At 71.4% G+C, this 224,835-nt stretch carries 208 protein-coding genes, 1 other RNA gene and 3 pseudogenes; 113 read left to right on the top strand and 99 right to left on the bottom strand.

The annotated features are described in order from the left end of the window. Positions 1-55: 55 nt before the first annotated feature. Positions 56-1,153 (bottom strand): ribosome small subunit-dependent GTPase A, encoded by a 1,098-nt coding sequence (gene rsgA, locus ACIA8R_RS05670; RefSeq protein WP_364089900.1) that lies wholly within the window; start codon positions 1,151-1,153, stop codon positions 56-58. Positions 1,154-1,495: 342 nt separating this feature from the next. Between rsgA and ACIA8R_RS05665 the strand changes: the two genes are divergently transcribed. Further along, a complete protein-coding gene (locus ACIA8R_RS05665) occupies positions 1,496-1,984 on the top strand; it encodes a sigma-70 family RNA polymerase sigma factor (RefSeq protein WP_357698304.1) in 489 nt (162 codons plus the stop codon). Continuing rightward, a complete protein-coding gene (locus ACIA8R_RS05660) occupies positions 1,981-2,703 on the top strand; it encodes a zf-HC2 domain-containing protein (RefSeq protein ID WP_364089903.1) in 723 nt (240 codons plus the stop codon). Before ACIA8R_RS05665 ends, ACIA8R_RS05660 begins: the two co-directional genes overlap by 4 nt. Before the next feature lie 54 nt (positions 2,704-2,757). On the opposite strand, the gene ACIA8R_RS05655 is transcribed toward ACIA8R_RS05660, so the two are convergent. Continuing rightward, complete coding sequence (locus tag ACIA8R_RS05655) at positions 2,758-3,081, bottom strand: helix-turn-helix domain-containing protein (RefSeq protein WP_357698162.1); 324 nt, start codon at positions 3,079-3,081, stop codon at positions 2,758-2,760. An 87-nt stretch (positions 3,082-3,168) separates the two neighbouring features. Here ACIA8R_RS05655 and ACIA8R_RS05650 point away from each other — a divergent pair, with 87 nt between their 5' ends. Then, positions 3,169-4,167, top strand: a complete 999-nt coding sequence (locus ACIA8R_RS05650) for a zinc-dependent alcohol dehydrogenase family protein (protein WP_397036768.1) — start codon at positions 3,169-3,171, stop codon at positions 4,165-4,167. A gap of 269 nt (positions 4,168-4,436) precedes the next feature. Here the strand turns inward: ACIA8R_RS05650 and glyA are convergent, their stop codons facing one another. The 4 genes from glyA to ACIA8R_RS05630 all read right to left on the bottom strand — a co-directional run bounded on the left by glyA (position 4,437) and on the right by ACIA8R_RS05630 (position 8,023). Further along, on the bottom strand, positions 4,437-5,690 hold the full coding sequence (gene glyA, locus ACIA8R_RS05645) for a serine hydroxymethyltransferase (RefSeq protein ID WP_364089909.1): 1,254 nt from the start codon (positions 5,688-5,690) through the stop codon (positions 4,437-4,439). A gap of 148 nt (positions 5,691-5,838) precedes the next feature. After that, positions 5,839-6,771 (bottom strand): YihY/virulence factor BrkB family protein, encoded by a 933-nt coding sequence (locus tag ACIA8R_RS05640; protein ID WP_364089912.1) that lies wholly within the window; start codon positions 6,769-6,771, stop codon positions 5,839-5,841. 58 nt (positions 6,772-6,829) lie between these two features. Then, positions 6,830-7,204 (bottom strand): YccF domain-containing protein, encoded by a 375-nt coding sequence (locus tag ACIA8R_RS05635; protein ID WP_357698154.1) that lies wholly within the window; start codon positions 7,202-7,204, stop codon positions 6,830-6,832. A 54-nt stretch (positions 7,205-7,258) separates the two neighbouring features. After that, complete coding sequence (locus ACIA8R_RS05630) at positions 7,259-8,023, bottom strand: TIGR03084 family metal-binding protein (protein ID WP_397037325.1); 765 nt, start codon at positions 8,021-8,023, stop codon at positions 7,259-7,261. A 344-nt stretch (positions 8,024-8,367) separates the two neighbouring features. Between ACIA8R_RS05630 and ACIA8R_RS05625 the strand changes: the two genes are divergently transcribed. From ACIA8R_RS05625 to ACIA8R_RS05595, 7 genes are all read left to right on the top strand, one after another. Continuing rightward, positions 8,368-8,562 carry a hypothetical protein gene (locus ACIA8R_RS05625; protein ID WP_397036766.1) on the top strand — a complete coding sequence of 65 codons (195 nt, stop codon included), beginning with the start codon at positions 8,368-8,370 and terminating at the stop codon, positions 8,560-8,562. After that, positions 8,546-9,067: a DUF6879 family protein gene (locus ACIA8R_RS05620; RefSeq protein ID WP_397036764.1), complete on the top strand. Its 522-nt coding sequence runs from the start codon at positions 8,546-8,548 to the stop codon at positions 9,065-9,067. The genes ACIA8R_RS05625 and ACIA8R_RS05620 overlap by 17 nt, the downstream gene beginning before the upstream one ends. Beyond that, entirely contained in the window at positions 9,064-9,924 is an 861-nt protein-coding gene (locus ACIA8R_RS05615) for a helix-turn-helix domain-containing protein (RefSeq protein WP_397036762.1), read from the top strand. Before ACIA8R_RS05620 ends, ACIA8R_RS05615 begins: the two co-directional genes overlap by 4 nt. A 33-nt stretch (positions 9,925-9,957) precedes the next feature. Then, the gene (locus ACIA8R_RS05610) at positions 9,958-10,341 is read left to right on the top strand and encodes a hypothetical protein (RefSeq protein WP_397036760.1); all 384 of its coding nucleotides are present in this window, start codon (positions 9,958-9,960) and stop codon (positions 10,339-10,341) included. Further along, on the top strand, positions 10,338-10,976 hold the full coding sequence (locus ACIA8R_RS05605; protein ID WP_397036758.1) for a hypothetical protein: 639 nt from the start codon (positions 10,338-10,340) through the stop codon (positions 10,974-10,976). Before ACIA8R_RS05610 ends, ACIA8R_RS05605 begins: the two co-directional genes overlap by 4 nt. A 196-nt stretch (positions 10,977-11,172) precedes the next feature. Beyond that, positions 11,173-11,670, top strand: a complete 498-nt coding sequence (locus ACIA8R_RS05600) for a hypothetical protein (RefSeq protein ID WP_397036756.1) — start codon at positions 11,173-11,175, stop codon at positions 11,668-11,670. A 24-nt stretch (positions 11,671-11,694) separates the two neighbouring features. Continuing rightward, the gene (locus ACIA8R_RS05595; protein ID WP_397036754.1) at positions 11,695-12,081 is read left to right on the top strand and encodes a hypothetical protein; all 387 of its coding nucleotides are present in this window, start codon (positions 11,695-11,697) and stop codon (positions 12,079-12,081) included. Positions 12,082-12,197: 116 nt separating this feature from the next. Here ACIA8R_RS05595 and ACIA8R_RS05590 read toward each other — a convergent pair whose 3' ends face one another. Then, complete coding sequence (locus tag ACIA8R_RS05590) at positions 12,198-13,766, bottom strand: DUF3987 domain-containing protein (protein WP_397036752.1); 1,569 nt, start codon at positions 13,764-13,766, stop codon at positions 12,198-12,200. Between the two features lie 690 nt (positions 13,767-14,456). On the opposite strand from ACIA8R_RS05590, the gene ACIA8R_RS05585 reads away from it, so the two are divergent. Then, on the top strand, positions 14,457-14,585 hold the full coding sequence (locus ACIA8R_RS05585; RefSeq protein WP_397036750.1) for a hypothetical protein: 129 nt from the start codon (positions 14,457-14,459) through the stop codon (positions 14,583-14,585). Positions 14,586-14,730: 145 nt separating this feature from the next. On the opposite strand, the gene ACIA8R_RS05580 is transcribed toward ACIA8R_RS05585, so the two are convergent. The 5 genes from ACIA8R_RS05580 to ACIA8R_RS05560 all read right to left on the bottom strand — a co-directional run bounded on the left by ACIA8R_RS05580 (position 14,731) and on the right by ACIA8R_RS05560 (position 19,929). Next, complete coding sequence (locus tag ACIA8R_RS05580; RefSeq protein WP_397036748.1) at positions 14,731-15,015, bottom strand: hypothetical protein; 285 nt, start codon at positions 15,013-15,015, stop codon at positions 14,731-14,733. 286 nt (positions 15,016-15,301) lie between these two features. After that, a complete protein-coding gene (locus ACIA8R_RS05575; protein ID WP_397036746.1) occupies positions 15,302-16,222 on the bottom strand; it encodes a hypothetical protein in 921 nt (306 codons plus the stop codon). A gap of 22 nt (positions 16,223-16,244) precedes the next feature. Then, positions 16,245-16,709, bottom strand: coding sequence for a hypothetical protein (locus ACIA8R_RS05570; RefSeq protein WP_397036744.1), 465 nt, complete (start codon positions 16,707-16,709; stop codon positions 16,245-16,247). A gap of 806 nt (positions 16,710-17,515) precedes the next feature. Then, positions 17,516-18,127, bottom strand: coding sequence for a hypothetical protein (locus tag ACIA8R_RS05565; RefSeq protein WP_397036742.1), 612 nt, complete (start codon positions 18,125-18,127; stop codon positions 17,516-17,518). A 152-nt stretch (positions 18,128-18,279) separates the two neighbouring features. Then, positions 18,280-19,929, bottom strand: coding sequence for a recombinase family protein (locus tag ACIA8R_RS05560; RefSeq protein ID WP_397036741.1), 1,650 nt, complete (start codon positions 19,927-19,929; stop codon positions 18,280-18,282). A 51-nt stretch (positions 19,930-19,980) separates the two neighbouring features. Between ACIA8R_RS05560 and ACIA8R_RS05555 the strand changes: the two genes are divergently transcribed. The 4 genes from ACIA8R_RS05555 (at position 19,981) to ACIA8R_RS05540 (ending at position 23,623) form a co-directional block, all read left to right on the top strand. After that, the gene (locus ACIA8R_RS05555; RefSeq protein ID WP_397036739.1) at positions 19,981-20,217 is read left to right on the top strand and encodes a putative leader peptide; all 237 of its coding nucleotides are present in this window, start codon (positions 19,981-19,983) and stop codon (positions 20,215-20,217) included. A 103-nt stretch (positions 20,218-20,320) separates the two neighbouring features. Beyond that, positions 20,321-21,994 carry a nitrite/sulfite reductase gene (locus ACIA8R_RS05550; protein WP_364089916.1) on the top strand — a complete coding sequence of 558 codons (1,674 nt, stop codon included), beginning with the start codon at positions 20,321-20,323 and terminating at the stop codon, positions 21,992-21,994. Positions 21,995-22,130: 136 nt separating this feature from the next. Next, complete coding sequence (locus ACIA8R_RS05545; protein WP_352328173.1) at positions 22,131-22,859, top strand: phosphoadenylyl-sulfate reductase; 729 nt, start codon at positions 22,131-22,133, stop codon at positions 22,857-22,859. 23 nt (positions 22,860-22,882) lie between these two features. Further along, on the top strand, positions 22,883-23,623 hold the full coding sequence (locus tag ACIA8R_RS05540) for a sirohydrochlorin chelatase (RefSeq protein ID WP_397036736.1): 741 nt from the start codon (positions 22,883-22,885) through the stop codon (positions 23,621-23,623). A 4-nt stretch (positions 23,624-23,627) separates the two neighbouring features. Here the strand turns inward: ACIA8R_RS05540 and ACIA8R_RS05535 are convergent, their stop codons facing one another. The 3 genes from ACIA8R_RS05535 to ACIA8R_RS05525 all read right to left on the bottom strand — a co-directional run bounded on the left by ACIA8R_RS05535 (position 23,628) and on the right by ACIA8R_RS05525 (position 25,647). Then, on the bottom strand, positions 23,628-24,317 hold the full coding sequence (locus ACIA8R_RS05535) for a hypothetical protein (RefSeq protein WP_397036734.1): 690 nt from the start codon (positions 24,315-24,317) through the stop codon (positions 23,628-23,630). A 2-nt stretch (positions 24,318-24,319) separates the two neighbouring features. Next, positions 24,320-24,817: a SigE family RNA polymerase sigma factor gene (locus ACIA8R_RS05530; protein WP_364089927.1), complete on the bottom strand. Its 498-nt coding sequence runs from the start codon at positions 24,815-24,817 to the stop codon at positions 24,320-24,322. 71 nt (positions 24,818-24,888) lie between these two features. Continuing rightward, positions 24,889-25,647: a DUF1707 domain-containing protein gene (locus ACIA8R_RS05525; protein ID WP_397036732.1), complete on the bottom strand. Its 759-nt coding sequence runs from the start codon at positions 25,645-25,647 to the stop codon at positions 24,889-24,891. A 167-nt stretch (positions 25,648-25,814) separates the two neighbouring features. Here ACIA8R_RS05525 and ACIA8R_RS05520 point away from each other — a divergent pair, with 167 nt between their 5' ends. Beyond that, entirely contained in the window at positions 25,815-27,161 is a 1,347-nt protein-coding gene (locus tag ACIA8R_RS05520) for an ankyrin repeat domain-containing protein (RefSeq protein ID WP_357698143.1), read from the top strand. A gap of 84 nt (positions 27,162-27,245) precedes the next feature. On the opposite strand, the gene ACIA8R_RS05515 is transcribed toward ACIA8R_RS05520, so the two are convergent. From ACIA8R_RS05515 to ACIA8R_RS05505, 3 genes are all read right to left on the bottom strand, one after another. Further along, positions 27,246-28,016 carry a SigB/SigF/SigG family RNA polymerase sigma factor gene (locus ACIA8R_RS05515; protein ID WP_364089934.1) on the bottom strand — a complete coding sequence of 257 codons (771 nt, stop codon included), beginning with the start codon at positions 28,014-28,016 and terminating at the stop codon, positions 27,246-27,248. Between the two features lie 174 nt (positions 28,017-28,190). After that, a complete protein-coding gene (locus ACIA8R_RS05510) occupies positions 28,191-29,081 on the bottom strand; it encodes a maleylpyruvate isomerase family mycothiol-dependent enzyme (RefSeq protein WP_397036729.1) in 891 nt (296 codons plus the stop codon). After that, positions 29,081-29,632, bottom strand: coding sequence for a sigma-70 family RNA polymerase sigma factor (locus ACIA8R_RS05505; protein WP_364089940.1), 552 nt, complete (start codon positions 29,630-29,632; stop codon positions 29,081-29,083). The genes ACIA8R_RS05510 and ACIA8R_RS05505 overlap by 1 nt, the downstream gene beginning before the upstream one ends. 157 nt (positions 29,633-29,789) lie before the next feature. On the opposite strand from ACIA8R_RS05505, the gene ACIA8R_RS05500 reads away from it, so the two are divergent. Together ACIA8R_RS05500 and glgX are read left to right on the top strand one after the other, a co-directional pair. Then, complete coding sequence (locus ACIA8R_RS05500) at positions 29,790-30,215, top strand: OsmC family protein (RefSeq protein ID WP_357698135.1); 426 nt, start codon at positions 29,790-29,792, stop codon at positions 30,213-30,215. Between the two features lie 33 nt (positions 30,216-30,248). Beyond that, positions 30,249-32,378, top strand: a complete 2,130-nt coding sequence (glgX, locus tag ACIA8R_RS05495) for a glycogen debranching protein GlgX (protein ID WP_357698133.1) — start codon at positions 30,249-30,251, stop codon at positions 32,376-32,378. 12 nt (positions 32,379-32,390) lie between these two features. On the opposite strand, the gene ACIA8R_RS05490 is transcribed toward glgX, so the two are convergent. Then, a complete protein-coding gene (locus ACIA8R_RS05490) occupies positions 32,391-32,792 on the bottom strand; it encodes a hypothetical protein (protein ID WP_364089944.1) in 402 nt (133 codons plus the stop codon). Between the two features lie 130 nt (positions 32,793-32,922). Here ACIA8R_RS05490 and ACIA8R_RS05485 point away from each other — a divergent pair, with 130 nt between their 5' ends. The 3 genes from ACIA8R_RS05485 to ACIA8R_RS05475 are packed head-to-tail and all read left to right on the top strand — an operon-like array spanning position 32,923 to position 35,138. After that, complete coding sequence (locus ACIA8R_RS05485) at positions 32,923-33,645, top strand: pyrimidine reductase family protein (protein ID WP_357698129.1); 723 nt, start codon at positions 32,923-32,925, stop codon at positions 33,643-33,645. Continuing rightward, on the top strand, positions 33,642-34,772 hold the full coding sequence (locus ACIA8R_RS05480; RefSeq protein WP_397036726.1) for an ATP-dependent DNA ligase: 1,131 nt from the start codon (positions 33,642-33,644) through the stop codon (positions 34,770-34,772). The genes ACIA8R_RS05485 and ACIA8R_RS05480 overlap by 4 nt, the downstream gene beginning before the upstream one ends. A gap of 27 nt (positions 34,773-34,799) precedes the next feature. Then, the gene (locus ACIA8R_RS05475; protein WP_357698125.1) at positions 34,800-35,138 is read left to right on the top strand and encodes a hypothetical protein; all 339 of its coding nucleotides are present in this window, start codon (positions 34,800-34,802) and stop codon (positions 35,136-35,138) included. 43 nt (positions 35,139-35,181) lie between these two features. Here ACIA8R_RS05475 and pgeF read toward each other — a convergent pair whose 3' ends face one another. Together pgeF and ACIA8R_RS05465 are read right to left on the bottom strand one after the other, a co-directional pair. Continuing rightward, on the bottom strand, positions 35,182-35,889 hold the full coding sequence (gene pgeF / locus ACIA8R_RS05470) for a peptidoglycan editing factor PgeF (protein ID WP_357698123.1): 708 nt from the start codon (positions 35,887-35,889) through the stop codon (positions 35,182-35,184). A gap of 71 nt (positions 35,890-35,960) precedes the next feature. Beyond that, the gene (locus ACIA8R_RS05465) at positions 35,961-36,551 is read right to left on the bottom strand and encodes a GNAT family N-acetyltransferase (RefSeq protein ID WP_364089951.1); all 591 of its coding nucleotides are present in this window, start codon (positions 36,549-36,551) and stop codon (positions 35,961-35,963) included. A 57-nt stretch (positions 36,552-36,608) separates the two neighbouring features. Between ACIA8R_RS05465 and ACIA8R_RS05460 the strand changes: the two genes are divergently transcribed. Continuing rightward, positions 36,609-38,054: an aldehyde dehydrogenase family protein gene (locus ACIA8R_RS05460; protein ID WP_397036723.1), complete on the top strand. Its 1,446-nt coding sequence runs from the start codon at positions 36,609-36,611 to the stop codon at positions 38,052-38,054. Positions 38,055-38,071: 17 nt separating this feature from the next. Beyond that, positions 38,072-38,959 carry a tetratricopeptide repeat protein gene (locus ACIA8R_RS05455; RefSeq protein ID WP_364089957.1) on the top strand — a complete coding sequence of 296 codons (888 nt, stop codon included), beginning with the start codon at positions 38,072-38,074 and terminating at the stop codon, positions 38,957-38,959. A gap of 142 nt (positions 38,960-39,101) precedes the next feature. Here ACIA8R_RS05455 and ACIA8R_RS05450 read toward each other — a convergent pair whose 3' ends face one another. Then, positions 39,102-39,503 (bottom strand): RNHCP domain-containing protein, encoded by a 402-nt coding sequence (locus tag ACIA8R_RS05450; protein ID WP_397036721.1) that lies wholly within the window; start codon positions 39,501-39,503, stop codon positions 39,102-39,104. Between the two features lies 1 nt (position 39,504). Further along, the gene (locus ACIA8R_RS05445) at positions 39,505-39,873 is read right to left on the bottom strand and encodes an RNHCP domain-containing protein (RefSeq protein WP_364089963.1); all 369 of its coding nucleotides are present in this window, start codon (positions 39,871-39,873) and stop codon (positions 39,505-39,507) included. A 320-nt stretch (positions 39,874-40,193) separates the two neighbouring features. Between ACIA8R_RS05445 and ACIA8R_RS05440 the strand changes: the two genes are divergently transcribed. Then, a complete protein-coding gene (locus ACIA8R_RS05440) occupies positions 40,194-42,281 on the top strand; it encodes an acyl-CoA dehydrogenase (RefSeq protein WP_397036719.1) in 2,088 nt (695 codons plus the stop codon). Here ACIA8R_RS05440 and ACIA8R_RS05435 read toward each other — a convergent pair. Then, positions 42,241-42,777, bottom strand: coding sequence for a YceI family protein (locus ACIA8R_RS05435; RefSeq protein WP_357698103.1), 537 nt, complete (start codon positions 42,775-42,777; stop codon positions 42,241-42,243). The genes ACIA8R_RS05440 and ACIA8R_RS05435 overlap by 41 nt on opposite strands. 148 nt (positions 42,778-42,925) lie before the next feature. Between ACIA8R_RS05435 and ACIA8R_RS05430 the strand changes: the two genes are divergently transcribed. The 4 genes from ACIA8R_RS05430 (at position 42,926) to ACIA8R_RS05415 (ending at position 45,826) form a co-directional block, all read left to right on the top strand. Further along, positions 42,926-44,098, top strand: a complete 1,173-nt coding sequence (locus ACIA8R_RS05430) for a histidine kinase (RefSeq protein WP_364089969.1) — start codon at positions 42,926-42,928, stop codon at positions 44,096-44,098. Continuing rightward, a complete protein-coding gene (locus ACIA8R_RS05425; RefSeq protein WP_357698099.1) occupies positions 44,095-44,742 on the top strand; it encodes a response regulator transcription factor in 648 nt (215 codons plus the stop codon). The genes ACIA8R_RS05430 and ACIA8R_RS05425 overlap by 4 nt, the downstream gene beginning before the upstream one ends. Positions 44,743-44,813: 71 nt before the next feature. Continuing rightward, on the top strand, positions 44,814-45,008 hold the full coding sequence (locus tag ACIA8R_RS05420) for a hypothetical protein (protein ID WP_352325673.1): 195 nt from the start codon (positions 44,814-44,816) through the stop codon (positions 45,006-45,008). 5 nt (positions 45,009-45,013) lie between these two features. Further along, positions 45,014-45,826 (top strand): MBL fold metallo-hydrolase, encoded by an 813-nt coding sequence (locus ACIA8R_RS05415; protein WP_397037323.1) that lies wholly within the window; start codon positions 45,014-45,016, stop codon positions 45,824-45,826. A gap of 261 nt (positions 45,827-46,087) precedes the next feature. On the opposite strand, the gene ACIA8R_RS05410 is transcribed toward ACIA8R_RS05415, so the two are convergent. Then, positions 46,088-46,657, bottom strand: coding sequence for a hypothetical protein (locus ACIA8R_RS05410; RefSeq protein ID WP_357698097.1), 570 nt, complete (start codon positions 46,655-46,657; stop codon positions 46,088-46,090). 298 nt (positions 46,658-46,955) lie between these two features. Here ACIA8R_RS05410 and ACIA8R_RS05405 point away from each other — a divergent pair, with 298 nt between their 5' ends. Next, a complete protein-coding gene (locus tag ACIA8R_RS05405; protein ID WP_357698095.1) occupies positions 46,956-47,258 on the top strand; it encodes a hypothetical protein in 303 nt (100 codons plus the stop codon). 101 nt (positions 47,259-47,359) lie between these two features. Here ACIA8R_RS05405 and ligD read toward each other — a convergent pair whose 3' ends face one another. Next, entirely contained in the window at positions 47,360-48,367 is a 1,008-nt protein-coding gene (gene ligD / locus ACIA8R_RS05400; protein ID WP_357698093.1) for a non-homologous end-joining DNA ligase, read from the bottom strand. 322 nt (positions 48,368-48,689) lie between these two features. Here ligD and msrB point away from each other — a divergent pair, with 322 nt between their 5' ends. Then, entirely contained in the window at positions 48,690-49,091 is a 402-nt protein-coding gene (msrB, locus tag ACIA8R_RS05395; protein ID WP_364089976.1) for a peptide-methionine (R)-S-oxide reductase MsrB, read from the top strand. Between the two features lie 171 nt (positions 49,092-49,262). Here msrB and ACIA8R_RS05390 read toward each other — a convergent pair whose 3' ends face one another. Next, a complete protein-coding gene (locus ACIA8R_RS05390; protein WP_397036715.1) occupies positions 49,263-50,351 on the bottom strand; it encodes a hypothetical protein in 1,089 nt (362 codons plus the stop codon). 194 nt (positions 50,352-50,545) lie between these two features. Between ACIA8R_RS05390 and ACIA8R_RS05385 the strand changes: the two genes are divergently transcribed. The 4 genes from ACIA8R_RS05385 to ACIA8R_RS05370 are packed head-to-tail and all read left to right on the top strand — an operon-like array spanning position 50,546 to position 53,702. Further along, on the top strand, positions 50,546-51,244 hold the full coding sequence (locus ACIA8R_RS05385) for an ABC transporter ATP-binding protein (RefSeq protein WP_397037321.1): 699 nt from the start codon (positions 50,546-50,548) through the stop codon (positions 51,242-51,244). A gap of 1 nt (position 51,245) precedes the next feature. Beyond that, positions 51,246-51,425: a hypothetical protein gene (locus ACIA8R_RS05380; RefSeq protein WP_397036713.1), complete on the top strand. Its 180-nt coding sequence runs from the start codon at positions 51,246-51,248 to the stop codon at positions 51,423-51,425. 1 nt (position 51,426) lies between these two features. Continuing rightward, positions 51,427-52,572 carry an ABC transporter permease gene (locus ACIA8R_RS05375; protein ID WP_397036711.1) on the top strand — a complete coding sequence of 382 codons (1,146 nt, stop codon included), beginning with the start codon at positions 51,427-51,429 and terminating at the stop codon, positions 52,570-52,572. Next, positions 52,569-53,702, top strand: coding sequence for an ABC transporter permease (locus tag ACIA8R_RS05370; protein WP_397036709.1), 1,134 nt, complete (start codon positions 52,569-52,571; stop codon positions 53,700-53,702). Before ACIA8R_RS05375 ends, ACIA8R_RS05370 begins: the two co-directional genes overlap by 4 nt. On the opposite strand, the gene hemQ is transcribed toward ACIA8R_RS05370, so the two are convergent. Next, on the bottom strand, positions 53,699-54,400 hold the full coding sequence (hemQ, locus tag ACIA8R_RS05365) for a hydrogen peroxide-dependent heme synthase (RefSeq protein WP_364090303.1): 702 nt from the start codon (positions 54,398-54,400) through the stop codon (positions 53,699-53,701). The two genes, ACIA8R_RS05370 and hemQ, sit on opposite strands and share 4 nt — an antisense overlap. A gap of 5 nt (positions 54,401-54,405) precedes the next feature. After that, positions 54,406-55,809 carry a protoporphyrinogen oxidase gene (gene hemG / locus ACIA8R_RS05360; RefSeq protein WP_364089993.1) on the bottom strand — a complete coding sequence of 468 codons (1,404 nt, stop codon included), beginning with the start codon at positions 55,807-55,809 and terminating at the stop codon, positions 54,406-54,408. Positions 55,810-55,917: 108 nt separating this feature from the next. Between hemG and ACIA8R_RS05355 the strand changes: the two genes are divergently transcribed. Next, positions 55,918-56,889, top strand: coding sequence for a DUF4349 domain-containing protein (locus tag ACIA8R_RS05355; protein ID WP_397036707.1), 972 nt, complete (start codon positions 55,918-55,920; stop codon positions 56,887-56,889). 3 nt (positions 56,890-56,892) lie between these two features. Here the strand turns inward: ACIA8R_RS05355 and hemE are convergent, their stop codons facing one another. Further along, on the bottom strand, positions 56,893-57,843 hold the full coding sequence (gene hemE, locus ACIA8R_RS05350; protein ID WP_364090306.1) for a uroporphyrinogen decarboxylase: 951 nt from the start codon (positions 57,841-57,843) through the stop codon (positions 56,893-56,895). 400 nt (positions 57,844-58,243) lie between these two features. On the opposite strand from hemE, the gene ACIA8R_RS05345 reads away from it, so the two are divergent. The 6 genes from ACIA8R_RS05345 to ACIA8R_RS05320 all read left to right on the top strand — a co-directional run bounded on the left by ACIA8R_RS05345 (position 58,244) and on the right by ACIA8R_RS05320 (position 63,676). Further along, positions 58,244-58,453 carry a hypothetical protein gene (locus ACIA8R_RS05345; RefSeq protein ID WP_357698077.1) on the top strand — a complete coding sequence of 70 codons (210 nt, stop codon included), beginning with the start codon at positions 58,244-58,246 and terminating at the stop codon, positions 58,451-58,453. A gap of 60 nt (positions 58,454-58,513) precedes the next feature. After that, positions 58,514-59,110 carry a DUF3000 domain-containing protein gene (locus ACIA8R_RS05340; RefSeq protein ID WP_357698075.1) on the top strand — a complete coding sequence of 199 codons (597 nt, stop codon included), beginning with the start codon at positions 58,514-58,516 and terminating at the stop codon, positions 59,108-59,110. 45 nt (positions 59,111-59,155) lie between these two features. Next, positions 59,156-60,382 carry a ribonuclease D gene (locus ACIA8R_RS05335; RefSeq protein WP_364090000.1) on the top strand — a complete coding sequence of 409 codons (1,227 nt, stop codon included), beginning with the start codon at positions 59,156-59,158 and terminating at the stop codon, positions 60,380-60,382. A 134-nt stretch (positions 60,383-60,516) separates the two neighbouring features. Beyond that, positions 60,517-61,662 (top strand): Gfo/Idh/MocA family oxidoreductase, encoded by a 1,146-nt coding sequence (locus ACIA8R_RS05330; RefSeq protein WP_364090002.1) that lies wholly within the window; start codon positions 60,517-60,519, stop codon positions 61,660-61,662. Further along, positions 61,659-62,819: a DUF993 family protein gene (locus tag ACIA8R_RS05325; protein WP_364090005.1), complete on the top strand. Its 1,161-nt coding sequence runs from the start codon at positions 61,659-61,661 to the stop codon at positions 62,817-62,819. Before ACIA8R_RS05330 ends, ACIA8R_RS05325 begins: the two co-directional genes overlap by 4 nt. Further along, entirely contained in the window at positions 62,816-63,676 is an 861-nt protein-coding gene (locus ACIA8R_RS05320; protein WP_364090008.1) for a sugar phosphate isomerase/epimerase family protein, read from the top strand. Before ACIA8R_RS05325 ends, ACIA8R_RS05320 begins: the two co-directional genes overlap by 4 nt. Here the strand turns inward: ACIA8R_RS05320 and ACIA8R_RS05315 are convergent. The 7 genes from ACIA8R_RS05315 to ACIA8R_RS05285 all read right to left on the bottom strand — a co-directional run bounded on the left by ACIA8R_RS05315 (position 63,673) and on the right by ACIA8R_RS05285 (position 72,902). Continuing rightward, positions 63,673-64,716 (bottom strand): hypothetical protein, encoded by a 1,044-nt coding sequence (locus tag ACIA8R_RS05315; protein WP_364090011.1) that lies wholly within the window; start codon positions 64,714-64,716, stop codon positions 63,673-63,675. The two genes, ACIA8R_RS05320 and ACIA8R_RS05315, sit on opposite strands and share 4 nt — an antisense overlap. Before the next feature lie 115 nt (positions 64,717-64,831). Beyond that, on the bottom strand, positions 64,832-67,402 hold the full coding sequence (locus ACIA8R_RS05310; protein ID WP_397036703.1) for a PEP/pyruvate-binding domain-containing protein: 2,571 nt from the start codon (positions 67,400-67,402) through the stop codon (positions 64,832-64,834). Positions 67,403-67,437: 35 nt separating this feature from the next. Continuing rightward, positions 67,438-68,355: an alkaline phosphatase family protein gene (locus ACIA8R_RS05305; protein WP_364090017.1), complete on the bottom strand. Its 918-nt coding sequence runs from the start codon at positions 68,353-68,355 to the stop codon at positions 67,438-67,440. Between the two features lie 8 nt (positions 68,356-68,363). Further along, positions 68,364-69,137: a sugar phosphate isomerase/epimerase family protein gene (locus ACIA8R_RS05300; RefSeq protein WP_397036700.1), complete on the bottom strand. Its 774-nt coding sequence runs from the start codon at positions 69,135-69,137 to the stop codon at positions 68,364-68,366. Further along, entirely contained in the window at positions 69,134-70,135 is a 1,002-nt protein-coding gene (locus ACIA8R_RS05295) for a LacI family DNA-binding transcriptional regulator (protein WP_364090023.1), read from the bottom strand. The genes ACIA8R_RS05300 and ACIA8R_RS05295 overlap by 4 nt, the downstream gene beginning before the upstream one ends. 126 nt (positions 70,136-70,261) lie before the next feature. Continuing rightward, entirely contained in the window at positions 70,262-71,317 is a 1,056-nt protein-coding gene (locus ACIA8R_RS05290; protein WP_397036698.1) for a hypothetical protein, read from the bottom strand. A 157-nt stretch (positions 71,318-71,474) separates the two neighbouring features. After that, positions 71,475-72,902 (bottom strand): FAD-dependent monooxygenase, encoded by a 1,428-nt coding sequence (locus ACIA8R_RS05285; protein ID WP_364090029.1) that lies wholly within the window; start codon positions 72,900-72,902, stop codon positions 71,475-71,477. A gap of 92 nt (positions 72,903-72,994) precedes the next feature. Here ACIA8R_RS05285 and ACIA8R_RS05280 point away from each other — a divergent pair, with 92 nt between their 5' ends. Further along, positions 72,995-73,288 carry a helix-turn-helix domain-containing protein gene (locus tag ACIA8R_RS05280; protein ID WP_364090032.1) on the top strand — a complete coding sequence of 98 codons (294 nt, stop codon included), beginning with the start codon at positions 72,995-72,997 and terminating at the stop codon, positions 73,286-73,288. 10 nt (positions 73,289-73,298) lie between these two features. On the opposite strand, the gene ACIA8R_RS05275 is transcribed toward ACIA8R_RS05280, so the two are convergent. Next, positions 73,299-74,672 carry an LCP family protein gene (locus ACIA8R_RS05275; RefSeq protein ID WP_397036695.1) on the bottom strand — a complete coding sequence of 458 codons (1,374 nt, stop codon included), beginning with the start codon at positions 74,670-74,672 and terminating at the stop codon, positions 73,299-73,301. 322 nt (positions 74,673-74,994) lie between these two features. Between ACIA8R_RS05275 and ACIA8R_RS05270 the strand changes: the two genes are divergently transcribed. The 4 genes from ACIA8R_RS05270 (at position 74,995) to ACIA8R_RS05255 (ending at position 79,523) form a co-directional block, all read left to right on the top strand. Beyond that, the gene (locus ACIA8R_RS05270; RefSeq protein WP_397036693.1) at positions 74,995-75,732 is read left to right on the top strand and encodes a hypothetical protein; all 738 of its coding nucleotides are present in this window, start codon (positions 74,995-74,997) and stop codon (positions 75,730-75,732) included. 62 nt (positions 75,733-75,794) lie between these two features. Further along, positions 75,795-76,958 (top strand): thiolase family protein, encoded by a 1,164-nt coding sequence (locus ACIA8R_RS05265; RefSeq protein WP_397037318.1) that lies wholly within the window; start codon positions 75,795-75,797, stop codon positions 76,956-76,958. Next, positions 76,955-79,042 (top strand): 3-hydroxyacyl-CoA dehydrogenase NAD-binding domain-containing protein, encoded by a 2,088-nt coding sequence (locus ACIA8R_RS05260; RefSeq protein ID WP_397036691.1) that lies wholly within the window; start codon positions 76,955-76,957, stop codon positions 79,040-79,042. Before ACIA8R_RS05265 ends, ACIA8R_RS05260 begins: the two co-directional genes overlap by 4 nt. Positions 79,043-79,130: 88 nt before the next feature. Continuing rightward, positions 79,131-79,523 carry an SSI family serine proteinase inhibitor gene (locus ACIA8R_RS05255; RefSeq protein WP_357698045.1) on the top strand — a complete coding sequence of 131 codons (393 nt, stop codon included), beginning with the start codon at positions 79,131-79,133 and terminating at the stop codon, positions 79,521-79,523. A gap of 40 nt (positions 79,524-79,563) precedes the next feature. Here the strand turns inward: ACIA8R_RS05255 and ACIA8R_RS05250 are convergent, their stop codons facing one another. Further along, positions 79,564-81,030, bottom strand: a complete 1,467-nt coding sequence (locus ACIA8R_RS05250) for an amino acid permease (protein ID WP_357698043.1) — start codon at positions 81,028-81,030, stop codon at positions 79,564-79,566. Positions 81,031-81,120: 90 nt separating this feature from the next. Between ACIA8R_RS05250 and ACIA8R_RS05245 the strand changes: the two genes are divergently transcribed. Next, the gene (locus ACIA8R_RS05245; RefSeq protein WP_364090046.1) at positions 81,121-81,759 is read left to right on the top strand and encodes a DedA family protein; all 639 of its coding nucleotides are present in this window, start codon (positions 81,121-81,123) and stop codon (positions 81,757-81,759) included. On the opposite strand, the gene dxs is transcribed toward ACIA8R_RS05245, so the two are convergent. Then, positions 81,704-83,587, bottom strand: a complete 1,884-nt coding sequence (gene dxs, locus ACIA8R_RS05240) for a 1-deoxy-D-xylulose-5-phosphate synthase (protein ID WP_357698294.1) — start codon at positions 83,585-83,587, stop codon at positions 81,704-81,706. The genes ACIA8R_RS05245 and dxs overlap by 56 nt on opposite strands. Positions 83,588-83,736: 149 nt before the next feature. On the opposite strand from dxs, the gene ACIA8R_RS05235 reads away from it, so the two are divergent. The 3 genes from ACIA8R_RS05235 to ACIA8R_RS05225 are packed head-to-tail and all read left to right on the top strand — an operon-like array spanning position 83,737 to position 86,286. Further along, complete coding sequence (locus tag ACIA8R_RS05235) at positions 83,737-84,633, top strand: neutral zinc metallopeptidase (RefSeq protein ID WP_357698039.1); 897 nt, start codon at positions 83,737-83,739, stop codon at positions 84,631-84,633. A gap of 54 nt (positions 84,634-84,687) precedes the next feature. Then, positions 84,688-85,500, top strand: coding sequence for a neutral zinc metallopeptidase (locus tag ACIA8R_RS05230; RefSeq protein WP_357698037.1), 813 nt, complete (start codon positions 84,688-84,690; stop codon positions 85,498-85,500). A 36-nt stretch (positions 85,501-85,536) separates the two neighbouring features. Further along, positions 85,537-86,286, top strand: coding sequence for a neutral zinc metallopeptidase (locus tag ACIA8R_RS05225; RefSeq protein ID WP_397036688.1), 750 nt, complete (start codon positions 85,537-85,539; stop codon positions 86,284-86,286). Here the strand turns inward: ACIA8R_RS05225 and ACIA8R_RS05220 are convergent. The 5 genes from ACIA8R_RS05220 to ACIA8R_RS05200 form a co-directional block, all read right to left on the bottom strand. After that, the gene (locus ACIA8R_RS05220) at positions 86,283-87,488 is read right to left on the bottom strand and encodes an ROK family transcriptional regulator (protein WP_364090053.1); all 1,206 of its coding nucleotides are present in this window, start codon (positions 87,486-87,488) and stop codon (positions 86,283-86,285) included. The two genes, ACIA8R_RS05225 and ACIA8R_RS05220, sit on opposite strands and share 4 nt — an antisense overlap. Positions 87,489-87,523: 35 nt before the next feature. Then, complete coding sequence (locus tag ACIA8R_RS05215) at positions 87,524-88,786, bottom strand: ABC transporter permease (RefSeq protein ID WP_357698031.1); 1,263 nt, start codon at positions 88,784-88,786, stop codon at positions 87,524-87,526. Then, positions 88,783-89,547 (bottom strand): ATP-binding cassette domain-containing protein, encoded by a 765-nt coding sequence (locus ACIA8R_RS05210; RefSeq protein WP_364090056.1) that lies wholly within the window; start codon positions 89,545-89,547, stop codon positions 88,783-88,785. The genes ACIA8R_RS05215 and ACIA8R_RS05210 overlap by 4 nt, the downstream gene beginning before the upstream one ends. A 60-nt stretch (positions 89,548-89,607) precedes the next feature. Then, on the bottom strand, positions 89,608-90,729 hold the full coding sequence (locus ACIA8R_RS05205; RefSeq protein ID WP_364090059.1) for a substrate-binding domain-containing protein: 1,122 nt from the start codon (positions 90,727-90,729) through the stop codon (positions 89,608-89,610). Between the two features lie 311 nt (positions 90,730-91,040). Beyond that, positions 91,041-92,090, bottom strand: coding sequence for an aldo/keto reductase (locus ACIA8R_RS05200; protein WP_357698026.1), 1,050 nt, complete (start codon positions 92,088-92,090; stop codon positions 91,041-91,043). A 49-nt stretch (positions 92,091-92,139) separates the two neighbouring features. Here ACIA8R_RS05200 and ACIA8R_RS05195 point away from each other — a divergent pair, with 49 nt between their 5' ends. Beyond that, positions 92,140-92,535, top strand: coding sequence for a MerR family transcriptional regulator (locus ACIA8R_RS05195; protein WP_357698024.1), 396 nt, complete (start codon positions 92,140-92,142; stop codon positions 92,533-92,535). 168 nt (positions 92,536-92,703) lie between these two features. Further along, on the top strand, positions 92,704-93,018 hold the full coding sequence (locus ACIA8R_RS05190; RefSeq protein WP_364090065.1) for a hypothetical protein: 315 nt from the start codon (positions 92,704-92,706) through the stop codon (positions 93,016-93,018). A 60-nt stretch (positions 93,019-93,078) separates the two neighbouring features. Here the strand turns inward: ACIA8R_RS05190 and ACIA8R_RS05185 are convergent, their stop codons facing one another. Next, positions 93,079-94,119 (bottom strand): hypothetical protein, encoded by a 1,041-nt coding sequence (locus ACIA8R_RS05185; protein ID WP_397036683.1) that lies wholly within the window; start codon positions 94,117-94,119, stop codon positions 93,079-93,081. A 69-nt stretch (positions 94,120-94,188) separates the two neighbouring features. On the opposite strand from ACIA8R_RS05185, the gene ACIA8R_RS05180 reads away from it, so the two are divergent. Next, positions 94,189-94,728, top strand: coding sequence for a DinB family protein (locus ACIA8R_RS05180; protein ID WP_364090071.1), 540 nt, complete (start codon positions 94,189-94,191; stop codon positions 94,726-94,728). Between the two features lie 9 nt (positions 94,729-94,737). Here ACIA8R_RS05180 and ACIA8R_RS05175 read toward each other — a convergent pair whose 3' ends face one another. After that, a complete protein-coding gene (locus tag ACIA8R_RS05175; RefSeq protein WP_397037316.1) occupies positions 94,738-95,451 on the bottom strand; it encodes a sulfite exporter TauE/SafE family protein in 714 nt (237 codons plus the stop codon). A gap of 99 nt (positions 95,452-95,550) precedes the next feature. Here ACIA8R_RS05175 and ACIA8R_RS05170 point away from each other — a divergent pair, with 99 nt between their 5' ends. Beyond that, positions 95,551-96,270 carry a neutral zinc metallopeptidase gene (locus ACIA8R_RS05170; protein ID WP_397036681.1) on the top strand — a complete coding sequence of 240 codons (720 nt, stop codon included), beginning with the start codon at positions 95,551-95,553 and terminating at the stop codon, positions 96,268-96,270. Here ACIA8R_RS05170 and ACIA8R_RS05165 read toward each other — a convergent pair. Continuing rightward, positions 96,207-96,887 (bottom strand): TetR/AcrR family transcriptional regulator C-terminal domain-containing protein, encoded by a 681-nt coding sequence (locus ACIA8R_RS05165; protein WP_357698014.1) that lies wholly within the window; start codon positions 96,885-96,887, stop codon positions 96,207-96,209. The two genes, ACIA8R_RS05170 and ACIA8R_RS05165, sit on opposite strands and share 64 nt — an antisense overlap. 70 nt (positions 96,888-96,957) lie before the next feature. Between ACIA8R_RS05165 and ACIA8R_RS05160 the strand changes: the two are divergent. After that, positions 96,958-97,083 (top strand): annotated as a pseudogene (locus tag ACIA8R_RS05160) (daunorubicin/doxorubicin resistance ABC transporter ATP-binding protein DrrA); the annotation flags it as partial. Positions 97,084-97,442: 359 nt separating this feature from the next. On the opposite strand, the gene ACIA8R_RS05155 reads toward ACIA8R_RS05160, so the two are convergent. After that, positions 97,443-97,667 carry a DUF397 domain-containing protein gene (locus tag ACIA8R_RS05155; protein ID WP_397036679.1) on the bottom strand — a complete coding sequence of 75 codons (225 nt, stop codon included), beginning with the start codon at positions 97,665-97,667 and terminating at the stop codon, positions 97,443-97,445. Between the two features lie 22 nt (positions 97,668-97,689). Next, positions 97,690-98,544, bottom strand: a complete 855-nt coding sequence (locus ACIA8R_RS05150) for a helix-turn-helix domain-containing protein (RefSeq protein WP_397036677.1) — start codon at positions 98,542-98,544, stop codon at positions 97,690-97,692. A 468-nt stretch (positions 98,545-99,012) separates the two neighbouring features. On the opposite strand from ACIA8R_RS05150, the gene ACIA8R_RS05145 reads away from it, so the two are divergent. The 10 genes from ACIA8R_RS05145 (at position 99,013) to ACIA8R_RS05100 (ending at position 108,799) form a co-directional block, all read left to right on the top strand. Next, the gene (locus tag ACIA8R_RS05145) at positions 99,013-99,474 is read left to right on the top strand and encodes an ATP-binding protein (RefSeq protein ID WP_397036675.1); all 462 of its coding nucleotides are present in this window, start codon (positions 99,013-99,015) and stop codon (positions 99,472-99,474) included. A 380-nt stretch (positions 99,475-99,854) separates the two neighbouring features. Further along, the gene (locus tag ACIA8R_RS05140) at positions 99,855-100,814 is read left to right on the top strand and encodes a radical SAM protein (protein WP_397036673.1); all 960 of its coding nucleotides are present in this window, start codon (positions 99,855-99,857) and stop codon (positions 100,812-100,814) included. Between the two features lie 12 nt (positions 100,815-100,826). After that, positions 100,827-101,672: an aminoglycoside phosphotransferase gene (locus ACIA8R_RS05135; RefSeq protein ID WP_397036671.1), complete on the top strand. Its 846-nt coding sequence runs from the start codon at positions 100,827-100,829 to the stop codon at positions 101,670-101,672. A 2-nt stretch (positions 101,673-101,674) separates the two neighbouring features. Continuing rightward, positions 101,675-102,403, top strand: coding sequence for an AAA family ATPase (locus ACIA8R_RS05130; protein ID WP_397036669.1), 729 nt, complete (start codon positions 101,675-101,677; stop codon positions 102,401-102,403). A 626-nt stretch (positions 102,404-103,029) separates the two neighbouring features. Next, on the top strand, positions 103,030-103,455 hold the full coding sequence (locus ACIA8R_RS05125; RefSeq protein WP_397036667.1) for an STAS domain-containing protein: 426 nt from the start codon (positions 103,030-103,032) through the stop codon (positions 103,453-103,455). 361 nt (positions 103,456-103,816) lie between these two features. Next, entirely contained in the window at positions 103,817-104,245 is a 429-nt protein-coding gene (locus tag ACIA8R_RS05120; protein ID WP_397036665.1) for a plasmid replication, integration and excision activator, read from the top strand. 379 nt (positions 104,246-104,624) lie between these two features. After that, positions 104,625-105,341 carry a hypothetical protein gene (locus ACIA8R_RS05115; protein WP_397036663.1) on the top strand — a complete coding sequence of 239 codons (717 nt, stop codon included), beginning with the start codon at positions 104,625-104,627 and terminating at the stop codon, positions 105,339-105,341. Positions 105,342-105,597: 256 nt separating this feature from the next. Further along, positions 105,598-107,028: an FtsK/SpoIIIE domain-containing protein gene (locus tag ACIA8R_RS05110; RefSeq protein WP_397036661.1), complete on the top strand. Its 1,431-nt coding sequence runs from the start codon at positions 105,598-105,600 to the stop codon at positions 107,026-107,028. Beyond that, positions 107,025-107,246, top strand: coding sequence for a hypothetical protein (locus tag ACIA8R_RS05105; RefSeq protein ID WP_397036659.1), 222 nt, complete (start codon positions 107,025-107,027; stop codon positions 107,244-107,246). The genes ACIA8R_RS05110 and ACIA8R_RS05105 overlap by 4 nt, the downstream gene beginning before the upstream one ends. Positions 107,247-107,305: 59 nt before the next feature. After that, a complete protein-coding gene (locus ACIA8R_RS05100; RefSeq protein ID WP_397036657.1) occupies positions 107,306-108,799 on the top strand; it encodes a replication initiator in 1,494 nt (497 codons plus the stop codon). A gap of 517 nt (positions 108,800-109,316) precedes the next feature. On the opposite strand, the gene ACIA8R_RS05095 is transcribed toward ACIA8R_RS05100, so the two are convergent. Then, the gene (locus ACIA8R_RS05095) at positions 109,317-110,897 is read right to left on the bottom strand and encodes a recombinase family protein (RefSeq protein WP_397036655.1); all 1,581 of its coding nucleotides are present in this window, start codon (positions 110,895-110,897) and stop codon (positions 109,317-109,319) included. 57 nt (positions 110,898-110,954) lie between these two features. On the opposite strand from ACIA8R_RS05095, the pseudogene ACIA8R_RS05090 reads away from it, so the two are divergent. Continuing rightward, positions 110,955-111,758: pseudogene (locus ACIA8R_RS05090) on the top strand (ATP-binding cassette domain-containing protein); the annotation flags it as partial. A 45-nt stretch (positions 111,759-111,803) separates the two neighbouring features. After that, positions 111,804-112,598, top strand: coding sequence for an ABC transporter permease (locus ACIA8R_RS05085; RefSeq protein ID WP_364090082.1), 795 nt, complete (start codon positions 111,804-111,806; stop codon positions 112,596-112,598). 160 nt (positions 112,599-112,758) lie between these two features. Here ACIA8R_RS05085 and acnA read toward each other — a convergent pair whose 3' ends face one another. Together acnA and ACIA8R_RS05075 are read right to left on the bottom strand one after the other, a co-directional pair. After that, the gene (gene acnA, locus ACIA8R_RS05080) at positions 112,759-115,488 is read right to left on the bottom strand and encodes an aconitate hydratase AcnA (protein ID WP_397036653.1); all 2,730 of its coding nucleotides are present in this window, start codon (positions 115,486-115,488) and stop codon (positions 112,759-112,761) included. A 145-nt stretch (positions 115,489-115,633) separates the two neighbouring features. Further along, entirely contained in the window at positions 115,634-116,362 is a 729-nt protein-coding gene (locus ACIA8R_RS05075) for a metal-dependent hydrolase (RefSeq protein WP_364090088.1), read from the bottom strand. A 310-nt stretch (positions 116,363-116,672) separates the two neighbouring features. Here ACIA8R_RS05075 and ACIA8R_RS05070 point away from each other — a divergent pair, with 310 nt between their 5' ends. The 4 genes from ACIA8R_RS05070 (at position 116,673) to ACIA8R_RS05055 (ending at position 119,755) form a co-directional block, all read left to right on the top strand. Further along, entirely contained in the window at positions 116,673-117,407 is a 735-nt protein-coding gene (locus ACIA8R_RS05070) for a PadR family transcriptional regulator (protein ID WP_357698004.1), read from the top strand. Positions 117,408-117,462: 55 nt separating this feature from the next. Beyond that, on the top strand, positions 117,463-117,948 hold the full coding sequence (locus tag ACIA8R_RS05065) for a DUF1707 domain-containing protein (RefSeq protein WP_364090094.1): 486 nt from the start codon (positions 117,463-117,465) through the stop codon (positions 117,946-117,948). 90 nt (positions 117,949-118,038) lie between these two features. Further along, positions 118,039-118,719, top strand: coding sequence for a DUF6879 family protein (locus tag ACIA8R_RS05060; protein ID WP_397036650.1), 681 nt, complete (start codon positions 118,039-118,041; stop codon positions 118,717-118,719). 154 nt (positions 118,720-118,873) lie between these two features. Continuing rightward, positions 118,874-119,755, top strand: coding sequence for a CAP domain-containing protein (locus tag ACIA8R_RS05055; RefSeq protein ID WP_397036648.1), 882 nt, complete (start codon positions 118,874-118,876; stop codon positions 119,753-119,755). Between the two features lie 43 nt (positions 119,756-119,798). Here ACIA8R_RS05055 and ACIA8R_RS05050 read toward each other — a convergent pair whose 3' ends face one another. The 8 genes from ACIA8R_RS05050 to ACIA8R_RS05015 form a co-directional block, all read right to left on the bottom strand. After that, a complete protein-coding gene (locus ACIA8R_RS05050; protein ID WP_397036646.1) occupies positions 119,799-122,039 on the bottom strand; it encodes a hypothetical protein in 2,241 nt (746 codons plus the stop codon). A 15-nt stretch (positions 122,040-122,054) separates the two neighbouring features. Continuing rightward, complete coding sequence (locus ACIA8R_RS05045) at positions 122,055-131,693, bottom strand: hypothetical protein (protein ID WP_397036645.1); 9,639 nt, start codon at positions 131,691-131,693, stop codon at positions 122,055-122,057. A gap of 157 nt (positions 131,694-131,850) precedes the next feature. Beyond that, positions 131,851-132,363: a G/U mismatch-specific DNA glycosylase gene (mug, locus tag ACIA8R_RS05040; protein WP_397036643.1), complete on the bottom strand. Its 513-nt coding sequence runs from the start codon at positions 132,361-132,363 to the stop codon at positions 131,851-131,853. Positions 132,364-132,394: 31 nt separating this feature from the next. Then, positions 132,395-133,795, bottom strand: a complete 1,401-nt coding sequence (locus ACIA8R_RS05035) for a sugar porter family MFS transporter (RefSeq protein WP_397036642.1) — start codon at positions 133,793-133,795, stop codon at positions 132,395-132,397. Between the two features lie 85 nt (positions 133,796-133,880). Further along, complete coding sequence (locus tag ACIA8R_RS05030) at positions 133,881-134,006, bottom strand: hypothetical protein (protein WP_364090115.1); 126 nt, start codon at positions 134,004-134,006, stop codon at positions 133,881-133,883. A 28-nt stretch (positions 134,007-134,034) separates the two neighbouring features. Continuing rightward, positions 134,035-136,494 carry a polynucleotide kinase-phosphatase gene (locus ACIA8R_RS05025; RefSeq protein ID WP_397036641.1) on the bottom strand — a complete coding sequence of 820 codons (2,460 nt, stop codon included), beginning with the start codon at positions 136,492-136,494 and terminating at the stop codon, positions 134,035-134,037. Then, the gene (locus ACIA8R_RS05020) at positions 136,478-138,112 is read right to left on the bottom strand and encodes a 3' terminal RNA ribose 2'-O-methyltransferase Hen1 (protein ID WP_397036639.1); all 1,635 of its coding nucleotides are present in this window, start codon (positions 138,110-138,112) and stop codon (positions 136,478-136,480) included. Before ACIA8R_RS05020 ends, ACIA8R_RS05025 begins: the two co-directional genes overlap by 17 nt. 42 nt (positions 138,113-138,154) lie before the next feature. Then, positions 138,155-139,069, bottom strand: coding sequence for an LLM class F420-dependent oxidoreductase (locus ACIA8R_RS05015; protein ID WP_364090121.1), 915 nt, complete (start codon positions 139,067-139,069; stop codon positions 138,155-138,157). A 119-nt stretch (positions 139,070-139,188) separates the two neighbouring features. On the opposite strand from ACIA8R_RS05015, the gene ACIA8R_RS05010 reads away from it, so the two are divergent. From ACIA8R_RS05010 to ACIA8R_RS04995, 4 genes are read left to right on the top strand one after another with little or no spacing between them, the layout of a single operon-like run. After that, positions 139,189-140,202: a hypothetical protein gene (locus ACIA8R_RS05010; protein ID WP_397036636.1), complete on the top strand. Its 1,014-nt coding sequence runs from the start codon at positions 139,189-139,191 to the stop codon at positions 140,200-140,202. 26 nt (positions 140,203-140,228) lie between these two features. After that, positions 140,229-141,359, top strand: a complete 1,131-nt coding sequence (locus tag ACIA8R_RS05005) for a histidine kinase (protein ID WP_364090127.1) — start codon at positions 140,229-140,231, stop codon at positions 141,357-141,359. After that, positions 141,356-142,456, top strand: coding sequence for a sensor histidine kinase (locus ACIA8R_RS05000; RefSeq protein ID WP_397036634.1), 1,101 nt, complete (start codon positions 141,356-141,358; stop codon positions 142,454-142,456). The genes ACIA8R_RS05005 and ACIA8R_RS05000 overlap by 4 nt, the downstream gene beginning before the upstream one ends. Then, positions 142,453-143,052, top strand: a complete 600-nt coding sequence (locus ACIA8R_RS04995) for a response regulator transcription factor (protein WP_357697972.1) — start codon at positions 142,453-142,455, stop codon at positions 143,050-143,052. The genes ACIA8R_RS05000 and ACIA8R_RS04995 overlap by 4 nt, the downstream gene beginning before the upstream one ends. 3 nt (positions 143,053-143,055) lie before the next feature. Here the strand turns inward: ACIA8R_RS04995 and ACIA8R_RS04990 are convergent, their stop codons facing one another. The 3 genes from ACIA8R_RS04990 to ACIA8R_RS04980 all read right to left on the bottom strand — a co-directional run bounded on the left by ACIA8R_RS04990 (position 143,056) and on the right by ACIA8R_RS04980 (position 146,024). Next, complete coding sequence (locus tag ACIA8R_RS04990; protein ID WP_397036632.1) at positions 143,056-144,198, bottom strand: DUF418 domain-containing protein; 1,143 nt, start codon at positions 144,196-144,198, stop codon at positions 143,056-143,058. Between the two features lie 82 nt (positions 144,199-144,280). Further along, positions 144,281-144,628 carry an STAS domain-containing protein gene (locus ACIA8R_RS04985; protein ID WP_357697969.1) on the bottom strand — a complete coding sequence of 116 codons (348 nt, stop codon included), beginning with the start codon at positions 144,626-144,628 and terminating at the stop codon, positions 144,281-144,283. 145 nt (positions 144,629-144,773) lie between these two features. Continuing rightward, on the bottom strand, positions 144,774-146,024 hold the full coding sequence (locus ACIA8R_RS04980; protein ID WP_357697967.1) for a class I SAM-dependent RNA methyltransferase: 1,251 nt from the start codon (positions 146,022-146,024) through the stop codon (positions 144,774-144,776). A gap of 97 nt (positions 146,025-146,121) precedes the next feature. On the opposite strand from ACIA8R_RS04980, the gene ACIA8R_RS04975 reads away from it, so the two are divergent. Beyond that, complete coding sequence (locus ACIA8R_RS04975; RefSeq protein WP_397036629.1) at positions 146,122-147,762, top strand: alpha/beta hydrolase; 1,641 nt, start codon at positions 146,122-146,124, stop codon at positions 147,760-147,762. Here ACIA8R_RS04975 and ACIA8R_RS04970 read toward each other — a convergent pair. Then, complete coding sequence (locus ACIA8R_RS04970; protein WP_397036627.1) at positions 147,749-149,794, bottom strand: APC family permease; 2,046 nt, start codon at positions 149,792-149,794, stop codon at positions 147,749-147,751. The two genes, ACIA8R_RS04975 and ACIA8R_RS04970, sit on opposite strands and share 14 nt — an antisense overlap. A 101-nt stretch (positions 149,795-149,895) precedes the next feature. Here ACIA8R_RS04970 and ACIA8R_RS04965 point away from each other — a divergent pair, with 101 nt between their 5' ends. From ACIA8R_RS04965 to ACIA8R_RS04955, 3 genes are read left to right on the top strand one after another with little or no spacing between them, the layout of a single operon-like run. Further along, positions 149,896-150,561, top strand: a complete 666-nt coding sequence (locus ACIA8R_RS04965) for a TrkA family potassium uptake protein (protein WP_364090144.1) — start codon at positions 149,896-149,898, stop codon at positions 150,559-150,561. Then, entirely contained in the window at positions 150,561-151,220 is a 660-nt protein-coding gene (locus ACIA8R_RS04960; RefSeq protein WP_357697960.1) for a TrkA family potassium uptake protein, read from the top strand. The genes ACIA8R_RS04965 and ACIA8R_RS04960 overlap by 1 nt, the downstream gene beginning before the upstream one ends. Positions 151,221-151,228: 8 nt before the next feature. Beyond that, positions 151,229-151,633 carry a TIGR03668 family PPOX class F420-dependent oxidoreductase gene (locus ACIA8R_RS04955; protein ID WP_357697958.1) on the top strand — a complete coding sequence of 135 codons (405 nt, stop codon included), beginning with the start codon at positions 151,229-151,231 and terminating at the stop codon, positions 151,631-151,633. Here ACIA8R_RS04955 and ACIA8R_RS04950 read toward each other — a convergent pair. The 9 genes from ACIA8R_RS04950 to valS form a co-directional block, all read right to left on the bottom strand. Continuing rightward, entirely contained in the window at positions 151,599-152,066 is a 468-nt protein-coding gene (locus ACIA8R_RS04950) for an NUDIX domain-containing protein (RefSeq protein WP_357697956.1), read from the bottom strand. The two genes, ACIA8R_RS04955 and ACIA8R_RS04950, sit on opposite strands and share 35 nt — an antisense overlap. Before the next feature lie 296 nt (positions 152,067-152,362). Further along, positions 152,363-152,941, bottom strand: coding sequence for a Uma2 family endonuclease (locus tag ACIA8R_RS04945; protein ID WP_397037314.1), 579 nt, complete (start codon positions 152,939-152,941; stop codon positions 152,363-152,365). 98 nt (positions 152,942-153,039) lie between these two features. Then, complete coding sequence (locus ACIA8R_RS04940) at positions 153,040-153,711, bottom strand: DUF3159 domain-containing protein (protein WP_364090149.1); 672 nt, start codon at positions 153,709-153,711, stop codon at positions 153,040-153,042. Between the two features lie 4 nt (positions 153,712-153,715). Then, complete coding sequence (locus tag ACIA8R_RS04935; RefSeq protein ID WP_103955393.1) at positions 153,716-154,102, bottom strand: OB-fold nucleic acid binding domain-containing protein; 387 nt, start codon at positions 154,100-154,102, stop codon at positions 153,716-153,718. Between the two features lie 102 nt (positions 154,103-154,204). After that, positions 154,205-154,843 carry a DUF3710 domain-containing protein gene (locus ACIA8R_RS04930; RefSeq protein WP_364090152.1) on the bottom strand — a complete coding sequence of 213 codons (639 nt, stop codon included), beginning with the start codon at positions 154,841-154,843 and terminating at the stop codon, positions 154,205-154,207. A gap of 59 nt (positions 154,844-154,902) precedes the next feature. Then, entirely contained in the window at positions 154,903-155,343 is a 441-nt protein-coding gene (dut, locus tag ACIA8R_RS04925; RefSeq protein WP_364090155.1) for a dUTP diphosphatase, read from the bottom strand. Then, on the bottom strand, positions 155,340-155,894 hold the full coding sequence (locus ACIA8R_RS04920; RefSeq protein ID WP_357697949.1) for a PaaI family thioesterase: 555 nt from the start codon (positions 155,892-155,894) through the stop codon (positions 155,340-155,342). Before ACIA8R_RS04920 ends, dut begins: the two co-directional genes overlap by 4 nt. Before the next feature lie 11 nt (positions 155,895-155,905). Further along, complete coding sequence (locus ACIA8R_RS04915; RefSeq protein ID WP_364090159.1) at positions 155,906-157,147, bottom strand: AI-2E family transporter; 1,242 nt, start codon at positions 157,145-157,147, stop codon at positions 155,906-155,908. 158 nt (positions 157,148-157,305) lie between these two features. Continuing rightward, the gene (valS, locus tag ACIA8R_RS04910) at positions 157,306-159,783 is read right to left on the bottom strand and encodes a valine--tRNA ligase (RefSeq protein WP_397036623.1); all 2,478 of its coding nucleotides are present in this window, start codon (positions 159,781-159,783) and stop codon (positions 157,306-157,308) included. A 107-nt stretch (positions 159,784-159,890) separates the two neighbouring features. On the opposite strand from valS, the gene ACIA8R_RS04905 reads away from it, so the two are divergent. Beyond that, positions 159,891-160,175, top strand: coding sequence for a DUF4235 domain-containing protein (locus ACIA8R_RS04905; RefSeq protein WP_125646414.1), 285 nt, complete (start codon positions 159,891-159,893; stop codon positions 160,173-160,175). Here the strand turns inward: ACIA8R_RS04905 and ACIA8R_RS04900 are convergent. The 3 genes from ACIA8R_RS04900 to ACIA8R_RS04890 are packed head-to-tail and all read right to left on the bottom strand — an operon-like array spanning position 160,108 to position 164,045. Then, positions 160,108-161,541 carry a trehalose-6-phosphate synthase gene (locus ACIA8R_RS04900; protein WP_364090164.1) on the bottom strand — a complete coding sequence of 478 codons (1,434 nt, stop codon included), beginning with the start codon at positions 161,539-161,541 and terminating at the stop codon, positions 160,108-160,110. The two genes, ACIA8R_RS04905 and ACIA8R_RS04900, sit on opposite strands and share 68 nt — an antisense overlap. A gap of 9 nt (positions 161,542-161,550) precedes the next feature. After that, positions 161,551-163,101 (bottom strand): FAD-dependent monooxygenase, encoded by a 1,551-nt coding sequence (locus tag ACIA8R_RS04895; protein WP_397036620.1) that lies wholly within the window; start codon positions 163,099-163,101, stop codon positions 161,551-161,553. Beyond that, positions 163,098-164,045 (bottom strand): MBL fold metallo-hydrolase, encoded by a 948-nt coding sequence (locus ACIA8R_RS04890; protein ID WP_397036618.1) that lies wholly within the window; start codon positions 164,043-164,045, stop codon positions 163,098-163,100. Before ACIA8R_RS04890 ends, ACIA8R_RS04895 begins: the two co-directional genes overlap by 4 nt. Positions 164,046-164,220: 175 nt before the next feature. On the opposite strand from ACIA8R_RS04890, the gene paaI reads away from it, so the two are divergent. Beyond that, the gene (paaI, locus tag ACIA8R_RS04885) at positions 164,221-164,589 is read left to right on the top strand and encodes a hydroxyphenylacetyl-CoA thioesterase PaaI (protein ID WP_364090313.1); all 369 of its coding nucleotides are present in this window, start codon (positions 164,221-164,223) and stop codon (positions 164,587-164,589) included. Beyond that, the gene (gene paaK / locus ACIA8R_RS04880) at positions 164,586-165,884 is read left to right on the top strand and encodes a phenylacetate--CoA ligase PaaK (RefSeq protein ID WP_397036616.1); all 1,299 of its coding nucleotides are present in this window, start codon (positions 164,586-164,588) and stop codon (positions 165,882-165,884) included. The genes paaI and paaK overlap by 4 nt, the downstream gene beginning before the upstream one ends. A 19-nt stretch (positions 165,885-165,903) precedes the next feature. On the opposite strand, the gene ACIA8R_RS04875 is transcribed toward paaK, so the two are convergent. From ACIA8R_RS04875 to ACIA8R_RS04860, 4 genes are all read right to left on the bottom strand, one after another. After that, on the bottom strand, positions 165,904-166,713 hold the full coding sequence (locus ACIA8R_RS04875; RefSeq protein WP_364090174.1) for a hypothetical protein: 810 nt from the start codon (positions 166,711-166,713) through the stop codon (positions 165,904-165,906). Between the two features lie 93 nt (positions 166,714-166,806). Next, positions 166,807-167,106 carry a DUF4193 domain-containing protein gene (locus tag ACIA8R_RS04870; RefSeq protein WP_020542847.1) on the bottom strand — a complete coding sequence of 100 codons (300 nt, stop codon included), beginning with the start codon at positions 167,104-167,106 and terminating at the stop codon, positions 166,807-166,809. Between the two features lie 341 nt (positions 167,107-167,447). Beyond that, positions 167,448-168,716, bottom strand: coding sequence for a sensor histidine kinase (locus ACIA8R_RS04865; RefSeq protein WP_397037312.1), 1,269 nt, complete (start codon positions 168,714-168,716; stop codon positions 167,448-167,450). Between the two features lie 38 nt (positions 168,717-168,754). Continuing rightward, entirely contained in the window at positions 168,755-169,408 is a 654-nt protein-coding gene (locus ACIA8R_RS04860) for a response regulator transcription factor (protein WP_349451511.1), read from the bottom strand. A gap of 224 nt (positions 169,409-169,632) precedes the next feature. Here ACIA8R_RS04860 and ACIA8R_RS04855 point away from each other — a divergent pair, with 224 nt between their 5' ends. Continuing rightward, a complete protein-coding gene (locus ACIA8R_RS04855; protein ID WP_357697930.1) occupies positions 169,633-169,797 on the top strand; it encodes a hypothetical protein in 165 nt (54 codons plus the stop codon). 63 nt (positions 169,798-169,860) lie between these two features. On the opposite strand, the gene ACIA8R_RS04850 is transcribed toward ACIA8R_RS04855, so the two are convergent. Continuing rightward, on the bottom strand, positions 169,861-170,649 hold the full coding sequence (locus ACIA8R_RS04850) for an inositol monophosphatase family protein (RefSeq protein WP_357697928.1): 789 nt from the start codon (positions 170,647-170,649) through the stop codon (positions 169,861-169,863). Further along, positions 170,649-172,625 carry a prolyl oligopeptidase family serine peptidase gene (locus ACIA8R_RS04845; protein WP_397036613.1) on the bottom strand — a complete coding sequence of 659 codons (1,977 nt, stop codon included), beginning with the start codon at positions 172,623-172,625 and terminating at the stop codon, positions 170,649-170,651. Before ACIA8R_RS04845 ends, ACIA8R_RS04850 begins: the two co-directional genes overlap by 1 nt. A 98-nt stretch (positions 172,626-172,723) precedes the next feature. Between ACIA8R_RS04845 and ACIA8R_RS04840 the strand changes: the two genes are divergently transcribed. Continuing rightward, a complete protein-coding gene (locus ACIA8R_RS04840; RefSeq protein WP_397036611.1) occupies positions 172,724-173,683 on the top strand; it encodes a ferrochelatase in 960 nt (319 codons plus the stop codon). On the opposite strand, the gene ACIA8R_RS04835 is transcribed toward ACIA8R_RS04840, so the two are convergent. Further along, a complete protein-coding gene (locus ACIA8R_RS04835) occupies positions 173,674-174,855 on the bottom strand; it encodes a lytic transglycosylase domain-containing protein (RefSeq protein WP_397036609.1) in 1,182 nt (393 codons plus the stop codon). The genes ACIA8R_RS04840 and ACIA8R_RS04835 overlap by 10 nt on opposite strands. Before the next feature lie 92 nt (positions 174,856-174,947). Between ACIA8R_RS04835 and ACIA8R_RS04830 the strand changes: the two genes are divergently transcribed. From ACIA8R_RS04830 to ACIA8R_RS04820, 3 genes are read left to right on the top strand one after another with little or no spacing between them, the layout of a single operon-like run. Next, a complete protein-coding gene (locus tag ACIA8R_RS04830; RefSeq protein ID WP_397036607.1) occupies positions 174,948-176,150 on the top strand; it encodes an MFS transporter in 1,203 nt (400 codons plus the stop codon). A 55-nt stretch (positions 176,151-176,205) separates the two neighbouring features. Beyond that, positions 176,206-176,928: a polysaccharide deacetylase family protein gene (locus ACIA8R_RS04825; RefSeq protein ID WP_397036605.1), complete on the top strand. Its 723-nt coding sequence runs from the start codon at positions 176,206-176,208 to the stop codon at positions 176,926-176,928. A 44-nt stretch (positions 176,929-176,972) separates the two neighbouring features. Further along, a complete protein-coding gene (locus ACIA8R_RS04820) occupies positions 176,973-178,250 on the top strand; it encodes a D-arabinono-1,4-lactone oxidase (RefSeq protein ID WP_397036603.1) in 1,278 nt (425 codons plus the stop codon). Here ACIA8R_RS04820 and ACIA8R_RS04815 read toward each other — a convergent pair. Next, entirely contained in the window at positions 178,247-179,182 is a 936-nt protein-coding gene (locus ACIA8R_RS04815) for a hypothetical protein (RefSeq protein WP_397036601.1), read from the bottom strand. The two genes, ACIA8R_RS04820 and ACIA8R_RS04815, sit on opposite strands and share 4 nt — an antisense overlap. Before the next feature lie 113 nt (positions 179,183-179,295). Between ACIA8R_RS04815 and ACIA8R_RS04810 the strand changes: the two genes are divergently transcribed. Together ACIA8R_RS04810 and sepH are read left to right on the top strand one after the other, a co-directional pair. Further along, a complete protein-coding gene (locus tag ACIA8R_RS04810) occupies positions 179,296-180,246 on the top strand; it encodes a S8 family serine peptidase (RefSeq protein ID WP_364090196.1) in 951 nt (316 codons plus the stop codon). Positions 180,247-180,407: 161 nt separating this feature from the next. Beyond that, positions 180,408-183,416 carry a septation protein SepH gene (gene sepH, locus ACIA8R_RS04805; protein WP_397036599.1) on the top strand — a complete coding sequence of 1,003 codons (3,009 nt, stop codon included), beginning with the start codon at positions 180,408-180,410 and terminating at the stop codon, positions 183,414-183,416. A 334-nt stretch (positions 183,417-183,750) separates the two neighbouring features. Here the strand turns inward: sepH and ACIA8R_RS04800 are convergent, their stop codons facing one another. Together ACIA8R_RS04800 and ACIA8R_RS04795 are read right to left on the bottom strand one after the other, a co-directional pair. Then, a complete protein-coding gene (locus ACIA8R_RS04800; protein ID WP_397036597.1) occupies positions 183,751-185,307 on the bottom strand; it encodes a PH domain-containing protein in 1,557 nt (518 codons plus the stop codon). Next, on the bottom strand, positions 185,304-185,825 hold the full coding sequence (locus ACIA8R_RS04795; protein ID WP_364090205.1) for a PH domain-containing protein: 522 nt from the start codon (positions 185,823-185,825) through the stop codon (positions 185,304-185,306). The genes ACIA8R_RS04800 and ACIA8R_RS04795 overlap by 4 nt, the downstream gene beginning before the upstream one ends. A 672-nt stretch (positions 185,826-186,497) precedes the next feature. Here ACIA8R_RS04795 and ACIA8R_RS04790 point away from each other — a divergent pair. The 4 genes from ACIA8R_RS04790 (at position 186,498) to ACIA8R_RS04775 (ending at position 191,942) form a co-directional block, all read left to right on the top strand. Continuing rightward, a complete protein-coding gene (locus tag ACIA8R_RS04790; protein WP_357697904.1) occupies positions 186,498-187,010 on the top strand; it encodes a YbhB/YbcL family Raf kinase inhibitor-like protein in 513 nt (170 codons plus the stop codon). Positions 187,011-187,209: 199 nt separating this feature from the next. After that, entirely contained in the window at positions 187,210-188,625 is a 1,416-nt protein-coding gene (locus ACIA8R_RS04785) for a hypothetical protein (protein ID WP_364090208.1), read from the top strand. An 80-nt stretch (positions 188,626-188,705) separates the two neighbouring features. Next, positions 188,706-190,892, top strand: a complete 2,187-nt coding sequence (locus tag ACIA8R_RS04780) for a SulP family inorganic anion transporter (protein ID WP_397036594.1) — start codon at positions 188,706-188,708, stop codon at positions 190,890-190,892. 33 nt (positions 190,893-190,925) lie between these two features. Further along, the gene (locus tag ACIA8R_RS04775) at positions 190,926-191,942 is read left to right on the top strand and encodes an NAD-dependent epimerase/dehydratase family protein (RefSeq protein WP_357697899.1); all 1,017 of its coding nucleotides are present in this window, start codon (positions 190,926-190,928) and stop codon (positions 191,940-191,942) included. Positions 191,943-192,261: 319 nt separating this feature from the next. Here ACIA8R_RS04775 and ACIA8R_RS04770 read toward each other — a convergent pair whose 3' ends face one another. The 5 genes from ACIA8R_RS04770 to ACIA8R_RS04750 form a co-directional block, all read right to left on the bottom strand. Then, positions 192,262-192,498 (bottom strand): hypothetical protein, encoded by a 237-nt coding sequence (locus ACIA8R_RS04770; RefSeq protein ID WP_397036591.1) that lies wholly within the window; start codon positions 192,496-192,498, stop codon positions 192,262-192,264. Positions 192,499-192,567: 69 nt separating this feature from the next. Next, positions 192,568-192,958, bottom strand: an RNA gene (gene rnpB / locus ACIA8R_RS04765) — RNase P RNA component class A. A gap of 144 nt (positions 192,959-193,102) precedes the next feature. Then, positions 193,103-194,338 (bottom strand): bifunctional RNase H/acid phosphatase, encoded by a 1,236-nt coding sequence (locus tag ACIA8R_RS04760; RefSeq protein ID WP_357697895.1) that lies wholly within the window; start codon positions 194,336-194,338, stop codon positions 193,103-193,105. Further along, entirely contained in the window at positions 194,335-195,075 is a 741-nt protein-coding gene (locus tag ACIA8R_RS04755) for a C4-type zinc ribbon domain-containing protein (protein WP_357697893.1), read from the bottom strand. The genes ACIA8R_RS04760 and ACIA8R_RS04755 overlap by 4 nt, the downstream gene beginning before the upstream one ends. Before the next feature lie 2 nt (positions 195,076-195,077). Continuing rightward, positions 195,078-195,878, bottom strand: coding sequence for a Nif3-like dinuclear metal center hexameric protein (locus ACIA8R_RS04750; RefSeq protein ID WP_357697891.1), 801 nt, complete (start codon positions 195,876-195,878; stop codon positions 195,078-195,080). A 117-nt stretch (positions 195,879-195,995) separates the two neighbouring features. Between ACIA8R_RS04750 and ACIA8R_RS04745 the strand changes: the two genes are divergently transcribed. The 10 genes and pseudogenes from ACIA8R_RS04745 to ACIA8R_RS04700 all read left to right on the top strand — a co-directional run bounded on the left by ACIA8R_RS04745 (position 195,996) and on the right by ACIA8R_RS04700 (position 206,782). Continuing rightward, on the top strand, positions 195,996-197,459 hold the full coding sequence (locus ACIA8R_RS04745) for a flavin-containing monooxygenase (protein WP_397036588.1): 1,464 nt from the start codon (positions 195,996-195,998) through the stop codon (positions 197,457-197,459). Positions 197,460-197,577: 118 nt separating this feature from the next. After that, the gene (locus ACIA8R_RS04740; protein ID WP_357697887.1) at positions 197,578-198,606 is read left to right on the top strand and encodes a membrane dipeptidase; all 1,029 of its coding nucleotides are present in this window, start codon (positions 197,578-197,580) and stop codon (positions 198,604-198,606) included. Further along, a complete protein-coding gene (locus ACIA8R_RS04735; protein WP_397036586.1) occupies positions 198,603-199,664 on the top strand; it encodes a M20 family metallopeptidase in 1,062 nt (353 codons plus the stop codon). Before ACIA8R_RS04740 ends, ACIA8R_RS04735 begins: the two co-directional genes overlap by 4 nt. A gap of 291 nt (positions 199,665-199,955) precedes the next feature. Beyond that, positions 199,956-200,369, top strand: a complete 414-nt coding sequence (locus ACIA8R_RS04730) for an SSI family serine proteinase inhibitor (RefSeq protein WP_397036584.1) — start codon at positions 199,956-199,958, stop codon at positions 200,367-200,369. Positions 200,370-200,444: 75 nt separating this feature from the next. Further along, a complete protein-coding gene (locus tag ACIA8R_RS04725; protein WP_397036582.1) occupies positions 200,445-201,245 on the top strand; it encodes a GNAT family N-acetyltransferase in 801 nt (266 codons plus the stop codon). A gap of 61 nt (positions 201,246-201,306) precedes the next feature. Beyond that, positions 201,307-202,743, top strand: coding sequence for an Nramp family divalent metal transporter (locus ACIA8R_RS04720; protein ID WP_364090231.1), 1,437 nt, complete (start codon positions 201,307-201,309; stop codon positions 202,741-202,743). A 47-nt stretch (positions 202,744-202,790) separates the two neighbouring features. Continuing rightward, positions 202,791-203,744, top strand: a pseudogene (locus ACIA8R_RS04715) (zinc-binding dehydrogenase); the annotation flags it as partial. Between the two features lie 12 nt (positions 203,745-203,756). Continuing rightward, positions 203,757-204,650: an NADP-dependent oxidoreductase gene (locus ACIA8R_RS04710; RefSeq protein ID WP_397037310.1), complete on the top strand. Its 894-nt coding sequence runs from the start codon at positions 203,757-203,759 to the stop codon at positions 204,648-204,650. A 16-nt stretch (positions 204,651-204,666) separates the two neighbouring features. Next, complete coding sequence (locus tag ACIA8R_RS04705; protein ID WP_364090234.1) at positions 204,667-205,626, top strand: YafY family protein; 960 nt, start codon at positions 204,667-204,669, stop codon at positions 205,624-205,626. A 34-nt stretch (positions 205,627-205,660) separates the two neighbouring features. Continuing rightward, positions 205,661-206,782, top strand: coding sequence for a C45 family autoproteolytic acyltransferase/hydolase (locus ACIA8R_RS04700; protein WP_397036579.1), 1,122 nt, complete (start codon positions 205,661-205,663; stop codon positions 206,780-206,782). Here ACIA8R_RS04700 and ACIA8R_RS04695 read toward each other — a convergent pair. Genes ACIA8R_RS04695 through ACIA8R_RS04685 form a run of 3 tightly spaced genes read right to left on the bottom strand, consistent with a single transcriptional unit; the run spans position 206,743 to position 210,449 of the window. Further along, positions 206,743-208,251 carry an AMP-binding protein gene (locus tag ACIA8R_RS04695; RefSeq protein ID WP_397036577.1) on the bottom strand — a complete coding sequence of 503 codons (1,509 nt, stop codon included), beginning with the start codon at positions 208,249-208,251 and terminating at the stop codon, positions 206,743-206,745. The two genes, ACIA8R_RS04700 and ACIA8R_RS04695, sit on opposite strands and share 40 nt — an antisense overlap. Beyond that, on the bottom strand, positions 208,252-209,286 hold the full coding sequence (locus ACIA8R_RS04690; RefSeq protein ID WP_397036575.1) for an acyl-CoA dehydrogenase family protein: 1,035 nt from the start codon (positions 209,284-209,286) through the stop codon (positions 208,252-208,254). Continuing rightward, complete coding sequence (locus ACIA8R_RS04685) at positions 209,283-210,449, bottom strand: acyl-CoA dehydrogenase family protein (RefSeq protein ID WP_397036573.1); 1,167 nt, start codon at positions 210,447-210,449, stop codon at positions 209,283-209,285. The genes ACIA8R_RS04690 and ACIA8R_RS04685 overlap by 4 nt, the downstream gene beginning before the upstream one ends. Before the next feature lie 158 nt (positions 210,450-210,607). Here ACIA8R_RS04685 and ACIA8R_RS04680 point away from each other — a divergent pair, with 158 nt between their 5' ends. From ACIA8R_RS04680 to ACIA8R_RS04665, 4 genes are all read left to right on the top strand, one after another. Next, positions 210,608-211,963, top strand: a complete 1,356-nt coding sequence (locus ACIA8R_RS04680) for a sensor histidine kinase (protein ID WP_397036571.1) — start codon at positions 210,608-210,610, stop codon at positions 211,961-211,963. A gap of 11 nt (positions 211,964-211,974) precedes the next feature. Then, positions 211,975-212,574, top strand: coding sequence for a TetR family transcriptional regulator C-terminal domain-containing protein (locus ACIA8R_RS04675; RefSeq protein WP_364090252.1), 600 nt, complete (start codon positions 211,975-211,977; stop codon positions 212,572-212,574). 69 nt (positions 212,575-212,643) lie between these two features. Continuing rightward, positions 212,644-213,615 (top strand): diiron oxygenase, encoded by a 972-nt coding sequence (locus ACIA8R_RS04670; RefSeq protein WP_397036570.1) that lies wholly within the window; start codon positions 212,644-212,646, stop codon positions 213,613-213,615. Continuing rightward, on the top strand, positions 213,612-214,409 hold the full coding sequence (locus ACIA8R_RS04665; protein ID WP_397036568.1) for an SDR family NAD(P)-dependent oxidoreductase: 798 nt from the start codon (positions 213,612-213,614) through the stop codon (positions 214,407-214,409). The genes ACIA8R_RS04670 and ACIA8R_RS04665 overlap by 4 nt, the downstream gene beginning before the upstream one ends. A 45-nt stretch (positions 214,410-214,454) precedes the next feature. On the opposite strand, the gene ACIA8R_RS04660 is transcribed toward ACIA8R_RS04665, so the two are convergent. Next, on the bottom strand, positions 214,455-215,216 hold the full coding sequence (locus ACIA8R_RS04660) for a class I SAM-dependent methyltransferase (protein WP_397036566.1): 762 nt from the start codon (positions 215,214-215,216) through the stop codon (positions 214,455-214,457). A 51-nt stretch (positions 215,217-215,267) separates the two neighbouring features. On the opposite strand from ACIA8R_RS04660, the gene ACIA8R_RS04655 reads away from it, so the two are divergent. Together ACIA8R_RS04655 and ACIA8R_RS04650 are read left to right on the top strand one after the other, a co-directional pair. Further along, positions 215,268-215,894, top strand: a complete 627-nt coding sequence (locus ACIA8R_RS04655) for a copper resistance protein CopC (protein WP_397036564.1) — start codon at positions 215,268-215,270, stop codon at positions 215,892-215,894. Further along, the gene (locus ACIA8R_RS04650; RefSeq protein WP_397036562.1) at positions 215,891-216,925 is read left to right on the top strand and encodes a CopD family protein; all 1,035 of its coding nucleotides are present in this window, start codon (positions 215,891-215,893) and stop codon (positions 216,923-216,925) included. The genes ACIA8R_RS04655 and ACIA8R_RS04650 overlap by 4 nt, the downstream gene beginning before the upstream one ends. On the opposite strand, the gene ACIA8R_RS04645 is transcribed toward ACIA8R_RS04650, so the two are convergent. Further along, a complete protein-coding gene (locus ACIA8R_RS04645; RefSeq protein ID WP_364090270.1) occupies positions 216,883-218,067 on the bottom strand; it encodes a hypothetical protein in 1,185 nt (394 codons plus the stop codon). The genes ACIA8R_RS04650 and ACIA8R_RS04645 overlap by 43 nt on opposite strands. 78 nt (positions 218,068-218,145) lie before the next feature. Continuing rightward, positions 218,146-219,558 carry a cytochrome P450 gene (locus tag ACIA8R_RS04640; RefSeq protein ID WP_397036559.1) on the bottom strand — a complete coding sequence of 471 codons (1,413 nt, stop codon included), beginning with the start codon at positions 219,556-219,558 and terminating at the stop codon, positions 218,146-218,148. Between the two features lie 25 nt (positions 219,559-219,583). Here ACIA8R_RS04640 and ACIA8R_RS04635 point away from each other — a divergent pair, with 25 nt between their 5' ends. The 3 genes from ACIA8R_RS04635 (at position 219,584) to ACIA8R_RS04625 (ending at position 223,721) form a co-directional block, all read left to right on the top strand. Beyond that, positions 219,584-219,991 carry a PaaI family thioesterase gene (locus ACIA8R_RS04635; protein WP_397036557.1) on the top strand — a complete coding sequence of 136 codons (408 nt, stop codon included), beginning with the start codon at positions 219,584-219,586 and terminating at the stop codon, positions 219,989-219,991. A 98-nt stretch (positions 219,992-220,089) separates the two neighbouring features. Then, positions 220,090-222,876: a CocE/NonD family hydrolase gene (locus tag ACIA8R_RS04630; protein WP_397036555.1), complete on the top strand. Its 2,787-nt coding sequence runs from the start codon at positions 220,090-220,092 to the stop codon at positions 222,874-222,876. Further along, positions 222,873-223,721, top strand: a complete 849-nt coding sequence (locus ACIA8R_RS04625) for an ABC transporter permease (RefSeq protein WP_397036553.1) — start codon at positions 222,873-222,875, stop codon at positions 223,719-223,721. The genes ACIA8R_RS04630 and ACIA8R_RS04625 overlap by 4 nt, the downstream gene beginning before the upstream one ends. On the opposite strand, the gene ACIA8R_RS04620 is transcribed toward ACIA8R_RS04625, so the two are convergent. Beyond that, positions 223,714-224,190, bottom strand: coding sequence for a VOC family protein (locus ACIA8R_RS04620; protein WP_364090288.1), 477 nt, complete (start codon positions 224,188-224,190; stop codon positions 223,714-223,716). The two genes, ACIA8R_RS04625 and ACIA8R_RS04620, sit on opposite strands and share 8 nt — an antisense overlap. 442 nt (positions 224,191-224,632) lie before the next feature. On the opposite strand from ACIA8R_RS04620, the gene ACIA8R_RS04615 reads away from it, so the two are divergent. After that, positions 224,633-224,835, top strand: a 203-nt coding sequence (locus tag ACIA8R_RS04615) for a hypothetical protein (RefSeq protein WP_397036551.1), incomplete at its 3' end; no start/stop codon positions are given.

The following is a 224,835-nucleotide window of genomic DNA, read 5'->3' as shown; positions in this document are numbered from 1 at the left end:
GAGGTAGGCCCGGCCACACCTTCCGCGTCAGGCAGGGCGGGAGGTGGGCTCGGGGTCAGGGGCGGTTGCGGTTGGAGCGGCGCATCTCCTTGTGGATGATCTTCCATTTGTTCTGCTGCTCCTTGCGCAGCCGCGCGTCCGTACGGGACGCCATCCACGCGGCCTCGCGTTGCAGCTTGCGCCAGCTCTGCAGCCGGCGTTCGGGCAGCTCGCCGCTCTCCATGGCGTCCAGGACCGCGCAGCCCGGCTCGCTCACGTGCCCGCAGTCGGCGAACCGGCACCCCTGGGCCAGCTTCTCGATGTCGGAGAAGACGAGATCCACGCCCTCCCCGATGTCGTAGAGGCCGATGCGCCGGATGCCAGGGGTGTCGATGATCAGGCCGCCGCCGGGCAACGGGATCAGCTCCCGGTGGACGGTCGTGTGCCGCCCGCGCCCGTCGGCCGCCCGGACCTGCTGGGTGTCCATCGCGCCCATGCCGGCCAGCGCGTTGACCAGCGTGGACTTGCCCGCGCCGGACGGCCCGAGCACGACCGCCGTACGGGAGCCGTGCAGGTAGCTCGCGGCCAGCGAGACCCCCTCCCCCAGCAGCGAGGAGACGGCGTGCACGTCGATGCCCGGCGCGGCGGCGCGTACGTCGGCCATCAGCTCGTCGAGCCCGGCCTCGAACAGGTCGGACTTGGTCACCAGCACGACGGGCGTGCCGCCGGACTCCCAGGCCAGCGCCACCAGACGCTCGATACGGCCCAGGTCGGCGAAGTCGGTCGCGTGCATGGACGGCTCGGCCACGAAGACGACGTCGACGTTGGCCGCCAGCACCTGGCCCTGACCGTCGCCGGACAGGCCGCCGACCGAGTCGCGGCTCACGCCGCCCCGGACGAACGCGGTGGTTCTGGAAAGCACCTGGTCGAGCTCGTACCGGCCTTCGGGCAGCCATCTGAGCGCGGCCCAGTCGCCGACGCACGGCAGGGCCACCGGGTCGTCGGCGGAGGAACGGCGCACGCGGGCGCCGTACTTGACGTGGTGCTGCCCGTCGGCGGCGATCACCTCGGCGGCGCCGCGGTCGACGCGGGCCACCCGCGCCGGGACGGTGTCAGCGGGAAGCTCGGCGGCGCGCAGGTCGGTCCAGCCGAGCAGGGAAAGATCGTGAGACAAGACGGTGAAACCTTTGATCGAGAAGGAAACGGGCAGCTCAGACGAGCCCCCGGAGGTAGAGGGACGGCAGACGGAAAAGAACGACCCGCATGGTCCTCACCTCCTCGATCGGTTGCGCAAGCGACTCTAACCACCTGTCCCGGGCGATGCAATCGGATTATCTTCGCCGATCCGTTGAACCCTGCCAGGGCGGCCGAGCGTACTCCCTCCCGACGGACGCGAGAAAGGGGAATGATGCGGATCAGCACGTATCCCCCGCCCTCGGCGGAGGACGCGGCCCCGGCGGGCAAGACGCGCCTACGCCACTTGATCCGGCGGGTGCGGCCGGACGACGAGGTGGTCGTGTCCGCGCTCTACCGGGAGTACCACCGGCCGCTGCTGGCCTTCGTGGTACGCCTGACGGCGGGCGACCGGCAGTGGGCGGAAGACGTGGTGCAGGAGACGATGATCCGGGCCTGGCGCAGCGCCGAGCGGCTGGACCCCGACTCGGTCTCGCTCATGCCATGGCTCGCCACCGTGGCCAGACGTATCGTGATCGATGACCGGCGGCGCAGAGAGGCGCGCCCGCCGGAATCGGGCGACGGCGCGCTGGACAGCGTGCCGGTGCCGGACGAGTTGGAGGGGCTGCTGCACCAGGTGGTCGTGTCAGAGGCGCTGAAGGCGTTGTCACCGGCGCACCGCGAGATCCTGAACGAGACGATCCTGCGGGACCGGTCGGTCAACGACGCCGCGGCGGCGCTCGGCATCCCGGTGGGCACGGTGAAGTCCCGGGTCTACTACGCGGTCCGCGCGCTGCGGGTCGCGCTGGAGGAGCGGGGGGTGACGGCGTGAGCCCGGGAGTCGAGCACACCGACGTGGGCGCCTACGCCCTCGGCCTGCTGGAGGCGGACGACCGGGTGGCCTTCGAGGCCCACCTGCGCACCTGCCCCTCCTGCCGCTTCGAGCTGTCGGACCTCGCGGGGGTCGCCGGCATGCTGCACGGCCTCGGCCCCGTGGAGGACGCCGGCCCTCCTCCCGATGAGGGGCAGGCCGCCGTGGTCGACCTGCTCCGCCGTAAGAAGGCGGCCGACCGGCGGTCGCGCAGGGGCACGTTCCTGCTCGGGATGGCGGCGGCGGTCGCGCTGGCGGCCGGCGGGCTGACCGTCGGCACACAGCTCACCGGCGGCGGCGACCCGCCGCAGGCCATGGCGGGGCGCACCGACCACATGGGCCCGGCCGAGCAGTTCTACGCCGACGGCACGCCGATCGCGGGCAAGGGCGTCGACGGGGTGTCGGGCGGCCTGGTGGTGGAGTCGAAGGCCTGGGGCACGCACGCGGCGCTCAAGCTGTCGGGGGTGAAGGGGCCGCTGGAGTGCGAGCTGGTGTCGGTGGGCAAGTCGGGCGAGCGGCGCGTGATGACCGGCTGGGCGGTTCCGGCGCCGGGCTACGGGGTGCCGGGCTCGCCGGCCCCGCTCTACATGCACGGCGGCAGCGCGACGCCGCTGAAGGAGATCGACCGCTTCGAGGTGGTCACCAGGACGGGCACGACCCTGCTCACCGTCAAGACCTGAGCCCCGCTTCGGTGAAGGCCCTTCCGCCGGCGGGCGGGAGGGCCTTCGGCGCGTTCACGAGGACGCGCGGTCGGCGGTGACGACGGCGTCGAGCAGGCCGGGGAACGCCTGGTCGAACTCGGCCCTGCGCAGGGTGTTCATGCGCGAGGTGCCGACGTAGTGCTGGCGGATGAGGCCGGCCTCGCGCAGCACGCGGAAGTGGTGGGTGGCGGTGGACTTGCTCACGGAGATGTCGAACCCGCCGCAGCTGATGTCGGCGGGGGCGTCGCTGAGCTGGGTGACGATGCTGCGCCGGACCGGGTCGACGAGGGCTTCGAGCACCCGCTGGAGGGTGACTTCGCGCAGGTCGGGGTGGTCCGGGGTGCGGTCGGCGTCCATGGGGCCATAGTACGACAATCATCGAAGTTTGACGACGGTCGTACTTTGGCGGTTGAATGACGGCCTCTGACGCGGAAGGACGAAGTGATGACCAGGACGGTGCTGTTCCACGAGCTCGGCGGGCCCGAGGTGCTGAGGCTGGAGGATGTGGCGGCCGGCGAGCCGGGGCCGGGCGAGGTGCGGATCCGGGTGGAGGCGATCGGGCTCAACCGGTCCGAGGCGCTGTTCCGCAGCGGGCACTACATCGAGCCCGTACGGCGTTTCCCCGCCCGGCTGGGCACCGAGGCCGCCGGCGTGGTCGAGGCGGTGGGCGCGGGCGTCACGGGGCTGGAGGTCGGCCGGCCGGTGAGCACGGTGCCGGCGTTCTCGCAGAACGACTACGGCGTGTACGCCGGGCGGGCCGTCGTGCCGGCGGCGGCGGTGCTGCCCCGTCCCGAGGGGGTGGGCCCGGTGGAGGGCGCGGCGGTGTGGATGCCGTACGTGACGGCCTATGGCGCGCTGGTGGAGGTGGGCGGGATGCGTCCCGGTGACACGGTCGTGCTGAACGCCGCCTCCAGCAGCGTCGGCCTGGCCGCCATCCGGGTCGCCGACCGGGTGGGCGCCACGCCGATCGCCCTCACCCGTACCGCCGCCAAGAAGGAGGCGCTGCTGAAGGAGGGCGCGGCCGAGGTGATCGTCACCGAGGAGGAGGACGTCACCGAACGGGTGCTGGCGGCGACGGGCGGGCGCGGGGCCGAGTTCGTGTTCGACGCCGTGGCCGGGCCGGGCGTGACGGACCTGGCCAGGGTGGTCGCCCCCGAGGGCCTGCTCCTGGTGTACGGCGCGCTGAGCGGCCGGCCGACGCCCTACCCGGCGATCGACCTGGGCATGCCGGCGCTGAACATGCGGACGTACACGATGCACGAGACGACGCGGGTGCCCGAACGGCTGCGGCGGGCGGCGGCGTTCGTGGCGTCGGGGCTGCGTTCCGGGGCCTTCCGGGCGGTGGTGGATCGCACGTTCGACCTGGAAGAGATCGTCGAGGCCCACCGGCACCTGGAGTCGAACGCGCAGTTCGGCAAGATCGTGGTGACGGTCCGGCAGTGACCGTTCCGCGGGACGGTTGAACCTCGGACGGGCCGGGCCGCGTACAGCCTGGAGTACACGCCGCTCCGTCCAGGGGCGGTCGCCCGATGCCGGTCAGGGGCGATTCGGTCCGCCCCCGCCGGCCGTGCCGGCCGGTCCACGCGGACCGGCCACCGCGACGGGGGAACTCCGGCCCCCGCTCGCGACCGGCGCCCCGCCGCACACCGGGAGCCCGTGCGGCGGGGCGTCCGGCCGTCCGCCGTCAGCGGCGGGACGGGCCGGGCGCCGGATCAGGACAGGCCGGGCGCGGGGAACTGGGCGGTCAGCTCGCTGACCTCGTGGTGGACGCGGGTGATGACGTCCTCGGCGTCGCCCTTGGCCAGGGCCGTGACGACCTCGTCCATCCAGGCGCCGATCTGCCGCATCTCGGCCTCGCCCATGCCGCGCGAGGTGACCGACGGGGTGCCGATGCGGATGCCCGACGGGTCGAACGGCTTGCGGGTGTCGAACGGCACCGCGTTGTAGTTGGTCTCCAGGCCGGCCCGGTCGAGCGCCTGGGCGGCGGGCTTGCCGCCGATGCCCTTGGGCGTCAGGTCGAGCAGGATCAGGTGGTTGTCGGTGCCGCCGGAGACCAGGTCGAAGCCCCGGCTGGACAGCTCTTCGGCCAGGGCCTTGGCGTTGGCGACGACCTGGTGGGCGTAGTCGCGGAAGGACGGCTGGGCGGCCTCGTGCAGCGCGACGGCGATGGCGGCGGTGGTGTGGTTGTGCGGGCCGCCCTGGAGGCCGGGGAAGACGGCCTTGTTGAGCGCGGTGGCGTGCTCGTCACTGGTGGCCATGAGCATGGCGCCGCGCGGGCCGCGCAGCGTCTTGTGGGTGGTCGTGGAGATCACGTCGGCGTGACCCACCGGGGACGGGTGGGCGCCGCCCGCGACCAGGCCGGCGATGTGCGCGATGTCGGCCGCGAGCACGGCGCCGACCTCGCGGGCGATGGAGGCGAAGCCCTCGAAGTCGATCGTGCGCGGGATCGCGGTGCCGCCGCAGAAGATCAGCTTCGGCCGGTGCTCCAGGGCCAGCTCGCGGACCTCGTCGAGGTCGACGCGGCCGGTGTCCCGGCGCACGCCGTAGCGGACCGGGTTGAACCACTTGCCGGTGGCCGAGACCGACCAGCCGTGGGTCAGGTGGCCGCCGAACGGCAGGCCCATGCCGAGCACGGTGTCGCCGGGCTGCAGGAAGGCCAGGTAGACGGCCAGGTTGGCAGGCGAGCCCGAGTACGGCTGGACGTTGGCGTGGTTGACGCCGAACACGCCCTTGGCCCGCTCGATCGCCAGCGTCTCGATCTGGTCGATGACCTGCTGGCCCTCGTAGTAGCGCTTGCCCGCGTAGCCCTCGGAGTACTTGTTGGTCAGCACCGTGCCGGTCGCTTCGAGCACGGCCTTGGACACGTAGTTCTCGGACGCGATCAGTTTGACGGTGTCGGCCTGGCGGCGCTCCTCCGCCTTGATGAGCTCGGCGAGCTGCGGGTCGGCGCTAGCAAGAGAACTCATGACTCCCCTGTCGTCATTGACAATTGGCGAAGACCCAGGCGCTCGGCCTCCGCTCACGGTTGATTCGCTCCCTGGTGGTCGATCCCACCGAATGCGCCAGTCGCGTCGCCCTAGACGATAGCGGATGCGCCGCAGGCCGCTCGTCCCGCTACTTGGTCCGGCTCACACCGGGCCAGAGCCGGTCGACCTCGGCGTTCAGGATGGCCCCGATGAGCACGGCCAGGGCGGTGATGTACAGCCACAGCAGCAGCGCGATCGGGGCGGCCAGGGAGCCGTAGACGGACACGGGCGAGAACCAGGCCGCCAGCACCGCCCGCAGCACGGCGGCGCACACGATCCACAGGAACAGGGCCAGGATCGCGCCGGGCAGCTCCCGGTACCACTTCGTCCGCACCGGCACGCTGACGTGGTAGAGCACGGTGAGGAACAGCACCGAGCCGATGATCACGACCGGCCAGTAGAGGACGTCGATGAGGATGCCGTACTCGCCGGGGAGGGCGTCCTTGAGCAGGGTGGGGCCGATGACGAGGATCGGCATGACGATGATGCCGATGATCAGGCCGACGACGTAGAGGCCGAACGACAGGAGCCGGGTGCGGATGATGCCGCGCTCCTCCCCCAGCCCGTACGCGACCGAGATGAGGTCGACGTAGACATAGAGCGCCCGCGAGCCCGACCACAGCGACAGCAGGAAACCGAGGGAGATGATCGAGACCTTGTTGGCGTCGTCCCTGAGCACGTCGGTGATGAGCGGACTGATCACCTTCTTGACGGCCTCGTCGGTGAACAGCAGCCCGGCCTGATCGATCACCCAGGTCTTGACCTCGGTGACGACGCCGCCGCCGAGCCAGGTGCCGAGCTTGCCCAGCACGCCGATCAGGCCCAGCACGAACGGCGGCAGCGACAGCAGCGCGAAGAACGCGGCCTCGCCGGCCAGGCCGGTGACCCGGTAGTCGACACCGGCGTTCGTGGCCGCGCGCACGATCGCCCACGACTTGGTGTCGAGCACCCAGTTCAGCCTGGCCCGGGCGTTCGAGGCGAGCCGCCTCCTGGACCGGGAAGGCGCATTGGTGGACGTCATGGCACCCAACGGTATTTCGCAGTGACTCTCCGGGACAGCTTACGTCCCGGCACCTGCCCTAGTCGTTGTCCACGATGCGCGCGCCCAGCGGAAGGAGGGAGACGGGGATGAGCTTGAGGTTCGCGATGCCGAGGGGGATGCCGATGATGGAGATGAACAGCGGGATCGAGGTGATCACGTGCCCGATCGCCAGCCAGATGCCCGCGACCACGCACCAGATGATGTTGCCGATGAGGGAGAAGACGCCGGCGTCCGGGTCGCGCACGACCGTCCGGCCGAACGGCCACAGAGCGTAGGCGGCGATCCTGAACGAGGCGATCCCGAACGGGATGGTGACGATGAGGACGCAGCAGATGATCCCGGCCACGGCGTAGCCGATCGCCAGCCAGATTCCGGCGAACACGAGCCAGATGACGTTCAGAATGGTCCGCATGCTCACAGGATGTCACCGGCCGTGCCGCCGACGTCATCCGGTACGACCCTGAACTTACCCTGACCGCGGCGGCCGTCCCTTCCCCGGCGGCCCGGCGAACGCCTGCGCGATCTCCATCCAGGCGCGGGCGGGCTCCCCTGTCGCCTCCAGGGCCGTGTCCGACAGGTGGACGCGCTGGGTGACGAGCAGGCAGAAGTCGAGCATCGGGCCGCGTACGACGGCGGAGGCGTCCGCGGGGCCGGCGGTCCACGGGTCGCCGGCGGGGGTCGTGAGCTCGACGCGTACGGGCTCGGCGGGCTCGGGCAGGCCGCGGGCGGCGAAGCTGTAGGGCAGGGCGCGGCAGCCGAGCAGGGCCACGTGCCGCAGCCGTTCGGTGGGTTCCCGGGTGACGCCGAGCGCGTCGGCCACGTCCTGGCCGTGGGCCCAGGTCTCCATCAGGCGCGCGGTGACGAAGGACGCGCCCGACATCGCCGGCCCGAACCAGGGCACCCGTACGCGGGCGCCGAGCGTGCCGAACGCCTCCAGCGAGCCGGCGCGGGCCGTGCGGAACCAGGCGTGCAGCTCTCCCGGCGGCATCGCGCGGCAGGCGGCGGCGAGGTCGTCCACCGAGCCGGCCCGCGCGGCCAGGGCCCGGAAGGCGGCCGGATCGGTGACCGACACCACGGCGGCGTCGTCGAACCAGGCCAGATGGCTCACCTGGTCGCGCACGGCCCATCCGTCGGCGGGCGTGGGCGTCTCCCAGTCGGCGGGTCGCAGGGGCGCCAGCAGCGCCTCCAGGGATTCGGTCTCGGCCCGGAGGTCGGCCAGCAGCCCGGCCATGAGGTCCACGCACGCCAGCCTAACCCGAACAACGTTCTAGGAGAATAATGCAGACGTGATCTGCGAGAGCTGCAAGGACAAGCGTCACGACGACTGCCGCGGCGGCTCCTGGTGCGACTGCCAGCACCAGACAAAAACCCGCCAAGAGGATACCGCGTCTGGAGATCCGGAGGGACACGAGCCTGAACCGGTCGTGAACTGGCTCCGCCAGGGCTAGTTGGGACCGAGCCACCCTGGACGCGCCTACTGCCCTGAGCTTATGCGTGAACGCGCATGAGGCTTGATCCAGAGTGGTGCTTCACCTAGCGTCCCAGTCACGAACGCGACTAGGAAGGGCGGGGCTCATGCGGCTCAGGCTGATCGCTGACGACGATTGCAAGAGCGGGGACTGTCCCAAGATCTACGCGACGGACCGAGGCACCATCGCCGTACAGGGCTACACGGTCACCGATCACGGGCTGGCCCTACCCGACGGGGAGACCATGGTGGAAATCCCCCTCACCGTGCTCCTCAAGGCCGCACATGCCGACTTGGCTTGAGGGCGACGACTGGTCGCGCATGTTCCGCGACTTCCGGCAATCGGTGTTCCGACTGGAAACCCGGGATCTCTACACCATGCCGGACGAGGAGGACGAGTTCCGGCGGTTCCTGGAAGGCGAGAAGCCACCGGCTGATCTCTGGTACCCCTGGCTGGACACCGTGGTTCAAGCCGTACAGGCGGGCAAGAGCGTGCAACGAGTCCACGTCGTCACCTCTCCCCTGTCTTCGTACATTCGCTATGAGGCCGAGTGGGGGTATGTGTTCAACATTCAAGTCGGGGAGGACATTCGCATCCTGGATCTGGCCACCACGCCTGATCCCGGGCTACCGGAACAGGACTTCTTCCTGTTCGACGACACTAACGTCGTCCTCATGCACTACCGCGACGACGGCACGCAGATAGGCAGGGAACTGCTCGACGCCCCCGACATCGCACGGTACGTCGAATGGAAGCGCATGGCCCTTGAGACTTCTACGCCTTTCGTGGACTACTACCAAGCGTGAAGCTAGATCCGAGTCAGGCCGGACAGCACAGGCAAGATCTTGCGGACGCGCTGCGAACCCTGCGCACGGCTACCGGCCTTTCCGGAGAACGTCTGGCCCGCCGGGCCAACATGAGCCAGTCGAAGGTCTCTCGAATCGAGAACGGCAAAGTCCTGCCGAGCTTGGCTGATGTCGAGCGCATCCTCCAGGCCCTTGATGTGGACCGGAAGACGGCTGACCAGCTTCTCCATCTGGCCAGGGTCGCCAATACGGAGTTCCGTGATATTCGCGCCTCGGTGCGCAAAGGTCTGCATCATCTCCAGGGCGAGATCCGGTCACTGGAGGCCGGGGCCTCTCGCGTGCGGTTCTTCCTGCCGTCGATGATTACGGGACTCCTCCAGACGCCTGAATACATGCGGGCTGCCATGAGCACGCCCGTCATGCCCATGAGCGGCGACGTTTCGCGCGCCATGGCGATCAAACTGGAACGCCAGTCGGTCTTGCATGATCCTTCCAAGCGTTTCCATTTCTTGCTCACCGAGTCGGCCCTGCGCTGGAAACTCTGTCCGCCTTCCGTCATGGCCCTCCAGGCGGACCGGCTTGCATCCCTGTCACGCCTCCCAACCATCAGCCTTGGCATCCTGCCTCTCACCGCGAGCGTTGCGGACGGACCGCTGAATGGCTTCACCCTGTACGACGATCGCTTGGTCACCGTGGAGACGTTCACCGGCGACATCGTTCTTCGTGATCCCAAGGACATCGGATACTACGCAGAACTATTCGATTTCTTCGCTGGCCATGCCTGGCACGGCGACCGTGCACGGGCATTCTTGGCAGAGGTAGCGGGCGACTTTATGCAGGAACGTGACTCCCTGTAGAAGGCCCTTGATCAGGCTGCATACCGTCGAGTCATGCCCTCCGATGACATCACCGCTACACCTCACCAGACCTCGACCAAGGGCGTAACCGCCGACGCCGCTGAGCGGCTGTATGCGGCGTTGGGGCCGGTGCATCAGGAGTTGAAGAGGCGCCATATCCCGTGCCTGCAAGTGGCCTTGATCAGCCTGGAGCTGTGGGATCAGCGGCCTCAGCGATCGTTCCCCGAGTACCACACCCCCGCGATTGAGGTGTGGGACCGGCAGGGCAAGCCCATCGCGGCGGTCACGGTGAGCCTGGATCTCACGCACTTCTACGTGACCGTTCCGACCGAGCAGGATGAGCCGTACGTGGTGCCTGCCGAGGCTCCCGAGCTGGTGGCGGCGTTCATCCCTGGCTATGACCGGGAGGCGTCGTGAGCCTGGTGACGAAGGTGTCGGAGACGGGCTTTCGCTACCCGTACGTGATCGGCTGGACCGGCGAGGCAGTAGAGGAACACGCTCTGCGCTGGAGGCCGCACCGCGACGGGGAGCGGCTGAGCTATGCCGTCGAGCGCAGGACCGACGTTGCTTTCGGGGTGCTGCGGCTGCGGCAGGGCCAGAGCATGATGGGCAAGCCCGACTTCACCACGGTCAACACGCGCCGCCAATGGCGGTGCATGGACAAGCTGCTGTGCCAGGTGTGCGCGCAGTCGGCTGTAGACCCGGACACGGGCCGGACCTGGTGGCTTCTTTCATCAAGCGAGGGCGCGGCAGGGGACGGATTCACCAATGCCCCGCCGACATGTCGGACCTGTATACCCGAGGCCATCTCGCAGTGCTCGCACCTTCGCCGCAACGCTGCGGTGTTCACCGTCGGGGCCTCCTGGCCGTACGGGGTGCGAGGGGATGTGTTCCTGCCGTACCTGCCGCCCGTAGTGCCCTTCCAGGAGAACGCGGTGGTGAGATTCGCCGACACAGAAGGCATCAGGCATTGCATCGCGCGAGAGCTGCTGGTGCGACTACATGACGTGCAGCCGGCCGTAACGGACCGTGAAACCCGGCGGGCCGCATGAGCCCGCCTCCAGACAGCCCCGGCTGAGAACCGTTGACCGACCCGTCAAGCCTCAGCCGGGGTGCAGTACCCCCGGCACTCGTTCTTCCCCGCCGGGGTGGGGGTCCTGGCCGTCCTTCCGCAGACACAGACCCCAGGTGGTACGGCCAGGGCTCCCCCGGATCACACACGGGCGGTTCAGTGAAAGGAGCGTGCCCATGACGTCGCTCAAGGGAATGAAGACCGGGATGGGTCTTCTGGAAGACCCGCGCTATCCCGGCAACGACGATGCCGCTCAGGCGTTGTTCGACCGTATCGCCGATCGCATCGCGAAGGATCACGGCATGGACAGGAGCCGGGCGGGCGGCGCGCTGGGGCAGGCGATCATTCTTGTCACGGTCGCCGCTCAGGACACCTCCAAGGCGCTGTGCCCGTCGCCGGAGGTGGACAAGGCGTGGGACACCTGGCTGCTCTACACCCGCGAGTACCAGCACCACTGCGCCCGATACGGCCGCTTCGTCCACCACACGCCCAACGACGACCCGGCAGTCCTGGCCGAGCGGCTGCACTTCTACAGCCCGGCCGAAACCGCTGATCTGCTGCGGGAGCAGGGGTACTACGTCCGGGACGAGTTCTGGCCGCCGGATGCCATCGGGGCCTCCAAAGCGAACTGTACGAGTTGCTACACCGGCGATCACGAAGGCGACGGCGGCTGACCGGCTGACCGTACGAGGGAAGCAATGCACTGGCACGCCTACACGTGGTTCGGGAACGGGCAGGACCTCAAGCACGAGGCCGAGCGCCGCCCCACTTCACCGGACTTCCGTACTTCGGCCTTGCCGCCGATGCGGACAGGCGACTGGCTGATCAAGCCACGATCGCGGATCGCCGAGACGTTCGCTGACGCGGTCAAGGCCGGTGAGTGGATGGCAGCGGAGTACGCGGCACAACGGCCGGACAGCGACCGGATACCCGTGGTGGAGCGTCTGGTGACATCCGTCGATCTGCTGCCTCGTGGGGTGGATGTCCAGTGGGGTGAGTGGCTGCCCGCAGGACGGTTCATCACGATTGGCATGGTCTGCTGCCCGAACCGGCATCTGGACCATCCGTGCCCGATGGTCCGCTAGAACGGCACAGGCCGGTCCTCGCATACGTCACCTCTTTCACGTACCGCCCTGAGCATTGACGTACCGACCGGGCCGGGACAGAGGTTGAAGTCCAACCTCTGTCCCGAGGACTACGGTTAAGCCGCGACTTCGTCCACCGTGGCCAGGCTTGCCGCGTCCGGCTTGACCTTGGACCTCGACCGGGAAGCCCTGGCGGGCCGCTTCGTGGGGGCAGGCGTCGGAGCCTGCGCGGCCATCATCGACGCCAAGATCTCCTGAAGCATCTCGGTTCCGGCCGGGGTAGTCAGGAACGCCCGCACGGCGCTCTCGGTGACGGCGGGATCGGCGGGCACCTGCTCGACCGGCTCAGAGCCCTTGTCCGATTCAGGGAAGCTGCTCTGCGCGGCGTCGATCTCGTCCCACTCCTTTTCGCTCAGGTAGTACGCCACACCGGGAGCGGCAGGCTTCATACCCGAGAGGACTTCTGTTTCATCAGACATGACCTCGGCGGGGGCCAGGGCGAGCACCGGAGCCATGTCCTCGGACGCATCCTCGGCGGGGATGTCGTCACGGAACACCTCCCAGATGGTGTCATCCTCGACGGTGTCGCCCTCGTCCGCGACGGGCGCACCCACGTACCGGTACATCTGGGCGGGCCTGCCGCCCGTGCTGGCCGCCTTGAAGCTCTCGATGGTGTCCATGTCCGCGATCAGGGCCTCAAGCCCGGCCTTGCGGATACCGAACTTGCGGTAGATGACCGTGGAGGCCACGCCCGCCTCTCCGTGTTCGGCGATGAACTGCTCAACCCGCACGCCCAACGGCACATCCTGCGACATCTCGGCCTCGGGCAGGATGAACGAGACCGATTCCACGCTGTAGGTGACCAGCGCCAACGCGGCGTCCAGATCCGCCACGCTGATCTCCTCCCGGTGGTCGGCCAGCGCGTACAGCGCGGCCAGACGCACCATGTAGGCCATCGCCCGTTCGGTGTACTGCGACAGTTCCTCAGAACCGTTCGTCAGGGCCTCACAGATGGGCCTGTGAGTGGCCTCGAAGACCCGAGCCACATGGGCGGGCACGCTTACCGTGTCAGCGTCACGCGCCCAGTCGGCTACCTCCCGCAATGCCCGAGCACACGCCCGGATCACCTGGGCCGTGTCGGTGGACTCGAAGACGGGCAGCGTCTTGGACTGCATCACGTAGACCGGGAAGAACCGGTTGTACGTGCCCCCGGTTGCGTCGCGGCTGCCCGCGATGGCCGCCCAATTCTTCGGCTGGGCGTGGCCGACGATGGCCACGTGCGGACGGCGGATCTTCACGTCATCGTGCTTGGTCTTGTGGGCGATCGTCTGGCCGTCCCACGCCTTGCGCAGGTAGACACCCACCTTGGCATCACGCCGGGCGTTGGCCACGAACGTGTCCATCTCCTCCTCGACGAACAGCACCGGTGTGGCCGTGCCGTTGACGGTGCGCTCCTCCAGCTCCCCGATGAAGCCCAGCCCGGTGGCCGGGAGGCTGTGGACGGTGTTGTCCTCGGTGAAGGTGCGGAAGGCCGCTTCCAGGACGCGGGAGGCGATGCCGGTAGCGGTGCCCTTGCGGCCCTTGCCGGACGGGCCGACCAGGACCGGCCAGAACATCAGCGGGGATGCTCCCTTGCCGGTCTCCACGGCAGGCCCGTTGCCCACGTAGGCGGAGAACCCGGCCATGAGGGAGACGAGGACACCCGTACGGTCGCCCTCGGTGTAGGGGTCAAGGGCAGAGGTGATGGAGCCGAACAAGCCAGAGAAGGCGGCAGGGCTGATGACAGGGCGAGAGTCGAGCATGAGCGGGTAGCCTGTTCTGTGCTGGCCTCAGAGCGGCTAGGGACGGCAATCACTGACGCTCTGAGGCTGGTCTTGTTGAGGGCCGACTTTCTTATGTTCGTGAGCATCGTCATCACGAAGTGTCGGCGGCCAGCGGTTGAAGCTGGCAGACAGGAAGCTAGAGGGACTTCTTTCCTTTTGTCAATTCCTCAGGCTGCCCAACTTCTTGTTTGTGTGCGAGCGCACACCCAGGGGGGATACCCAAATTCATCACATGGGCGAGCCCGAAGGTCCTGGCTCCTCCGCCCCTCCCGTACGGTAAAGAAAAAAAGTTCCTCAAAATAGGGGTTCTGGAGACGCACAGCAGCTTTGAGACCTACCGCTGTGAGCGGTGGGACATGTCAGAGGCCAAGGCGACCCGCCTGCTCCAGGCAGCCGCTCTATGTACAGCCTTGCCAATTGGCAAGGGTCCTAAGACCGAATCTCAGGCCCGAGAGCTGGCCAAGCTCAAGACCACAGACGGTGGTTTCCGCATCGCGGCACTAAACCAAAAAGGCCCCGAGCCGTCCACGCAGGACGAACTCGGGGCATGGTGTGAGCAGTCAGCTCGGACAGATGGGGCACGGCAGGAACTCGGGGCTGACGGCGCAGGCCGGGGCGGTGGCGCAGCCCGCCGACATGCATCCGGCGATGAACGCCCGGTGCTCCTCGCTGGCCCGGTAGACGGGGCACTCCCACTCGTGGCCCTGGGCGGCACTTGGGCAGCACTCGGGCTCCGGGCCCACTCGCCGGCTTCCTCTACCTGGCCTTTTGCGTCCGCCGGCAAACCGGCCGTTAGCCCTGGCCTGGTAGGCGTGGCCGTAGTTGTTCACCCTCGCTCACTCCCGTCCAAGGTGACCAGCTCAAGGGCCCGCAGCAGGCGGGCCAAGGTCTCGCTGCTCTGCCGGTGGGCGGTGATGAGACGGTTGACCACGGCCGCGCCCTTGGACCCGATGTCCACGGTGTCACCGACCGCCAATTCGGCCTCCAGTCGGGCGCAGATGTCGGCGGTATGGCAGGCCCGGCGCAACAGCGTCAGCTTGTCCTCGGGCAGATCGAATTCCTCGGTGACTGATTCCCAGAGCCGTCGCCCTTCCGGGCCGAACTCATGCATGATGAATCTTCTCCTGACACGCGAAAAAGCCCCCAGGCTCACGGAGAACCTGGGGGCAGGGCTGGAAAGGGTCTCCGGAATGTGGCTACCCTTCAGGCGGTCAACCCTTGAAGGTCAGGACCACTTCACGGCGGCCTTCAAAAGGCCCTCAGAATTGAGTACAGCCGCGTCTGGCGGGCGAGAAGGGTACTCGCTTCCGGGTACCCTTGCCCGTCGAGAGGGAGTGCACAGCATCCCTTCGGAATGGCTGACAGTTTGTCAGTCGTCCGTGGCCTGCTCTGGACGATCAGGCCCACTTCACAGCGGCCTTGAGCAGCCCTTCGGAGTCCTTGACGGCTGCGTCCGGCTTGGTCGGCTGGGCGCCACCGGGGAACGACAGCACGCGTGCGCCGTACAGGTGCAGGGCGTCGATCTGAGTCGTGCGGAACTTCTCCACCGGCTGCTGACGGAAGCTGGTGAACTGCGACGCGAACGTGGTGAACGACTGGTGCCCGGCGAGGATGTCCACGCCGGTCGGCATGGCCGTGGTGGACACGACCGTGAACCCGGCCAGCCGGGCGACCACACCGTTGGCGGTGGCCCCGCCCTGACCGAGGGCGGCGGCGTTGGCGATGTCCGGGGCGCGCAGCAGGTAGCGCTTGACCTTGGGTGAGACGACCACGTACCGGCCGCCGGGGACGTTGGCGGTGTCCAGGCGCTCCATCGCATCGAAGACCGCTTCGAGGAGCGCTTCGCCCTTGTCGTAGCTCTTGCTGATGCCGCTCACGTCCACCTGCGGCATCGCGGTCGCGGAGGCCGCCACCGTCCTACCGACGAACGTGTCGGTGGCAGTCGCCAGAGCCTTAATGGACTCCTGGGTGGCCGGGGCCGCAAGTGCCCCTTCCACCTGGACCTGCTCGATGTTGTGGACGTAGAAGGCGACGTACTCAGCTTCGGTGATGTCGAGGTACTGCTCAACCGTGGCCAGGTGCTGAATGGTCATGCCGTCGGCGTGGGTGTACTTGCCGACGTTGGGACGGATGATCCCGTTCACCACAACGCGGTCGCCCTTGTCGCTCACGTTCCCCTCATACTGGCGGTTGGCCACCAGCGGCGAGGCCCAGACGAGCAGCGGGTCGAATTGGGTGAGGAGTTCGTTGCTCCACTCGGTGGGCACGAACGAATAAGTGCCGTCGTGGGCGTATGCGGGCATCGGCTCGATGGCCAAGGGATTGTCCTTTCAGAGACAGTTAGCGACGCTGGCGAGCGTCGAGCGGAATGCTGGGCTCCTGGTAATAGCCGAACTGTCTCTGCGGGCCGATGCCGAGATTCTGGGCGAACTTGGGCTCGGAGGGACCGAAACGGCTAAGGAACCCGGTAAGGGCGGTGGAGTCCACGTCTCCGGCCTCGTTAATGAAGGCCGTGAGGTTCAGCGCGGTCAGGGCTTCGTCGTCCAGCTCCACGCCGCACTCATCGCGGGCGATGGTGCGAAGCTGGGTGAGGGTGTCCTGTTCGCGCCGCTGGGCGATGATCTGCTCCAGCTCCGCCACCTTGGCCGTTGCGGCCTCCAGGTCGGCAGTGGCTCGCTTCCACTTGTTCTCGTTGACGCGGCTGAAGTGCTTCCAGCGGTCTGCGTCGTTCTCGAACTGGGGGTTTCCTTCAACGTCGGCCACCGGCTCGGGTGCGGTGGTGGCCTCAGTCGTGATGTCGTCCATTTCGGATCTCCTGTGATGGTCGCCGCCCATTCCAGGCGGCGGGCATGAAAAAAGGCAGTCCGAAGACTGCCTGGGTGAGGCAAAGGGTCTCGGCCCTACGGCCTAGCCCCCTCGACAAGTACATATAGGGGTGGACTCTCCAGAGAAGTCCGAAGGGGGAGCGAAGCCCACGGTGGCTCTCACTCCCCCCAAATGTATATAGGTGCGCATTTCTCGGATTCGTGCAGTCCGAGAGGTGTGATGTTGGTCACCAGATCCGCATCTACACCTCTTTATACCTGTGAATTTCGCTAATCCGCACGAACCGCCTGCAGTGAGGTTGGTCACCCTAGGAGAGGGGTGGATTTCCTTTCTCCCCATGTCTATCTGCCGGACAAAGGCCGGGAGGGCCAGGCGGAGGCACGTGACAATCGTCACCGAACTTGCCCTACCTGTATATGACCCGGACTCCGGCCAGGCTGTGCAGGCCGCATGGAGTGAGGTCCGTCACATGTCGAGAACCGGCCGTTAGATCGGCCGGCTGTTGTCTCCGAGGAGTCCTCTGACACAACAACAAGAAGTGCCCCGGCCTTGGGGACCGGGGCACGAAGTGAGCTAATAAAGAAGGTGGGTGATCAGGAGTCGCAGCCCTCACGGAAACTCCTGGTGTCGTCTCCTCGGTCGCGGGGCTAGCTGAACCTAGCCCTCGTTCTCCACCTTCACCTGCTCCTGTCGCTGTAGCTGTGGCTACAGCTCCACCTACTCCTCCAACTGGTACTACTACTTGTGCACCGCTGAACGGGGCACAGGAGCGCATGCTGGCCGTCCTAAATGGCCCAGCCTTCCGGCAGGCCGTCATTGACCGAGCGCTTCCACGCCTGCGCCGCATCATCTGGGTTCACCTCGGCCACAGGGGCAGAGGCTCCGGCACCCAGGGCTTCACCCTGGCCCGCAACTGCCGATGGCACGGCCTTGGCCTGCTTATCGGCCACGGTCACCACCTCAGGCTTGAGCGCGTACAGCAGCGCGCTGTACCCGTTGTTCTTCACCCTGTCCAGATCACCCGTTAGCGAGCACGGCACCGATAGTGCCAGCCGAGGAGCCGTGCCGCCTTTGCCACCGACCCCGTCTTGGGTCAGGAAGCCCAGCGTCAGCAGATGGCCGAGTTGTTCGTAGAGATCATGCCCATTCCCGGAATAGCCGACCATGCGGGCGATATGCCGGATGCCCACTTCACTGACGTTCCGTCGTCCGTTGACCGACAGCGATACACCTACGGCCAGATGGAGCGCCGCGCGAGTGATGTCCGGGTGTCGCAGCAAGCCACGCTTCTCCCCAAACTCGCGGTACACCATCCGTTGCCACTGCAGGATCGAGTCGCTGTCGGCAGTCACGATCTGGCGGGAGACGACCTTGTTGGTGGCGGTGTCATCTGACATGGAGTTCCTATGGGGCCGTGAGCTGGGAAGACGCGGAGACACGTCACGCTCGCATGGATACCTGATGCCGTCCGACTTGGACAAACCGTGACATGGAGAGGCCCCGGCCCTTGTCCGGGCCGGGGCCCGTCGTGAACGTCTAGATCGGCTGTCTACCCCTCAGCACGCGCTACGGCGTCTAGCATGCCGGAAAGCGTTTGACTTGGAACGCCGACCGCCTTGGCCGCAAGCTCCGGAAAGATGCCGAAATGCATATGGAAGAAAGGCTCTCCCTGCCTGCTACGCGGCGACGGAGCAACCGGCGGCGGCACGTAAACCACCTGCGGCATGGACTCGGAGTCCGATGCATCCACCCAGGCACGGCCGCCGGGCATGACTTTGACGTAGCTCATGAAGACCCCGGAGGAACGGAGAAAGGCATTCTTCTCCGACACATCAAGGCTCTCCCAGTACTCACCCCATGTCTCGCCCGTAGGCACCCAGTCGGTACGCGGGGCCACGACGGGAAGAGCTTCAAGCGCCGCGATTCGCGCATCAAGTGCATCCATATTACGTTGTGCGGTTACCCGGGCGGTGCTGGAACGTGCGCTCGCCAATTGAACTGACACAGCCTCATAGTTGGCCTGAAGCTCTTTCAGCTCCTCCGTATGATCCTCCCCTGGGAGTCGCCTCTCCACGAAACGCGGCAGGTCGCCCAGCAGCGTAAACAGGTTCCGCACGAATAGCGTTTCGACCTTGTCTGACTGAATAGATCGGTTCCCGCATGGGAACAGCTTTCCGGAAGCGCACTTGTAATAGCGCTCCCCGCGCGAGCTGCGGTTCTCGTGCATCGGTTGGCTACAGATTGCGCAGAACAGCACCCGAAGCAGCAGGGAGGCGTTTGCTCTGCTGCCGGACTTCTTCATCGTCCGCTCGTTCAGGACTTCCTGGAGTTGGTCCCAAGTCGCGCGGGAGACTAGCGGCTCGCCCCGCATTACAGGCATGCCGTCGTCGCCCCTGACGACCTCCTCCGGCCCACGCCCGTTACCGCCCTTGAACGTCTGCTGTCCCAGAAGGTTCCGCGAGCGAAGGATCTCGGTCAGCCCGGCAGGGCTCCAGTGGCGCAGCGCCATTGGCGGGTGCCATTTTCCGTTGCGTATCCGCTGGAGATCCTTAGGGGTGGGAATGCCCTGGAGGGTGAGATCACGGGCTAGTGATCGAACGGAGTGACCCGCCAGCACTTGGTTAACGATGCCCTGGATGATCGGGGCATAGACAGGATCGTGGACAAGTCGCCAGCCGCTCGACGTCCCCACCGCCATATACCCGTACGGCACTGAACCGCCAGGGTGGCGGCCGATCCGGCGCATGTACTTCTTGGCGTCTGTGGTCCGGTCCGAGATGGACTGCGCTTCCATCTGGGCCGCGAAAGCGAAGATCATGAAGATCAGCTCGGCAACAATGTCCGAGGAAAGGTCGAAGGAGATCGGCCCACCGCTGGGCCCCTCCGCGAACACCAACACCTTGCGGTTCTGCTTGGCCCACTTGGCCAACTCGGCCATGTCCGCCATAGATCGAACGGCCCGGTCCTGCTTCCACCAGATCACGGCGTCGAACTCGTGGGCCCTCTCGTTGAGCCACTTGCCGAGGTTGGGGCGCTCGAAGGGACTCGTCTTGGTCGCGGACACGTCCAGGTCCACGGCCTCGCCGACGACGGACCAACCGCGCCGCTCAGCTTCCCCTGAGGTCCAAGCGAGCTGACGCTCTGGGCTGGTGGTTTCGTCGGTCAAGACCGACAGGCGGATGGCGAGCAGCGCACGCACCGGCAATACCCTTCATGCCTGAATGTCCGTTTTGGACACGCAACGGATGTTATGGGTATTTGTTCAGTGCTACTGCCAGCACCAGAGCGAGGAGCGGCCGCAGGAGTCTGCGCTCGACTGGCCGCGCCAGGGTTAGGGTCCGGCGGAGTCCAGACTCTGGACCCCATCTTGGACATCCGGGATCTCCGGAGTATCTTCAGAGGTATGCCAGCGGACCCCATGCTCGTCGGTCGACGCCACGTCGACCTTCAGCGTGTCCGCAGTGCCATCTGTTGCGACGCCCGCTAACTCATCTTCTCCACCGCAGAGCGCGTCGCAACCACCTGAACCCCTGCACTCGACGACGAGGCAGGAGGAACGCTGCGCGCGCCCACAATTCGAAGGACGCGCAATGAGCACCCCTGCCAGCCGGCATCACAAGCGCCCGCGCGGCGAAGGCCAATGGGCCCTCGGTTACCGGGAGCCGCTGAACAAGAACGAAGAGAACAAGAAGAACGACGACGGCCTCAACGTCCGCCAGCGCATCATCGACGTCTACTCCAAGCGGGGCTTCGACTCGATCGACCCCGCCGACCTGCGCGGCCGCATGCGCTGGTACGGCCTCTACACCCAGCGCAAGCCCGGCATCGACGGCGGCAAGACCGCGATCCTGGAGCCGGAGGAGCTCGACGACCGCTACTTCATGCTCCGCGTGCGCATCGACGGCGGCCAGCTCGACCTGCGCCAGCTCCGCACGATCGCCGACATCGCCAACGAGTACGCCCGCGGCACGGCCGACCTGACCGACCGGCAGAACATCCAGCTCCACTGGATCGAGATCGAGTCGGTGCCCGACATCTGGGAGCGCCTGGAGGCCGTCGGCCTGTCCACCACCGAGGCGTGCGGCGACACCCCGCGCGTGATCCTGGGCTGCCCGCTGGCCGGGATCGACGCCGAGGAGGTGCTGGACGCCACCGACGACATCCACGCGATCAACCGGCAGTTCATCGGCAACCCCGAGTACTCCAACCTGCCGCGCAAGTTCAAGAGCGCGCTGAGCGGCTGCCCGGCCCACTGCACGGTGCACGAGATCAACGACGTGGCCTTCGTCGGCGTCGTCAACGAGCACGGCGAGGCGGGCTACGACCTGTGGGTCGGCGGCGGCCTGTCCACCAACCCGATGCTGGCCAAGCGCCTCGGCGTGTTCGTCAGCCCTGACCGCGTCGACGACGTCTACGCGGGCGTGATCGGCATCTTCCGCGACTACGGCTACCGGCGGCTGCGCCACAGGGCCCGGCTGAAGTTCCTGGTCAACGACTGGGGCGTGGAGAAGTTCCGCGAGGTGCTGGAGACCGAGTATGTCAAGGAGAGCCTGCCCGACGGCCCGGCGCCGGCCCTGCCGCGCGGCAGCCGCCGCGACCACGTGGGCGTCTACCCGCAGAAGGACGGCAACTTCTACGTCGGCTTCGCGCCCAAGGTGGGCCGCCTCGACGGCGACAAGCTCCACACGATCGCCGACATCGCCGAGCGGCACGGCTCGGGCCGGGTGCGCACCACCGTCGAGCAGAAGATGGTCGTCCTCGACGTCGCGCCGGACCGGGTCGAGTCCCTCGTGGCCGAGCTGGAGGCCAACGACCTCCAGGTCAACCCCTCCACCTTCCGCCGCCAGACGATGGCCTGCACCGGCATCGAGTACTGCAAGCTCGCCATCGTCGAGACCAAGGCCACCGCCGCGCACCTGATCGACGAGCTGGAGCGGCGGCTGCCCGACTTCGAGCAGCCGCTCACCATCAACGTCAACGGCTGCCCCAACTCCTGCGCCCGCATCCAGGTCGCCGACATCGGCCTGAAGGGCCAGCTCGTCGTGGACGAGAACGGCGAGCAGGTCGAGGGCTACCAGATCCACCTGGGCGGCTCGCTCGGCGTCGAGTCGGGCTTCGGCCGCAAGGTGCGCGGCCTGAAGACCACCGCCAAGGCCCTCCCCGACTACGTCGAGCGCGTGGTGGGCAACTACGACGCCCAGAAGAAGGAGGGCGAGACCTTCGCCAACTGGGTGCAGCGCGCGGACGAGGCGGACCTGAAATGACCACGCGAGCGGTTCCCTTCCACTGCCCGTACTGCGGCGACGAGGACCTGGAGCCCTACGAGGGGGACGGCGGCTGGTACTGCCGCGCCTGCGCCCGCGCCTTCAAGCTGAAGTTTCTCGGAATCGGAGTGAAGATATGACGCTGGTCGACATCGAAGTCGGTTTAAGAGATCAGCGCGGCACGCTCGACCTGCAGGACATCGTCGAGTCCGCCGCCACGTTCCTTGAGGGCGCCCCGGCCCGGGAGATCATCCGGTGGGCCGCGGCGACGTTCGGCGACCGGTTGTGCCTGACGTCCTCCATGAGCGACGCGTTGCTCATCGATCTGGTGAGCCGCGTCAAACCCGGCGTGGACGTGCTGTTCATCGACACCGGTTACCACTTCGCCGAGACCATCGGCACGCGTGACGCGGTGCGGCAGGTCTATGACGTCAACGTGATCGACATCAAGCCGTCCAGGACGGTCCAGGAGCAGGATCGCGACCTCGGGCCGCGCCTGTTCGGCCGCAACCCGGACCTGTGCTGCTACCTGCGCAAGGTGGAGCCCCTGAACCGGGCGCTGGAGCCGTACCTGGCGTGGATCTCCGGCATCCGCCGGGACGAGTCGTCCAGCCGTACGGACACCAGGGTCGTCGAGTGGGACGCCAAGCGCCAAATGGTGAAGGTCAACCCGATCGCCGCCTGGACGCAGGAGGACGTCGACAACTACATCGCCGACAACGGGGTGCTGATCAACCCGTTGCACTACGACAACTACCCCTCGATCGGCTGCGCGCCGTGCACGCGCCAGGTGGCCGAGGGCGAGGACCCGCGCAGCGGCCGCTGGGCGGGGCTGGGGAAGGTCGAATGCGGCATTCACCTGTGATCCCCGGAAGGGGCCGCGTCCCGTTGGCAGGCGGGCCGGCCCCCGGGCGCGTGCCACTGGTGGCGGTGGCGCACGGGTCGCGTGACCCGCGGGCCGCCGCCACCGTGGCCGCGCTGCTGGACCGCGTGCGCCTGGCGCGTCCCGAGGTGCCGGTGCGGGTGGCCTACCTCGACCACTGCGCCCCCACGCTGGGGCAGGCGCTCGACGGGCTGGGCGAGGCCGTGGTGCTGCCGCTGCTGCTCACCGAGGCCTACCACAGCCGGGTCGACCTGCCCGCCGCGCTCAACGAGGCCCGCGCACGCGACCCGCGCCTGCGGGTGCGCTACGGCACGACGCTCGGGCCGCACCCGCTGCTGCTGCCGGCGCTGGAGCGGCGGCTGTCGGAGGCGGGCGTCCCGGCCGGCGACCCCGACACGGCGGTGGTGCTGGTCTCGGCCGGTTCGAGCGACGCCAGGGCCAACGAGGTGGTCGCCGGCATGGCCCGCGCCTGGCGGCGCGCCGGCTGGTGGACGGTGACCGCGGCCTACGCCTCGGCCGCCGGGCCGACCCCCGAGGAGGCCGTCGCGCGGCTTCGGGCCGCGGGCGCGCCGCGCGTGGCCGTCGCCCCCTACCTGCTGGCTCCCGGCTTCTTCGCCGACCGCATCCGCCGGGTCACCGCCCCGGCCGTCTGCGCCGACGTGCTCGGCCCTGCGCCCGAGCTGGTGGACGTGCTGCTCGAACGGTACGAGGCGGCCCTGCTCGACCGCGTCCCGGTGGCCGGCTGAGCGCTCAGCACCGAGCCGTGATCTCGCCGCTCCTCGGATCGACCCGGATCACGTCGGCCCGGCACGAGCGGGTGCGGGCGTCCACCAGCGTCAGCCGCCACTCGGCGGCGTAGGACGCGGTCCTGGCCAGCAGCAGCTCGGCGCTCGCGGCGGTCATCGGGCCGGTTCCCACGTCGGCGGCCCGCACGACGGCGGCGCTCACCTCGTTCACGCCGTCGCGGGCCGTGGCGTCGCCGAACCAGCCGGGAGGCTGCCGGACCGTGGGCCCGCACGCGCCGGTGGCGGCCAGGTCGCCGTTGAGCCAGACCAGCCCGTAGCCGCCGGACGGGCAGGTGAGGGCGAAGGACAGCCTCTCGGCCTTCGCCCTGAAGGTGAACGTCTCCCGCCTGCCTCCCTGGGAGTAGCCGTGGAAGAGCGGCAGGCCAGGCTGGGCGCGGCCGGGCGACGGCTCAGCCAGGGCGCCGACCCACACGTCTCCGGAGGCGGAGGCGGCCTGGGGAACGGGCCGGGCGTCCACGGTGAGCACCGTGACGGCCGTGACCGCCAGGGCCGCCGCCGCCACCGAGCCCGCCGCCCGGCCCCGGCGCCACCGCAGGCGGCGGACGCGGGCGTCCACGTCGGCCAGCGGGATCCCGCCCGGGGGCGCTCCGGCGCTGTCGTGGTCGAGCAGGTCGCGCAGTCGCTGTTCTGTCATCGTCAGCTCCCGGTCTCCGCCGCGGCCCTGGCCGCGGGGTCCAGCCGCAGCTTGGCCAGCGCGCGGCTGGCCTGACTGCGTACGGTGGCCACCGAACAACCCACGATCCCGGCTATCGCCTCGTCGGGCAGGTCCTCGAAGTACCGCAGCACGACCACGGCCCGCTGCTTGGGCGGCAGCGCGGCCAGGGCGGCCCTGAGCGCGTCACGGGTGCCGATCCCGGCCGTCTCGTCCCGCTGCGGCTGGTCCGGGAGCTCGCCCGTGGCCACCTCGCCCCGCCAGCGCCGCCGCCACCAGGAGGCGTGCGTGTTGGCCAGGATGCGGTAGACGTAGGCGTCGGGGTCCGCGCCGACGCGCCGCCAGGCCAGCCAGGCCTTGGCCAGCGCGGTCTGCGTCAGGTCCTCCGCCATGGCCCAGTCGCGGCACAGCAGGTACGCCGTCCTGAGCAGGCGGGCCGAGCGCTGCTCGACGTAGCGCTCGAAGTCGGCACGATCCCGCATCGAGAGATCCTCACTGTCCGGTGATGTTCACCGATCAGTACGCCGAGGACCCCCGCGTACGTTGCACGGCCTCAGTAGCCCCGGTGGTCGCGGCGGCGTTCGCGGCGTTCGTGCTCCAGGGCGCGGTGCTCGTCGCGGATCTGCCGGCCGACCTCGCGGGCGTCGTCGCGCATCCGGCGGCCGATCTCGCGCCAGTCGTCGCCGTGCAGCGCCCGCCAGTGCTCCCGCCAGGCGGCCAGACCGCGCTTGAGCGGCTGGGCGCGGGAGTCGCCGAGCACCTTGACGTCGCCCATCACGGCGTAGGCGCGCACCCGGATCACCGGCACGTTCATCCCGGGGGCCGCCTCCAGCACGTCGACCCTCTTGTCGCCCATCACGGCGACGCCGTCGAGGTCCACGTTCACGCCGTCCGGCACGATGATCTTGACGTCGCCCATCACGGACACCGCCGTGACATCGACCACGTCCGTGCGCACCTCGGCCTCGCGCAGGTCGAGCAGCACGTCGCCCATGACGGCGACCGCGCCCAGCTCCTGGTCGATGCGCCAGGTGCCGCGCCGCTTGGTGTCGCCCATGATGCCGACGAACCAGCGCCGCTTGCCGCCCTGCCTGCCACCCTGGTGGGCCGGGGCGGGCACGGGGCCGGCGCCCATGGGGAGGTCCTGGGTGAGCAGCGCGAGCTCGGCGTGCGTGGTCGCGGTGTAGGCGGCCTCGGTACGGTCGGTCAGCTCGGCGAGCGTGAGCCGGCCCTCGACCGAGGCGACACGGAGCTGCTCCACGACGGCCTCGCGTTCGGCGTCCGACGCGCGCACCTCACCCGGATCTGTCATAGACGCAACATATCGCGTCTTGGACCGATCTGGACTCCTCCCTTGGGAGGAACATCCGTACACCCTTGGATGGGCACGCTCCCCGGCACCACCCCCCTGGCCGCTGCCGCGCGCGCCCGTCAGCGTGCTCCGGCGACCCCGGGCGGCGAAGACGCTAGGGTCCTGTCATGCATGAGGAACAGCTCTACCGCGCGGCGTTGAACGGCGAGACCGAGACCGTGGGCAAGCTGCTCACCGGGGGCGCCGACCCCAACAAGGCCAGCGAGGGCGAGGAGGCCGGGCTGCCGCTCTGCGCGGCCGCCGCCTGGGACCGCGTCGAGGTCGTCGAGGCGCTGCTCGCTGCCGGGGCCGCGGTCGACGGCCGCGAGGCCGGCGGCTGGACCGCCTTGCTGTGGGCCGCCGCCAACGGCCACGCCGCCACCGCCCGCGTGCTGATCGAGGCCGGGGCCGAGCTCGACGCCGCCAACGACGACGGCGACACGCCGCTGACGCTGGCGGCCAGGCGCGGGGCGCTGGGCGTGGTGCAGACGCTGCTGGAGGCGGGCGCCGACCACGAGAAGTTCGACGGCGACGGCGACAGCCCGCTCGACATCGCGGCCGACTGGGTGGGCGTGCACCTGGAGTCCGCGCTGCTCGACCAGATCGCCCAGGAGGGCTGGGAGTACGTCGTCGGCCGCCAGTACGCCAAGGACGGCACCGAGCTGGTCACCGTGGCCGGCCGCTCCCCCGACGGCTCGGAGACCGAGCAGGTGCAGGCCCAGCGTGGCCACGCCGCCATCGCGACCGTCCTGGAGGACGCGGCGGGCGTCTACACGCCGGCCGACCAGCTCGTCGCCAGGGCCGTCGCCCACCGCGACGTCGACGAGGACGCCGAGACCTGGTGGATCGTGGCCGACTCGCTGGGCCGGCGGGCCGACGACGAGACGTACGAGGCCCTGGCCCGGCTGTGCGTGAGCGAGGACGCGCGGGAGCGGGAGTTCGGGGTCGACGCGATCGCCCAGTTCGGCTTCGCCGACGGCGAGAAGCCCTATCTCGACCGCACTCTCGCGCTGCTGCAGAAGATGGTGACCACCGAGGGCAACCCGCAGGTGCTGCGCTCGGTGCTGGCCGCGCTCGGGCACCAGGGCGACCCGCGCGCGCTGCCCGCCGTGCTCGACATCATCGGCCGGCCGGGCCACAAACGCACGATGACGGACGCCATCGCGCTGGCCGACGTCCTGCCCGCCGACCACGAGGAGGGCCTGGCCCTGCTCATCGAGATGTCCCGGGACGAGGAGGCCGAGATCCGCGACTGGGCCACGGCCGGGCTGGCCGGGCTGTCGGCGGACACGCCCCGCATCCGGGAGGCGCTGGCCGACCGGCTGGGCGACGCCGACCTGCGCACGGTGGCCGAGGCGGCGCGGGGGCTCGCGACGCGCGGCGACGAGCGGGCCGAGCAGGGCGTCCGGCGGGTGCTGGAGGAGAGCGACGACGACTACGCCAGAGACCTCGTCACGGGGATCGGCGAGGAGTGATCCCGGCGCCCCCGGCGCCCCCGCCGTGCGGGGCCGCCGGGGGCGCGGGTTCTCGGCCGGGCCGCGGACCGCCTGCCCGCCCGGTCAGTCCGACAGGGCGGTGCGGAGCCGGGTGAGCACGGCGCGCAGGATGCGGGAGACGTGCATCTGCGAGATGCCGAACTCGGCGGCGATCTCCGACTGGGTCATGTTGCCGTAGAAGCGCATCAGCAGGATGTTGCGCTCGCGCGACGGCAGGGCGTCGATGAGCGGCTTGACGGCGTACTTGCCGAGCAGCGTGTCCAGCGAGTCGTCCTGGGAGGGCAGGAAGTCGCCGAGGTCGGCGCCGTCGTTGTCGCCGCCGACGGGGGCGTCCAGCGACAGGGCGCTGTAGGCGGTCGAGGCGTCCATGGTGAGCAGGACGTCCTCCTCCGTGATGTTCATGTGCGCGGCGAGCTCGGAGACGGTGGGCGAGTGGCCGAGCGTCTGGGTGAGGTCGGCTGTGGCCTTGTTGAGCTCCAGCCTGCGCTCCTGGTAGACGCGCGGCACCTTGACGGCCCACGTGCGGTCGCGGAAGTGCCGCTTGACCTCGCCGACCATCGTGATCATGGCGTAGCCGCGGAACTCGTGGCCGAGCTCGGGGTCGAAGCCGTTGATGGCCTTCATCAGGCCGACGTACGCGGCCTGGCGCAGGTCCTCCATCGGCTCGCGCTGGTGGCGGTAGCGACGGGTGACCTCGGTGACGAGGGAGTCGTACATGGTGACGACGCGCTCGCGGATGCGGGCCTTGTGCTCGTCCGAGGCTTCCGGCCTGTTCATCTCAGCCAGAAGCTGTTCGGCGGTCATTTCGTCGAGTGCGATTTCCAGGACGGCCATCTGAGTAGCTCCATATGCCCGATGGCGGCTCTGCCCATGGAAAAAGCCCAGGCAGAGGCACGCCACGTTTGAACGTGAGATGAAGCCCTCTGCTGGACTTCGGATCAAAGGATTCCCTATGGATCCCGATTTATCACCTTATATTAGGTAACAAATCGATCACAGCCTACCCGCTCACGGCCCCGACAGCGCGGGAGCCGTGGTCAGGACGTCGCGGGCCAGCGCGAGGTCGCCCGTCAGCTCGGCCGGGAACGTGTCCGGCTCTCCCCTGCCGCCCAGCAGGAAGCAGAACGCGACCACGTCGGCCGTCACGTGGGCGTCCGGCGTGCCCGGCGCGGTGTCGGAGACGCCGAGCGGGATCCGCCACTCGCCGCCGCCGGCGCCGGTCAGCGTGAGCAGGAGGGTGCGGCCGGAGCCGTCCAGGCCGGACAGCAGCATCGTCCAGGGCAGCAGGCGGGCGCACAGGTCGGCCGTCGGGCGGATGTGCTCGGGCACGGGGTCGGGCAGGCGGATCCCGGCCGTCGTGGCGGCGTCGGCGGTGTGCACCCACGTCTCCAGGCTCCTGGCCAGGACGTGGTCGCGCACGGCCGCCTCCATGCCGTCCACCGTGGCCGGCCGGGCCGGGTCGAGTCCGTCCAGGTGGCGGCAGAGGGCGTCGGCCTGGGCCCGCCAGTCGCGCCTGGTCTGCTCGGGGCTGCGGGCCCGCTCGTACGCCTGCACGTCGGCCGTGCGGCCGGCCCCGTCGGAGGCGGCCGGCGGAGGGCCGAGCACGGGCGCGCCGACGGAGGCGGCCAGCAGGCCGTCCTTGGCGGCCAGGTGGGCCACGAGCTCCTGCAACGTCCAGCCCTCGACGATGACGCGCGACCAGTCGTCGTCCACGGCCGAGGCCAGCAGCGCGTCCATGGCGGCGACGCGGCCCGCGTACGGCCGCGCCCAGCCGGCGGTCGGCGCCGCGGGGCGGCGGCGGGCCCTGGCGCCGGCCAGGAGCTGCGGGCGCAGGGAGCCGACCGGCACCGCCGGGTCCTCCATCAACGCGTCCAGAAAGAGGCGCTCGACAGGATCCATCAGCCTTCTTCCTCCGCCAGCGCGTCCGCCAGGCGCCGCAGCGCCAGCCGGATGCGCGACTTGGCCGTGCCCTCGGGCACGCCCAGCTCCTCACCCACCTGCCGATAGGTACGGCCGCCGTAGTAGGCCAGTTCGACCGGCCGGCGCAGCCCCTCGGGCAACGACGTCACCGCCTGCCGAACGCGCTCGGCCTCCTCGGCGGCCAGCACGGTGTCCTCCGGCCGTACGGGCTCGCGCTCGAACAGCTTCGGCCCGAGGACGGAGACCCGGCGGCGTTCCTCGGCCCGTACGTGGTCGACCCCGCGGCGGTGGGCGATCGTGGCGAGCCAGGCGCGCAGCGTGCCGCGCTCCGGGTCGTAGGCCAGCGGGCGCTCCCAGAACACCAGGAACACCTCCTGCGTGATGTCCTCGGCGATCACACGGTCCCTGGTGACCCGTAAGGAGAGCCCGAAGATCAGCGCGGACAGCCGATCGTAGACCTCCCCGAGCGCCGACTCGTCGCCGCCGACCACCCGCTGGTGCAGCAGGCGGTCGTCGTACGGTGCCTCCACTGGCACCACACTCCCGTGGTCCGGACCAAGACGGCGGGTGCGCCGCGACCCGAGCATGCCATTGTTCGCCGGAAATGTTGAGGCGGACGACCCCCCGCGGCGGCTCCTGAGGCCCACGATAGTGTCGAGAGGACGACGACAGGAGGGATCACCCGCCATGGCCACCACCCGCACCGCCACCACGCAGTGGAAGGGCGCCCTGCTCGACGGCTCGGGCACCGTCTCGCTCGACTCCTCGGGCGTGGGCACGTTCGACGTCTCCTGGCCCTCCAGGGCCGAGGCGGCGGGCGGCAAGACCTCGCCGGAGGAGCTCATCGCCGCCGCCCACTCCTCCTGCTTCGCCATGGCCCTGTCGCACGGCCTGGCCGGCGCGGGCACGCCGCCGGAGTCGCTGCGCACGAGCGCGGACGTGACGTTCCAGCCGGGTGAGGGCATCACGGGCATCGTGCTCACCGTGCAGGGACAGGTTCCGGGCATCACGGCCGAGCAGTTCCAGGAGGCCGCCGCGACCGCCAAGGCGAACTGCCCGGTCAGCAAGGCGTTGGCGGGCACCACGATCACACTGAACGCCGAACTCCTCTAACGGGAGCGCTTTGGCGTGCGACAATCGGGTCACATGCGCGAGGTCTGGCCGGGCGAGCCCTATCCACTCGGCGGCACCTGGGACGGCGTCGGCACCAGCTTTGCCGTGTTCTCCGAGGTCGCCGAGCGGGTCGAGCTGTGCCTTTTTCACGATGACGACAGCGAGGAGCGGGTCCCGCTCCCGGAGGTCGACGGCTTCGTCTGGCACGGCTACCTGCCGGGGATCCAGCCGGGCCAGCGGTACGGCTACCGCGTCCACGGGCCGTACGAGCCGTCGCAGGGGCGTCGTTGCGACCCGTCCAAGCTGCTGCTCGACCCCTACGCCAAGGCCATCGACGGCGACCTGACCTGGAACGAGGCGCTGTTCCCCTACTACTTCACCGATCCGTCGGTGCGCAACAGGGAGGACAGCGCCCCGTACATGCCGAAGAACGTGGTGGTCAACCCGTTCTTCGAGTGGGGCAACGACCGGCCGCCGCGCATCCCGTACCACGAGACGGTGATCTACGAGGCGCACGTGCGGGGGCTGACCATGCGCCACCCGGGCGTGCCGCAGGAGCTGCGCGGCACGTACGCGGGGGTGGGGCATCCGGCGATCATCGAGCACCTGCTGTCCATCGGCGTGACGGCGGTCGAGCTCATGCCGGTGCACCACTACGTGCCCGAGCACTTCCTGGTGGCCCGGGGGCTGACCAACTACTGGGGCTACAACACGATGGCCTACCTGGCGCCCCACGGCCGCTACTCCGGCTCGGGCACGCGGGGCCAGCAGGTGCTGGAGTTCAAGGCCATGGTGCGGGCGCTGCACGAGGCGGGCATCGAGGTCATCCTCGACGTGGTCTACAACCACACGGCCGAGGGCGACCACATGGGCCCCACACTGGGCTTCCGGGGCATCGACAACGTCAACTACTACCGCCTGCACGACGGCGACCGGCGCTACTACCTCGACTACACCGGCTGCGGCAACTCGCTCAACGTGCGCTCGCCGCACGCGCTGCAGCTCATCATGGACTCGCTGCGCTACTGGGTGCTGGAGATGCACGTCGACGGCTTCCGCTTCGACCTGGCCTCGGCCCTGGCCAGGGAGCTGCACGACGTCGACCGGCTGAGCGCGTTCTTCGACCTCATCCAGCAGGACCCGGTGATCTCGCAGGTGAAGCTGATCGCCGAGCCCTGGGACGTGGGGCCGGGCGGCTACCAGGTCGGCAACTTCCCGCCGCTCTGGACGGAGTGGAACGGCAAATACCGCGACATCGTGCGCGATTTCTGGAGGGGCACGAACTCCGCCCTGCCCGAGTTCGCCTCCCGCCTGACCGGCTCGGCCGACCTCTACGAGTCCTCCGGCCGCCGCCCGGTGGCCTCGATCAACTTCGTCACCTGCCACGACGGCTTCACCCTGGCCGACCTGGTCTCGTACGACCACAAGCACAACGAGGCCAACGCCGAGGAGAACCGCGACGGCACCAACGACAACCGCTCCTGGAACTGCGGCGCCGAGGGGCCGGTGGAGGACCCGGACATCGTCGCGCTGCGCCGCCGCCAGCGCCGCAACTTCCTGACCACGCTGTTCCTGTCGCAGGGCGTGCCCATGCTCTCCCACGGCGACGAGATCGGCCGCACGCAGCGGGGCAACAACAACGCCTACTGCCAGGACAACGAGCTGGCCTGGATCGACTGGTCGATGCTGCACGCCGAGTCCGACCTGCTGGCGTTCGTCCGCACGCTGTCGAAGCTGCGCCGCGAGCACCCGGTCTTCCAGCGCCGCCGCTTCTTCCATGGCCGCCACCCCGACAACGGCAAACGCGACCTGGTCTGGCTGACCCCGGGCGGCAAGGAGATGACGGCCGGCGACTGGCACACCGGCTACGCCAAGTCGCTGATGGTCTACCTCAACGGCGAGGCCATCACCGAGCCGGGCCCCCGTGGCGAGCGGATCGTCGACGACTCCTTCCTCCTGCTCATCAACGCCCACCACGAGAACCTGTCGTTCACGCTGCCGGGGCCGGAGTTCGGGGCCGAGTGGCTGCCGGTGCTCGACACCGGTCACGACGTGGTGGAGGAGGCGTCCGGCGACGAGCGGTGGCGGGCGGGCGACCTGGTGGCGGTCACCGGCCGGTCGTTCCAGGTGTTGCGGCTGCCCAGGGAGCCCCGGACGCCGTAGCCGGCCGGGCCGCTAGAAGAGGCGGGCGATGCCGGCCGTGACGAGGAGCAGGGCGAACGTGGTCACCCCGGCCACGCCGTGCAGGACCACCGCGAGCACCGGGAAGCCGGTGGCCCGGCGCTGGTGACGTCCGCCGCCGAGCCAGCGGGTGAACATCGCGAAGCCGAGCAGCGCCGCCACGGTGAGCCCGCAGAAGGCGATCCAGGCCAGCGGCACGCTGCCGGTCAGCACGTACGCGACCCAGCAGGCCAGCGACGACACCGCGAGCGCCGGATGGGACAGCAGCAGCGTCACGGGGAAGCGGGTGACCTTGGCCTCCTGCCCGCGCAGGCCGCCGGCCGAGAGCCAGCGGTAGAGCAGGTACACCCCGATCAGTGCGGCGATCGCCCATGCGGCGGCGGTGACCAGGCCCACGTTCCCTCCCGGCAAGTCCCTTCCGTCACCGTATGCAGGCAAGGGGCCTTTCGTCCTTCGATTACCCAAAAGTGCTGTCGGCGGCAAACCCCCGGGACGGATTGTCAGTGGGGTGTGCCAAGGTAGAGGAGTGCGGCGCATCTATCCCGACATTCAAGACAACCCGGACATCGAGCAGGCGTACGCCTACCCCGAGGGGCGGCCCTGGCTGCGGCTCAACATGGTGTCCAGCGCCGACGGCGCGGCCTGGCTGAAGGGGCGCTCGGGCGGGCTGTCGAGCAGGGGCGACAAGCGCATCTTCGGCGTCCTGCGCGGGATGTCCGACGTGATCGTCGCGGGGGCGGCGACCGTCCGCACCGAGGGCTACGGCCCGGTCAAGCCGCGCGCCTCCTGGTCGTCGATGCGGGCCGGGCGTCCGGAGGTGCCACCGATCGCGGTGATCACCCGCAGCCTCGACCTCGACCTCGACGGCGAGCTGTTCACCGACGCGACCAGCCCGACGATCGTGATCACCTGCGAGGCCGCGCCCGCCGAGCGGCGCAAACTGGCCGCCCAGCGGTCCGACCTGATCATCGCCGGCGACGACGGCGTCGACATGCGGCTGGCCGTGCGCGAGCTGCACGAGCGCGGCCTGACCCGCGTCCTGTGCGAGGGCGGCCCGCGCATCAACGCGCAGCTCTCGGCCGACGACCTCATCGACGAGTTGTGCCTGTCGGTGAGTCCCATGCTGGTCGCGGGCGGCGCGGCCCGCATACTGAACGGCGTGGCCGCGCAGGTCCCGCTTGACCTCCGCCAGGTCCTGGAAGAGGAGGGGGTCCTCTTCTGCAGATACACGAGGGAGCAGAGCCCATGACCGAGCAGCCCGTCGAAGAGCCGGTGCCCAACCTGCCGGTCCGGCCGCCCGTGCCGCCGATGCTGGCCAAGCCGGTCAAGGCCATGCCCAAACAGGACGGCACGCTGTTCTACGAGCCCAAGTGGGACGGCTTCCGCTGCATCGTGTTCCGCGACGGCGACGAGGTCTACCTCGGCAGCCGCAACGAGCGCCCGTTCACCCGCTACTTCCCCGAGCTGGTCGAGGCGGTCAAGGCCGAGCTGCCCGACAAGGTGGTCGTCGACGGCGAGATCGTGCTGCCCCGGGGGGCGCAGCTCGACTTCGACGCCCTCCAGCAGCGCATCCATCCGGCCGCCTCGCGGGTGAAGCTGCTCTCGGAGCAGACGCCGGCCCAGTTCGTCGCCTTCGACCTGCTGGCGGTGGGCGACGAGTCGCTGATGGAGGAGCCGTTCTCCGAGCGTCGGCGGCGGCTTGAGGAGCTGTTCCCGCACAAGGGCGGGTCCGTCCGGCTGACGCCGGTCACCACCGCCGACGAGCAGGCGCGCGAATGGTTCGAGACGTTCGAGGGGGCGGGGCTCGACGGCATCATCGTCAAGCCGGGCGACCAGCCCTACGTGCCCGACAAGCGCACGATGTTCAAGGTCAAGCACGAGCGCACGGCCGACGTGGTGATCTGCGGCTACCGCGAGCACAAGAGCGGGCCCATCGTCGGCTCACTCCTGCTCGGCCTGTACGGCGACGACGGCCGGCTCCACCACGTGGGCGTGGCGGCGTCGTTCCCCATGGCGCGCCGGGCCGAGCTGGTGGAGGAGCTCAGGCCGTACCTGGCGGAGCTGAGTGAGCACCCGTGGGGCCAATGGGCCGAGCAGTCCGCCGCCAACGCCGGGCAGCCGGCGGCGGGGCCCGCCACCGGCGGGCAGCGGGTGCCGGGCGCGGTGTCGCGGTGGAACGCCAAGAAGGACCTGTCGTTCATCCCGCTCAGGCCCGAGCTGGTGATCGAGGTGGCCTACGACCAGATGGAGGGCGACCGGTTCCGGCACACGGCGCACTTCCGGCGCTGGCGGCCCGACCGTACCCCGCAGTCGTGCACGTACGAACAGTTGGAACGGCCGGTCAGTTACGATCTCGATGACATCCTCGCCCGTTAGGGGGCAAAGCGGTCTAGTCTCTCCCGTATGACCACCGGTGATGAGCTCAAGGCGGCCGTGTCCGCGCGGCGCGACCTCGGCCCCGACTTCGAGGACGCGCTGGTGGAGTCGTTCCTCGACAAGGTGGGCCAGGAGGTCGATCGGCGCGTCGACCAGCGCCTGGCCGGCGCGGCTCCGCGCGCCAAGGCGCCCGCCAGGGGGTCGGACGGGCAGCGGCTGGCACTGGCGATCGTCTCGCTCTCCCTGGGCACGCTGTCCACGATCGCGCTCGCGTTCGCGGGGGGCGGGCGGGCGTTGATGATGATCCCGATCTGGGTGGGGATCATCATCGTCAACGTGGTCTTCAACAGCTCCCGCGAGAAGTAGGCCCCCGGCCCGGGCGCCGCCGCCGTCCGGCGAGGCCCCGGGGTCAGGTCAGCCAGATGAGGCCGGCGAATCGGCCGCCGGGCTGTTCGCGGCGGTGGGAGTAGAGCTCGGCGGACTCGATGGTGCAGCGCGCGTCGTGCCGCACGTCGGGCACGCCCGCCGCCCTGAGCTGGGACTCTATCCCGGCCCGCAGGTCGAGCGCCGGGGTCTCCCACGACGTCGTCGACCAGGTCGCCGGCACCTTCGAGGCGACCCGGTCGCGCAGCTCCGCGGGCACCTCGTAGCAGCGGCCGCACGCGCCCGGGCCGATCAGCGCGACCATCCTGCCGGGGCGGGCGCCCTTGGCGGCCATGGCCTCGACGAGGGCGGTGGCCACGCCCGCCTCGGTGCCCGGACGGCCGGAGTGCGCGGCGCCCACCATCCGCGCCTCGGGGTCGGCCACCAGCACGGCGGGGCAGTCGGCGCCCAGTGAGGCCAGCGCCAGGCGCGGCTCGGTGGTGAACACGCCGTCGAGCGGCGGCGGGTCGTCGCCGAAGGGCTCGCTCACGTACGCGACCTCGGCGCCGTGGACCTGGCGCATGTACACGACGGCGCGCACGCCCAGCTCGGCCGCCAGGGTCTCGCGGTTGGCCCGTACGGCCGCCGGGTCGTCGCCGACCATGCCGCCGAGGTTGCGCGAGCCGTACGGCGGGGCGCTGACCCCTCCGTGGCGGTCGGTGACGACGGCGTGCACTCCGGGGGCCAGCAGCATGCCCCCGATCCTAACCGCGACTCCCGGGCGAACAGGAGCCGGACCGCCAGGGACGGGCCAAGGGTCGTGGATCAGGGGGTTGCGGGGTTGGGGGAGGAGCCGGGGCCGCCCGGGGAGGAGCCGTGGAGGATGACGCCGGGCCGGCGGCCGAGTTCCAGATACATGCTCACCTCGTCGAAGCGCCATTCCCCCACCTCGACGACGTTCGGCAGCCGCCCCCACTCACGGAACCCGAGGCTCCCGTACAGGGCGATCGCGCCGTGGTTGTTGCCGCGCACGCGCAGTGTGAGCGTCTCGATGCCGGCGGCGCGGGCGTCGTCCGCGAGGCCGGACACGACCAGCCGGCCGAGACCGAGCCCGCGCGCCTCCGGGTGGGCCATGACCTTGCCGATCTCGCCGGAGTGCCGGAAGACGGCCTCCTGGCCGCGGCGCCAGACCCCCATGGCCTGGACCGTGCCGTCGACCGTGGCGAGGGCGAGGCGGCCCTCGCCGTTCGCCGCCGACGCGAGCGCGGCCCGCACCCAGGGGTCGGTCTCGTCCCGGGTGGGCGGCGCCAGGTAGCCGACGGCGCCACCCAGCTCGACGACGGCGTGCAGCACGCGGTGGACGGCGGCGAGCACGGGTTCGTCGGCGGTTTCCGGCCAGGTCAGCTCAATCTTCACGGAAGACCATTATGCCCCGATCCATCCAGGACTGGCCCATCGCTGGCAAGCAAGCATATGCTTGGGCGCGTGCCTGAGTATCGCAATCTCATCGGCGGCGAGCTGGTCCCCGCGGACCGGACGATGGACACCGTCAACCCCGCCACCGGCGAGGCGTGGGCGAGCATCCCGGCCAGTGGCGCACGGGAGGCCGAGGCCGCCGTGGCGGCGGCGCGGGCGGCCTTCCCCGCCTGGTCGGCCATGCCCGCGCTGGGCCGGGCGCACTTCCTGCGCAAGGTGTCGGAGCTGTTCGGCCGGCACGCCGAGGAACTGGCCCGGCTGGAGACCCGCGACAACGGCCGTATCCTGCGCGACACGCTCAAGAAGGACCTGCCGGGCATGGCGTACCTGTGGCAGCTCGCCGCCGGGCAGTGCCTGGACGCGGTCAAGGGCGACACCGTCCTGCTCGGCCCCGACACGCTGGGGCTGACGCGGCGCGAGCCGTACGGGGTGGCGGTCTGCATCATCCCCTGGAACTCCCCCATTTCCACCTTCTCCGCCAAGGCCGCCTACGCCCTGGCCGCCGGGAACACGGTGATCGTCAAGCCCGCCGAGCAGGCGAGCGCGTCGGTGCTGCGGCTGGGCGAGCTGCTGGCCGAGGTGTTCCCGCCCGGCGTGCTGAACATCGTCAGCGGGCTCGGCGAGGAGGTCGGCGACGCGCTCGTCCGGCATCGGGACGTCGCCAAGGTCAGCCTCACCGGCTCCACGGCCACCGGCCAGGCCATCACCCGGGCCTCGGCGGACGCGCTGAAGCCGCTGACGTTCGAACTGGGCGGCAAGTCGCCCAACATCGTCTTCCCCGACGCCGACCTGGACGCCGCCGCGCAGGGCGTCACGGTGAACTCGGTCTACACCGGCAACGCCGGGCAGGTGTGCGTGGCCGGCTCGCGCATCCTCGTCCACCGGTCGATCTGGGACGACCTGCTCGGGCGGATCAGGCACATCTGCGCCGGGCTGGTCCTGGACGACCCCCTCGACCTGGCCACGTCCATGGGCCCGATCGTGTCGGCCGGGCAGTTCGAGCGGGTGCGGTCGTACCTGGAGACGGCCGAGAAGGAGGGGGCCGAGCTGGTCTTCGGCGGACGGTCGGGGGCCGAGGTGGTGCCCGGCCTGCCGGGCGGCTACTGGGTGGCGCCCACGCTCTACACGACCGAGGACAACGGCCTGCGCATCTGCCAGGAGGAGATCTTCGGGCCGGTGGCGGTGGCCATCCCGTTCGACGGCGACGAGCAGGCGCTGGAGATCGCCAACGACTCGCCGTACGGGCTGGCGGCCGGGGTGTGGACGCGGGACCTCGGGCGGGCGCACCGGTTCGTACGGGATCTGCAGAGCGGGACCGTGTGGGTGAACACCTACCGCCAGATGCCTCCGGGCCTGCCGTTCGGCGGCGTGAAGGACAGCGGGTACGGCCACGACTCGGTCCTGGAGTACACCCGCGAAAAGGCGGCCATCATCCAGATTTAGTTAGATAGATTCCCTCCATGAGCGAGGGGATCAACGACCAGTCCGAGCTGACCGAGCTGACCGAGGCAGCCGCCCAGTCGCGCGCGTCAGTGTTGCGCAGCCGAGCCGAATCGTACATCGCGCTGTCGCGGCACGAGGCCGCTATCGCCGATCTGACCGAGTCGATAGCGCTGGTCCCGGACAACGCCCGCGCCTGGCGGCTGCGCGGTGAGAGCCATCGGGTCATCGAGCGGTACGAGGCCGCCCTGGCGGACTTCGACGAGTCGTTGAGACTGGAGCCCGACAGCGCGTACGCGTTGGGCTCGCGCGGCCAGGCGTACGCGGCGCTCGGCCGGCTCGAGGAGGCGATGGAGGACTTCGACCACGCCCTCACCCTCGCCCCCGAGTCCCTGTGGATCCTGGAGGCCAAGGCCGACGCCCTGGTGGACATGGACCGGCTGGCCGAGGCCCTGGACGAGCACGCCAAGATCATCGCGTTGAACGAGGAGCTGGCGTACTCGTGGGTGGCGCGCGGCGACCTGTACCAGCGCATGCACCTCTACAGCGAGGCCATCGACGACTACACCAGGGCTCTGGCGGCCGACCCCGACCACGTACGGGCGCTCAGCCGGCGCGGCGAGGCGCTGCGCATGATCGACCGGTACCAGGAGGCGCTGGCCGACCTGAACCGCGCGGTCGAGCTGGACCCCGACAACGACCGGGCGTACGGCAGCCGGGGCGCGGTGCTGAGCGAGATGGGCGACAACGAGGCCGCGCTGCGCGACCTGGACCGGGCCGTCGAGCTGGACCCCGAGTACATCTGGGCCTACCGGGTGCGCGGCGAGATCTTCCAGGAGATGGAACGCCACGAGGAGGCGGTGACCGACTTCACGCTGGCCCTGCGCCTGGAGTTCGGGGACGACTAGGCCGACGCGAGGGGCGGGCCGCCCCGAAGGACGACCCGCCGTCTCACGAACGCGCCTCACAAGGCGCGCCTCACAAGGCGCGCCTCACAAGGCGCGCCTCACAGAACGCGTCTCAGAGGCGCGTCTCACGCAGAACGCGTCTTCACAGCGCCAGCAGCGCGTTGACCGGCAGGCGGCTGTCGGACAGCGGCCGGACGGCGACGCGCAGCAGGGCCAGCGCGTTGTCGTCGCCGGCGATGCGGTTGGCGCTGAGCCCGCCGCACGCCTGGCAGTGGTGGATGATCAGCCACTCCCCGTCCGGCCTCACGGTGACGCTCAGCGCCGCCATCGGGCCCCGGCAGCCCGCCCGCCGGTCCCCCGGGATCCGGTGGTCGACGTGCAGGCTGGTCAGGCAGTGCGGGCAGTGGTTGCGGTGCGCCGTTCCCGGCGCGTCCATCGGTACGTCCAGCCGGCAGCCGACGCAGCGGAACGCGTCGCCGCGCTCGCCCCGCTGTACGGCCTTGGGCTGTTGCGGCCTGGCCCGGCCAGGGTTCTTCCTGGGCATGTCACAGGTCGCCGAACGCTTCGAGCGGGAACGGCGGCTGTGCGAGCGGGCGTACGGCCATGCGCATGAGGATGAGCTGGTTGTCGTCCCCGCAGATCGGGTTGGACGTCAGCTCGCCGCAGCGCGAGCAGCGATGGATGATCATCCAGTCGCCGGTGCGGAGCACCGCGATGGAGATCGGGTTCATCCGCGACCGGCACTCCGACGGGCCGCCCTCCACCCGGTCGAGCACGTGCAGCGAGTGCAGGCAGCTCGGGCAGTGGTTGCGGCGGGCGCCGTCGGGGGCGTGCGCGGCGACGGTCAGGCCGCAGCGGACGCACGCGAAGGTGTCGGTGCTGATGATGGAACGAGGTTTGCCGTTGGCAGACAACCTGGGTTCTCCTTGCCGGATCTTGGTACGAGAAAAGGCAGCAAGGGAGCGCCGAGCGGGCCTCACAGGCACGCTGGTGCGACAGGTGGTCCGGTCCTTCTGAGGCCTTGACCCTTTCGGAAGCCGGTCCTCTGGCTCTCAGGGAAGGCGGGGCACACCCGTGGCACGGAGAGGCGCGCTGGGCGCGGTGCCGGGCATCAACCCACCTCCAGAAATCGCGCCGAACGGGACAGTTGCGAGGGTAACCATCCCCGGCGGTCGCGCGCCAACGGTTTTCCGGGGCGCTGGAGATCGACCGAATATCGTTCTAGTGTGCGTCCATGGGGATCGGGCTGACCGAGGAACACCGGGCGCTGGCGGCCTCCGTACGGGGGCTGGCGGGGCGTACCGTCGAGCACCGGGCGCTGGCCGGGCAGGGGCTGCTGGGGCTGCACCTGCCGGAGGAGCACGGCGGGCAGGGGTACGGGCTGGTGGAGCTGTGCGTGGCCGTGGAGGTGCTGGGCGAGTTGCGGGTGGCGGGGCCGTACCTGCCGGTCGTGCTGGCCTCGGCGGCGCTCGCCCGGTCCCGGGCCCCCGCGCCCGGCCTGCTGCGCGGGCTGGCCGACGGGTCGCTGACGGCGGCCGTCGTCCTCGGGCCGGTCGCCCTCGGGGCGGCCGGGGCCGACCTGTTCCTCGTGCCGCACGGCGACGGGTGGGCGCTGCTGGACCGTGCGGACGTGACCGCCGAACCCGCCGAGGGCGTCGATCTGGACCGGGACCTCTGCACGGTCACGGCCCGCGGGGTGCCGACGGACCGCCTGGTCCGCGCCATCCCGCCGGAGCGGGTGCTCGGCCCGGTGCCGGTGCGGGAGCTGGCCGCGGTGCTGCTCGGCGCCGACGCGTGCGGCACCGCCGCCTGGGCGGTCGGCACGGCCGCCGCCCACGCCAAGGTGCGCGAGCAGTTCGGCCGCCCGATCGGCCAGTTCCAGGGCGTCAAGCACCGGGTGGCCGCCGCCCTGGTGGCCCTTGAGCAGGCCCGCGCCGCCGTCTGGGACGCCGCCCGCGCCCTCGACCACCCCCGTTCGGACAGCCCCCACCCGGACGGACCGCGCGAGGACGGACCGCGTGTGCTCGGCGGCGAGGTGAGGCTGGCCGTCGGGGTGGCGGCCGTGCTGGGGCCCGACGCGGCGGTGCGCTGCGCGGCCGACGCCATCCAGGTGCTCGGCGGCATCGGCTACACCTTCGAGCACGACGCCCACCGCCACTATCGCCGCGCCCTGTCCGGCCGCATGCTCGCCGGGGACCCGGGACCGTGGGCCGAGCAGGTCGCCGAGCTGGCCCTCGCGGGCGTCCGCCGGGCGATGGAGCCCGACCTGCCCGAGGAGTCCGCCCCCCTCAGGGAGACGATCAAGGCGGAGGCCGGGTCGCTGCGGCGCGAGGAGCCGCTCGCCCGGCTGGGCCGGTTCGCCCGCGAGGGCTGGATCATGCCGTATCTGCCCAGGCCGTGGGGGCGCGCGGCCACGCCGCTGGAACAGGTGATCATCCACGAGGAGTTCCGCGACCTCAAACGCCCCAACCTGGGGATCGCCGCCTGGGCGGTCCCGTCCATCGTCACGTACGGCACCCGCGAGCAGCAGGAACGTTTCCTGCCGAGGACGTTCACCGGCGAGCTCGTGTGGTGCCAGCTGTTCAGCGAGCCGGGCGCCGGGTCCGACCTGGCCGGCCTGTCGACCAGGGCCACCCGCGTGGAGGGCGGCTGGTCGCTGAACGGCCGGAAGATCTGGACGTCCCTCGCCCAGCACGCCCACTGGGGCATCTGCCTGGCCCGCACCTCACCCGACAGGCCCAAGCACGAGGGGATCACGTACTTCCTGGTGGACATGTCCGCCCCCGGCGTCACCGTCAGGCCGCTCAAGGAGATCAACGGGGACGAGATCTTCAACGAGGTCTTCCTCGACGACGTCTTCGTCCCGGACGACCTGGTGGTCGGCGAGGTGGACGGCGGCTGGCGGGTGGCCCGCGACACGCTCTCCCACGAACGGGTCGCGCTCGGCGACTCCTGGGGACCCGGCTCTCAGCACACCGACATGATCCGGCTGATCGGCGGCCTGCCGCCGCTGCGGCAGTCGCGACGCGAGCAGGCGGGCCGCCTGTGGGCCGAGGGGCAGGCGATCTCGGTGCTCGGGCTGCGCGTGACGCTGTCCAGGCTGGCCGGCGCCGACCCCGGGCCCGCCTCCAGCGTGCGCAAGCTGCTCGGCATGCGGCACGCGCAGGCGATCTCGGAGTTCTGCTGGTCGCTGGTTCCGTCCGACCGTCACTGGAACCGCATGATCCTGGCCACCCGGGCCTTCACCATCGGCGGCGGCACCACCGAGGTGCAGCTCAACATCATCGCCGAGCGCGCGCTCGGTCTTCCCCGCGATCCTTGACGCCCGCCCGCACGCATCTGACCTCGGCCGACATCGTCAGGTGACGCGCGGCGAGCCCGGGCATGGCGGTCACCCCGAAGGCGGTGCGGTCCACGCGGGCGGCGACGACGACGGTGAAGCCGTTCGGGGTCACGTCGCAGCGTTCGACGGTGAGGGTGAGCGGCTGTTCGACGCCGGCGACGGTGAGCGTGCCGGTCAGCGTCTCGCCGTCGGTGTGGCCGCCGGTGAAGGTGATGACCGGGTTGCGGGCGACGTCGAGGAAGCGGGCCGAGCGGACGGTCTCGTCGCGCCGGTGGTTGCCGGTGTGGAAGCCGGCGGCGTCGATCTCCACGCGGACGCGGGAGTCGGCGAGCGGCTCGGCCACGTCCACGGTGCCGCCCTTGACGTCGAACGTGCCGCGGGCGCGGCCGAGGCCGTACAGGTGCCTGGTGGTGAAGCGGATCGCGGAGTTCTCGACGTCGATCTCGTAGCGGCCCAGCGGGGGAAGGTTCGTCATGGGTCCATTGCACGGCGGCGGGACGGCCGTCCGGCAGGGCGGGCCGTCGGTCGTGGGGGCGACGTTCGGAGGGAGCGCGTGCGACTTTCGTATGGATTCCGACTTGCCCGATATCTACGGCATACAGGGATGTCATAGCGTTTGCGGCATGAGTGCAGGGGCGTGTCGCCGTTCCCTCGTGCTGGACGTGGTCATCGCGGTCGGCTTCGCGCTGCTCGACACCGGCTCGACGCTGCTCGGCCTCACGTGGTGGCCCGAGCGTCCGGGCCCGCTCGCCTGGGGGCTGCTGGCGGTCCAGGCGGCCGTCTGCCTGTCGCTGGTGGCCCGCCGCCGGGCGCCGCTCACGGTCCTGGCCGTCCTGGGGACGTTCACGCTGGTGCTGACGTTGCTGATCTCGCCGGGCGGGGTGCTGGTCCCGGCCGGACCGGGGAACGTGTGGGCGCCGTTCGCGACCATCGCGGCGGCGTACGGGCCGGTCTACCGCCGGGACCGGCGGGTCGCCCTCGCCGCGCTGGCCGTGTACACGCTGGTGATCGCGCGGGTGTGGGAGCCGTCGGTGGGCGTCCTCGTCAACGGGGTGCTGCGCACGGCCGTCGGGCCGCTGCTCGCGCTCTACCTCGACGGACGGCGGCGGGTGATCCGGATGCTGACCGAGCGCGCCGAACGGGCCGAACGCGAGCGGCACCTGCTGGCCGAGCAGGCCCGCGCCGAGGAGCGCGCCCGGCTGGCCGCCGAGATGCACGACGTCGTCACCCACCGGGTGAGCCTCATGGTGTTGCAGGCCGGCGCGCTGCGGGTGACCGCGGGCGACGAGCAGACCCGGCAGGCCGCCGAGGAGCTGCGGGCCGCGGGCTGCCAGGCGCTCGACGAGCTGCGGGACGTGATCGGCCTCCTGCGCACCGCGCCGGAGCCGGACGCGCCGCCGTCTGCGGCCGACTTCGCCGCGCTGGTCGCCGAGTCCGCCTCCGTGGGCACCCCGGCCGAGCTGGTCGAGGAGGGCGACCGGGCGCTGGCCTCGCCGGTGGTGGGGCGCACGGCGTACCGGATCGTGCGCGAGGCGCTGACGAACGTGCGCAAGCACGCGCCGGGCGCGCGGGTGGAGGTGCGCATCGAGTACGGCCAGGCCCAGGTGCGGCTCACCGTGCGCAACACCCCGCCGACCGGCCTGCCCGGCGGCCCACTGGCCGGGACCGGCTCCGGCCTCGGCATCGCCAACCTGCGGCGGCGGGTCGAGGTCGTGCACGGCACACTGCGCGCCGGGCCCGCCGACGACGGCGGGTTCAGCGTCGAGGCCGTCCTCCCCGCGTACGTGGCCACATGATCAGGGTCGTGGTCGTGGACGACGAGCCGATGGTCTGCCGCTTCCTGCGCACCATCCTCGGCTCGGCGCCCGACATCGAGGTCGTGGACGAGGCCCACGACGGCGCCGCCGGTATCGAGGCGGTCGTGCGCAGCCGTCCGGACGTCGTGCTCATGGACCTGCGCATGCCCGGCCTGGACGGGCTCACCGCCATCGAACGCCTGGGCGAGCTGCCCCGTCCGCCGGTCGTCGTGGTGCTGACGACGTTCGACGCCGACGAGTACGTGCTGCGCGCCCTGCGCGCGGGCGCCTGCGGCTTCCTGGTCAAGTCGACGCCTCCGGAGGACCTGATCGGGCTCGTCCGGGTGGCCGCCGAGGGGCACACCGTGCTGTCGCCGGTCGCCGCCCGGAGGCTGGTGGCGGCCTCGACGGCGGCGGACCCGGCGCGCGCCCGCGCCCGCGAGCTGGTGGAGTCGCTGACCGGACGCGAGCGCGAGGTGCTGGCGTGCCTCGGCGAAGGGCTGTCGAACGCGCAGATCGGCGCCCGCCTGCACCTGGCCGAACCCACCGTCAAGGGGTACGTGTCCCGGCTGCTGGACAAGCTGGGCTGCCTCAACCGCACCCAGGCGGGCCTGATCGCGCACGACGCGGGCCTGACCCGGTAGCCGTCGGCGGGCGGAGGGTTTGGCGGCGGAGGTGCGAGGTAGGTGATAAGCCGCAAAGGGGGACAAAAGCCATGAGTAATCCGCAACAGCCCGAACTTCGCCGGTCGGGTAAGTCCGGCGCGAACTCCAAATCCACCGACGCCGTGCCGGAGTCCAAGAGCGGCGGCAAGCGGGCCGGGCGGCCGCACGGCAGCGACAAGGGACACAAGGGCGGCGGCAAGGGCGGCGGCGTGCCCCCGGGCCAGCACCCGCCGTATCCGGGGTGAGCACGATGAAGGGCAGCCTGCAGTTCATCGGCAACGCGACCACGCTGATCCGCTACAACGGCTTCACGCTGCTGACGGATCCCAACTTCCTGCACCGCGGCCAGCGGGCCTACCTGGGCTACGGCCTGAGCTCGCGGCGGCTGAAGGACCCGGCCATCGACGTGTCGGACCTGCCGCCCGTCGACGCGGTGGTGCTGTCGCACCTGCACGGGGACCACTGGGACCGGGTGACCGAGAAGGGGCTGGACAAGGACACTCAGATCATCACCACCCGGCAGGCGGCGCGCACGTTGCGCCGCCGCGGCTTCGGCCGCAGCACGGGCCTGGAGGTGTGGGAGCAGCACGAGCTGAACGGCCCGCAGGGCAGCGTGACCGTCACCGCCCTGCCCGCCAGGCACGCGCCCGGCCCGGCGGAGGCGCTGCTGCCGCCGGTGATCGGGACGATGCTGGAGTTCCGCGGCCCCGAGGGCCTGGTGGAGCTGCGCCTGCACATCAGCGGCGACACGCTGCTCGACCGCCGCCTGGAGGCGATCCCGCGCCGCTTCCCCGACGTCGACCTGGCCCTCGTGCACCTGGGCGGCACCCGCCTGTTCGGCACGCTGCTCGTCACCATGGACGGCGAGCAGGGCGCGACCTGGGTCGACCTGATCAACCCGCACACGGTGGTGCCGGTGCACTTCGACGACTACGGCGTCTTCAGCTCGCCGCTGGACGACTTCCGGCACCACATCGAGCAGGTGGGCCTGGCCGACCGCGTGGTCTACCTGGAACGCGGCGAGACCCGCGAGCTGGCGCCACATCATCTCGTGCGCCGCTGAACCGACGTTCCGCACCCGTCCCGGCTCGTCCTGGACGGGTGCTTCGGCGATTCCACCCAGGATGAGATTTCTTCTACCTGAGGGGAGAATCCTCTACCGCGAGCGGAAATCAGATATCCGATTCCTCCCTCAGCGGGAGATGTGCGCGTTACCTTCGTTTCTCGGCCGCACCTCTTGTGCCGCCGCACGGCCGGGCCGTCGGGTCCCGTCCCAGGCGCCGGGTCCGGCCGTGCGGCTCTCACGCCCGGCGCGGGCCGCACGTCAGGAGATGCGGGTCAGCTTCTCGGACGTCCGCTGGAACGCCTTGCCGGTCCACTTGTAGGTCTGGCGGACGAGCAGGTCGGGGCAGCATCGGGGAGCCCGGTCGCTGAGCACCTTGCCGCTCAGGCGCACCTGGCCCTGCTGGATGGTGACGCTCTGGGTCTTGAAGTAGCGGTTCTTGCCCAGCTCGCCGATCAGCCGCGGGGCCGAGCGCTTGGAGGCGCCGTCGTAGACGAAGGCGATCATCGGGTTGCCCGCCGTGGGGCTCGGGCAGGACGAGACCACGACGGCCTCGGGCCGTCCGTCACGCGTGAGGTCGCCGACGGCGGCGACGCGGGCGCGGACGACGTACCACTTGTCCTTCGGCCCCGGCTTGGGGCAGTGGAGGGCCCGCTCCACGACGGGCGCCCAGTCGACGCCCCGGAAGGGGTCCGTCGCCCGGCCCGTCGCGGCGGAGGCGGCGCCCGTGGCGAGGATCGGCGCCAGTGAGGCCGACAGGGCGACGGTCGACGCCCAGACGAGGAGCCGGCGGGCCGTCGGGCTGTTCTTGTGCGTGGCGCTTGAGTTCATGACCGTTTCGATGCGGGAAACGCCTGACAAGTTCGGCCGGAGGCGCATGACATCTGCCGTCATGCCGTTCGCAGCGTTTCGTCATGCGGAAGGCGCGCAGGTCTTTGTGGGGACTCGACCATATTTTCGGGAACGCCGTCGCGGTGTTACACGCGACACGCCCAGACCTGCGGCTCTCATCCTGTGCCCTGACACGATCGCCACCGCCGTTACCAGTCTGAGATGTTCGCTTATGTCTCCACCTCGCCCCCTGCCCAGGCAGCCGCCTGGCCGAGGCTGGAACGGAAGGACATCGCATATGCGCCCAGCCACCCGAGCAGCCCTCACCACCCTCGCCGTCGCGTGCTGCACCTTCAGCACGTTGCCGGCCTGGGCCGCCGCGCCGGCCGGTAACGCGCCGTCGTGCGTGACCGTCTGGCAGAGCACCGGCACCATCACCAAGACCGGCTACGCCCGCAACGACTGCGAGGGCCGGCTCAGGCTGAAGATCATCTGGGCGCACGGGACCGACGGCGCGTGCCAGACCGTCGACCCCGGCGAGACCATCTACTCGCGCGTGCCGCGCGGCGTGCGCACCTTCGACGGAGCCGACACCTGCTGACCGGCTCCCGCGAAAAGGCCGGCCTCCGCGACGGGGCCGGCTTTTCGCCGTCACCCCCTTGGCGACAGGACCCTGCCTCGGCGACAGGGGCCGGCCGCGGGTCACTCCCCTGTGTCGGGTCTGGCCTTGCTGGGTTGGACGCGCTTGGGCTCGCCCGGCATCTTCGGGTAGTTGGGCGGGTAGGGCAGGTCGCCGCGATCGTCGGCGGCGTACATCTCCAGCAGGGGCTCGATCGAGTACGCCTGGTCGTCGATGGCCGCGTGCACGTCGCCCAGCTTGGCGAAGCGGGCCGGGACGGTGCGGATGTCGAAGTCGCGCGGATCGGCGTCGGCCAGCTCGTCCCAGGTCAGCGGGGTCGAGACGGGGGCGTGCGGGCGGGCCCGGACGGAGTAGGCGCTGGCGACCGTGCGGTCTCTGGCGTTCTGGTTGAAGTCGACGAACACGCGGTCGCCGCGCTCCTCCTTCCACCAGGCGGTGGTCACCAGGCTCGGGTCGCGCGCCTCGACCGCCCTGGCCAGGGCGATGCCGGCATGCCGCACCTGGACGAAGTCCCAGCGGGGCTCGATGCGCACCGCGATGTGCACGCCGCGGTTGCCCGAGGTCTTGACGAAGCCCGTCATGCCCAGCTCGTCGAGCACCTCGCGGGTGCGCTCGGCGGCCCGGCGCGCCGCGTCGAACTCCAGGCCAGGCTGCGGGTCGAGGTCGATGCGCAGCTCGTCGGGGTGCTCGACGTCGGCGGCCCGCACCTGCCAGGGGTGGAAGTCGATCGTGCCCAGGTTGGCGCAGTAGGCGATCGCGGCGACCTCGGTCACCCGGAGCGAGTCGGCGGTGCGGCCGCTGGGGAAGGTGACCGTGACCGACTGCAGCCACTCGGGGTGCCTGGGCGGCATGCGCTTCTGGTAGATGGCCTCGGTCTGGACGCCGTCGGGATGGCGCTTGATGTTGGTCGGCCGGTCTCGGAGCGCGCGCAGGGCACCCTCGCCGACGCTTACGTAATATTCGACCAGCTCCCGCTTTGTCGCCCCGATCTCCGGGAAGTAGACCTTGTCGGGATTGGTGACCTTGACGGTCCGCTCCCCCACCTCGAGCTCTATGAACGGCGATGCCATGCCACCGAACCTACTCCCCCGCCCCGACAAAAGAGGTGGGCCCGTCCCGGAGCCGCGTCGGTGGCGGGACCGGGGCTCGACGGGACGGACCTAAGATCATCCTTCGCCGTTCCGGGCGCTGGCGCGCCACCCGGCCGGCCATCTCCGGTCGCCGGCGGCGCCAGCACGGGCGTGGGCTGTGCCGCTACGGCGAGCCGCGGACGATCTCACCCCTTGGCAGGAGGCGATGACACCCCCTTACCGACAAAGACGCGAATTCGGCCGAGAAAGGATGCTTCACCCTGCGGAGATCTCTTTTTGCCGGATCTCGTAGTCTGGACACATGGACAAGGTGGTCAAGAGCGAGGCCGAATGGCGGGCCAGGCTTTCTCCTGAGGAGTTCCACGTGCTCAGGGAGGCCGGGACCGAGCGCCCGTTCACGGGGGAGTACGTCGACACCAAGACCGAGGGCGTGTACTCGTGCCGCGCCTGCGGCGCGGAGCTGTTCCGGTCCGACACGAAGTTCGAGTCGCACTGCGGCTGGCCGAGCTTCTTCGAGCCGTCGGAGTCGGAGGCGGTGAGGCTGATCGAGGACCGCAGTCACGGCATGACGCGCACGGAGGTGCGCTGCGCGAGCTGCGACTCCCACCTCGGTCACGTCTTCCACGGCGAGGGCTACGCGACGCCGACCGACGATCGTTACTGCATCAACTCGCTCTCATTGCGGCTCGAACCCAAGGGGTGATCGATCACCGACAGAGCGTACCGATCGCCCACGGGGGGTAGGGGCCTCTTCGTGGGCCGGGTCCATCTTCGCCACCGCTGGATGACGATTGAGACGATCGGACGTGTCATGACCCAGCGGTGTGAAGTGTGCGCGAAGACGCGGGTCCGGGTGCGCTAGTCCGGCCACGGGTCAGTTCGGCCGGGGGTAGGTGACACGGCAGCTGCGGTCGGACGGGCCCAGGATGTTGGCGAGGACGGGGTTCCCGTTCTCGCCGAACTCCGCCTGCACGAAGACGATCGGACGCTTCACGCCGTTCGCCCGCAGGAATTCCAGGCCGCGTTTGCACAGCGTGATGGCCGTGCGCGAGTTGTCGGCCGAGTCCGGCAGGTTCGTGTAGATGCGTAGATATCCGCCTATGGTGCGGATGTCCTTGAGGTGTTTCATCGCCTTGTCGCCGGGGCCCCAACGGGCGCGGAAGTACTCGGCGGCCTCCCGGTCGGTGTGCCGCGACGGCCCGTCCGCCTTGAAGCCCGCCGAGTCGCCGCGCTTGCGGCCGGCGGAGTCGTCCTTGCGACCGGCGGAGTCGTCCTTGCGACCGGCGGAGTCGTCCTTGCGACCAGCGGAGTCGTCGGTTTTGTGACCGGCCGGGGCGTCGGCTTCGGGGACGCTCACCTCGGCGTCGCCGGTGTCGGTCGTCCCCTGGACGGTGTCGGCCTTTCCCGGGACGGCGTCCGGCTTCGCGGCGGACTCCGCGCCGGGCTTCCCGGCGGGATCGGCCGTGCCGGTCTGGGCAGGGGCGCCGGAGCCTCCGGAGTCCGTGGGCGATGTGCTCGGCCGGGCCTCGCCCTTCTGCTGCTCGCGGGCGTCCGCGGCGCCCTTGCCGTTCGCCGGCGCCCGGCCGGGGTTCGCCGGGACGCGGCTGTCGGCCGCCGGGTCCTGCCGGGCCGTGTCGCCTTCCGCGCCGGCCTGGACTCCCAGGGCGGTCACCGTACCGCCGAGCGCGCCGTTCAGGCCGAGGAGCAGCGCGACCCCGCCGGCCAGCGCGATCGCACCCGCCGTCAGGCCGCGTTTCCCCGTACGCCCGCGCCGTCGCCGTCCATGCCGCCCACGCCCCGCCTGCACCTCCACCCGCTCGCTGGTCGCCCGCTCGCGGGTCGGTCGAGGGTCAGTCGGTTGTTCGCCGGTCAGGCTGTCGGCGCGTCCCGATTCCCGTAACGCCGCGTGGCGGCCCGTCGCGCGGCGCCGTCCGGGGCGCGGCCCTTCCGCGGACTGCTCCACCCCGCCCTCCTCGCCCCCTCGTGGACCGTGCCACCGACGTCACGCCGCCCGAGGGAATTCATCCTCGATTGCGACAAAGGGGATAGATCAATGCAGGGAGATCGTCAAGTTGGTCTTGATCTTCCTGGCCGTCCGGCACGACACTGCTCCTGTGGCCCAGGACGAGATCCTGAAGCTCCTGGGGCAAGGAGCGCATCGGGTACGTCCCGCAGGACCTCGCGCTCTACCCCGACCTCAGCGCCCGCGAGAACCTGCGCTTCTTCGCCCGGCTGCACGGCCTGCGCAAAGGGGACGTCCGCACCCGCGTCGGCGAGGTCCTGGAGCTCGTCGGCCTGGCCGAGCGCGCCGACGACCGGGTCAAGGACTACTCGGGCGGCATGAAGCGGCGGCTCAACATCGGCGTCGGCCTGCTGCACCGGCCGCCCCTGCTCATCCTGGACGAGCCCACCGCCGGCGTGGACCCCCAGAGCCGCAACGCCATCCTGGAGAGCGTCGCGGCGCTGGCCGGCGAGGGTGTCGGGGTGCTCTACACCACGCACTACATGGAGGAGGCCGAACGGCTCTGCGACCGCATCGGCATCATCGACCTGGGCCGGATCAGGGCCGAGGGCACCCGCAGGGAGCTGGTCGGCCTGGTGGGCGAGCTGGACCGCATCACGCTGACCGCCGACGCCGCCCAGGCCCTGCCCGCGCTGGCGGCGCTGCCCGGGGTGCGCGAGGCCGGCGGCCGCGAGGGACGCGTCGAGCTCACGGTGGAGGACGCCCGGAGGTCGCTGCCGCGCATCCTGGCCGCGGCCGCCGACGCGGGCGTGGCCGTACGGGCGGTCGAGGTCGCCGAGCCGGACCTGGAGTCGGTCTTCCTGCACCTCACCGGCAAAGCCCTACGGGACTGACATGCGCCCGCTCCCGCTCGATCCGGACGCGACCGTCGAGACCCCCATCCGCACACTCCCGCTCGATCCGGACGCGACCGTCGAGACCCCCATCCGCACACTCCCGCTCGAACCGGACCCGACCATCGAGACCCCCATCCGCACACTCCCGCTCGAACCGGATCCGGACCCGGGAGGCTGATGTGCGCACGATTCTCCTCATCGCGGGTAAGGACCTGCGCCAGCGGCTCAGGGACCGGTCGCTGCTGCTGCTGGCGTTCGTGGTGCCGTTCGGGCTGGCGGCCGTCTTCAGCGTGGTCTTCCGGGACGTGGACGCCCAGCAGCCGGTCACGTTCGCGGTCGCGGACCTGGACCGGGGGCCGATCGCGACGACGTTCACCGGCCGCGTCCTGCGCCCGCTGGAGCAGGCCGGGGTGATCAGGCTGCGCCGCGCCGACGACGAGACCATGGCACGGGCGATCGTGGACGGCGGCCAGGCGCAGGCGGCCTACGTCATCCCCACGGGCTTCAGCCAGGCCGTCCAGACCCGACACAAGGCCACCATCCGGGTGATCGGCGACGTGGACGACCGCATCGGCGCGTTCGTGGCCCGGTCGATCGCCGACTCCTTCGCCTCCGACGTGCGCTACGTCCAGGTGGCCCTGGCGGCCAAGGGCGGCGGAACCCCGGAGCAGGCCGCGGCGGTGCCCCCGCCGGTCACGGTCGCCGATCTGACGGCCGACCGGCGGCAGCTCACGCTGGCCGAGGGGTTCCAGGCCGGGATCGCGGTGTTCTTCCTGTTCTTCGCCGTGCAGTTCGGATTCAGCTCGATCCTGGACGAACGCCGCGACGGCACGCTCGCCCGCCTGCTCGCCGCGCCGGTCCCCCGGCTCACGATCGCGCTGGCAAAGCTGCTGACCGGGGTCGTGGTCGGCGTCGTCAGCATGACCGTGCTGCTGGCCGCCTCGTCGCTGCTGCTCGGCGCGGACTGGGGGTCGCCGGTCGGGCTCGGGCTGCTCATCGTGGCCGGCGTGCTGGCCGCCAACGGGGTGATGGCCCTGGTCGTGACCGTGGCCAGGACGGCCGAGCAGGCGGGCAACGCCGAGACGGTGGCCGCCATGCTGCTCGGCGTGCTGGGCGGGGTGCTCGTCCCCATCCAGCAGACCGGCGGCGCGCTGGCGACGCTGAGCCTGGTCACGCCGCACCGCTGGTTCATGCGCGGCCTGGCCGACCTGCACGGCGTGAACGCGCCCGTCGTGCCGCTCGTGCCGGTGCTGGCGCTGCTCGGCTTCGCCGTCGTCACGCTCGGACTGGCACTGTCGGGGACGGAGAGGATGTTCCGCCTGTGACAGCCATCGTCTGGGTCAACCTGGTCAGGCTCGTACGCGACCGGACGAACATCTTCTCCGTCGTCGTCTTCCCGATCGTCCTCATCCTGGTCTTCGGGCTCTCGTTCGGCGGGACGGGCAGGCCGCGCCTCGGCGTCGCCGCCGGGGACGGCCCGCTGGCCGCCGAACTGGTCGCGGCGCTGGCCAGGTCCGGGGAGCTGGAGCTGGTACGGGTCGGCGGCGAGGCCGAGGCCCGCGACGGCGTCGAACGTGGCACGCTCACCGCCGCGCTGATCATCCCCGGCGGCTACGACCGCGCCCTGGCCGCCTTCACCCCGGTCGAGCTGCCGTACGTGGCCAGGAACGAGCCGTCGGCGCTGCAACTCGGCGCGACCGTCAGGTCGGTGGTGTCGCAGGCCACCGTGGCCGCCCGCGCCGCCGCGTACGTCCGCGAGGGGTCATTCCCCGACCTCGTCGCGAGGATCGGGCGCATCAGCGCGCCGGGCGTCACGGTCGAGTCGGTCACGACCGGGCCGGTCAGGCCGGTGCAGGTGTCCGGCTTCGACGTCGCCGCCACGTCCCAGCTCCTGCTGTTCGTCTTCCTCACCTCGCTGACCGGCGCGTCGGCGCTGATCGAGACCAGGCGGCTCGGGGTGTCGCGGCGGATGTACGCCGCCCCGATCGGCAGCCGGGCGATCCTGCTCGGCGAGGCCGCCGGGCGCGTCGGCGTGGCGCTGGCGCAGGGGCTGGTCATCATGCTCGGGTCGGGGCTGCTGTTCGGCGTGCGCTGGGGCGACCCGGTCGGCGCGGTGGCCCTGCTGCTGGCGTTCTCGCTGGTCGGAGGGGGCGCGGCGATGTTGCTCGGCGCGGTGGCGCGCACCTCGCAGCAGGCGGTGTCCGTGGGGGTGCTGGCCGGGATGGGCCTGGCCGCGATCGGCGGCGCGATGGTGCCGCTGGACCAGTTCACCGGCCCGATGCGGCAGATCGCGCACCTCACGCCGCACGCCTGGGCCCTGGACGGCTTCGCCGAGCTGCTGCGCAGGGACGGCACGGTGGCCGACGTCCTGCCGCAGCTCGGCGTGCTCGCGCTCTTCGCGGCGGCGTTGCTCGCCCTGGGGTCGTGGCGGCTGCGGGCCGCCCTGACCCGCTAGGGCAGGGCCGCGACGAGCTCCTGCACCGGCTTGCGCGCGCCCGTGAAGAACGGGATCTCCACGCGGGTGTGGCGGCGGGCCTCCGCGCCGCGCAGCGTGCGCATCAGGTCGACGATGCGGTGGAGCTCGTCGGCCTCGAACGCCAGCATCCACTCGTAGTCGTTGAGCGAGAAGCAGGCCACGGTGTTGGCCCGCACGTCGGGGTAGTCGCGGGCCATCCGGCCGTGCTCGGCCAGCATCGCCCGCCGCTCGGAGTCCTCCAGCAGGTACCACTCGTAGGAGCGCACGAACGGGTAGACGCTCACGTACGCCCGCGGCTCCTCCTCGGCGAGGAAGGCCGGGATGTGGGACTTGTTGAACTCGGCCGGCCGGTGGAGCGCCATCGCCGACCAGACCGGCCTGCTGTGCCGGCCGAGGCCGGTGCGGCGGAACCGGGAGTAGACGTCCTGGAGGTCCTCGGGCGTGGGCGCGTGCCACCAGAACATGTAGTCGGCGTCGGCACGGAAGCCGGCGACGTCGTAGACCCCCCTGGTCACGATGTCCTTCCCGGCCGCCTGGCCGAGCAGCTCCTCGACCTCGTCGGCCATGTTCTCCCGGTTGCCCGGGACCTGCTCGGTCACCTGGAAGACCGACCACATGGTGTAACGGATCACCTGGTTGAGATCGCGGGCCTTCAGCCGCGGCGCGCCCTCTGTCATGTCCTTCATTCTCCTTGTCGCGACAGGTGGTCCAGAATCCGGGCCGCGGCGGTGCGGGCGGTCGCGACGCAGGCCGGGACGCCGATGCCGTCGTAGGCCGCGCCGCACACGGCGAGCCCGGCGGCGCCCGACACCGCGGCGCGCACCCGGGCCACCCGGTCGAGATGGCCCACGTTGTACTGCGGCAGCGCGCCGCCCCAGCGGGTGACCCGGCTGTCGATCGGCAGGCCGCGCACGCCCACGACGTCGGCCAGCTCGGCCGTGGCCAGCGACACCAGCTCGGCGTCGTCGCGCTGGAGCAGGTGCTCCTCGCCGATCCTGCCGACCGAGCAGCGCACGACCAGCAGATCTTGGGCCAGGTGGGGCCACTTGACCGAGCTGAACGTGACCGCCTTGACCGGGCGGCCCTCGACCGGCGGCACCAGGTAGCCGCTGCCGCCGGGCGGCTGCGCGAGCGCGTCGATCGGGTAGGCGAGGGTGACGACGGCCATGCTGGCGTACTCGATGCGGGCCAGCTCGGCGGCGGCCTTGGGCACCTCGTCCTTGAGCAGGCGGGCGGCGGCGGGCCCCGGCGTGGCCAGGATCACCGCGTCGGCCTCGATCACCTCCGGCTGCGGCACCGGCCCGGCGACCAGCCGCCAGCCGTGCTCGGTGCGGTGGAGCTCGCGCACGGTCACGCCGGTCCTGACGTCGGCCCCGGACGCCTTGGCCACCGCCTCGGGCAGCCCGCCCAGCCCCTGGCGCAGCGTGGTGAAGACCGGCCCGCCGTTCTTGGGCGCCTCCTCGACGATGTGCCGGGCGGCGTTGAGCAGCGAGCGCTCGGCCCTGGCGACGGCCGCGACCTGCGGCATCGTCGCCTCCAGCGACAACATGTCGGAGCGGCCGGCGTAGACGCCGCCGAGCAGCGGCTCGACCAGGCGCTCGACGATCTCGCCGCCCATCCGGGCCCGGATGTAGGAGGCCACGGACACGTCGGTGCGCACCAGCGTGGGCGGCAGGATCTGGTCGAGCGGCACGCGCAGCAGGCCGCCGGGCGAGACGATGCCCGACTTCGCCAGCTCGGCCAGGTCGGCGGGCACGCCCATGACGTGCCCCTTCGGCATCTGCCGCAGCGCGCCCCTGGAGTAGACGGCCGACCGCACGGTGCCCGGGAAGACGAGATCGTCCTCCAGCCCGACGGCCTTGGCCAGCTCGACGCCCTCCGGCCGCCGGGCCAGCATGGCCTCGGCCCCGGCGTCGACGCTCACCCCCGCGACCTCGGAGGCGTGCAGCTTGCCGCCGAGGCGGGGGCTGCCCTCCAACACGGTCACCTTGACCTGCTCGCTCGTACCCTGACGGAGGAACCACGCGGCCGCCAGGCCGGAGATCCCACCGCCGATGACGACGACGTGCGCCCGATTGCCTTCCACGTCTCCTGACGCTACCGCCTCGGCAGACCGCCCAGCTGATCGGGGCACGTGACCGTACCGTGACGTAGGTCGCCAAACCGGGGTGATCCACCGTCCGTCATAGAGGGCATGAGGAGAATCCGGTTAGGCATCGCGCTCTCGGCCTGTGCCGCCCTGCTGCTCGCAGGCTGCGGCGCCGCCGGCGGCGGCGAGCCCATGGTGGCTGCGGCCGGCGCGTCGGAGGCGTCTTCGCAGGCGCTCGCCGCGCCCGAGGCACAGGATCAGGCGGCGCCTGAGAAGAGGGTCGCGCGGCAGAGCGGCGACAGCGCGGTCTCCGGCGTCAAACTGGCCCAGCAGCAGCAGGACCGGCAGGTCATCTACACCGGCAGCATGACGGTACGGGCCAAGCAGGTCACCTCGGCGGCGCAGCAGGCCAAGCAGCTCGTCACGGCGGCGGGCGGCTACCTGTCGAAGGAGGAGACCAACACCGCCAGCGACACCGAGGACTCGGCCCTGCTGGAGTTCAAGATCCCGCCCACCCGGTACGCCGACGTGACCGGCAGGCTGGGCAGGGAGCTGGGCAAGCAGCTCTCGATGAACCAGGGCACCCAGGACGTCACCCTCCAGGTCGCCGACGTCGAAAGCCGGCTGAAGTCGGCCCAGGAGTCGCTGGCGTCGTTGCGCACGCTGCTGAAGAAGGCCGACACCATCGGGCAGGTGCTGCAGGTGGAGCGGGAGATCAACTCCCGCGAGTCGGACCTGGAGGCGTTGCAGGCCCAGCAGAAGGAGCTGGCCACCCAGGTCGCGATGGCCACGCTGACGCTCCGGCTGGTCGGGCCGGTGGCCGTGGTCGAGGACCCGGCCGAGGAGCCGGCGGGCTTCCTCGGCGGGCTGAAGGCCGGCTGGGAGGCGCTGGTGTCGTTCACCAAGACGGCGCTGACCGTGTTCGGCGCGCTGCTGCCGTGGCTGGTCGTCATGGTGCCGCTGGTGGCCGTGGCGGTGTTCCTGGTGCGGCGCAACCGCGCGCGCCGCCCCGCTCCTCCGGCCGCCCCGAAGCCCGCCGAGGCCGAGCCCGCCGAGCCTGGGCCGTCGGCGGCCTGACGGTCAGGCGCTCGCTTCGTGGACCAGGTCGGTCAGGCGCTTGAGCTGGTCGGGGTCGGTCGAGGGAAGCACGCCGTGGCCGAGGTTGAACACATGACCCTCGGCCGCCGCGCCACGCCGCAGCACCTCGCGGGCCTTGCGCTCCACGACCTCCCACGGCGCGAGCAGGATCGCCGGGTCGAGGTTGCCCTGCAGCGCCTTGCCCGGCCCGACGCGCCGGGCCGCCTCGTCGAGCGGCACCCGCCAGTCGACGCCCACGACGTCGGCCCCGGCCTCGCCGAGCACGCCGAGCAGCTCGCCGGTGCCGACGCCGAAGTGGATGCGGGGCACGCCCGTGACGCCCTCGAAGATGCGCCGGGTGTGGGGCAGGATGAACTCGCGGTAGTCGGCCGGGGCCACCGCGCCCACCCACGAGTCGAAGAGCTGGATCGCCGAGGCGCCCGCCGCGATCTGGATGCGCAGGTGCTCCAGGACGATGTCGGTCAGGCGCTCCATCAGGGAGTGCCACAGGGCCGGCTCGCCGTACATCATGGCCTTGGTGCGGTCGTGGTTCTTCGACGGACCGCCCTCGATCAGGTAGGAGCCGAGGGTGAAGGGCGCGCCGGCGAAGCCGATCAGCGGGGTGCCGGCCAGCTCGCCGACCAGCGCCGAGACGGCCTCCGTCACGTAGGGCACGTCGCCGGGCTCCAGCGGCCGAAGGGCCGCCACGCCGCGCGCGTCGCGGATCGGGTCGGCGACGACCGGGCCGACGCCCGGCTTGATGTCGAGGTCGATGCCGATGGCCTTGAGCGGGACGACGATGTCGCTGAAGAAAATGGCCGCGTCGACGCCGTAGCGGCGCACGGGCTGCATGGTGATCTCGACGATCAGGTCGGGCGTCGCGCAGGCGGTGAGCATCGGCACACCCTCGCGGACCTTCAGGTATTCGGGCAGCGAACGCCCGGCCTGCCTCATGTACCAGACCGGGGTGTGCGGGACGGGCTGCCTGCGGCAGGCGCGCAGGAAGGCTGAGTCGGCGAGATTCACCCTCCAAGGGTGCCATGGCCCCCGATCGGCCGGGACATCGGCGCGAGGTGTCGGAAAAACATGCATTGGATACCCAAAATCATGATCAGATAGCCAGATGAAGGTTTACCGGTCTGCCCGGCAGCGGCGTCGCACACGGGTCGAACACACCCCATGGCCGCCCAGAGAGCCGGTCTCGACTGGACCAAATGTTCACCAACGCACCGCGCGGCATCGATTCAGCGACCACTTTCGGGACACGCCGAGCGCGTTGCGGGGAATTGTCAGCGGCTCGTGCCAACGTCGGAGCCACGACCCGAAGAAAGGCCCCGGTTCGATGACTGGTGCGATGACCGCGTTGTGGAGTTCCCCGGAGCGTCGCAGCGAACGCTGTGCCGCCTGTGCCGGCGAGCGGCTGTTCGAACAGCCGCCCTGTTTCGACGGGCACGGGCCGGGCGAGTGCCCGGAATGGGCCTGCGCCGAATGCGGCCACGCGATCCTGCTCGGCCCGGCCGAGACCACCCGACCGGTCCGCCAGCTGGTTACGGCAGCGGCTTGATCACCAAGGATGAGCACCCCCGTGGTCCCCTTCCGTCCGTCCTCGACCTACGCTTCGGCTATGACCCTCGGTGACCAGCCACCGCCGCCCGCCGCGTTCACCCGCGCGGCGGAGAGCCTGCGGCTGTGCGAGGTCAGGCCGGAGATCGAGCTCGAGGACCTGCCCGCGCCGCAGCGGCTGGCCCCCTACTCGGCCGCCATCGGCGCCTCGGTCTACCGCGACGACGACGAGCTCGCGGTCGGCCGGCTGATCCTGCTCTACGACCCCGACGGCCAGCGCGGCTGGGAGGGCCCGTTCCGGCTGGTGGCCTACGTCCGGGCCGACATGGAGCCGGAGATCACCTCCGACCCGCTGCTCGGCCCGGTCGTGTGGAGCTGGCTGACCGAGGCCCTGGAGGCGCACGAAGCCGACTACTCCGCCGCGGGCGGTACCGTGACTAGAGCCGTGTCCGAGGGCTTCGGCAACAAGGCGGAAGACCCGGTCACGACCGAGCTCGAGCTGCGTGCGTCCTGGTCGCCCGCCGAGGAGGATCTGACCGGCCACGTCGCCGCCTGGTGCGACCTCATGTGCCTGGCGGCGGGGATCCCGCCGCTCCCGCCCGACGTGGCCGCGCTGCCGCGCCGACGTGATGATCCGGAGAGTGACCGTACGAAGTGAGGGCACCAGTCAAGACAGCACCAGCGTCATGAGGTCGGTGAGCTCATGACAGAAGAACGCATCGTCGAGCCCCTGCTCGAACCCCGCGAAGGCATCCCGCCGGTGATCGCCGACGCGCAGGGGCTGGCGCGGGTCGTCGACGCCTTCGCCGCGGGCACCGGGCCCGTGGCGGTCGACGCCGAGCGCGCCTCCGGCTACCGCTACGGCAACCGGGCCTACCTGGTCCAGCTCCGCCGGGCCGGCGCGGGCACCGCGCTGGTCGACCCGGTCGGCTGCCCCGACCTGTCGGCGCTCGACGCCGCGCTGACCGGCACCGAGGTCGTGCTGCACGCCGCGTCCCAGGACCTGCCGTGCCTGATGGAGGTCGGCTTCAAGCCGCGCGAGATCTTCGACACCGAGCTGGCCGGCCGGCTGCTCGGTTACGAACGCGTCGGGCTCGGCACCATGGTCGAGACCGTGCTCGGGCTGCGGCTGGAGAAGGGCCACTCGGCCGCCGACTGGTCCACCAGGCCGCTGCCCGAAGACTGGCTGCGTTACGCGGCCCTCGACGTCGAGGTGCTGGTCGAGCTGCGCGACATGCTCCACCAGGAGCTGACGGAGTCGGGGAAGCTGGAGTGGGCGCGCGAGGAGTTCGCGGCCGTGCTCAACACCCCGCCGCCGGTGCCGCGGTCCGACCCGTGGCGGCGTACGTCGGGCATCCACAAGGTGCGCAACGTGCGCGCGCTGGCCATCGTGCGCGAGCTGTGGACCATGCGCGACACGATCGCCAGGGAGAGCGACCTGGCTCCCGGCCGGGTGCTGCCCGACGCCGCGATCGTCACGGCGGCCCTTGAGGGCCCCCGCACGAAGAAGGCGCTGACGGAGATCTCGGCCTTCACCGGCCGCAGCGCCCGCCGGTACATGAACGACTGGCTGGCCGCCGTCAACCGGGCACGGGCGCTGCCCGACGCCCAGCTCCCCCAGCCGAGCACCCCGGGTGACGGGCCGCCGCCGCCCAACCGCTGGGCCGACCGCGACCCTGCGGCGGCCAAACGCCTCGCTGCGGCGCGCGCCGTGGTGGCCGCGCTGGCCGAGGAGCACCACATGCCCACGGAGAACCTGCTCCAGCCCGACGCGGTGCGCAGGCTCACCTGGGAACCCCCGTCCGAGATCACCGACGAGAGCGTGACCGCGCGGCTGCGGGCGCTCGGGGCGCGTGAGTGGCAGCTCACGCTCGCGGCCCATCCCATCGCCAAGGCGCTGGCCCGGCTCGAAGGCCGGGGCGACAGCTAGCCCACTGCCGGCGTACGGGCGGAGGGTCCACCCCTCCGCCCGCCGTCGTCGCCATCCCACTTGACGCTCCGAGGGGGACGGCCGTACGTTTCGGGAAAGCGCTTTCCCCTCCCCCGTTGCCTGAAGGGATCCTCATGAGCGTGCGCACCATCGGCGTCGTGATGAACGGCGTCACCGGACGAATGGGCTATCGCCAGCACCTCGTCCGCTCCGTGCTGGCCATCAACGAGCAGGGCGGCGTCACGCTCTCCGACGGCGAACGCGTCAGGCTGCGCCCGGTGCTGGTCGGCCGGAACGCCGCCAGGATCGCCGACATCGCGGACCGCCACGGGATCCCGGACCACACCACCGACCTGGACGCCGCCCTCGCCGACGACGACAACCTGATCTACTTCGACGCCCAGGTCACCAGCGCCCGCGTCAAGGCCGTGCTCAAGGCCATCGAGGCGGGCAAGCACGTCTACGCCGAGAAGCCCACGGCCGAGTCTGTGGAGGAGGCCGTCGCGCTGGCCGAGGCCGCCACGGCCAAGGGGGTGAAGAACGGCGTCGTGCAGGACAAGCTGTTCCTGCCGGGCCTGCTCAAGCTGAAGCGGCTGATCGACGGCGGGTTCTTCGGCCGCGTCCTGTCGGTGCGCGGCGAGTTCGGCTACTGGGTGTTCGAGGGCGACTGGCAGGAGGCGCAGCGCCCGTCCTGGAACTACCGGTCCCAGGACGGCGGCGGCATCGTGCTCGACATGTTCCCGCACTGGCACTATGTGATGGAGAACCTGTTCGGCCGGGTCCGGTCGGTCTACGCCAAGGCCGTCACGCACGTCCCGTCCCGGGTGGACGAGCAGGGCCGGGCGTACGAGGCCACCGCGGACGACGCCGCGTACGGCATCTTCGAGCTCGAAGGGGACGTGATCGCTCAGATCAACTCCTCCTGGACGGTCCGCGTGAACCGGGACGAGCTGGTCGAGTTCCAGGTGGACGGCACGCACGGCAGCGCCGTCGCGGGCCTGCGCAACTGCCGCTTCCAGCACCGGGCCGCCACCCCCAAGCCGGTCTGGAACCCCGACCTGCCGGCCACGGCCCGCTTCCGCGAGGACTGGCAGGAGGTGCCGGACAACGCCGAGTTCGACAACGGGTTCAAGGTCCAGTGGACGGCGTTCGTCCGGCACGTGCTGGAGGACGCGCCCTTCCCCTACGACTTCGCCTCCGGCGCGCGTGGCGTGCAGCTCGCCGAGCTGGGCCTGCGCTCGAACGCCGAGGGCCGCAGGATCGAGGTGCCGCAGCTGTGAGGATCGACCTGCCGGGCGGCGCGTACGAGCTGCGCGAGCCGGTGACCTGGCCGGTGTCGGCCGCCCCGGCCACGAGCAGGGTCGTCTACGCGGCCGCGCACGTCGTCGCCGACCCGCTCGGCGACAACACGCCGGGCTCCCCCGCCGCCGTCGACTGGGACGCCACGCTGCGCTTCCGCCGCCACCTGTGGTCGCACGGCCTGCGGGTGGCCGACGCCATGGACACCGCCCAGCGCAACATGGGCCTGGACTGGGCGGCGACCAAGGAGCTGATCCGGCTCAGCGCCCAGGAGGCCTCCCCCTTCGGCGACCCGGCGGCGCTGGTGGCCTGCGGCGCGGGCACCGACCACGCGCCCGGCGCCGCCGACCTGCACACGATCACCGCCGCGTACGCCGAGCAGGTGGAGGCCGTCCAGGCGGCCGGCGCGGGCGTGATCGTGATGGCCTCCCGGCAGCTCGCCGGGGTGGCCGAGGGGCCGCGGGACTACCACCAGGTGTACGGCAAGGTGCTCGGCCTGGCCGACCGCCCGGTCATCCTGCACTGGCTGGGCGAGATGTTCGACCCGCAGCTCGCCGGCTACTGGGGCGCGCGCGACGTGGACGCCGCGACGGAGTCGTTCCTGGAGCTGGTCCACGCCCACGCCGCCCTGGTGGACGGCGTGAAGGTGTCGCTGCTGGACGAGCAGCACGAGATACGGCTGCGCGCCGCGCTCCCCGAGGGCGTCCGCCTCTACACCGGCGACGACTTCAACTACCCCTCGCTCATCAGGTCGGGCTCGCACGCGCTGCTCGGCATCTTCGACGCGATCGCCCCGGCCGCCGCCGCGGCCCTGCGCGAGCTGGACGCGGCCGAGACGGCCACCGGTGCGGAGGCGGCCCATCACCTGGCCCGCTACGACGAGATCCTGGCCCCCACGGTCGCCCTGTCACGCAAGATCTTCGAGGCGCCGACGTACCACTACAAGACCGGCATCGTCTTCCTGGCCTGGCTGAACGGCCACCAGGACGCGTTCGCCATGGTGAACGGCGCCCAGTCGGCGCGCTCGCTGCGCCACCTGTCGGAGGTGTTCCGGCTGGCCGACCGGGCCGGGCTGCTGGCCGACCAGGAGCTGGCCGTGCGCAGGATGACGGCGCTGCTGGCGGTGAACGGCCTGTGAGCCTGTCGCTGAACCAGTGGACGACCCGGCGCTGGTCGGTCGCCGAAGCCGTGGACGGCTGCGCGCGGCACGGCCTGGAGGCGATCGGGCTGTGGCGCGAGAAGGTGGCCGAGGAGGGGCTCGCGCGCAGCGTCAAGCTGGTGCGCGAGGCCGGGCTGCGGGTGTCCTCGCTGTGCCGGGGCGGCTTCCTCACGGCGGGCGGGCTGCCCGGCGAGGAGGGCCGGCGCGCCTTCGACCGGGCGCTCGACGACAACCGGCGGGCCGTGGACGAGGCGGCCGAGCTGGGCGCCGCGTGCCTGGTGATGGTGGTCGGCGGGCTGCCGGGGGTGCGGCCGGGCGAGCCGCTGCCGTCCGGTTTCTCCAAGGACGTCGCCGGTGCGCGCGAGCGGGTGGCCGAGGCACTGACGGTGCTGGCCCCCTACGCCGGTGAGCGCGGCGTCCGGCTGGCACTGGAGCCGCTGCATCCGGTCTACTGCCCGGACCGGGCGGTGCTGTCCACGCTGGGCCAGGCGCTCGACCTGAGCCTGCCGTACCCGGAGGAGCAGGTGGGGGTGGTGGTGGACACCTTCCATGTGTGGTGGGACCCCAGGCTGTTCGAGGACGTCGCGCGGGCTGGCCGGCGGATCGCGTCGTACCAGGTGTGCGACTACCTGCACCCCCTGCCCTCGGACGTGCTGCTCGGCCGGGGGATGATGGGCGACGGGGTGATCGACTTCGCGCCGATCACGCGGGCCGTGCTGGCCGCCGGCTACGCGGGCGACATCGAGGTCGAGATCTTCAACGCCGACGTCTGGGCGGCCGACCCGGACGAGGTGCTGGCCACGATGAAGGCCCGCTACGCCGAGCTGGTGGTCTAGACGCGGCTGGGGTCGACCGTGCCGTCGAGGGTGAGGGCGGCTTCGAGCAGGAAGTAGTCGCCCCAGATGAGCTCGTTGCCGGTGGCCAGGCCCTTGCGGCGGTCGTAGCAGCCGTCCACCAGGCCGCCGTGCTCGTTGAGGTGGTCGCGGGCCAGCGACTCCAGGGTGTCGGCGGCGTGTTCGCGGTAGCCGTCCTTGGCCAGCGGCGCGAGCTTGGACAGGGCGGCGGCGGCGATCGCGGTGGCCGAGGTGTCGCGGGGCGCGTCGGGGATGGCGGGGTCGTCGAAGTCCCAGTAGCAGACCAGGTCGGACGGGACGTGGGCCAGGTACCAGTCGGCGACCTCGGTGGCCGGCCCGATGAACTCGGCCGACAGGTGGGCGGCCTGGGCCAGGCCCAGCATGGCCCACGCCTGCGCGCGGGCCCAGGTGCTGCCCGGCGAGGAGCCGTTGACCGCGCCGGCCGAGGTCTGGGCGACCGAGCCGTCCTCGCGGACGCACATGGCGTAGCTGGCGCGGGCGTGGGACTCGGCCATCACCAGCAGCTCGCGGGCGCCGGTGCGTTCGCAGGCGAAGGCCAGCAGCGGGACCGTGCCGGGCAGGCCGTCCACGCAGGCGCCCGGCCGGGGCCAGTCGTACTTGAGGACGTCGTCCTCCTGGGGTGGGAGCAGGCCGGCCAGCGGGTCGAAGCCGATGCTCAGGGACCGGGCGGCGGCCACGGCGGTCGTGGCGCCCGGGTCCTCGTCGCCGGCGAGCACGGCCGGGAGCGCGGCGCCGTACCAGAACAGCAGGCCGCGCAGCAGGGTGGGGGCGTCGGTGCGGGACGTCAGCCGCTCGGCGACCTGGCCGGCCGCGCGGGCGTATCCGGGCTCGCCGGTGGCGACGGCCGCCAGGGACAGCAGGCCGCCCCAGAAGCCGCCGCACCAGTCCCCGTCCTCGGACCAGGTCCATTCGCCCGTCACGGGGTCGGCGTAGAGGGGGAAGCGCCCTTGCGACTGCGCAAGGGTCGTGCCTACCCTGCGCACCAGCTCTGTGACCAGCATGGGACCGCCTCATCCGGGAACGTCATGCCCTCCCCGGTTACCCTCGGCGGCGCGGGCTTAACGGCAGGCGCCGCCCACGATCCGGTGGCGCCGCGGTGACAACCACCCGGCCGGCCTACAGGGTCACGGTGCCCGCGGACCCGTCGAGGGTGATCTTCTGGCCCGTGGTGACCCGCCGGGTGGCGTCGGGCACGCCGACGACGGCGGGGATGCCGTACTCGCGGGCCACCACGGCGCCGTGCGACATGGCGCCGCCCATCTCCATCACCAGGCCGCCGGCCGTGAGGAACAGCGGGGTCCAGCCGGGGTCGGTCGAGGGGCAGACCAGGATCTCGCCCGGCTCCAGGTGGGCGCCGGTCGGGTCGAGCACCACCCTGGCCACGCCGGTGACCGTGCCGGCCGAGGCCGCCGTGCCGGTCAGCGCGCCCTCGGGGGCGGGGCCGGCCAGGGCCTCGGGCTCGGTGCCGTCGGAGAGCATGATCCGGGGCACGTGCCTGCGGCGCGACTCCCGCTCGTACGCCGCCCGCCGCTCGCGCACGAGGTCGCGCAGGTCGCCGCCGGTCAGGGCGGCCCTGGCCTCCTCCAGGCGCAGGAAGTACACGTCGAGGGCGTCGTCCAGGACGCCGGCGCGGACGAGGTGCTCGCCGACCGCGCGCAGGCTGTCCCGGACGGTGGCGATGGCCCTGACCAGGTGGAACTTGGGCAGTTCGCGCAGCCCCGCGTAGGCCCGGGTGCGGCCGAGCGCGAAGCGCACCACGGGCCCCCGCCACCGGCCCCTGCGCGCGGCCAGCGCGGCGACCCGGTCCACCTCCTCCCGCGCGGCCCGCGCGCCCCTGGCGAACAGCGCGGCGGGGGCGAGGTCGGAGTCGCCGTCGATGCGCAGGTAGTTGGCCAGGACGCCGAGGATGTGGGTGGGGTCGTCGGACCAGCGGGGCACGCCGAGGTCGATCTCGGCCACGCCGCGGTGCCCGTACTTGTCCAGGAACGCGGCGAGGCCCTGCTGGGCCCGCGGCGGGAGCTCGCCGGCCTGGTAGCGGCGGGCCAGCTCGGCCGCGGGCAGGTCGCGGAACGGCTCGGGCTCGACGCGGGTGGCCAGATCCCACAGTTCGAGGTCCATCTCGGTGGTCGGGTTGTGCGGGACGCCGCGCAGGACGTCCTGGAGGTCGCCCACCCGCGTGCCGGAGAGCCGGGCGGCCAGGCCGAGCAGCGCGTAGCCGGTGATCACGATCGGCATGATCGAGACGATGGCCGGGAACGTGCCGCCGAGCAGGCGTTCGGCGTGGTCGAGCCGCTGTGCGGGGGTGGCGCCGGGCGGCGGTTCGAGCCGTCCGTCCAGTTCCGCGCCGACGCGGGCGGCGTAGGCGAGCGCCCTGGCCGGGCTGAGCAGCGCGTCGCGGACGCGCGCCGGAGCGTGGACGCGGCGTGCGAAGCGGCGCAGCCCGCGCAGGAACGGGCGGCGCGAGTTCTGGACGACCGACAGCCGCGGGTCGTCGGCCAGCTCCCGCACGACGGCCGCGGCCCGCGCCTCCCCCAAGGGCATCATCCGCGTCAGGACGGCCCGGCCGGTACGGCTGCGCAGCGGCGTGGTCAGGTCGAGCCACAGGCGCTGCCCCGCCTCCGACAGGAACGCGGGCCCGTCGAGCCGGTCGGCGGGCGCGTGCCCGAACACGCCCGCCGCCCCCGAGCTGACCAGGTTGAACGCCGACACCCCCATCGGCGTGAACGGCCCCATCACGCCCTGGGCGACGTTGAGCGACAGGTGCACGCGCAGACCGGGACCGGCCGGCTCGGGCACCGGGTGGAGCGTGGTGATCGGCCTGGCCTGGGTGAGCCAGAGCGTGCCGTCCGGGCCGATGGCCCATTCGGTGTCCTGAGGAGCGCCGTAGTGGTCCTCTACGCGCGCGCCGAGTGCGGCCAGGGCGAGCACCTGCGCGTCGGTCAGGCACAGGCCGCCGGCGGCGGTCTCGACCCGTTCGACGCCGCCGCCGGGCAGCGGCCGGACGGCCAGCCTCTTGTCGCCCGCGTGCCGCTCGCGCACCTCGCCGCCGGAGACGACGAAGCGGTCGGGGTTGACCGCACCGGAGACGACCGCCTCGCCGAGACCGGGGCTCGCGTCGAGGACGGTCTCGCGCCGCCTGCCGGTCACCGGGTTGGCGGTGAACATCACTCCGGCCACCCGCGCGTCCACCATCACCTGGACGACCACCGCGAGCCGGACGGCGGCGTGGTCGATGCCGTTGGACTCCCGGTAGGCCACGGCCCGGTCGGTCCACAGCGAGGCCCAGCAGCGGCGGACGGCGTCGAGCACCGCCTCGGCGCCCACCACGTTGAGAAAGCTGTCCTGCTGGCCGGCGAAGCTGGCGAACGGCAGGTCCTCCGCCGTGGCCGAGGAGCGCACGGCCACCGGGACGTCCGCGCCGAGCCGCGCGTAGGCCGCCATGATCGCCTCGCGCACCGGGCCGGGCACCGGGGCCTGGAGCAGGTGCCGCCTGGCCCGCGCGGCGAGCCCGTCGTCCGGGGTGAGGTCGAGCCCGGCGGCGACCTGGCGGTAGGCGTCGGTGGTGAGGGCCCAGCCGGGCGGGACGGGCAGGCCGGCCCGGGTCAGCTCGCCGAGGTTGGCGGCCTTTCCGCCCACCTCGGCGAGCATCGTGGCGTCGATCTCGGAGAAGTCACGCGTGGTCCTCATTGAAGGCACCCCCTTCCCCGGAGTCTGCCATAAATTCACCAACTGTTGAACAGCGGTTCCCCGTCCAGTTCCCAGGCCGGGTCGAGCGGCACGCCGAGCAGGGCCAGGGCGGTCGGGCCGACGTCCACCAGGCGGGGCTCGTCGAGCGGGCGGCCGCCCAGGTCCTCGCCCAGCCGGTTGGCGATCACGAACACCGTGCGCTCCTCGGGCGAGGTGCCGCCGTGGCCGCCCTCGTCCACGTGGCCGTGGTCGGTGGTGACCAGGACGGTCCAGCTCTCCCCGGGACGGGCGCGGACGGCGTCGAGCAGGCGGCCGAGGTAGGCGTCCTGGGCGTGCAGGGCGGCGGCGTACTCGGGGCAGTGGGGGCCGAGGGCGTGGGCCACCTCGTCGGTGTCGCCGAGGTAGACGAAGGCGAGATCGGGGCCGGTGTCGGCGAGATGGCGCCCGGCCGCGTCGGCGATCTGACGGTCGGCGGCGGTCCAGGTGAGGGCGTAGCCGTCCAGGACCATGCGGTGGTCGATGGCGGGGCCGAACGCGTTGTGCTCGCCCAGGGCCGCCCAGGAGAGGAAGGCGGCGGTGGTGAGGTCGGGGCGGGCATTCTTCGCACGACTCAAAAAGTCCGGAAATTTCGTGAACTGGGGGTCGGTGAAGCTGTTGTCTACGACGCCGTGTTTGTCGGGCCAGGTGCCCGTGGCGATGGACGACCAGCCGGGGCCCGAGTCCGTCCGCGACCTGATCACGCGGCCCGCCGACGGCGGCTCCGGGCTCTTCGGCACGACCTCGCCGGGCGACTCCGTCCTGGGCGCCGCCGCCTCGCCGTACGGGAGCCGGCTGGTGCCGTACGCGCCGGAGGCCATCAAGGACGACAGGACCGGCGGGGCGAGGGCGACGAGCCGGTCGAAGCGCAGGCCGTCCATGCCGACCACGAGGACTTTGTTCTTGTTAAGGGGCATTCCCCTATCTAAGCGGTGAACCGCCGCACCCAGTCGGCCGCGCCCGGCAGGATCTCCTCGACCGGCGCCACCTGCGGGTACCACGTGCGCTCCCACTCCAGCGAGACCCACCCGGCGTACCCGGCCGCGCGCAGCAGGTCGCCGGCCTCCTCCAGCGGGACCGAGCCCGTCCCCATCGGGACCGGGGTGGTGTCCGCAGCCGAGACGGCGTCCTTGACCTGGACGTAGGCGAGCGAAGGACCGAGCGCGGCGAGCGTGGCGGCCGGGGGTTCGCCGTTCCGCCAGGGGTGCAGCAGGTCCCACAGCGCGCCGGTGGACTCAGGCCGGCCCGCCTCGGCCAGCAGCGCGGCCACGGCCGCCCCGGTGGCCATCTCGTCGTGCGTCTCGACCAGGACGCGCACGCCGAGGGCGGCGGCCGTACCGGCGACGGACCTCAGCCTGCGGGCGCCCACCGCCGGATCGTCGCCGCGCGGGAACACCCGCACGCCCGGCGCGCCCAGGTCGGCGGCGAGCCGCAGGTCGGCGAGGAGCGCGTCGGCGACCGGCCCGTCCGGGCCCGGCTCGCAGATGCCGACATATCCGGCCAGGGCGGCGATCTCCAGCCCCGCCCGCCCCACCCGCTCCCGCACCGCGCGCCGCTCCGGCGCGGCGAGCCCGGCATGGACGCCGGTGTCCGGATGCAGCCGCAGCTCAAGCCCCTGACAGCCGTGCGCGGCGGCGATCTCCACCGCCCGCTCCAGCCCCTCCCCCGGCATCCCCAGCGTGCTGACGGCCAGCCTCACGCCATCCTCCTGACGCTCTCCCGCAGCACGACCTCGCCCGCGACGTGCTCCACCACGGGCGCGGCGGTGACGTCCGCGCCGCCGAGCGCGAGCTCCAGGGCGCGCGCCCCCATGTCCTTCAGCGGCAGCCGCACGGTCGTCAGTGCGGGCACGTGATCACGCAGCGTGACGATGTCGTCGAACCCGGCCACCGAGACGTCCTCCGGCACCCGGATCCCGCGTTCCCGGCAGGCGGCCAGCGCCCCCACGGCCATCACGTCGTTGACCGCGAACACGCAGGTGGCGTCGCCGATCTCGGTCGCGGCCCGGTACCCGCCGTCGCGGTCGAACGCCCCGTGGACCACGACGGGCTCGGGCAGCCCCAGGCCCCGCAGCGCCTCGGCGAACCCCTTGCACCGGTCGGCGGCGGTCACCAGCTGCGGCGGCCCGGCCAGCACGGCGAACCGGGTGTGGCCCAGCCCGGCCAGCGCGCGGGCCAGGGCCGCGGCCCCGGCCCGGTTGGCGGGCGCGACGGTGTCCACGCCGAGCAGGTCCTGCCCCACGCACGCGGCCCGCCCGCCGCCCTCCCGGTACCGGGCCAGCTCCTCGCGCAGCCGCCCGGTCACGACGGGGTCGGCGACCCGCGAGCCGGCCAGCAGCACGGCCCGCACGCGCTGGGCGTTCATGGTGGCGACGTAGGCGATCTCCTGCTCGGGGTCGCGATGGGTGGTGCCGACCATGACCAGCAGCCCCTCGGTGGCGGCCGCCCGCATCGCGCCGTCGGCCAGCGCCGCGAAGTAGGGGTCGGTCAGGTCGTGGACGACGATGCCGATGACGTTGCTCGCCCCCCGGGCCAGCGTCTGGGCGGCGATGTTCGCGCGGTAGCCCAGCTCGTCGGCGGCCCGCTCGACACGGGCCCGCAGGGTCGCGCCCACCTGGCGGGTGCTGCCGTTGAGCACCCGCGAGGCGGTGGCGAGGGAGACGCCCGCCTGTTTGGCGACGTCCTCAAGCGTGACCACGAGACCTCCCGGAAAGCGGTTTCCAAGTCTGCCAGACGGCGACCTGGCTCCGCATCCTCGCACGCCCGCCCCCGGCGGCGACAGAACCCGCGCACCGTGCTCGGGCGGGCCGCGACAGGCGTCCCGCTACCAGGGGAACAGGATGTCGAACAGGCCCTTCTTCTCGCTCGGCGCGGGCGCGGGCTGGTCCTGCTGGGTGGGGGGCGGCGCCTGCGTGGGGGCGCCGGTCTCCTGCCGCTCCGGCTCTTTGGTGGCGGGCGCCTCGGCCGCGTCCTCGGGGGCGCCGTCGGAGGTCTCGTTCATGTGGTCGCGCGTGCCGCGGGTGGCGTCGTCGTCGGGCGTGGCCGTCGGGCGGCGCTCGCGGCTGGAGGTGGTGGGCCGGGCCGTGGGCTCGCGGGTGGGACGGGGGCGGCGGGCCACGGGGGTGGGGGTTACGGTCTCGGACACGGTCGGCTCGGCGGTGTCCGTAACCTCGGGCTCGGGGGTGGCCTCCTCGGTCTGCTCCGGCAGCGCGGTCTGCGGCGGGGCGCTGACCTCGCTCGCGCTCGCGCAGCGGGCGGTCCCGCAGGGGTCGTCGGAAGAGGTGCCGGTGAGCAGCCAGCCCGCCCCGGCCCCGACCAGCACCACCGCGACGCCCGCCAGCACCAGCACCCGGGTACGCCGGCGCACCTCGCGCTCGCCGGCGCCACGGCGGTCGTCGGCGTCGTCGGTCCAGCCCGAGCCGAGGAATCCGCGCCTCGTCCCGCCCGCGTCGTCGTCGTCGTCGCGCTCGGGCTTGTAGCCCTGGTCCAGCGGCAGGTAGGGCAGGTCGTCGTCGACGGCACGGTCGCCGGTGGCGGCGTCGAGCGCGTCCGCCCCGAGGACGGCGTGCGGCCCGCTCAGCGTCTCCTGCGGCCCGGCCAGCGTCTCGTGCGGCCCGCTGAGGGCCTCGTGCGGCCCGCTCAGCACGTCGTGCGGGCCACTCGCGCCGTCGAGGACGTCGTGCGGGCCGCTGGGACCGTCCAGGACGTCGTGCGGCGCGTCGGCCGGGGTCGCCGGGGTCGCCGGGGTCGCCGGGGGCTCGACGGACTGCGCGGCCTGGCCGGGCGGCAGGATGTAGGTCTCGTTGCCGGAGACCTGGATGGCGGGCTGCTCGTCGGTGTCCTCGGTGCTCCACCGGGGGGACAGCACGTCTCCGGTCATCTCCGGATTTAACGACTTACTACCCTGCCCATCCTCGTACGGCCTGTCGTTCTCGTCGCGCGCCACGATGGACCCTCTCTAGCTTTGAATACGGACCGCGACCTTTCTTAACAGACTTGTCCGGAAATTTCACATGTTTCCCTAAAGTTACTCTCCGTCACACAGGCCCCAGCCACCGGGCCAGCGCCGCCTCCAGCGGACGCCCCGGCACCCCCGACGTCCAGGCCGTATACCCGTCGGGCCGCACGAGCAGCGCCTCGGCGTCGTGCTCCGCGCTCCCCCGTACGATCTCCAGCCGGTCCGCCCACGGGGCGGCCGCCGCCACCAGGTCGTCGCGCCCGGCGAGGTCCAGCAGCAGCGCCCGGCCGCCGCGCAGCAGCTCCACCGTGCGCACGACGCCGTCGGCCGTCTTGACCGGCAGGTCGGGCGCCATCCGCCCGGCCCCGGGCACGCCCACGTCGTAGACCGTGTCGAGCCCGCTGATCATCCCGCTCAGGTACTCGTTGACCTGGTCGAACCGCATCAGCTCGGCGAACAGCTCACGCAGCGGGTCGACGGCCGGGTCGGGGTCGGCCAGCGCGCTCTGGGCCCGTACGTTCCACAACACCCGCGCCCCGACCGGGTGCCGCTCGGCGTGGTAGCTGTCGAGCAGCCCGGCCGGGGCGTCGCCGCGCACCTCGGCGGCCAGCTTCCAGCCCAGGTTGAACGCGTCCCCCAGGCCGGTGTTGAGCCCTTGCCCGCCCCACGGGAAGTGCACGTGCGCCGCGTCCCCGGCCAGCAGGACGCGGCCCGCACGGTAGGTCTCGGCCTGAAGGGCGGCGTCGCCGTACCGGGACAGGTTGCGCGCGCCGGCCATCGGGACCGGGACGCCGAGGATGTGCTCGGCCGCCTCCTGGAGCTCCTCCAGGGCGACGGGGGCCTCGCGGTCGGCGTGCGGGGCGCGGAAGTCGTAGGTGGTGACGCGACTGTGCCCGGCGGGGTCGAGCCAGACGATGATCCAGCCGCGCGGCGTCCGCGTGTAACCCGGCGGCACCGTGTACGGGTCGAGCAGCCGTACGTCGCCCATGAGCGCGGCGACGCGGGCCCCGGTGCCGGTGAACGGGATGCCGGCGGCCTTGCGCACCACGCTGCGCGCGCCGTCGGCGCCGACGACGTACCGGGCGGCCAGCTCGCGGCCGTTCACGGTCAGCACGACGTGGTCGTCCCGCTGCTCCAGACCGGTGACGTCCTGGCCGCGCCTGATCTCCGCGCCCAGGGCCGCCGCGCGGCGGGCGAACACCTGCTCGGCCCATGCCTGCGGACTGCCCACGATGGTCGGCCCGCCGTCCGACACCGCCCCGAGGTCGAGCCCGAACATGCCGGAGAAGTGGAAGCTCACGCTCCCGTACGTGGTGCGGCCCACCGCCTCCAGCAGCCCGCGCCGGTCGAGGCTCTGGGCGATGCCCGCGTGCAGCGTCCCGGCCTTGGACTGGCCGGTCGGCGCGGGGAGCCGTTCGAGCACGAGCGGACGTACCCCCTGAAGGCCCAGCTCGGCGGCGAGCAACATGCCCACGGGCCCGCCACCCACCACGGCGACATCGAACACGACACCCTCCTCGGACCGATTGAGTACGTAATCTTCGTACATACGAACAATGCCCGTCAAATCATCGTTCGCGTTGTCCGTACAATGGCCGCATGCTGCACCCGTCGCGTGACCAGATCCAGTTGGTGGAGGTGCTCGCCGCGCTCGGCCACCCCGTACGCGCCCAGATCGTGCGCGCGCTGGCCTCGGGGGACGAGCTGTTCTGCGGCGAGGTCGTCGAGGACGTGCCGAAGTCGACGCTGACCGCCCACTGGCGGGTGCTGCGCGAGGCCGGCGTCATCTGCCAGCGCCCGGAGGGCCGCAAGCTGTTCATCCGGCTGCGCCGCGACGACCTCGACGCCCGCTTCCCCGGCCTGGTCGACCTGCTCGTGGCCGAGAACCTCTAGCCCGCCGCCCTCACAGGCAGGGGTTCGTGGTGGAGTCGACCACCTTGTCCTTGAGCGAGCCCGGGATCGGCGACACCACCCGCACGCCGGGCCAGTCGGCCCCGATGACGAGTTGCACGATCGGCCCGTCGGGCATCTGGGCGACCTTGGCCGGGTACGGCTTCGGGTTCACCGGGGCGACCTTGCCCGCCACCGGCGTGCGCTTGTCCTTCGACAGCCGGGCGGCCACCGCGTCCCCGTAGGCGATCCCGTTGTCGGCGTCCTTCTTGGCGTACCGGATCGACGTGGTGGGAACCGGCGCGGCGTTGCCGACCTGGACGACGACGAAGCCCTGGTCGGCCAGCTCGTCGGCCACCTGACCGGCCTTGCCGACCTCCGTCGTGCCGTTGAGCACCTGGACGCGCACCCGCCCGTTCTCGACCTTCGGCTTGGTGGCGACGGTCGAGGGCGGGCTCACCTCGGTGTCCGAGCGGACGGCCTCGAAGAAGTTGCGGGCGTCCGGCTGCCTGAGCTGCACCCGGTTCTTGTCGGCCGGGTACGCCTCCACGGGCACGGTGATGCCCTTGAGCTCCTTGGCGGTCAGCCCCTTGACGCTGCCCGCGATCTCCACCATCCGGTCCAGCGTGAGCTTGTCGTCCAGGGTGACGGCCTTGGCCCCGGCCCTGAGGAACGCGTTGAGCTTGCCGGGGTCGGTGAGCAACCCGCCGTTGGTGATCTTGTCTAGCACCTTGGTGAGGAAGACCTGCTGGCGCTGGATCCGGCCGAGGTCGCTGCCGTCGCCGAGGGAGTAGCGGGTGCGCACGTACGCGAGCGCCTGCTCGCCGCGGACCACGTGCTTGCCCGCGCTGAGCTGGAGCTTGGCCTTGGGGTCGTTGACCGCCTTGGGCAGGCAGATCTCGATGCCGCCGATGGCGTCGACGATGCCCTTGAAGCCGGTGAAGTCCACCTTCGCGATGTGGTTGATCTTGATGTTGGTGAGCGATTCGATCGTCCGGACCGTGCAGTTGATGCCGCCGTCGTTGAAGGCGGAGTTGATCTGGCGCAGGCCGCCCGCCAGCGTCGCGCCGGTGCGGCTCTGGCACTGCGGGATCATGACCATGGTGTCCCGGGGGAAGCTGATCATGGTGGCCTTGTCGCGGTCGGGGGAGATGTGCAGGACCATGATCGTGTCGGTGCGCTCACCGAGGCCCTGCGACTTCGCGCCGTACTTCTTGTTGTCGCCCTCGCGCGAGTCGGAGCCGACGAGCAGCACGTTGAGCGCGCCGGTCTCCGGCGGCCGCGTCGATCCGGGGTCCACGGCGACGCGCGGGATGTCGCCGTCGATGCTGCGGTAGTACGCGTACCCGCCCAGCGTGACCGCGACCAGTACGAAGGTCAGCACCATGCTCGTCCACGCCAGCGGGGTGATGCGCCGCGTGCGCCCCGGAGGCCGGTCCGGGCGGCGATGGGGACTGCGCTGCGGCCGTTCCGCCACTCTCCGGCCCTCGCTCACGCGCCCCCCTCTACGCGCGCCCGCACAGGACGCACCCCGCGCGCCCCTCGCGGAACGCGGCCCCCTTTGGTGTGACGCGCAGCATACTGACATTCCTCCACTTATACGGAATGTCGCGGATTTCACCCGATGCCAGACTCCTGGGGACGCGTCCGGCGAGGGCTCCATGTGAAGCGCACAAACCCGGGGCGTCACTACGGTCCGTGACGCCATCATGACGTTCATGCTTCTGACCGAGATGGCGCCCCCTCCAGGCGCCGAGGCGTTGACCGGGCTGCGCGCCCGGGCCAGGACCGCCCGCCGAGCCGTCTTCGTCGCGCTCACCGGCTCGATCGCGCTGCTGACCACGGCCCAGGTGCTGGCCGACCGGGCGCCGACCAGAGAGCAGACGTTACCGCTCGCCGTGTTGTCGCTGGCGGTGCTCGCGACCGCGCTGCCCGTCCTGGCGGCCACCCAGCTCGTCTGGGGCGCGCGGGCGCGCGTGGTGCGCCGTCGCGAGCGCGAGCTGTTCGCCGTGCCGCCCTCGGCCCGGCGGCGTCCGCTGAGCCGGCTCGGCGTCGCGTGCGGCTGGGCGGTGCTGCTGCTGCTCGGCGGCACCTGCCCCGGCCAGTTCAGGGCGTCCGCCCTGTACGCCTTCGCCGACGCCCTGAGCTGGGCCGTCGAGGCCGCCATGGTGATCGGGTCGGCCGCCGGGGTGTCGTTCCTCATCTGGTGGGCACGGGACGCCCTGGGGATAATGGCGCGCGCCGGCCGTCCGGGAGGATCACCTGGCGATCCGTGGGATCCCGGCCGGGGCGCGCGTCCACGAGGGGGCGCGGCGCTCTGGACGGGCGCGGCCGTGGCGGTCGCCGCCCTGCTCGGAGCCCGCGCCCATCTCTGGGAGCCGCCCATGCCGATCATTTACGCGCTGCTGACCGCCGCCCTCGTCTGCGGGGTGGTTACCGACGAGTAGCATAGGCCGCGGAACCCCATCCAAGAACGAGGAGCGAATCCGTGCCTTCCTCTCGTGACGTCGTGTTCGTCGACGGCGTACGCACGCCCTTCGGCAGGTCAGGGCCGAAGGGACTGTACGCGGAGACCCGCGCCGACGACATGGTCGTCCGCGTCATCCGCGAGCTCATCCGGCGCAACCCCGGTCTGCCTCCCGAGCGCGTGGACGAGGTGGCCATCGCCGCGACGACCCAGATCGGCGACCAGGGCCTGACCATCGGCCGCTCGGCGGCGGTGCTGGCCGGTCTGCCCAAGAGCGTGCCCGGCTACGCGATCGACCGCATGTGCGCGGGCGCGATGACCGCGGTCACCACGGTCGCGGGCGGCATCGCCTTCGGCGCCTACGACGTGGCCATCGCCGGCGGCGTCGAGCACATGGGCCGCCATCCCATGGGCGAGGGCGTGGACCCCAACCCGCGTTTCCTGTCGGAGAAGCTGGTCGACCCGAGCGCGCTGGTCATGGGCATGACCGCCGAGAACCTGCACGACCGCTACCCGTCGATCTCCAAGGAGCGCGCCGACGCCTACGCGGTGCTCTCCCAGGAGAAGGCGGCCAAGGCGTACGCCGACGGCAAGATCCAGCCCGACCTCGTGCCCACCGCGGTCAGGACGGCCGAGAAGGGCTGGGGCCTGGCCGCCGAGGACGAGGCGCCGCGCCCCGGCACCACGATGGAGGCGCTGGGCGCGCTCAAGACGCCCTTCCGCCCGCACGGCAACGTCACCGCGGGCAACTCCTCCGGCATCAACGACGGCGCCACCGGCTGCATCGTGGCCGCCCGCGACGTCGCCGGCGAGCTGGGCCTGACGCCGAAGATGCGCCTGGTCTCCTACGCGTTCGCGGGCGTCGACCCCGAGGTGATGGGCGTGGGCCCGATCCCGTCCACCGAGCGGGCGCTGCGCCTGGCCGGGCTGTCCATCGGCGACATCGGCCTGTTCGAGATCAACGAGGCGTTCGCCGTCCAGGTGCTGGCCTTCCTGGAGCACTTCGGCCTCGCCGACGACGACCAGCGCGTCAACGCCTACGGCGGCGCGATCGCCTTCGGCCACCCGCTGGCCTCCTCGGGCGTACGGCTCATGACGCAGCTCGCCCGCCAGTTCGGCGAGCGGCCCGACGTGCGGTACGGCATCACCACCATGTGCGTCGGCATGGGCATGGGCGGCACTGTGATCTGGGAGAACCTGGCATGAGCGACATCGAGACCTGGCGCGCGCTGCTGAGCGGGCGCAACACCGACGAGGTCGTCACCAAGGCCCTGGTGCGCGACGTGCCGCTGCCCGGCGGGGCGGGCACGATGGCCCTGATCACGCTGGACAACGGCTTCGACCACACCAAGCCCAACACCTTCGGCCCGCACGGCCTGTTCGCGCTGGACGAGGCCCTGTCGGAGATCGCCGCGCGCACCGACCTGGCCGCCGTGGGCGTCACGGGCAAGCCGTTCATCTTCGCCGTCGGCGCCGACCTCAAGGGCGCGGCGGCCGTGGCCTCGCGCGAGGAGGCCCACGCCATCGGCGCGCTGGGCCACCACGTCTTCCGCAGGCTGGGCGAGCTGCCGATCCCGACGTTCGCGTTCGTGAACGGCGCGGCCATGGGCGGCGGCCTGGAGATCGCGCTGCACTGCACGTACCGGACGATCTCCTCCGGCGTGCCCGCGGTGGCGCTGCCCGAGTGCTTCCTCGGCCTGGTGCCCGGCTGGGGCGGCACGCAGCTCCTCCCCCGCCTGATCGGCCCGGCCAAGGCGATCAAGCTGATCATCGAGAACCCGCTGTCGCAGAACCGCATGATCAAGGGAGCGGACGCGTACGAGCTGGGCGTCGCGGACGCGATGTTCGAGCCGGCCGACTTCCTGGAGGAGTCGCTGCGCTGGGCTGCCCGCGTCGTCAAGGGCGAGGTCACCGTCGAGCGGCAGGAGCACGACGGCTGGGAGAAGGCCGTCGCCGACGCGCGCTTCCTGGTCGACATGAAGCTGCGCGGCGCCTCCCCCGCCCCCTACCGGGCGCTCGACCTGATCGGGCTGGCCGCGACCGCCTCGCGCGACGAGGGCTTCGCCGCCGAGACCGAGGCGCTGGCCGACCTGCTGATGGGCGACGAGCTGCGGGCCGGGCTCTACTCCTTCGACCTGGTCCAGCGCCGCGCCAAGCGGCCCGCGGGCGCGCCGGACCGGTCGCTGGCCCGCAAGGTCACCAAGGTCGGCGTCGTGGGCGCCGGGCTGATGGCCTCGCAGATGGCGCTGCTGTTCGCCCGCCGCCTGGAGGTCCCGGTCGTCCTGACCGACCTCGACCAGTCCCGCCTGGACAAGGGCGTCGGGTACGTCCACGCCGAGGTCGACAAGCTGCTGGGCAAGGGCCGCGTCTCGGCCGACCAGGCCAACCGGCTCAAGTCCCTGGTCACCGGCTCGCTGACCAAGGACGCCTTCGCCGACGCCGACTTCGTCATCGAGGCCGTCTTCGAGGACATGGCGGTCAAGAAGCAGGTGTTCGCCGAGGTCGAGGCCGTGGTCTCGGCCGAGTGCGTACTCGCCACGAACACCTCCTCGCTCTCGCTCACCGAGATGGGCGCCGGGCTGGCCCACCCCGAGCGGCTGGTCGGCTTCCACTTCTTCAACCCCGTCGCCGTGATGCCGCTGCTGGAGATCATCAGGGGCGCCTCGACCGACGACGCCACGCTGGCCACGGCGTTCGCGGTGGGCAAGTCGCTGAGGAAGTCGTCCGTGCTGGTCAAGGACGCTCCGGCGTTCGTGGTCAACCGGCTGCTGACCTGCTTCATGGGCGAGGTCGTGGCCGCCGTGGACGAGGGCACGCCGCTGGAGGTCGCCGAGCACGCGATCGACGGGCTCGGGCTGCCGATGACGCCGTTCGCGCTGCTGCAGCTCGTCGGCCCGGCCGTCGGCCTGCACGTGGCCGAGACGCTGCACGCGGCCTTCCCCGATCGCTTCGGCGTCTCGGAGAACATGGCCAAGCTGGTCGCCTCGGGCAAGCCCGGCGTCTACCGTCCGGACTTCTCACTCGACCCGGAGGCGGTGGCCCTGTTCGCCGGCGGCACGTCGCCGTCCACGGCCGAGCAGGTCCGCGAGCGCGTGCTCGGAGCGCTGGCCCGGGAGATCCGGATCATGCTGGACGAGGGCGTCGTCGCCGGCTCGCAGGACATCGACCTGTGCATGATCCTGGGCGCCGGATGGCCGTTCCATCTGGGTGGCATCACGCCTTATCTGGACAGGTCGGGGATCGCCCAGCCTCGGTTCCTTCCGCCCGGCGTGGCCTCGCTGCCCGCGTGATTTTACGGAGACCCGCCCGGCGGGTCTCCGTACGTCATGGCCTTCTTCGCCGTAGCGTACTGTGCCGTCCTACGAACGGAGAGTAACCATGATGCGAGCAGTCGGCACGATCGCTCTGTCCGGAGCCCTCGTGCTGGGCGCGTCGTCGCCCTCCCTGGCGGCGCCGCGCACCCCCAAGGCCGTCCTCAAGGTCACCGTCGCGGTGAAGAACGGTCCCACCAAGGGCGCCTGGCTCAACTGCAGCCCCGACGGCGGCACCCACCCCTCCGCCCACGCCGCCTGCGAGATCCTGCGCAAGGTGAACGGCGACCCGGCCAAGATCAACCTCTCGCCGAAGGCGGCCGCGGCCTGCGGCAAGGAGGTGGAGCCACGTGCCGTCATGATCCTCGGCAAGTGGTACGGCAAGACCGTCCAGTGGGGCAAGGTCTACACCAACGCCTGCACGATGAAGGCGGGCCTCGGGACGCTCCTGGCCGTCTGAGCCGACAGGGGGATGGGCGGCCGGCCCATCCCCCGCCGTCTCACTCGCCGGTCACGGCGGCGCCCCGCCTGCTGTGGCGGTAGCCGTAGGCGAAGTACACGACCACGCCGACGATCATCCAGATGACGAACCTGAGCCAGGTCTCCAGCGGCAGGTTGAGCATCAGGTACAGGCAGGCCAGCACCGACAGGATCGGCAGCAGCGGCACCAGCGGCACCCGGAAGCCCCGCTCCAGGTCCGGCCGGGTGCGCCGGAGCACGATCACGCCGATCGAGACCACCATGAACGCGAACAGCGTGCCGATGTTCACCAGCTCGGCCAGCTCCCCGAACGACACGAACCCGGCCAGCGCCATGGTCACCAGGCCGACGAGGATGGTGAGCCTGGCGGGCGTGCCGAAGGTGGGGTGGACGACGGCCAGCCGGCGCGGCAGCAGGCCGTCGCGGCACATGGCGAACAGCACCCGGGTCTGCCCGAGCAGCAGCACCAGCACCACGGTCGTCAGACCGGCGATGGCGCCCACGCTGATGATCGTGGCCAGCCAGGGATGGCCGACGGCGGTGAAGGCGTCCGACAGCGGCGCGCTCGTGCTCAGCTGCCGGTACGGCTGCATGCCGACCACGACCAGCGAGACGGCGACGTAGAGGATCGTGCAGACGGCCAGCGAGCCGATGATCCCGCGCGGCACGTCGCGCTGCGGGCGCACGGTCTCCTCGGCGGCGGTGGCCACGATGTCGAAGCCGATGAACGCGAAGAACACGATGGCCGCGGCCGAGAAGATGCCGATCACGCCGAACGCGACGGGCGTGACCCCGAACAGCACCTGGATCAGCGGCGCCTTCAGCCCCTCGACCCGCGGCGTGGTCACCGGCTCGGGGATGAACGGCGTGTAGTTGGCGGCCTTGACGAAGAACAGCCCGGCCACGATGACCAGCAGCACCACCGTGATCTTGGTGATCACCAGGATCAGGTTGACCCGCGAGGAGATCTTGATCCCGGCCACCAGGATCGCGGTGAGGATCAGCACGATGACCACCGCGGGCACGTTGACCACGGGGTCGTCGCCCGCGATGGAGGGCGGCAGGTGGAGGCCGACGGAGTCGAGCATCGAGGCGAAGTAGCCCGACCAGCCGACCGCCACCACGGCCGCGGCCAGCGCCAGTTCCAGGATCAGGTCCCACCCGATCACCCAGGCGGGGAACTCGCCCAGGGTGGCGAAGGAGAAGGTGTAGGCGGACCCGGCGACGGGGATGGTGGAGGCGAACTCGGCGTAGCACAGCGCCGCCAGCCCGCACACGACGGCCGCCACGACGAACGAGACCGCGACCGCCGGCCCCGCCACCTCCTTGGCGACCTGGCCGGTGAGCACGAAGATCCCCGTGCCGACGATCACGCCGATGCCGAAGACCATCAGGTCCATGGCGGACAGGCGCTTGCGCAGCTGGTGCTCGGGAGTTTCGGTGTCGCGGATCGACTGTTCGACGCTCTTCGTGCGAAAGATGTCCACGATCAGCGATCCTTCCCAGACCCTCCGTGATCATGCGCTCCCGCCGGGCTTCCCGGTGAAGCGCCTCCCCGGGGGTAGCGGACCCGCATCATGTTCGACGATCTGCTGGACACGCTGGCCAGGCAGGACGTGGCGGTGGTGCTGTCATTCGTCCTGGTCTTCCTGACCCTGGACGCCTCGGTCGGGATCGGCCTGATCACGCCGGGCGACGGCCTGCTGCTCGTCGCGGGCGCCACGGCGGGCAGCGTGCCGGAGACTCTGGCGCTGATCGGCACCGGCGTGCTGGCCTGCCTCCTGGGCGCGACAGGCGGCCACTGGCTGGGCCGCCGGTACGGCCCCCGCCTGCGCCAGAGCAGGCTCGGCCGGCGCGTCGGGGAGGAACGCTGGACGCGCGCGGAGCGGATACTCCGGCGCAGCGGCTGGGCGCTGGCGCTGGCCTACTTCCTGCCGATGGTGCACACGCTGACGCCGGCCGTGGCGGGCGCGGTGGGCATGCCCTACCGCAGGTTCATGCCGTGGGCGCTGCTGGGCAGCACGGCGTGGGTGAGCACGTACATCGTGCTGGGGGCGGTGGCCGGGCAGGTGGCGCGGCGGGACGCGGGCCTGCTGCTGCCCGTGGCGGGCGCGGCGGTGGTGGCCGTGCTGGCGATCACCGCCGTGGCCCGCCGGGTGCTCAACGGCGGACGGGCTGCTCCACGCGGGAGGTCCGCCGGGCGACGGCCTCGGTGATCTGGCGCGCGAGGTCCTGGCCGGTCAGGCCGATGCGGCCGAGGATCGCCGCCCGCTTGGCGTGGTCGAGGAACTCCTGCGGGATGCCGAAGGTGCGCACCGGGACGTCGACGTCGGCGTCGCGGAGCAGGCGGGCCACGGAGTCGCCCACGCCGCCCACGCGGCCGTTGTCCTCGACCACGGCGACCAGCTTGTGGGCGCCGGCGGCCAGCGTCAGCGCCTCGTCGAGCGGCTTGACCCAGCGCGGGTCGACCACGGTGGCCGAGATGCCCTGCGCGTCGAGCAGGACGGCCGCCTCCATGCACACGTGCGCCATCGGGCCGACGCCCACCAGCAGCACGTCGGGTTCGCCCTCGGCGGCGCGCAGCAGGTCCATCTCGCCCAGGCGGCCCACGGCCTCCAGGGGCTCGGCCACCGGCCCCTTGGGGAAGCGCAGCACGGTCGGCCCGTCGGTGACCTCCACGGCCTCGCGCAGCAGCTCGGTGACGCGGTCGCCGTCGCGCGGCACCGCGATCCGCAGGCCGGGCACGACCTGGAGGATCGACAGGTCCCACATGCCGTTGTGGCTGGCGCCGTCGTCGCCGGTGACGCCGGCCCGGTCGAGGACGACGGTGACCGGGAGCCGGTGCAGGGCGACGTCCATCAGGAGCTGGTCGAAGGCCCGGTTGAGGAAGGTGGCGTAGACGGCCACGACCGGGTGCAGGCCGCCGAGCGCGAGACCGGCGGCGCTGGTCAGCGCGTGCTGCTCGGCGATGCCGACGTCGTAGATGCGGTCGGGGAAGGCGTCGGCGAAGGCGTTGAGGCCGGTGGGGTGGAGCATGGCCGCGGTGATGGCGACCAGGTCCTCGCGCTCCTTGCCGAGCCTGACCAGCTCCTCGCTGAAGACGTTGGTCCAGATGCGGGGCTTGGGCTTCTCGGCGCCGGTGGCGCGGTCGAAGGCGCCGGGCGAGTGGAACTGGTCCTCGTCGTGGTTCTCGGCGGGGGTGTAGCCGCGGCCCTTCTGGGTGAGGGCGTGGACGATGACCGGGCCGCGGAAGGCGCGGGCCTTGCGCAGCGCCGCCTCCATGGCCTGCTCGTCGTGGCCGTCGATCGGGCCGACGTACTTCATGCCGAGGTCCTCGAACATGACCTGCGGGGCCAGGACGTCCTTGACGCCCTTCTTGAAGCCGTGGAGGGCGTCGTAGATGACCGGAACGTTCCCGAGCTTGTCCTTGACGTACTCGAGCATGTCCTCGTAGCGGCGGTTGACGCGCAGCGAGGACAGGTGGGAGGCCAGGCCGCCGATGGTCGGGGAGTAGGAGCGGCCGTTGTCGTTGACCACGATCACGACGGGCAGGTCTTTGATCGCGGCGATGTTGTTGAGCGCCTCCCAGGCCATGCCGCCGGTGAGCGCGCCGTCGCCGATCACCGCGACGACCGTGCGCTCGCGGTCGCCGCGCAGCTTGAACGCCTTGGCCAGGCCGTCGGCGTAGGACAGCGCGGTGGAGGCGTGGGAGTTCTCGACGAAGTCGTGCTCGGACTCGGCCTGGCTCGGGTAGCCCGACAGGCCGCCCTCCTGCTTGAGCGCCTCGAAGCCGGCCGCGCGGCCGGTGAGGAGCTTGTGCACGTACGCCTGGTGGCCGGTGTCCCAGATCACGGGGTCGTGCGGGGAGTCGAAGACGCGGTGGAGGGCGATGGTGAGCTCGACCACCCCCAGGTTCGGCCCCAGGTGGCCGCCGAACCTGGCGCAGGAGTCGACGAGCAGGTCACGGATCTCCCCCGCGAGCCGCGGCAGCTCCTCAACAGCGAGCCGTTTGACGTCGTGCGGTCCCTCTATCGAGCCCAGCAACCCGCTCACGGATGCGACTCCCCTCTGCCTCGTTCGCCGTCTGTTCCTTTTCGACGACGCAGAAGAGTCTAGTTCGCCGACGTCTCACTGACTCCATCGAGTCAAATCCACCCACTTATGTCCGATCTTGACCTAGTCTTTCCGGACATATGAACTCCCTCCCTAAAGGCAGGATCGCGGCCGTCGCCGCCGCCGCCCTCGCCCTCGCCATGGCCGCCGCCTCCCTCGTGCTCGTGCTTTCCGACGTCGCCCCGACCTCGGCCGAGCGTGCGCCGGTCAACCAAGCTCAGAAGATCGCCCTGCCTCCGGCGGGCGCCGCGGCCCGCAGCGGCGGCGCCGCCGCCCCCGGGGGCCAGACGCAGGCCACCGCGAACCGGCTCTACAAGACCGGCAGGCTCGTCGACGTGAACTGCGCGCCGGGCGCCCTGCCCGCGGGCAGCATGATCGCCTACCGCCGCTTCCTCACCCGGGTGACGAACTGCCTGAACAAGGCGTGGGCCACCCAGTTCCGCAAGGCCGGCATGTCGTTCAGCAGGCCGCGGCTGCGGATCATCACCAAGAAGGTGCGCACGCCCTGCGGCGCCTGGAACACCGGCGCGGACGGCGTCTACTGCTCCAGCGACCGCACGATGTACCTGATGATCAGCCGGGACCAGCTCCGCAACCCGTTCCCGCTGGGCATCAGCCGCCTGGTCGCCCACGAGTACGGCCACCACGTCCAGCAGGCCTCCGGCATCTGGAACTACTTCTGGACGGCCAGGTCCGCCGCGGGCAAGGCCGGACGCCTCCAGCTCTCGCGCAGGTCCGAGCTCCAGGCCGAGTGCTTCTCCGCCATCTTCATGAGCACGATGAAGGGCACCGACCTGGTGAACCAGTCCGACTGGGACTACACCGTCCAGTGGTTCTACAAGAACGGCGCCAAGGGCTGGCCGCAGAACGACCACGGCAAGGGCCCGACGCAGGCGGCCTGGATGACCAGGGGCTTCAACCGGGGCGCACCGGGCGCCTGCAACACCTGGGCGGCGGCTGCACGAAACGTCCAGTGACGTCGGGCGTTTTCCGCTTTACGTAAAACCCCCTCTTTTGTAGTGTGCCTTCCCATGCGTACCCCCCGATTGGCGATCATTGCCGGCGCCCTGGCGAGCGTCTTCGTCGCCGGTACGGCCCACGCGGCCGTGGCCGCCCCGGCAAGCAAGCCGGTCCTGACGAAGAACCCGATCTACAAGACCGGCCGGCTCGCGCTCAGGACGTGCGAGGAGCCGCCGGTCCAGTCCGGGACCGAGGACGAGGCGCGGGTCTACTTCGACGCGGTGCTCGGCTGCCTCGACAAGGCATGGGGCCCGAAGCTCAAGCAGGCGGGCTTCGCCTTCGGCAAGCCGAAGTTCAGGGTGACCACCAAGCTGGGCACCCCGACGGGATGCGGCGGCTTCCCCGAGGGCGCGCAGGCCCTGTACTGCCCGGTCAACAAGACGATGACCCTCCTGCTCAGCCCGGGCGTCGTCGAGCAGCCGTCGGACCCGGTGCTGATGCTGGTCGTGGCCCACGAGTACGGGCACCACGTCCAGAAGCTCACCGGCATGCTCCGGCACAACAAGCGCGGCGAGTACGTCCTGGACAACCCGCGTGACCTGGAGCCGGTCCGCCGTACCGAGCTGCAGGCCGAGTGCTACGCCGGCGTGTTCATGGGCAGCGTCTGGGACTCCCTGGGCCGCAGCCAGAAGGAGTTCGACTCGCTGCTCAAGGGGTCGCACAACGCGTTCGACCTGAGCGCGATCGGTGTGAAGGCGCGCTCCTCGGCCGACCTGACGCACGGCACGGACGCCAACGTCGCGTACTGGCTCAAGCGCGGCTTCACCGGCAGGTCGGCGGGCTCCTGCAACACCTGGGCCGCCTCCAAGGCCAAGGTCCGCTAGCCCCAACCCGCCCAAACTCCTCTAAGATCCGCGATCGTGCGCATTCCCCTCATGGCGCTTGCCATGTGCATGATCGCGGATCTTCTGCTGCCGGCTCCGGCGGCCGCGGCGGGCAGGCCCGCGCAAGGGGGGCTCTCGGCCGCGCCGGTCGTCGCGCGGGAACGTCTGTCGTGCAGGATCCCCGCCATCAGGACGGGCAGCGCCGCCTCGCTCAAAGCCTTCCACCGGGCCATGGCCGGGTGCGCCGACCGCTTCTGGGCCGGCCGGTTCGCGGCCGCGGGCCTGACGTACACCCCGCCCGAGGTCACCGTCACCACGGGACGCGACTCCGTCTGCGGCCGGATCACCACCAACGGCGCGCAGTACTGCCCGGCGCAGCGCACGATCGTCATCCGCATCATGAAGCACGACCTGGACGACCCGTTCCGGATGAACATCGCGCACTCCGTCGCGCACGAGTGGGGACACCACGTCCAGCAGCTCACCGGCGTGCTGGACGCGCAGAACGCCCTGTACTGGCCCGCCTCCACCGGGGCGCGCACCGTGCTCAGCCACCGGCTGGAGATGCAGGCCGAGTGCTACGCCGGCGTCTTCTACAACGCCGCGCTCACCTCGATCAAACCCGACGTCGGCTGGCGCGAATGGCTGGCCGCCGTGCGCCGGGCGGACTACAGCAAGATCCACGGACGCCCGCGCAACCTGGCCTACTGGCAGAACCGCGGCTACCGCGAGGGCTCCACCGCCGCCTGCGGCACCTGGACGGCCGCCAGGGAGCGGGTGCGCTAGGAGCTGACCCTGGCCAGCACTTCCAGCGGGTCGGCCAGCACGTGGGCGAAGGCCAGCTCGGCCGCCCCGACCAGGGTCACGTGGTCGCCGAGCGCCGAGGTGCGCAGCCGTACGTGCTCGCGCTGGGGGGCCATGGCGTGCAGCGCCAGCCGGGTGCGGACCTGCGCCGCCGAGCCGAGGTAGACCTCCCGCAGCATGCCCCCGAAGATGACCATCTCCGGGTTGAAGATGTTGACCAGGTTCGCCACGCCCAGCCCGAGCCAGTCGCCGACCCGGCTCAGTGCCTCCTGGGCGACGATGTCTCCCCGGTCGGCCGCGTCCACCACGGCCCGTACCGCGTCGCGGCCGTGCTGGCCGGGCCCGAAGCGGCCGGCCAGCTCCAGCAGTGCCCGCTCCCCCACCTCGGCCTCCAGGCAGCCGTGCGAGCCGCAGGAGCATTCGCGCCCGCCAGGGTTGACGACCATGTGACCGACCTCGCCGCCGTAGCCGTCGAAGCCGCCGAGCAGGTGGCCGCCGGCGATGATGCCGCCGCCGATGCCCACGTCTCCGTGCAGGCAGATGAGGTCGCGCACGCCCACGCCGAGGCCGCGGCTGTGCTCGGCCAGGGCCGCCAGGTTGGCGTCGTTGCCCACGCTGACCGGCAGCCCGAGGCCCAGCCTGCGGCCCAGTTCCTCGCCGAACGGCACGTCGTGGGCCATCAGGTTGGGCCCGAACGTCACCACGCCGTCGCCCTTGCGCACCCCGCCGGACACGGCGGCGGCGGCGCCCACGCACACGGTGTCGTCGCGTGTCTTGCGCCGCATCTGCCGGGCGAAGCCCGACAGCACCCCGGTCAGCTCGTCGAGGGCGAACTTGCCGCGCTCGCGGGTGGTCTCCCTGCGGTCGAGGATGACGCCGCCCAGCCCCACCCGGGCCGCCACCAGCCGGTCGGGGCCCACGTCGAACGCGAACACGTAGACGCGCGCCGACTCCGGGCGCACCACCAGCGAGGGCCGGCCGGCCCGGCCGGTCTCGCGCGGCAGCTCCTCCCGTACCAGCCCGGCGGCGGTGAGGTCGGAGGTGAGCGCCATGATGGTGCTGCGGTTGAGCCCCATCTTCGACGTCAGCTCGGCACGCGAGATCGGCCCGCCCAGGTGGACATGGCGAAGCAGCGCGCCGAGATTGTGGCGCCTGATGTCCTCCTGGGACGGTCCGGCACGCATCGTCTGGGGTTCCTTCGGGGGCTGCGGGTCGCTGATCACCTTAGACCAGCAGCAGCCGCCCGCTTGCGCGCCAGGGCGTCGACACCCGCGGCCAGCAGCAGGACGCACCCCGTGACCAGGTACTTCACGCTCGCACCGTAGCCCATCAGGCCCATGCCGTTCTCGATCACGGCCACCACCGCGCCGCCGAGCACCGCGTCGAGCACCCGGCCCTTGCCGCCGAACAGGCTGGTGCCGCCGATGACCGCCGCGCCGACCGCGTACAGCAGCACCGAGCTGCCGCCCGTGTTCGGGTCGACCGAGCTGGCCCTGGAGGCGGCCACGATCCCGCCGACCGCCGCCATCGACGAGCAGATGACGAACGCCGCGATCTTGATGCGGTCGACCGGGATGCCGGCCCGGCGCGCGGCCTCGGTGTTACCGCCGACGGCGTACAGGTGCCGGCCGAACGCGGTGCGCCGCAGCACGAGCGTCCACACGACCAGCAGCACGACGATGACCGGCACCACGATCGGCACGCCGGTGAGCGAGACCAGCGCGGGGTTGCGGCTGCGCTCCAGGTTGAGCACGTAGACCGCGAGCCCGCCGAACAGCGCCAGCGCGCCCACCCGGGCCGCGATCAGCGACAGCGGGTCGGCGACCAGGCCGCGCGCGGACCGGCTCCTGGCCCGCGCGAGCTGCACGCCCGCGAAGCCCGCCACGCACACCGCGTACAGGATCCAGCCGAGCAGCGGCGACAGGTTCTTGTTGGCGACGGCGACGATCACGCTGTCCCGGACCGAGATGTTCGTGCCCTCGTTGACCAGCACCAGAACCAGGCCCTGGAAGGCCAGGAAGGCGGCGAGCGTGACCACGAACGACGGTATGCCGACCTTGGCCACCAGCGTGCCGAGCACGACGCCGATGAGCACGCCGGTGGCGATGGCGGCCAGCACGCAGACGTACCAGGGCAGGCCGAAGCTCGCGAGCGTGACGGCGAGCACCGCCGCGCAGACGCCGCTGGCGAAGCCGGCCGACAGGTCGATCTCGCCCAGCAGCAGGACGAACACCAGGCCCATGGCGATGAGCGTGACGTTCGCGCCCTGGGTGAACAGGTTGGCGAAGTTGATCGAGGTGACGAAGGCGGGCCGGGCCAGGGCGAAGACCGTGCAGAGCACGATCAGGCCGAGCACGGCGGGCAGCGCGCCCATGTCGCCGCCGCGCACGCGCTCCCAGTAGGCGCGCACGCTGTGCGCGATCGACGGGGACTGCGCGGCGACGACGATGGCCTCGCCCGGGAGTTCCTTGACCTTGCTCATGAGGTGACCCCGTTCTTGAGGCCGAGTTCGCCGCTACGGCCGGAGGTGATCAGTTCGACGACCTGGGCGTGCGTCAGGTCGGCGGTCTTGACCTGGGCGGCCATCCTGCCGAGGTAGAGCGCCGCGATCCGGTCGGAGACGGCGAACACGTCGTTCATGTTGTGCGAGATGAGGACGACGGCCAGGCCCGTGTCGGCCAGCCTGCGCACGAGTTCGAGCACCTGGGCCGTCTGGGCCACGCCGAGGGCGGCGGTGGGCTCGTCGAGGATGACGACCTTGCTGTTCCACAGCACGGCCTTGGCGATCGCGACGGTCTGCCGCTGGCCGCCGGACAGGCTGGAGACCTGCTGCCTGATGGACTTCACCGTGCGCACGGACAGGCTGCTGAGGGTCTTCTCGGCCAGTTCCTCCATGCTGTCCTCGTCGAGCAGGAAGCCGTTCTTGCGTTCCCTGCCGAGGAACATGTTCTGGACGATGTCGAGGTTGTCGCAGAGCGCCAGGTCCTGGTAGACGATCTCGATGCCGAGCTCGCCCGCGTCCCGGGGGGTGTGGACGGTGACCTGGCGGCCGTCGAAGAGGATCTCGCCCGAGTCGATGGGGTAGATGCCGCCGATGCACTTGACCAGCGTCGACTTGCCGGCGCCGTTGTCGCCGACGAGCGCGGTGACCTCGCCGGGGTAGGCGGAGAACTCGACCTCGTGCAGCACCTTCACCGGACCGAAGCTCTTGTCGATCCCGCGCACTTCGAGGAGGGGGGTCATGGGGCTCCCTAAAGAGGGGCGCGGCCTCGCGCCGATGGCACCCGGCCGCGCCCGTCCCTGCTATTGGATTCCGGCCTCAGTGCACTTCTTGGCGAAGTCGGCGGTGCAGAGCTCCTCCTTGGTGACGTAACCGTCGGCCACGACGTCCTTGACGTTGTCGAAGGTGATGGCCTGCGGCTCCAGCAGCTCGGAGGGAACGTCCTGGCTGGTCTCGGGGTCCTTGACGCTGGCGCTCGCCGTGGGCTTCTCGCCCTTGGCCAGCGCGACGGCGAGCTTGGCCCCGGCGTCGGCCTCCTTCTTGACCGCCTTGTAGACCGTCATGCACTGGTCGCCGACGAGGATGTTCTGCAGGCCCTGGACGGTGGCGTCCTGGCCGGTGACCGGCACCTTGCCGTTGAGGTTCTGCTTCTTCAGCACGGTGATGGCGGCGTTGCCGAGGCCGTCGTTGGCGGCCAGCACGCCGGCGATCTTCGGCTGCTGGGTGAGCATCTGCTCGAAGATCGTCCCGGCCTGGGCGTTGTCCCAGTCGGGCACGGCCTGGTCGGGGCCCTTGACGTACTCGCCGGCGTCGAACTTGGGCTTGAGCACGCCGTCGTAGCCGTTCTTGAACAGCGTCGCGTTGTTGTCGGTCGGCGAGCCGTTCAGGTAGGCGACGATGGGCTTGTCGGCCTTCTTGTCGGCCAGGCACTTGCTCAGGCCCTCGCCCTGGAGCGTGCCGACCTTGGTGTTGTCGAAGCTGACGTAGTAGGCGGCGCCGCCGCCCAGGGTCAGGCGGTCGTAGTCGATGGTGGCCACGCCCTGCGACTTGGCCTTCTCGATCACGGCCTTGCCGCTGCCGCTGTCCAGGTTGACGATCATCAGGACGGTGGCCCCGTTGGTGATCATCTGGTCGGCGATGGTCTGGAACGCCGTCTTGTCGTTCTGGGCGTTCTGGATGTCGTATTGGACGCCGGCGGCCTTGAACGCCTCTTCCAGGTACTTGCGGTCCGCCGTCTCCCAGCGCGCCGACGACTTGCTGTCCGGGAGGATGACGCCGATCTTGCCGGCCTTGGCGGGCTGCGCCGCCGTGGCGGAGGAGGAGGTGGCGGTGGTGCCGGTCTGACCGCTGTCGCCCCCGCAGGCGGTGAGACCGAGGGCGAGCGTCGCCGCCGCGGCGGTCAGGCTGAGGATCCCCTTGCGCATGATGCAGGGTCCTTTCTTCCGGAGGGGCCCGGATGAATGTTGTTTGCGGCAACGTATTCCGCCACAGCCTGCTTTGGAAGACCCTTCCGTCGGGGAGTTTGTTGTTTCCGGTAACAATCCAGAAACACGAGGACGCGGTTCCGTGACCGGGAGCGGGCCGGCGCCGCCGGAAGTGACCGACTCCGGGGCGAGCGGCGGCGGGGGAAGTGGCCGGCTCTTGGGCGGCCGGAGCTCCGGTCGGGCGGGGGGCGCGACCGGAGGGGATGCCGGGCGCCGGACCTCGTCGGGCGAGGTCCGGCGGATGTCCGGGGTCAGCTCGCGGCGCGGTCACCCAGGTGGCGGCGGCGCAGCGCGGGGTCGGTCAGGGGCGCGGGGCTCCAGAGGCCGACCGGGTGGTAGACGTTGGTGCCGGGCGGCACGAGCTCGTCGATCCGGTCCATCACGGCGTCGTCGAGCAGCAGCGAGGCGCCCTTCAGCGAACCCTCCAGCTGCTCCATCGTGCGCGGGCCGAGAATGACCGAGGTGACCGCCGGATGCGACGTGACGAAGGCGACGGCCAGGGCCGGCAGGGTGCAGCCGAGCTCGTCGGCCAGCTTGACCAGCTCCTCGACGACCTCCAGCTTGGCCGCGTTGACCGGGATGGAGGGGTCGAACCGTTCGGGCGCCCGCGCCGCGCGACCCCGCGACAGGTCGACCTGCTGTCCCTTGCGGTAACGTCCGGTCAGGAACCCCCAGCCCAGCGGGCTGTAGGTGAGCACGCCCATGCCGAGCCGCTGCGCCGTGGGCAGCACGTCGCCCTCGATGCCGCGGGCCAGGAGGTTGTACGGCGGCTGCTCGGTGCGGAACCGGTACAGGCCGCGCTGCCGGGCCACGTGGTAGGCCTCGACCGTCTCGTGCGCCGGGAAGGCCGAGCTGCCGAAGGCGCGGATCTTGCCCTGCCGTACCAGGTCGGTGAGTGCGGAGAGGGTTTCTTCGATGTCGGTCCGGTGGTCGGGGCGGTGGATCTGGTAGAGGTCGATCCAGTCGGTGCGCAGCCGCCTGAGACTCGCCTCCACCTCGCGTACGATCCAGCGTCGCGAGTTGCCGCCCCGGTTGGGCCCCTCCCCCATGGGGAAGTGCACCTTGGTGGCCAGCACCACCTCGTCCCGCCTGCCCTGCAACGCCTTGCCCACGATCTCCTCCGACTCGCCCGCCGAGTACATGTCGGCGGTGTCGACGAAGTTGATCCCATGGTCGAGGGCGGCGTGGATGATGCGGATGCTGTCGTCGTGGTCGGGGTTGCCGGCCGCGCCGAACATCATGGTGCCGAGGCAGTGGGCGCTGACCTCGATGCCGGTGCCGCCGAGGATGCGATATCTCATATCCCGGAACCGTAGGTTCTAGAGTCGGCTCTAGGTCAAACTGGACAGCATGTCAGGTTTGAGCATTGGCCAGGTCGCCGAGCGCACCGGGCTCAGCGTGCACACGCTCCGGTTCTACGAGCGTGAGGGCCTGCTGGCCCAGCCCGTACAGCGGGGAACGACGGGACGCCGGGTCTACGGCGAGGGTGACGTCGACTGGCTGGGCGTGTGCATCCGGCTGCGCGCCTCCGGCATGCCCCTGACCGACATCCGGCGCTACACCGAACTCGTCAGGGCGGGCCGCGGCAACGAGGCGGAACGGCTGGAGGTGCTGCGCGAACATCAGGAACGGGTGCTCGCCCGGATGCGGGAGCTCGACGGCTGCCTCAAGCTGATCACCAACAAGGTGGCGGTCTACGAGGGACGCCTGGGCCTGCGGGACGACACCCCGGAATGCACACCTTGATCCGTCACGGAGAGTAATGGCCCGCGGGGGACCACGCCGAGCGACTTTGCTGCTCAGTGGGCCACTGCACGATCCGCGGCGAGATCGAATGTCACCTTTCGGTTACTGTGCGTGACAGATGGGGCGCATGAGGATGGAGGGGCCCTCGAAACGAAAGGAACCCCGCCCATGCGCCACTCTGCTCGCCTGGCCGCCCTGACTCTGGTCCTCGCCTCGGCGACCGCGCCGTTCGTCGCGGCGGCCCCCGCCCGGGCCGCGACCGGCCAGGTCGTCGTCTTCCAGGTCGAGGCCCTCCCCCTGGAGATCTACGACGACCCCGGCGGCTGCACGAAGTTGCCCCTCGCCGCCCACGTGCTGAACAACCAGACCGATCAGGCCGTCCGCATCTACGGCGACCCGTTCTGTCTCGGCTCCTCCGTCACGGTCCGGCCCGGCTACGGCAGCCACGTCCCGGCGGGGTCGGGAAGCTTCTCCGTCGCCTAAGTGAGCGCCGAACGGCCCCCGCACCCGCGGGGGCCGTTCCTCGTGCCCGCCGACCGGGCGTCAGCGGCGCGACGTGTACGGAGCCAGCGCCCCGAAGTCGCGGTCCGCGTCCGGCCAGCGACGCCGGAGCGCGGCGGCCACCCGGCGGCACCACCCGGCCAGCCGGGGCAGGGCCCCCTCGGCGGCACGGGCGGCCGCCTCCAGGGTCGCGACGAGCTGGGCGCGGCTGTCGTCCCCCGCCGGGCGGCCGTCCAGCACGGGCAGCCGGGTCAGCCTGGCCAGCGCGTACGACGCGCACGCCGCCGCCAGCCCCCTCCCGTAGCGCCCGTCGTCCTCGGCCTGCGGGACCCCGGCCGCCAGCGCCCGCCGGTGGATCTCGGCCTCGGCCGCGCCGCCCAGCGACAACCAGCCGGGGCCCGGCACGTACAGGGGGACGGCGTCGTGCAGCGCGTGCGTGAACCCGGCGAACTCGAAGTCGATCAGCCGCGGGTCGGCGTGGCCGTCCGCGCGTACCAGGACGTTGTTGGCCTCGGCGTCGCCGTTGCTGAGCACGAGGAACGGGCCGGGATCGGCCAGTTCGTCCAGGGCCGCGCCGAACTCCCGCTCCACCCCGCCCGGGACCGGCACGTCCGGCACCGACGGCATCCCCGACGCGCGCTGCCGGGCGACCCGCCCGAGCCGGTCGGCGGCCGGATCGACCGGCCCGAGCGCGCTCCGCCGCCGGTAGTACGCCTCCGCGTGACCCGCGGTGATCGCGCCGAGCTCACCGCGGACGCGCGCGGCGGCGGCCAGCCGGTCGGCGTGCGCCGCTGCGCCGTCGCGGCGCAGCAGCCCGTCGAGCGCGGTCCGCGGCGCGAGGTCCTCCAGCACCAGCCGTCCCGTCGCCAGATCGACGGCCAGCACGCGCGGGGCCAGGCCGGCCCCGAGGTCCTCCGACAGGAACCGGAGGGCGGCCGCCTCCGTGCGCACCCGCCACGCCTCGTCGTGGGAGCCGGAGGCGTGCGGCCCGGTCCATTTGACGATCACGCTCTCGTCGCGGTCGGTACGGCCGCGGGCCACCCGCCACGGCTCCAGCCTGGTCCACTCCACCACGTTGACCATCACGCGAGCGTACACAGAAGCCGCCCGACCGCCGCCGCGCGTTCGAACCCGTCGGTAGACTGCCCGCCCATGACCGACTTCGACGAGCAGGGACGCCCGGAACCGCCCTTCATGGGCGACGAGGCGGAGACCCTGCTGGGCTTCCTCGACTTCCTGCGGGCCACCCTGGAGTGGAAGTGCTCCGGCCTCGACGCGGCGGGCCTCGACACCACCGTCGCCGCGTCCACGCTGACGCTCGGCGGCATGCTCAAGCACCTGGCCTACGTCGAGGACCACTGGTTCTCCCGCCGGCTGCACGGGCACGACCCGCACGCCCCCTGGGACACCGTCGACTGGACGGCCGACCCCGACTGGGACTGGCACTCCGCCGCCTCCGACTCCCCCGACGAGCTGCGCGCGCTCTGGCGGGACGCAGTGGCCCGCTCCCGCGCCCTGACCGCCGAGGCGCTGGCCGCCGGCGGGCTCGACCAGCCGGCCCAGCGCGCCTGGCCGGACGGCCGCCGTCCCCACCTGCGCTGGATCCTCGTCCACATGATCGAGGAGTACGCCCGGCACAACGGCCACGCCGACCTCATCCGCGAGGCCGTCGACGGGCAGACCGGCGAGTAGCCCGGCGGGTCAGGCCAGCAGGCTCTGCGTGATCAGGGCCAGCGCGGAGACCGTGGCCACGACCAGGACGGCGACGCGCACCTTGCCGCCGTCCAGGTAGCGCCGCAGCGGCCCGGAGGCCAGGAAGCCCAGGATCATCGGCACGATCAGGGTCGCGCCCGTGGCCAGCGCGCGGGCGGGCAGATGGCCGACGAACGCCAGGATGGCGATCGACTGCGCGGCGCTCAGGAAGAAGAACATCGCCAGGGTGGCCCGGATCTGCGGCCCCTTGGCGCTCTGGTACACCAGCGCCAGGGGCGGGCCGCCGATGCCCGTGGCGGTGCCGGTGATCCCGGACAGGAAGCCCGCGCCGGTGATCGTCGCGCCGTTGCGGGCGATGCTGACCGTACGGGCGGTGAGCCCGACCGCCAGCAGCACCATCACGCCGACCAGCACGCCGAGCGCCTGGACGGAGACGTACACGACGATGAGGGCGCCGACGGCGCTGCCGGGAAGGCGGCCGAGCAGCGCGAACCCGAGCCCCCGCCAGTCCACCCGCCGCCACTCGACGGCCAGCGTGAACAGCGGCAGCGTCATGTTGACCACCTGGATCGCGCCGGGCATCAGGCTGTGGTCGAGCATCGTCAGCACGGGCGCGGCCACCAGCCCTAACCCGAACCCCACGCTCCCCTGGACGACCGCCCCGACAAAAACCGCCAAACTACCGACAACCAGTACCAACACCTCATCACTCACGCAGAGCAGTCAATCACCCATACTTTCCGCCACCACCCGTGGACGGAAAGCGGGCACACCGGACGATCCGCCGCCACCAGGAGCCCTATGCTGCTCACCGTGCACTCCCCCGCCCCGCGCGCCCCCACGATCCTGGCAGCCCTGTTGATCGGGGCGACGGTCCTCCAGGCCGGGCCCACGCAGGCCGCGACGCCCAGGCTCGGCCGCTCGGCGTGCCCGGAGACGGCGATCAGCTCCGGCGGCATCCCCAGAAGCCGCGAATACCTCACGACGATCGTGAAGTGCCTGGACAAGTCCTGGTCCGCCTACCTCAGGCGTACCGGCCGGACGTTCCGCAAGCCCGTCGTCCGCTACTACGACGAGCCGGTGCGCGAGGTGTGCGGGTTCGCCTGGCCCGAGCACGCGGCGGCCTTCTACTGCATCGGCCGCGACACCCTCGTCTTCCCCCTGACCGGCGCCTGGATCGAGGGCCGCACCGACCTTTACCCGTTCAAGGTCGCCGCCCACGAGTACGGCCACCACGCGCAGAGCCTCCTCGGCGTGCGCAAGGGCGCGCAGAGCCGGCGGTACGAGCTCCAGGCCGACTGCCTGGCGGGCGCGTTCCTGGGCAGCGTGTGGCCGTCGCTGAGCCGTACCCGGCAGGACTGGACCGCGCTGCTCGACGCCACCAGGGCCGCCGGCGACGAGGACGGGGAGCACAGCCACGGCACGGGCGCCAACCGCGTCCGCTGGCTGGAGCGGGGCTACCGGGCCGTCTCGCCGGCGGCCTGCGACACCTGGTCGGCCCCCGCCTGGCAGGTCTCCTGACGGTCGAGGCGGCCCTGCATGCCGTCGAGGATGAGCTGCAGCCCGCCCTCGAACGACCGCTCCCCCTGCGGGTCGCCCACCTCCGTCAGCCCGGCCGTCAGCCGGGGATGGGCCCGCTGGAAGGCCGCCATGTCCGGCATGGCCCCGTCGGCGTCCGGCCGCGTCCGGTCGGCCTGTTCCTCCAGCACGAAGCCGGCGACGTACACGCTGACCGCGAACAGCCCGCGCACCGCGTCGGCCACCGCGAACCCGGCCGACTCCAGGGCCACCACCGACCGCTCCACCACCTCGAACAGCACCGGTGAGGGCCGGGTCCCGGCCACCAGCCGGGCGCCGTCGCGGTAGGAGTTGAGCATCGCCCGGTCGCGGTGGGCGTGGTCGCGCACCCACTCCCGCCACGCGGCGGGCTCGGTGAGCGCGGGGCGGTCCATGTGGGCGGCCGTCATCGCCTCGGCCATCGCGTCGAGGAGTTCCTGCTTGTTCCTGAAGTGCCAGTAGAGGGCGGGCGCCTGGACGCCGAGCTCGGCCGCGAGCCGCCGCAGCGTGAGCCCGTCGAGCCCGGTCTCCTGGAGCAGCCGCAGCGCCGCGGCCACGATGGTGCCCTTCTCAAGTGCCACGGTTGACAGCTTAACAACGTTCAATGCATCCTTAACGCTGTTAGATTTAACACCGTTAAGGAGCCTCGCGATGATCCGCGCGGAGGGTTTGCGAAAGCGGTACGCGGCCAAGGAGGCGCTCAGGGGCATCGACCTCGACGTCCCGGCCGGCACGGTCTGCGGGCTGCTCGGCCCCAACGGGGCAGGCAAGCCGACTGTCAAGGTATGACCCCTAAAGGGTGCACTCCGGACCCGCAGGCTGTAGGGCTTTGACGAATCGTTGCGGTGGTGCTGAACACGCGGGGCAAGATCACAAAAGGGGGGCATTACGCTGGCCAAGCGAATGGGGAGGGGCCGTGCCCCCTCCCCGCGTTCTGTGCCCCTCCGCCCCCCTTTTGTGATCTTGGAGGGGTCCCCGCGTGTTTGGCTCCGAAACGATTCGGTAAAGCCCTGACCTCGCCTAAGCGGCTCTACGGTGGGATCAGCGGGCCAGAGGCACGCAGTACGGCGCTGGGCCCGAGGGGGTTCCCAGAAGCTTTGACCGATCCAGCGGAAAGTCTGAGGCTGAGCGCCCCCTCAGGCGCTGGGTGTCGAGGACGGCCCGACGATCTCATCGAAAGCGCCGCTGCTGAGACCACGCCGGAACGCCAGTATCTCGGGATCCGTGAAGGACAAGATCGGGCCGGCTGGGTCCTTAGAGTCGCGAACCTCGATCATCCCGTTATGCCTTCTCAACTCAACACAGTTGCCGTTGCCGCCACTGTACGGACTCTTCTTCCAATCGGTGTCCACGATCTCCATCTGCGACCCTTCCATAACTGCGTCACGCGAGGCGTTCCGCTACTTCTATCAGCATAGATGCTGAGTCGTTTGGACTCAGAGCGCTGGCCTTGAGGTAGTCGAACACCGACTCGTAGGTGTGCACCTCTGGCGCTTCTTCCAGGTAGACGGCGCTGGTCATGTTCTCCAGGTACACGATGTCCATGTTGTTGGTTCCCGGGAACCGCAGGATGGTGAACGAACCGGTCAGGGCTGCATGCTCACCAGCCCGGAACGGCAGAACCTGAACCATGACGTTACTTCTCCGGTTTGCGTCGACCAGGTGCCTCAGCTGCTCGGCCCTGACGGCCGCACCGCCTATGTGCTGGCACAGCACGGCCTCACTTACGATCACGGAGAGGTTGAAGTCACTGTCATCAAGGCGTTCTTGGCGCTTGAGCCTGACGGAGACGAGCCGATCAATCTCGTCCGTCGAGTCGCCGGGCCGGAACGCGGTGGTGATCGCTCGCGTGTACGCCTCGGTTTGCAGGAGACCCGGAACAAGGCTCTGTTCGTAGTTCTGCACGCTGCCAGCCTCGGCTTCAAGTCCGATCAGGGTGGCGTACTCGCCGGACAGGACGTTCCCGTACTGCTTCCACCAGCCCTTTTGCTGAGCTTCCCGGCTGAGAGCAAGAAGCGCCTCACGTTCTGGATCGACGATCTCGTACAGGTCAAGAAGGGATCGGAGATCGCGAGGACGGATGCCCCTCCGGCCGGTCTCGATGCGGCTGAGAGATGCGGTGGTCATGTCCATGTGGTCGGCCACCGCCTGCATGGACATTCCGCGTTCGGTTCTCAATCGGCGCAGTTCGGACGCGAGTCGCCGTCTACGCACTGTGGGGCTCGTCTCTGCCGACATCTCGACTCCATGGAAATTACCACTGGAAACTTCCTGTGGAAGCTACCAACGGCAGGGCTTCTGAGGTAACTTCCAAAAGTGTAGGGCTTCACGGCGCCGACCGTTCTCTAAACCCAAGGTGTAGCCAAGGCGGCCAATGGATGGGGTGCGAGTGCTGCCCCTTCTGGTCTGACATGGCCCGTTACGCAAGGGAGGTGTCTCCATGCGCTCCTTCGATCACGATGAGGAACAGTTCGTTCACTTAATGCGATTGTCGTGGGATCTCTCCCGGCTCGGGCTGGGATTGGTCGTGGAGTGGCCACGAAGGCGAGAGCCGTTCATCTCCATCCCTCGGGCGCGGGAGGCGTTGCGGGTGCGGGCCGCCCTAAGAGGCAAGGAATGGATCTTCACATGGGGTCACGGTCGGCGTCAGTGCGTGGCCGCGTACGACGAGGACGCGGTTACGCGGGTCTGGGAGGAGGCGCAGGGATGGAGCGGTTTCTGAGCGAGATGGTTTTCCCCGGCGAAACGTGGGTGGTGCCGGTGGCTCGGCGCATCGTCGCAGCGATCCTCTCGGGCGCAGGTCACCAAGACACGAACAACGCACAGCTCATCGTCAGCGAGTTGGTCTCAAACGCCATTCAGCACACCGCCTCGGGTCTCGGCGGTGGCCTCGTCACGGTGGATGTTGTGAGCGGCGGTGCGAGCCGGGCTCGGATAGAGGTGACCGATGACGGCGCGGACACCGTTCCGCGCCCGCGTTCGCCGGAGAACCTGGATCTGCGCGGCCGGGGTTTGAAGCTCGTCGAGGATGTCTCGACCGCATGGGGACTACGCCGGTTGGGACACTCTCGGCAACTCACCGTCTGGGCGGAGTTCACCACGGCAATAGACACCGTGTGCCTGCACGAGGCAACCAGCGACGAACTGACGCGAGAGATCGGGGTGTGAGTCAGGTGGTCCGATCGGGCTGGCATCCGCCGCGTTGCGAGTCGCCACACGTCCCCGTCGCATCCGAGTACGAGCCGCTGGAGTGGGGGGATCCGCGCGAGGGAGAGTCCGGGGCGCGGGTGTTGCGGTGGACCTGCGACTGTCAGCCAGTCGTATACGAGTTGGTCACGCTCGGCGGAGCGCGTTACATCCGTCGGACCCAGACGCTCAAGGGATCGAAGGTGGTCCACGAAACCGGGCGCTGGAATGACCGCGCTGCGGATGCCATGTGGAGCGCTCTGCTTTTCGGCCACGTTCGATAAAAGGAGACACGGTGAATGGGGGTGGTCAGGTCAAGCGAGGCAATTCAACCCCATCAACTCCAATTCATAGGAGGCGCTGTGCAGAAGGCGGCTATTCTCGATTTCGCATGGTGGGAGGTCTCAGGCAAATGTCAACTCGCCTGTGATCACTGCTATGCCTCATCGGGTCCTGATGGAACCCATGGAACCATGACCGTCACCGACTGGCGACGCGTCATCACGCAGACCCGGGAAGCTGGCGCGACCATGGGCCAGTTCATCGGGGGCGAGCCGACGCTCTACCCGGCGTTGCCCGAACTCGTGCGACACGCGCTCGACAACGGGATGGGCGTCGAGATCTACACCAACCTCGTCCACGTCACACCGGCGATGTGGGAGACCTTCCGCCTGCCGGGCGTCCGGCTCGCGACCTCCTATTACTCGGACCGGGCTGACGAACACGAGGCGATCACCAAGCGTCCCTCCCACAAGGTCACCACGAAGAACATCGCCCGTGCTCGTGAGCTCGGCATTCCGCTTCGCGCGGGTGTGGTCGGCGTACTTGAAGGGCAGCGCAGTCAGCAGGGAATCGCGGTTCTCGAAGATCTCGGGGTCGATGATGTCGGCTACGACGACCTTCGAGAGGTCGGGCGCGGCGTTCGGGAGAACGGGCCGGGCCTCGATCAGCTCTGCGGCAGGTGCGGAGACCAGCAGATCGCCATCTCGCCCACGGGCGAGGTGTGGCCGTGCGTCTTCTCCCGCTGGCTGCCAATCGGCAACGTTCGACGCACGCCGCTCGCCGAGATCCTTGCCAGTCAGCAGTTCGAGGAGACCACGGGTCGGCTTCGGGAAGCCTTCGAGGTAAGGGGCAAGTGCGGGCCGGACGAATGCAATCCAAGGTGCGGCCCGTCATGTAGCCCGGCCTGCTCACCGCAGTCCAAGACCCCGTGCGGGCCACGTCAGGGCTGCAGCCCCTCCTACGGCTCATGTAGCCCGGACAAACGGCTGTGCGACCCTAGCAGGAGCTGCAAGCCCAATCAGTGCCGTCCAACCAAGTAGGGAAAATACTGCGTGACCAGCGAACATCATGAGTCGAGCGGGCAGCGCGCGTTCCTGCGTCGTGTGCTCCGTGAGGGGGCGACGGGGTTGGGCGTGACCCTCACCGGTGATGTGGTGTTCGGCTGGCGCGACCGCACCATTGGATCGGCCGTCACCTCCAGCGGCGGCCGATTCTGGTTGCGTGCCACTGCTGAGCATCACGACTGGACTCAGAGTGAGGCATGGACGGGCAACCTCGACGCGGCCGACATCCAGGGCTTGCCGAAGCCGGAAGTCCTGGCGCGCATGGAGTGGGACGAACCGCCGGTCGGCATCTACGCCGAGCTGATGACCTACGTTCCGGACAAGCCGTGCTCTGCTACATCTGAGCTGCTACAGCCCTTCGCTGCTCCAGACACGTGGTGGGCAGATCTGCGGGCGGCGCTGGACAGGTTGGCTGCGCATCCTACCAACCGGGGCGAACATGCCCCGGACACTGTTGTGGGCAGGCTTGAAGACTTGTACGCGCGCCGTTTGGACTTGCCGAGCCCGACCTTGCGCACTGAGCACACTGATCTGCACTGGGCCAATCTGACCAGCCCACGACTGTGGATTTTGGATTGGGAGTACTGGGGGGCCGCCCCGGCCGGGTACGGTGCGGCGTTGCTCTACTGTCACACCCTCCTTGTGCCTGAAGCGGCTGAGAAGGTGCACGAGGTGTTCGCCGATCTATTGGACACGCCTACCGGCCTTGTCGCTCAGCTCAGCGCCGCAGCTCACATCCTCAGCCGTGGCTATCGTGTGGATGACTACGGCGAGTTGCAACGGCCTGTGCGGGCTCACGCACATCGGCTTTTGGATGAGGCGGAGAGGAGGTAACGGTGCTGTTGACGCGGCTTACGGCTTCACGCCTGCCGGGCGGCTGGTCTGGCGGGCTGCCTCCGGTGCGCCACCTTGTTGAGCATGGGCTGACCTTCACCCGTCCGGTTACCTTCCTGGTGGGCGAGAACGGGTCGGGGAAGTCAACGGTGGTCGAGGCCATTGCCGATGTGTGCGGCATCAACTCTGAAGGCGGTAAGGCGGGAACGAAGTACTCCTCGACGGGTGACCTCACCCCGCTCGGGGAAGTCCTTGACGCCGAACTCACGTCCACGGGGTTGCGGCTGCTGCACGGTCCTCGCACCAAGCGACGTGGATTCTTCTTCCGCGCCGAGACGCTGTTCAACCTCGGGCAGAACGTGTCAGGCATGCATGGCTTCTGGGAAGGCGACCTTGCGGAGCAGTCCCACGGTGAAGGGTTCTTCACTGTGCTCGAACGTATGGTGTCGGGGCCGGGGCTGTATCTGATGGACGAGCCCGAAGCGGCTCTGTCGTTCCAGTCGTGCCTGCGCTTGGTCGCGCTCATGAACCGGGTTGCGGGAGAGGGCGGGCAGATTATCTGCGCGACTCATTCGCCGGTCCTTGCCAGCCTGCCGGGTGCGCAGATCATCGAACTGAACGAGGACGGCATTCATCCGGCAGCGTGGGAGAGCCTTCAATTGGTTGACCACTGGCGGCGGTTCCTTGCCAAGCCGGATTTCTACCTGCGATACGCGCTGGACGTGGACTGAGACGGGAACGGATGGCGGTCGTCAGCCTGCCTGTCCAGGAGTTCGAGCCTGGCGGCGGAGGAGGATGTGCGAACAGAGGAACTTGGGCTCGGTGAGTGAAGCTGGGTACGTCTCGCGGTGGTACGGCCTTCACGTGGTGGTGAGCGGCAGGGCCGGCGGCATGACCGAAGGTCACCCGGAGGGCGAACGAAGTGAGTGCGGCCGGCGCTGACGCGGCGGAAAGTTGATCATGGACGTTCCCGCGGCACCTTCTTGTTGATCTTGAATACTGGACGTTGGGCCATGGAGGGCGGCTGTGCGTGCTGCGGTCGGCGGGGTCGATGGGGGCGGCGGGGCGGCTGGTCGGCGGGCGGCGGGTTGCGCGCGCCGGGTCGTACGGCGCGGGCCGGGACCGGCCCCCAGGCCGCATGCCCGGATCCGCTGGCCGGGCGGCCCGGCGGGCGTCGCCCGCCGGGGTGCGGCGGGGAGCGGGGCCGCCCCTTGATACCCATAAGAATAATTCGGCAACTTGCGAGAGGGGCGGCGGTGGTGATGGCCGCTCGGTGGCGTCGATGTCTAGCACAGGACAGGGTGACGGGCAGCTTTTACTTGTCCGCCGCGCGGGCAAGGGCCAAGGATGGTGAGCCATGAGCGTCGATGACGGCAACGGTCCTGACGAACGGTCCACGGTTTCGATCGGATTGCATGAGGGCTTCATCGTCGCGCGCGCTGTCGGTGACCTCGATTACGCCTCTGCCGGGCCGCTGAAGCAGCAGATCAGGGAGGCGTGGGCGATGACGCAGTCGGGCGGGCTGGTGGTGGATCTGAGCGGGCTGACGTTCTGCGATTCGATGGGTGTCGGCGTGCTGGTGCTGCTGCTGCGCCAGAGTCGGGAACAGCAGAGCACCTTGGTGTTGTCGGGCATGCCGCCCCATCTGGAGCGCGTCTTGGACATCACTGGCCTGCTGACCGCGTTCCAGGTGGAGGCGTCGGTGGAGGAGGCCATTCAGGTCGTTCAGGCTGGACCTCGACCAGCAGCCGAGCAGTCTCCCGACGAGCGCGGCCCCGCCTGAGCCGCGACAGCGGCTCAGACCGGGACGACCCCACCGCGCAAGCGTAACCATCCCGAGCGGGATCCGGGAACTTACTTGCCGATGTGACCGACACAATTGCTTCCCCGTAAGTGTGACGTAGATCACACTGAATCCCTTATCGCGGCCGTGAACAGTAGATCATTAGGGTTAATGCCGCGTATGGGTCCACATTCGGGAGTGGATGTGTGTGCTTATCGCGCGCTTTAGGGCGTTCTCGCCCTTCTTTGCGGGCGTCCGCAATCGCCGTAATGGTGCTTTGAGCTGCGGGAATAAAGGAACTCGCGGGGTACATGGTTCGTTACTCAGAGGTAGGAACTGTTCGACGGCCTCAGGGAGTTAGATGGCTCTACAAGGTGCGATTCCTGTTTCGCATGAGATGGTGTTCCCGCACGGCTGCTATGTCGTGGGGGAGATCTCCCCAGTGCTGGACTTCGATGCGTCCACCAAGGACCGTCACGTCGCGGCGCGGGACAAGGTGTCGGGTGAGCTGATGTGGGCGGTGCCGGTGATGGACGCCGACCCGTCGCTCAAGGCGTCCGTCAAGGCGGTCGCAGTCAAGATCGTATCCGGGGTTGAGCCGAAGATTCCCGCTCCCCCGGCTGGAATGGCGGGGCTGCCGTTCGTCCCTGTCGTGTTCGACGGGTTGACGGTGACTCCGTACGTCAACGGGCAGGGCCGTATGGCCTACTCGTTCAAGGCCACGGGCCTGCATGCCGCGCCGGAGCAAGGCGCGAAGCCGGGTCGGGGCGGCGTGAAGGACACCGTCTGATGACCGGCGCGAAGATGCTCGCCTGCGGGGCGGGTGTGCGTCCGGGGCGGGCCTTGGTGGTCCTGCCCTGTGGGAGGGGGGCCGGGCCGTCCACGGTGGCGGCGTGGCATAGATCGGGCGGCCGTTCGTCCGGCGTCTGTGCGGGGCTGATCCCCGCCTAACACTGCCGCTCGGCGGTACCGGCGCGTTGGTGGGTGCCGGTGGTGTGCTGAGGGCTGCGTATCCGCGCTGCGCTGATTCGCGCGGGTCCTTTTCCGTGGTCAGGCTGGCGGCTCTGTCTTGGCGTGTGCCGGGGCGGGGCGGCGCTGTCCGCGTCCCCTCTGACATGCGCGATCCGCTGTCTGAGGGGGTCATCTTCCACACCCAGGGGAGAACCATCATGTTCAAGCTGTCCACACTGCTGGCCGTCGGCGTCCTGGCCGGTGTGCTGGGGCCGGTATCGATGGCGGGCCCGGCCACCGCACACAGCACCGCGCACGCCACGGGGAGTGGCACGGCGGGGAGCGCCGTCCGTAAGTCGGCGTCGGCCTGCTGGCGGCTCCAGGTCATGGGGGGCCGGGTCGGGGTCCGGAAGTACCCGTTCTTCAACGCCGCGATCCTGGACACGGTACGGCGCGGGACCGTTCTGACGAGTTGCACGCTCGTCCACCCCAACGGGCCGTACCACGCGCCCAAGTGCGGGCGTGGCGGCTACGACTGGTACAAGGTCATCTCCGGTCGTCGGACCTTCGGCGGAAGCCTGTTCGGCTACGTGCCCGCGTCCTGTGTGCGGGAGCTGCCGGTATCAGCGGTTCCGGCCGCCACTCACAGCAGTGCGCGTCACGTGACGCACCTGGCGGCGATGAGGTGTCCGAAGCTCCTGGTCACCGGGCGGAAGGTCGCCATCCGGGACTTCCCGAACAAGCGAATCATCCGGGTCGTCAAGCGCGGGACTCTCATTGAGGGGGTCTGCTCGCTCATCGGCAACGACTGGTCGCGCTACGCCAACCGCAAGTGCGGGCGGGCTGGCCGGGACTGGCACCAGGTCATCTCTGGCCGGATCGTCAACGGAAGCAAGTACGGCTACGTACCCGCCACCTGCGTGCGTGAGATCTAGCGGGGTCACGCACCACTGATCAGGCATCCCGACCGGTGAGCGGCGGGAGTGACGAGGCCGGCGGAATGGCCGAAGGCCACCCGTAGGGCGAGCGTGAGCGAGTTCCGCCGGCCTCGTCACGGCACCTGCGTTGACCTGGCCAGATGTATGGCCTGCGCGTCCGCTACCGATGGGCGCGTGATCTGACGGGGCTGCCCGGTGATCGATATCAACCGGGCTGCTCCGGCCCTTCCCTCCTTGAAAGGTGCGTGGTTCGGTGCTTCGCAAACTTCCTGGTGATCAGGTCGAAAACGTCGTCTCTACCCGTCCGGACACCTCGATTCATTACCGGCCCGTCGTGGTGCGGACGCCGGGCATCGTCTTCCTCATCGGTCATCTGTCCAAGGTCATCACTTCCTTGGTGCGCCTGGTGTGGCGGCATCCGGTGGCCTGCGTCCTGGCCGCCGAGTTGGGGGCGGGGCTGTACTTCTTCGGCTGGAAGGCCACGCTGTCAGGGCTGGCGGTGGTGGTGTTCCTGCTGGCGTGCTGGTGGTCGCTGTGGCGCGCTTCCTTCGATGCGTGGGTGCGCTGGCCGGTGGTGAGCTGGCTGCGGTGGATGGGCGTGTACCGGCGTCGCTGGCGCGGGGTGATGGCGGTCTCCGGGCTGGGGCATTCGGTCGGCGGGCGGGGGTTCCTGCCGGATCTGGTCAAGGTCCGGTCCGGGCCGTGGGCCGACAGGGTCACGGTCAAGATGCTGGGCGGTCAGTCCGATGAGGACTGGGCCACCAAGGGCGGCAACCTCGCGCATGGGTTCGGCGCGGTCTCGTGCCGGATGGTGGTGCTTCGGCCGGGTTGGCTGCTGCTGTTCTTCCCGCGTAAGGACGCGCTCGCCGTGCCGTTGGCGGCGTTGCCGTATCCGGTTCACACGAGCGTGCGCAAGGTGGAGATCGGGCTGGATGAGACCGGGCGGCGGTACTGGCTCAAGGTGCATGGCACGCATGTGCTGATCGCGGGCGGGACCGGGTCGGGCAAGGGCTCGTGGCTGTGGAGCATTGTGCGCGGGCTGCTGCCCGCCGTCGCCGAAGGGCTGGCCGAGCTGTGGGCGCTGGATCCCAAAGTGATGGAGCTGTCTTACGGTCAGACGCTGTTTCACCGGTATGCCTCCTCGGCAACGGCATGCGCACTGCTGCTGGAGCAAGCGGTGGAGGTGATGCAGGAACGCGCCGGGCGGTATGCGGGAGTTCGCCGTGATCACGAGCCGACCACGCGGGATCCGTTCATTTTGGTGATCGTGGATGAGGTGGCGTTCCTGACCGCCTACCAGCCGGATCGCAACCTCAGGTCGCGGATCATGTCGGCGCTGTCCACGCTCACCACGCAAGGCCGGGCCGTGGGGGTCGGGGTGGTGGCGGCGTTGCAGGACCCGCGCAAGGACGTGCTGTCCATCCGCAATCTGTTCCCCGATCGGGTGGCGCTGCGGCTGGATGAGGCCGAACAGGTGGACATGGTCCTCGGGGACGGGGCGCGGGACCGGGGTGCGCTGGCCGATCAGATCCCCCGCGACCCTGACAATCCGCAGGTCGGTTCCGGTATCGGGTTCGTCCGGCTGGAGAACAACCCGACCCCGGTCCGGGTTCGGGCGGCCTACGTCAGCGACGCCGACATCAAGGACATGGAAGGCCGCTATGGGATCGAGGGGGCGGTGTGAGGTACGAGGAACGGCTGTGGGGGCTGCGCTGTAGCGCTTGCGGGGAGGAAGACGCGCTCGTGCTGGATGTGTCGGCGGGGGTCGTGGAATGCCGGGCGTGTCAGGCGCGGGCCTGGACCGATGGTCTGGCCGACCACGACCACGACCACGACAGCGACGGTGAGGACTTCGGCGGGGAGTCCGGCGACGGGTTCGACGGGGAGAGGGGGGTTGCTTGACGGAGGCTGCGGCTGGCGGGCCGTGTGCGTTGGTGGGTACACGGCTCGTCACTCCGGATGTGGCTGCGCTGGTCGCGATCGAGAACGGGGTGTGCGTGCGTCCGGTGCCCATGCGGGTGCTGGACACGGCGACCGGCCGGAGCCGGATCGTGTCGGTGGCGTGCGGGGCGCGGCTGGAGAGCGCCTGCCCATCGTGCGCGAAGCGGATTCGGCAAGCTCGAATGGCTCAGTGCCGGGAGGGCTGGCACCTGGAGGAGGAACCGGAGAGCGGCCCTGACGGGGACGGGGACGGGGAGCCGGTTGAGGGCTCTGCCGGCCGATTCATGATCGACTCCGCGGGAGAGGGGGAGACGCAGCCCGGGGCCGGGGGTCGGCGGGTGCGTTCGACGCGGCGGCGGCAAGACGCGCCGAAGCTGCCCAAGCGCGACAAGAGCGGGGGGACGCTGGGGCGGACGTTCACCTCTGATGGCGGGAAGGTGTATCGGCCGTCGCTGTTCGTCACGCTGACGCTGCCGTCTTATGGGCGGGTGCGGGCGGGGGTGCCGGTAGATCGTGACGGCTACGACTACGCGCGGGCGGCGCGGGATGCGTTGCACTTCTCCAAGCTGGTGGACCGGTTCGTGCAGAACCTTCGCCGGGTCGCGGGGTGGGAGGTGCAGTACTTCGCGGTGGTGGAGTTTCAGAAGCGGCTTGCGCCGCATCTTCACATGGCGGTGCGGGGCACGTTGCCGCGTGCGGAGCTGCGTCAGGTGATCGAGGCCACGTATCACCAGGTGTGGTGGCCCTCGGTTGATCGGGTCGTCTATGAGGCGGGTCGGCTGCCGGTGTGGGTGAAGGGCGTGGGTTACGTCGATGCGGAGACCGGTGAGGTTCTGACGACGTGGGATGAGGCGCTGGATCGGCTGGCTGAGGATCGCGATGCTGTGCCGCTGCATGTGGCGCGGTTCGGGAGTCAGGCCGATATCCGGGGGGTGCTGGCTGGGACGCGGGATGCCGATCAGTGCATCCGGTACCTGTCCAAGTACCTGACCAAGAGTCTGGGTGCGGATGCGGTAGATGCGGTTGGGGCCAAGGGGCGGGCTCGGCGGGCGCATGCGGCGCGGTTGCTGGAGGCGTTGCGGTTCGAGCCGTGTTCGCCGGGGTGTGCGAACTGGCTGCGGTATGGGGTGCAGCCGAAGGACGCCAAGGCGGGCATGGTGCCGGGTCGATGCCGGGGCAAGGCGCACCGTCCGGAACACCTCGGTTACGGGGGGCGGCGGGTGCTGGTGTCGCGTCGGTGGTCGGGCCGGACGCTGGGGGCGCATGTGCGGGATCGGCGGGCCTGGGTGCTGGAGGCGCTGGGCATCACCGATGAGGCGGTGCAGGACGATCCGGGCCGGTATATCTGGGCTCTGGCCAGTGCGAGCGATCAGGATGTAGCGCCGTTGCATGTGCGGGTGCTGGTGCTGGTGGCCGAACGGCAGCGGTGGAGACGCAGGCAGGCTGCGGGAGCAGGAGACGGGAGCGATACGAGCGAAGGACCGGGGAGCGTGCGGGAAGGGGTGGGGCGATGACGGAGACGCAGCTACCGCTGTTCGACCTGGAGGAGATGAGCCCGGCATGCGGGGCGGCGGGTCCGGTCCCGGAGGAGGGGCGCTCTCAGGGAGGCAGCGCCGAAGGCACCACTTCTGTCTGTCTTGAGGAGGCGGGAGAGCAGGTGCGGCGGTCAGCCACAACGGACGCTGGGGCGGGTGGGCGGGACGCCGACAGCGCGGGGCAGGGGGCGCCCCGGGCTGATGATCTTGGCCGGGGGGACGGAAGCCGGGCGGGCAAGCCTCGGCGGGGTAACCAGCGCGCCCGGGATGGCTCGGGGGGTGTCTCCCCGGCGCTGCTGGCTGCGGTGCGTGATCAGGCGACGCGCGATGCTCAGGCCGCTTCTGCGGCTGACCGGGAAGAGCGCAACCGGGCGTTGACAGGGCTGGTGGTTCACCTGCGGAAGACGGGACGTCAGGGGTCCTGATGAGGGCAAAGCCCCGGATCATGTCGGCGGGTCCGGGGCTCGGTGAGGTCTGCGGCAGTGGGGCTGAGCTGCTACTTGCCGATGATGGTGATGCAGTCGGCGGGGTAGCTGGCGGGAGTCCATCGCCCCTTACGGGGGAGCGCGTGAATCATGACGTGTTCGATGTAGCGGCGGCCGATCGCCGCGCGGGCCTCGATGGTGGCGGGGGTCTCGTCCAGCCATGTGGCGATCAGTTCGTCTTTGCTGGTGGTGATCACCTTCTCTTTGGAGATCTCCTCTCCAAGCTGGCGCTTGAAGTCGTCGATCTCTAGCCGCAGTTCGCGCATGGATCGCCCGGCGTCGGCGAACGTGTAGCCGGGGATGCTGGGGTCCTTGGCGGTCTTCAGCGCCTCGTCTATCAGCGCTTCCCGGTCGCTGATCTCCTTCTTCAGCCGCTCGACTTGGGCGACGTCCACTGCTTCGGTTGCGGTGGTGGCGTACTCCTCTTCGATGCGGGCGATGACGTAGGCGTTGATCAAACCGTCCACCCATGCCTTGTTGCGGCCCATCTTCCCGCAACCACCGATGCCCTTGGCGCACACGTACATGTCTTGGCGGGAGCCTCCGGGCTGCTTGACGCGCATCTTGGCCGCGCACCGTCCGCAGATGATCAATCCGCTGTTCTTGTGCTTCCGCGCTCCCTGGCCGGGCTTGGCAAGTGCGGGATTGGAGCGGCGGCGCTTGCCTTGGCGGTTCGCGTTGCCTTGCTCTCTCTCGATCATCGGGAACTTGGTGGAGAGCTTTTCCCACTTTTCGACTGAGATGATGGCGGGCCATGTTCCTGCGCCAATGATCTTGTCCGCGTGGGCGACGAGACCGGCCCGCTTGGGTGCGAGTAGCGTTGCCTTGACCTCGTCACGGGTCCGCCACGGGGTGCCGTTGAGCCGGTGGAACCCTTCGGCGTTCCAATAGTCCATGATCGCGGTCCAGCCCGCGTCGTTGAGGGCCATGTCCGCGCCGTCGTTGAGGTACTTGACCGCTCTCGGGTCGCGGTGGGTCATGTAGCCGATGCCTCGGGCGGGGTCGGGTGGCAGGTATCCCAGGATGGGGCCACCCCCGTGCGGTAGGCCGTGTTCGCGGCGCTCCTCGTGCTTGCGCGTCACCCGTTCCCCGATGCGCTCGGCCTCGGCAGCGTCGGCAGCGGCCAGAATCCGGCCCAACATCCGCCCGTCCGCCGTGGTCAGATCGATGTGCCCGGACTTCACCGACACCAGGCGGACAGAGGTGGCCTCCACGGTCTTGATCACGCCTTCGTACTCGGCGGGCCTGCGTGTGAGCCGTGAGTTGGTGTAATACGCGATCAAGTCCAGCTCGCCGCTGTTGGCGTCGGTCATCAACCGGTCGTAGTCCGGACGGGGCTTCTTGGAGCGGGTAGACGCCCCGATGTCGTTGTCGCAGTAGCGGCGGACTTCGGTCGCGCCTGCCTCTATGGCCTTCTTCAGCACGTCGCCGTCTTGCCGCTTGACTCCAAGCTCCAGGCCCTCATCGTCGTCGGAGATACGCAGATAGATGCCCGCGACGCACGGAGGAACGGACGCGGGCGGAGCGTCCTCGTCGTTGAGCGGCCAGACTTTGACGCCGCCTCCGACCAGGGGGTTTTGCTTCTCCGTCACTAATCTACTCCCCTCTGTAACTGCCTTAGGGGTCCTACTCTAGTTGTCGGCAAGACGACGACCGTGCGCATCCTGGCCACCCTGCTCCGCCCGGACGGCGGCCGGGCCGAGGTCGCCGGGCTCGACGTGGTGCGCGACGCGGCGCGGCTGCGCTTCCGCATCGGCCTGGCCGGACAGCACGCCGCCGTGGACGAGCTGCTGACCGGCCGGCGCAACCTGGAGCTGTTCGGCCGCCTCTACCACCTGTCCAGGGCCAGGGCCAGGAGCAGGGCCGACGAGCTGCTGGAACGGTTCGGGCTGGCCGAGGCCGGGCGGCGGCTGGTCAGGACGTACTCGGGCGGGATGCGGCGGCGGCTCGACCTGGCCGCGAGCCTGATCGTCGCGCCGCCCGTGCTGTTCATGGACGAGCCGACCGCCGGCCTCGACCCGCGCAGCCGCCTCCAGCTCTGGCAGGCCCTGCGCGACCTGGTCAGCGAGGGCACCACGCTGCTGCTGACCACCCAGTACCTCGACGAGGCCGACCACCTCGCCGACCAGGTCGTGGTGCTGCGCGAGGGCAGGGTCGCGGCGGCGGGCTCCCCCGGCGCGCTCAAGAAGCAGGTCGGCGGCGACCGCGTCCAGATCGTCTTCCGCGAGCCCGGAGACGTGGAGACGGGCCTCAGGACGCTCGGGCTCGGGGCCCGGCTCGGGGCCGGGCTGGTGCCGGAGCCGGGCGGGACGCGGGTGACGCTGCCGGCTCCCGACGGGGCGCAGTCGCTCGTCCGCGTCGCCCGCGCCCTGGACGCGGCCGGGATCGCCGTCGAGGACCTCGCGCTCCGCCGTCCGACCCTCGACGAGGTCTTCCTCCGCCTGACCGCCTGACCGCCTGACCGCCCGACAGCCTGCCCCCTGACAGGAGCCACGAGCATGAACCTGCGCTGGACCGTCAGCGACTCCCTGACCATCGCGGGCCGCACGTACTCGCGATGGCGGGCCCAACCGGGAGAGATCGCCGGTTTCCTGGTGTTCCCCATCCTCATGACCGTGCTGTTCGGGTACGTCTTCGGCAGCGCGATCACCCTCCCCGGCGGCGGCGACTACCGCGACTTCCTCATGCCGGGCATCTTCATGCAGGTCATGGCCATGACGGCGACCGCGGCCGCCACCGCCGTGGGCGAGGACATGGAACGCGGGATCATCGACAGGTTCCGCGCGCAGCCCATCGCCCGCAGCGCCGTGCTCATCGGGCGCAGCGTGGCCGACCTGTCGATGCACCTGATGTCGCTGGCCGCGATGGTGGCGGCGGCCGTGTTCCTGGCCGGATGGCGTCCGCACGGCTCGCCGGGCCGGACGGCGGCGGCGTTCGGGCTGCTGGCGCTGTTCGGCCTGGCGATGATCTGGGTGGGCACCTACATCGGCCTGTACGTGCGCAGCGGCGCGCAGGCCGACGCCGCCACGTTCGGCTGGTTGTTCCCGATGACCTTCCTGGCCAACACGTTCGTGCCCACCGAGGGACTGCCCGCCTGGCTGCGGCCGGTGGCCGACTGGAACCCGATGAGCGCGACCGTGGCCGCCGCCCGTCTCCTGTTCGGCAACCCCACCTCGGCGGGCTCGGTCTGGCCGCTGCGGCATCCGGTCGCGGCGAGCCTGCTGTGGTCGGTGGCGCTCATCGCGATCTTCGCCCCGCTGGCGACCCACCGGTACCGCACGTCCAGCCGGTGACCGGAAAGGGCCGGTGAACAGCGGAGGGCCGCCCGGCGGAGGGTGTTCCGCCGGACGGCTCTCACGGGTCGGGTGATACCCCCGATGCGGGCGCGTGAGGATCCGCGCCCCGTCCCCGGCCCGCGTCCGGCTCTTGACCGGACGCGGACTCGGGAAGTTCCTAGTTGGTCAGCAGCGAGCGCAGGACGTACTGCATGATGCCGCCGTGCCGGTAGTAGTCGGCCTCGCCGGGAGTGTCGATGCGGACGACCGCGTCGAACTCCACGTCACCGGCCTTGACGTGCACCGTGGACGGGATGCCGCCCCCGTTGAGCGCCTCGACGCCGGTGATGTCGAACGTCTCCTCGCCGGTCAGTCCGAGCGAGTCGGCCGTGGCCCCCTCGGGGAACTGCAGCGGGAGCACGCCCATGCCGATCAGGTTGGAGCGGTGGATGCGCTCGTAGGACTCGGCGATCACGGCGCGCACGCCGAGCAGCGCGGTGCCCTTGGCCGCCCAGTCGCGCGAGGAGCCCGAGCCGTACTCCTTGCCCGCCAGCACCACCAGCGGCGTGCCGGCCTCGGCGTAGTTGACCGAGGCGTCGTAGATGAACGACACCGGGCCATCGGCCTGGGTGAAGTCGCGGGTGTAGCCGCCCTCGGTGCCCGGCGCGATCTGGTTGCGCAGGCGGATGTTGGCGAACGTGCCGCGGATCATCACCTCGTGGTTGCCGCGCCGCGAGCCGTAGGAGTTGAAGTCTCTGACCTCGACGCCGTTGGCCTGCAGGTATTGGGCGGCCGGGGTGCCGACCTTGATGGAGCCGGCCGGCGAGATGTGGTCGGTGGTGACCGAGTCGCCGACCTTGACCAGCACGCGGGCGCCCGGGATGTCGGTCACCGGCTCCGGCTTCTCCGGCATGCCCTCGAAGTAGGGGGCCTTGCGCACGTACGTGGAGGACGGATCCCACTCGAAGGTGTTGCCGGTCGGGATCGGCAGCGAGCGCCAGTGGTCGTCGCCCTTGAACACGTCGGCGTAGTCGCGCTCGAACATGTCACGGCCGATCGAGGAGTTGACCACGGCCGCGATCTCCTCCGGCGCGGGCCAGACGTCCCTGAGGTAGACCGGCTGCCCGTCGGAGCCGAGCCCGAGGGGCTCGTTGTCGAGGTCGATGTCCATCGTGCCGGCCAGCGCGTAGGCCACCACGAGCGGCGGCGAGGCCAGGTAGTTCATCTTGACGTCGGGGTTGATGCGGCCCTCGAAGTTCCGGTTGCCGGACAGGACCGCGGTGACCGCGAGGTCGTTGGCCTGGATGGCGTCGGAGATCTCCGTGGGCAGCGGGCCCGAGTTGCCGATGCAGGTGGTGCAGCCGTAGCCGACCAGGTTGAAGCCGAGCTTGTCGAGGTACGACTGCAGCCCGGAGCGTTCGAAGTAGCCGGTGACGACCTGCGAACCCGGGGCCAGCGAGGTCTTGACCCACGGCTTGCGGGTCAGGCCCTTCTCCACGGCGTTGCGGGCCAGCAGCGCCGCGCCGAGCATGACGTACGGGTTGGAGGTGTTGGTGCACGAGGTGATCGCCGCGATCGACACGATGCCGTGGTCGATCTCGAACGACGTGCCGTCGGCCGAGGTGACCGGGACCGGCTTGTGCGGCCGGCCGCCGTCGGCGCGGGCGTTGGAGGCGGGCGCGTCGGAGGCCGGGAAGGACTCCTCACCCTCCTCGTCGACGCCGTCGGCCACGTAGTTCTGGACGTCGCGGCGCCAGGCGTCCTTGGCCGCCGACAGCTCGATGCGGTCCTGCGGGCGCTTGGGGCCGGCGATCGACGGGACGATCGTGCTGAGGTCGAGCTCGATGTACTCGGAGAAGACCGGCTCGGGGCCCTGCGGGTCGAGCCAGAGGCCCTGGGCCTTGGCGTACTCCTCGACCAGCGCGACCTGCTCCTCGGAGCGGCCGGTCAGGCGCAGGTAGTCGATGGTCTGGCCGTCGATCGGGAAGATGGCACAGGTGGATCCGAACTCGGGGCTCATGTTGCCGATCGTGGCCCGGTCGGCCAGCGGCACGGAGGAGACGCCCTCGCCGTAGAACTCGACGAACTTGCCGACCACGCCGTGCTTGCGCAGGATCTCGGTGATCGTCAGGACCAGGTCGGTGGCGGTGGCGCCGGCGGGCAGCTTGCCGCTGAGCTTGAAGCCGACCACGCGCGGGATCAGCATGGAGATCGGCTGGCCGAGCATCGCGGCCTCCGCCTCGATGCCGCCGACGCCCCAGCCGAGCACGCCGATGCCGTTCTCCATCGTGGTGTGGGAGTCGGTGCCGACGCAGGTGTCGGGGTAGGCCTTGCCGTCGCGGATCATGACCACGCGGGCGAGGTGCTCGATGTTGACCTGGTGGACGATGCCGGTGCCGGGCGGCACGACCTTGAACTCGTCGAAGGCCGTCTGGCCCCAGCGCAGGAACTGGTAGCGCTCGCGGTTGCGCTCGTACTCGCGCTCGACGTTGCGCTGGAAGGCGTCGGGGTGGCCGAAGTAGTCGACGATGACGGAGTGGTCGATGACCATCTCGGCGGGCGCGAGCGGGTTGATCCTGGAGGCGTCGCCGCCCAGGTCGCGCACGGCCTCGCGCATGGTGGCCAGGTCGACTACGCAGGGGACGCCGGTGAAGTCCTGCATGATGACGCGGGCCGGGGTGAACTGGATCTCCACGCTGGGCGTCGCGTTCGGGTCCCAGCCGCCGAGCGCACGGATGTGGTCGGCGGTGATGTTGGCGCCGTCCTCGGTGCGGAGGAGGTTCTCCAGCAGGATCTTCAGGCTGTACGGGAGGCGTGCGGCGCCCTCGACGGCGTCAAGCCGGAAAATCTCGTACGCCGCGTCTCCGACACGTAGCGTGTCACGGCTGCCGAAGCTGTTCGCGGACACGGTGATTCGCCTCCTCCATCAGACAATTGCTCACTTGAATCCTGCCGCACCCACGGAACGACACGTACGTTAGGTGAACCTAACCTGCGGGGCTCGCGGCGGATGTCTCGACGTCAAGATATTACTACGGTATCTCGACATCAAGTTAGAGCGGCGCGAGGCGCCAGAAGAGCAGGCCGATGATGGCGACGGAGAGGATCGGCGCGAGGATCTTCTGCTCGAACTTCTTGCCGGTCTTGATGCCGATCTTCCACGGCAGCACGAACTTGGCGCCCAGCGGCCACAGCACCGGGCATCCCCGTTCGGTCATGCAGTCGCCCACCACGTGGATCAGGCAGCCGACGCCCACGGCCAGCCCCAGCCAGGCGTACCCGACCTGCAACGACATGAAGACGGCATAAAGCCCGGCGGTCAGGCCGATGTTGACCATCACCGATCCGGCCTTGTTGCCCGGGATGCCGATGCCGATGGCCCGCAACGCCAGCCCGACGAGTAACACCACGATGATGTCCCGGCCGATCGGATAGGTGTTGGCCAGCCAGTGGACGCCGAACCCGAGCGCCGCGGCGAAGGCCAGCGAGTGCGTCATGCCGCGATGGCCGCCGCTGATCCACGACACGAACTTGCTGAGCAGCCAGGTGACCGGGCCGAACGTCTGGGCGATGGTCGCGCTGGGATGGTCGAGGTCGGGCAGCATGGCCGCGCCCGCGCAGACCAGCGCGCCGGCGATCAGTTCGGCCGGGCCGAGGGCCCCGGCCATGATGCCGGTCTCGATGAACCGGGAGCTCTCGTTCAGCAGTGGCAGCGCGGCCAGCGGCGGCGCCAGCCCCAGCCAGGCGATCGCCCCGGTCATCGCGTGCGTGTGCCCCATCATGATCGGGACTGTATTGCAAAGAACCGCTTTACGCGGAGAGCCCCGCCGCCAGGTTGTCCTCACGGTGGAACGGTCCGGCGAGAACACCCGTAAACGCAGACGAGGTCGTCTCCGCGGCGACAGCACCCCCCAGCCCTGCCGACGCGGAACGACCTCGTCTGCTCTGTTCAACGGCGGGCATCCCAATACTGTTCCCCGATTCCGCAACTTTTTCGTGATCTGTCTCACTCTCTTCCGCGCCTTGCCAACGAAACAGTAGCGATATATCTTTGACGCATCGAGAATAGATCGCGATACAAGGAGAAAGAACATGACATACGCACATGCGGCGGGCAACCAGTGGTTCGGCCCGCGGGAGAACCTGCGCGCGGCCCGCGAGAAGCTGAGGGCCATGGCCGACGCCTTCGAGCAGATGGGCGGCCACCACCACCATCGCCGGGGCGGCGGCGGTCATGACGAGCACAGGCAGCGCGGCCGGCGCGGCGGTCCCGGCGGACCGTTCCCGTTCGATTTCGGGCGCGGCGGCCCCTTCGGTCCGGGCGGGCCCTGGGGCGGGCACCACGGGTGGGGCGGCGGCCGGGGGCGCAAGGCCAAGCGGGGTGACGTCCGCGCCGCGATCCTGGCCCTGCTGTCGGAGGAGCCGCGCAACGGCTACCAGATCATCCAGGAGATCGCCGCGCGCAGCGAGGGCGGCTGGAAGCCCAGCCCCGGCGCCGTCTACCCGGCGTTGCAGCAGCTCACCGACGAGGGCCTGGTGATCTCGGAGGAGAACGAGGGTCGCAAGACCTTCCGCCTCACCGACGAGGGCCGCGCCTACATCGACGCGCACGCCGACGAGGTCCGCGCCCCCTGGGACGAGATGCGTCCGGACATCGACGACAACACCGCCGATCTCTGGCACATCGCCCGACAGTCGGCATTCGCCATGATGCAGGTTCTTCAGACCGGAAACGACGCACAAATCCGCGAAGCGCGTAAGACTCTGGTTGAGACCCGGCGCAAGCTCTACCAGATCCTGGCCGACGGCGAACCGGGTGAGGAGTAACCAGGTGACCGGCTCCGCAGCGACAGGCCGGTTCGGGGAGAGCGAGGAACCAGAGATGGACCACAACGATCTCCGCATCGGCGACGCCGAGCGCGAGCAGACGATGGCGGCCCTGCGCGAGCACTTCGCCCAGGGCCGTCTGACCCATGAGGAGCTCGACGAGCGGCTCGACCGGGCGCTGGCCTCCAAGACGGTCCGCGACCTGTCCCAGGTGACGGCCGACCTGCCCGGTTCGTCCCCCGCCTACGCGCCGCCCCAGCAGGTCCCCCAGTTCGACCGGGACGCCTGGCGCGAGGCGATGAGGGCGCACCGCCACCAGATGCAGGCCATGCGGCACGCGCACGCCGGCCGCCCCTGGCACGACCATTCCCGCCGTCACCGGCGCGGCCACCGCGGCCCCGGACCGTTCCTTCCCTTCCTGATCCTCTTCGGGGTGCTGGGGATGGTCTTCGGGTTCGGCCTCTTCAAGATCCTGCTGGCGGTCTTCGTGGTGGCCACCGTCGCCAACTTGGTCCACCGCCGATTTCACTACCGCGGGTGACCTTCACGCCCCTTTGTGATGTTGGGTCTTGACCCGGGTCAAGTGACATTTCATGATCTGGTCGGGTCTCACCGAACGAAGGGGCGTCGTATGGCAGAGCCGGGTTCCGTGGTGGCCGTCACGAATCCGTTCGCCGCCGTGGGCGGCGCCGACGCACTCGTCCTGGACGCGCCCGGCTACCTGGCGGCCTTCGACCGCGACCACGAGGGCTGCGCCGTCCCGCTGTGGAAGCTGGAGCGCGCCCAGACCTTCTACGAGCCGGACGTGGCGAGCTGGCGGGCCATGATGGACGGCGACTGGAGCGGCTCCCTCGCCCTGTCCGAGCAGATGGCGCCGCTGGTGACCGGCTACTTCCGCCACCGGATGCCGGTCCGGCGGGTACGCGTGGTGGAGTTCCCGGTCACCCCGTACCTGCAGTGGGAGATGCACCTGCTGGACATGCGGGCCCGGGCGGGCTCCCCCTGCCGGGTGGTGCCCGCGGCGCGCGTGGCCGCCCTCGAACCGGTGCCCGAGCTGGTGATCTTCTCCCCCGGCCTGATGTACGAGGTCCTCTACGACGAGTACGGCGGCGGACGCGGCGGCCGGCGCATCACCGATCCCGGCGTGATCGGCCCCTGCCTGCGGGCGGTCCAGGAGCTGTTCGCCGAGGGCGAGGACGTCCGCGACTTCCACCGGCGGGAGATCGTGCCGCTGCCGCCGCCGTCGGTCACCGACGAGATGCGGGCCGCGGTGCCCCCGTACGCCCACCGGACCGAGGAGTTCCGGGTCTGAGCGCGGCGGCGGCTGGAACGGGCCACGACGCGTTTCCCGACACTTTGGTTTACTCGGACCTCAGGGAAATTTCGTAAATTTCGTGACACGGGGGTTGCGGTCCTACCAGAATGCGGTGCGATCCAGCGTCCATCGCAACTGGAGGAAGCCCCCAATGCGCAGACCCCTAGGGGTACTCGCCGGCCTGGTGAGCCTGGCGGCACTCGGTACGCCGATGACCGCGGCCACGGCCGCCACGGCCGGCACGGCCGGCAGCGAGGCCGCCGGCCGCTGCCGGGTCACCGTGGCCACACCTCGCGTCACCGACACCGCACAGATCGTCTCCTCCGCCGCCCGCCAGGGCTGCCGTACGGACGCGCTCCTGCGCGTCCGGCTCAAGCGCGCCGTCCCGGGCACCGACCCCGTCGTCAAGAGCGGCGCCACCAGGTCGGGCAGCCTCGCGCTCACCCTCCCCTGCACGCCCGGCGTCTACTACGCGGTCGCCACCGACCACCGAGGCCGCGGCGCGGCGTCCAAGGCGGTCAGGCTGTCCTGCGCGCCGACCGGCACGCCGAGCCCGACCCCGACGGCCACCCCGGCGCCGAAGCCCAGCCCGACGACCTCCGCCACCCCGGCGCCGAAGCCGTCCGGGCCCGCCGGCACGGTGGGCACCGCCGAGGAGAACGAGGTCCTGCGCCTGGTCAACGCCGAGCGCGCCAAGGGCGGCTGCAACCCGCTCAAGCACGACGCGCAGCTGCGCGCCGCGGCGTTCGGCCACTCCTCCGACATGGCGGCCAAGAACTACTTCGACCACACCTCGAAGGACGGCCGCAGCTTCATGGACCGCATCCGCGCGGCCGGCTTCACCGGCGGCACCGCCTTCGCCGAGAACATCGCCAAGGGCCAGACCACCCCGGCCTCCGTGATGAGCTCCTGGATGAACAGCTCGGGCCACCGGGCCAACATCATGAACTGCCGGTACACGGTGATCGGCGTGGGCGTGGCCAGGAACGGCCAGGGCCCCCTCCACTGGACGCAGGACTTCGCGGCCAAGTAACCGTCGCGGGTGCCCCGCGCAGACACGCGGGGCACCTCCTGCGTCAGACGCGGGTCAGCAGGACGTCGCCGTCGCCCGCCTTCCTGACCACGACGACCGCGTACAGCCCGGTCACCTTCGGGTCGCTGATGGTGAGGCGTTCCATCTTGTTCGGGCCGCCGCTCGCGGACTTGCGGGCGGCGGACCTGGGCAGGCCCCACACGGCGGGGTCGGGCGCCATCACGAAGAGGTCGAGGTCCTGCCCGTTGCGCGGCACGACGGTGAGCGTGGCGGGCACGCCCTTCTCGATCCACGTCGTACGCACCTCGACCAGCCGGCCGGCGGCCATGGGGAACTGCTGCGGCGTCCCGGCCTCCAGGTTGCCGGCGGGCGCCTCGGTCACCTCCATCCCGTACTCCTCGTAGTCGGCGTCCGAGCTGACCGAGTTCACGAACCAGTTGCGGGTGGCCGGGCTGGGCTGCACGGCGACGAAGTCCGTGCTGGTGGCGGCCAGTTCGGCGCTCCTGACGGTGGCGCCGCTGCCGTGGGGCGTCGTGGCCAGGTCCACGTCCGCGCCGTCCGGTCCGGCGACCGCGGCCATCACGTGCCATCTGTCGGGAGTGGTCATGAAGGCCGTCTGGAGCGGGACGTTGGCGGGCCGGCGCGTCGGGGTCCGGTCGGCCAGGTCCTCCACGTGCTGGGCAGGGATGGCGTTCTGGAACAGCGCCGCCTGCGCGAGGTCGTGGTGCTGGGGGTCGAGCAGGTTCAGGAAGTCGTCGAGGTCCTGGGCGACCCCCTTCCTGAACGTGGCCACGATCGCTTCGGGCCCGAGGCCGCCGAGGTCCCAGTACTTCTCGTCGCGCGTTCCCGAGTCGGCCAGGTCGATGAGCACCCCGGCCACGCGGCCCTCGGTCCTGCTCGCGTCCGCCCTGGTCGGCCAGCCCTCGCTGAACCAGTGCGGGCTCTCCAGGTCCAGACCGGTCGTGTACCACCGGTAGTGCGTCTCGTCGTAGGTCTGGACGGCGACCCAGTCCGCCCAGCCCTCGCCCCACGCGCAGACCGTGCTGCTCATCGGCGTCGTCATGTAGTGCTTCCCGCAGTCGGTGCCGTCCGAGGGCATCAGGCCGTAGGTGTAGTCCATGATGAAATGCCCCAGCTCGTGGGGGACCGTCATCTTCGCCAGCGGGATCGACGCGTCCAGGTTGATCTGGAACCGGCCCGCGCACTCAGGGTTGCTCCCCGGGCAGTAGTACGACGTGGGCAGGACCCTGTCCGGGGCCCAGATGAGGGTCACGGACCGGCAGTTCTGCTCGCCCGGCTTCCAGCAGTCGTCGGCCGGGTCGTTCAGCCAGCCGGTGTAGGCCTTCCACGTGTCGTAGGCGGCGGAGTGGAGGCGGAAGGCCCCCTCCATCGGATCACCGCCCGCGCTCTGGTAGTCGATGACGGTGGTCGACGTGCCGGGGGGAACGTCCTGCGTCGGCGCGCTCGCGTCGGTGTAGATGTCGTCGGCCTTCTCCGAGAAGCCCACGGTCCAGTAGATGTTGGCGGGGCTGACCTCGATGGTGACGTCCTGGCCGGTGCCGTCCTCCTCGGTGCCGGGGAAGCACACCTTGTAGCCGCCGGAGGCGTCGGTCTCGGCCCAGCCGAGCATGAGCCGGCCGCCCGCGTCGGTGTCGAACGCGTCCACCTCCGCCATCGGCACGCCGCCGATGGAACCGTCCGTCCTGACGTGGGTGACGCGTCCCTGGACGCACGTGTCGCCGGCCGCCGCCGTCGCCGCCGATCTCTCCGTACGGCGTCCGCGGCCCTTGCGCGGCATGCCGAACACCGACGACTCCGCGCCGACGGTGACGTAGGCGAGCCCGTCCGAGCCGGGTCCGGGCCGCCCGTCGCGGGCCTGGACGCGGATCGAGGCCGGGCCGGGCGCGACCGCCGTGACGACGCCCTCGTACCGGACCGGCTTGCCGGCGCGGGCGCGCCAGGTCCGGGTGGCCCGGTCCACCGGGCTGCGGCCGATCGTCGCGGCGGCACGGGAGAGCCCGGCGGGCGGGGTCGCCCACCGCATGGTCTCCGGCAGTTCGATGATCGTGGTGGCGTCGGGTATGTCCTGTTTCGGCGTCACCACGACCGTGAGTCTCGCGCTCTGCCCGACGCCGGGGGCGCGGTCGAGCGAGACCTCGACGGTGAAGCAGTCCCCCGGGTCGCACGGGGGCCGCCCGGGTGCGGCGGCATGGGCCGGGGCCGTGGTGAGTCCCACGGCCGCCAGCACCCCCGCCAGGATGGTCGCCATCAGACGGCGTGACATCGGCATGTCTCCTGATCAGCCCGCGCAGGCCACGGGCGAGTCGAAGTGTCCGGGTGAGGTGGGATAGGGCGAACCGCTGTCGCCCGAGGCCGGGACGGCCACCTCCCGCGTCCCCGACGGGTCGCCCGCCGCACGCCCGGCGCCCGAGCCCCAGGCCACCTTGGCCAGGAAGTCGAGCATCGCCGGGGAGTGCTGGCGGACGATGTTGTGCCCGCCGTTGGCCGGGCCGCAGTGGGTGTAGAGGTTGAAGCCGCCGTTCCAGTCGATCATCTTGTCGCCGGGGTTGGGGCCGTTGGCCGTGCGGTCGCCCTGGAGCACGTCGCGGTCGGCGCCGCCGTACTGCCAGTCCACGCCCTGGTGGTGCTGGTCGTCGTCGGTGGCGGCGTTGTCCTTGTCGGTCATCCGGAACCACGCGCACGGGTCCACCACCGTGGTCAGCTCGCCTTCCGGCATCTTGCCGGGGGCGCACGAGCCGGGGTACGAACCGCGCGGGTTGTAGTCGAGCAGGTCCGCGCCGGCCCCGCCGAAGACGTGGTCCACGAAACGGTCGCCGGTGCCGCGCGCGGCCGGGTCGAACGCGCCGCCGGACTGGCAGTCCGGGGTGGCGGCGTCCAGGACCGGGTCGCAGCCCTTGCCGCCCCAGATGACGTCCGCGCCGTCGCCGCCGAACACCTCGTCGCCGCCGCTGTCACCGTTGACCAGGTCATCGCCGGCGCCACCGTGCATGCTGTCGCGTCCGGGGCCGCCGCGCAGGCGGTCGTCGCCGCCCTTGGCGAAACCGTCGTGCGGCATGGCGGCGCTCACCCACGCCTCGCCGTCGGTGTCGTGCAGCAGGTCGGTGCGGCGGTCGTACGTGCCGGCCTGGAAGCCCTTGTAGGTCTCCTTCGGTGGCGCGTTGAGGCTGACGGTGAAGCCGAGCCGCTGGGCGTCGGAGGCGTCGATGCGCTCGTTCAGCACGCCGCCCCGGTCGCCGAGCATGGCGTCCTCGCCCGGGCCGCCGTACAGGGTGTCGTCGCCCAGTTCGCCGAACAGGTCGTCGTCGCCCTGGCCGCCGTGCAGTTCGTCGTCGCCGTCCTGGCCCCACAGTGCGTCGTCGCCGTCGTCGCCGTACAGGTGGTCGGCGCCGGAGGAGCCGGCCGGTTCGCAGGTGGTCTGGGTCTGGGTGCAGAACCTGGTGGAGTCGCCGGGCAATGCGGAGTCGTGGCTGCGGACGCGGGTGGCGTCCGCGGGTGTCTGGCCCGCGGGGTAGCGCTCGGCGTAGACCTTCTCGCTGGTGCCGGTGAGGGTGCGGACGAGGGAGCCGTTGTCGCCGAGCAGGACGTCGGCGCCGCCGTTGCCCTCGATCGCATCGGCCTGGTCGGTGGCGGCCTGTCGGGCCGAGCCGCCGATCAGGTCGTCCTGGCCGGGGGTGTCGTCGCCTTCCAGGTCGGCCGGGCCGCTGGGGTCGCCCTTCCAGCCGGGGTCGGGCAGAGGGCGGCTGATGGTCCTGGTGGACTCGGCCGACAGCGGCAGGTCACCACGGATCTGGTCCGCGCCGTCACCACCCTCGGCGTAGTCCCCCTGGCCCCCACCCGACATCTGATCGTCCCCGCTCTGCCCCCACAGGACATCCACCCCAGAACCCCCCGAAATCCTGTCCCCTCCAGAGCCGTCGCCCAGGAGGGTGACCGCGCGTGGGGTCATCGGGGTGCCCGACGAGCCCAGGCGGACGGTGGCGGCGGCCGGGGTGCCCGTCAGCGTCACCACGGCGTTGTCGCCGGCGATGACGTCGTCGCCGGGGCCGCCGTACAGGGCGTCCGCGACGTCGTCCGCTGTGGTGTCGGCTGTCGTGTGGGTGCCGCCGACCAGGTCGTCGTTGCCCTGGTCGCCTTCGACCCAGTCCACGCCCGCGCCGCCCTCGGCGTAGTCGTCGCCTTCCTGGCCGCGCAGCCGGTCAGGGCCGCCCTGACCGAAGATCGCGTCGTTGCCCGCACCGCCGTCGGCCACGTCGGGGCCGAAGCCACCCGCGAGCAGCTTCACCCGGTGCGCAACCGCCTGCCCCGGCCGCGCGGCCACCGAAGTAGCCGCGTCAGACGCGTCCACATCGGGTGCGGACTTGCCGGGCGGGGTGGCCGTGACCGATGGCGAGGCCGACGGTGTCTGCGTTGCTGATGGGCTTTCCGTCGCCGACGGCCTTACGGTCGCCGGGCTCCCCGTCCCCGACGGGCTCGCCGAAGTGGGAGGCGTATTGGTCCCGGAAGCGGCCGCGCTGGGCGTGGCCGACACCGACACCGACGGCGTCGCAGTGCCGGAGGGAGTGGTGGGCGGCGTGGCGGTGCTGGTCGGAGTAGGGGACTGGGTGGGTTGGGTTGGGGTGGTGAGGAGGGCGTTGTCGGCGGTGATCACGTCCGGGCCTTCGCCGCCCAGCAGCGTGTCGCCGCCGTCCGGGTACGGGCCCGAAGCGCCGCCCACGAGTTCGTCCTCGCCGGCCTCGCCGTACACCTTGTCGCCACCGACGCCGCCTTCCAGGTGGTCGTCGCCCGCGTCGCCGTGCACCTCGTCGGACCCGATCCCGCCGTACCCCACGTCGGCGCCGTCGCCGCCGTGGATCACGTTCGGGCCGCCGGCCTCCTCCGGGGTGCCGTCGAGGTCGAACGGGCCACCGGCGTCGCCGTTGTCGCCGATCAGCCGGTCCGCTCCCGCATCGCCGTACAGGACGTCGCCCTTGTCGTCCTTGCCCGCCGTACGCGTGCCGCCGATGACCAGGTCGTCACCCTCGCCGCCGAACAGCCGGTCCTGCCCGGACTCGCCCACCACGGTGTCGTCGTGAGCGCCGCCGTACAGGGTGTCGTCGCCGGAGCCGCCGGTCACCTCGTCATCGCCGTCGTCGCCGAGCGCCGTGTCGTCGCCCGAGCCGCCCGTGACCTGGTCGTCGCCCGAGCCGCCGGCCAGGCGGTCGTCGCCGCGTTCGCCGCAGACCCGGTCCTGGCCGCCACCGGCCTCGACCCGGTCGGCGCCGCCGCCTGCCGACACGATCTCCTTGCCCGCGCCGCCGAGGACGAGGTCCCGGCCGTCGGCGTCGCCGTCGTGCTCCTCGCACGGTTCGTCCCGCCAGCGGTCGCCGAAGACGGTCGCGCCTCCGTCACCGCCGACGACGTGGTCGTTCCCGTCGCCGCCGGACAACCGCTTGGCCGAGGGCTGCACGCCCGCCGGCAGCGGCAGATGACGCACCTGCCGGGCAGGACCGAAGTCGTCACGCCCCTGCGCCTCACCGACGTCGGACGGCTCGGCGATCACCCAGTCGTCACCAGGACCACCGAAGATCTCGTCCTTGCCGTGACCACCCGCCAGCACGTCGTCCCCGCCACCACCGATGATCTTCACGACCTCACCCGGAGCCGAGTGGCCGGCGACCAGATCAACGGCCTGACCGCCGAACACCTTGTCCGCACCCGCGCCGGTGTCGACGTAGTTCGGCCCCGAATCGGCGGGGCCCGCCTCGTCCCGGCCGAACTCCTCACGCGGCCCGGTGTAGATCTCGTCAGCCGCCGAACCACCGGTCAACGTGTCCGCACCGGGCCCACCGACCAACAGGCTCGGCTGCGCCCGGAACCGCGGCGAACCGTCCGTCGTCGCCAGCGGACTGTCGGAGGCCACGGCGATGGTGTCGTTCCCGCCGTTGCCATAGAGCCGGTTCTCGCCGAGCCCGGCCGCGATGCGGTCGGCGCCGTCGGACGAGCCGTCGGCGGGCGTGCCGGGCAGATCCTCGGCGGTCCAGTCGGCGACCTGCACGTCACCGACCTTGCGGGTGGCGGGGGTCAGGTGGCCGTCACCGGCCACCCAGCCACCCGCGCCGCCCATGGTGACGTAGTCGTCGCCGGGGCCGCCGGCCACGATCGCGGCGGGACCGTCGTACTGGTCGCCGCTGGTGATCTGGTCGTCGCCCTTGCCGCCGTCGATCACGTTCCGGCCGGCGCCGGCCAGGATCATGTCGTCGCCGTCACCGCCGAACGCCACGACGGTCCGGTCGAACGGGCGCGGCCCGGCGGTGTCGTCGCCGTACCCCTGGAAGACCAGCCGCAGCGCGCCCTTCGCGCCGCGGCCGTCGGCCAGCACCCGCGTCAGGCCCGCGTTGCGGTGCTCCTCGCGCACGCCCAGCGCGCTGACCACGAAACCCTCGTCGCCGGGGAGCTGGCTGACGGTCCACTGCTCGGCGTCGTCGCCCGGCTTGGCCGTGCTGCCGCCCCTGGCCTTGCGCATCGGTCCGACGTGCAGCACCAGGGCGTCGCCTGCGACGGTCGCGAGCTTCGGCGGGTCCTCGTCGCACTTCGGCCTGACCGAGAAGTCGAGGAGCTTGGCCTCGACGATCGTCCAGTCGAACCGTTTCTTGAAGATCGAGATGCCCACCTCGACCCAGGCCTTCAGGTAGACCTTCAGCTCGCCGTCCAGGGAGAACAGGCACAGCGGGTTGCGCAGCAGGACGTCGGCGAACTCGGAGAACCTGAACTTGCCGTCGTTGGTGGGATCGAGCCAGTTCATGGCGACGGTGAGGAAGACGCCGCCGCTCACCCCCGCCTTGACCAGCACCACGTCGACCGCCGCGCCCGCCTCCAGCCGTCCGGTCAGGGTGATCGCGGGCAGGGGTCTGCCCTGGTCGTCGGTGGTCTTCAGGTACAGGCTGTCCAGGACCTGGAGGTCGAGCTTGCGCTGCTCGATCGCCTTGCGGATGCCGTACGTGTCGAAGCCCGCCCTGATGTGGGCCTCGACCGCGGCGGTGCCGGAGATGACCACCATGATGGGCGGCGGCGACCAGACCGGGCCGAAGGACTGGCTGTAGGAGAAGCCGAGCCGCAGCGGCCCGGAGTCGAACGCGACCAGCTCGACGTCCTTGCCCATGAGCAGGCTGAAGATCGACCGTCCGGCGTTCTGCAGCACGGGGAAGCTGAAGCCCGCCTTGGCGGAGTGCTCCATGGGCCCCTGCGCGTCGGCGACGGCGGCCTTGCCCTTCCCGCACGTTCTGGCGCCCTGGTCGAGCGCCGCGAACAGGTCGTCCGTGGCGGGGGCCATGTCCTTGATCAGCGAGTCCGCGACGTCGGGCGAGTTCTCGGTGTTCAGCGCGCGGTCGCCGGCCACGGTGAAGCTGCCGATGGGGATGTGCAGCTCGCCCTGGCAGTCGGGCAGCGCCGAGACCAGCCTGCCGACCTCGATCATCCGCTCGATGAACTTGGTCGTGCCGCCGCCCGCCACCGTGTTGTACTTCTTGGCGATCGTCATCAGGTTCACCTCGCCGCCGCCCGCGGCCTTGCTCAGGTCCGACAGCACGGGGATGGGCGCGTAGAGCTGGTCGATCACCGGTCTGACCGGGTCCGTGACCTTCTTGACCTGGGTCACCACCGGGCCGAGGACGCTGCGGAAGAAGTCCCCGGCCTCCAGGTTCACGTTGTTGAAGGCGATGTTCAGGTTCGCCGGGTCGGGGGAGCCGCCCTTGGTGAGGTCCCAGTCCAGGTCGAAGTCGCCGAACAGGCCGGGGAACATGGCCGAGCCGGCCGTCACCTTGAAACGCCAGTCCACCGCGACCTTGGCGTGCAGGGAGGTCTCCACCAGGCCGGTGGCGTCGGCGAGCTGGTTCAGCCCGATCCGGCCGACGGGCTTGAGCCCGATGGTGAAGGCGCCCGCGAACAGGTCGGGAGCGTTCTGCTCGCGGTTCTTGAGCGTGACGTCGAGGATCGCCAGCCTGGCGTTGATCTCCTCGGGCAGCGAGACGTTCACGCCGACGGTCGCCCGCGGGCGGTTGGCCTCGCCGGCGTCGAGGTAGAAGCCGCTGGTCCGGTCCAGGCCCACCATGGCCTCGGCGTGCCAGCCGAGCTCGGCCCGTACGCCCTTGCCCGCGCCCTGCCGCAGCGCGAGGCCCGGGACGCCGATGTCGAGCGGCCGCTCCACGCCCAGGCAGTCCTTGACGCAGCCCTGCTCGGGATCGACGTCGCCCCTGCCGATGCTGACCTTGAACGCGATGCCGGTCAGCTCGGCGCCCTTGGCCGCGTCGCACGCCTCGGGCTTGGCCGGGTCGGGGACGGGCGCCTGCACGCAGGTGATCACGGGCTGCACGCCGGGCCCGACCTTGGGCGCGAGTTCGTCGTTGTACCACTTGCGCAGGTCGCCGCCGGTGGGCACCTTGCCGCCGTTGGGCAGCTTCGCGAGGGCGGCCTTGATCTCCTGACGTTTGGCGCCGACGAAGTCGGCCCCCTGCTGGAGGTCGGCGCCGACCATGGGCAGCCGGCCCTGGCCGGAGGCCATGCGCATGCCGGTCTCCAGCGCGGTGAGGTACCGGTCGATGCCGTCGCCGAGGTTGGTCCAGTCCAGCTCCAGGCCGGGAGGCAGGGTCGAGAAGTCGAAGGAGGGCAGCTCCAGCCGGTTCACGTCGCCGGGCAGCTTCCTGGTCAGGTCGAACATCTCGGCCAGCGGGGCGGACCTGGGCAGCCGCAGCACGAGCGCGTGCTTGCCGTCCGCGGTCAGCGGGGCGCCGTTGAGGTAGGCGGGCAGGACGGCGCACAGCGCCAGGTCGGTGTCGTCGCGGTGCGGGTCGCGGTCGCAGGCGACCGGCTCGCTCGTCTCGTTCAGGGCCAGGTCGAGCCCGGAGAAGAACGCGGCGGGGGTGACGGCGTCCTGCGCCTCGCCGCCGTAGCGCAGGCTCACGCCGTAACCGAGCCTGGCCTGAAGCGGGTCGTCGCCCTCCTTGCCCACGGCCAGCGGCAGCGGCCCGACGTCGGCCTTGACCGTGCCGTCGAGCTGCGCCTTCGCCTGGAGGTCGAGGCCGGAGTCGGTCTCGATGAGCAGGTCGCGGGCCGGGTCGAAGTCGCGCTTGAGCGCCACGCGCAGGCCGAGACGCACCTCGCCCTCGACGGCGGCGTCGAGCGTGGCCGAGCCCTTGGCGGCGACCAGGCTGCTCTCGCCGAACGCGAAGCGCAGCGGCTCCTTCACGGCCGCCTTCTTGTCGTAGGCCAGCGACAGCCGCAGCGCGCCGTCCTCATAGCCGATGTGCGCCTGGCCGCCCAGCGCCTTGTTCAGCTCGGCCACCAGCGCCTGGACGGTGTCCGGCGGGGCGGCGGTCAGGCGGTCGATCGCGTCCCTGAGCGGCGAGCGCAGCGCGTAGGCGGCGCCCGCCTCGGGAACGGCCTGGCCGAACTTCTCGGCGAAGGACAGCGTGTGCTCGCCGCACGCGGTCGCGACGGTCAGCACGCGGGTGCCGACGGCCACCCGACGGCCGATGTGCGCCTGCGTGAACGTGCGCGAGGGGTCGGTGACGTAGGCGTTCTCGTTGCCGCAGGCGCCGTCGCCGTAGACGACGCCGGGGCCCGAGCCCATCTCCTCGGAGGCCACCAGTTCGGACAGCGAACGCCCGAGCAGCGGCACCTTCGCCGTCATCGCCTCGCCGACCGGCCCGCTGCCCTTGACGCTGTCGAGGTACGCGGCCACCGCGCCCAGCGACTTGATCAGCGCGCCGAACAGCGCCTGCGGGTTGTCGGGATCGAAGGCGAAGTCCTTGACCCTGCCGATCTGGTCGAAGCCGCTGAACGTGACGGTGGTGGGCTTGCCGATGTCCGGCATCTCCACCTCGCCGGAGACCTTGCCGCCGAAGAAGTCGGCCAGGCCCGGCACGCCCAGGGTGAGCCGCGCCTTGGCGACCGCGTCCACCTGGGAGGTCAGGACGTCGCCCGGCTTGCTCGCCAGCCGCTCGAACAGCCGGGTCAGCGGCACGTCGCCGAGGTCCTTGAGGCCGACCTTGACCAGGTCGCCGCCGTTCCTGCTGCCCATGGTGAGGTCACCGGCGATCTGGACGCCCAGGTAACCGGCGACGGCGTTGACGTTCACCGAGGAGAGCACCGACACGCGGGCGCCGAACAGGTCGCGGCCGGTCCGCAACATGATCCGGTCCGCGGCCCTGGGCAGCTCGTTCACCACGGTGGCGCTGCCGTCGGCGTTGACGTGTTTGTACGGGCACGCCTTCTGCTGCCCGTCCGGCCGCTGCGCGCACCCCTGGCCGGTCACCGGGTCGCCGAGGTCGAGCACGACCGTAGCCGAGGCGTGGTAGCCGCGCATGACACCCGCCACCGCGGCGGTCGCGTTGGCGCGGTCGAGCCCCGCGGCGGTCTTGAAGGTGTCGCCGAAGGCGACCTGCCCGATCATCGGGTCGCTCGCGGAGATCCGGTACGGCGCGCCCGCGGCGGGCACGCCACCGCGCCACCCCTGCTCGGCGAGGGTGACGGTGTCGGCGGTGTTGTCGGCCACGATGCCGCTGGACGCGCCCGCGGTGACCGTACGCCCGGCGAACTGCCCCGGCGTCCACTTCTGCCCGGCGTGCTTGAGCGTCTTGGCCGTGTACGTCACGCCCGTGCCCGTCCCGCTGACGGTCTGACCCGCGGGGTTGAGCGGCTCGGGCGTGGGGTTCACGGTCCGGTCCACGACGAGGGTGAAGGCGATCTTCTTGGCGGCGTCGTCGTAGCCGGCGTCGGCGACCTTGATGATCGCGCCTCCGGGCAGGCCGCGGGCCTTGCCGAGCGCGGCGAACAGGTCCTGGATCGAGGTGAAGGTGGGCCGGCCGGTGTTCCGGTCCACGCTGGCGGCGGCGAAGGCGTGGATCGCCTCCGACACCTGCACGGCGTCGGCCAGGGAGCCGCGCATGAACGGCAGGTCGAGGTCGCCCCGCCCGTCCCAGCGGGCGCGCTGGGCGGCGGTGATCGCGTTGGCCAGGTGGGTCAGCCCGTCGAGCAGGTCCTTCGGGGTGAGCGTCTGGAAGCGGTCGAGCCGGTCCAGGTCGGCCTGGGTGACGGTGACGGCCGGGCCGCCGGTCGCGAGGTCGGGCCAGCTCACGTCGATGGTCGCGGCGGCCCCCTCGACCGGGGCGCCGGCGAACGGCTGCGCGGTGACCTGGAGCTTGGCGGTCGCCGAGCCCTTGCGGGCGAAGGTGAACAGGCTCTCCGAGCCCAGCTCGCTCGGGTCCAGCCTGCCGTTGCCGTCCGGGTCGGCGGCGGTGGCGGTGAACTCGGCGGTGAAGGAGAGCGCCGAGGCCGCCGAAAGGTCGACGCCGAGGATGCCGAAGGCGGCGGTCGGCCTGGCCCCGGCGGCGAGCTTGCCGTCGGCCCGCACGGTGACCGTGGCGTCCTTGCCCAGCCAGGCGGACTTCGTGGCGGGGTCGTAGGCGAAGGGCAGCTTCGCGGTGAGCTTCAGCGTGACGTCCACGCCGCCCGAGGTGGTCAGCGAGACCTTCGGCTGGGCGCTGGCGATGGAGATCGGGCGACCGGCGACCGTCCTGGTGACGTCGAGGGTCAGGTCGAGCCGCCTGATCCCGCCCTGGGTGCTCGCCTTGGCCAGCAGCTTGCCGGCGCGGGGGCCGGACAGCTCGTACTCGTCCTGGAGGTCGTCCAGGGCCGTCAGGTCCTTGAGCTTGTCGTGGACGGCCACCTGGAACAGGTCGCCCAGGCCCAGGGCGTCCTCGCCGCCGGGCACCAGGCCGACGAGCGGCAGTTGCTCGCCCATCGGCCCGACCGCGGCCAGGCCGCCGCCCGCGGTGGAGAAGCGTTCCACCGCGGACAACAAGGCCGCCGTCTCGGCGTCCGGTTGTGTGGACGCGACGGCCGGCGGCGGCACGGCCGCCACCAGACCCGTGAGTAACGCCAATGCGCATAAGACACGCGACAATCGCCGGCTTGCCACCAAGACCCCCCAGTGCGAAGACGCAACGAACCGGGCACGTGTCTAGCGATCAACGCTTGTGCGTCACTTGGATCCGTCCGCAAGCGCAGTTCAGCGACCGGCTGTGCGGCGCTCGCCGGGCCTATCCGGAGTGCGGCCGGTCCAGTGAGGCCCGCAGGCGGGCCATCTCCTCCGCGATCGTGGTCACGGTCCAGTGGGCGTTGAGCCCGCTCGGGTTCGGCAGCACCCACACGCGGGCCTCGCCGACCTGCTCGGGCTGGGGTCCGATGACCGCCTTGCGCCGCTCGAAGGCCGTCCGGTACGCCGAGATGCCCAGGACGGCCAGCACCCGCGGCCCCGATTCCGCCACCTTCTCCGCCAGCGCCCGGCCACCCTCCATCAGTTCGTCCCTGCTCAACTCCGACGCCTTGGCACTGGCCCGGGGGACGATGTTCGTGATGCCCAGCCCGTACGAGGGGAGCAGGTGCTGCTCGGCGGGGGCCAGCAGGCGCGGCGTGAAGCCGGACAGGTGCAGCGCGGGCCAGAACCTGTTGCCCGGCCGGGCGAAGTGGTGGCCGGTGGCCTCGGACATCAGGCCGGGGTTGATGCCGCAGAAGAGCACGTTCAGGCGGGGGCCGAGCACGTCGACAAGCACGTGCCGGAGGTTAGTCCACTCCGCGGCGTGGTCAGCCCATCTCTTCGAGTCTGCGGCCCTTGGTCTCCTTGACCCATTTGGTGACGAAGAGGAATGACAGCAGGGCGAACAGGGCGTACATGGCGTAGGTGAGCGGCAGGTTCCACTCCGACAGCGCCGGGAACGAGACCGTGATCAGCCAGTTGGCGATCCACTGCGCGGCCGCGGCGACGCCGAGGGCGGCGGCGCGGATCCGGTTGGGGAACATCTCGCCGAGCAGGACCCAGACCACCACCCCCCACGACAGGGCGAAGAACAGCACGAACACGTTGGCCGCGATGAGCGCGATCGGCCCCTGCGGGCTCGGCAGCGAGACCACGCCGCCGATCTCCCGCGACGCGCTGAACGCCCAGGCCGCCGTGCCCAGCGCGATCGTCATGCCGGCCGAGCCGATCAGCAGCAGCGGCCGGCGCCCGATCCGGTCGACCAGCGCGATGGCGATGAACGTGCCGATGATGTTGATGATCGAGCTGGAGAAGCTGATCAGCAGCGAGTTGCTCTGGTTGATGCCCACCGACTGCCACAACACGGACGAGTAGTAGAAGATCACGTTGATGCCGACGAGCTGCTGGAACGCCGACAGGATGATGCCGATCCAGACGATCGGCAGCAGGCCGAGCGCGCTCCCGCGCAGGTCCTTCAGCCCCGGCACGCGCTCGGTCCGCAGCACGTGCTGGATCTCGGCGATCCGGGCGTCGAGGTCCACGTCGTCACCCTCGACCTCGGCCAGCACCTCGCGGGCCTTCCTCGACCGCCCCGACATGATCAGGTAGCGCGGCGACTCGGGGATGGCGGAGGCGAACAGCAGGTACAGCAGGGCCGGAACGGCACAGGCGCCCAGCATCCACTGCCACGCCTGCAGCCCCCACAGGTGGTTGTTGACGTCGCCGCCCGCGAGCTCGGCGATCAGGTAGTTGACGAGCTGCGAGACCGCGATGCCGAGCACGATGGCGAGCTGCTGGAACGAGCCCAGCCTCCCCCGGTAGGCGGGCGGCGCGACCTCGGCGATGTAGGCCGGACCGAGCACCGAGGCCATGCCGATCGCGAAGCCCGCGATGACCCGCCACAACCCCAGGTCCCAGATCGCGAACGGCAACATCTGCCCGATCGAGCTGACGGTGAACAGGCCCGCGGCCACCTGCATCGACCGGGTACGCCCCCACCGGTCGGCCAGCCCGCCCCCGATCCAGGCCCCGAGCGCGGACCCGAGCAGCGCGATGGCCACGACGAAGCCGATCTGGACCGCGCCCACCTGGAAGTGCCGCTGGATGCCGGTGACCGCGCCGTTGATGACCGAGCTGTCGTATCCGAACAGGAAGCCGCCGATGGCCGCCGCCGCGGTGATGAAGACGACGTGGCCCAGATGCTCCTGATGGGTGTACCGAGTTGCCATACAGGTCCCTTCCCCGTGATCGGGGACCTACCCGGAGATCACCTGTGTAGCGCGGCGCTTACCCAACCTTGCCGCAAACCGGGCATCAGGACCGGGTCAGCCAGAAGACCGCGATCACGACGACCGCCGCCACCAGCGCCAGGGCGTACCCCAGCAGCGCACGCCCGAGCCTGCGCCGGACGTAACCCGGACGGTGACGGTCGGCGGTCATGTCGTCTCCTTGGAGAGGGCCCGGGCGGTCACAGGCGCGGGTCCACCGGCTCGGACTCCAGGGCCAGCACCGCGAAGACCGGCTCGTGCACCCGCCAGCCCGCCTCGCCGTCCGCCAGGCGCGACAACGCCTCCAGGCCGAGGGCGTACTCGCGCAGCGCCAGGGAGCGCTTCTTGCCGAGGAAGCGCCGGCGCAGCACGTCGAGGGACTCGGTGTAGTCGGGCCCGTAGATGATCCGCAGGTACTCCCGGCCGCGTACCTTCACGCCGGGCTGCACCCGGCCGGGCACGTACGTGGCGGGCTTGACCACCATGCCCTCTCCCCCGGCGGCGGTCAGCGACTCCCACCAGGCGGTGGCCGCGTCCCTGGACTCCGGCGAGCCGAGCGTGACGGTCACGTTCCTGGTCGGGGCGATCAGCGGCGAGTCGAGCAGCGCCAGCGTGGACAGGTGCCAGGCGTGCGGCTCCAGCGCCGTGGCCCGTCCCTCGCAGGCCAGGATCTGGAACGGCGCCAGCCTGATCCCGTCGAGCCCGTCGACCGGCCAGCAGTAGCGCGCGTACGCGTCGCGGAACAGGGCGGCGTTGGCGGAGCGGCGCCGGGTGCGGGTCAGCAACCCGCCCACGTCGAGCCCGCGTCCGGCCGCCGCCTCCAGGGCCGTGACGGCCTCGGGCAGCGCGGCCCGCGCGGCGGCGCCGACGGAGGCGTACTGCGACCTGATCAGCTCGCCCGCCTTGGCCGACCAGGGCAGCAGCTCGCAGTCGAGCACGACCCAGTCCGAGCGCAGTTCCTCCCACAGCGGCTCGCAGGCCGCGCGCAGCGCCTCGACCAGCGGCGTCATGTCCCGGAAGAACGGCCGCCCGGTACGCGTGAACACCGCCCCCGCGCTGCCGTCGGCCACGCCGAACCGGGCGGCGGCGACCTCGGGCGTCCTGGCCAGCACGGCGACGGCCCGCGAGCCCATGTGCTTCTCCTCGCACACGACCTCGCTCACCCCCGCCGCGGCGAACTCCTCGAACGCCTCGTGCGGGTGCTCCAGGTAACCGTCGAGCCTGGACGTCTCCGGCGGCGCCATGGTCGGCGGCAGGTAGACCAGCCAGCTCGGGTCGACGGCGAACCGGCTCATGACCTCCAGCGCGGCGGCCGCGTTCTCCTCCAGCACCTTGACCCGGCCGCCGAAGCGGGTCTCGACGTGCCGGGTGCCGATCACGTCGCCGACGTCGAGCATGCCGGGCTCGCGGGCGGGCCCGCCGAGCGGCTTGACCGGCTCGTACCAGACCTGCTCGGCCGGGACCTGGACGATCTCGCGCTCGGGGTAGCGCAGCGCGGTCAGGTGGCCGCCGAAGACGCAGCCGGTGTCCAGGCAGATCGTGTTGTTGACCCACTCCGGGGTGACCGTGGGCGTGTGGCCGTAGACGACCATGGCCCGGCCGCGGTACTCGTCGGCCCACGGGTAGCGGACCGGGAGGCCGTACTCGTCGGTCTCGCCGGTGGTGTCGCCGTACAGGGCGAAGGCGCGTACGCGCTTGGAGGCGCGGCCGTGGTAGGTCTCCTTCAGCCCGGCGTGCGCGACGACGAGCCGGCCGCCGTCCAGGCGGTAGTGGCTGAGCAGGCCGTCCATGAACGTCCTGGCCCGCTCGCCGAACTCGGGCGGCTCGGCGGCGAGCTGGTCCAGCGACTCGCGCAGGCCGTGGGCGACCGTGACCTTGCGGCCGTTCAGCGCGCGCACGAGCTTCTGCTCGTGGTTGCCGGCCACGCAGATGGCGGTGCCCGCCTCGACCATGTCCATGACCAGGCGCAGCACGCCCGGCGTGTCGGGCCCGCGGTCGACCAGGTCGCCGACGAAGACGGCGGTACGGCCCTCGGGGTGGGCCAGGCCCTGCCAGCCCAGCTTCCGCAGCAGCGTCTCCAGCTCCGAGCGGCAGCCGTGCACGTCGCCGATGATGTCGAACGGGCCGGTCAGCTCGGTCCGGTCCGACCACGCCTTCTCGTACGTGATCTCGGCGTTGTCGATCTCCTTCAGGCCGCGCAGCACGTGCACCCGCCGGAAGCCGTCGGCGGAGATCTTGGACAGCGAGCGGCGCAGCTCCTTGCGCTGGCGGATCACGACGCCGGGGCCGAAGTCGCGGTCGGGACGCGCGGCGTTGCGCTCGACGGCGACCTCCTCCGGCGTGTCCAGCACGATGGCGTCGGCCAGCACGTCGTGCTGTCTGGCCAGCTCGATGAGGCTCTTGCGGGCCGGGTACTGGACGTTGGTGGCGTCCACGACGGTGAACAGGCCCCTGGACAGGCGGACGCCGACGATGTGGTGCAGCAGGTCGAACGCGGCGGGCGTGGCGGCCTGGTCGTTCTCGTCGTCGGACACCAGGCCGCGGCAGAAGTCGGAGGAGATGACCTGCGTGGGCTTGAAGTGGCGGCGCGCGAAGGTGGACTTGCCGCTGCCGGAGACGCCGACGAGCACCACGAGGGACAGCTCAGGAACGCTGATCACGGGTGAAGACTCCCATCTGGGTGGGCGGGCCGACCTCGGGGTCGTCCTCGCCGACGGGTTCGAAGGCGACGTGGTAGCCGTACTGGGCGGCCACCCGGTCGGCCCAGGCGGCGAACTCGGCCCGGGTCCACTCGAAGCGGTGGTCGGGGTGGCGCAGGCCGGTCAGGAACTCGTAACGCACGTTGTGCTCGATGTTGGGCGTGGTGACGAGCACGTGCTCCGGCCGGGCGCGGCCGAACACGACGCGTTCGAGCGCGGCCAGCCGCGGCGGGTCGACGTGCTCGACGACCTCCATGAGCACGGCGGCGTCGTAGCCGGCCAGCCGCTTGTCGGTGTACGTCAGCGCGCCCTGGAACAGGGTGAGCCGGGCCCGCTTGGCGTCGGGCATGCGGTCCAGGCGCAGCTTGCGGGCGGCGATGGTGAGCGCGATGGAGGAGACGTCCATGCCGGCGACGCGGGCGAACCTGGGCCTGGCCAGCAGCGCGGCGACCAGCTCGCCCTGCCCGCAGCCCAGGTCGATCACGCTCGTCGCGCCGAGCTCTTCGAGCCTGCGCAGCACGGCCTCGCGCCGCAGCGTGTTGAGCGGCCGCGCCTTCGGCTCCGGCCGCCCTCCGGGCGCGGCCTCCCCTTCGGGCCCGGCTTCCGGAGCGTCGGCGGCGGCGCCAGTGTCGGAAGCGGCAGGGTCGGAAGCGGCAGGGTCGGAAGCAGCGGGGTCGGAAGCAGCGGGGTCGGAAGCGGCAGGGTCGGAAGCGGCAGGGTCGGAAGCGGCAGGGTCGGAAGCGGCGGGGTCGGCGGTGAAGGCGGCGGCGGCCTCGTCGGCGGCCGTCTCCTCGGCGGGGGCCTCCTCGGCGAGCGCCGGCTCCAGCTCCTCCTCGGTCTCGTCGCCCAGCTCGGCCAGCCTGGCCAGCGCGGCGCGGGCCAGCGACCAGCGCCGCCCGAAGTAGCGCCGGGTGATCAGGCCGCGCTCAGGATGCTCGCCGAGCCAGCCCGCCCCCGCCTTGACGAGCTTGTCGATCTCGTCGGACGCGATCCAGTAGTGCTTGCCGTCGTCCAGCACGGGGAGCAGCACGTAGAGGTGGTTGAGCGCGTCGGCCAGGAGCACGGTGCCGCTCAAGGTGAGCCGCACGTACCGGGACTCGCCCCACTCGGGGAAGCCCTCGTCCAGCGGCAGCGGCTGCGCCTCCACCGTCCAGCCCAGCGGCTCGAACAGCCGCCGGGCCAGCTCGGGGCCGCCCCGGCAGGGCAGCGCGGGCACCCGGACCTCCAGCGGCAGCGCGGTGCCCGGCAGCTCGGGACGGGCCTTGCAGCGGCCCGCCCGCGCGGTGCGGAAGACGTCGGCGAGCGCGACGGCCAGCAGCGACGAGGCCGCGTACGGGCGGTCGTTGACGTACTGCGACAGGCTGAAGTCGGGCGAGTTGCGGCCGCGCGACCGGACCAGCGCGATCGGGTCGACCTCCAGCAGGAGGGCCGCCGTGCAGCGCTCCTCGCCCGCCTCCGGGTAGAACACCGTGGCCGTGCCGAACGATTGGCCGAACTCCTGCACGCGCTCAGGATGCTTGTGCAGGAGAAAGCCCAGGTCGGTGGCCGGCGTGGCGGTGGTCGTGATCGTCAACAGCACGCCCCAAGTGTGCCGTAGCCGGACGAAGCACCGCCAACGGAATTACACGTGCGGCAACACCTCTGCGGCGATCAGCTCCAGGTGTTCGAGGTCGGCCAGGTCGAGGACCTGGAGGTAGACCCGCTCGGCCCCGAGCTTGGCGAACGCGCCGAGCTTGGCCACCACCTCGTCGGGGGTGCCGCACAGGCCGCCCTCGCGCAGCAGGCCGGGGTCCTGGCCGATGGCGGCGGCGCGCCGCTCGATCTCGGCCTGGTCGGCGCCGACGACGACGGTCTGCGCCGCCGACAGGATCAGGCCGCGGCCCACCGCGTCGGCCGCCTCGCGCACCCGCGCGAACGCCTGCCCGGTGTCGGCCAGGGTGCGGAACGGCACGTTGTACTCGTCGGCGTACTCGGCCGCCAGCCGGGGCGTGCGCTTGGCGCCGAAGCCGCCGATGATCACCGGCGGACGGGGCCGCTGGGCCGGCTTGGGCAGCGCCGGCGAGTCGACCAGCCGGTAGTAGCGGCCCTCGAAGGAGTAGGAGTCCTTCGCCGTCCACAGGCCGGTGACGATCTCCAGCTGCTCCTCGAAGCGGCCGAACCGCTCGCCGAGCGGCGGGAACGGGATGCCGTACGCGGAGTGCTCCCCGTCGAACCAGCCGGTGCCGAAGCCCAGCTCGACCCGGCCGCCGCTCATCTGGTCGACCTGGGCCACGGTGATCGCCAGCGGGCCGGGCAGCCGGAACGTGGCCGGCGTCACCAGCGTGCCGAGCCTGATCGTGGACGTCTCCCTGGCCAGGGCGCCGAGCGTCACCCAGGCGTCGGTCGAGCCGGCGCCGGGGTCGCCGGGGCCGATGCGCTGGTAGTGGTCGGACCGGAAGAAGGCGTCGAACCCCAGGCGTTCCGCGGCCTGGGCGACGGCGAGCAGGTCGTCATAGGTGGCGCCCTGCTGGGGCTCGGTGAAGATCCGCAGCTTCATGAGGCTCATTATCCGCCCACATCGGACGGCGACCGGAAAAGCCCCCCGCCGCCCGGCGAAGGCTTGCTACCTTCACCATCAACCGCTGAAAGTAGCCGATCAATCACGATGGGTGGCATATGTCGCGGAAGGCAAGAGAGTCCGGCACGCTCCCCCGTCCCCTGGCGGTGCTGGCCGCGCTGGTGCTGGCCGGGGCCACGTGCCTGGCGATCCGGATGTTGCCCGCGGGCGCCAGCCCGGCGCCGCCGTCCGCCGCCCCCGCCCGCTTCGCGCCGCCGCGGCCGCCGGTGGCCGTGCGGGAGCCGCCGCGCTCGTTCGTGGGGTTCGTCGACACCGCCCGCGAACCGGAGTTCGACCTGGCCGCCGAGTCGCGCGGCAGCGGCGTCCGCCGGTACGCGCTCGGCCATCTCGTCGCGGGCGGCGACGGCTGCCTCGTCCGGTGGGACGGACCGGGCGGCGATCCGGTGGCCGCCGGGCTCGGGCGGCTGCGGGTGGCGGGCGGCGACGCCTTCCCGGTGTTCGGCGGCCCCGGCGGGCAGGATCCGGCCGCCACCTGCACCAGGCCCGGCGGCCTGGCCACCGCCTACCGCAGGGCGGTCGGCGCGCTCGGGGCCGCCGCGGCGGGCTTCGAGATCCGCGACGCCGCCGACCCGGCCGCCGTGCTGCGCAGGGCGCGGGCGCTGCGCGCCCTGCAAGGGGAACGGCCGCTGCGGGTGAGCTTCACCCTGCGTCTGAAGCCGGACGGGCTGGACGCGGCCGACCTGGCGATGCTGCGCACGACCCGGCGGGAGGGCGCCCGGGTGGACACGGTCGAGCTGCTGGCCGAGATGGAGCCGCGTGGCGGGCCGGAGGGGCGGCTGCGCAGGCTGGGATCGGCCGTGCGGGCGGCGGCCGGTCAGCTCGCGCGGGCCTACGCCCCGTCTGCCAAGGGGCCCGCCGATGAGCCCGCCGATGAGCAGGTGTGGGAGCGGCTGGCCCTGACCCCGGTGCTCTCCAGGGCCGGCGATCTGGACGAGACCGAGGCCCGCAAACTGTCGGACTACGCCGTCCGGCACGGGCTGGCCTGGCTGTCGCTGCGCGGCAAACCTCCCAAACCGGACGTATCCCGAATTCTCTGGCTTACCCACTCCTGACATAGGATTTCGCACAAATCCAGGGGGTGAGGGAGACGGTGGCGAACCGGGCCGAGGGCGCGCGCAAGATCCTCATCTACTGGATGGACGCCATGATCACCCTCCTGGGCGTGGTGTTCGTGACCCTGGTCGTCATCTTCGCGGCGCGGGGCGTCATCACCGTCCCGCGGGCGCTGCTCACGATCGCCTGCCTGGTGGGCCAGTTCACGCTGTTCCCCCTGCTGCTGCGGGCCGCCTTCGACGGCCGGCCGCGGCCCACGGCCAGGCTGCTGCTGTCCGGGGCGTTCGCGGCTGGCTCGGTGCTGCTGCTGCCGCACCAGGAGCTGGCCGACATGAGCACCTGGCTGGAGGCCGGCGTCCTGTGGGTGTCGGTGGCCGCGCTCTACCTGCCGCTGTGGGCCACGGCCTGCCTGGGCGCCGCCGTGACCGGCCTGGTCAGCGCGTACGTCACACTGATCACCGACCGGTCCTGGGTCGGCACGCTGATCACCGAGGTGGTCAGTTGCGTCCTGCTGGTCGCGGCCACGCTGCTGTGGCGCTGGCTCTGGTGGACGATCAGGGACGCCCACGACGGCCAGGAGGCCAAGGCCCGCCTGGCCATCGCGGAGGAACGCCTGCGCTTCGCCCGCGACCTGCACGACCTGCTCGGCCGCAGCCTGTCGGTGATCACGCTGAAGAGCGAGCTGGCGGCCAAGTTGTCGGCCAAGGACCAGGCCAGAGCCCTCGCCGAGATGGACGAGGTGCGCCGGCTGGCCCAGGGCTCGCTGGCCGAGGTGCAACTGGCCGTGGACGGCTACCACACGCTCGACCTGGACGCGGAGCTCGCCGGCGTACGGGCCGCGCTGGAGGCGGTCGGCGCGCGCTGCCTGATCGAGACCAGGGCCGCCGACCTGTCCCCCGCAGGACGCGCGCTGCTGGCGTGGGTCGTGCGCGAGGGCGGCACGAACGTGCTCAAGCACAGCTCGGCCACCACCTGCGCGATCACGATCGACGGCGGCGTGCTGGAGATGCGCAACGACGGCGTCAAGGATCTCCCCGTGGCCCCCGGCAGTGGCCTGCGCGGCCTGTCGGAGCGCCTGACCACGGCGGGCGGCTCGTTCTCGGCCGCCCCGACGCCCACCGGCGAGTTCCTGCTGCGCGCGGCGGTGCCCGCATGAGGCGGCCGACCCGGCTGGACAAGGTCCGCTGGCTGATCGTCTACTCCACCGACATCATCCTGCTGGTCTCCGCGACCGGCTTCTACAACCTGTACATCCTCGCCCAGTCGGTCGACCTGCCCTGGCAGGCGTTCGTGGTCGCCGGGGTGCTGCTGCTGGTCTTCATGGCGCTGGCCACGCGGCCGTTCCGGATCGCCGTGCGCGGCGGCCCGCGTCCGACGGCGCTGCTGGCCGTCTCCGGGGTGCTCGCCCTGGTCCTCTCGGCCTGCACGGTCCTGTACGCCATACCGGTGTGGCTGGCCATGCTCGCCCCCTACGTCCGCCGGCGGACGATCGTCTGGTTGTCCGTCGGCTGGATCGCCGTGCTCGCGCTCGTCCTCGCGCTGACCATGGGCATGCCCATGGAGATGCTGATGGCGGTCGTGGTCCTGGCGATGTTCACCGCGATCGGCGTGGGCGGCGTGCTGGCGAACCTGTGGTTGTGGCGGGTGGCCAAGGAGGCGCACGAAGGGCAGGAGACCAGGGCCAGGCTGGCGGTCTCGGAGGAGCGGCTGCGCTTCGCCCGCGACCTCAACGACCTGCTCGGGCAGAGCCTGGCCGACGTCTCGGCCAGGACCGCCCAGGCCGCCGGGTCGCTGCCGGCCGACCCGGCCGCCGCCGGGCGGACCATGTTCGAGGTGCGCGACCTGGCCAGGCGGTCGCTGCGCGAGGTGCGCGCGGTGGTGCAGAACTACCGGGCGCTCGACCTGGACGAGGTGCTGGCCGGCGTCCGGGCGGTGCTGGAGGCCGCCGAGGTCCGCTGCACGGTACGGGCCGAGACCGCGGCGCTGGCCCCGGAGGCGCGCACCCTGCTCGCCACGGTCGTCCGCGAGGGCGCCACCAACGTGCTCAAGCACAGCAAGGCCGAACGCTGCACGATCACGATCGAGAACGGGGTTCTGGAGATGTCCAACGACGGGGTGAGCGGCCCGGTGGGCGAGCACGCGGCCATCGGGCTGGCGGGCCTGGCCCAGCGGGTCGGCGCGGCGGGCGGCGTGCTGCGGGCCGAGCCGACGGGCGACGGCGGCTACCTGCTGCGCGCGGCGGTGCCGGCATGACCACCCGCGTGCTGCTCGCCGACGACGAGCACCTGATCCGCGGCGCGATCGCCGCCCTGCTCGACCTGGAGGACGGCATCGAGGTCGTGGCGCAGGTGGGCCGGGGCGACGAGGTCGTGGCCGCGGTCGCCGAGCACCGCCCCGACGTGGCCGTGCTGGACATCGAGATGCCCGGCATGGACGGCCTGAGCGCCGCCGAGCACATCAGCGCGCAGTGCAAGATCGTCATCCTGACCAGCCTGGGCCGCCCCGGCTACCTGCGCAGGGCGATGGCCGCCGGCGTGAGCGGATTCCTCGGCAAGGACGCCTCCGCCGAGGAGCTGGCGATGGCGATCCGCAAGGTCATGGCCGGCGGCCGCTACCTGGACGCCGAGCTGGCCGCCGCCGCGATGGCGGCCGGCGACAGCCCGCTGACCGAGCGGGAGCGCGACGCGCTGCGCCTGGCGGGCGACGGAGCGACGATCTCCAGGATCGCCGGCGAGCTCCATCTGACCGAGGGCACCGTGCGCAACTACCTGTCCAGCGCGATGACCAAGCTCAACGCCCAGAACCGGCTGGAGGCGATCCGCACCGCCCAGCGCATGGGCTGGCTCTGACCCTCAGCGCCAGTTGGTGACCCGGCGCAGCACGTACTCCACCGGGCCGTGGCGGTGGGTGCGCAGCCAGCGTCCGCTCGCCCACACCAGCAGGGTGTAGATCACCAGGGCGACGCCCATCACCGCGATCGGCGACAGCCGGCCCGCCAGCGCGAGGCCGTACCCGGTGAAGACCAGGGCGATGAGCAGGGACTGGCCGACGTAGTTGGAGGCGGCCACCCGTCCCGGGGCGGCCAGGACGCGGCCCGCCGCCGGGTACCGGCCGATCACCCGGAGCAGGGTGGCGACGTACGCGGCGGCCAGCAGGATCGAGGTGATCGTGTTGACCGCGCCGCCGACCAGCTCCACCGCGCCGTTCCGACCCGACGTCCAGGCGTACAGGAGGCCGCCGGGCGGGCCGACGCCGAAGCCCACCCACTGGACGCGGGGCAGCAGGTGCGACCAGCGTCCGAGGTCCTCCAGCAGCCTGGACTTGCCGGCCGCGAGCCCGAACAGGAACATGGCCAGCGCGGCCGGCCCCTGGAAGAGCCAGATCATGGTCACCAGCGGCGGGTACAGCTCGGTCTGCATCGTCAGGAAGTCCAGCGGGCCGCCGGTCGCCAGGCCCAGCACGCGGGCCGCCTCGGCCGGATCGGCCGGTACGGGCTGCCCCGCGGCCGGGTCGAGGGTCGACAGCCAGGCGAGCGCCAGCCAGAACAGGGTCAGCACGCCGATGATCGAGGAGCCGGCGATGACGGCCGTCCTGGGCTTCAGCCCGCGCAGGGCCAGCAGGACCACGCCGAGCGCGGCGTACAGGGTGAGGATGTCGCCGATCCACAACAACAGGCCGTGGGCCACGCCGATGACGAACAGGGCCAGGCACCGGCGCAGCGTCCTGGCCCGTACGCTCGCCCCCGCCCGCTCGGCCGCCCGCATCTGGAGCGTGAAGGAGTAGCCGAACAGGAACGAGAAGATGATGTAGAACTTCGTCAGCACGAAGGCGGTGACGGCCAGGGCCACGGGCCCGTCGGGGGCGGGCATGGCGCCCGACAGCGCGTACCCGGGGTCGGCCAGGAAGCCGATGTTCGCGACCAGGATGCCCGCCAGCGCGAAACCGCGTACGGCGTCGATCTCCTGCACGCGCCCGGCGAGGGTGGTGTGCGTCATGCCCCGACGCTAGGGACGCCTCCCCGCGCGGCGCGTCCGTCCTTGGTCTCGCCGGACGCGACCAAAGGCTCGGACCAGAGGCTCAGGAGGGCGGACCGGCCGTGACCGCGGCGGCCACGGCGGCGTCGACGGTCGTGTGGACCGGCAGGTGCGCGTCGACCCCGGTGATCTCCAGCAGCCGGGCGGGAGCACCCTGCGGGGCGGCGAGGTGGACGCGCGCGTCGTGCTCCAGCGCCTCCTGGTGACAGGCGAGCAGGACGTGCAGCCCCGAGCTGTCCATGAACGTCATCGCGCTCAGGTCGAACACCACGTGGTCGCCCGGACGCGCCCTGGCCTGCCGGACGTGTTCCCGTAATCGTGTGTGGTTGGTGGCGTCGACCTCACCGCGCACCTCGATCACGGTCACGCCGGGCAGGTGCCGATGGCTCATCGCGAGCGGTGTCATCGGCGGCCTGTCCGATCCTGAGCGGCCCGTGCCTCCGGAGGCGACCATGGATGCACGATAGACAGCTTCACCCTCTCGAGGTTCCGGCAAACCGTCACGATGAGGTCACGCCTTGGCCGGGCGGCGCCTCTCAGCGCTTCACCAGCAGCGCCACGCACTCGACGTGGTGGGTCATCGGGAAGGCGTCGAAGGCCCGCAGATCGGTCAGATCGTAGCCCAGCTCGCCCAGCCACTTGAGGTCTCTGGCCAGCGTCGCGGGGTCGCAGGAGACGTAGACGATGCGCAGCGCCTCCAGCCCCGCGACGCGCTCCACCACCTCGCGCCCGAGGCCCGACCGCGGCGGGTCGACCACCACGAGGTCGGCGCGCTCGATCTGGAACCGGTCGAGCGCCTCCTCGACCCGGCCGCGCTCGACCCTGGCCTGCGGCAGGTCGCGCAGGTTGGCACGGGCGTCGCGGACGGCCGCCGCGTCGGACTCCAGCCCGAACACCGCGCCCTCCGGCCCGACCGCCTCGGCCAGCCCGGCCGCGAACAGGCCGACCCCGCAGTAGAGGTCGAGGGCCCACTCCCCCGGCTCGGGCGCGGCGTAGGCGAGCACCGCGTCGAGCAGCGTCTCGGCCGCCCCCGGGTGGATCTGCCAGAAGCCGCTGCCGGCCACCCGGAACTCGCGGTCGCCCACGTGCTCGTGGAGCACGCCGGAGCCGCGGCGCGGCACCGAGCGGCCCTTGCCCTGGTCGAGCAGGATCGAGGCGGGCGCGTCGAGGTCGGGCACGCTCACGCTGCGCCGCGGACGCGGGGAGACCACCACGGCACGGTCGCCGCCGGCGGAGGCGATGACCTCGACGCCCGCCGCGCCGGGCCAGTCGTGGTCTTCGGCCGCGACCGCCTCGACCTCGGGGTGGGCGATCAGGCAGGCGTCGACGACCTCGATCTCGTGCGAGCGGTGCCGGCGGAAGCCCAGCTCGCCCGCGGGGGTGGCGGCGAACTGCACGCGGGTGCGCCAGCCGAGCCCGTCCTTGGCGCCGGGCACCTCCTCGACGACGATCTCGCGCTCGATGCCCGCCAGGCGGTGCAGCTGCTCGGCCACGACCTGGGCCTTGAGCCGGCGCTGCGCCTCCAGCGTGGCATGCTGCCAGTCGCAGCCGCCGCACCGGCCGGGGCCGGCGTACTGGCAGGGCGGGACGACGCGGTCGGGCGAGGGCTCCAGGATCTCCACGGCGTCGGCGCGCAGGAACCGGCTCGTCTCCTCGGTCACGTCGGCGATCACCCGCTCGCCGGGCAACGCGTGCCGGACGAAGACCACCCGCCCTTCATGGCGCGCCACACACCAGCCGCCATGCGCGACCGGACCGACCGTCAACTCCAGAGATGCCTGTTCCACACCCCCACCCTATGGTGAGCCGCCACGGGCGGCGTCCGCGTGCCCCGCCTCGCGCCCCGGACGACCACTTTCCGGACTTGAGTCACTACTGTGGGTGATGATGGACAGGACTCGGGTGGTGCGCCGGCGGCTCGGATTCGGGGGCACGCTGCTGGCCGTGCTGTTCGCCTGCGCCTCGCTGACACCCTCGCTGCTGCCGCGCACGTGGCTGTTCCAGGGCGTGATGGGCGCGGTCACCGGCATCCTCGGCTACGGGGTGGGGGCCGCGGCGGGCGCGCTGGGGCGGGCGGTGATCCCGTACCGGCTGCCGGAGCGGGGGCGGCGGGCCGCCTGGCAGATCATGGTCGGCGGCTGTTGCGGGCTGACGGTCGTGGCGCTGTGGTACAGCATCGACTGGCAGCGCGACGTGCGGGCGCTCATGGGCATGGACACCCGCATCACCTGGTTCCCGCCGGTGATCCTGGCGGTGGCGGTCACGCTGTTCGCCCTGTTCCTGCTGCTGTCCCGTCTCGTACGGCTGGCCGGCCGCAAGCTGATCGACTGGCTCGACCGGTACGTCCCCGCGTACGTGGGCCACGTCGTCGGCGTGCTGATCGTCGCCTCGATGGTCGCGCTGTTCGCCGACGACGTGCTGTTCTCCGGCTTCCTCAGCAAGATGAGCGACGTCTCCTCGGTCGCCAACGAGGGCACCCACCCGGGCGTGCGCAGGCCGGGCTCGGCCAAGGTGTCCGGCGGCCCCGGCTCGCTGGTGACCTGGGACTCCCTGGGCCGCGAGGGCCGCCGCTTCACCGCCACCGCCTCCACGGTCACGGAGCTGGCAGCCTTCTCCGGCCGTCCGGCCGCCGAGCCCATCCGCGTGTACGTCGGGCTCGACGCCACCACCTCGCCCCAGGAGCAGGCCGCGGTGGCCGTACGGGAGCTGGAGCGGACGGGCGGCTTCGGCCGTCCGGTGCTCGCGGTGCTCGGCACGACCGGCACCGGCTGGGTCGACCAGCACATCGCCGACTCGCTGGAGTTCATGTACAACGGCGACACCGCCATGGTCGCGGTGCAGTACTCCTACCTGCCGAGCTGGGTGTCGTTCCTGGCCGACAGGCACAAGGCGGCGGCCGCGGGCCGGGCCCTGTTCGAGGCGGTGCGCGCCAGGTGGGACCGGCTCCCGCCCGCCCACCGGCCCCGGCTGCTGGTCGCCGGCGAGAGCCTGGGCTCCTACGAGCTGGAGAACTCCTTCCGCGACCTGGCCGACCTGGCCACCCGGACCGACGGCGCGCTGTTCGTCGGCCCGCCGAACGCCAACCCCGTCTGGAACCACCTCACCGCCCACCGCGACCCCGGCACCCCCATCTGGCGGCCCGTCTACCAGGACGGCAGGACGGCCCGCTTCGCCCAGCTCCCGGCCGACCTGTCACGTCCCAAGGGCCCGTGGCCGCTCCCCCGCGTGGTCTACCTCCAGAACGCCACCGATCCCGTCGTGTGGTGGTCGCCCACGCTCATCTACCACCGTCCCGCCTGGCTGGAGGGCGAGCGCGGGCCCGGGGTGAACCCGCAGATGAACTGGTTCCCGCTGGTGACGTTCTGGCAGGTGCTGGTGGACATGACGGCGGCGATGTCCGTGCCGCCCGGCCACGGCCACCGCTACGGCGCCAACATCGTGGACGGGTGGGCCGCCGTCGCCGCGCCGCGCGGCTGGACGGCGTCCGACACCTGGCGGCTGCGGACGCTGGTCAGCGCGCCTTGATCTCGCCTTCGTCCTTGACGGTCTGGTGCCAGGGACGGCGCACCGCGCCCGGCGCGTACGGCTCGGGGCGGCCCTTGAGCCGGTCGGAGGAGTGGAGCTGCCAGGGCACGCTGGTCACCATGACGCCCGGCTTGAACAGCAGCCTGGCCTTCAGCCGCAACGCGCTCTGGTTGTGCAGCAGGTGCTCCCACCAGCGGCCGACGACGTACTCGGGGATGAAGACGGTGACCACGTCGCGCGGCGAGCGGCGGCGCAGGGTCTTGACGTAGTCGAGGATGGGCTGGGTGATCTCGCGGTAGGGCGAGTCGAGCATCTTGAGCGGCACCGGGATGCCCAGCCGCTCCCACTCCTCCTGGAGCCGGCGCGCCTCGTCGCCCTCGACGCCCACGGTGATCGCCTCCAGCGAGGAGGGACGGGTGGCGCGGGCGTAGGCGAGCGCGCGCATGGTCGGCTTGTGGATCTTGGAGACGAGCACGATCGCGTGGTTGCGGGCCGGCAGCATGGCGGGCTCGTAGTCGTCGGTGATCTCCAGCTCGGCCGCGACCTTGTCGTAGTGGCGGCGGATGCCCTTCATCATGAGGAACAGCACCGGCATCGCGATGACCACGATCCACGCCCCGACCAGGAACTTGGTCAGCAGCACGACGATCAGCACCAGGCCGGTCATGATGGCGCCGAAGAAGTTGATCACGCGGGAGCGGTGCATCTGGTGGCGGACCAGGCGGTCGGTCTCGGTCTTCAGATGACGGGTCCAGTGGATGACCATGCCGATCTGGCTGAGCGTGAAGGAGACGAACACGCCGACGATGTAGAGGTTGAGCAGGCGGCTGACGTCGGCCTGGAAGCCCCACAGCAGCAGGCAGGCGCCGAGCGCCAGGATGATGATGCCGTTGGAGAAGGCCAGCCGGTCGCCGCGGGTGTGGAGCTGGCGCGGCAGGTAGCGGTCCTGGGCGAGGATCGAGCCGAGCACGGGGAAGCCGTTGAAGGCGGTGTTCGCGGCCAGGAACAGGATGAGCGCGGTCACCGCGGAGATCACCACGAACGGCAGCGAGCCGCCGCCGAACACCGCGTCGGCCACCTGGGAGATGATCGGCTGCTGGTAGTAGCCGTCGCCGACCGGCGTGCCGTCGGGCCTGAGCAGGTCGTGGGCGACGACGCTCGGCTCGGCCACCCGCACGCCGGAGGCCAGCCCGAGCGCGATGATGCCGCCGAACATGGTGATGGCGATCAGGCCCATCATGAGCAGGGTCGTGGCGGCGTTCTTGCTCTTGGGCTTGCGGAAGGCGGGCACGCCGTTGCTGATGGCCTCGACGCCGGTCAGCGCGGCGCAGCCGGAGGAGAAGGCGCGCAGGATCAGGAAGGCCGCGGCGAAGGAGGCCAGGTTCGCCTGCTCGGGCCGGATGGAGAACCCGGCGCTGGGCGCCCGAAGCTCGTCGCCGAACACCAGCAGCCGGATGCCGCCCCACGCGACCAGGCCGATCACCGCGAACATGAACGCGTACGTGGGGACGGCGAAGGCGGCGCCGGACTCGCGGATGCCGCGCAGGTTCACCACGGTGAGCAGGATCACGATGATGATGGCGATCGCGGGCCGGTGGTCGGCCACGAACGGGATGGTCGCGCCGACGTAGTCGACGCCGTTGGCCACCGACACGGCGACGGTCAGCACGTAGTCGACCATGAGGGCGCTGGCGACGGTGAGCCCCGCGTTCTTGCCGAGGTTGGTGGTGGCCACCTCGTAGTCGCCGCCGCCGCTGGGGTAGGCGTGCACGTTCTGCCGGTACGACGCCACGACCGTCAGCATCACCACCACGACGGCGACGGCGATCCAGGGACTGTAGGAATAGAACGAGACGCCCGCCAGCGACAGGATGACCAAAATCTCCTGCGGGGCGTAGGCCACCGAGGACAGAGCGTCACTGGCGAAGACCGGCAGGGCGATGCGTTTGGGCAGGAGTTGCTCGTGGAGCTGCCCGCTTCGCAGGGCGCGCCCCACGAGCACGCGTTTGACAAGATCCGTTACCTTCGCCACGTAACGAGATGCTAGCCGCATGCCGATGCCCTAAACGCGGCGCTCCCCCATCGGGCCATACTGGTGTCGAGCAACCGGCCGACCGCGAAGTGCGGGGGAGTATGCATATAGTGATCATGGGATGCGGCAGGGTCGGTTCGACCCTCGCCCACATCCTCGAGGACAGCGGCCATTCCGTCGCCATCATCGACCGCGACCCGCAGGCGTTCCGCCGCCTGCGCGCGGGGTTCCGGGGGCGGCGGGTGACCGGCGTCGGCTTCGATCGCGACGTGCTCACCGAGGCCGGGATCGAGTCGGCGACCGCGTACGTCGCCGTCTCCAGCGGCGACAACTCCAACATCATCTCCGCGCGTGTGGCCCGCGAGACGTTCGGCGTCGACAACGTGGTGGCCCGCATCTACGATCCCCGGCGGGCCGAGGTCTACCAGCGGCTGGGCATCCCCACGGTGGCCACCGTCCGCTGGACGGCCGACCAGATCCTGCGCCGCATCCTGCCCGAGGGCGCCGAGCCGCTGTGGCGCGACCCCACGGGCACGGTCGTTCTCGCCGAGGTCGCCACCAACCCGGCCTGGATCGCCACCCGCGTCGTCGACCTGGAGAGCCGGGCCGGCGCCCGCGTGGCCTTCATCAACCGCATGGGCGAGGCCCTGACCATCACGGACGAGACCGTGGTCCAGGAGGGCGACCTGCTCCACGTCATCGCGGCGGAGAACGACATGGACCGGATCAACAAGGTGCTCGCCGCGGCGCCGGAAGAGGACGACTGATGCGCATCGCCATCGCCGGCGCGGGCGCCGTGGGCCGTTCCATCGCCTCCGAGCTGCTGGAGAACGGCCACGAGGTCCTGCTCATCGACGTCGACCCGCGGGCGATCAAGATCGACAGTGTGCCGCGCGCCGAGTGGCTGCTCGCCGACGCGTGCGAGATCGCCTCGCTCGACGAGGCCGGGCTCAGCAACTGCCACGTCGTGGTGGCCTCCTCCGGCGACGACAAGGTCAACCTCGTGGTCTCGTTGCTGGCCAAGACCGAGTACGGCGTGCCGCGCGTGGTGGCCCGCATCAACCACCCCAACAACGAGTGGCTGTTCAACGAGTCGTGGGGCGTCGACGTCGCCGTCTCGACGCCGCGGCTGCTGAGCGCCCTGGTGGAGGAGGCGGTCAGCGTCGGCGACCTGGTGCGGCTGATGACGTTCCGCCAGGGCCAGGCCAACCTGGTCGAGCTGACCCTCGCCGAGGACGCGCCGGTCGTGGGCCAGCGCGCCGGGTCGGTGCCGTGGCCGGTCGACTCCGCGCTGGTGGCGATCCTGCGCGAGGGCCGGGTGCTGGTGCCGACCGCCGACGACCCCCTGGAGGCCGGCGACGAGCTGCTGTTCGTGGCCAGCCAGGAGGTCGAGGAGGAGCTCGCCCACCTGCTCTCCCAGCGCTGAGCCCGGTCTTGGACGCCGCCCGCGCCCGCTCGCTGTTCGCGGGCGCCCGCGTCGCCCGCCTGGCGACGGCCGACGCGGGTGGGGTGCCGCGTCTGGTGCCCGTCACCTTCGCCGTCCTGGGTGACACCGTGGTGTCCGCCGTCGACCACAAGCCGAAGAGCACGTACGACCTGAGGCGGCTGCGCGACATCCGGGCGAACCCGCGGGTCAGCCTGCTCGCCGACCACTACGAGGACGACTGGACCAGGCTGTGGTGGGCCCGCGCCGACGGCACGGCGACCGTGCACGAGGACGGCTTGTGGGCCTTGGAGTCCCTGGCCGACAAGTACCACCAGTACCGCGACCGGCCGCCCGAGGGGCCCGTGATCGTGGTCGCGGTCAGTCGGTGGTCGGGGTGGGCGTACTCGGGATGAGCAGGTCGCGGTGGGCGGCCTGCAGGCCCTCGGGCAGGTCGTCGGGGGCGACCCAGCGGGCTTCGAGGATCTCCAGCGGGTCGATCCTGAGCGTGCCGCCGACGAGCACGGCCTCGTAGGCCACCTCGGCCCGCAGCCCGAACCCGCTCCGCACGCGCAACAACCGGCCCGTGCGCACACTCAGGCCGGTCTCCTCGAACACCTCGCGCTCCACCGTGCCCTCGAAGGTCTCGCCCCTCTTGGCGAACCCCGTGGGGAAGCCCCATTGCCGCCCTTCCTGCCACAGGCGGTGGCGCAGCACGAGCACGCGTCCGTCGGCATCGCGTACGAGGCCGGTGACGCCGACCATGAAGGTGGCATGGGTCAGCCACAACACCCGCCAGCGAACGCGCCCGCCCAGCGCCTTCCACACCCACGCCACCACCCGACCCACCCAGTTCCCCCTCACCCCACCCAGGCTCCCACGCCCCCGAACCCCCCGAACCCTCCTGCCGCCCACAACCCCCACGACCTGGCCCCTGCCCGGCCGGCCCGCGGTGTTGATGGTGGCCACCAGCCCCAGCTCGGTCGCGGTGAGAACGAACGTGGCCGCCCCGCCCTTTTCGCCCACCCCCTGCGGCGACCTTCAGCGGTGCTTCGGATGGGTTGGAGGTCCGCACGGCCCCTTGCCCCAGCAGCACGCAGGGGCCCTTGCCCGTTGAGGTTCGAGCATCACGGCGGGTCAAGAGGTCAGAGGTGGTGGATCCCGCTCAGGTCGACGTCCAGGTCGAAGGGGACGGTCAGCTTGAGCCTGTCGTGGTGGATGCCGGTGAGCGCGTAGGCGCGGGTGGCGGGATCGCGCTCGTAGACGTAGACCACGGGCTCACCCGCCTCACCCTCGACCCGCCAGAAGTGCGGGATCCCGGCCGCGGCGTAGAGAGCCGGTTTACGCTCCCGGTCCCGGCTTCGGGACTCAGGTGAAACCACCTCGACAGCCAGGACCACGTCCTTCGCCTCGTAGAAGGTCTCACGACCGTCGCCCAGGGCCTCGGCCTTCAGCACGACGAGATCGGGCTCAGGACGTTGATCGCGCCCGAGAACCACGCTCATCTCACGGCGCACTCTGAGCTCATCGGGAGCGGCTCCGCGGAGGCCGGCAGCGAGAAGGTCGACGATCATCGCGTGAAAGGACGCTTGAGCACGGGCGAAGACCAGGCTTCCGTCAATCAACTCAGTGTGCGCAGGCAGATTCGGAAGGTCATCGAGGTCTTCTGCGACAAAGCCTCCCGGTGGCGGGAAGACCCAGTCGGGCAGCGAGGAAGTGGTCATCTCCAGGCTCACCGCTTCGGCTGTCGTGCTCCAACGCTCGTAAGGTGCCAGGTGGGCGGACCCACCTGGTTCGGTGACCGGGAGCAAGCCCCGGCGGGTCAGGCCGGGGCGACCGGGGGCTTGATGGGGGTGCGGCCGCGGCCGAGGAGCCAGAGCATCGCGGCCAGGGCCGCCACCTGCAGGGGCCAGCCCATCACGATCTTGGCGAAGCCGAGCGCGGCCACCGCCTCGTCGCCGCCGCCGAACAGGTAGACCGGGCCCTGCACCGCCACCCGCACCACGCACGGCAGCATGAGCAGCCAGGTCAGCCGCGTGCAGAGACGGACGATGCCCGCGTCTTTGTGCCAGCCCACCGGGTCGTTGGTGACCGAGCCGATGAGGAAGCCCACGACCGGCCAGCGGGTGACGATGGACAGCAGCATGCCCACCGAGTACGCGCCGTTCCACAGGATGCCGGGCAGGAAGTAGTCTTTCGCGTCGCCGGACCGGCTGGCGAAGAACGCGCCGATCGCGATGCCGATCAGGCTGTTGATCACGAACTGCGGCGTGGACCGCTGGATCACCCGGGCCAGCAGGAGCAGCACCGACAGCGAGATGCTGATGATGAGCGACTTCTTCAGGTCTTCGGTGAAGATCCACGACAATGTGAAGGCGATCGTCGGCACCGCGGCCTCGATGATGCCGCGGACGCCACCGAAAGCCTTGGCGAGCTGGGCTCGCACCGCCGCCTCGACGGTCTCGTGCGCGACCTCTTCCGCCTCAGCACTCACCTGATCAACTCCCTGGGCGCAGTTCGTATCGCGGATTGAACATCACTTTGCGCCCGTCCTGCATGCTGACCAGGCCCTCGGCCTTGACCGTGCGGCCCGGCTCGATGCCGGCGATCTTGCGGCGGCCGAGCCACACCAGGTCGATCACGTCGGACCCGTCGTACAGCTCGGCCTCCAGGGCGGGAGCGCCGCCCCTGGGACGCAGTGTCACCGTACGTAGCGTACCCGCTACACAGAATCTGCGGCGCCCGCCACACGACACGATGGGCGTCGCGCCGACCTCGTCGGCGTCTTCCCGCAGTTCCTGGGCCTCGATCTCGGACTGGGTCGTGGCCAGCCGACTGAAGAAGCCCCGCAATCCCCCGCGTTTCGGAGGCTCTGCCGTACTCATGATGGTTCAGCCTATGTGATGGTAAGCCGTCAGCGAATAGCCGATGGGGGGTCTTGGGAATGTCGCCGGACGGGCCCGGGCGAGTGCCCGCAAATGTAACACTCAGCGGGTCTCGCTGATTTCCGGACCGCGCTTGAAGGGGCTGAACGCCGGCCGTTCCTCCTGCTCCCCGGCCTGCCGCTCCTGCGGACGGCTCAGCGTGATGGGCTCCTCGCGGGTCATCGGCTCGTTGCCGCGCACGACCACGACGTCCTTGACGAAGTCGATGAACGCCCCGGAGACCCGTTCGTCGAAGGCTCCCGGGCCGGTGATGGCCGCCAGGAGGAACCAGCGCGGGCCGTCGACGCCGATGTAGCGCGCCGCCCTGGTGCCGCCTTCCATGGCGACCTCCCCGGCCAGCTCGACGCCGAACGGGCCCTCCCGCTCCTCCAGGGTCTGGGCCTGGGCCATGATCTTGGTCCTGACCTCGTCCCACAGGCCGGCCGAGCGTGGCGCGGCCAGGGCCTGGAGCTGCAGCGAGCTGTCCTCGTACAGGACGACGACGCCGACGTGCTGGTCGCCGAGCGAGGCCAGGCGCACGTCGAAGTCGGGGTTGTGCGGCAGCCGCAGGCCGCCGAGGTCGATCCTGTCGGTGTCGGGGTGGGGCTCGTCGGCGTCCCACGGGCCGGACTCACGGGTGGGGGCCGCTGACTCCTGCTCGGCCACCGCTTCCGGCTGCTCACGACGACGACGTCGGAACACGTTCCTCACTCTCCCTGTTCGCGGGGCCGTGGCCCCAGGCTTCTTCCCGGACCGCCGCTTCAGCGGCCCGTCGATCCGAATCCGTTGGCGCCGCGCACCGAGCCGGGCAGGCGTTCGACCTCGTAGAAGGCCGCGCGCTCGACCCGCTGGACCACGAGCTGGGCCACCCGGTCACCTCGCCGCAGGCGGAACGGCTCCTTGGCGTCGGTGTTGATCAGCGTCACCTTGATCTCGCCCCGGTAGCCGGCGTCGACCGTGCCGGGGGCGTTGACGAGCGTGACGCCGTGGCGGGCCGCCAGGCCGGAGCGCGGGTGCACGAACGCGGCGTAGCCGTCGGGCAGCGCGATCGCGACGCCGGTGCCGACCACGGCCCGCTCGCCCGGCAGCAGCTCGACGTCCTCGGCCGCGTAGAGGTCGGCGCCGGCGTCGCCCGGGTGGGCGTAGGACGGCACCGGCAGCCCGGTGTCGAGCCGGTGGATGAGGACCTCCACGTCGCTCACGGGTTCACCTCGAAGTCCTGGTGTTCGGCGGCGATGGCCGCGAGATCGCCGTGCTCGGCGAAGTGTTCCATGCTCACCTCGATGAACAGCGCTGCCGCGCGGACGGCGACCGGTCCGTCGGGAGCGCCGATGCGCCCCTCAGCCTCAAGGTACGCCTTCCTGCCCGTGATCCCGTTGCACCAGGCGCGCAGGTGGAGTGTCGTGCCCACGGGAACGGGGAGAAGGTAGTCGGTCTCCAGCCGTGCCGTCACATAGGGCTTGTGGAACAGGTAGACGGACATTCCGATGACCTCGTCCATCGCCGCGGCCAGCACGCCGCCGTGGGCGAGCATCGGCGCGCCCTGGTGGGCCTCCCCCACGGTGAACTCGGCCTCGACCGTGACGCCGTCGGGCGTGGCCGCCTTCAGGTGCAGGCCGGTCGGGTGGCCGTGGCCGCAGCCGAAGCAGCGGCTGTAGTGGGAGCCGAGGGAGCTGCCCGGCGCCGGGGCGCCGGGATGGGCCGCGGGCGCCGAGGCGTCCGGCGGCGGGGTGGTGAGGGAGGAACGCGTCACGGGTGACGAGGTTACTCGCTGCGGCCCCCGGACTCGCCCTCGACACCGGATCGGGACCGCCCGGCCTGCCCCACGTCATCACCCTCCGACGGCCCGCCGGGCGCGGACGGCGGCTCCTCGGCGGGACGCCCGCCCGCCGGCGCGTCGCCGGACGGCGGCTCGCCCGCCGGGGGCCCGTGCTCGGGCGGCGGCGGGAGGGCGGGCGGTTTGTGGCGCAGCTCCGGCAGCGCCCGGTAGATCACCGCCGCGACCGGCACGGCCACGGCCGCTCCGGCGATGCCCGCCAGGATGCCGCCCACGGACAGCACCAGGATGATCGCCAGCGGGTGGAAGTTGAGCGCCCGGCCCACGATCAGCGGCTGGAGCACGTGGTTCTCCAGCTGCTGCTCGACGATGAGGATGCCCAGGAAGATCAGCGCGTAGACCAGGCCCTTGGCGCCGAGGGTGACGAGGGTGGCGACGGTGCCGGCGAAGAAGATGCCGACGATCGGGATGAAGCTGGCGAAGAAGATCAGCACGGCCAGCGGCGCCCACAGCGGCACCCCCATGCCGGCCAGCACGATGCCCATGATCAGGCCGTGCACGGCGGCCACGGCCACGGTGCCCTGGACGTAGTGGGAGAGCGTGGTCCAGGCCGCCCGGCCCGCCCGGTCGACCCGCGGCGACATCGAGCCGAAGGCGCGCAGGAACCACGACCAGATGCGGTCGCCGTCCTTGAGCAGGAAGAACGTGACGAAGAGCAGCAGCACGATGGACGCGAGCACCTCGATCGCGACGGCGCTGGCCGAGAGCACGGTGCCGGTGATGGCGGTGCGCTGGGCGTTGACCATCGTGGCGATCTCGTCGACGTACCCGGTGATCTGGGCCTGCTTCAGGTGCAGCGGGCCGGTGATCAGCCACTCCTGGACCGAGCGCGCGGTGGCCTGCACCTGCGTGACCAGGTTGGGGAACTCTTCGCTGGCCCGCGCCCCGACCAGCCAGCCGGTGCCGGCCAGGACGGCCAGCGCGACCAGCATGGTCAGCCAGGTGGCGTAGATGGGCCGCAGGCCCGCCCGTCGCAGGCTCTTGGTCAGCGGGAACAGCAGCGCGGTCAGCAGCAGCGCGATCGCCACGGGCAGCGCCACGAACGTGAGCCGGGCGATCGCCTGGACGAAGAAGTAGACGACCACGCCGACGAGGATCAGGCACCCGCACCATGCGGCCATCTTGGCCAGCACGGGCGGTACGAGTGTGGTGGGGCGGTCGATCTGCACGTGTTCAAGACTGGCACGTCCGCGCCGAGGATGCGCACCGATAAAACGCCCGGGTACCGAAGTGGCCCGCCCAGGCGGCGACACACCGGGCCCGGCGACGCCCGCCGGGACGGTGAGGGACCTGGCCCCTCACCGTCCGAGGCGGACGCCGCCGCGGTTCAGCCCAGGTGCACCTCGACCGTCAGCTCGTCGCCGCCGGTCAGGACGAACTCCTCGACGTTGCCCGCCGCGCACAGGTCGTCCTGGGCCTGCCGGACGAGGTCGGCCTCGGGACCGGAGACGGTCAGCCTGGACACCTCGGCCCGCATCGACGACTTGGCCTCCGACTTGGCCTTGCGCATCCGCCGCAGCACCTCCGAGGCCACGGTCAGCACCGCCGGATCGCCCGTGCCGCGCTCGGGGGCCAGCCAGGCGGCGCGGTGCACCGAGCCCTCGCGCCACCACGACCAGACCTCCTCGGTCACGAACGGCAGCACCGGCGCGAACAGCCGCAGCAGCGTGTCGAGGGCCTGCCGCAGCGCCGCGTGCGCCGAGGCGGCGGCCGGCCCGGACTCGTAGGCCCGCGCCTTGACCAGCTCCAGGTAGTCGTCGCAGAAGGACCAGAAGAACCGCTCGACGGCCTCCAGGGCGCGGGTGTGGTCGTAGGACTCGAACGCCTGCGTGGCCTCGCGGGCCATGTCGGACAGGGCGGCCAGCATCGACAGGTCGATCGGCTCGGTGACCTCGCCCTCGCTGCCGGCCAGGCCGAGCACGAACTTCGAGGCGTTGAGGATCTTGATCGCCAGCCGCCGGCCGATCTTGAGCTGGCCCACGTCGAACGTGGTGTCCACGCCGTAGCGGCCGTTCGCGGCCCAGTAGCGGACCGCGTCGGAGCCGTGCTGCTCCAGCAGGTCGAGCGGGGTGACCACGTTGCCCTTGGACTTGGACATCTTCTTGCGGTCGGGGTCGAGGATCCAGCCGGAGATCGCCACGTCGCTCCACGGCAGCGCGTCGAACTCCAGGTGGGAGCGGACCACCGTCGAGAACAGCCAGGTGCGGATGATCTCGTGCGCCTGCGGCCGCAGGTCGTAGGGGGACACACGCCGGTAGAGGTCGTCGTCGGTCGCCCAGCGGCCGGCGATCTGCGGCGTCAGGGACGAGGTCGCCCAGGTGTCCATGACGTCGGGGTCGGCCATGAAGCCGCCCGGCACCCCCCGCTGCTCCTCGGTGTAGCCGGGCGGCACGTCGGAGGACGGGTCGACCGGCAGCGACTCCTCGGCCGGCAGGATCGGCGCGTCGTGGACCGGGTTGCCGGACTCGTCCAGCGGATACCACACCGGGAACGGCACGCCGAAGAACCGCTGGCGGGAGATCAGCCAGTCGCTGGTCAGGCCCTCGACCCAGTTGTCGTAGCGCACCCGCATGTGCGGCGGGTGCCAGGCCAGCTCGCTGCCGCGCTCCAGCAGCCGGGCGCGCAGCGCCTGCTCGCGCCCGCCGTTGCGGATGTACCACTGGCGGGTGGTGACGATCTCCAGCGGCTTGTCGCCGCGTTCGTAGAACTTCACCGCGCGCTGCACCGGGCGCGGGTCGCCGTCGAGGTCGCCGGACTCGCGCAGCAGCTCCACGATGCGCTCGCGGGCGCTGTGGACGGTCTTGCCGGCCAGCTCCTTGTACGGCTCGGCGTCCACGCCGTCGGGCGGCTCGGGCAGCAGCCGGCCGTCCCAGCCGATGACCGGCCGGGTGGGCAGGTGCAGCTCACGCCACCAGGTGACGTCGGTGATGTCGCCGAACGTGCAGATCATCGCGATGCCGGACCCCTTGTCGGGCTCGGCCAGGTGGTGGGCCAGGATCGGCACCTCGACGCCGAACAGCGGCGTGAGCGCGGACGTGCCGAACAGCGGCTTGTAGCGCTCGTCGTCGGGGTGGGCGACCAGCGCGACGCAGGCCGGGATCAGCTCGGGCCGGGTCGTCTCGATCCAGACGGGCCCGCGCTCGCCGTAGAAGGAGACGCGGTGGAAGGAGCCGGGCCACTCGCGGTCCTCCAGCTCGGCCTGGGCCACCGCGGTGCGGTAGGTGACGTCCCACAGCGTGGGCGCCTCGGCGAGGTAGGCCTCGCCGCGGCCGAGGTTGCGCAGGAACGCCCGCTGGGACACCGCGCGCGACTCGTCGCTGATCGTGGTGTAGAGCAGGTCCCAGTCGACCGACAGGCCGACCCGCCGCCAGACCTCCTCGAACGCCTTCTCGTCGATGGCGGTGAGCTGGTGACACAGCTCCACGAAGTTGCGCCGCGAAATGGAGATCTCACGTTTGCCGGGCTTGTCCGGTGGAACGAAGTCGGGGTCGTACGGCAGCGACGGATCGCAGCGCACCCCGTAGACGTTCTGCACCCGCCGTTCGGTGGGCAGGCCGTTGTCGTCCCAGCCGATGGGGTAGAACACCGACTTGCCGATCATCCGCTGGTAGCGGGCCATGATGTCGGTGTGGGTGAAGGAGAAGACATGACCGACGTGGAGGGAGCCGGACACCGTGGGCGGCGGCGTGTCGATGGAGTAGACCTGCTCGCGCGGCCGGGTGCGGTCGAAGCGGTAGGTGCCCTCCTCCTGCCAGCGAGCTACCCATACCTGCTCCAAGCCGTCGAGGGTCGGCTTTTCCGGCATGGATGCATGGCGTAGTCGCTGTTGAGTCATGCCTCCTTATGGTACGGCTTCGGGGGGACGGCAAGCGTTAGAGACTAGTGTTCGTTACATAGGGGAAGGGAGTTGGCATGGCGGAGGACAAACCCGACATCGCCTGGCGTGTCATCGGTGGTCTGGTGGGCATGGCGACCGCTTGGGGGATGAGAAAGCTGCTCGGGTTCGTCTGGGTCAAGGCGACCGGCAAGGAGCCGCCACTCGACGACGACTCGCCCGAGGTCAGCATGGGTGAGGCGATCGGTTACGCGATCCTCACCGGCGTCGGGATGTCCGTGGCGCAGATCGTGGTCAACCGGACCGCCAAGAAGCGTTACGACGCGTGGAAGTCTGTGAAGCAGGTGTCTCAAGGGCACTGAGGAACTCGCTCGCCCAGCGGTCCACGTCGTAGGTGGCCACCCGGCGGCGCATCGTGCGCATCCGGCGGGCCAGCTCGTGCGGCGTGGCCCGCATGGCGGCGATCATCTGGCGCTTGACGTCCTCGATGTCGTACGGGTTGACCAGGTACGCCTGCCGCAGCTCGTCGGCCGCCCCGGTGAACTCGCTGAGCACCAGGGCGCCCTGGAGGTCGTGGTGGCACGAGACGTACTCCTTGGCCACCAGGTTCATCCCGTCGCGCAGGGGCGTGACCACCATGACGTCGGCCGCCAGGTAGAGCGCGGCCAGCTCGTCGTGGCCGTAGGACTGGTGGAAGTACTGGATCGGCTGCACCCCGATCTGGGCGTGCTCGCCGTTGATCCGGCCCACCTGCAGCTCGATGTCGTCGCGTAGTTTGCGGTACTCGTCCACGCGCTCGCGGCTCGGGGTGGCGATCTGCACGAAGACCGCCTCGTTCGGGCGCAGGCTGCCGTCCTTGAGCAGCTCGCCGAACGCCTCCAGGCGCTGGCCGATGCCCTTGGTGTAGTCGAGCCGGTCCACGCCGAGCAGCACGTGCTCCGGATCGCCCAGCTCGCCCCTGATCTCCTTGGCCCGCGCCACCACCTGCGGCTCGCGCACCAGCGAGTCGAGCTGCCCGAAGTCCACCGAGATCGGGAACGCCTGCGTGGTCACCACCCGGTCGTCGAGGAAGATCTCGTTCCCCTTGTACGGCAGCCCGAGCAGCCGCCGGCACAGCCTGCGGAAGTTCGAGGCCCCGCCGGGAAGCTGGAAGCCGACGAGGTCCGCGCCGAGCAGCCCCTCGACCAGTTCCTTGCGCCAGGGCAGCCGCCAGAACAGCTCGACCGGCGGGAACGGGATGTGCAGGAAGAAGCCGATCCGCAGGTCGGGCCGGAGCCGTCGGAGCATCGCGGGCACGAGCTGGAGCTGGTAGTCCTGCACCCAGACGACGGCCCCCTCCTCGGCGGCCTCGGCGGCGGCCGCGGCGAAGCGTTCGTTGACCGAGCGGTAGGTCTCCCACATCTCCCGCTCGAACACCGGCGGCGCCACCACGTCGTGGTAGAGCGGCCAGAGCGTGGCGTTGGAGAAACCCTCGTAGTAGAGCTCGACCTCGCGGGCCGACAACGGGATCGGGATGAGGCTCATGCCGTCCTGCTCGAACGGTTCGAGCTGCTCGTCCGGCGCGCCGTGCCAACCGGCCCAGGCGCCGTGGCGGCGCTTCATCACGGGCGCTATGGCCGTCACGAGCCCCCCCGGGCTCCTGCGCCACGAGGCCGTTCCGTCTGGCTCGATCGTGCGATCGACCGGCAAGCGGTTCGCGACGATAAGAAACGAGCTACGGCCGGTCACGCAGTCCTCCTAGGGCTCAGGTAGAGGAGAGCCGCAGGCGCGGCTCACGGCGGCCGCGACCTCGTCCGGCCCCCCGCGGGGAATGATCGCGGCGATGTGGGCATCTGGCCTGATCACCCATGCTTCGTCCGGCCGCGCGCCCAGTCTTTCGGCGAGCGAGCCGGACGCATCCATCTCCGTGAGCTCGCGGACGGCGAGCGGTGCCGTAATGACCTTGCCCAAGACCTGCACAAACAAACGCGAATCACACATATCGCCCAACAGAACGAGGAAACCGTCCCGGCAGAACTCGCGCAGTCTGCCCTTCGCCAGCGGCACGTCCGGCAGGATCACCCCGGGGGCCGGCTCGCACAGCGCGCCCTTAGGCGGACGGCCCCGGAACGGCCGTTCCGGCTCGGGCGTGGTGAGCGGCGAGTCGACGTACCAGTAGGGCTCGGCGAAGCGTCCGGAGTCGACCTCGGCGACCAGGCCGCCCTCCAGCACCTCCCGCCGTCTGGCCCGGTCCCGGGCCGTCCGCGGCGCGAGGAAGCGCATGGTGGCGGCGGTGACCTCCAGGTTCTCCAGCGCCGCCGCGTGCCGCTCGACGTGGTACGACTCCAGCAGCTCGGGCCCGGCCCAGCCGTTGAGCGCGAAGGCCAGCTTCCAGGCCGCGTTCTCGGCGTCGGGCACGCCGGAGTTGAGCCCGCGGGCCCCGAAGGGCGCCACCAGATGGGCGCAGTCGCCCGCCAGCAGCACCCGCCCGACCCGCATCCGGGACGCGACCCGCGAGTGGAACCGGTACGTGCTGTGCCAGATCACCTCGTACGGCCGATCCCCAATGATTTGCCGGATTTTCTGCGAAATATCGTCTTTTGTTGGGATGAAGTCCGGCGCGATCTGCCAGTCGATCCGGTACGTCCCGTTCGGGCAGGGATGGATGAGGACCTGGCGGCCCGGGTTCCACACCGGGTCGAAGTAGAAGCGCCGCTCGTTCTCCCAGCCGGGCAGCTCCGCTCGGATGTCGCAGATCAGGAACTGGTCGTCGAACGCCTCGCCGTCGAAGGAGACGCCGAGCGACCGGCGTACCTGCTGGGCCCGGGCACCCGCGCAGACCAGCACGTAGGGGGCGCGCAGCAGCCGCTGCCCGCACTGGACCTCGACCCCGGCCGGGTCCTGGACCAGCCCGGTGACCTCGTGGTTCCAGCGCACCTCGATCAGCGGCTGGTCGGCGATGACCTCGTCGAGCAGCTGTTCGGTGCGGGCCTGGGAGATGTTCACGCAGGGCGGCAGCGGGCCCTGGCCGTCGAAGGACCAGGAGAACAGCTCGCGGTCACGGTAGTAGGTGCGGGCCGTGGTCCAGGCCAGCCCCTCCTCCGCCACCCGGCCCGCGCCCGCCGCGGCCCAGATGTCGAGCACGTCGCGCTGCTGGCAGATCGACTTCGAGCCGCCGCCGTCGCGGGCCTGGCGCCGGTCCAGCATCAGCACCCGGATGCCCCATCTGGCCAGCAGCAGCGCGGCGGTCTGGCCGACCGGGCCCGCGCCGACGACGATCACCTGCGGCACGGACTCCCCGGGTCTCATGACTGGAGCTCGTCCCACACTTCGCGGTCGCGTTCGGCGGTCCAGATGCGCGGACGTTCGACGCCGTGGAGCTCGTCCCAGAGGCGGGAGACGTTGAAGGGCAGGCAGTGCTCGAAGATGGGCCAGCCGCCGTAGCGGGGCGCGAGGGCCCGGTGGGTGCGCTCGAACGCCTCCTTCAGCCCGCCCGCCGCGCCGACCTCGCGCAGCATCACGGTCAGGAAGTCGCGGCTCTGGGTGATGGCCGCCTCGACCGCGGTCTTGCCGTGGGCCACCGCTCCCCTGCCGCCCACCAGCGTCTCGGCCCCGAACGAGGCGACGCGGTCGAGCGTGCCGGCGGCCCATTCGCGGTGGAAGGCGTCACCGGTGTAGAGCGCGGCCTGCGACTCGACCAGGTCGCCGGCGAACAGGATGCGCTGTTCGGGCAGCCAGGCCACCAGGTCGCCCTCGGTGTGGCCGCGCCCGCAGTGGGCCAGCACCAGGTCGCCCCTGCCGCCGCCGAGGTCGATGGTGAAGGTGTCGCTGAACGTGGCGGTGGGCCAGGTCAGGCCGGGGATCGAGGCGGGGTCCTTGAACAGGCGGGGCATCCGGGCGTACTCGCTGGCCCAGTCCTGCTCGCCGCGCTCGGCGATCAGCTCGCGGGTCTTGTCGTGGGCCACGATGACGTCGGCGCCGAACGCCGAGGCGCCCAGCACCCGGACCGCGTGGTAGTGGGAGAGCACGAGGTATCTGACCGGTTTGCCGGTGTGCTCGCGCAGCCTGGCCAGCCAGTCGGCGGCGGCCGTGGGCGTGGCCAGGGCCTCGAAGCAGACCAGGAAGTCCTCGCCCTCGATCGCGCCCACGTTGGGATCGCCCTCGGCGGTGAGCGCGTAGACGCCGTCCGCCAGCACCTCAAGGGACTGCCGCTTCTCACCGAGATCCGCCGACGAGGCGAACGGCTTGCTCATCGTCTCTCCTCACGCGCCGAGGCCGACCCGCTGATGAACCAGGACATACCCCACAAACGGCCCTTACCGCTCCACCGCGCCGGCCCTCCCTTGACAGTGCTCGGCAGGACGGTGAAGTGTTTACCGAACATTCGGTCAGTAAGCAAGGGAGACCTGTGTGGAGAGCGCGCGTCGCATGATGGACGCCGACACCGCCTCCGCCGCCCTGGGCATCGAGCTGGTGGAGCTGGCCGAGGGCCGCGCGGTGTGCCGGATGGCGGTGACCGGCCAGATGATCAACGGACACTCCCTCTGCCACGGCGGCTACGTCTTCCTGCTGGCCGACACCGCCTTCGCCTGCGCGTGCAACACCCGCGGCCCGGTGACCGTGGCGGCCGGGGCCGAGATCACCTTCGTCGCCCCCGCCCACGAGGGCGACGTGCTGGTGGCCGAGGCGGCCGAGCGCACCAGCTACGGCCGCAGCGGCATCTACGACATCACCGTGCGCGGGGCCGGCGGCCGGGTGGTCGCGGAGTTCCGCGGGCGCAGCAGGGAGCTGAGATGAGGCCCGTCCCCCCGCCGTCCCCGGAGGAGCTCGACCCGGTCGAGCGCGTCTCCAGGGACGAGCTCATGGCCCTGCAACTGCAACGCCTGCGCTGGACGCTGGCGCACGCCTACGACAACGTGCCGCTCTACCGGCGCAAGTTCGACGAGCACGGCGTCCGCCCTGACGACTGCCGGAGCCTGGACGACCTCGCGCACTTCCCGTTCACCACCAAGGAGGACCTGCGCGAGTCCTACCCGTTCGGCATGTTCGCCGTGCCCCGCGAGCAGGTGGCGCGGATCCACGCCTCCTCGGGCACCACGGGCAAGCCCACGGTCGTGGGGTACACGCGGGCCGACCTCGACGTCTGGGCGCAGGTGATGGCCCGGTCGATCCGGGCGTCCGGCGGGCGTCCCGGCGACGTGGTGCACGTGGCCTACGGCTACGGGCTGTTCACCGGCGGCCTCGGCGCCCATTACGGGGCCGAGCGGCTGGGCTGCACCGTCGTGCCGGTCTCCGGCGGCATGACGGCCCGGCAGGTCCAGCTCATCACCGACTTCCGGCCCAGGGTCATCATGGTCACGCCGTCGTACCTGCTGGCGCTGCTCGACGAGTTCGCCGCGCAGGGCCTCGACCCGCGCGAGAGCTCGCTGGAGATCGGCATCTTCGGCGCCGAGCCCTGGACCGAGCGCATGCGCGCCGAGATCGAGGAGCGCTTCGACCTGCACGCCGTCGACATCTACGGCCTGTCGGAGGTCATGGGCCCCGGCGTGGCCAACGAGTGCGTCGAGACCAAGGACGGCCTGCACGTCTGGGAGGACCACTTCTACCCCGAGACCGTCGACCCCTTCACCGGCGAACCGGCCCCGGACGGCGGCGAGCTGGTGTTCACCAGCCTCACCAAGGAGGCCATGCCGGTCATCCGCTACCGCACCCGCGACCTGACCAGGCTGCTGCCCGGCACGGCCAGGCCCGCCTTCCGCCGCATGGAGAAGGTCACCGGCCGCACCGACGACATGATCATCCTGCGCGGCGTGAACGTGTTCCCGACCCAGATCGAGGAGCTCGTGCTGCGCGTGCCCGGCCTGTCGCCGCACTTCCAGCTCCACCTGACCCGGCCGGACCGGCTCGACGTGCTCACCGTCAGGGTCGAGGCGCGGCCGGGCGCGACCGCTCGTGAGGAGGCCGGGCGCGCGCTGCGCCACGCGGTCAAGGCGGGCGTCGGGGTGAGCGTCGAGGTCGAGGTCGTGGACCCGGAGACGCTGGAGCGGTCGGTGGGCAAGCTCAAGCGCGTGGTGGACGACCGGGACGTCTGAGCCGTCCCGGTGCGCCGGACTACGGCGTCAGCTCGTCAGGGGGAGCCTGCGTCGGCAACGACGGGCCCTTGAGGCGCAGGTCGGCGCGGATGGCCTTGCCGAGCTTGCCGGTCGCGCCGCGGTTGAGCGCGCCGCCGGCGACGGCCCCGGTGAGGAAGGGGCCGAAGGTGGTCAGATGACGCCCGAGCGTACGCATGAGGCGGTTGCGAAGAGCGGCCTTGGACGCCGCGCCGAGCGCGAGCGAGACGGACGCGGGGGCGAGGGGGTCGATGCCGCGCTGTTTGGCCCAGGCGGAGGTGAAGGCGAAGGCCCGCTGGGTGCCGGTGCCCTGGACGCGGACGCCGTAGACCTCGTGCAGCTCGGCCAGGAGCTTGACCTCGATCGCGGCGACGACGATGGTCTCCGCCACGAGCTGCGCGGGCGCTGAGAGCAGGAGGGGTGGTGCGGCGAACTGGGCCGCCGCGAGTGCTCCGCCGATGGCCCCGACCGTCATGGTGGCCTTCTGGGCGGTGCGCACCAGGTCGTCGGCGAGCTCCTCGCCGGTGAGGCCGTGATGGTGCTCCGACAGCGTGTGCAGGTCGCGGATGGGGATGCGGGGCGCGATGCTGAGGAAGACCTCGGCCAGCCAGCGACCGCGGCCCGCGCCGCTCGCTCGTGCCTTCTTCGCCCCTGTGGCCAGGGACTTCGCCAGTCGGCCGAGCAGCCTGCGCCGCTCGGCCGGCTCCAGCTCACCCGGCTGGGTGAGCCGTACGACGAGCTCGCCGACCTCCTTCTCGGGGTCGGCGCTCCCGTCGTCAACTTGCCGGTCGTCCTTCTCAGGTTCGGCCACGCGATGCCTCCGTCCACTTGGTCACGACCGCTCAGGGCAGGCGGGCTCGGTCGTTCCTTGGGTCCCTCACCCTGAGCTCCTTCGCTCCAGCGGTCAGGCGGCACACTCCCGGCAGACCTGCTGGCCGTTCTTCTCGGAGGCCAGCTGGCTGCGGTGGTGCACCAGGAAGCAGCGCGAGCAGGTGAACTCGTCGGCCTGGCGGGGAATCACCCGCAGGGAGAGCTCTTCGTTCGACAGATCCGCGCCGGGCAGCTCCAGCGACTCGGCGAGGTCGGTCTCGTCGATGTCGATGCTGCCGGACGACTTGTCGGTACGCCGTGCCTGGAGTTCTTGGAGGCTGTCCTCCCCCAGGTCGTCGTCTGTCTTTCGCGGGCTGTCGTAGTCGGTAGCCATTGTGCTTACTCCATCCCCCTCATCTATATGTCTTCGCGCTCATCGCGCGTCTTCTAACGTCCGGGAGGCCCATCTTGTGCCCGTTCCGTCGGGGAGATTTTCCATCGGTACCCCGCACGAACGGACAACGAACCTCCCAACACGTCCGGGCCTGCCGCCGACGGCAATGGTTAGCCAAATATGGCGAAACCCACAGCCTTGGCGTCATGCACCACCGTGTTCGACGGCACATCCAACCACATGTACGGCGAGAACGAGACGCCCCCACTACATCAACACGCGGACGAACACACCGGAACGTCACCCCGTCAGCGCCCCATGGCCCACACAAGGGCGCTCGATCAACGTGTCGGAAGCCGAATCGTCACCACAAGTCCTCCGCCATCTCGTGGCACAGCGGTCACGTTCCCACCGTGTGCCTGCACGACCGCACGCACGATGGACAGCCCCAGCCCCGAGCCCTTGGCCGATTCCACGCGGTCGGCGTGGAGCCTCCTGAACGGCTCGAACAGGCTGTTCACCTCGTACGCCGGGACGTGCTGCCCCGTGTTGGCCACCTGAACAACCAGCCCCCCGTCCGCCATTCCCGTTCGGATCCAGACTTTTCCGCTTTCGGGAAGGTTGTACTTGAGGGCGTTCTCCAGCAGGTTGCCGACCGACCGCTCCAGAAGCACCGGGTCGCCCACGGTAGGCGCGCTGACCAGTTCGGCCACAACGGTCACGCCCTGTTCCGCGGCGAAGGGCGCGAGCTGTTCCACGGCCGTCTGCGCGACTTCCTGAACGTCGAGCGGTTTGCGCACCGCGAGTTCGCGTTCGCTCCTGGCGAGCAACAGCAACCCCTCGATGAGCTTCTCGTTACGCGCGTTGACTTCCAGCAACGTACGGCCGAGCGCTTTGAGATCCTCCGACGCCTCCGGATCCGACAGCGCGATCTCCAGGACGGTCCGGTTAATCGTCAACGGCGTGCGCAATTCGTGGGAGGCGTTGGCCACGAATCTGCGCTGGGTGTCGAAGGCGACGTTGAGCCGGGTCAGCATGGCGTCGAAGGTGTCGGCCAGCTCCTTCAGCTCGTCGTTGGGGCCGCGCAGGGCGATGCGCTGATGGGCCAGCGTGCTCTCCGACAGCTTGCGGGCCGCGCTGGTCATCTGGGCGACCGGCCGCAGAGCCCGGTCGGCCACGAAGTAGCCGATGATGAGCGCGAGGATGCCGACCCCGGCCAGCGCCATGAACGAGCTGCTGAACAACGCGTCGCGGGCGCTGCTGACGGCCCGCCCCTTGGCCAGGGTCCACCGGTTCTGCATGATGGCGGCGTCGAGGGGGTCGAGGTCGTCGGTGATCAGGTCGGGCCAGGCGTTCTCGATCGACCTGCCCACGATCGAGTAGACGACGAACAGCAGCACGGCCGCGGCGGCGAACACCAGGGCGCTGTAGGTGAGCGTGAGCCGCCACCGGATGCTGACCTTGGCCGGCAGCCCCTTGACACGTTCCAGGGGGCTGCGGACGGGCGTCTCGGAGCCGGGCGGGGGCGGGCCGTCCCAGGCCGGCGGCCCGCTCGGGGGTGGCGCCTCCTGCACGCGCGTCGCCTTCCTGGCCGAATGGGGGCTGATCATCGGATGCGTCGGCCCCGCCCCGCCCTCTGGCCGTTCACTCACAACTTGTACCCAACCCCGGGCACGGTCTCGATCACCTGAGGCTCGCCCAGCTTCTTCCGCAACGTCATCATGGTCACCCGGACCACGTTCGTGAACGGGTCGATGTTCTCGTCCCACGCCTTGTCCAGCAGGTCCTCCTGGCTGACCACCGCGCCCTCGGCGCGCATCAGCTCCTCCAGGACCGCGAACTCCTTCTTGGTGAGGACGATCTCCTTGCCGTCGCGCTCGACCAGCCGCTTGCCCGGGTCGAGGCGGATGCCGGCCCGCTCCAGCACGGGCGGCAGCGCGGGCGCGGAACGCCGGCCGAGCGCGCGCACCCGGGCCACCAGCTCGATGAACACGAACGGCTTGGCCAGGTAGTCGTCGGCCCCGAGGCCGAGCCCCTCCACCTTGTCGTCCACGTCGCCGGAGGCGGTCAGCATGAGGATCCGCGAGGCCGAACGCTGCTCGACCAGCCTGCGGCACACCTCGTCGCCGTGCACGACCGGCAGGTCGCGGTCGAGCACGATGACGTCGTAGTCGATGTAGGAGGTGCGCTCAAGGGCGCCGCCGCCGTCGTAGGCGACGTCGACGGCCATGGCCTCACGCCTCAGCCCGGTCGCGATCGCGTCGGCGAGCACCCGCTCGTCCTCTACAACCAGCACTCGCACGCCTGGTACACCTCTTTCCGGTTCCGGTGCCTCATTCTGCCTACAGGCTCGATAAGCGCACGGTAAGGCATGTCCAGGGGTGGACCGGGCAGGGGCCGCGGAAATTCATGTTTCAGAGGGCGATAACCCGGGGTATGCCGTCGGGACACCCATTGCCCGGACATCCACTGGCAATGGGGTCCACTTCACCCCGCACGGATCGAACCCCTGAGAGAGTAGGTGAGATGGGCGAGTTCACCACCACGATCGAACGCCGCCTCGACCAGGCTTACAAGGGCCTCACCGAGGCCCGTTGCACCGGCGACGACTACCTCGCCGACACCCTCACCGCCGAGATCGAGGACCTGCGCCGCCTGGCCGACGATCACGGCATCCCGCTGCCGCGTTAGACAGACGTGTGCGACGGCCGGGGCCCATGGGGTCCCGGCCGTCCCGTCATGCGCGCCGATCCGTCAGGAGTCGCGTTCGGGGTCCAGCGGCACGAGCAGGTCGTGCAGCTCCTCGAACAGGCCGGGCGCCGCGCACAGCACGAACTCCGGGCCGGCCGGACGGCCGCGCAGCCCGCCGAGCCGGGCTCCCGACTCGGTCGCCACCAGCCCGGCCGCGGCGAAGTCCCACGCGTTGGTGCCGCGCTCGTAGTACGCGTCCACCCGCCCGGCCGCCACCGAGCACAGGTCGATGGCACACGAGCCGCCGCGCCGGATGTCACGAACCCGCGGCAGCACCGACGCCACGACCCGCCCCTGGACCTCGCGGCGCGGCGCCGAATAGCCGAACCCGGTCGCGACCAGCGCCCTGGCCATCGGCACCTCTCTGTTGCAGCGCAGCCGCGCGCCGCCCAGCCAGGCGCCCTCGCCGAGCGCGGCGGTGAACACCTCTCCCCGCGCCGGCACGTTGACCACCCCCGCCACGACCTGCCCGGCCACCTCGACAGCGATCGACACCGCCCAGTCCGGCAGGCCGTACAGGAAGTTGACGGTGCCGTCCACGGGGTCGACGATCCACCGCACGTCGGACGCGCCCGGCGCCTCGCCGCCCTCCTCGCCGAGGAAGCGGTCGTCCGGGCGGACCGCCAGGACGCGCTCGCGGATCAGCTCCTCCGACGCCTTGTCCAGGACGGTGACGACGTCGGTGGGGCTGGACTTGGTCTCGACGTCCGCCGACATCGTGGGCCGCTTGGCCAGCAGCATGTCGCCGGCCTCCCGGGCGATGTCCTCGGCCAGCCGCAGGAAGTCGGTCATCAGGCCACCGAGTCCGGGCGCTTCCACTCCTCGCCGAGCACGTGCTGGGCGAGGAAGGCGAGAACGGTCTCGTACCAGGCGATGACGTTGCCCGGCTTGAGGATCCAGTGGTTCTCGTCGGGGAAGTACAGGAACTTCGACTCGACGTCGGAGCGCTGGAGGTCCCACCACAGGCGCAGGGACTCGCCGATCGGCACCCGGTAGTCCTTGTCGCCGTGGATGACGAGCATCGGGGTGGTGATCTTGCCGACCGCCAGGTGCGGGGAGAGCCGGTCGTAGCGCTCCGAGCCCGGCTCGCCGAACTCGCGCTGCCAGTACAGGGAGAAGTCGGTGGTGCCGGCGAACTGGTCGAGGTTCCACAGCGCGGCGTGGGTGACGATGGCCTGGTAGCGGTCGGTGTGCCCGGCCAGCCAGTTGGCCATGTAGCCGCCGAACGAGCCGCCCATCGCCGCCACGCGCTCGTTGTCGATGTCGTCCCTGGCCAGTGCGACGTCCACGATGGCGTCGAGGTCGGCCTGGGTGCGGGGGCCCCAGTCGCCCCAGCCGCGGTCGATCATCTCCTGGCCGTAGCCGGTGGACAGGCAAGGGTCGGGCATGAGGACGGCGTACCCGCGCTGGGCCATGATCCACGACTGCCAGCGCCACTGCCAGTCGTTCCAGGACGCGACCGGGCCGCCGTGGATCCACAGCAGGAACGGCGCGGGGCTGTCGGCCGAGGCGCCCTCGGGCAGCACGAGCCAGCCGCGCACGGTCGCGCCGTCGTCGGCGGTGGCCGAGATCTCGGTCAGCGTGCCCGGCACCTCGGGACGCGGGGCCGGCGAGGGCAGGTCGGCGATCTCGCCGGTGGCCACGTCGATCCTGGCGGGGGCGGGGGCGAGGGCGATGTTGCTGCGCAGGGCGTAGACGTACGTGCCGTCGGCGCTCGCGTTGACCCCGAGGTAGGCGGCGTCGTCGGCGGTGAGCCTGGTGTGCTCGCCGGCCAGCGGGACGCGGAAGACCGGACGGCGGCCCTGGTGGTCGGCGACCAGATAGAGGGCCGAGGAGTCGGGGGCCCAGGCGACGTCCGTCGGGAACAGGCCGGGGGCGTAGGCCCGGCCCTCGCCGGTGGCCAGGTCGGCGATCCACAGCTCCACGCGGACGGAGACGTCCACGCTCGTGATGCGCTCGCGCGCGCAGGCCACCCGCGTGCCGTCGGGCGAGACGGCGATCGGGCCGCCGAAGTCGTGGGCCTCGTCGGTGAGCAGGGTGCGCCGCTCGCCGGTGGCCACGTCGATGGCGACCAGGTCCGTGCGGTTGTCGCCGCCGGGCAGGTACCGGCGCCAGGAGGCGATCACGGTGGAGCCGTCGGGGGTGAGCTCGAAGGTGGTGTCGCGCAGCGCCTCGCCCGCGTCGGGGGTCAGCTCGCGCACGTCCTCCAGACGGTCGGCGCCGAGCCGGCCGGCGAACAGCCGGGTGCGGGCCGGGCCGAGGTCGTGGTCCCAGTAGCGGACCGGGTAGCCCTCGTGCAGGATCGCGCTGATGCCGGCGTCCTTGCGGGCCTTGCGCCGCTCGTCCTCGGTCGCCTCCTCGCCGTCGAGCACGTCGGAGGCGAACACCACCACGTCGCCCGCCGTGCGGGCGGCGCCGATGCCGCCGGGACGGGTGGCGATCTGGCGGGCCTCGCCGCCGGCGCGCGGCAGCAGCCACAGCGCGGGCACCTCGTCGGCCGCGTCCTTGACGGTGGGGTCGGGGCGCGCGGAGGTGAACAGCACGTCCCCCGCGTCGGTGAAGACGGCGGCCGACTCGCCCTTGGCGGAACGGGTCAGGCGGTACGGCTCACCGTCGACGGGGATCGCCCAGAGCGCGGTGCCGTACGACTTGCCGTCGGGTTCGAGCGCCTGCACGACCGAGATCAGGCGGGAGCCGTCAGGCGAGAGCTTCAGGGAGAGGACCCGGGGAATGGCCACATAGTCACGAATGTCATCGAATGCGCTCACTCGATCGAACCTACCTGGTCACCGCCGCTCCACGGGAGGCGGCGCGCTCGGTGCTCCCTCGGGCGCGGACCACCGGGCCTCCTGACTAGGCTTGACACGTGGCTGATTACGACGCTCTCCTCCTCCTGTCGTTCGGCGGCCCCGAGGGGCCCGACGACGTGCTGCCGTTCCTGGAGAACGTCGTGCGGGGGCGCGGCGTCCCGCGCGAGCGGCTGCTCGCGGTGGCCGAGCACTACCAGGGCTTCGGCGGCGTCAGCCCGATCAACCAGCAGAACCGCGAGCTGGTCGAGGCGCTGCGCCCGGTCGTGGGCGTGCCGGTCTACTGGGGCAACCGCAACTGGCACCCCTTCGGCGAGGAGACCGTGCGGCGCATGGCGGCCGACGGCGTGCGCCGGGCCGCCGTCTTCGCCACCTCGGCGTTCGCCGGATATTCGAGCTGCCGCCAGTACTACGAGGACATCGCCAGGATCTCCGTCGAGGGCGGCCCCGAGCTGATCAAGATGCGGCACTTCGGCGACCACCCGGGGTTCGTCGCGGCGATGGCCGACCACACGCGCGTGGCGCTGGAACGGCTCGGCCGCGACGACGCCAGGCTGGTGTTCACCGCCCACAGCATCCCGGTGTCGATGGCCGAGACCGCCGGCCCCTCGGGCGGCCTGTACGAGTCCCAGCTCCGCAGGAGCGCCGAGCTGGTCAACCGGGCCCTGGGCCGCGACGAGCCATGGGACCTGGTGTGGCAGTCGCGCAGCGGCCCCCCGCAGGTGCCGTGGCTGGAGCCCGACGTGTGCGACTTCCTGCGCAAGACGGACGCCGGCTCGGTCGTGCTGGTGCCGATCGGGTTCGTCTCCGACCACATGGAGGTCGTCTACGACCTCGACACCGAGGCCCGGCAGGTGGCCGCCGAGCTGGGCCTGCCCATGGAGCGCGCGGCCACGGCCGGCACCCATCCGGCGTTCGTGCGCATGGTCAGGGAGCTGATGGACGAGCCCGAGCCCGTCCCGTGCCCGCTCACCTGCTGCCCGCGTCCGGTCCGTCCCGGCGGGCGGCCTCAGGCGTAGGTGCGGGCGTACGCCTCGGCGATGCCCATGACCTTGTTCACGTAGTCCCACGAGTGGTTGTAGAACCAGATCGCCTTGCGCAGCTTCTCGGGGCCCTTGCCCGCGCCGTTGGCGCACAGGTAGTTGGCGGCGCCGGGCACCGCGTCGTACGGGCTCCAGATGTCGGCCTTGCCGTCGCCGTCGCCGTCCACGCCGTAGTGCTTCCAGGTGGCGGGCATGAACTGCATCGGCCCCAGGGCGCCGGCGCTGGAGGGCCCGTTGTTGCGGCCGTGACTGCTCTCGACCTGGCCGATGGCCGCCAGCACCGTCCATGACAGGCCGGGGCAGCGGGTGGCGGCGGCCTGGTAGAGCTCCAGGTAGCTGCCCGGCCGGCCGACGTTGACCGGCTGCTGCTGTTGTTGCTGCTGCCGCCGTTGCTGCTGGGCGCGGCTGGCCGCGTCGAGCACGACGACCTGCGCGCCCTTGCCCAGCAGCTTGCGCACCCCGGTCTCGCCGATGGTGCCCGGTTTGCCGTGCAGCAGCACCGCGACGCCCTTCGCGAAGCCGAGCGACCTGCCCACCTCGACACTGACCAGGCCGTCCACGCCGGAGAGCCCGAGCGTGGCCGAGGCCGCGACCCGGAGCCTCGGGCCGCCGTCCACCTGGTACATCGCGCCGAGGATCATGCTGTACTTGCGCATCGTGCCGGCCTCGGCGACCAGCTCGCCCCTGGCCAGCGCGCTCCAGACGGCCGGCTGGTCGGCGACGGGCTGCGGCGTCCAGGAGCGGAAGTCGGCGGGGTCGACGGCCAGCAGGTTCAGCGACGTGCCGGAGACCTTGACCGCGCCGGCGTCCACGACGGCCGCCTTCTGCACGTGCCTGAGCGCGCCGAGGGCGAGCCTGGTACGCCTGGAGACAGTGCCGGGCGCGATCGCCAGCACGCGCGGCGGCGTCACGGTGACGCCCGGTCCGCCCTGTCCGAAATCCTTGACCGGCGCCGTCGTGGGTACGAGCTTGTCGAGGCGCGGAGCGCCCTCCGGGGTCACGCGGGTGATCGGCCTGCGCACCGGCTCCTGGGCGGTTCTGACCAGGTCATCGCCCACGAGCACGACGACTCCCCCGGCCACGGCGGTGACCACGAGCACGCCGAGGACCATGAGCAGGACCGCGCGGAGAGAGGGAAGACCGGACATCAGGCACACGTTAACCCACCCGCCGGAAATTTCAGTTGCCATCCGGACAGACAGTGCGCGATCGTTGGGTCGCCAAGTAAGGGGGAAACAGCGTGGTCGGGCCTTACCGGGGTTTGTTCAACGGGCCCGGCGTCAAAGGATTCGTGCTGGCCGGGTTCGTCGGCCGGATGCCGATGTCCATGCTCGGCATCGGGGTCGTGCTGCTGATCTCCACCGTCACCGGGTCCTTCGCCACCGCCGGCGCGGTCGGCGCGACCACCAACGTGGCCTTCGCGATCGCGGCGCCGCTGTCGGGGCGGCTGGTGGACAGGTTCGGGCAGAACCGGGTGATCGCCCCCTTCTCCGTGGTCAACGCGCTGGCGATGGCCGCGCTGATGCTCAGCGCCGCGCTCCGCCTGCCCGAATGGACCCTGTACGTCTCCGGCCTGCTGATCGGCGCCTCCTCCCTGTCCATCGGGTCGATGGTGCGGGCCCGCTGGTCCACCATCCACGGCGGCACGGGAACGCTGCACACCGCCTTCGCGTTCGAGTCCGTGGCCGACGAGGTGGTCTTCGTCACCGGGCCCGCGCTCGTCACGGTGCTGGCCACGGCGGTCAACCCGTACGCGGGGCTGGTGGTGGCGCTGGTGTGCATGCTCGGCGGCTGCCTGGCCCTGGCGGCGCAGCGGCGTACGCAGCCGCCCGTGCAGCTGGTCAGGACGGGCGGCGGCACGCCCATCCTGATCCCCGGCATCGCCCTGCTGGCGTGCGTCTACCTCGGGCTCGGCTCGGTGTTCGGCTCGGTGGACCTGATCATGGTCGCCTTCGCCGAGGAGCACGGCGTGAAGGGCGTCTCCGGGTTCCTGCTGGCCGCGTTCGCGGGCGGGTCGATGGTGTCGGGGCTGTGGTTCGGCTCGCGGCAGTGGCGGATCTCGTTGCGCGCCCGGTTCGTCCGCGCGCTGGGCGTGTTCGTGGTCGGCCTGGTGCCGATCCTGCTCGTGGACGACCCGTGGGTCATGGCCGCCGTGGCGTTCGTGGCCGGTCTGGCCATCTCGCCGACGCTCATCACCGGGTTCTCGCTCACCGAGCGGCTGGTGCCGCCGTCCCTGCTCACCGAGGGCATGGCGTGGATCTCCACCTCGATCGGGTTCGGCGTGGCGATCGGCGCGTGGGCGGGCGGGCGGCTCACCGACCTGTTCGGCGCGTCCAGCGCGTTCGGTTTCGCGGTGTGCGCGGCGCTGCTGGCGGCGGTCGTGGGCGTCGGAGGTTCGGGTTTGCTGAGACTTCCGGAAGCGTCTTCACCCATGAAGAGTTGATCCGCTACGGTCGGGAGTTATCCCTCGCAACACCCATCACACCGGAAGCTTTGCTATGTCCCGACAAATCACTTCACTTCTAGCTATCGCTGCAGTTTGCGTCACTCTGGCTCCCGCGCCCGCGTTCGCCCAGACGCCGAAGAAGGCCGAGGTCGATTGCGAGCAGGTCAAGTGCCTCGCGCTGACCTTCGACGACGGGCCCGGCCAGTACGCGGGAACTCTGCTCGACACCCTCAAGAAGACCGGCGCCAAGGCGACGTTCTTCCTGGAGGGCCAGTACGTCACCAGCCGTCCGGCCTTCGTCAAGCGCATGGTCGCCGAGGGCCATGAGGTGGGCAACCACAGCTACAGGCACCCGGACTTCACCAAGATCGAAGCCGGGGAGATCAGAAGCGAGATCAAGAAGACCCAGGACGCGGTCAAGAAGGCGGCGGGCGTCGAGCCCAAGCTGCTGCGCCCGCCGTACGGGCTGGCCGACATCCAGGTGTCCGACGTCGCGACCGAGTTCGGCATGCCGATGGTCCTCTGGACGGCCGGCTCGCACGACTGGGAGAGCAAGAACGTCGAGGCCATCAAGAAGAAGACCCTTGAGGTGGCCCAGCGCGACGGCATCATCCTCATGCACGACTGGGTCAAGCAGACCGTGGACGCCATGCCGTCCATCATCAAGTCCCTGCAGGCCAAGGGGTACCAGCTGGTGACGGTCTCCGACGTGATCAAGCGACAGAACCTTGAGCCCGGCCAGATTTTCCCGGTTCCCGAAGGCTGGCAGAAGTGAGTATCGTTCACGTTTAATCGGAACGACGCTCGGAGGGGCGCCTCATGGTCTTCACTAACTGGGCCGGGAATCAGACGGGCGCCCCTGCCGAGGTGCGCACCCCCACGAGCGTGGCGGACGTCGTCCAGGCCGTACGGGACGCCTCGGCCGCCGGGCGCCGCCTGCGCATGGTGGGCACGGGCCACTCCTTCACCGGGGTGGCCCTCACCGACGGGATCATGCTGCGTCCCGAGGGGCTGAGCGGCATCAGGTCCGCCGCCGAGGACCGCGTCACCGTCCAGGCCGGCACGCCGCTCAAGGTGCTGAACGAGCTGCTCGACCAGCGCGGCCTGGCCCTGGCCAACATGGGCGACATCACCGAGCAGACCGTCGCCGGCGCGATCCAGACCGGCACCCACGGCACCGGCCGCGACAGCGGCGGCCTGGCCGACCAGGTCGCCGAGCTGGAGCTGGTGCTCGCCGACGGCTCGGTCGTCACGGCCGCGCCCGGCGAGGACCTGTTCGACGCGGCCAGGGTCGGGCTCGGGGCGCTCGGCGTGCTGACGGCCGTGACGTTCCGGGTGGAGCCCGCGTTCCTGCTGCGCAACCGGCGGCGCAGGATGACGCTCACCGACATGCTCGCCTCGCTCGACTCGATGACCTCGGCCAACGAGCACCTCGACTTCTTCTGGCTGCCGCACACCGACGCCTGCCTGGTCAAGACCAACAACCGGGACGCGGGCCCGGCCAGGCCGCCGAGCGCGCTCAAGCACTGGCTGGACAACGTGTTCCTGGAGAACACCGTCTTCGGCGCCGCGTGCGCCGTCGGCGGGCGGCGTCCGGCGCTGATCCCGCGGATCAACGCGATCAGCGCGGCGGCGCTGGGCGACTCCGAGGCGGTGGACACCTCGTACAAGGTGTTCACGGCCCGCCGCGACGTGCGTTTCCTGGAGATGGAGTACGCCGTGCCGCGCCGGCACCTGGCCCAGGCGCTGCGCGAGACCCGCGACCTGATCGACAGGATGGACTGGAAGATCACCTTTCCCGTCGAGGTGCGCGTCACGCCGCCCAGCGACGCGTGGCTGTCGACCGCGTACGGCCGCGACTCCGCCTACGTCGCCTGCCACATCTACCGCCCCACGCCCAACCCCGCGTACTTCGAGGGCGTGGAGGAGATCATGAACCGGCTGGAGGGCCGGCCGCACTGGGGCAAGCTGCACACCAGGGACGCCGCGTACCTGCGCAAGGTCTACCCCCGCTTCGACGACTTCGTCGCGCTGCGCGACCGCCTGGACCCGCGCCGGGTGTTCACCAACGACTACCTCGACGTGGTGCTGGGCTAGCGCTGCGGCTGGCGGCCCTCCTGCTGGAGGGGCGGGTCGTCCTGGGGTTGCGTGGGCGGGGGCGCGCTGGACTGCTGCTCACCCGGGTCGGGGCTCTCCTGCTCCTCCCCGTCGGGCTGAGGTGTCTCGACGGGCTCGACCGTGTCCGTGGGCGTGGGCGTCGGCGTGACGCTCGGCTCCGGCTCCTCGGTCGGGGACGGCGGCGGCGTGCGCGGCGTGTCCGTCGGCGTCGGGAGCGGGGTCGGCGACTCCGCCGGCCCGGTCGGCAGCACCTCGCGGTCCCGGCGGTCGCGCCCCTGGTCCTGGACGGGGGCGCGCTGATGCTCCTTCACCGGCGTCTGCCTGCCGGTGACCCGCTCGTGCAGCGTCTGGTGGTCGACGGCCTGGAAGGCGAGGATGCCGCCCATGCTGACCGCGAACACCAGCGCGGCCGCCACCGCCATCTTCAGCCACGGCAGCCCCCTGTGCCCGTCGGCGGGAACGGCGACCGGCATGACCAGCGTGTCCCGCCCGCCTTCGCCACCCGGTCGAACGGCGAACACGGCCGTGTCCTCGTCGTCCTCGTCGTCCTCGTCGTCCACCGGAGTACGGAACGCGGCCGTCTCCTCGCCTACCGCCGGGGGGCGGCGCGCGGCCGTCTCCTCGCCCGCGGCCGGGGTGGCGTACGCGGCCGCGGCGAGCAGGCCCTTGCCCTCCTCCTGCTCCTCGTGCCACGCGGACAGCGTGTGCTGCTTGACCCGCTCACCGGTGCGCTTGAGATAGTGCGTGTAGACGGCGCTCGCCACCGTGCTCGCGATGCTGACCACGGCGGCGCCGATCACGGTGCCCGCCACCCCGAGGTAGGAGGCGGCCACCGCGGCGGTGACGGCGGCGAGGGCACTCCCGAGGATCTGTGGCACGCTCAGCTCGAACTTCCGCTGCTCGGCGGTCATCCCCCGGATCAGTCCCCTCTGGTCATACGTTCGGTAAAGAGCTTCCTCGTGAATAGACGCGAGCGCGTGTCCCGTTGTTCCTGTGACCTGCGCGACAGGCATCCTCGTAACTCGTGCCCCGACGATTCGGCCTACCCTCCGTCTACCTCGCCGCGGCCGTGGCGACGGCCGCGACGACCGCTGTCCCTCTCGCCATGACGCCCGCCTCCGGACTCGCCCTGCGCCCCTCCGCCTCCGAGCCCACCCGGCCCTACATCGTCACCGCCCGCAGCCGCGCGGACGCCCGGGACCTCGTCGCGGAGGTGAGATGGCGGGTACGGCGCTACTACACCGAGGCCCTGCCCGGATTCGCCACCTTCCTGACCGCCGGCGAGCTGACCGAGCTCAGATCCGACCCCCGCGTCCTGGCGGTCGAGCCCGATCGCGAGATCCACGCCATGCCCGGCGACACGCCCGCCCCCGCCGACACCTCTGACACGTCCACCGGCGCGGGCACCACCGTCTACGTCGTGGACAGCGGAGTAGACGTCACCCGGACCGAGTTCGGCGACCGGGCCTGGCGCGCCTTCGACGCCACCGGCGGCACCGGTCGCGACTGCGCCGGGCACGGCACGCACGTCGCCAAGGCCGTCGCCTCGCGGGCGCCGGAGGCCAGGATCGCGTCGGTGCGGGTGCTCGGTTGCGCGGGGTCGGGCTCGCTGGCAGACGTGCTGGCCGGGCTCGACTGGATCCGGCGGCACGCGCGCGGCCCGTCCGTCGTCACGCTCGCCGCCGACGGGGCCGACTCGCCCGCGCTCGGCGCCGCCGTACGGTCGCTGGTGCGCTCGGGCGTGTTCGTCGCGGGCGCGGCCGACTCAGGTTGGTGCCAGGTTGCCTCCGGCGGGCAGGCGTTCTCGGCGGCCGCCCCGTATCTCGCCGCGGCCGCGGCGCGTCTTCTCGAACGCAGTCCCGATGCCGGCCCGTCCCTTGTCGCGAGTTCGCTGAAGTGCACAACAGCACGCCCCGCGATTCGCCAGAATCCGTCGAGGAGCTCTAACCTCCTCATGCACAGCGGCGGGCACTAGAGGAAATGGATTCCACAAATGTGACCGGCGTCACATCGCCCCCGGGGCTTCCCAGGAAGGCGATGTTCGGACATGCCGGGTACGGTGCTGGCAGGCAACCGGCACACGCGAGAGACTCAAGGGTCCGGGGGAAGAATGGCGACGCTGACGAAGGGACTCGCATGCAGGAGCTCCGACTCGTCGCGGTGAGTGAGGACGGCACCTATCTCGTGCTGGCTACTGCCGGGCGAGGTACGCGCTTCACCCTTCCTGTGGACGATCGGCTCCGTGCTGCCGTCCGTGGCAACTTCTCCCGTCTCGGCCAGTACGAGATCGAAGTGGAGAGCCCGTTGCGCCCCAAGGAGATCCAGGCACGCATCCGCGCCGGAGAGACAGCGGAACAGATCGCCGCGACCGCCGGGATCCCGGTCGAACGAGTCCGCTGGTTCGAGGGCCCGGTGCTGCAGGAGCGGGAGTACGTCGCCCAGCAGGCGCAGCGTGTCGCCGTCCGCATGCCCGGGGAGACCGCTCCCGGTCCCACCCTCGGCGAGCTGGTGGCCGAGCGGCTGACCAGGCGCGGCGTGCCCACCGACGAGATCGACTGGGATTCGGCCAAGCGCGACGACGGCCTGTGGCGGGTCAAGCTCGGCTACGTCTGGAACGGTCACACGCGCCACGCCGAATGGCTCTTCGACCCGCGCAAGCGCCACGTCTCCCCGCACGACGACGAGGCCATGCGCCTGTCGTCCGCCGACTTCGATCCCGATCCCGCCGTGGTGGAGGACACCACGGTCACGCCGTTCGCGCCTCGGGTGGCCAAGCTGCAGCCGGTGCCGCCGCTCGCCTCCGACCCGCTGCCCTTCCCGTCGGTCGTACGCCGCGAGCCGGAGGAGCCGGCCGTCGGCTACACCCCGCCGCCCAGGTCCGCCGACACCGGCGGTTACGGCCGGGGGCCGGACATGCCTGGGCGTGACGTGCCGTTCGACCGGCCGTCCCCGTCTCGGGAGACCGCGTCGGACACCTCGTCGTCCCTGTCCGACAACACCCGTGCCCCCTTCCGGGGCGAGGGCTTCCACCCCGACCCGTCCCGCGCCGACGGCTCCCGCCCCGCCTCCCGAGGGGACACCTACCGCCCCGAGCCCCCCCGCCCCGACGGATTCCGCGGCGAGGACACCCGCGCCCAGGGCTTCCACGGCGACGACCGTGGCCAGGGCTTCCGTGGTGACGACGGCCGGGCTCCTGGGTTCCGGGGCGAGGACTCCCGCGCCGAGGGGCACCGTGGGGAGACCGCGGGGCGCGAGACCGGGTTCGGCCGCTCCGCCGACGCCTCCTCCCGCCGCGGCGGCACGTCACCGTGGCTGCCCGACTTCGGCTCCAGCCGCTCCGGCGAGCGCGACGACACGATCTACGCGCCCGCCAACCCGCCCTCCCGCCCGCTCACCTCCCAGCCTGCGCCTTCGCAGCCGACGCCCTCCGAGCCCGCCGCACCGCCTCAGCCGCCCACGGACGGCCCCACCCAGCACGCACCCACCCCGACCCCGGCACCCGCTCCCGAGGCCCCGGCGACAGCGACCGCTCCTGACGCCCTCCAGACGTCGACCGCTCCTGAGGCTCTCGCGACGTCCGCCGCTCCTGGCGGCACGGCGACGGGGGCGGCGGAGCAGCCGTCCACGGCGGCGGCGGCCGACGAACCCGCCGCCCGGTCCGAGGCTCCGGACTCGGCCCCGCCCCAGCCCGCCGCCTCGGCTTCAACGCCGACCCAGCCGGAGCCCGCCGCCACCTCGGCAGCCCAGCCAGAGCCGCCGGCCGCCTCCACCGTCCAGCCGGAGACGTCCGCCAGTTCTGCCGCACAGCCGGAGACGTCCGCTGCCTCTGCCGCACAGCCGGAGACGTCGGCCACGAACGCCGGGCCGGAGGCGTCCGCCGCCACCGACGTCCAGGCGGCGAGCTCGGCGGCCGTGGATGCTCAGCCGTCCACCGCGACGGAGACCACCACCACCGGTTCTCCCGCGCCTGGAGACACCGCCGCCCCGGAGCCCGCCGTCGCGTCGGCCGCCTCCGAGACCGGCGATGCCCGGACCACCGAGGCCAAGACCGGCGCGCCTTCGACGCCTCAGGTCACCAGCGCCGCCTCCGCCGACGACGCAGAGCCCGCCACAACCGCCGTCCCGACGGCCGACGCGGCGAACGTTGCGACAGCCGACGCGCCCGACGCCTCAACGACCGGTGCGACGGACGTCCCGAAGGCCGCTGCGGAGGATGCCTCCGCCGCCGCATCCGCCATGAGCGAGAAGCCCGCCACCGCGGAAGCGGCCCCGCAGGCGACCACCGAAGCCACACCGGCGACCACGGCAGCCTCCCAGGACGCACCGGCCACCGAGACGTCCACCGCCACCTCCCAGGACGCACCGGCCACCGAAACGCCGCAGGCGACCACCCACCACGCGTCGACGAACGAGACGCCCACGGCCACCTCGCAGGACGCGCCGCGCGACGAAACGCCCGCAGCCACCTCGCAGGAGTCCTCGGCCGCCGCGTCGCCGGTCGCCCAGAGCGCGGCGGACTCCGCGAAGGCGGAGCAGACGAGCCCGGCGACAGCACCGGCAGCCACGGCCACCCAGGACGCGGCCATCCAGGACGAGGCCGCCAAGGACACGGCCACCCAGAACGCCGCCGCGCCGGAGGCGCCCGAAGAGGCGGCCTCGAAGACCGAGGTGCCGGAGACGCCTGAAGAGGTGGCCCAGAAGGCCGAGACGCCCGAAAGGGTGGCCGAGAACACCGAAACGCCCGACGAGGTGGCCGGGAAGGCCGAGGCGCCTGAGGAAGTGGCCGGGAACGCCGGGACGCCTGAAGAGGTGGCCGGGAACGCCGGGACGCCTGAAGAGGTGGCCGGGAACGCCGGGACGCCTGAAGAGGTGGCCGAGACGGTCGAGGTGCCGGAGAAGAAGGCGCCTGCGCCCAAGCCCAAGCCCGGCCCCGGCGCGCCCAAGGGCGCCCCGCCGATCCCGGCCGCGCGTCCCGGCAAGGACGACGCCAAGGACGACAGCAAGGGCCCCGGCAAGGAGGACGTCCCGGTGCCCTCTCCGCCGCCCGCGCCGGCCGCGCGTCAGGCGCGCAAGGGCGCGCGGGGCCGCCGGGCCTCCGTGCCGACGTGGGACGAGATCATGTTCGGCGCCCGCCGCCAGGACTGACCCACCCGCGATCAGGGACACCGATCGCCGTCATCGACCAGGGGCCGCGCCCACCTCGACAGGAGGGCGCGGCCTCGGCCGTTCAAGGACGCGGTGCCGCCCAGGCCGCGCGGAACGGACAAGGCCCCTCCGCAAACCCCCCGAGAAATCGCCGTCCGACCCGCCGGGCCCCCGTGCGGACGCCTTGCGGCGGGACCAACCGAGCCCCGGTGCGGGGGCGCCCGGCGCGAAGTCACCGCTTTGCGGCGGAACCGGCCGCGGGTGGTGCCGGGCCGAGTCGCCGGCGCGAAGTCGCCGCCTTGCGATGGAACCAGCCGCCGGGAGGCTGAGGGGTTCAGTGTTGTGGCGGGAAGGGGCGGGCCGGTACGTCGGGCTGCGCGAACGGGGCCAGCCACTCCGGCGTCACCTCGGCGGGGAACGCGGCCCCCTGAGCCTCGGAGACGTCCAGTGCGTGGTAGCCGCCCTTCCCCGCCCCGACCCCCGCGATCAGCGTCAGCACCCCGGCCCGTCGCTGGAACCAGGTCTGGCGCAGCCGCCAGCCCACCACGGCCCGGCGTTCGACCACCGCCTCGGCGCGGCGCAGCGAGCCCGACCGGACCACCAGGCGGGCCCCGTCGTAGCCATGCCCCAGGGAGGCGTACCGGTCGAGGCCCAGGAACACCCCAGCGCCCGCCAGGAGCAACGCCAGGACCGCCAGAACCCACCAGAGCATCATTCCCGTGGCCCACGCCCCCGCGGCGCTCAGCGCGGCCAGGAGGAGCCAGGGGAAGACCGCCCGGAACAGGCGGCGGTTGCGCGCGATGGGCGGATGGGGGCGCAGGGTGGAGCGGAAGGGTCCGACCGCGTCGGCGGTGACGCCGACGGCGACCTGGCGCGGCACGTCGGGCAGGAGTTGCCCGCGCGTCTCGGAGTCGCCCAGCCCGGTCACGATCGCCCAGACGCGTACGACCCCGGCCAGGCGTTCGGCCAGACCGTCGACGATCTCGTAGCCACGCACCCTGCGGGACTCCAGCGACACGCTGCGCCGGTTGATCAGCCCGCGCTCGGCCACGAGGTAGCCGTCGCGGCGGGTGAGCCTGAAGTCCCAGTTGAACACCGCGTACATGACGCCGCCGACGAACGGCATGGCGACGACCAGCAGCAACGCCACGACGAGCAGCAGGTAGGGGTGCTCCCACAGCCACTCCCCCGCGCTCCAGGCGGCGTCCTGGCCGAAGCCCAGGTCGTCGCCCCACTGGAAGGCCAGCCCCACCGCGCCGCCGGCGAGCGCGAACGGCGTGAGCAGGTACGCCCCGGACAACGGCCCGTACAGGAGCCACCGGCGCGGGACGGCGATGATCGACCGGTCGACGGGCGCCGGACCGGGCCCGGGGATGTGCTCGGCGGCCCTGACCTGGACGGCGCGGCGCAGCAGCACCGCCTTGAGGCGTTCGGCCTCGCCCAGCGTGACGCCGTCGAGCGCGGCCTCCTCGTCGTCGCCGCTCGCGCCCGTGTCGACCTTGAGCACGGCGAGCCCGAGTATGCGGTGCATGGGCGGCGTGGAGACGTCCACGCCGCGCACCCGCTCCAGCGGGATGGTCCGGATCGAGCGGCTGATCAGGGAGCGTTTGGTCTCCAGGCGGTCGCCGACGATCTCGTACGTGAAGGTGGCCCAGCGGATGACCGCGAACGCCACGGTGCCGACGACGCCGATCGCCGCCCACGCGTACGACCTGGCCGAGAAGCCGCCCACGAACAGCACGCCGACCAGGGGCAGCAGCAGCGAGGGCAGCATGCGTACCGGATCGATGAGCAGCACCTTGGGGCTCAGCCGCCGCGGCGCGGGGGGCGGGGGCGGCAGGGGCTGAGGCGGAGGCGGCGGCGGCGGCGGGGGCGGGGGCGGCTGGGTCACGTGGCGTCGTCCCTGAGCTCTTCGGCGCGGTGGGCCAGCCGTTCGGCGAGCCCGGCCGCGACCTCGAAGTCGAGGCCCTTGATCGTGGAGGAGCCGGCGTGGGAGGCGGTGCGGATCTCCAGCGTGGCCAGGCCGAGCAGCCGTTCCATCCACCCCTGGCCCTTGTCGACCGTCTGGATGCGGCTCACCGGCACGAACACCCACTCCCTGGTCAGGAACCCCGACCTGGCGTAGACGACGTCGCCCGACAACTCCCAGCGGTGGACGGCGTACCGGACGAACGGCTCGGCCGCGAGGAACGGCGTCAGCACCACCCCGACGACCAGCGGCAACAGCCAGGTGTGCGCGGCGAGCCAGGACGGCACCCACGACCACCCGCTGCCGCCCACCCACCCGGCCACCACGGCCGAACCGCCCACGAAGAACACGAACCCGATGGCCGCCTGCAGCAACCACAGGCGGCGGGCCTTGGGCGAGACTCGGTGCGCGGGGTCACGCAGTGGGCCTTTTGACGTCACACGACCAGCTTAGGGCGCACGGCCCGAAAGACGATCTGGCTACGCCCCCCGAAGATCGCCCTCAAGGGCCTCAGGACGCCCATGGGGAATGGCGTCCGCGACCCATCGCGCTCACCGGCGGCGGCGGGTAAAGATCGGTCGGCCGTAGCGGCGTGTCGGGCGGACGCCCGGACGCGGCGGGTGCATGCTCGGTGGCGGCCGGCCGCAGGCTGTCGAGCTGGGCCACGTCGGCGGCGCCACGTTCGTGCCATCCAGGCCCGGCGGCGCGTTACCGCACCACGCGCGAAACGCCCTCACGAAGCGTGGCAGCCGCCGTCCGCCGCAAGGCACAACCGCCACTTCCGGCGCAGCTGAATTTTGCCTGCCGGACGCCGACCGAAACCATGCCCGTTTTGTCCCTACCTCCCGCCCGCCGGGACCCCGCCGCGCGCCCCTGGGAACGGGCAGGCCAGGAAGGTCATGGCGACACCCGTCCCGCAGACCCGCCGACGGCGTCGCTGTGGCCAACTTCACCTCTGAGATCCCCGCATTCTGGCCGGTTTCGGCTCCTTTGCCGACGACCGACCATCGGGAAACGGTCTGCGCACCGCCGAGAGCCGCGTAGCATCATCCGGCATGGGGCTGTGTAACACGGCATCACGTGTGAGGCGGGCCGCTGTCAGTGTGACAGTGGTGGCTTTCGCGCTCACCTTGTCAGGTTGCGCCGCCCTGGGCATCGGAAGGTCCCAGGCCAAGGAGATCGCGGAGATCAACGTCTCGAGCCCGGAGTTGCGCGACGGCATGCCGCTGCCGGGCGAGTACTCCTGCCGGGGCCGCCAGGGCAGCCCGCCGCTGCGCTGGTCCAGCGAGCCCTTGCCGAAGGCCAAGTCGATCGCGATCGTGGTCGACTCCCACACTCCCTCCGAATCGGCCGTTCACTGGGTGCTCTACAACATCCCGGCGACCACGACCGAGCTGGGGCCGGGTGCCGCCGAGAGTCCGCCCGAGGGCTCCGGCCAGGCCAAGGTCACCAGCGGGAAGGCGGGCTACGAACCGCCCTGCAACACCCCGGGCAGCTACCGGTTCACCGTCTACACGTTGAACGACAAGGTCGAGGCGAAAGAGGGCGGGCTCCCCGAGATCTTGAAGGAGATCGCCGACCACACGATCGCCCGGGGCCGGCTGACGGCGGTGAACATCCAGTGACAGGGCGATCACCGCAGGTAGACCGGATGGACCAATTCTTTGCGTAGGGTGTGACAACTCTCATAGTGGTCCGACAGAATCAGATCCAATTGTTAGGCATTGGTGATCAAAGGGGGCAGATCGCGTCGATGGCCGCGCGATCTCACCGATGCCACAGGGAGGCCATGGCTTTGAGGGTGGTGCAATGATCGCGGTCGTCGTGAGCTTGGTCGCTGTCGTGCTCCTCGTGCTCGTCGTCGTGGCACTGGGCATGCGTTCCATGAACCGCCGGGAGAGCTCTCTCCCTCCGGAACGGCTGAAGGAGATGGCCGAGAAGGAGGAGATGACGCACGCCCGGTCCACCGACGAGTTCGCCGCGCACGAACCACGGATGGCCAATTTCAGCCCTGACTTCTCCCCGATCGACGAGGTGAAGCCCAAACCCGTCCGCACCGGCCAGCGTGGCAGGCGTGGCGTCGACGAGTGGGGCAACCCGACCACCGACCACGAGGACGAGGAGTTCTGGGCGAACATCCGCAGCGACGCCGAGGAGGGCGGTTTCGGCGCCGGCGGCACCGTGGCGGCCAGGAAGGGCGCCGCGCGTCCCGTCGATCGCGAGCAGCCCGCAGAGCGCCGTGAGCGCCCGGCCGAGCGCCGTGAGCGTCCCGCGAAGCCGCAACCCGTGGCCGCCGCGGCCGACCCCAACGCCGCGACCGTCCAGGCCCCCCTGCCCCAGCGCCAGCCCGCCCCGGCCGCCGCGGCCAACCTCGCCGACCTGGTGGAGCCCGCCAAGCGACCGGTTCCCTCCGCGTCCGACATGGCCGACCAGCGCACGGTGACGTTCGCGGCGCCGACGCCCGACGTGCTGAGCCTGCTCGGCGGGGCCGCCCAGCCGGTCGTGCCGGCCTCGCGTCCCGAGGCCCTGCCGGCGAGCGGCGCCCACCCCGCGAACGGCAACGGCTCGTTCCCCGCCTCCCCCTCCTACCCGGCGACGTCCGGCGGGTCCTACTCCGGCGTCACCTCCAGCGGGTCCTTCCCGGTCGCCCCGGTCACGCCCATCCACGGCGCGCCGACCAGCGACCCGTTCCCCGCCTACAACAACGCGGCCGACCCCCTTGAGACGACCTGGACGGGCGCGCCCGCCGCGGCCACCTCGGGCTCCTGGCCCGCCGCCTCGCCCGACATCCTCGACGACCCCTCCCCGGCCTCCTACGCCGCCCCGGCCGGCTCCTGGCCCGCCTTCGTCGAGCAGCCCGCGGCCACCGCCTCCCCGTCCGCCGCCTTCCCGGCGTCGTACGAGGTGCGCGCCGGCTGGGCCGTGGCCGACGACTCCGGCTCCCCGATCACCGGGCCCTCCCCGGCCACCGGCACCCCGACCGTCCCCGCCCGCGCGGTCTCGGCCTACGACGACGTGCTGTCGGCTCCTCCGGCGACGCCCCAGCCGTCCTCGGTCGCGTACGAGACGGGCGACTTCGCCGCCGGGCCCGGCCCCGCCTGGCCCGAGCCGCCGTCCGGCACGGCGAACTGGCCGACGTACGGCGGGCAGTCGCAGGACGCGGCCGCTCCCGGCCAGGCCGACAACGGCGGCGGCCGCCGCCGGGCCCCGGAGCAGGACTACAACGACTACTACCGCTGATCTCCGGCCCCTTACCGAATGAGTAAAACCCCCGCGACGACCCGCTAAAGCGGGGGTGGCGCACCACTAGGGTTTCCGACATGATCGGCGATACCCTCAGTAGCTGGTTGCGTACGCTACGGCATGATCTACCCGCTTCGCTCGTGGTCTTCCTCGTCGCAGTCCCGTTCTCCCTGGGCATCGCGACGGCCTCGGGCGCACCGCCGGCCGCCGGGCTCATCGCCGCCGTCGTGGGCGGGGTCGTGGCCGGCTCGCTGGGCGGATCGGCCGTCCAGGTGAGCGGGCCCGCGGCCGGGGTGTCCGTGGTGGTCGTCGAGCTGGTGCGCATTCACGGCTGGCGGGCCACGTGCATGATCACGCTGCTGGCGGGGGCCGTCCAGCTGGTGCTCGGCGTGGTCAAGGCGGCCAGGGTGGTGCCGGTCCTCTCCCCTGCGGTCGTCCGCGGCCTGCTGGCGGCGGTGGGCGTGATCCTCGCGCTCTCCCAGCTCCACGTGGTCCTCGGCGGGCAGCCCCAGCTCTCGGCCCTGGCCAACCTGGCCGACCTGCCCGGGCAGATCGCCGGCCTCCACGGGCACAAGGTCGCGCTGGGCCTGTTCACGATCGTGGTGCTCGCGTTGTGGACGCGGCTGCCCGAGCGGGTCAGGGCGGTGCCGGCGCCGCTGGTCGCGCTGCCGGCCGCAGCGGGCGTCGCCTGGCTGTCCGGCTGGGACGTCACCCGCGTCGACCTGGCCGGCAGCTTCTCCGGGTGGGGCTTCCCCGTGCTGCCGTCCGCCGACTGGCACACGATCGTGGGCGCGGTGCTGCTCGTGGCGATGCTGGGCAGCGTCGAGTCGCTGCTGGGCGCGACGTCCGCCGACGGAGGTCACCCCGGCCGTCGCGCCGACCTCGACCAGGAGCTGGCCGGACAGGGCGTGGCCAACATGGTGTCGGGGGCGCTGGGCGGCCTGCCGATCGCCGGTGGAATCGTGCGTACGGAGGCGAACGTGCGGGCCGGCGGGCGCACCCGGTCGTCGTCGATCCTGCACGGGGTGTGGGTGCTGGTGTTCGCGGTGGGGTTCGGCTGGACGGTTCGGCTGATCCCGCTGGAGGCGCTGGCGGCGCTGCTGGTGTTCACCGGCGTGCGGATGGCCGGCCTCGCGCGCCTCAGGAAGGGCCGCGGGCACGGCGAGGTGCCGGTCTACGTGGTGACGGTGGTGTCCGTGCTCGTGCTGGGCCTGGCCGAAGGGGTGCTGGCCGGGCTGGCGCTGGCCGGGCTGCTCGCGCTGCGCCGGCTGACCTGGGTGAACGTACGCAGGCGCGAGGAGCAGGACGGCCGCCTGCACGTGACGGTCACCGGCTCGCTGACGTTCCTCGGCGTGCCCAGGCTCACGCACGGGCTGCGGTCGATCGCCGCGGGCACGCCGGTCGACCTCGATCTCTCCATCGACTTCATGGACAACGCGGCGTTCGAGGCCATCCACTCCTGGCGGCTGGACCACGAGCGGACGGGCGGCACGGTCGACCTCGACGAGCCGTACGACGAGTGGTACGCGCTGGCGGCCCGCGGGACCCGTACCGGCAGGTCCCCCGACCGGCGGTGGGTGCCGTGGACGCCGCGGACGCGTCCGGGACGCCGCACCATCCCCGACGACGGCGGCTCGGCCCCGGCCACCTGCACCGAGGGGTCGCGCGAACTCCACCACCGTGCGGCTGCGCCGGTGCGGCCGATCTTCACTGAGCTGGCGGGCAAGCAGCAGCCGACCCATCTGTTCATCACGTGCGCCGACTCCAGGATCGTGCCCAGCCTGATCACAGCGAGCGGCCCCGGCGACCTGTTCACCGTGCGCAACATCGGCAACCTGGTGCCGCGCCGCGGCTCCGAGCCGCACGACGACTCGGTCGTGGCCGCGATCGAGTACGCCACGCAGGTGCTCGGCGTGCGCACGATCACCGTGTGCGGGCATTCCGGATGCGGGGCGATGGCCGGGGTGCTCAGCGCCGGGGTGCAGGCGGGCAGCCTGCCGGGGCTGCGGCGCTGGCTGCGGCACGGGAACCACAGCCTGGCCAGGTTCATCGAGACCGAGGGCGACCGGCTGCACAACGGGGCCCTCGACGTGTTGTGCCGGGTGAACGTGCAGCAGCAGCTGGAGAACCTGCGGACCTACCGGAAGGTGGACGAGCAGGTCAGGGCGGGCAAGCTGGAGCTGGTGGGCCTGTACTTCGACATCGGGTCGGCGCGGGTGCACCTGGTGCCGCCGCTGCGGTCTTCGCTCTCCGTGAAGTTGTGAGCCCGCGTCCCGCCGGGCGCCGAAGATGGGTTCATGAATATTTTGCTCATCGGCGGCACAGGGTTCCTGGGGCGCGCCATCGCGGAGGAGGCGTTGGCTCGTGGCCATGAGGTCACGACGTTCAACAGGGGGCTGAGCGGCGACGACGTGCCGGGCGTCGAGACCGTGCGTGGCGACCGCGAGTCCGTCGCCGACCTGGAGCGGCTGACCGACGGGCGGTCGTGGGACTTCGTGGTGGACACGTCCGGGTATGTGCCGCGGGTGGTGGGCGAGTCGGTGCGGGCGCTGTCGGGCAGGGCGGCGACGTACGCGTTCATCTCCAGCGTCTCGGCCCTCGACGGGTTCCCGGCCAAGGCCGCCACCGAGGACACCGCCGGATGGCCGTGCGAGCCCGACGCCGGCCCCGACGACGGCGACTACGGCGTGCTGAAGGCCGGCTGCGAGCGGGCGGTCGAGCAGGGCTTCGACGGCAACGCGTTGATCATCCAGCCGGGGCTGATCCTCGGGCCGCACGAGAACGTGGCCCGGCTGCCCTGGTGGCTGACCCGTATCTCGCGGGGCGGCCGGGTGCTGGCGCCGGGCGATGCCGCCACGCCGATGCAGCTCGTCGACGCCCGCGACGTGGCGATCTTCACCCTCGACCAGGCCGAGCGGGGCGTCGCCGACCGGTTCGCGGTGACCGGCCCGGCGGGCAACACCACCTACGGCGAGTGGCTGGAGCTGTGCAGGCAGGTCACCGGGTCCGACGCGGAGCTCGTGTGGATGGACGCGGAGTTCCTGGTCGAGCAGGGGGCGGGCACGTTCGTGGAGCTGCCGCTGTGGGGCGGGCCGGCGTCCGAGGAGATCGACCACTTCTGGAGCGTGCCGACGGGCAAGGCCGAGGCGGCGGGGTTGCGGGCGCGTCCGGTCGCGGAGACCGTGCGTGACACGTGGGCGTGGCTGCGCGAGATCCCGGAGGAGCAGCGTTCCTACGGCCGCAGAACGGTCCACGGGATGGCCCCGGACAAGGAGGCCGGCATCCTCGCCGCCTGGGACGCCCGCTCCTCCTGACCCTCACGGCGAACCGTCCGGGCCCGGCGACGCGCCACCATCGGCGGCCCGCCGGCCCCGGGCAGGCGGCCGGGGCCAGATGGGCGGGCGGGCCCGGATGAGGCTGAAGGGGCCTCGTTCCGGTGCCGAGAACCTCGTGACGTGGGAATGCGCATACACCGCAAACCGGCGGGCAGGTGACCCACGGTGTACGTGAACTCACGGGGGAGGGTTCGACGATGACGTACCAGAGCAGGCCCGTCACGGGCTGGGTGGGCTGGGTATGGTTCGCCGGCATGCTCATGATCATGTCCGGCGTGTTCAACATCATCACCGGCCTCTACGCGGTGATCAACAGCGGGCTGTTCGTCCGCACGCCATCCCGCCTGCTGTTCTTCAACATCGGCACCTGGGGCTGGATCCATCTGCTGTTCGGGATCGTCCTGCTCCTGACCGGTATCGCGGTGACCGTGGGGCAGACCTGGGCCCGCATCGTGGCGGTGGTCCTCGTCATGATCAACGCGATGACACAACTCACCTGGATCGCGGTCAACCCGTGGTGGTCGCTCGCGGTCATCGCGGTGGACGTGCTGGTGCTGTACGCACTGATCGTGCACGGCCGGGAGGCCCAGGAACTGGGAGGTGAGAGACGAGCCGGCCTGTAGGCCGGGTTCTGTCCTTCGCGAACGAAGGGGCGACCATCCATCTAGGGCCGCCGTTGCCGGCGGCCTCAAGCGGTCTACCCGCGCGGCTCGGGCGGGCAGCCCTCGAACGTCGCGCGCGGAACGCTCCGGAGAGCGTCCCTTCTTGACCTTGCTCCGGGTGGGGTTTACCTAGCCGCCCACGTCACCGTGGGCGCTGGTGGTCTCTTACACCACCCTTTCACCCTCACCCCCCACCGAGGCGGGGGGCGGTCTGCTTTCTGTGGCACTGTCCCGCGGGTCACCCCGGGTCGGCGTTACCGACCACCCTGCCCTGTGGAGCCCGGACCTTCCTCGGCGGGCCCGGAGGCCCGACGCGGCCGCCCGGCCGACTCGTCTACAGGAAGATTATCAAACCTCAAGCCGTTCCCAACCGAGTCGCAAGATCGATTGGGTGGAATGGGCATGTCACCGCCTGAGGGGGGCGGAGGCAGCAGTGGCCGCGCCGGGATGTTCTGGCGGCTCCCGGCGCGGCCGCGCTCAACGCAGATGGGCCGTGTCGTTGAACGACTTCACCACGGCCGGGCCATCGGCGTAGTACTCGATCAGCGACAGGCAGGCCAGGTCGAGGTGCATCCGGTAGAGCGCGCCCAAGGGCGCGGTCAGCGCTTCGCGCAGCAACATCTTGATCGGCGTCACGTGGGAGACGGCGAGCACGGTCTTGCCCTCGTAGCGCTCCACCAGCCGCTCCCCCGCCGCCTGGACGCGACGGGCCGCCGTGGCGAAGCTCTCGCCACCGGGCGGCGCGGTGTCGGGACCGGCCAGCCACGCGGCCAGCTCGTCGGGCCACTGGCGCTGCACCTCGGTGAACGTGTGCCCCTCCCAGGCGCCGAAATCGGCTTCCCTGAGGTCTTCGTCCACCTCGACGTCGAGCCCGGTGCGCTGCGCCACGGCCTCGGCCGTCTGCCTGGCCCGCCTGAGCGGCGAGGAGACGATCACCTCCGGCCGGTACGGCTCCCGCGACAAACGTTCGGCGGCCGCCGCGGCCTGGGCCAGCCCGTTGGCGGTGAGCTCGGCGTCGCCGAGGCCGGAGAAGCGGCGTTCGACCGACAGCGGTGTCTCGCCGTGCCTGAGCAGCAGCAACGAGGTGGCCACGCGGGTGGGCGGGGCCCAGCCGGTGCCCTTGGTGCGCTGCTGGGCGGCGGCCACGGAGGCCGTGGGGGCCGACAGCCCGGAGATCTCGCCCGCGTCGAGGAGGTCGGTCTGCTCGACCACCACCGGCGGCGTGCGGACCGCCGCGCCGGGCACGGGCACCGCCGGTGCGCCGGCGTCGTGGGTGCCGCCCGCCTTCCAGGTCAGGCCCTTGGCGGCGGCGTCCATGGCCTCGTTGGCCAGCCGGTCGGCGTGCTTGTTGTGCTCGCGCGGGATCCAGGTCCACTCGACCACCCGCAGCCGCCTGGCCAGCGCGCCGGCCTCCAGGGCGAGCGGGCGCAGGCCCTCGTTCTTGATCTTCCAGCGGCCGGCCATCTGCTCGATGACCAGCTTGGAGTCCATCCGCACGGCCACCTCGGCGCCCTCGCCGCCCACCCCGAGCACGGTGGTCAGCCCGGCGATCAGCCCCCGGTACTCGGCCACGTTGTTGGTGGCGACGCCGATCGCCTCGGCGGCCTCGGCCACGACCTGGCCGTCGGCGGCGTCCCTGACGACCGCGCCGTAGCCGGCCGGGCCCGGGTTGCCACGCGAGCCGCCGTCGGCCTCGATGACGTACGACGTCACAGGCCGGACTCCGGGGTGCGGACCAGGATCCGCCGGCATTCCTCGCAGCGCAGCACCTCGTCGTGGGGGGCGGCCTTGATGGAGTTCATCTCGGCGATGGACAGGGCCACCTTGCAGCCCTGGCAACGGCCGCCGCGCAGCATGGCGGCGCCCACGACGTACTGGTCCTTGAGCTTGTCGTAGAGCTTCAGCAGGTCGGCGGGGATCTCGCCGGCGACGGCGGCGCGGCGGGCCTGGACCTCGCCCGCCTCCTTGTCGATCTCCTGCAGCGCGGCGTCGCGGCGGTCTTCGGCGGCGGCGCGGGTGGTGGCCACCTCGTCGCGCTGGGCGACCAGGTCGGTGGCCTTGCCATCGGCCGCCTCCCTGCGCTCCATGATCTCCAGCACGATCTCCTCCAGGTCGCCCTGGCGCTTCTGCAACGAGGTGATCTCGGACTGCAGGCTCGCCAGGTCGCGGGGGGAGGTCACGGCGCCGGAGTCGAGGCGCTTCTGGTCACGGTCGGCGCGGGTGCGCACGGCCTCGACGTCGGTCTCGGCCTTGGTCTGCTCGCGCGCGAGGTCGCCGGCCTCGGTCTCGGCCTCGATGACCTGGGTGACGAGCCTGGCCAGGCGCTTGGACTGCTCGTCGATCTCGGCCAGCTCGGGCAGGGTGCGCCGGCGGTGCGCCAGCCGGTCGATCACGGAGTCGAGCTCTGCCAGGTCGAGCAGTCGCTTCTGGGCCTCAGGGGCTGCTTTCATGATCAATATCCTCTTGTCCAAGCATCGGTGACCGTGGCGGAGACGCGCGTTTCAACGGTAACGCCACTGGAGCGCAGGATGGACGCCGCGCTGTCGAGCCAGGGCCACTCGGTGGCCCAGTGGGCGGCGTCGATCAGGGCGGGGCCGCCAGACTCGACGAACTCGCTGGCCGGATGGTGCCGCAGGTCGGCCGTGAGGAACACGTCGACGCCCGCGGCCCTGGCCGCGCCGAGCAGTGAGTCGCCCGCGCCGCCGCTGACCGCGACGCGTGTCACGGGGCGGGCCAGGTCGCCCGCCACGCGCAGGCCGCCGGAGGTGCGCGGCAGCCCCTTGGCGGCGCGCGCGGCGAACTCCCCCAGCGTCGAGGGCTCGCGCAGCTCGCCGATGCGGCCCAGGCCGCGCCAGGGGTCGTCGGGGAAGGGCTGGAGCGGTACGAGGTCGCCGGTCAGGCCCACGGCCCTGGCCAGGGCGTCGGAGACGCCGGGGTTGGCGGTGTCGGCGTTGGTGTGGGCGGTGTAGAGGGCGACGTCGTGCTTGATCAGCCGGTGGATCAGGCGGCCCTTGGGGGTCGTGGCGGCCACGCTCGTGGTGCCGCGCAGGTAGAGCGGGTGGTGGGTGACGATCAGGTCGGCGCCCCACTCAAGGGCCTCCTCGGCCACGACCGCGACCGGATCGACGGCGAACAGCACCTTGTGCACCCGTTCGGCAGGGTCGCCGCAGACCAGCCCCACCGCGTCCCACGACTCGGCCCGGGCGGGCGGGTAGGCCGCCTCGAGCACCTCGATCACCTCAGTCAGCGTCACAGCAGCCACCTGCGCAGACTACCGGCCCGCGGGAGGGCCGCGCGGGGCGTGGCGGAGGGTGTCGCCAGAACGCGGTTCGGCGTACTGTAAGTGGATCCTGACTTCGCGGAGGACGGCATGGCACCCAGCGTCGCGATCATCGGAGCGGGCTTCGGCGGCCTGTGCATGGCGATCCGGCTGCGGCGTGCCGGAATCGGCTCCTTCACGGTCTTCGAGAAGGCCGCGGACCTCGGCGGCACGTGGCGGGACAACAGCTATCCGGGGGCGGGCTGCGACATTCCATCGCATCTGTACTCGTACTCGTTCGAGAAGTACGCGAGCTGGACCCGTCGCTACCCGGCCCAACCCGAGATCCTCGGCTACCTAGAGCATTGCGCCGATAAATACGACGTCAGGCGAACAATTCGCTTCGGGACGGAAGTGCGGCGGGCGGTCTTCGACGGCCGCCGCTGGCAGGTGACCAGCGCCCGCGACGGCGTCGAACACACCGAGGCGTTCGACGTGGTCGTCATGAGCGTGGGCCAGCTCAACCGCCCCCACCTGCCCGAGATCCCCGGCATGTCCGACTTCGAGGGCGTCTCCTTCCACTCGGCCCGCTGGAACCACGACCACGACCTCACCGGCCGCCGCGTCGCCGTGATCGGCAGCGGCTCGTCGGCGGCCCAGCTCATCCCGACCGTCGCCGAGCGGGCCGCGCATCTCGACGTCTTCCAGCGCACGCCCAACTGGGTGATCCCCAAGCCGGACGCCACGTTCGGCCCGCTCGCCCGGCTGGCCTTCCACCACGTCCCCGGCCTCCAGCGGGCCTACCGCGAGTGGATCTACCGGTACGCCGAGGCCACGCTCTACCCCGCCCTGGCCGAGGGGTGGAGCGCCGGCCTGCTGAGGAAGCGCGCCCTGGCCCACCTGCGCGCCCAGGTCCCCGACCCCGTCCTGCGGGCGAAGCTGACGCCCGGCTATCCGCCCGGCTGCAAGCGCGTCGTCATCGACAGCGCCTTCTACCCGGCGCTGACCAGGCCGGACGTCGAGGTCGTGACCGACCCGATCGTCCGGATCGGGCCGAAGGGCGTGGAGACCACCGAGGGCCTGCGCGAGGCCGACACGATCGTGTACGCGACCGGCTTCCGCAGCACCGAGTTCCTGGCCCCGATCGAGGTCACCGGGCTCGGCGGGCGGTCGCTGGCCGAGCAGTGGCGCGACGGCGCGCACGCCTACCTCGGCATCTCGGTGCCCGGCTTCCCCAGCATGTTCCTGCTCTACGGCCCGAACACGAACCTGGGCCACAACTCGATCATCTACATGATCGAGTGCCAGGTGGACCACGTCATGGCGTGCCTGCGGCGGGTGGCCGAGCAGGGGCCGATCGAGGTGCGTCCCGAGGCTATGGCCGCCTGGAGCCGGCAGCTCGACGCGGCCATGGCCCGCATGGTGTGGGGCGAGGGGTGCCGGAGCTGGTACAAGACGGCCGAGGGACGGGTCACGAACAACTGGCCCGGCTCGACGACGCTCTACCGGCGGCTCACCGGCAGGCCGCCGCGCGGGGCTTACCGGCCCGTCGCGGAAGGGACGTCTTCGGCGTAGGAAGGCGTGGGGGACGGTCAAGGAGGGGCCGTCTTCGGTGTGGCGGACAAGATGGCGGGGGAAAATCGCGCTTCGGGTGCATTGGAGCAGGTCGGGCGCGCGCGGTAACGTCCTTCGCATGACGCTTCCCCTGCACCGGCGTGCCGTCGTGGCCGACACCCACAATGATCTCCTCATGGCGGTCTCCGCCCGGCCGCCCCAGCAGTGGGCCTCCTTCTTCCGCGAGCGGTGGCTGCCCCAGCTCGTCGAGGGCGGGGTCGACCTGCAGATCCTGCCGGTCTTCATCGACGACCAGTACCGGCCCGAGGGCGCGCTGCGGCAGACGCTGCGCATGATCGAATGCGCCCACGTGATCGCGGAGGGCAACCCCGACGCCGTACGACTCTGCCTGGACGCCTCGGCGATCGACGCGGCGCTGGAAGAGGGCAGGATCGCCCTGGTGCTGGCGCTGGAGAGCATGCCGGGGCTCGACGAGAGCGTGGAGCTGATCTCGACCGTCCACCGGCTGGGCGTGCGGGTGGCCTCGATCGCCCACTTCGGGCGTACGCCGCTGGCCGACGGCAGCGCCGAGGACGCCACCGGCAGCGGCCTGACCAGCCGCGGCGTGGCCGCCCTGAGCGAGATGGAGCGCCTGGGCATGGTGTTCGACGTCTCACACCTCGGCGCGTCGGGCGTGGCCCACGTGCTGGAGCTGGCGACCAAGCCGGTGATGGCCACCCACTCCGCGGCCCGCGCCCTGCGCGACCACCACCGCAACCTCACCGACGACCAGCTCCGCGGGGTCGCCGCCACGGGCGGCGTGGTCTGCGTGAACTTCTACGCCCCCTTCCTGGCCGACCGCATGGAGGACATGACGCTCGACCGCCTGCTCGACCACATCGAGCACGTCGCGCAGGTGGCCGGGATCGACCACGTCGGCCTCGGCCCCGACTTCATCCGCGAGGTCATGGACGACCTGACGCCCCCGTGCTGCGAGGACCTGGAGCCCGATGGCCTCGACCCCAAGGCGTCGGTCCCCGGCCTGGAGGGGCCCGCCGGGCTGCCCATGGTGACCGAGGGGCTGCTCGCCCGCGGCCTGCCGGAGAAGGACGTCACCAAGATCATCGGTGGCAACGTCCACCGGTTCCTCGGAGAGCGGCTGGCATGATCGAGGATCTGGAGGAGCTCGTCCTGTGCGAGTCGTTCTCGCGCGACCTGGAGGCCGTGGCCCGCAGCGCCGAGGTCGTGGCCGCGATGGGAGCCCGTCACCTGGGGGCGAAGCCGGAGTTCCTGGTCCTCGACGGCGTCACCCATCTGCGCTGGACGTTCGGCACGCCCCGGGTGCTGCTGCTCGGCCACCACGACACCGTCTGGCCGATCGGCACGCTGGCGACCCACCCGTGGTCGGTCGTGGACGGGGTGGCGCGCGGGCCGGGCGTGTTCGACATGAAGGCCGGGCTGGTGCAGACGTTCCACGCGCTCGCCGGGCTCGACTCCCTCGACGGCGTCACGCTGCTGGTCACCGGTGACGAGGAGCTGGGCTCGATCACGTCCGCGCCGCTGATCACGGACACCGCGCGCGGGCTGGCCGCCACGTTCGTCATGGAGGCCAGCGCGGACGGCGGCGCGCTGAAGACGTCCCGCAAGGGCACGTCGATGTACACGTTGCGGGTGCGCGGCAAGGCCGCGCACGCCGGGCTGGAGCCGGAGAAGGGCGCGAACGCGGGCGTCGAGCTGGCGCACCAGATCCTGGCCATCGCCGCGCTCGGGACCGGTGACACCACGGTCACACCGACCGTGCTGCGCGGCGGGACCACGCTCAACACCGTCCCGGCCGAGGCGACCGTGGGGGTCGACGTGCGGGCGAGCACGGTGGCCGAGCAGCTGCGGGTGGACGCCGCGATGCGGGAGCTGGTCCCGGCGGTGCCCGGCACGCGGCTGGAGGTCGAAGGGGGCCCCAACCGGCCGCCGCTCGAAGCCGCGATGTCGGCCTCGCTCTACGCCCTGGCGCAGGACCTGGCCGAGCGGCTGGACGTGGGCCCGCTGCCCTCCGCCGCGGTGGGCGGCGCCTCCGACGGGAACTTCACCGCGGGGGCGGGCTGCCCGACGCTCGACGGGCTGGGCGCGGTGGGCGGCGGCGCGCACGCCGACCACGAGCACGTGGTGGTGGCCGAGATGCCACGCCGCACCGCCCTCCTCCGCGCCCTCATCGAGGCGGTGCGCTGAAGGAGCGAGGCTGTGCACCCAGGTGCACCCAGGTGCACCCAGGTGCACCCAGGTGCACCCAGGTGCACCCAGGTGCGTGAGGCTGCGCACCCCTGTGCGCCCAGGCGTGCCGGGAAGCCGGGCCCGCGTCATGGCCTCGCGCCGGACGGACGGGTCCGGCCTCGGGGCCGGGGTGATCATCGGGGACAGCATTCTGTCACTCCTTCACCAGTGGTATCGGTACAGTGACTCCCTGTAGTCATGTGACGTGCGCCGCCACTCTCGGGGCGCACGTTGACCAGGGAGGTTCCCATGACATTCATGCTGACCGCCGCTCGCCGGACGGCCGCCCTAACCCTTTGCGCGGCCGCCGCGCTCGCCGTCCCGTTCGGGGCGAGCCCGGCGGGCGCCGCCGCCGCCGACGAGCCGGGCGTGCTGCTGTTCATCACCGTCACGCCCAGCAACGGCGGCGGCGCGTACTCGATGCGGCTCACCTGCGACCCCGACGGCGGCACGCACCCGCGCCCCCGGACGGCCTGCGCGGAGCTGCACGAGGTCGACGGCGTGATCAAGGACCTCAACGTCGACCCGGGCGCCTGCCCGCGCAACTACGCGCCGGTCGACGTCCACGTCAGAGGCCACTGGTACGGCCGCACGACGTCCTACGACAGAAAGTTCGAGAACGACTGCGTCATGGAGCGCACGCTCGGGGCGCTCGTGAAGTGAGCCCCGGCCGTGCCTGACATGCCCGTCCGCGATTCGCGGGCGGGCATGTCGCCGTCCGGCGGGCATAGTGGGGGCATGACGAGCCGGGAGGAGGCCGCCGCGGCGGCGGCCAAGAGTGGTGTGGTGATCCGCGAGTTGCACGAGATCGGCGAGTTCTCGCAGGTCTTCCGGCTTTTCGAGCAGATCTGGCGGCCCGATCCGGGCAACGCGCCGGTCAGCGTCGAGATGATGATCGGGTTCGCGCACGCCGGGAACTACGTGACCGGGGCCTACGAGGGCGACGTGCTGGTGGGGGCGTCGGTGGGCTTCCGCGCGGCGGGCGGCGCGCTGCACTCACACGTGACGGGCGCGTCGATCGGGCGGGGCATCGGCTACGCGCTCAAGCTGCACCAGCGGGCGTGGTGCCTGGAACAGGGCCTGGAGCGCGTCACCTGGACGTTCGACCCGCTCGTCCGCCGCAACGCCCGCTTCAACCTGGTCAAGCTGGGCGCCCGCCCCGAGGAGTACCTGCGCGACTTCTACGGCGTGATGGCCGACGCGATCAACGAGGGCGACTCCTCCGACCGCCTGCTGGCGGTGTGGCCGCTGGACGAGCAGCCGATCGAGCCACGGGTCGAACCCGCCGAAGGCCGCCCCCGGGTGCTGGAGGAGGGCGGCGACGGCCCGCTCGTCCGGGCGGCGGACACGGACACGGACGCCGACGTCGTTCTGGTGGGCACGCCGCGCGACGTCGAACGGCTGCGCGGGCAGGACCCGGCGGCGGCCAGGGCCTGGCGGGCGGCGATGCGCGAGGTGCTCGGCGGCCTCATGGAGTCCGGCGGACGGGTGGTGGGGCTCACCGACCACGGGGACTACGTGGTGGCCCTGACCGGATAGTTCACCGGCGTAAGAGATCTGCGTAAGGTGACGGTACGGGAAGCCGAACAAGGAGATCCGCATGACGGACTTCACCCCCACCGTCCCGGCGCGAATCCTGCCGTCCGTCACCGTCCGCGACCTGCCCGCCCCTCCCCGCTCGACCTGGCGCGTCATCGGCCCCGGGCTGGTCGGGGCGGGGGTGGGGCTGGCGTCGGGCGAGTTCATCATCTGGCCCTACATCGCCTCCCAGGTGGGGCTGGTGTTCGTCTGGGGCGCCGCGGTCGGCATCGTCACCCAGTGGTTCCTGAACATGGAGATCGAGCGGTACACGCTGGCCACCGGCGAGACCGCGCTGACCGGGTTCAGCCGGATGTGGAAGCACTGGGGCCTGGTCTTCGTCGTGATGACGCTGGCCTCGAATCTCTGGCCGGGCTGGGTGACCACGTCGGCCACGATGGTGACGTACCTGACCGGGTCCGGCGCGGGCGGCGTGCGGTGGATCGCGATCGGCATGCTCGTCGTGATCGCGCTGGGCCTGACGCTGGCGCCGGTGATCTACACGGCCCTCGAACGGGTGATCTTCGTGAAGATCGCCCTGGTGGCCACGCTGGCCGTGGTCGCGATCCTGTTCGCCGTCAACGCCGACAGCTGGGTCGAGCTGGGCAAGGGGCTCACCGTCAGCGCGCGTTTCCCCGCAGAGGAGCTCGGGATCGCCGTGCTCATGGGCGCCGTCGCCTACGCCGGCGCGGGCGGCGGCCAGAACCTGTGCCAGAGCAACTGGATCCGCGACAAGGGCTTCGGCATGGGTTCGTACGTCCCGCGCCTGGTCAGCCCGGTCACCGGCGAGGAGGAGGCGGCCGCCTCGACCGGCTTCCAGTTCCCGCCGACCGAGGGCAACCTGGCGCGCTGGCGCCGGTGGTGGCGCTTCGCCAACGCCGAGCAGGGCGCCACGTTCGCGCTGGTGTCGTTCCTGACGATCGCGCTGATGTCGATGCTGGCCTACTCGACCGTCTTCGGCCGGCCGGAGGTGGCGGGCAAGAACGACATCGGCTTCCTGAAGGTCGAGGGCGAGGTGCTGCAGGGCGCGGTCGGCACGTGGTTCGGGGTGCTGTTCTGGGTGATCGGCGCGCTGGCCCTGTTCGCCTCGGCGATGGGCATCGTCGACTACACCTCGCGGCTGGCCTCGGACACGATCAAGACGGTCTACCTGCGCGACCGGCCCGTCTCGGTGAACCGGGTCTACTTCGTCACCGTCTGGGCGATGACGCTGGTCGGGATCGCGATCCTGCTGCTCGGGTTCGACCAGCCGCTGATCCTGCTGGTGTTCTCGGCGTGCTTCGCGGCGGTGATGATGTTCGTCTACTCGATCCTGCTGATCGTGCTGAACCGGCGGTCGCTGCCGGAGGCGATCAGGGTCAGGTCGTACCGGCTGGGGGCGCTGGTCTGGTCGGTGGCGTTCTTCGGGACGCTGACCGTCCTGGTGGTCGTCCAGCAGGTGCAGAAGCTGACCGGATGAGCGCCGGGATTGACCTCAAGTTCGCTTGAGGTAGGACACTCGGCGGCATGGATGTTGTCGAGGTGACGAAGTTCGGTGGTCCCGAGGTGCTCCGGGTGCGGCGGGTGGACGATCCCGTCGCGGGGCCGGGACAGGTGGTGGTCGGCGTCTCGGTGGCCGACGTGATGTCGCTGGACGCCCAGTTGCGCGCCGGATGGGGACAGGAGTGGTTCCCCAACCGGCCGCCGTTCGTGCCGGGGACCGGGGTGGCCGGGCGGGTGCTGTCGGTGGGCGAGGGGGTGGACCCCGCCTGGACGGGACGGCGGGTCGCGGCCCTGGTGCCGGGCGGGTACGCCGAGCGGGTCGTGACCGGGGTGGACACCCTCGTGCCGGTTCCCGACGAGGTCAGCTCGTGGCTGGCGGCGGCGTTGCTCCAGGTCGGCCCGGCGGCGATCAGCCTGGTGACGGCGGCGGAGCTGAAGCCGGGGGCGCGGGTGCTGGTCACGGGGGCCGGCGGGGCACTGGGCCTGCCGATCGTCCGGCTCGCGCGGGCCGCCGGCGCCCGGGTGACGGCCGCCGCCCACGGCCCGGCCAAGCGGGCGGCGGCGCTGGCGGCGGGCGCGGCCGAGGCGGTCGACTACCCCGCCCTGACCGCCACCGGCTTCCGGACAGCCGAAGCGAGCGGGGACGCGGTGGGGGCGTTCGACGTGGTCTTCGACGGGGTCGGGGGGCGGGTGGGGGCCGAGGCGTTCGCGTTGCTCGGGCCCGGCGGGGTGTTCTTCGCGTACGGGGTGCCGAGCGGCTCGACGGCGCTGGTGGACCCCGCCGAGGCGGCGCGGCGCGGCGTGCGGCTGGTCGGCATGGAACAGGTGCAGTTCGCCCCCGAGGAGTTCCGTCGCCTGGCCGGGCAGGCGCTGGGCATGGCGGCCACCGGCGAGCTGACGACCGTCGTCGGCCTGGCCGTGCCGCTCGACCGCGCCCACGAGGCGCACGCCGCCCTGGAGGCCCGCGAGCTGGTCGGCAAGGCGGTGCTGCTGGTCACCGCCCAGGCCGTGCGCTACCACGAGCACGGCGGCCCCGAGGTGCTGGCGCTGGAGGAGGTGCCGCTGCCCAGGCCGGGCGCCGGGCAGGTACGCGTGGCGGTCCGGGCGGCCGGGGTGAACGCCCTGGACTGGAAGCTGCGCACCGGCTTCCGGGGCACGCCGCCCGACGGCCCGCAGGGCACCGGGATCGAGCTGGCCGGAACGGTCGACGCGCTCGGCCCGGGGGTGACCGGCCTGGAGGTGGGCCAGGCGGTGTTCGGCCAGGTCGCGTCGGGGGCGGCGGCCACGTACGCGCTGGCCGAGGCCGCCGCGCTGCGTCCCAAGCCGGAGCACCTGTCGTACGCGGAGGCCGCCGCGCTGCCCGTCGCCCTGGAGACCGCTCACCGCACGCTGGAGGAGCTGGGCCTGCGCGCGGGCGAGACGCTGCTCGTCCACGCGGTCGCGGGCGGCGTCGGCCTGGCCGCCGCGCAGCTCGCGCTGGCCCGGGGCGCCCACGTGGTCGGCACCGCGAGCGAACGCCACCACGCCTTCCTGCGCGAACTCGGCGTCGTCCCGATCACCTACGGGGACGGGCTGGAGCAGCGCCTGCCCGGCCCGGTGGACCGGGTGCTGGACGCCTCAGGACGCGGCGAGGTCGGGCTGTCGGTCGGGCTCACCGGCGACCCGGACAAGGTGCTCACCATCGCCGACCCGGCGGGCGCGGCCGAGCACGGCGTGCGCTTCTCCACGGGCAAGGGCGGGACGTTCCCGGTGGACGTGCTGCCGCGCGTCCCGGTCGCGGAGGTGTTCCCGCTGGAGCGGGCGGCCGACGCCCATCGGCGCAGCCAGGACGGCCACTTCCTCGGCAAGCTCGTCCTGGACGCGGAAGCCTCCTTGCCGCGATAGCGGGCACACTGGGCCCATGCTGGAAACCTCCGCCCGCCTGCTCAAGCTGCTGTCGCTGCTCCAGGCGCATCGCGAATGGACGGGCCCGGAGCTGGCCACCCGGCTGCGGGTCTCGACCAGGACGATCCGCAACGACGTCGAGCGCCTGCGCTCGCTGGGCTACCCCGTGCACGCCACGCCCGGGACGGCCGGCGGGTACCGGCTCGGCGCCGGAGCGGCGCTGCCGCCGCTGCTGCTGGACGACGAGGAGGCCGTGGCGGTCGCGGTGGGCCTCGGCCGGGCGGCGGGCGGCGGGGTGGAGGGCATCGAGGAGACCTCGGTGCGGGCGCTGGCCAAGCTGGAGCAGGTCCTGCCCGCCCGGTTGCGGCGCAGGGTGAACACCCTCAACGCCTACACCGTGCAGGTCCCCGGCTCGGGGGCGGCGCCCGTCCGGCCGGAGGTGCTGACCGCGATCGCGAACGCCGCCCGCGACCACGAGCGGCTGCGCTTCGACTACACCGGGCACGACGGCTCGCCCGCGGTCCGGGACGTGGAGCCGTACCGGCTGGTCCACCGGCGGGGGCGGTGGTATCTGGTGGGCTTCGACGTCGAGCGGGACGACTGGCGCACGTTCCGGGTCGACCGCCTGCTGCCCCGGACGCCGACCGGCCCCCGGTTCACGCCCCGGGAACTGCCCGGCGACGGCGACCTGGCCGCGTACGTCGAGAAGGGCGTCAGCACGGCGATGTGGCGCCACCGCGCGACGGTGCTGCTGCACGCGCCCGCCGCGCACATCGTGGCGCTGCGGCCCGGCCTGGCGGTCGAGCCGGCCGGCGAGAACGCGTGCCTGCTGGAACTCGGCGGCGACGACCTCACCGGGATGGCGGCGTGGATCGGCTTCCTCGGCGTCGACTTCGAGGTGCTCGACCCACCGGAGCTGGCCGAGACGGTCCTCGGCCTGTCGGAGCGCTACCGGCGGGCGGTCAGCGGACGGTAGGAGCCCGGTCAGCGGACGGCGGCACTCTCGCGGCATGACGAACATGACCTGCGTCGCAGGCGGCAATGACGACTTCCAGCTTGTCACGCACCTCACTGTCACCGGCAGCCAGTTCGAGATCGGCCGGGTGCTCACCGAGGAGGCCCGCCGGCTCGGCTGGTCGCCCAGGGCCGCCGACCCCGCGGTGAACAGGGCGAGGATGTCCTGGTTCGAGCGGAACTGGCCGCAGCACCACGCCCGTCTGGACGGCGCGGCGGCCGCGCTCGGCCTCGACCCGGACCAGGACGACCTGGCCCTCGACGGCTGGAACCGCGTGCCCGAGGGCTCGGCCTGCTCCGGACTGTGGTGCCCGCCGTCCGCCTCGGCCGACGGCCACGGCAGGGTGGGCCGCAACTACGACTTCTTCGTCTCGACCGCCAGTGAGATCAGGGGCAGGCAGCCCCGCCCGGACGAGCTGCCCATGGGCGCCCGCCCCTACGTGATCACCACCGTCCCCGACGACGGGCTCGCCTCGACCGTCATCACCATGGACGACCTCGACGGCTGCATGGACGGCATGAACGAGGCCGGTCTGACCGTCATGCTGCTGCTCGCCGACGTCGAGAACGCCGCGCCACCGGCGCACACCGCCCCGCAGGTCGGGCTGGGAAGCACCCAGTTGCCCAGGTTCCTCCTGGACACCTGCGAGACCGCGGCCCAGGCCAAGCAGGCGCTGCTGGCCGCCAAGCAGTACGACCACGGCCTGCTCCTGCACTACCTGGTCGCCGACGCGCACGGCCAGGCGTTCGTCTGGGAACGCGGCAGGGACGGCAGCGAGCACGCCGTCGAGTTCGGCGACGGGCCGCTGTGCGTCACCAACCACCTGCTGCACCGCCACCCGGACCCGACGGACCTGCCCGCCGACACCACGCCGAGCCTGGGCACCTACGGCCGGCTGCGCACCCTGTACGAGCGCAGCAAGGGCGTCACCCTGTCCGGCCTGGACCTGCGCGACCTGCTGCGCGCGGTCCGGCCGGACGAGGACCCGGGCGCGCCGTTCCGGACGTTGTGGACCACGGTCTTCGACACCGCCGACCGCACCCTCGCCACCCGCTTCTACCTCGGCGACGGCCGCGACTACAGCGAGGAGCTGGTGTTCCCCGCCTCGGCCAGGTAGCCCTCGCGCACCTTCGAGCGCGACAGCTTGCCCGTGGGGGTGCGCGGGAGCCGCTCGCGGTACTCGACGACCTTCGGGTGCTTGAACCGGGCCAGCCGGGGCCCGCAGTGTTCGAGCAGCTCGGCGGTGAGCGCCGGGCCCGGCTCGACGCCCTCGGCGGGCTGCACGAGGGCGACCACGTTGTGGCCCCACTCCTCGTCCGGCACGCCGATGACGGCGACGTCGGCCACCGCGGGATGCTCCAGCAGCGCGGCCTCGATCTCGGCGGGGTAGATGTTCACCCCGCCGGAGACGATCAGGTCGGTGCGCCGGTCGCACAGGAACAGGAAGCCGTCCTCGTCGAGGTAGCCGATGTCGCCGGGGGCGTACCACTCCCCCAGCATGCTGGCGGCGGTCTTGGCCGGGTCCTTGCGGTACTCGAAGGAGCCCATCGACGACTTGACGTAGATCATGCCGGGTTCGCCGGGCGGCAGCTCCTCGCCGTTCTCGTCGCAGATCCTGGCCTCGAACGTCGGCGCCGGGCGGCCGACCGTGCCCGGCCTGGCCAGCCAGTCGTGCGGCTTGACGGAGAAGGCGATCGTGGACTCGGTCGAGCCGTAGTACTCGTACAGCACCGGGCCCCACCAGTCCATGATCGCCTGCTTGACGGCGACCGGGCAGGCCGCGGCCGTGTGGATGACCTGCCGCAGGCTCGACACGTCGTACTTGGCCCTGACGTCCTCGGGCAGTTGCAGCATGCGGTGGAACATGGTCGGCACCATCATGGCGTTGGAGACGCGGTGGCGCTGGATCAGCTCCAGGATGTCGACCGGGTCGAACCTGGGCGTGATCACCACCGTGTGCCCGAGGTGCAGCGCGAACTGGGTGTGCGCGCAGGGCGCCGAGTGGTACATCGGCGAGGTCACCAGGTGCACGGCGTCGCCCGGCGTGAGGTCGACGACCTCGCCGAGGAACCACGTGTACAGCGGCACGATGGCCTCCGGCTCGGCGTCGGGCAGCGCGCGCTGCACGCCCTTGGGGAAGCCGGTGGTGCCGGAGGTGTACCACATGACCGCCCCCGCGGTCCGCCCGGCGGGCGCGTCCGCGGGCTGCCCCTCGGCCAGCCCGGACGTGCCGACCTCCCCGCCCGGGACGGTGTGCGCCGCGTCGGTGACCACGACCTTGGCGTCGCAGTCGGACAGGATGTAGGCCACCTCGGAGTCGGTGAGGTGCCAGTTGACCGGCACGTAGTAGAGCCCGATCTGGCCGGTCGCCATGAGCATGACGACGGCGTCGAGGCCGTTGGTCAGCACGCCCGCGACCACGTCGCCCTTGCCCAGCCCGCGCGCCCGCAGGCCGTGGGAGACCTGGTTGACCCTGGCGAGCAGGTCGCCGTACGTGGTCTCGGCGCCGTCGGTGTCGATCACGGCCAGGCGGCCGGGGTCGGCCGCTGCGATGGCGTAGAAGCCGGGAAGGCCGCTGATGTCCATCTACAACTCCAGGAGTTCCGCTAGCCGGGCCCGGTGGATGCGGGGCGGGCCGAGCAGCACCTCGTCGGCCTTGGCCCGCTTGTAGAACAGGTGCGCGTCGTGCTCCCAGGTGAAGCCTATGCCGCCGTGCAGGAGCAGGTGGTCGCGGGCGACCTCGAAGCAGGCGCGGCCCACGTACGCCTGGGCCAGGGCGGCGGCGCCGGGCAGCTCGCCGGGGGACTCGTCGGCGGCCCAGGCGGCGTACCTGACGATCGACTCGGCCTGTTCGAGCTTGCCGTGCATGTCGGCGAGCTTGTGCTTGACGCCCTGGTAGGAGCCGATGTAGCGGCCGAACGCGACGCGGATCTTGGCGTAGGCGACGATGGCGTCCAGTGAGGCGCGCAGCACGCCCAGCTGCTCGGCGGCGAGCGCGACGCACAGCCGGTCGCCGATGCCGCTGCCGTCGGGCGGCCGGCCGAGCACGCGGGCGGGGGCCTGCTCCAGGGTCACCCGGGCCTGGCCGCGCGTGAGGTCGAGGGTCTCCAGCGGCGTCCGCGTGACGCCGGGTCCGGCCAGGTCGACGGCCGCCAGCAGCACGCCGCCGTCGGGGGCGGCGACGGGCGCGAGCAGCACGTCCGCCTCCATGCCGGACAGCACGCGCGGCAGGGCGCCGGTGACGGCCGCGCCGTCGAAGGCGAGGTCCTGCTCGGGCTGGACGAGCGTGGCGGCGACGCGGCCCTCGGCGATGGCGCCCAGCAGCTCCTTGTCGGGCACCTGGGTGAGCGCGAGCGCGGCGAACTGGGTGGCGAGGAAGGGGCCGGGCAGCAGCGCGGCGCCGGTCTCCTCCAGGGCCACCGCGAGGTCGGCGAGCCCGGCCCCCGCGCCGCCGTGCTCCTCGGGGACGACCAGGCCGGACAGGCCCAGCTCGCCGTTGAGCCGGGCGTACACCTGGGGGTCGTAGCCCTCGCGGGCCTTGCGCAGCGGCGAGGCGGCGCGCAGGAAGTCGCGCACGGCCTCGCGGAGCTGCCGCTGTTCCTCGCTGAGTACGAGCTTCACCCCTGCGTCCCCACCTTCAGGTCCTTGAACGGCACGGTCTTGTCCATCCTCGGCTCCGGCGGCAGGCCGAGCACCCGGTCGCCGACGATGTTGCGCATGATCTCGTTGGTGCCGCCGCCCAGCGCCATGCCGGGGGCCAGCGAGATCGACCGGGACAGCGGATGGTCGCCGACCACCGACTCGGGGCCGGCGAGCTGGGTGGCGAGGTCGGCCTGGAACAGGGTCAGCTCGGCCAGCAGCAGCTTGGCGGCGCTGCCGCGGGCGCCGGGGAAGATCCCGGCCCTGGTCTCCTGGGCGAGCCGCTGGTTGAACAGCGCCAGGGCGCGGCTGCGGATGTGCAGCTCGACGAGCTGGTCGCGGACCAGCGGGTCGCTGGTGTCGAGCGTCTCGCGCAGCGCCTCGAACGTGGCCGGGTTGTCCTTCTGCCCGCCCATGCCGACGCCGGCGGAGATCGACAGCCGCTCGTGCAGCAGGGTGGTGACGGCCACGCTCCAGCCGTCGTCGACCTCGCCGATCCGGTGCTCGTCGGGGATCGTCACGTTGTCGAAGAAGATCTCGTTGAAGTTGGCCCTGCCGGACATGTCCTTGAGCGGCCTGACGGTCACGCCGGGGTGGTGCATGTCCACCACGAACATGGTCAGGCCGCGGTGCTTGGGCACCTCGACGTCGGTGCGGGCCAGCAGCAGGCCCCAGTCGGCGTGGTGGGCGACCGACGTCCAGACCTTCTGGCCGTTGACGACCCAGGTGTCGCCGTCGCGTACGGCGCGGGTCTGGAGGCTGGCCACGTCGCTGCCGGCGCCCGGCTCGGAGAACAGCTGGCACCAGATCTCCTCGCCGCGCAGCAGCGGCCGGACGAAGCGCTCGCGCTGCGCGTCGGTGCCCCGGTCCACCAGCGTCGGCCCGGTCATGCCCAGGCCGATGGAGAAGACGTACGTGGGGAGGGTGTGGTCGCGGGCCTCGGCGGCGAAGGCGCGTTCCTCGGCCTGCGTCAGCCCCTGGCCGCCCCACTGCCGCGGCCAGGTGATGCCGGAGTAGCCGGCGTCGTAGAGCCTGGCCATGAACTCCTTGGCCTGGGCGAGGGCGTCGGCCGCCGGCTGATCGCCGGCCGGGACGTTGTCGCGCAGCCACTCCGCGGCGGCACGCCGATACTCTGCAAGGTCCACATCGACTCCTTGGCATCAGTGTTCACTTACTCTAGTCAGGTCGCGGCGGCACGCATAGAGCAATGCTCTGGAGGGCCTTTCGACCGTATTTGCGGCCGAATCTCCGCCAATTAGGACCATCACCACCCCCTGTGATCACCTGGTCACCGGAGGGATGCGTGATCGTGTTCAGGCGCTGGTCCGTGCAACGGCGGCTGACGCTGGCCGCCCTGCTGTGCGCGCTGGCGGGCTACGGCGCCATCGCGCTGCTCGTCACGCCGATCATGCACACGGTGGTGACCGCTTTCCTCACCGAGCAGGCCGCCGGCGCCGCGCGCCGCATCGCCTTCGTCGTCGAGCGCGACGCCCCCGCCCGCCTGCGGCCCGTGGCCGTCACCGAGGGCACCGACCTCATCCAGGTCGTCGACGAGAGGGGCCGGATCCGGCAGGCCAGCCCCCGCCTGCTGGGACAGCCGCCGCTCAGCACCGCCACCGCCACCGGCACCGACGCCCGCCTCACCACCACGTCCTGCACGAACCGGGTGCCGGGCGTCCACTGCCTGATCACCGTCGGCTTCCGGGCGAACGTCGGCGGCAGACCCTGGATGGTCTACGCCTACATGCCCGCGCCACCCTGGTACATCACCCCCCTGTACCCGCCGGCGGCCACGCTGTGCGTGCTGCTGCTGGCCGGCGTCACGGCCTGCGTGGCCTGGCTGACCGCGCGCAAGGCGCTGACCCCGGTCTCGGCGATCAGGAACGAGCTGGCCGAGATCACCGCCACCGACCTCGGCCGCCGGGTGCCCAGGGGCCGGCACCGGGACGAGCTCGACGAGCTGGCCCGTACCGTGAACGAGACCCTCGACCGGCTCGAACGCGCGGTGGAGCAGCAGCGCAGGTTCGCCTCCGACGCCTCCCACGACCTGCGCAGCCCCATCACGGCCATGCGCATGGAGGTCGAGGAGGCGATGCTCGCCCCCGAGGAGGCCGACTGGCGCGAGACCGGCCGGCGCATGATGGAGGGCCTCGACCGCCTCCAGAACATCGTCGCCGACCTGCTGACCCTGGCCAGACTGGAGGCCGGCGCGCCCGGCCGCCGCGAGCCGGTCGACCTGGCCAGGCTGGTGAGCGAAGAGCTGGGCCGCCGTACGGACGGCAAGCCGGTGGAGACCCGGCTGCGCACCGGCGTGGTCGTCGAGGGGGACGCGCTGCGCCTGTCCCGCCTGCTGGCGAACCTGCTCGACAACGCCGAGCGGCACGCGGATACCATGATCACTGTGACTGTGGGTGAACGGAAGGGACAGGCGGTGCTGGAGGTGCTCGACGACGGCGGCGGCATCGCCCCCGACGAGCGCGAGGCCGTGTTCCGGCGGTTCATCCGGCTGGCCGACTCCCGCCGCCGCGACGCCGGCGGCACCGGGCTCGGCCTGCCCATCGCCCGCGAGATCGCCGAGGCCCACGCGGGGACGCTCACCATCGAGCCCTCCGAACGCGGTGCCCGGTTTGTCCTACAAATACCGTTGATCAGTAGTTAGAGTTACTCGCTGTGACACCCAGTTTCAGCCGATTAAGGCGCGAAGACCTCCTCAAGACGGCCTGCGAGGTGATCGCCGAGCAGGGGTTCGGCCACACCCGGACCCTCGACATCGCCCGGGCGGCGGGCGTCAGCCAGGCGTTGCTCTTCTACCACTTCGACACCAAGGACCGGCTGTTCGCGCAGGCGTTCGGCTATGCGGCCAGGCTGCACCTGGAGGCGCTGTCCGACATCGAGGAGTCCCCCGCCGGCCCGCTCGAACGGCTGCGCGCCCTGCTCAGGCGCTGCTCGCCGGCGATCCCCTCGGACGAGCGGCGGCTGTGGATCGACGCGTGGGCCGAGGCGATGCGCAGCTCGGAACTGGAGGAGATCTCCCGCGGGATCGACGCGCGCAACCGCTCGCTGCTGCGGTCGATCATCGAGGACGGCGTGCGCTCGGGCGCGTTCTCCTGCGCCGATCCGGAGGAGGCGGTCTGGCGCGTCTTCGCGCTCATCGACGGCCTGGCGGTCCAGACGCACGTGCATCCCAGGGTGCTCTCGCGCCGCCGGGCCGCCGTCCTGCTGCGTACGGCGGTCGCCGGGGAACTGGGGCTGCCCGTCGAGAACCTGTGACCCGGGCCGCTCTTCCCCGTCTATTGGATGCTTCGTACAATTGATGGCGGGAGGAGAGGAGCACCCGCGATGACAAGCGCACCGAGCTCTGCCGCCGCCAGGGAGAACGACGAGAGGACCGCCGGCGCCTACGAAGCGGTCGTCGAACGCCTCTCGAAGGCGTCGGTCGACAAGCACTGGGAGCCCTACCGCGACATCCCGTGGGACGACCCGGAGTTCCTCGTGGACCAGGACGACCCGCGCTGGGAACTGCCCGAGACCGACAGGCTGGGCGGCCACCCCTGGTACCGCGCCCGCTCTCCCGAGGTCCGCGCCAGGATCGGCCTGTGGCGGGTCGCCACCGCCATGAAGATCGGCCTGCAGTTCGAGAACCTGCTCAAACGCGGCCTGCTCAACTACGCCTACCGCCTGCCGAACGGCTCCCCCGAGTTCCGCTACGTCTACCACGAGACGATCGAAGAGGGACATCACGGGATGATGTTCCAGGAGTTCGTGAACCGTACGAAGCTTCCCATACGCGGCATGCCTCGGCCGCTGTCGCTGATCGCCCAGGCCGTGCCGTGGATCCCGCTGGTCTCCACCGAGCTGTTCTTCGTCTTCGTCCTGGGCGGCGAGGACCCGATCGACCACGTGCAGCGTAAGGTGCTCAAGGACGGCCAGGTCCACCATCCGCTGGAAGAGACGATCATGCGCATCCACATCGCGGAGGAGGCCAGGCACATCTCCTTCGCCCGCCACTACCTCCGCGACCGGGTGCCGCGCATGCCCCGTCACCGGCGCACGATGCTCAGCGTGATCTCGCCGGTCGTGCTCGGCGTGATGGCCCGGATCATGCTCGCGCCGCCCGGCTCGATGGTCCGGCACTTCCGCATCCCGCCCGACGTCGTGGCCGGGATCCACCGTGCCGACCCGGCCGCCCGGCAGGAGGTCCGCGACTCGGTCGCCAGGACGCGCGAGCTGTGCGCCGAGATCGGGCTCGTCAACGTCGTCAGCAGGAAGGTGTGGCAGGCCATGGGGATCTGGGCGGAGCCGCGCCGGTGAAGGTCGCGCTGGTTACCGGGGGCGCCTCCGGGATCGGCCGCGCGGTGGCGCGGGAGCTGCGGCGCAGGGGCGTGGCGGTGGTGATCGCCGACGTCGACGACAAGGCCGGCGAGCAGGCCGCCGCCGACCTCGGCCTGGAGTTCGCCCGCCTCGACGTCACCGACGCCGAGGCCGTGACCGCGCTGGTGACGCGGGTGAGGGCCGAGCGCGGGCGGCTCGACTTCATGTTCAACAACGCCGGCATCGCGGTCGGCGGCGTCACCCGCGAGCTGACGCTCGACCACTGGAACCGGACGATCGACGTCAATCTGCGCGGCGTCGTGCACGGCGTGCGCGCCGCCTATCCGGTCATGGCGGACCAGGGGTTCGGGCACATCGTCAACACCGCCTCGCTGGCCGGGCTGGTGCCGGCGCCGCTGATGCTGCCGTACACGGCGAGCAAGCACGCCGTGGTCGGGCTCTCGCTGGCGCTGCGGGCCGAGGCGGCCGCGTACGGGGTGCGGGTGAACGTGGTGTGCCCGGGGTTCGTCGACACGCCGCTGCTCGACCACGCCAACCCGGGGCTGCCGCAGAACGAGGTGGCGGCCCACGCCCGGAGCGCGGCGGTGCGGGCGCAGGGGCGGCTCTATCCCGTGGACGCGCTGGCCGCCGACGTCCTGCGCGGGGTGGCCAGGAACAAGGCGCTGATCGTGGCGCCGGCCTCGGCGCGGATCGCCTGGCGGGCGGCCCGGCTGTGGCCGTCGGCCGCCGTACGGGTGGCGGGCCTGGCGGTCGGACGCCTCACCAAGCAATGAGACGGACGAACCGCACCGGTTAGGCCGGGCGGCGGGGTCGGGCGGTCAAGCGGGGCGGCGGGCGATGAGGACCTCGGTCGTCGTCGTCAGCTCCCAGCGGCCCGACGGCTCGGCGGCCAGCAGGGCGGCCCTGGCCGCCTCGACGAACGCGGGCAGGCGGTCGCCGAGCCTGGCCGGGGCCGTGTAGGAGTAGGACAGCTGCAGGCCGAGCAGGGCGTCGAGGTCGTAGGCGAGGCGGTGCTCGTACCGGTCGGACTCCAGGGCGGAGAAGGGCGAGCCGGCCAGCACGTCGTGGTGGTGCTCGCCGGTCTTCTGGAAGGAGCCGGCGGCCGTCCAGGTGTTCACGCCGAACCGCTCGCGCACCCGGCGCATGACCGGCTCCCACGGTTCCTCGACGGGGTCGCGGGTGGGGCCGACGAGCGCGACGACGCCGCCGTGCGGCAGCAGCTCGTCCAGGTCGGCCAGCACCGCGCGGCGGTCCATCCAGTGGAACGACCGGCCCATCACGACGTGACCGAACGGCGGCAGCTCCCGCAGCGTCGTCGAGTCGCCGCGCAGCCACCGGATGCCGGGCACGTCCGCCGACAGCCGCCGGCCCTCGGCCAGCATCTCCTCGTCGGGGTCCACGGCTAGCACCTCGCGTACCCGCCGGGCCAGCGGGATCGCGACCGTCCCGGGGCCGCAGCCGAGGTCGAGCACGACGCCGTCCGGGCCGAACGCGCGAGCCAGCCGATCGATGGCGGGATCGCCGTGGCCGGGCCGGTACTTGGCGTAGTAGGGCGCCGCGCCGCCGAAGAGGTCCGTCATGGGTGGGACCATATACGGGTTCGAGACTCGTTCGATGGAAGGTTTTGATCGGTGAGGCGGCTACTCACGGTCCTGTTGCTCGCGTGCGCCGCGGTCGGGTTCGCCCTGCCGGCGCAGGCGCACAACGTGCTGGTCAGCAGCGATCCCAAGGACGGCGCCACGCTGTCCGCCTCGCCCGCGCGGGTGACGCTGGTGTTCGACCAGGCGGTGCGCCAGGGCTACGCGCAGGTCGGCGTGACGGGGGCGGACGGCTCGTCGTGGGCCGACGGCGCGGCGGAGGTGTCGGCCGAACAGGTCTCCGTCAAGGTCAAACCGCTGCCCGCGGGCGGCTCGTACGTGGTGGGCTACCGGATCCTGTCCTCCGACGGGCATCCGGTGACCGGGAAGATCGGCTTCAGCGTGGCCGCGTCCGCCGCGGGCGCCCCCGCCGGGCAGCCCCAGCAGGGCGACGGCGCGACGGCTGCCGGGCAGGACCAGCGGGCCGACAGCGCGACGGCGGCCGAGGCCGCGGCCAACGGCGGGGCCGGCATGGCGGTCGTGTGGATCGTGGCCGCGCTGCTGCTCCTGGCCGCCGGCACCGCCGTCGCCCTCCGCCGCGCCCCCGCCGCTTCCACCGCCGCCGCCTCCACGGCTGAAGCAGAGGCCGAGGCGCGGCCGTCGGAGGGGACCCGGGCGTGACCGCGACCCTCACGTCCCGTTCTGGGCAGCGCGTCGCGGGCGGGCGGCTCGTCGCCGGGGCGTTCGTCGTGTGCGGGATCGTCGCCGCGGTGGCGGCCTCCACGCTCACCGCCCAGGAGTCCGTGCCGGGCATCCCCATGCCCGGGCCGATCGTGGCCTACGGCCTGCCCGTCGTCCGGGTGCTGCTCGACCTGGCCGCGGTCGCCGTGGTCGGCCTGAGTCTCGTGCCCAAGCTGCTCGGCTTCGACGACCCCGACGCCACCGAGCCGGTCCTGCGCCGAGTGCGTCCGCTCGCCGTGCTGGCGGCCTGGACGTGGGCGATCTGCGCGCTGCTCACCATCGTGTTCCAGACGGCCGAGCTCAACCCGGGGCGGGTGCCCACGTTCGGCCTGATCGCCTCCTACGTCGAGGAGGTGGGCACCGGGCAGGGCCTGCTGTTCAGCGCGGCGTGCGCGCTGGCGGCGGCGGGCATCGGGCTGATGGCGGTGCGGTTCGGCGAGAAGGTGCCCGCGGAGCTGCGGATCATCGTGGCGCTGTTCGGGCTGCTGCCCATCCCGGTCACCGGGCACGCGGTCAACTCCGTCTGGCACGACCCCATCATGATCTCGATGGAGATCCACGTGATGGGCGCGGCGGCCTGGGCGGGCGGCCTGGCCGCCACGGCCGTGTTCGTCGCGCCCCACCAGGGTCTGCTGGCCGTGGCGCTGCCGAAGTTCTCCAGGATGGCCACCGTCTGCCTGCTCCTGGTCTCGCTGTCGGGGCTGGTCACCGGGCTCGGCACAATGGCGCTCACGCCCGGCGTCGAGCTGCCGGGCGCGATCGTGACCAGCCACTACGGCGTGCTCGTCGTGATCAAGACGGTGCTGGTGGCGCTGCTGGTGCCGCTGGCCGCCCACATCCGCTTCCGCCTGCTGCCGGTGATCCGCCGCGGCGGGGCCACCGCCCTGGTGAGCTGGACGGCGGCCGAGGTGGGCGTGATGGGGCTGGCCTACGGGGTGGCGGTCGCGATCACGCGGGCCTCGATCGGCTGAGGCCGCCGGTCGCGCCGCCCGGCCAGCCACTCGGCGGCCAGCCAGGCGACCAGCAGCCCGAGCCCGGCCCAGACGGCCGACGACGTGGCCAGGGGCGGGGCTCCGTACAGGCCGGTCTGGCCCTTGATCGCGCCGTAGACCGGGCCCATGACCGCGTTCTGCGCGGCCAGCGCGCCGTAGGCGCCGGCGGTCACCGCGGCCGCCCCCACGACGGCACGCACGGCCGGGACGCGCACCAGGAACGCCAGGTCCACCAGCAGCCCGGCCACCACGAGGAAGAACGGCAGCGCCGACGGCGGGAAGCCGCCGAAGGTGAGCAGCGGCCAGATCAGCGTGCGGAACCCGACGTACGCGCCGGCCACCAGCGTCGCCGCGCCGAACCTGCCGATCAGCAGCCTGGCCGCGACCAGCACCGACAGCCCTCCGACCACCGCGTAGACCGGGTAGAGGTAGTCGGGCACGGGCAGCGTGAACCCGCTCATCATGATCCGGTCGACCGGACGGCCCATCTGGTCGGCGGCGAAGCGCAGCAGGATCTGCTCGGCGTAGGTCGCGTGGTTGTCCCAGGCGCCGAGGGAGAGGATGCCGTACTCCTGGTGCTGCTCGGGGAAGTGCACGTTCTCCAGGAAGAACGCGAGGAAGGCGCCGAGCACGACGGTGCGCTCGCGTCCGGGGGGCGCGCCCATGAACCAACCCCTGATCACGCCCATGATCATGAAGAACGTTCCAACATAGAGCATGATGTGCGACGGGCTCCACGAGGTGATGTCGAGCCCGTTGACGCGGTGGTTGATCAGGTCGAGCGGCACCGCGACGAGGAAGATCCCGGTTCCCCACTGGATGAGCCGCAGCGCCGCCTTGTCCACGCCGTAGCCGGTGTAACCGTGGATGACGGTCAGGACGACGACGAGGGCGGTGCCGGCGGAGTTGAGCAGGTGGGGCGGGGCGAGGTCGTCGCGCAGCCACTTGAAGTGCCACGACACGTCCCAGGCCGAGCCGAGCAGCTTGAGCGTGAGCGCCACCAGCCATCCGAAGTAGAGCACCCGGAACAGGTCTTGCGGCGTCTCGCGCCCCGCCTGGCCTCTGGTCCAGTACGGCAAGGCCCACGCTGCGGCCTTCTTGAACGATGCTGGTGACTTCACGGCGCAAATCTTACGGTCATCCGGCGCGTCGGTCTCAGATGTCTCCTTTGTGTGACTATGGATGCCTTCGGGGTGGCTTCACGTCAGGCGGCGGGTCAGGCGTACCGGGAGGTGTTTGAGCCCGTTCTGGAAGTTGGAGGTGAGCCGCACCGAGGGGCCGGCGGGTTCGACGTCCCAGGCGAGCAGCTCGGCGAAGACCGCGCGGAGCTGGACGCGGGCGAGGTGGGCGCCGAGGCAGAAGTGCGGGCCGAACCCGAAGCTGACGTGGTCGTTGGGCGTACGGGCGACGTCGAAGCGGTCGGGGTCGACGAAGGCCGCCGGGTCGCGGTTGGCCGAGGCGTGGTAGACGACCACCTTCTCGCCCGCCTGGATGCGCCGGCCGCCGAGCGTGAGGTCGCGGGTGGCCGTACGGCGGAAGTCCATCACCGGGGGCCAGTGGCGCAGCATCTCCTCGACCGCCGGCTCCAGCAGCGACGGGTCGGCGCGCAGCCGGGCCAGCTCGGCGGGGTGGCTCAGCAGGGTGAACAGGCCGCCGGGGATGCCGTTGCGCAGGGTCTCGTTCCCGGCCACGGCGAACAGGAAGAACATGTTCTCGAACTCGGCCTCGGTCAGGCCACCCTTCCTCATGGCGGACATGACGGACTCGTGCGGGGTGTCGGCCAGCGCGTGGGCATACGCGAACATGTCGGCCAGCGCGGCCCTGGACCTGGGGTTCATGCCCGGCTTGAGCTCAGGACGGGCGGCGGCCGCCAGGCGGCCCACGGGGGTCAGGGACTCGACCTCGGCCGTGGACAGACCGGCGTAGTCGTCGTCCTGGTAGCCGATGACGCGGGAGGCCCAGTCGTACAGCAGCCGCCGGTCCTGCTCGGGGACGCCCATCACGTGGGCCAGCGTCCAGACCGGCAGGTCGGCGGCCACCTCGACGAAGTCGCACTCGCCCGGTGCGAGCAGCGCCGCCACCCGGTCCTTGATCGTGCGTTCCAGGGCGCGGACGGCGCGCGGCGTGAAGGCGGCCGCCACGATCCGGCGCAGCCTGGAGTGGTCCGGCGGGTCCATGTTGAGCATCATCGACCGGACGAACTCCAGGTCGGCCGGGGTGTCGGGGTCGCGGATCTGGGTGGCGCCGAGGTGGGAGGAGAAGTCGTCGGGGCTGCGCAGCACCCGCTTGACGTCGGCGTGCCGGAACACCCCCCAGTAGCCCGGCCCCTCGCGCCAGGGGCCCACGGCGGGCTCGGGGATCCAGCAGACCGGGCTCTCGCGGCGCAGCCGGGCGTACAGGTCATAGGGGACGCCCGCTGCATAGGTGGACGGCAAGAACACCTCAGCCAGGTCACCCGCCGAAGGCGGCTCCTTGACCGGCTCACCCGCCGAAGGCGGCTCCTTGGGCTGCTCGGACGCCGAAGGCGGCTTCTTGGCCGGGGCGGGTGCCGGGGGCCCGGGCCAGGGGCTCGCCGGGTTATCCACAGGACGCTCGCTCCGCTCCTCCGCCATGCCCTACAGCGTGCATGATGAGCGCGTGACTCCAGAAGACGCAGAGGCGATTCTCCGGCAATACTTCGCTCCCTGGATCCAGGAGCTCGGGCTGCGGGTGGAGGAGGTGGGCGGGCGCCATGCCCTCGTCCGGCTCCCCTGGTCCGACTCGCTGGCCAGGGAGGGCGGCGGGCTGTGCGGCCAGGCGATGATGGCCGCCGCCGACACCGCCACCGTCATCGCGATCTCCTCCGCCAGGGGCGGGTTCGTGCCGATGACGACCGTGCAGCAGTCGACCACGTTCCAGCGGCCGGTGATCGGGCGCGACGTGCTGCTCGACGTACGCGTCACCAAGCTGGGGCGTTCGCTGGCCTTCTCGGAGGTCACGCTGACGCCCGACGGCGACGGCGACCCGGCCGCGCACGCCTCGACCGTCTACGCGATCCTCGGCTGACGGCGACTGGTTGACGACTGCTGGTCGACGGCTGCCGCCTTCCCCGGGCGGCGGTCCGTCTCAGGGATCTCTCAGGTGCGGAAAGTAGGCTCACCGCCATGAAACGTGTGGCCGCGCTGGTCGCGGTGCTCGCCGTCCTCGGGGTGACGACGTGGCTGGTGTGGCCGTCCGCCGGAGAGGCGCGCGGTCGGGACCAGCGGATCACGGTCGTCGATGGGCCCGCCGACGACCAGCGGGTGGAGCTCGACACCACGTTCTTCCCGCCCGCCGGGGGTGGCAAGGCGCCCGCCGTGCTGGTCGCCCACGGGTTCGGCGGCAGCAAGCAGAGCGTCCGCCAGCAGGCGGCCCGCCTGGCCCAGGACGGCTACGCCGTACTGACCTGGTCGGCGCGCGGTTTCGGCCGCTCCACGGGCGAGATCGCGCTCAACTCCCCCGACTACGAGGTCAAAGACGTCAAGCAGCTCGTCGACTGGCTGGCCAAGCGGCCCGAGGTCCAGCTCGACGCCGCCGGCGACCCTCGCGTGGGCATCACGGGCGGCTCGTACGGCGGCGCCATCGCCCTGATGACCGCCGCCTTCGACCAGCGCATCGACGCCATCGTCCCGCAGATCACCTGGGCCGACCTGGCCGACGCCCTCTTCCCCGACGCGGCAGCCGGCGGGTCCGCCACGGGGTCGGGCGCCCAGGCCACCATCGGTCAGGGCGCGGCCGACGGCGTCTTCAAGCGCATGTGGGCGGGCATCTTCTTCGGCCAGGGCGTCTCCCTCGACACCTTCGCCACCCAGTCCCGCCGCGAGGCCGCGGCCCCGCTGACCGTCGAGCAGGCCAGGTGCGGCCGCTTCCTGCCGGCGATCTGCGACGTCTACCAGCAGGTCGCCGAAGACGGCCGGGCGACGCCCGAGGCGGTCGCGCTGCTGCGCAGATCCAGCCCGGTCACCGTGGCCGGCCGGATCAAGGCGCCCACCCTGCTCCTCCAGGGCCAGCGCGACTCCCTGTTCCCGCTCTCCCACGCCGACGCCAACGCCAAGGCCATCGCCGCCGCCGGCACGCCGGTGAGCCTGGCCTGGTTCGACGGCGGGCACGACGGCGGCAACGGCGAGGCCGACTGGCTCTACGACCAGTCCTCGGCCTGGTTCGCCCGCCACCTCAAGGGCGAGGCCGGGCCCGCGGTCAGCGCGTTCACCGTCACCCGTGATGGAGGCCGCGACCCCGGCACCCGCCAGCGCATCAGGCTGCACCCCGAGGCCGGCTCCTACCCCGGCCTGGCCGGCACCGACACCACCACGGTGCAGCTCGCCGGCCCCGAGCAGAACGTCATCAACCCGCCCGGCGGCGCGCCCGCCTCGATCTCGACCGTCCCCGGCGTCGGGGGGCTGCTGAGCGGCCAGGGCGGCGCGGGCGTGTCCATCGACATGCCCGGCCAGAGCGCGGCGTTCGAGTCGGCGCCGCTGACGGCTCCGCTCCAGCTCACCGGCAGCCCCACGGTCAAGATCAAGGTGTCGGGCAAGGGCCGGGCCACGCTGTTCGCCAAGCTCTACGACGTCGCCGACGCCGCGCAGCCGCCCACGCTGCCGGCGGGGCTGGTGGCGCCCTTCCGGGTCACGATCCCCGAGGGGGCCGGCTCCGCCGAGGCCACGGTCACCCTGCCGGCCGTCGATCACCAGTTCGCCGTGGGCCACCGGCTGCGGCTGGTGGTGACCACGACGGACATGGGGTTCGCGACCCCGGCCGAGCCCGCCGCGTTCGGGGTCTCCCTGGCCTCGCCCGCGCTGGCCGTCCCCACGGTCCGCGCGCTGGCCGCGCCGCCGACCGGGGTGGCCTGGTGGGTGTGGGCGATGCCGCTGGCCGCCGTCCTCCTCGCCGCCCTCCTGCTGGCCACCGGCCGCACCTCGGGCCGCGGCGGCTCCTTGCGCCGCACCCCCGCACCCACGGCTCCCCCGCACCCCGCAACGGAACCGCCCCAAACCCCCACCAAGGCACCGTCCCCGGCCGCCGTCCTCACGGCGGCATCAGCAGCCGAACCCGGCGCGGTCAGGAACGGCGAACGGGCGGCAAAGGCCGCGGCGAGCGACAACGGCGAGCGGGCGGCCGAGGCGGCGGCACCGTCGGTGCCGGGCGTCGACGGCGAGCGGGTGGCTGATGGGCGGGAGGTGCCGTTGGAGATCGTCGGGCTGACGAAGGCGTACCGCAACGGCGAGCGGGCCGTCGACGGCCTGTCGTTCCGGGTCGAGCAGGGCCAGGTCCTCGGCCTCCTCGGGCCCAACGGCGCCGGCAAGACCACCACCATGCGCATGATGATGGGCCTCATCCGCCCCGACGACGGCGAGATCCGGATCTTCGGCGACCCCGTCACCCCGGGCGCGCCCGTGTTGTCCAGGCTCGGCTCGTTCGTGGAGGGCCCCGGCTTCCTGCCGCACCTGTCCGGCCGCGACAACATCGAGCTCTACTGGGCCGCCACCGGCCGCCCGGCCGCCGACGCGCACTTCGAGGAGGCGCTGGAGATCGCGGGCCTGGGCAAGGCGCTCGAACGTGCCGTGCGCACCTACTCCCAGGGCATGCGCCAGCGCCTGGCCATCGCCCAGGCCATGCTCGGCCTGCCCGACCTGCTGGTGCTCGACGAGCCCACCAACGGCCTCGACCCACCCCAGATCAGGGAGATGCGCGAGGTGCTCAAGCGCTACGCGCGCGACGGCCGTACCGTGATCGTCTCCAGCCACATGCTGGCCGAGGTGGAGCAGACCTGCAGCCACGTGGTGGTCATGCACCGCGGGCGGCTGGTCTCCACCGGGCCGGTGTCGCGGCTGCTGAGCTCGGCGGCCGGCAACGGGCACGGCGGTCCGCGCCTGGAAGACGTGTTCCTCGACCTCATCGGAGACAGATCATGACCGCCGCGCCGGGCTACGCGCCGCGCCGCACGCTGCCGCTGCGCGTGGAGATCGTCAGGCAGTTCAAGCGGCGGCGGACGCTGGTCATGTTCGGGCTGCTGCTGGCGTTGCCGTGGGTGCTGGTGATCGCGTTCCAGTTCGGGCCGCAGTCCGGCAACCAGGGGCAGTCCTCGGTGCGGATCAGCGACCTGGCCACCGCCGGCGGCCTGAACTTCGCCGCGTTCGCCCTGTCGGTGTCGGCGAGCTTCCTTCTGGTGGTGGCGGTCGCGCTGTTCTGCGGCGACACGGTGGCCGCCGAGGCCAACTGGTCGTCGTTGCGTTACCTGCTGGCCGCGCCGGTCCCCCGCGACCGCCTGCTGCGGCAGAAGCTGATCGTGGCGCTCGGCTTCTCGGCGGCGGCGGTGATCTGCCTGCCGCTGATGGCGCTGCTGGCCGGCACGGTCGCGTTCGGCTGGAACGACATCCAGGTGCCCGGCACCGGCGAGACGATCCCGGCGCTCGACGTGCTGCCCCGGTTCGGCGTCGTGATCGGTTACGCCCTGGTCAGCCAGCTCGTCGTGGCCGCCCTGGCGTTCCTCGTCTCCACGGTGACCGACTCGCCGCTCGGCGCGGTGGGCGGGGCGGTGGGCCTGTGGATCGTGTGCACCATCCTGCAGGCGGTCGAGGCGCTGGGGACGCTGCGCGAGTTCCTGCCGACGTTCTGGAACAACGCGTGGCTGGACGCCCTGGCCCCCGAGCTCGACTGGAGCGGGATGGCCAAGGGCGCCTCGGTGTCGATCACCTACGCCGCGATCCTGATCGCCGTCGCCTTCCGCAGGTTCCGGCGCAAGGACGTGGTCAGCTGACGCCCTTGGCGGCGTCCTCCAGGCCCTTGATGTCGATCTTCCGCATGCCCAGCATGGCCTGCACGACCCGCTGGGCGGCGGCCGGGTCCGGCACGCTCATCAGCTCCTGCATGGCCCTGGGGACGATCTGCCACGACAGGCCGTACCGGTCCTTCAGCCAGCCGCACTGCGACTCCTCGCCGCCGTCGGTGAGCTTGGCCCACAGCTCGTCGACCTCCTCCTGGGAGCCGCAGTCGACGTAGAGGGAGGTCGCCTCGTTGAAGGTGTACTGGGGGCCGCCGTTCAGGGCGTGGAAGCGCTGTCCGGCCAGCTCGAAGGTGACCAGCATGGCCTGCCCGGCGGACCCGCGGCCGCCCTCGGTGTAGCGCTGGACCTCCACGATGCGGGAGTCGGCGAAGAGCGAGGTGTAGAACTCGGCCGCCTCTTCGGCCTGGTTGTCGAACCACAGGTAGGTCGTGATCTTCTGCATGTCGCCGGTCGTCCTTCCGAGACGTGTCGCGGGGGGCGGGTCCGTGCCCGTCCCCTCTTTTCATCGACGCGTCGAACGGGATCGGGCCGGATCGACACACGTCCCGAGAAATTTTTCAGAAGGTCTGAGGCCGGCGGAGAAGCCCCGGCCATGCGCGGGGCGCACCGGAGCGGGTCAGGCTTCGGGCGGCCTGGTCAGCCCCGGTTCAGCCCCAGTGCGGAGGCTTGTTGTCGAGGTAGAAGGCGTCGGCGTCGGCTTCGCGCCAATCGCCCCAGCCGAGGTCGGTGTCGTCCGAAGTCTGCTCCGGGAGAAATTCGTCCACGGAAACATGCTACCGAGATGTACAAACCAACACCGGTCGTCTTCCCGGCTCCACGGACAGCCCTCGCGACCGGCGGTACGATGCCAGGGCAGGTGTCGCCGATCCCCCGTGAGGCTGCGCATGGCCACCCCTTCAGGCTGGCGGAGAGAAGGCAATCTACCGGCGGAGCTCACCAGCTTCGTGGGGCGGACCCGGTTACTCGCCAACCTCAAGCGGCATCTCGCCGAATCCCGGCTGGTGACCGTCACGGGCATCGGCGGTGTGGGCAAGTCGCGTACGGTGCTGCGGCTGGCGCACCAGGTCCGCACCCAGTACCCCGACGG

This window comes from Nonomuraea sp. NPDC051191 (assembly GCF_044455665.1).
Classification (GTDB): Bacteria; Actinomycetota; Actinomycetes; order Streptosporangiales; family Streptosporangiaceae; genus Nonomuraea.
The sequence above is the reverse complement of the archived record's forward strand: the minus strand, read 5'-3'. Positions and strand labels throughout refer to the sequence as shown.

Excerpts from the sequence above, each read along its gene's own strand:
- ACIA8R_RS05655 (WP_357698162.1), bottom strand. The coding sequence starts at position 3,081 with ATGGACGCCGACCGCACCCCGGACCACCCCGACCTGCGCGAAGTCACC.
- ACIA8R_RS05650 (WP_397036768.1), top strand. The coding sequence starts at position 3,169 with ATGACCAGGACGGTGCTGTTCCACGAGCTCGGCGGGCCCGAGGTGCTG.
- glyA (WP_364089909.1), bottom strand. The coding sequence starts at position 5,690 with ATGAGTTCTCTTGCTAGCGCCGACCCGCAGCTCGCCGAGCTCATCAAG.
- ACIA8R_RS05640 (WP_364089912.1), bottom strand. The coding sequence starts at position 6,771 with ATGACGTCCACCAATGCGCCTTCCCGGTCCAGGAGGCGGCTCGCCTCG.
- ACIA8R_RS05635 (WP_357698154.1), bottom strand. The coding sequence starts at position 7,204 with ATGCGGACCATTCTGAACGTCATCTGGCTCGTGTTCGCCGGAATCTGG.
- ACIA8R_RS05630 (WP_397037325.1), bottom strand. The coding sequence starts at position 8,023 with ATGGCCGGGCTGCTGGCCGACCTCCGGGCCGAGACCGAATCCCTGGAG.
- ACIA8R_RS05625 (WP_397036766.1), top strand. The coding sequence starts at position 8,368 with ATGCGGCTCAGGCTGATCGCTGACGACGATTGCAAGAGCGGGGACTGT.
- ACIA8R_RS05620 (WP_397036764.1), top strand. The coding sequence starts at position 8,546 with ATGCCGACTTGGCTTGAGGGCGACGACTGGTCGCGCATGTTCCGCGAC.
- ACIA8R_RS05610 (WP_397036760.1), top strand. The coding sequence starts at position 9,958 with ATGCCCTCCGATGACATCACCGCTACACCTCACCAGACCTCGACCAAG.
- ACIA8R_RS05600 (WP_397036756.1), top strand. The coding sequence starts at position 11,173 with ATGACGTCGCTCAAGGGAATGAAGACCGGGATGGGTCTTCTGGAAGAC.
- ACIA8R_RS05595 (WP_397036754.1), top strand. The coding sequence starts at position 11,695 with ATGCACTGGCACGCCTACACGTGGTTCGGGAACGGGCAGGACCTCAAG.
- ACIA8R_RS05590 (WP_397036752.1), bottom strand. The coding sequence starts at position 13,766 with ATGGCCGGGTTCTCCGCCTACGTGGGCAACGGGCCTGCCGTGGAGACC.
- ACIA8R_RS05580 (WP_397036748.1), bottom strand. The coding sequence starts at position 15,015 with ATGCATGAGTTCGGCCCGGAAGGGCGACGGCTCTGGGAATCAGTCACC.
- ACIA8R_RS05570 (WP_397036744.1), bottom strand. The coding sequence starts at position 16,709 with ATGGACGACATCACGACTGAGGCCACCACCGCACCCGAGCCGGTGGCC.
- ACIA8R_RS05565 (WP_397036742.1), bottom strand. The coding sequence starts at position 18,127 with ATGTCAGATGACACCGCCACCAACAAGGTCGTCTCCCGCCAGATCGTG.
- ACIA8R_RS05555 (WP_397036739.1), top strand. The coding sequence starts at position 19,981 with ATGGGTATTTGTTCAGTGCTACTGCCAGCACCAGAGCGAGGAGCGGCC.
- ACIA8R_RS05550 (WP_364089916.1), top strand. The coding sequence starts at position 20,321 with ATGAGCACCCCTGCCAGCCGGCATCACAAGCGCCCGCGCGGCGAAGGC.
- ACIA8R_RS05545 (WP_352328173.1), top strand. The coding sequence starts at position 22,131 with ATGACGCTGGTCGACATCGAAGTCGGTTTAAGAGATCAGCGCGGCACG.
- ACIA8R_RS05535 (WP_397036734.1), bottom strand. The coding sequence starts at position 24,317 with ATGACAGAACAGCGACTGCGCGACCTGCTCGACCACGACAGCGCCGGA.
- ACIA8R_RS05530 (WP_364089927.1), bottom strand. The coding sequence starts at position 24,817 with ATGCGGGATCGTGCCGACTTCGAGCGCTACGTCGAGCAGCGCTCGGCC.
- ACIA8R_RS05525 (WP_397036732.1), bottom strand. The coding sequence starts at position 25,647 with ATGACAGATCCGGGTGAGGTGCGCGCGTCGGACGCCGAACGCGAGGCC.
- ACIA8R_RS05520 (WP_357698143.1), top strand. The coding sequence starts at position 25,815 with ATGCATGAGGAACAGCTCTACCGCGCGGCGTTGAACGGCGAGACCGAG.
- ACIA8R_RS05515 (WP_364089934.1), bottom strand. The coding sequence starts at position 28,016 with ATGGCCGTCCTGGAAATCGCACTCGACGAAATGACCGCCGAACAGCTT.
- ACIA8R_RS05510 (WP_397036729.1), bottom strand. The coding sequence starts at position 29,081 with ATGGATCCTGTCGAGCGCCTCTTTCTGGACGCGTTGATGGAGGACCCG.
- ACIA8R_RS05500 (WP_357698135.1), top strand. The coding sequence starts at position 29,790 with ATGGCCACCACCCGCACCGCCACCACGCAGTGGAAGGGCGCCCTGCTC.
- glgX (WP_357698133.1), top strand. The coding sequence starts at position 30,249 with ATGCGCGAGGTCTGGCCGGGCGAGCCCTATCCACTCGGCGGCACCTGG.
- ACIA8R_RS05480 (WP_397036726.1), top strand. The coding sequence starts at position 33,642 with ATGACCGAGCAGCCCGTCGAAGAGCCGGTGCCCAACCTGCCGGTCCGG.
- ACIA8R_RS05475 (WP_357698125.1), top strand. The coding sequence starts at position 34,800 with ATGACCACCGGTGATGAGCTCAAGGCGGCCGTGTCCGCGCGGCGCGAC.
- pgeF (WP_357698123.1), bottom strand. The coding sequence starts at position 35,889 with ATGCTGCTGGCCCCCGGAGTGCACGCCGTCGTCACCGACCGCCACGGA.
- ACIA8R_RS05460 (WP_397036723.1), top strand. The coding sequence starts at position 36,609 with ATGCTTGGGCGCGTGCCTGAGTATCGCAATCTCATCGGCGGCGAGCTG.
- ACIA8R_RS05455 (WP_364089957.1), top strand. The coding sequence starts at position 38,072 with ATGAGCGAGGGGATCAACGACCAGTCCGAGCTGACCGAGCTGACCGAG.
- ACIA8R_RS05450 (WP_397036721.1), bottom strand. The coding sequence starts at position 39,503 with ATGCCCAGGAAGAACCCTGGCCGGGCCAGGCCGCAACAGCCCAAGGCC.
- ACIA8R_RS05440 (WP_397036719.1), top strand. The coding sequence starts at position 40,194 with ATGGGGATCGGGCTGACCGAGGAACACCGGGCGCTGGCGGCCTCCGTA.
- ACIA8R_RS05435 (WP_357698103.1), bottom strand. The coding sequence starts at position 42,777 with ATGACGAACCTTCCCCCGCTGGGCCGCTACGAGATCGACGTCGAGAAC.
- ACIA8R_RS05430 (WP_364089969.1), top strand. The coding sequence starts at position 42,926 with ATGAGTGCAGGGGCGTGTCGCCGTTCCCTCGTGCTGGACGTGGTCATC.
- ACIA8R_RS05425 (WP_357698099.1), top strand. The coding sequence starts at position 44,095 with ATGATCAGGGTCGTGGTCGTGGACGACGAGCCGATGGTCTGCCGCTTC.
- ACIA8R_RS05420 (WP_352325673.1), top strand. The coding sequence starts at position 44,814 with ATGAGTAATCCGCAACAGCCCGAACTTCGCCGGTCGGGTAAGTCCGGC.
- ACIA8R_RS05415 (WP_397037323.1), top strand. The coding sequence starts at position 45,014 with ATGAAGGGCAGCCTGCAGTTCATCGGCAACGCGACCACGCTGATCCGC.
- ACIA8R_RS05410 (WP_357698097.1), bottom strand. The coding sequence starts at position 46,657 with ATGAACTCAAGCGCCACGCACAAGAACAGCCCGACGGCCCGCCGGCTC.
- ACIA8R_RS05405 (WP_357698095.1), top strand. The coding sequence starts at position 46,956 with ATGCGCCCAGCCACCCGAGCAGCCCTCACCACCCTCGCCGTCGCGTGC.
- ligD (WP_357698093.1), bottom strand. The coding sequence starts at position 48,367 with ATGGCATCGCCGTTCATAGAGCTCGAGGTGGGGGAGCGGACCGTCAAG.
- msrB (WP_364089976.1), top strand. The coding sequence starts at position 48,690 with ATGGACAAGGTGGTCAAGAGCGAGGCCGAATGGCGGGCCAGGCTTTCT.
- ACIA8R_RS05380 (WP_397036713.1), top strand. The coding sequence starts at position 51,246 with ATGCGCCCGCTCCCGCTCGATCCGGACGCGACCGTCGAGACCCCCATC.
- hemQ (WP_364090303.1), bottom strand. The coding sequence starts at position 54,400 with ATGACAGAGGGCGCGCCGCGGCTGAAGGCCCGCGATCTCAACCAGGTG.
- ACIA8R_RS05355 (WP_397036707.1), top strand. The coding sequence starts at position 55,918 with ATGAGGAGAATCCGGTTAGGCATCGCGCTCTCGGCCTGTGCCGCCCTG.
- hemE (WP_364090306.1), bottom strand. The coding sequence starts at position 57,843 with ATGAGGCAGGCCGGGCGTTCGCTGCCCGAATACCTGAAGGTCCGCGAG.
- ACIA8R_RS05345 (WP_357698077.1), top strand. The coding sequence starts at position 58,244 with ATGACCGCGTTGTGGAGTTCCCCGGAGCGTCGCAGCGAACGCTGTGCC.
- ACIA8R_RS05340 (WP_357698075.1), top strand. The coding sequence starts at position 58,514 with ATGACCCTCGGTGACCAGCCACCGCCGCCCGCCGCGTTCACCCGCGCG.
- ACIA8R_RS05335 (WP_364090000.1), top strand. The coding sequence starts at position 59,156 with ATGACAGAAGAACGCATCGTCGAGCCCCTGCTCGAACCCCGCGAAGGC.
- ACIA8R_RS05330 (WP_364090002.1), top strand. The coding sequence starts at position 60,517 with ATGAGCGTGCGCACCATCGGCGTCGTGATGAACGGCGTCACCGGACGA.
- ACIA8R_RS05315 (WP_364090011.1), bottom strand. The coding sequence starts at position 64,716 with ATGCTGGTCACAGAGCTGGTGCGCAGGGTAGGCACGACCCTTGCGCAG.
- ACIA8R_RS05310 (WP_397036703.1), bottom strand. The coding sequence starts at position 67,402 with ATGAGGACCACGCGTGACTTCTCCGAGATCGACGCCACGATGCTCGCC.
- ACIA8R_RS05305 (WP_364090017.1), bottom strand. The coding sequence starts at position 68,355 with ATGCCCCTTAACAAGAACAAAGTCCTCGTGGTCGGCATGGACGGCCTG.
- ACIA8R_RS05290 (WP_397036698.1), bottom strand. The coding sequence starts at position 71,317 with ATGACCGGAGACGTGCTGTCCCCCCGGTGGAGCACCGAGGACACCGAC.
- ACIA8R_RS05280 (WP_364090032.1), top strand. The coding sequence starts at position 72,995 with ATGCTGCACCCGTCGCGTGACCAGATCCAGTTGGTGGAGGTGCTCGCC.
- ACIA8R_RS05275 (WP_397036695.1), bottom strand. The coding sequence starts at position 74,672 with ATGGTGCTGACCTTCGTACTGGTCGCGGTCACGCTGGGCGGGTACGCG.
- ACIA8R_RS05270 (WP_397036693.1), top strand. The coding sequence starts at position 74,995 with ATGACGTTCATGCTTCTGACCGAGATGGCGCCCCCTCCAGGCGCCGAG.
- ACIA8R_RS05260 (WP_397036691.1), top strand. The coding sequence starts at position 76,955 with ATGAGCGACATCGAGACCTGGCGCGCGCTGCTGAGCGGGCGCAACACC.
- ACIA8R_RS05255 (WP_357698045.1), top strand. The coding sequence starts at position 79,131 with ATGATGCGAGCAGTCGGCACGATCGCTCTGTCCGGAGCCCTCGTGCTG.
- ACIA8R_RS05245 (WP_364090046.1), top strand. The coding sequence starts at position 81,121 with ATGTTCGACGATCTGCTGGACACGCTGGCCAGGCAGGACGTGGCGGTG.
- ACIA8R_RS05235 (WP_357698039.1), top strand. The coding sequence starts at position 83,737 with ATGAACTCCCTCCCTAAAGGCAGGATCGCGGCCGTCGCCGCCGCCGCC.
- ACIA8R_RS05230 (WP_357698037.1), top strand. The coding sequence starts at position 84,688 with ATGCGTACCCCCCGATTGGCGATCATTGCCGGCGCCCTGGCGAGCGTC.
- ACIA8R_RS05220 (WP_364090053.1), bottom strand. The coding sequence starts at position 87,488 with ATGCGTGCCGGACCGTCCCAGGAGGACATCAGGCGCCACAATCTCGGC.
- ACIA8R_RS05215 (WP_357698031.1), bottom strand. The coding sequence starts at position 88,786 with ATGAGCAAGGTCAAGGAACTCCCGGGCGAGGCCATCGTCGTCGCCGCG.
- ACIA8R_RS05210 (WP_364090056.1), bottom strand. The coding sequence starts at position 89,547 with ATGACCCCCCTCCTCGAAGTGCGCGGGATCGACAAGAGCTTCGGTCCG.
- ACIA8R_RS05205 (WP_364090059.1), bottom strand. The coding sequence starts at position 90,729 with ATGCGCAAGGGGATCCTCAGCCTGACCGCCGCGGCGGCGACGCTCGCC.
- ACIA8R_RS05200 (WP_357698026.1), bottom strand. The coding sequence starts at position 92,090 with ATGAGATATCGCATCCTCGGCGGCACCGGCATCGAGGTCAGCGCCCAC.
- ACIA8R_RS05195 (WP_357698024.1), top strand. The coding sequence starts at position 92,140 with ATGTCAGGTTTGAGCATTGGCCAGGTCGCCGAGCGCACCGGGCTCAGC.
- ACIA8R_RS05190 (WP_364090065.1), top strand. The coding sequence starts at position 92,704 with ATGCGCCACTCTGCTCGCCTGGCCGCCCTGACTCTGGTCCTCGCCTCG.
- ACIA8R_RS05185 (WP_397036683.1), bottom strand. The coding sequence starts at position 94,119 with ATGGTCAACGTGGTGGAGTGGACCAGGCTGGAGCCGTGGCGGGTGGCC.
- ACIA8R_RS05180 (WP_364090071.1), top strand. The coding sequence starts at position 94,189 with ATGACCGACTTCGACGAGCAGGGACGCCCGGAACCGCCCTTCATGGGC.
- ACIA8R_RS05170 (WP_397036681.1), top strand. The coding sequence starts at position 95,551 with ATGCTGCTCACCGTGCACTCCCCCGCCCCGCGCGCCCCCACGATCCTG.
- ACIA8R_RS05155 (WP_397036679.1), bottom strand. The coding sequence starts at position 97,667 with ATGGAGATCGTGGACACCGATTGGAAGAAGAGTCCGTACAGTGGCGGC.
- ACIA8R_RS05150 (WP_397036677.1), bottom strand. The coding sequence starts at position 98,544 with ATGTCGGCAGAGACGAGCCCCACAGTGCGTAGACGGCGACTCGCGTCC.
- ACIA8R_RS05145 (WP_397036675.1), top strand. The coding sequence starts at position 99,013 with ATGGAGCGGTTTCTGAGCGAGATGGTTTTCCCCGGCGAAACGTGGGTG.
- ACIA8R_RS05125 (WP_397036667.1), top strand. The coding sequence starts at position 103,030 with ATGAGCGTCGATGACGGCAACGGTCCTGACGAACGGTCCACGGTTTCG.
- ACIA8R_RS05120 (WP_397036665.1), top strand. The coding sequence starts at position 103,817 with ATGGCTCTACAAGGTGCGATTCCTGTTTCGCATGAGATGGTGTTCCCG.
- ACIA8R_RS05115 (WP_397036663.1), top strand. The coding sequence starts at position 104,625 with ATGTTCAAGCTGTCCACACTGCTGGCCGTCGGCGTCCTGGCCGGTGTG.
- ACIA8R_RS05085 (WP_364090082.1), top strand. The coding sequence starts at position 111,804 with ATGAACCTGCGCTGGACCGTCAGCGACTCCCTGACCATCGCGGGCCGC.
- ACIA8R_RS05075 (WP_364090088.1), bottom strand. The coding sequence starts at position 116,362 with ATGATGGGGCACACGCACGCGATGACCGGGGCGATCGCCTGGCTGGGG.
- ACIA8R_RS05070 (WP_357698004.1), top strand. The coding sequence starts at position 116,673 with ATGACATACGCACATGCGGCGGGCAACCAGTGGTTCGGCCCGCGGGAG.
- ACIA8R_RS05065 (WP_364090094.1), top strand. The coding sequence starts at position 117,463 with ATGGACCACAACGATCTCCGCATCGGCGACGCCGAGCGCGAGCAGACG.
- ACIA8R_RS05060 (WP_397036650.1), top strand. The coding sequence starts at position 118,039 with ATGGCAGAGCCGGGTTCCGTGGTGGCCGTCACGAATCCGTTCGCCGCC.
- ACIA8R_RS05055 (WP_397036648.1), top strand. The coding sequence starts at position 118,874 with ATGCGCAGACCCCTAGGGGTACTCGCCGGCCTGGTGAGCCTGGCGGCA.
- ACIA8R_RS05050 (WP_397036646.1), bottom strand. The coding sequence starts at position 122,039 with ATGTCACGCCGTCTGATGGCGACCATCCTGGCGGGGGTGCTGGCGGCC.
- ACIA8R_RS05035 (WP_397036642.1), bottom strand. The coding sequence starts at position 133,795 with ATGGCAACTCGGTACACCCATCAGGAGCATCTGGGCCACGTCGTCTTC.
- ACIA8R_RS05030 (WP_364090115.1), bottom strand. The coding sequence starts at position 134,006 with ATGACCGCCGACCGTCACCGTCCGGGTTACGTCCGGCGCAGGCTCGGG.
- ACIA8R_RS05015 (WP_364090121.1), bottom strand. The coding sequence starts at position 139,069 with ATGAAGCTGCGGATCTTCACCGAGCCCCAGCAGGGCGCCACCTATGAC.
- ACIA8R_RS05010 (WP_397036636.1), top strand. The coding sequence starts at position 139,189 with ATGTCGCGGAAGGCAAGAGAGTCCGGCACGCTCCCCCGTCCCCTGGCG.
- ACIA8R_RS05000 (WP_397036634.1), top strand. The coding sequence starts at position 141,356 with ATGAGGCGGCCGACCCGGCTGGACAAGGTCCGCTGGCTGATCGTCTAC.
- ACIA8R_RS04995 (WP_357697972.1), top strand. The coding sequence starts at position 142,453 with ATGACCACCCGCGTGCTGCTCGCCGACGACGAGCACCTGATCCGCGGC.
- ACIA8R_RS04990 (WP_397036632.1), bottom strand. The coding sequence starts at position 144,198 with ATGACGCACACCACCCTCGCCGGGCGCGTGCAGGAGATCGACGCCGTA.
- ACIA8R_RS04985 (WP_357697969.1), bottom strand. The coding sequence starts at position 144,628 with ATGAGCCATCGGCACCTGCCCGGCGTGACCGTGATCGAGGTGCGCGGT.
- ACIA8R_RS04975 (WP_397036629.1), top strand. The coding sequence starts at position 146,122 with ATGATGGACAGGACTCGGGTGGTGCGCCGGCGGCTCGGATTCGGGGGC.
- ACIA8R_RS04965 (WP_364090144.1), top strand. The coding sequence starts at position 149,896 with ATGCATATAGTGATCATGGGATGCGGCAGGGTCGGTTCGACCCTCGCC.
- ACIA8R_RS04960 (WP_357697960.1), top strand. The coding sequence starts at position 150,561 with ATGCGCATCGCCATCGCCGGCGCGGGCGCCGTGGGCCGTTCCATCGCC.
- ACIA8R_RS04945 (WP_397037314.1), bottom strand. The coding sequence starts at position 152,941 with ATGACCACTTCCTCGCTGCCCGACTGGGTCTTCCCGCCACCGGGAGGC.
- ACIA8R_RS04935 (WP_103955393.1), bottom strand. The coding sequence starts at position 154,102 with ATGAGTACGGCAGAGCCTCCGAAACGCGGGGGATTGCGGGGCTTCTTC.
- valS (WP_397036623.1), bottom strand. The coding sequence starts at position 159,783 with ATGCCGGAAAAGCCGACCCTCGACGGCTTGGAGCAGGTATGGGTAGCT.
- ACIA8R_RS04905 (WP_125646414.1), top strand. The coding sequence starts at position 159,891 with ATGGCGGAGGACAAACCCGACATCGCCTGGCGTGTCATCGGTGGTCTG.
- ACIA8R_RS04895 (WP_397036620.1), bottom strand. The coding sequence starts at position 163,101 with ATGAGACCCGGGGAGTCCGTGCCGCAGGTGATCGTCGTCGGCGCGGGC.
- ACIA8R_RS04890 (WP_397036618.1), bottom strand. The coding sequence starts at position 164,045 with ATGAGCAAGCCGTTCGCCTCGTCGGCGGATCTCGGTGAGAAGCGGCAG.
- paaI (WP_364090313.1), top strand. The coding sequence starts at position 164,221 with ATGATGGACGCCGACACCGCCTCCGCCGCCCTGGGCATCGAGCTGGTG.
- paaK (WP_397036616.1), top strand. The coding sequence starts at position 164,586 with ATGAGGCCCGTCCCCCCGCCGTCCCCGGAGGAGCTCGACCCGGTCGAG.
- ACIA8R_RS04870 (WP_020542847.1), bottom strand. The coding sequence starts at position 167,106 with ATGGCTACCGACTACGACAGCCCGCGAAAGACAGACGACGACCTGGGG.
- ACIA8R_RS04865 (WP_397037312.1), bottom strand. The coding sequence starts at position 168,716 with ATGATCAGCCCCCATTCGGCCAGGAAGGCGACGCGCGTGCAGGAGGCG.
- ACIA8R_RS04855 (WP_357697930.1), top strand. The coding sequence starts at position 169,633 with ATGGGCGAGTTCACCACCACGATCGAACGCCGCCTCGACCAGGCTTAC.
- ACIA8R_RS04850 (WP_357697928.1), bottom strand. The coding sequence starts at position 170,649 with ATGACCGACTTCCTGCGGCTGGCCGAGGACATCGCCCGGGAGGCCGGC.
- ACIA8R_RS04835 (WP_397036609.1), bottom strand. The coding sequence starts at position 174,855 with ATGTCCGGTCTTCCCTCTCTCCGCGCGGTCCTGCTCATGGTCCTCGGC.
- ACIA8R_RS04825 (WP_397036605.1), top strand. The coding sequence starts at position 176,206 with ATGTCCCGACAAATCACTTCACTTCTAGCTATCGCTGCAGTTTGCGTC.
- ACIA8R_RS04820 (WP_397036603.1), top strand. The coding sequence starts at position 176,973 with ATGGTCTTCACTAACTGGGCCGGGAATCAGACGGGCGCCCCTGCCGAG.
- ACIA8R_RS04815 (WP_397036601.1), bottom strand. The coding sequence starts at position 179,182 with ATGACCGCCGAGCAGCGGAAGTTCGAGCTGAGCGTGCCACAGATCCTC.
- sepH (WP_397036599.1), top strand. The coding sequence starts at position 180,408 with ATGCAGGAGCTCCGACTCGTCGCGGTGAGTGAGGACGGCACCTATCTC.
- ACIA8R_RS04780 (WP_397036594.1), top strand. The coding sequence starts at position 188,706 with ATGATCGGCGATACCCTCAGTAGCTGGTTGCGTACGCTACGGCATGAT.
- ACIA8R_RS04775 (WP_357697899.1), top strand. The coding sequence starts at position 190,926 with ATGAATATTTTGCTCATCGGCGGCACAGGGTTCCTGGGGCGCGCCATC.
- ACIA8R_RS04770 (WP_397036591.1), bottom strand. The coding sequence starts at position 192,498 with ATGACCGCGAGCGACCACCACGGGTTGACCGCGATCCAGGTGAGTTGT.
- ACIA8R_RS04755 (WP_357697893.1), bottom strand. The coding sequence starts at position 195,075 with ATGAAAGCAGCCCCTGAGGCCCAGAAGCGACTGCTCGACCTGGCAGAG.
- ACIA8R_RS04745 (WP_397036588.1), top strand. The coding sequence starts at position 195,996 with ATGGCACCCAGCGTCGCGATCATCGGAGCGGGCTTCGGCGGCCTGTGC.
- ACIA8R_RS04740 (WP_357697887.1), top strand. The coding sequence starts at position 197,578 with ATGACGCTTCCCCTGCACCGGCGTGCCGTCGTGGCCGACACCCACAAT.
- ACIA8R_RS04735 (WP_397036586.1), top strand. The coding sequence starts at position 198,603 with ATGATCGAGGATCTGGAGGAGCTCGTCCTGTGCGAGTCGTTCTCGCGC.
- ACIA8R_RS04730 (WP_397036584.1), top strand. The coding sequence starts at position 199,956 with ATGACATTCATGCTGACCGCCGCTCGCCGGACGGCCGCCCTAACCCTT.
- ACIA8R_RS04725 (WP_397036582.1), top strand. The coding sequence starts at position 200,445 with ATGACGAGCCGGGAGGAGGCCGCCGCGGCGGCGGCCAAGAGTGGTGTG.
- ACIA8R_RS04720 (WP_364090231.1), top strand. The coding sequence starts at position 201,307 with ATGACGGACTTCACCCCCACCGTCCCGGCGCGAATCCTGCCGTCCGTC.
- ACIA8R_RS04705 (WP_364090234.1), top strand. The coding sequence starts at position 204,667 with ATGCTGGAAACCTCCGCCCGCCTGCTCAAGCTGCTGTCGCTGCTCCAG.
- ACIA8R_RS04700 (WP_397036579.1), top strand. The coding sequence starts at position 205,661 with ATGACGAACATGACCTGCGTCGCAGGCGGCAATGACGACTTCCAGCTT.
- ACIA8R_RS04695 (WP_397036577.1), bottom strand. The coding sequence starts at position 208,251 with ATGGACATCAGCGGCCTTCCCGGCTTCTACGCCATCGCAGCGGCCGAC.
- ACIA8R_RS04670 (WP_397036570.1), top strand. The coding sequence starts at position 212,644 with ATGACAAGCGCACCGAGCTCTGCCGCCGCCAGGGAGAACGACGAGAGG.
- ACIA8R_RS04660 (WP_397036566.1), bottom strand. The coding sequence starts at position 215,216 with ATGACGGACCTCTTCGGCGGCGCGGCGCCCTACTACGCCAAGTACCGG.
- ACIA8R_RS04640 (WP_397036559.1), bottom strand. The coding sequence starts at position 219,558 with ATGGCGGAGGAGCGGAGCGAGCGTCCTGTGGATAACCCGGCGAGCCCC.
- ACIA8R_RS04630 (WP_397036555.1), top strand. The coding sequence starts at position 220,090 with ATGAAACGTGTGGCCGCGCTGGTCGCGGTGCTCGCCGTCCTCGGGGTG.
- ACIA8R_RS04625 (WP_397036553.1), top strand. The coding sequence starts at position 222,873 with ATGACCGCCGCGCCGGGCTACGCGCCGCGCCGCACGCTGCCGCTGCGC.
- ACIA8R_RS04620 (WP_364090288.1), bottom strand. The coding sequence starts at position 224,190 with ATGCAGAAGATCACGACCTACCTGTGGTTCGACAACCAGGCCGAAGAG.